Source organism: Streptomyces sp. NBC_00239 (assembly GCF_036194065.1).
Taxonomy (GTDB): domain Bacteria; phylum Actinomycetota; class Actinomycetes; order Streptomycetales; family Streptomycetaceae; genus Streptomyces.
In genome coordinates this window covers 7,495,053-7,722,391 of sequence record NZ_CP108095.1, presented here as the reverse complement: position 1 = coordinate 7,722,391, position 227,339 = coordinate 7,495,053, and the positions used below count along the sequence as shown (strand labels likewise).

The 227,339-nt window shown below is 73.0% G+C and carries 202 protein-coding genes, 3 rRNA genes and 2 pseudogenes (2 of these 207 cut by a window edge); 101 read left to right on the top strand and 106 right to left on the bottom strand.

What is annotated here, in order from left to right; translation table 11 throughout:
- Nucleotides 1-113, bottom strand: partial view of an FAD-dependent oxidoreductase gene (locus OG764_RS34210; protein ID WP_328972214.1) — the 5' portion only. 1,093 nt of this gene lie to the left of the window's left edge; 113 of the gene's 1,206 nt are visible here — the first part of the coding sequence; its start codon is at nt 111-113; its stop codon lies beyond the left edge, outside the window.
- Between the two features lie 75 nt (nt 114-188).
- Between OG764_RS34210 and cutA the strand changes: the two genes are divergently transcribed.
- Complete coding sequence (gene cutA / locus OG764_RS34205) at nt 189-380, top strand: divalent cation tolerance protein CutA (RefSeq protein ID WP_328972213.1); 192 nt, start codon at nt 189-191, stop codon at nt 378-380.
- Here the strand turns inward: cutA and OG764_RS34200 are convergent.
- From OG764_RS34200 to OG764_RS34190, 3 genes are all read right to left on the bottom strand, one after another.
- A complete protein-coding gene (locus tag OG764_RS34200; RefSeq protein WP_328972212.1) occupies nt 352-1,455 on the bottom strand; it encodes a right-handed parallel beta-helix repeat-containing protein in 1,104 nt (367 codons plus the stop codon). The genes cutA and OG764_RS34200 overlap by 29 nt on opposite strands.
- A 171-nt stretch (nt 1,456-1,626) precedes the next feature.
- Complete coding sequence (locus OG764_RS34195) at nt 1,627-2,658, bottom strand: sulfotransferase family protein (protein ID WP_328972211.1); 1,032 nt, start codon at nt 2,656-2,658, stop codon at nt 1,627-1,629.
- Between the two features lie 152 nt (nt 2,659-2,810).
- Nucleotides 2,811-3,599, bottom strand: a complete 789-nt coding sequence (locus OG764_RS34190; RefSeq protein ID WP_328972210.1) for an MBL fold metallo-hydrolase — start codon at nt 3,597-3,599, stop codon at nt 2,811-2,813.
- A gap of 85 nt (nt 3,600-3,684) precedes the next feature.
- Here OG764_RS34190 and OG764_RS34185 point away from each other — a divergent pair, with 85 nt between their 5' ends.
- Together OG764_RS34185 and OG764_RS34180 are read left to right on the top strand one after the other, a co-directional pair.
- A complete protein-coding gene (locus OG764_RS34185; protein WP_328972209.1) occupies nt 3,685-4,329 on the top strand; it encodes a CGNR zinc finger domain-containing protein in 645 nt (214 codons plus the stop codon).
- A 260-nt stretch (nt 4,330-4,589) separates the two neighbouring features.
- Entirely contained in the window at nt 4,590-5,816 is a 1,227-nt protein-coding gene (locus OG764_RS34180) for a cytochrome P450 (protein ID WP_328972208.1), read from the top strand.
- Between the two features lie 105 nt (nt 5,817-5,921).
- Here the strand turns inward: OG764_RS34180 and OG764_RS34175 are convergent, their stop codons facing one another.
- Nucleotides 5,922-7,007: a helix-turn-helix domain-containing protein gene (locus OG764_RS34175; RefSeq protein ID WP_328972207.1), complete on the bottom strand. Its 1,086-nt coding sequence runs from the start codon at nt 7,005-7,007 to the stop codon at nt 5,922-5,924.
- Nucleotides 7,008-7,106: 99 nt separating this feature from the next.
- On the opposite strand from OG764_RS34175, the gene OG764_RS34170 reads away from it, so the two are divergent.
- Nucleotides 7,107-8,417 carry an MFS transporter gene (locus OG764_RS34170; RefSeq protein ID WP_328972206.1) on the top strand — a complete coding sequence of 437 codons (1,311 nt, stop codon included), beginning with the start codon at nt 7,107-7,109 and terminating at the stop codon, nt 8,415-8,417.
- Nucleotides 8,418-8,676: 259 nt separating this feature from the next.
- Here OG764_RS34170 and OG764_RS34165 read toward each other — a convergent pair whose 3' ends face one another.
- On the bottom strand, nt 8,677-9,843 hold the full coding sequence (locus tag OG764_RS34165; RefSeq protein ID WP_328972205.1) for an ABC transporter substrate-binding protein: 1,167 nt from the start codon (nt 9,841-9,843) through the stop codon (nt 8,677-8,679).
- 294 nt (nt 9,844-10,137) lie between these two features.
- Between OG764_RS34165 and OG764_RS34160 the strand changes: the two genes are divergently transcribed.
- On the top strand, nt 10,138-10,809 hold the full coding sequence (locus OG764_RS34160; protein WP_328972204.1) for a DUF4097 family beta strand repeat-containing protein: 672 nt from the start codon (nt 10,138-10,140) through the stop codon (nt 10,807-10,809).
- A 125-nt stretch (nt 10,810-10,934) separates the two neighbouring features.
- On the opposite strand, the gene OG764_RS34155 is transcribed toward OG764_RS34160, so the two are convergent.
- Together OG764_RS34155 and OG764_RS34150 are read right to left on the bottom strand one after the other, a co-directional pair.
- Nucleotides 10,935-12,734, bottom strand: a complete 1,800-nt coding sequence (locus tag OG764_RS34155) for an FG-GAP repeat domain-containing protein (protein ID WP_328972203.1) — start codon at nt 12,732-12,734, stop codon at nt 10,935-10,937.
- Nucleotides 12,735-12,882: 148 nt separating this feature from the next.
- Nucleotides 12,883-14,061, bottom strand: coding sequence for a UDP-N-acetylglucosamine--N-acetylmuramyl-(pentapeptide) pyrophosphoryl-undecaprenol N-acetylglucosamine transferase (locus OG764_RS34150; protein WP_328972202.1), 1,179 nt, complete (start codon nt 14,059-14,061; stop codon nt 12,883-12,885).
- 224 nt (nt 14,062-14,285) lie between these two features.
- On the opposite strand from OG764_RS34150, the gene OG764_RS34145 reads away from it, so the two are divergent.
- Nucleotides 14,286-15,113, top strand: coding sequence for an endonuclease/exonuclease/phosphatase family protein (locus OG764_RS34145; protein WP_328973265.1), 828 nt, complete (start codon nt 14,286-14,288; stop codon nt 15,111-15,113).
- 16 nt (nt 15,114-15,129) lie between these two features.
- Here the strand turns inward: OG764_RS34145 and OG764_RS34140 are convergent, their stop codons facing one another.
- Entirely contained in the window at nt 15,130-16,767 is a 1,638-nt protein-coding gene (locus tag OG764_RS34140; protein WP_443056264.1) for an AAA family ATPase, read from the bottom strand.
- A gap of 60 nt (nt 16,768-16,827) precedes the next feature.
- Entirely contained in the window at nt 16,828-18,291 is a 1,464-nt protein-coding gene (locus tag OG764_RS34135; protein WP_328972200.1) for a M1 family metallopeptidase, read from the bottom strand.
- A 323-nt stretch (nt 18,292-18,614) separates the two neighbouring features.
- Between OG764_RS34135 and OG764_RS34130 the strand changes: the two genes are divergently transcribed.
- From OG764_RS34130 to OG764_RS34105, 7 genes are all read left to right on the top strand, one after another.
- Entirely contained in the window at nt 18,615-19,022 is a 408-nt protein-coding gene (locus OG764_RS34130; protein WP_328972199.1) for a YciI family protein, read from the top strand.
- 67 nt (nt 19,023-19,089) lie between these two features.
- A complete protein-coding gene (locus tag OG764_RS34125) occupies nt 19,090-20,235 on the top strand; it encodes an RNA polymerase sigma factor (RefSeq protein WP_328972198.1) in 1,146 nt (381 codons plus the stop codon).
- Nucleotides 20,236-20,326: 91 nt separating this feature from the next.
- Nucleotides 20,327-20,974: a maltokinase N-terminal cap-like domain-containing protein gene (locus OG764_RS34120; RefSeq protein WP_328972197.1), complete on the top strand. Its 648-nt coding sequence runs from the start codon at nt 20,327-20,329 to the stop codon at nt 20,972-20,974.
- A 133-nt stretch (nt 20,975-21,107) separates the two neighbouring features.
- Nucleotides 21,108-21,239, top strand: a complete 132-nt coding sequence (locus tag OG764_RS41815; RefSeq protein ID WP_443056133.1) for a hypothetical protein — start codon at nt 21,108-21,110, stop codon at nt 21,237-21,239.
- Nucleotides 21,239-22,237: a cation diffusion facilitator family transporter gene (locus OG764_RS34115; RefSeq protein ID WP_443056132.1), complete on the top strand. Its 999-nt coding sequence runs from the start codon at nt 21,239-21,241 to the stop codon at nt 22,235-22,237. Before OG764_RS41815 ends, OG764_RS34115 begins: the two co-directional genes overlap by 1 nt.
- Before the next feature lie 103 nt (nt 22,238-22,340).
- Entirely contained in the window at nt 22,341-22,673 is a 333-nt protein-coding gene (locus OG764_RS34110; protein ID WP_328972195.1) for a hypothetical protein, read from the top strand.
- Nucleotides 22,674-23,035: 362 nt separating this feature from the next.
- Nucleotides 23,036-25,165, top strand: coding sequence for an ABC transporter ATP-binding protein (locus OG764_RS34105; RefSeq protein ID WP_328972194.1), 2,130 nt, complete (start codon nt 23,036-23,038; stop codon nt 25,163-25,165).
- 110 nt (nt 25,166-25,275) lie between these two features.
- Here OG764_RS34105 and OG764_RS34100 read toward each other — a convergent pair whose 3' ends face one another.
- Nucleotides 25,276-25,629 carry a hypothetical protein gene (locus OG764_RS34100; RefSeq protein ID WP_328972193.1) on the bottom strand — a complete coding sequence of 118 codons (354 nt, stop codon included), beginning with the start codon at nt 25,627-25,629 and terminating at the stop codon, nt 25,276-25,278.
- 120 nt (nt 25,630-25,749) lie between these two features.
- The gene (locus OG764_RS34095) at nt 25,750-26,286 is read right to left on the bottom strand and encodes a DUF1203 domain-containing protein (RefSeq protein ID WP_328972192.1); all 537 of its coding nucleotides are present in this window, start codon (nt 26,284-26,286) and stop codon (nt 25,750-25,752) included.
- Nucleotides 26,287-26,401: 115 nt separating this feature from the next.
- Here OG764_RS34095 and OG764_RS34090 point away from each other — a divergent pair, with 115 nt between their 5' ends.
- From OG764_RS34090 to OG764_RS34070, 5 genes are all read left to right on the top strand, one after another.
- Nucleotides 26,402-26,941 carry a GNAT family N-acetyltransferase gene (locus OG764_RS34090; protein WP_328972191.1) on the top strand — a complete coding sequence of 180 codons (540 nt, stop codon included), beginning with the start codon at nt 26,402-26,404 and terminating at the stop codon, nt 26,939-26,941.
- A gap of 179 nt (nt 26,942-27,120) precedes the next feature.
- Entirely contained in the window at nt 27,121-28,131 is a 1,011-nt protein-coding gene (locus OG764_RS34085) for a hypothetical protein (protein ID WP_328972190.1), read from the top strand.
- A gap of 210 nt (nt 28,132-28,341) precedes the next feature.
- On the top strand, nt 28,342-32,427 hold the full coding sequence (locus OG764_RS34080) for an nSTAND1 domain-containing NTPase (protein ID WP_328972189.1): 4,086 nt from the start codon (nt 28,342-28,344) through the stop codon (nt 32,425-32,427).
- Between the two features lie 492 nt (nt 32,428-32,919).
- The gene (locus OG764_RS34075) at nt 32,920-33,648 is read left to right on the top strand and encodes a C40 family peptidase (protein WP_328972188.1); all 729 of its coding nucleotides are present in this window, start codon (nt 32,920-32,922) and stop codon (nt 33,646-33,648) included.
- 64 nt (nt 33,649-33,712) lie between these two features.
- Nucleotides 33,713-34,093, top strand: coding sequence for a hypothetical protein (locus tag OG764_RS34070; RefSeq protein WP_328972187.1), 381 nt, complete (start codon nt 33,713-33,715; stop codon nt 34,091-34,093).
- Nucleotides 34,094-34,187: 94 nt separating this feature from the next.
- On the opposite strand, the gene rrf is transcribed toward OG764_RS34070, so the two are convergent.
- The 6 genes from rrf to OG764_RS34040 form a co-directional block, all read right to left on the bottom strand.
- A 5S ribosomal RNA gene (rrf, locus tag OG764_RS34065) occupies nt 34,188-34,304 on the bottom strand.
- A gap of 74 nt (nt 34,305-34,378) precedes the next feature.
- A 23S ribosomal RNA gene (locus tag OG764_RS34060) occupies nt 34,379-37,502 on the bottom strand.
- A gap of 286 nt (nt 37,503-37,788) precedes the next feature.
- A 16S ribosomal RNA gene (locus OG764_RS34055) occupies nt 37,789-39,312 on the bottom strand.
- The 16S, 23S and 5S rRNA genes sit together here, the layout of an rRNA operon.
- A 682-nt stretch (nt 39,313-39,994) precedes the next feature.
- On the bottom strand, nt 39,995-41,701 hold the full coding sequence (locus OG764_RS34050) for a serine/threonine-protein kinase (protein ID WP_328972186.1): 1,707 nt from the start codon (nt 41,699-41,701) through the stop codon (nt 39,995-39,997).
- Between the two features lie 99 nt (nt 41,702-41,800).
- On the bottom strand, nt 41,801-42,364 hold the full coding sequence (locus OG764_RS34045; RefSeq protein WP_328972185.1) for an HAAS signaling domain-containing protein: 564 nt from the start codon (nt 42,362-42,364) through the stop codon (nt 41,801-41,803).
- On the bottom strand, nt 42,361-42,732 hold the full coding sequence (locus OG764_RS34040; protein ID WP_328972184.1) for a PadR family transcriptional regulator: 372 nt from the start codon (nt 42,730-42,732) through the stop codon (nt 42,361-42,363). Before OG764_RS34040 ends, OG764_RS34045 begins: the two co-directional genes overlap by 4 nt.
- A gap of 154 nt (nt 42,733-42,886) precedes the next feature.
- On the opposite strand from OG764_RS34040, the gene OG764_RS34035 reads away from it, so the two are divergent.
- On the top strand, nt 42,887-43,957 hold the full coding sequence (locus tag OG764_RS34035) for an AI-2E family transporter (protein WP_328972183.1): 1,071 nt from the start codon (nt 42,887-42,889) through the stop codon (nt 43,955-43,957).
- Nucleotides 43,958-44,549: 592 nt separating this feature from the next.
- Here the strand turns inward: OG764_RS34035 and OG764_RS34030 are convergent.
- The 4 genes from OG764_RS34030 to OG764_RS34015 all read right to left on the bottom strand — a co-directional run bounded on the left by OG764_RS34030 (nt 44,550) and on the right by OG764_RS34015 (nt 48,435).
- Nucleotides 44,550-45,311: a DUF4232 domain-containing protein gene (locus tag OG764_RS34030; protein ID WP_328972182.1), complete on the bottom strand. Its 762-nt coding sequence runs from the start codon at nt 45,309-45,311 to the stop codon at nt 44,550-44,552.
- Nucleotides 45,312-45,780: 469 nt separating this feature from the next.
- Nucleotides 45,781-46,998: an MAB_1171c family putative transporter gene (locus tag OG764_RS34025; protein WP_328972181.1), complete on the bottom strand. Its 1,218-nt coding sequence runs from the start codon at nt 46,996-46,998 to the stop codon at nt 45,781-45,783.
- 7 nt (nt 46,999-47,005) lie between these two features.
- On the bottom strand, nt 47,006-47,521 hold the full coding sequence (locus OG764_RS34020) for a toxin-antitoxin system, toxin component (RefSeq protein ID WP_328972180.1): 516 nt from the start codon (nt 47,519-47,521) through the stop codon (nt 47,006-47,008).
- A 167-nt stretch (nt 47,522-47,688) separates the two neighbouring features.
- The gene (locus OG764_RS34015; protein ID WP_328972179.1) at nt 47,689-48,435 is read right to left on the bottom strand and encodes a hypothetical protein; all 747 of its coding nucleotides are present in this window, start codon (nt 48,433-48,435) and stop codon (nt 47,689-47,691) included.
- Nucleotides 48,436-48,691: 256 nt separating this feature from the next.
- Here OG764_RS34015 and OG764_RS34010 point away from each other — a divergent pair, with 256 nt between their 5' ends.
- Together OG764_RS34010 and OG764_RS34005 are read left to right on the top strand one after the other, a co-directional pair.
- Complete coding sequence (locus OG764_RS34010; RefSeq protein WP_328972178.1) at nt 48,692-49,534, top strand: dienelactone hydrolase family protein; 843 nt, start codon at nt 48,692-48,694, stop codon at nt 49,532-49,534.
- Nucleotides 49,535-50,129: 595 nt separating this feature from the next.
- Nucleotides 50,130-50,543, top strand: a complete 414-nt coding sequence (locus tag OG764_RS34005) for a hypothetical protein (RefSeq protein ID WP_328972177.1) — start codon at nt 50,130-50,132, stop codon at nt 50,541-50,543.
- 140 nt (nt 50,544-50,683) lie between these two features.
- On the opposite strand, the gene OG764_RS34000 is transcribed toward OG764_RS34005, so the two are convergent.
- The 3 genes from OG764_RS34000 to OG764_RS33990 form a co-directional block, all read right to left on the bottom strand.
- Nucleotides 50,684-51,679: a GDSL-type esterase/lipase family protein gene (locus OG764_RS34000; RefSeq protein WP_328972176.1), complete on the bottom strand. Its 996-nt coding sequence runs from the start codon at nt 51,677-51,679 to the stop codon at nt 50,684-50,686.
- A 298-nt stretch (nt 51,680-51,977) separates the two neighbouring features.
- Nucleotides 51,978-52,652 carry a flavodoxin family protein gene (locus tag OG764_RS33995; protein WP_443056263.1) on the bottom strand — a complete coding sequence of 225 codons (675 nt, stop codon included), beginning with the start codon at nt 52,650-52,652 and terminating at the stop codon, nt 51,978-51,980.
- Nucleotides 52,653-52,721: 69 nt separating this feature from the next.
- Nucleotides 52,722-53,384, bottom strand: coding sequence for an NADPH-dependent F420 reductase (locus OG764_RS33990; protein ID WP_328972174.1), 663 nt, complete (start codon nt 53,382-53,384; stop codon nt 52,722-52,724).
- Between the two features lie 195 nt (nt 53,385-53,579).
- On the opposite strand from OG764_RS33990, the gene OG764_RS33985 reads away from it, so the two are divergent.
- Nucleotides 53,580-53,960: an HGxxPAAW family protein gene (locus OG764_RS33985; RefSeq protein WP_328972173.1), complete on the top strand. Its 381-nt coding sequence runs from the start codon at nt 53,580-53,582 to the stop codon at nt 53,958-53,960.
- A 78-nt stretch (nt 53,961-54,038) separates the two neighbouring features.
- Here OG764_RS33985 and OG764_RS33980 read toward each other — a convergent pair whose 3' ends face one another.
- A complete protein-coding gene (locus tag OG764_RS33980; protein WP_328972172.1) occupies nt 54,039-54,632 on the bottom strand; it encodes an MBL fold metallo-hydrolase in 594 nt (197 codons plus the stop codon).
- A 91-nt stretch (nt 54,633-54,723) separates the two neighbouring features.
- Between OG764_RS33980 and OG764_RS33975 the strand changes: the two genes are divergently transcribed.
- Complete coding sequence (locus OG764_RS33975) at nt 54,724-55,683, top strand: GlxA family transcriptional regulator (RefSeq protein ID WP_328972171.1); 960 nt, start codon at nt 54,724-54,726, stop codon at nt 55,681-55,683.
- A gap of 3 nt (nt 55,684-55,686) precedes the next feature.
- Here the strand turns inward: OG764_RS33975 and OG764_RS33970 are convergent, their stop codons facing one another.
- Nucleotides 55,687-56,094, bottom strand: a complete 408-nt coding sequence (locus OG764_RS33970) for a VOC family protein (protein ID WP_328972170.1) — start codon at nt 56,092-56,094, stop codon at nt 55,687-55,689.
- A gap of 364 nt (nt 56,095-56,458) precedes the next feature.
- Between OG764_RS33970 and OG764_RS33965 the strand changes: the two genes are divergently transcribed.
- Nucleotides 56,459-58,078, top strand: coding sequence for an alpha/beta hydrolase (locus OG764_RS33965; RefSeq protein WP_328972169.1), 1,620 nt, complete (start codon nt 56,459-56,461; stop codon nt 58,076-58,078).
- A gap of 133 nt (nt 58,079-58,211) precedes the next feature.
- On the opposite strand, the gene OG764_RS33960 is transcribed toward OG764_RS33965, so the two are convergent.
- A complete protein-coding gene (locus OG764_RS33960) occupies nt 58,212-58,610 on the bottom strand; it encodes a DUF4440 domain-containing protein (RefSeq protein WP_328972168.1) in 399 nt (132 codons plus the stop codon).
- A gap of 187 nt (nt 58,611-58,797) precedes the next feature.
- On the opposite strand from OG764_RS33960, the gene OG764_RS33955 reads away from it, so the two are divergent.
- Nucleotides 58,798-60,927, top strand: a complete 2,130-nt coding sequence (locus OG764_RS33955) for an SGNH/GDSL hydrolase family protein (protein ID WP_328972167.1) — start codon at nt 58,798-58,800, stop codon at nt 60,925-60,927.
- A 173-nt stretch (nt 60,928-61,100) separates the two neighbouring features.
- Entirely contained in the window at nt 61,101-61,712 is a 612-nt protein-coding gene (locus OG764_RS33950; protein ID WP_328972166.1) for a hypothetical protein, read from the top strand.
- Nucleotides 61,713-61,891: 179 nt separating this feature from the next.
- On the opposite strand, the gene OG764_RS33945 is transcribed toward OG764_RS33950, so the two are convergent.
- Complete coding sequence (locus tag OG764_RS33945; protein ID WP_328972165.1) at nt 61,892-62,956, bottom strand: class I SAM-dependent methyltransferase; 1,065 nt, start codon at nt 62,954-62,956, stop codon at nt 61,892-61,894.
- Between the two features lie 79 nt (nt 62,957-63,035).
- On the opposite strand from OG764_RS33945, the gene OG764_RS33940 reads away from it, so the two are divergent.
- Nucleotides 63,036-63,623 carry a helix-turn-helix domain-containing protein gene (locus OG764_RS33940; RefSeq protein WP_328972164.1) on the top strand — a complete coding sequence of 196 codons (588 nt, stop codon included), beginning with the start codon at nt 63,036-63,038 and terminating at the stop codon, nt 63,621-63,623.
- 53 nt (nt 63,624-63,676) lie between these two features.
- Here OG764_RS33940 and OG764_RS33935 read toward each other — a convergent pair whose 3' ends face one another.
- The 7 genes from OG764_RS33935 to OG764_RS33905 form a co-directional block, all read right to left on the bottom strand.
- The gene (locus OG764_RS33935; RefSeq protein ID WP_328972163.1) at nt 63,677-64,435 is read right to left on the bottom strand and encodes an SOS response-associated peptidase; all 759 of its coding nucleotides are present in this window, start codon (nt 64,433-64,435) and stop codon (nt 63,677-63,679) included.
- 115 nt (nt 64,436-64,550) lie between these two features.
- Nucleotides 64,551-65,894 (bottom strand): phytase, encoded by a 1,344-nt coding sequence (locus OG764_RS33930; protein ID WP_328972162.1) that lies wholly within the window; start codon nt 65,892-65,894, stop codon nt 64,551-64,553.
- Nucleotides 65,895-66,015: 121 nt separating this feature from the next.
- On the bottom strand, nt 66,016-66,564 hold the full coding sequence (locus OG764_RS33925) for a carboxymuconolactone decarboxylase family protein (protein WP_328972161.1): 549 nt from the start codon (nt 66,562-66,564) through the stop codon (nt 66,016-66,018).
- 5 nt (nt 66,565-66,569) lie between these two features.
- The gene (locus tag OG764_RS33920) at nt 66,570-67,085 is read right to left on the bottom strand and encodes a DUF6187 family protein (RefSeq protein ID WP_328972160.1); all 516 of its coding nucleotides are present in this window, start codon (nt 67,083-67,085) and stop codon (nt 66,570-66,572) included.
- Nucleotides 67,078-68,421 (bottom strand): FAD/NAD(P)-binding protein, encoded by a 1,344-nt coding sequence (locus OG764_RS33915; protein ID WP_328972159.1) that lies wholly within the window; start codon nt 68,419-68,421, stop codon nt 67,078-67,080. Before OG764_RS33915 ends, OG764_RS33920 begins: the two co-directional genes overlap by 8 nt.
- The gene (locus OG764_RS33910) at nt 68,418-68,903 is read right to left on the bottom strand and encodes a DUF6423 family protein (protein ID WP_328972158.1); all 486 of its coding nucleotides are present in this window, start codon (nt 68,901-68,903) and stop codon (nt 68,418-68,420) included. The genes OG764_RS33915 and OG764_RS33910 overlap by 4 nt, the downstream gene beginning before the upstream one ends.
- 239 nt (nt 68,904-69,142) lie before the next feature.
- Nucleotides 69,143-70,213: a DUF6235 family protein gene (locus tag OG764_RS33905; RefSeq protein ID WP_328972157.1), complete on the bottom strand. Its 1,071-nt coding sequence runs from the start codon at nt 70,211-70,213 to the stop codon at nt 69,143-69,145.
- A 500-nt stretch (nt 70,214-70,713) separates the two neighbouring features.
- Between OG764_RS33905 and OG764_RS33900 the strand changes: the two genes are divergently transcribed.
- The 3 genes from OG764_RS33900 to OG764_RS33890 all read left to right on the top strand — a co-directional run bounded on the left by OG764_RS33900 (nt 70,714) and on the right by OG764_RS33890 (nt 72,544).
- A complete protein-coding gene (locus OG764_RS33900; protein WP_328972156.1) occupies nt 70,714-70,932 on the top strand; it encodes a hypothetical protein in 219 nt (72 codons plus the stop codon).
- 66 nt (nt 70,933-70,998) lie between these two features.
- Nucleotides 70,999-71,826: a class I SAM-dependent methyltransferase gene (locus OG764_RS33895; protein WP_328972155.1), complete on the top strand. Its 828-nt coding sequence runs from the start codon at nt 70,999-71,001 to the stop codon at nt 71,824-71,826.
- Between the two features lie 52 nt (nt 71,827-71,878).
- The gene (locus tag OG764_RS33890; protein WP_328972154.1) at nt 71,879-72,544 is read left to right on the top strand and encodes an MSMEG_1061 family FMN-dependent PPOX-type flavoprotein; all 666 of its coding nucleotides are present in this window, start codon (nt 71,879-71,881) and stop codon (nt 72,542-72,544) included.
- A gap of 114 nt (nt 72,545-72,658) precedes the next feature.
- On the opposite strand, the gene OG764_RS33885 is transcribed toward OG764_RS33890, so the two are convergent.
- From OG764_RS33885 to OG764_RS33870, 4 genes are all read right to left on the bottom strand, one after another.
- Nucleotides 72,659-74,308, bottom strand: coding sequence for a fibronectin type III domain-containing protein (locus OG764_RS33885; protein ID WP_328973264.1), 1,650 nt, complete (start codon nt 74,306-74,308; stop codon nt 72,659-72,661).
- Between the two features lie 407 nt (nt 74,309-74,715).
- The gene (locus OG764_RS33880) at nt 74,716-75,459 is read right to left on the bottom strand and encodes a hypothetical protein (RefSeq protein WP_328972153.1); all 744 of its coding nucleotides are present in this window, start codon (nt 75,457-75,459) and stop codon (nt 74,716-74,718) included.
- Nucleotides 75,460-75,478: 19 nt separating this feature from the next.
- A complete protein-coding gene (locus OG764_RS33875; RefSeq protein ID WP_328972152.1) occupies nt 75,479-76,360 on the bottom strand; it encodes a hypothetical protein in 882 nt (293 codons plus the stop codon).
- A 139-nt stretch (nt 76,361-76,499) separates the two neighbouring features.
- Nucleotides 76,500-77,237 carry an SAM-dependent methyltransferase gene (locus OG764_RS33870; RefSeq protein ID WP_328972151.1) on the bottom strand — a complete coding sequence of 246 codons (738 nt, stop codon included), beginning with the start codon at nt 77,235-77,237 and terminating at the stop codon, nt 76,500-76,502.
- Between the two features lie 239 nt (nt 77,238-77,476).
- Here OG764_RS33870 and OG764_RS33865 point away from each other — a divergent pair, with 239 nt between their 5' ends.
- Nucleotides 77,477-77,677 (top strand): hypothetical protein, encoded by a 201-nt coding sequence (locus OG764_RS33865; RefSeq protein WP_328972150.1) that lies wholly within the window; start codon nt 77,477-77,479, stop codon nt 77,675-77,677.
- Between the two features lie 136 nt (nt 77,678-77,813).
- Here OG764_RS33865 and OG764_RS33860 read toward each other — a convergent pair whose 3' ends face one another.
- Nucleotides 77,814-79,901, bottom strand: a complete 2,088-nt coding sequence (locus tag OG764_RS33860; RefSeq protein ID WP_328972149.1) for a GAF domain-containing sensor histidine kinase — start codon at nt 79,899-79,901, stop codon at nt 77,814-77,816.
- A 22-nt stretch (nt 79,902-79,923) separates the two neighbouring features.
- Between OG764_RS33860 and OG764_RS33855 the strand changes: the two genes are divergently transcribed.
- Both OG764_RS33855 and OG764_RS33850 read left to right on the top strand, forming a co-directional pair.
- Nucleotides 79,924-80,634 carry a response regulator transcription factor gene (locus tag OG764_RS33855; protein ID WP_328972148.1) on the top strand — a complete coding sequence of 237 codons (711 nt, stop codon included), beginning with the start codon at nt 79,924-79,926 and terminating at the stop codon, nt 80,632-80,634.
- Nucleotides 80,635-81,089: 455 nt separating this feature from the next.
- Entirely contained in the window at nt 81,090-81,899 is an 810-nt protein-coding gene (locus tag OG764_RS33850) for a DUF4389 domain-containing protein (RefSeq protein WP_328972147.1), read from the top strand.
- Between the two features lie 101 nt (nt 81,900-82,000).
- On the opposite strand, the gene OG764_RS33845 is transcribed toward OG764_RS33850, so the two are convergent.
- Nucleotides 82,001-82,429, bottom strand: coding sequence for a DoxX family protein (locus tag OG764_RS33845; RefSeq protein WP_328972146.1), 429 nt, complete (start codon nt 82,427-82,429; stop codon nt 82,001-82,003).
- Between the two features lie 118 nt (nt 82,430-82,547).
- On the opposite strand from OG764_RS33845, the gene OG764_RS33840 reads away from it, so the two are divergent.
- Nucleotides 82,548-83,102: a TetR/AcrR family transcriptional regulator gene (locus tag OG764_RS33840; RefSeq protein WP_328972145.1), complete on the top strand. Its 555-nt coding sequence runs from the start codon at nt 82,548-82,550 to the stop codon at nt 83,100-83,102.
- Between the two features lie 34 nt (nt 83,103-83,136).
- Here the strand turns inward: OG764_RS33840 and OG764_RS33835 are convergent, their stop codons facing one another.
- Together OG764_RS33835 and OG764_RS33830 are read right to left on the bottom strand one after the other, a co-directional pair.
- The gene (locus OG764_RS33835) at nt 83,137-84,519 is read right to left on the bottom strand and encodes a pyroglutamyl peptidase (protein ID WP_328972144.1); all 1,383 of its coding nucleotides are present in this window, start codon (nt 84,517-84,519) and stop codon (nt 83,137-83,139) included.
- Nucleotides 84,520-84,564: 45 nt separating this feature from the next.
- Entirely contained in the window at nt 84,565-86,514 is a 1,950-nt protein-coding gene (locus OG764_RS33830; protein WP_328972143.1) for an FAD-dependent monooxygenase, read from the bottom strand.
- 169 nt (nt 86,515-86,683) lie between these two features.
- Here OG764_RS33830 and OG764_RS33825 point away from each other — a divergent pair, with 169 nt between their 5' ends.
- A complete protein-coding gene (locus tag OG764_RS33825) occupies nt 86,684-87,523 on the top strand; it encodes an alpha/beta fold hydrolase (protein ID WP_328972142.1) in 840 nt (279 codons plus the stop codon).
- Between the two features lie 67 nt (nt 87,524-87,590).
- Here the strand turns inward: OG764_RS33825 and OG764_RS33820 are convergent, their stop codons facing one another.
- The gene (locus tag OG764_RS33820; RefSeq protein ID WP_328972141.1) at nt 87,591-87,803 is read right to left on the bottom strand and encodes a superinfection immunity protein; all 213 of its coding nucleotides are present in this window, start codon (nt 87,801-87,803) and stop codon (nt 87,591-87,593) included.
- Between the two features lie 163 nt (nt 87,804-87,966).
- Here OG764_RS33820 and OG764_RS33815 point away from each other — a divergent pair, with 163 nt between their 5' ends.
- The 7 genes from OG764_RS33815 (at nt 87,967) to OG764_RS33785 (ending at nt 93,309) form a co-directional block, all read left to right on the top strand.
- Entirely contained in the window at nt 87,967-88,959 is a 993-nt protein-coding gene (locus OG764_RS33815) for a DUF1996 domain-containing protein (protein WP_328972140.1), read from the top strand.
- A gap of 88 nt (nt 88,960-89,047) precedes the next feature.
- Nucleotides 89,048-89,623 carry a sigma-70 family RNA polymerase sigma factor gene (locus OG764_RS33810; RefSeq protein ID WP_328972139.1) on the top strand — a complete coding sequence of 192 codons (576 nt, stop codon included), beginning with the start codon at nt 89,048-89,050 and terminating at the stop codon, nt 89,621-89,623.
- Nucleotides 89,620-90,339 (top strand): anti-sigma factor family protein, encoded by a 720-nt coding sequence (locus tag OG764_RS33805; protein WP_328972138.1) that lies wholly within the window; start codon nt 89,620-89,622, stop codon nt 90,337-90,339. Before OG764_RS33810 ends, OG764_RS33805 begins: the two co-directional genes overlap by 4 nt.
- 196 nt (nt 90,340-90,535) lie before the next feature.
- Entirely contained in the window at nt 90,536-91,483 is a 948-nt protein-coding gene (locus OG764_RS33800; RefSeq protein WP_328972137.1) for an SCO0930 family lipoprotein, read from the top strand.
- A 187-nt stretch (nt 91,484-91,670) separates the two neighbouring features.
- Entirely contained in the window at nt 91,671-92,333 is a 663-nt protein-coding gene (locus OG764_RS33795) for an HAD family acid phosphatase (protein WP_328972136.1), read from the top strand.
- 190 nt (nt 92,334-92,523) lie between these two features.
- Nucleotides 92,524-92,670, top strand: coding sequence for a hypothetical protein (locus OG764_RS33790; protein ID WP_328972135.1), 147 nt, complete (start codon nt 92,524-92,526; stop codon nt 92,668-92,670).
- A 369-nt stretch (nt 92,671-93,039) separates the two neighbouring features.
- Nucleotides 93,040-93,309: a hypothetical protein gene (locus tag OG764_RS33785; protein ID WP_328972134.1), complete on the top strand. Its 270-nt coding sequence runs from the start codon at nt 93,040-93,042 to the stop codon at nt 93,307-93,309.
- Between the two features lie 141 nt (nt 93,310-93,450).
- On the opposite strand, the gene OG764_RS33780 is transcribed toward OG764_RS33785, so the two are convergent.
- Together OG764_RS33780 and OG764_RS33775 are read right to left on the bottom strand one after the other, a co-directional pair.
- Nucleotides 93,451-93,816: a hypothetical protein gene (locus tag OG764_RS33780; RefSeq protein ID WP_328972133.1), complete on the bottom strand. Its 366-nt coding sequence runs from the start codon at nt 93,814-93,816 to the stop codon at nt 93,451-93,453.
- A gap of 96 nt (nt 93,817-93,912) precedes the next feature.
- The gene (locus tag OG764_RS33775) at nt 93,913-94,230 is read right to left on the bottom strand and encodes a hypothetical protein (protein ID WP_328972132.1); all 318 of its coding nucleotides are present in this window, start codon (nt 94,228-94,230) and stop codon (nt 93,913-93,915) included.
- A gap of 131 nt (nt 94,231-94,361) precedes the next feature.
- Between OG764_RS33775 and OG764_RS33770 the strand changes: the two genes are divergently transcribed.
- The 3 genes from OG764_RS33770 to OG764_RS33760 are packed head-to-tail and all read left to right on the top strand — an operon-like array spanning nt 94,362 to nt 95,792.
- Complete coding sequence (locus OG764_RS33770) at nt 94,362-95,324, top strand: helix-turn-helix domain-containing protein (protein ID WP_328972131.1); 963 nt, start codon at nt 94,362-94,364, stop codon at nt 95,322-95,324.
- Nucleotides 95,321-95,533 (top strand): DUF397 domain-containing protein, encoded by a 213-nt coding sequence (locus OG764_RS33765; protein WP_328972130.1) that lies wholly within the window; start codon nt 95,321-95,323, stop codon nt 95,531-95,533. The genes OG764_RS33770 and OG764_RS33765 overlap by 4 nt, the downstream gene beginning before the upstream one ends.
- Nucleotides 95,534-95,582: 49 nt before the next feature.
- On the top strand, nt 95,583-95,792 hold the full coding sequence (locus OG764_RS33760; RefSeq protein WP_328972129.1) for a DUF397 domain-containing protein: 210 nt from the start codon (nt 95,583-95,585) through the stop codon (nt 95,790-95,792).
- A gap of 51 nt (nt 95,793-95,843) precedes the next feature.
- On the opposite strand, the gene OG764_RS33755 is transcribed toward OG764_RS33760, so the two are convergent.
- Entirely contained in the window at nt 95,844-97,712 is a 1,869-nt protein-coding gene (locus OG764_RS33755) for a glycoside hydrolase family 15 protein (protein ID WP_328972128.1), read from the bottom strand.
- Nucleotides 97,713-97,849: 137 nt separating this feature from the next.
- On the opposite strand from OG764_RS33755, the gene OG764_RS33750 reads away from it, so the two are divergent.
- Nucleotides 97,850-100,147 (top strand): MMPL family transporter, encoded by a 2,298-nt coding sequence (locus OG764_RS33750; RefSeq protein WP_328972127.1) that lies wholly within the window; start codon nt 97,850-97,852, stop codon nt 100,145-100,147.
- Nucleotides 100,148-100,176: 29 nt separating this feature from the next.
- On the opposite strand, the gene OG764_RS33745 is transcribed toward OG764_RS33750, so the two are convergent.
- Nucleotides 100,177-101,097 (bottom strand): hypothetical protein, encoded by a 921-nt coding sequence (locus OG764_RS33745; RefSeq protein WP_328972126.1) that lies wholly within the window; start codon nt 101,095-101,097, stop codon nt 100,177-100,179.
- A gap of 38 nt (nt 101,098-101,135) precedes the next feature.
- Nucleotides 101,136-101,504: a hypothetical protein gene (locus tag OG764_RS33740; RefSeq protein ID WP_328972125.1), complete on the bottom strand. Its 369-nt coding sequence runs from the start codon at nt 101,502-101,504 to the stop codon at nt 101,136-101,138.
- 94 nt (nt 101,505-101,598) lie between these two features.
- On the opposite strand from OG764_RS33740, the gene OG764_RS33735 reads away from it, so the two are divergent.
- Complete coding sequence (locus tag OG764_RS33735) at nt 101,599-106,500, top strand: CHAT domain-containing protein (protein ID WP_328972124.1); 4,902 nt, start codon at nt 101,599-101,601, stop codon at nt 106,498-106,500.
- A 49-nt stretch (nt 106,501-106,549) separates the two neighbouring features.
- On the opposite strand, the gene OG764_RS33730 is transcribed toward OG764_RS33735, so the two are convergent.
- Entirely contained in the window at nt 106,550-106,846 is a 297-nt protein-coding gene (locus tag OG764_RS33730; protein ID WP_328972123.1) for a DUF6225 family protein, read from the bottom strand.
- 176 nt (nt 106,847-107,022) lie between these two features.
- Here OG764_RS33730 and OG764_RS33725 point away from each other — a divergent pair, with 176 nt between their 5' ends.
- Nucleotides 107,023-108,297, top strand: coding sequence for a phage baseplate protein (locus OG764_RS33725; protein ID WP_328972122.1), 1,275 nt, complete (start codon nt 107,023-107,025; stop codon nt 108,295-108,297).
- Nucleotides 108,298-108,410: 113 nt separating this feature from the next.
- Nucleotides 108,411-108,863 (top strand): hypothetical protein, encoded by a 453-nt coding sequence (locus OG764_RS33720; RefSeq protein ID WP_328972121.1) that lies wholly within the window; start codon nt 108,411-108,413, stop codon nt 108,861-108,863.
- 64 nt (nt 108,864-108,927) lie between these two features.
- On the opposite strand, the gene OG764_RS33715 is transcribed toward OG764_RS33720, so the two are convergent.
- The 4 genes from OG764_RS33715 to OG764_RS33700 form a co-directional block, all read right to left on the bottom strand.
- Nucleotides 108,928-110,202 carry a tannase/feruloyl esterase family alpha/beta hydrolase gene (locus OG764_RS33715; RefSeq protein ID WP_328972120.1) on the bottom strand — a complete coding sequence of 425 codons (1,275 nt, stop codon included), beginning with the start codon at nt 110,200-110,202 and terminating at the stop codon, nt 108,928-108,930.
- A 482-nt stretch (nt 110,203-110,684) separates the two neighbouring features.
- A complete protein-coding gene (locus OG764_RS33710) occupies nt 110,685-112,241 on the bottom strand; it encodes a DHA2 family efflux MFS transporter permease subunit (RefSeq protein ID WP_328972119.1) in 1,557 nt (518 codons plus the stop codon).
- A gap of 113 nt (nt 112,242-112,354) precedes the next feature.
- Nucleotides 112,355-112,843, bottom strand: a complete 489-nt coding sequence (locus OG764_RS33705) for a MarR family winged helix-turn-helix transcriptional regulator (protein ID WP_443056262.1) — start codon at nt 112,841-112,843, stop codon at nt 112,355-112,357.
- Between the two features lie 425 nt (nt 112,844-113,268).
- On the bottom strand, nt 113,269-113,847 hold the full coding sequence (locus OG764_RS33700; protein ID WP_328972117.1) for a YdeI/OmpD-associated family protein: 579 nt from the start codon (nt 113,845-113,847) through the stop codon (nt 113,269-113,271).
- 258 nt (nt 113,848-114,105) lie between these two features.
- Between OG764_RS33700 and OG764_RS33695 the strand changes: the two genes are divergently transcribed.
- Complete coding sequence (locus tag OG764_RS33695; RefSeq protein ID WP_328972116.1) at nt 114,106-115,026, top strand: alpha/beta hydrolase; 921 nt, start codon at nt 114,106-114,108, stop codon at nt 115,024-115,026.
- A 146-nt stretch (nt 115,027-115,172) separates the two neighbouring features.
- On the opposite strand, the gene OG764_RS33690 is transcribed toward OG764_RS33695, so the two are convergent.
- On the bottom strand, nt 115,173-116,822 hold the full coding sequence (locus OG764_RS33690) for a carboxylesterase/lipase family protein (protein WP_328972115.1): 1,650 nt from the start codon (nt 116,820-116,822) through the stop codon (nt 115,173-115,175).
- Nucleotides 116,823-117,016: 194 nt separating this feature from the next.
- Between OG764_RS33690 and OG764_RS33685 the strand changes: the two genes are divergently transcribed.
- Entirely contained in the window at nt 117,017-117,850 is an 834-nt protein-coding gene (locus tag OG764_RS33685) for a S1 family peptidase (RefSeq protein WP_328972114.1), read from the top strand.
- 97 nt (nt 117,851-117,947) lie between these two features.
- Here the strand turns inward: OG764_RS33685 and yczE are convergent, their stop codons facing one another.
- Entirely contained in the window at nt 117,948-118,616 is a 669-nt protein-coding gene (gene yczE, locus OG764_RS33680; protein ID WP_328972113.1) for a membrane protein YczE, read from the bottom strand.
- A gap of 255 nt (nt 118,617-118,871) precedes the next feature.
- Here yczE and OG764_RS33675 point away from each other — a divergent pair, with 255 nt between their 5' ends.
- The 4 genes from OG764_RS33675 (at nt 118,872) to OG764_RS33660 (ending at nt 124,103) form a co-directional block, all read left to right on the top strand.
- A complete protein-coding gene (locus OG764_RS33675; RefSeq protein WP_328972112.1) occupies nt 118,872-120,302 on the top strand; it encodes an aminotransferase-like domain-containing protein in 1,431 nt (476 codons plus the stop codon).
- Between the two features lie 176 nt (nt 120,303-120,478).
- A complete protein-coding gene (locus OG764_RS33670; protein WP_328972111.1) occupies nt 120,479-121,546 on the top strand; it encodes a M4 family metallopeptidase in 1,068 nt (355 codons plus the stop codon).
- Nucleotides 121,547-121,843: 297 nt separating this feature from the next.
- Complete coding sequence (locus tag OG764_RS33665; RefSeq protein ID WP_328972110.1) at nt 121,844-122,794, top strand: nucleoside hydrolase; 951 nt, start codon at nt 121,844-121,846, stop codon at nt 122,792-122,794.
- Nucleotides 122,795-122,879: 85 nt separating this feature from the next.
- Complete coding sequence (locus OG764_RS33660; RefSeq protein ID WP_328972109.1) at nt 122,880-124,103, top strand: serine hydrolase domain-containing protein; 1,224 nt, start codon at nt 122,880-122,882, stop codon at nt 124,101-124,103.
- 69 nt (nt 124,104-124,172) lie between these two features.
- Here the strand turns inward: OG764_RS33660 and OG764_RS33655 are convergent, their stop codons facing one another.
- From OG764_RS33655 to OG764_RS33640, 4 genes are all read right to left on the bottom strand, one after another.
- Entirely contained in the window at nt 124,173-125,144 is a 972-nt protein-coding gene (locus tag OG764_RS33655) for an SDR family oxidoreductase (RefSeq protein ID WP_328972108.1), read from the bottom strand.
- Entirely contained in the window at nt 125,141-125,770 is a 630-nt protein-coding gene (locus tag OG764_RS33650; RefSeq protein WP_328972107.1) for a TetR/AcrR family transcriptional regulator, read from the bottom strand. The genes OG764_RS33655 and OG764_RS33650 overlap by 4 nt, the downstream gene beginning before the upstream one ends.
- A 170-nt stretch (nt 125,771-125,940) precedes the next feature.
- On the bottom strand, nt 125,941-126,411 hold the full coding sequence (gene cynS, locus OG764_RS33645) for a cyanase (protein ID WP_328972106.1): 471 nt from the start codon (nt 126,409-126,411) through the stop codon (nt 125,941-125,943).
- 59 nt (nt 126,412-126,470) lie between these two features.
- A complete protein-coding gene (locus OG764_RS33640) occupies nt 126,471-127,115 on the bottom strand; it encodes a carbonic anhydrase (RefSeq protein ID WP_328972105.1) in 645 nt (214 codons plus the stop codon).
- A 145-nt stretch (nt 127,116-127,260) separates the two neighbouring features.
- Here OG764_RS33640 and cynR point away from each other — a divergent pair, with 145 nt between their 5' ends.
- Nucleotides 127,261-128,343: a transcriptional regulator CynR gene (gene cynR / locus OG764_RS33635; RefSeq protein WP_328972104.1), complete on the top strand. Its 1,083-nt coding sequence runs from the start codon at nt 127,261-127,263 to the stop codon at nt 128,341-128,343.
- On the opposite strand, the gene OG764_RS33630 is transcribed toward cynR, so the two are convergent.
- The 4 genes from OG764_RS33630 to OG764_RS33615 form a co-directional block, all read right to left on the bottom strand.
- Complete coding sequence (locus tag OG764_RS33630; RefSeq protein ID WP_328972103.1) at nt 128,233-129,318, bottom strand: serine hydrolase domain-containing protein; 1,086 nt, start codon at nt 129,316-129,318, stop codon at nt 128,233-128,235. The genes cynR and OG764_RS33630 overlap by 111 nt on opposite strands.
- 189 nt (nt 129,319-129,507) lie before the next feature.
- A complete protein-coding gene (locus OG764_RS33625; RefSeq protein WP_328973263.1) occupies nt 129,508-130,233 on the bottom strand; it encodes a VOC family protein in 726 nt (241 codons plus the stop codon).
- Between the two features lie 184 nt (nt 130,234-130,417).
- Complete coding sequence (locus OG764_RS33620) at nt 130,418-130,606, bottom strand: DUF6381 family protein (RefSeq protein ID WP_328972102.1); 189 nt, start codon at nt 130,604-130,606, stop codon at nt 130,418-130,420.
- A gap of 77 nt (nt 130,607-130,683) precedes the next feature.
- Nucleotides 130,684-131,346 carry a TetR/AcrR family transcriptional regulator gene (locus OG764_RS33615; RefSeq protein ID WP_328972101.1) on the bottom strand — a complete coding sequence of 221 codons (663 nt, stop codon included), beginning with the start codon at nt 131,344-131,346 and terminating at the stop codon, nt 130,684-130,686.
- A gap of 101 nt (nt 131,347-131,447) precedes the next feature.
- Here OG764_RS33615 and OG764_RS33610 point away from each other — a divergent pair, with 101 nt between their 5' ends.
- Nucleotides 131,448-132,137: a DUF5701 family protein gene (locus OG764_RS33610; protein WP_443056129.1), complete on the top strand. Its 690-nt coding sequence runs from the start codon at nt 131,448-131,450 to the stop codon at nt 132,135-132,137.
- Between the two features lie 580 nt (nt 132,138-132,717).
- Here OG764_RS33610 and OG764_RS33605 read toward each other — a convergent pair.
- Entirely contained in the window at nt 132,718-132,987 is a 270-nt protein-coding gene (locus OG764_RS33605) for a hypothetical protein (RefSeq protein WP_328972100.1), read from the bottom strand.
- 51 nt (nt 132,988-133,038) lie between these two features.
- Nucleotides 133,039-136,953: a CHAT domain-containing protein gene (locus OG764_RS33600; RefSeq protein WP_328972099.1), complete on the bottom strand. Its 3,915-nt coding sequence runs from the start codon at nt 136,951-136,953 to the stop codon at nt 133,039-133,041.
- A 375-nt stretch (nt 136,954-137,328) separates the two neighbouring features.
- Here OG764_RS33600 and OG764_RS33595 point away from each other — a divergent pair, with 375 nt between their 5' ends.
- Complete coding sequence (locus OG764_RS33595; RefSeq protein WP_328972098.1) at nt 137,329-138,675, top strand: cytochrome P450 family protein; 1,347 nt, start codon at nt 137,329-137,331, stop codon at nt 138,673-138,675.
- 100 nt (nt 138,676-138,775) lie between these two features.
- Here the strand turns inward: OG764_RS33595 and OG764_RS33590 are convergent, their stop codons facing one another.
- Nucleotides 138,776-139,498, bottom strand: a complete 723-nt coding sequence (locus tag OG764_RS33590; protein ID WP_328972097.1) for an alpha/beta fold hydrolase — start codon at nt 139,496-139,498, stop codon at nt 138,776-138,778.
- A gap of 200 nt (nt 139,499-139,698) precedes the next feature.
- On the opposite strand from OG764_RS33590, the gene OG764_RS33585 reads away from it, so the two are divergent.
- The 3 genes from OG764_RS33585 (at nt 139,699) to OG764_RS33575 (ending at nt 142,084) form a co-directional block, all read left to right on the top strand.
- Nucleotides 139,699-140,931, top strand: a complete 1,233-nt coding sequence (locus tag OG764_RS33585; protein WP_328972096.1) for a low temperature requirement protein A — start codon at nt 139,699-139,701, stop codon at nt 140,929-140,931.
- A 136-nt stretch (nt 140,932-141,067) separates the two neighbouring features.
- The gene (locus tag OG764_RS33580) at nt 141,068-141,790 is read left to right on the top strand and encodes a hypothetical protein (protein WP_328973261.1); all 723 of its coding nucleotides are present in this window, start codon (nt 141,068-141,070) and stop codon (nt 141,788-141,790) included.
- Between the two features lie 147 nt (nt 141,791-141,937).
- Nucleotides 141,938-142,084 carry a hypothetical protein gene (locus tag OG764_RS33575; protein WP_328972095.1) on the top strand — a complete coding sequence of 49 codons (147 nt, stop codon included), beginning with the start codon at nt 141,938-141,940 and terminating at the stop codon, nt 142,082-142,084.
- A gap of 125 nt (nt 142,085-142,209) precedes the next feature.
- Here the strand turns inward: OG764_RS33575 and OG764_RS33570 are convergent, their stop codons facing one another.
- The gene (locus OG764_RS33570) at nt 142,210-144,561 is read right to left on the bottom strand and encodes a hypothetical protein (protein WP_328972094.1); all 2,352 of its coding nucleotides are present in this window, start codon (nt 144,559-144,561) and stop codon (nt 142,210-142,212) included.
- A 675-nt stretch (nt 144,562-145,236) separates the two neighbouring features.
- On the opposite strand from OG764_RS33570, the gene OG764_RS33565 reads away from it, so the two are divergent.
- A complete protein-coding gene (locus OG764_RS33565) occupies nt 145,237-145,653 on the top strand; it encodes a PPOX class F420-dependent oxidoreductase (protein ID WP_328972093.1) in 417 nt (138 codons plus the stop codon).
- Between the two features lie 32 nt (nt 145,654-145,685).
- Here the strand turns inward: OG764_RS33565 and OG764_RS33560 are convergent.
- A pseudogene (locus OG764_RS33560) lies at nt 145,686-145,853 on the bottom strand (IS5/IS1182 family transposase); the annotation flags it as partial.
- A gap of 27 nt (nt 145,854-145,880) precedes the next feature.
- Nucleotides 145,881-147,491 carry a beta-N-acetylhexosaminidase gene (locus OG764_RS33555; protein WP_328972092.1) on the bottom strand — a complete coding sequence of 537 codons (1,611 nt, stop codon included), beginning with the start codon at nt 147,489-147,491 and terminating at the stop codon, nt 145,881-145,883.
- A gap of 220 nt (nt 147,492-147,711) precedes the next feature.
- Between OG764_RS33555 and OG764_RS33550 the strand changes: the two genes are divergently transcribed.
- Together OG764_RS33550 and OG764_RS33545 are read left to right on the top strand one after the other, a co-directional pair.
- Nucleotides 147,712-149,127, top strand: coding sequence for an acyltransferase family protein (locus OG764_RS33550; RefSeq protein WP_328972091.1), 1,416 nt, complete (start codon nt 147,712-147,714; stop codon nt 149,125-149,127).
- Between the two features lie 139 nt (nt 149,128-149,266).
- Nucleotides 149,267-150,511: a serine hydrolase domain-containing protein gene (locus OG764_RS33545; RefSeq protein WP_328972090.1), complete on the top strand. Its 1,245-nt coding sequence runs from the start codon at nt 149,267-149,269 to the stop codon at nt 150,509-150,511.
- A 53-nt stretch (nt 150,512-150,564) separates the two neighbouring features.
- Here the strand turns inward: OG764_RS33545 and OG764_RS33540 are convergent, their stop codons facing one another.
- Nucleotides 150,565-151,464: a LysR family transcriptional regulator ArgP gene (locus OG764_RS33540; protein ID WP_328972089.1), complete on the bottom strand. Its 900-nt coding sequence runs from the start codon at nt 151,462-151,464 to the stop codon at nt 150,565-150,567.
- A 69-nt stretch (nt 151,465-151,533) separates the two neighbouring features.
- Here OG764_RS33540 and OG764_RS33535 point away from each other — a divergent pair, with 69 nt between their 5' ends.
- The 3 genes from OG764_RS33535 (at nt 151,534) to OG764_RS33525 (ending at nt 155,069) form a co-directional block, all read left to right on the top strand.
- Complete coding sequence (locus OG764_RS33535) at nt 151,534-152,157, top strand: LysE/ArgO family amino acid transporter (RefSeq protein ID WP_328972088.1); 624 nt, start codon at nt 151,534-151,536, stop codon at nt 152,155-152,157.
- A gap of 340 nt (nt 152,158-152,497) precedes the next feature.
- The gene (locus tag OG764_RS33530) at nt 152,498-154,513 is read left to right on the top strand and encodes a DUF1906 domain-containing protein (RefSeq protein ID WP_328972087.1); all 2,016 of its coding nucleotides are present in this window, start codon (nt 152,498-152,500) and stop codon (nt 154,511-154,513) included.
- Between the two features lie 169 nt (nt 154,514-154,682).
- Nucleotides 154,683-155,069 (top strand): hypothetical protein, encoded by a 387-nt coding sequence (locus tag OG764_RS33525; protein ID WP_328972086.1) that lies wholly within the window; start codon nt 154,683-154,685, stop codon nt 155,067-155,069.
- Between the two features lie 72 nt (nt 155,070-155,141).
- On the opposite strand, the gene OG764_RS33520 is transcribed toward OG764_RS33525, so the two are convergent.
- Complete coding sequence (locus OG764_RS33520) at nt 155,142-155,507, bottom strand: cupin domain-containing protein (RefSeq protein ID WP_328972085.1); 366 nt, start codon at nt 155,505-155,507, stop codon at nt 155,142-155,144.
- A gap of 190 nt (nt 155,508-155,697) precedes the next feature.
- Between OG764_RS33520 and OG764_RS33515 the strand changes: the two genes are divergently transcribed.
- Nucleotides 155,698-157,374, top strand: a complete 1,677-nt coding sequence (locus OG764_RS33515; protein WP_328972084.1) for a hypothetical protein — start codon at nt 155,698-155,700, stop codon at nt 157,372-157,374.
- A gap of 142 nt (nt 157,375-157,516) precedes the next feature.
- Nucleotides 157,517-158,488, top strand: coding sequence for an endo alpha-1,4 polygalactosaminidase (locus OG764_RS33510; RefSeq protein ID WP_328972083.1), 972 nt, complete (start codon nt 157,517-157,519; stop codon nt 158,486-158,488).
- Nucleotides 158,489-158,519: 31 nt separating this feature from the next.
- Here OG764_RS33510 and OG764_RS33505 read toward each other — a convergent pair whose 3' ends face one another.
- Nucleotides 158,520-159,248 carry a response regulator transcription factor gene (locus tag OG764_RS33505; RefSeq protein ID WP_328973260.1) on the bottom strand — a complete coding sequence of 243 codons (729 nt, stop codon included), beginning with the start codon at nt 159,246-159,248 and terminating at the stop codon, nt 158,520-158,522.
- A 161-nt stretch (nt 159,249-159,409) separates the two neighbouring features.
- Entirely contained in the window at nt 159,410-160,588 is a 1,179-nt protein-coding gene (locus OG764_RS33500) for a sensor histidine kinase (protein ID WP_328972082.1), read from the bottom strand.
- A 297-nt stretch (nt 160,589-160,885) separates the two neighbouring features.
- On the opposite strand from OG764_RS33500, the gene OG764_RS33495 reads away from it, so the two are divergent.
- Nucleotides 160,886-163,165, top strand: a complete 2,280-nt coding sequence (locus OG764_RS33495; RefSeq protein WP_328972081.1) for an MMPL family transporter — start codon at nt 160,886-160,888, stop codon at nt 163,163-163,165.
- Between the two features lie 139 nt (nt 163,166-163,304).
- Here OG764_RS33495 and OG764_RS33490 read toward each other — a convergent pair whose 3' ends face one another.
- Nucleotides 163,305-164,348 (bottom strand): aldo/keto reductase, encoded by a 1,044-nt coding sequence (locus tag OG764_RS33490; RefSeq protein WP_328972080.1) that lies wholly within the window; start codon nt 164,346-164,348, stop codon nt 163,305-163,307.
- A gap of 289 nt (nt 164,349-164,637) precedes the next feature.
- Here OG764_RS33490 and OG764_RS33485 point away from each other — a divergent pair, with 289 nt between their 5' ends.
- Nucleotides 164,638-165,189, top strand: a complete 552-nt coding sequence (locus tag OG764_RS33485) for a TetR/AcrR family transcriptional regulator (RefSeq protein WP_328973259.1) — start codon at nt 164,638-164,640, stop codon at nt 165,187-165,189.
- A 145-nt stretch (nt 165,190-165,334) separates the two neighbouring features.
- Entirely contained in the window at nt 165,335-165,547 is a 213-nt protein-coding gene (locus OG764_RS33480; RefSeq protein WP_328972079.1) for a hypothetical protein, read from the top strand.
- 359 nt (nt 165,548-165,906) lie between these two features.
- Here the strand turns inward: OG764_RS33480 and OG764_RS33475 are convergent, their stop codons facing one another.
- Complete coding sequence (locus OG764_RS33475; RefSeq protein ID WP_328972078.1) at nt 165,907-166,317, bottom strand: cupin domain-containing protein; 411 nt, start codon at nt 166,315-166,317, stop codon at nt 165,907-165,909.
- Nucleotides 166,318-166,369: 52 nt separating this feature from the next.
- Between OG764_RS33475 and OG764_RS33470 the strand changes: the two genes are divergently transcribed.
- Nucleotides 166,370-167,356 (top strand): GlxA family transcriptional regulator, encoded by a 987-nt coding sequence (locus tag OG764_RS33470; RefSeq protein WP_328972077.1) that lies wholly within the window; start codon nt 166,370-166,372, stop codon nt 167,354-167,356.
- A gap of 45 nt (nt 167,357-167,401) precedes the next feature.
- On the opposite strand, the gene OG764_RS33465 is transcribed toward OG764_RS33470, so the two are convergent.
- Together OG764_RS33465 and OG764_RS33460 are read right to left on the bottom strand one after the other, a co-directional pair.
- The gene (locus OG764_RS33465) at nt 167,402-168,097 is read right to left on the bottom strand and encodes an isochorismatase family protein (RefSeq protein ID WP_443056261.1); all 696 of its coding nucleotides are present in this window, start codon (nt 168,095-168,097) and stop codon (nt 167,402-167,404) included.
- A 143-nt stretch (nt 168,098-168,240) separates the two neighbouring features.
- On the bottom strand, nt 168,241-169,224 hold the full coding sequence (locus tag OG764_RS33460) for a GlxA family transcriptional regulator (protein WP_328972075.1): 984 nt from the start codon (nt 169,222-169,224) through the stop codon (nt 168,241-168,243).
- 165 nt (nt 169,225-169,389) lie between these two features.
- On the opposite strand from OG764_RS33460, the gene OG764_RS33455 reads away from it, so the two are divergent.
- A complete protein-coding gene (locus tag OG764_RS33455) occupies nt 169,390-170,310 on the top strand; it encodes an ABC transporter substrate-binding protein (RefSeq protein WP_328972074.1) in 921 nt (306 codons plus the stop codon).
- Nucleotides 170,311-170,525: 215 nt separating this feature from the next.
- Here OG764_RS33455 and OG764_RS33450 read toward each other — a convergent pair whose 3' ends face one another.
- Nucleotides 170,526-171,479 carry an MASE1 domain-containing protein gene (locus OG764_RS33450; protein ID WP_328972073.1) on the bottom strand — a complete coding sequence of 318 codons (954 nt, stop codon included), beginning with the start codon at nt 171,477-171,479 and terminating at the stop codon, nt 170,526-170,528.
- A 45-nt stretch (nt 171,480-171,524) separates the two neighbouring features.
- Entirely contained in the window at nt 171,525-172,355 is an 831-nt protein-coding gene (locus OG764_RS33445; protein WP_328972072.1) for a PP2C family protein-serine/threonine phosphatase, read from the bottom strand.
- Nucleotides 172,356-172,912: 557 nt separating this feature from the next.
- Here OG764_RS33445 and OG764_RS33440 point away from each other — a divergent pair.
- The gene (locus tag OG764_RS33440) at nt 172,913-173,800 is read left to right on the top strand and encodes a TIGR03619 family F420-dependent LLM class oxidoreductase (RefSeq protein WP_328972071.1); all 888 of its coding nucleotides are present in this window, start codon (nt 172,913-172,915) and stop codon (nt 173,798-173,800) included.
- Nucleotides 173,801-173,840: 40 nt separating this feature from the next.
- Here the strand turns inward: OG764_RS33440 and OG764_RS33435 are convergent, their stop codons facing one another.
- Together OG764_RS33435 and OG764_RS33430 are read right to left on the bottom strand one after the other, a co-directional pair.
- Complete coding sequence (locus OG764_RS33435) at nt 173,841-174,233, bottom strand: VOC family protein (protein WP_328972070.1); 393 nt, start codon at nt 174,231-174,233, stop codon at nt 173,841-173,843.
- Nucleotides 174,234-174,438: 205 nt separating this feature from the next.
- On the bottom strand, nt 174,439-175,839 hold the full coding sequence (locus tag OG764_RS33430; protein WP_328972069.1) for an NADP-dependent succinic semialdehyde dehydrogenase: 1,401 nt from the start codon (nt 175,837-175,839) through the stop codon (nt 174,439-174,441).
- A gap of 208 nt (nt 175,840-176,047) precedes the next feature.
- On the opposite strand from OG764_RS33430, the gene OG764_RS33425 reads away from it, so the two are divergent.
- Together OG764_RS33425 and OG764_RS33420 are read left to right on the top strand one after the other, a co-directional pair.
- Nucleotides 176,048-177,019: an SMP-30/gluconolactonase/LRE family protein gene (locus tag OG764_RS33425; RefSeq protein WP_328972068.1), complete on the top strand. Its 972-nt coding sequence runs from the start codon at nt 176,048-176,050 to the stop codon at nt 177,017-177,019.
- A gap of 202 nt (nt 177,020-177,221) precedes the next feature.
- Complete coding sequence (locus OG764_RS33420; protein WP_328972067.1) at nt 177,222-177,437, top strand: hypothetical protein; 216 nt, start codon at nt 177,222-177,224, stop codon at nt 177,435-177,437.
- On the opposite strand, the gene OG764_RS33415 is transcribed toward OG764_RS33420, so the two are convergent.
- Nucleotides 177,425-178,471 carry a PHP domain-containing protein gene (locus OG764_RS33415; protein WP_328972066.1) on the bottom strand — a complete coding sequence of 349 codons (1,047 nt, stop codon included), beginning with the start codon at nt 178,469-178,471 and terminating at the stop codon, nt 177,425-177,427. The two genes, OG764_RS33420 and OG764_RS33415, sit on opposite strands and share 13 nt — an antisense overlap.
- Nucleotides 178,472-178,639: 168 nt before the next feature.
- Nucleotides 178,640-178,849, bottom strand: coding sequence for a hypothetical protein (locus tag OG764_RS33410; protein WP_328972065.1), 210 nt, complete (start codon nt 178,847-178,849; stop codon nt 178,640-178,642).
- Nucleotides 178,850-179,013: 164 nt separating this feature from the next.
- Between OG764_RS33410 and OG764_RS33405 the strand changes: the two genes are divergently transcribed.
- From OG764_RS33405 to OG764_RS33395, 3 genes are read left to right on the top strand one after another with little or no spacing between them, the layout of a single operon-like run.
- A complete protein-coding gene (locus OG764_RS33405; RefSeq protein WP_328972064.1) occupies nt 179,014-180,135 on the top strand; it encodes a DUF5937 family protein in 1,122 nt (373 codons plus the stop codon).
- Nucleotides 180,136-180,194: 59 nt separating this feature from the next.
- The gene (locus tag OG764_RS33400; protein WP_328972063.1) at nt 180,195-181,469 is read left to right on the top strand and encodes a VWA domain-containing protein; all 1,275 of its coding nucleotides are present in this window, start codon (nt 180,195-180,197) and stop codon (nt 181,467-181,469) included.
- Nucleotides 181,469-182,254, top strand: a complete 786-nt coding sequence (locus OG764_RS33395; RefSeq protein ID WP_328972062.1) for a hypothetical protein — start codon at nt 181,469-181,471, stop codon at nt 182,252-182,254. The genes OG764_RS33400 and OG764_RS33395 overlap by 1 nt, the downstream gene beginning before the upstream one ends.
- 155 nt (nt 182,255-182,409) lie before the next feature.
- Here the strand turns inward: OG764_RS33395 and OG764_RS33390 are convergent, their stop codons facing one another.
- Together OG764_RS33390 and OG764_RS33385 are read right to left on the bottom strand one after the other, a co-directional pair.
- On the bottom strand, nt 182,410-183,159 hold the full coding sequence (locus OG764_RS33390) for an NPP1 family protein (RefSeq protein WP_443056260.1): 750 nt from the start codon (nt 183,157-183,159) through the stop codon (nt 182,410-182,412).
- 228 nt (nt 183,160-183,387) lie between these two features.
- Nucleotides 183,388-184,263 (bottom strand): SDR family NAD(P)-dependent oxidoreductase, encoded by an 876-nt coding sequence (locus OG764_RS33385; RefSeq protein WP_328972060.1) that lies wholly within the window; start codon nt 184,261-184,263, stop codon nt 183,388-183,390.
- A 160-nt stretch (nt 184,264-184,423) separates the two neighbouring features.
- Here OG764_RS33385 and OG764_RS33380 point away from each other — a divergent pair, with 160 nt between their 5' ends.
- The 4 genes from OG764_RS33380 (at nt 184,424) to OG764_RS33365 (ending at nt 187,302) form a co-directional block, all read left to right on the top strand.
- A complete protein-coding gene (locus OG764_RS33380; protein WP_328972059.1) occupies nt 184,424-184,900 on the top strand; it encodes a MarR family winged helix-turn-helix transcriptional regulator in 477 nt (158 codons plus the stop codon).
- Between the two features lie 84 nt (nt 184,901-184,984).
- On the top strand, nt 184,985-185,473 hold the full coding sequence (locus OG764_RS33375) for a hypothetical protein (RefSeq protein ID WP_328972058.1): 489 nt from the start codon (nt 184,985-184,987) through the stop codon (nt 185,471-185,473).
- A 96-nt stretch (nt 185,474-185,569) separates the two neighbouring features.
- Nucleotides 185,570-186,124: a hypothetical protein gene (locus OG764_RS33370; protein ID WP_328972057.1), complete on the top strand. Its 555-nt coding sequence runs from the start codon at nt 185,570-185,572 to the stop codon at nt 186,122-186,124.
- Entirely contained in the window at nt 186,121-187,302 is a 1,182-nt protein-coding gene (locus OG764_RS33365) for an MAB_1171c family putative transporter (RefSeq protein WP_328972056.1), read from the top strand. Before OG764_RS33370 ends, OG764_RS33365 begins: the two co-directional genes overlap by 4 nt.
- Before the next feature lie 90 nt (nt 187,303-187,392).
- Here OG764_RS33365 and OG764_RS33360 read toward each other — a convergent pair whose 3' ends face one another.
- Nucleotides 187,393-189,453 (bottom strand): S1 family peptidase, encoded by a 2,061-nt coding sequence (locus OG764_RS33360; protein WP_328972055.1) that lies wholly within the window; start codon nt 189,451-189,453, stop codon nt 187,393-187,395.
- Between the two features lie 551 nt (nt 189,454-190,004).
- On the opposite strand from OG764_RS33360, the gene OG764_RS33355 reads away from it, so the two are divergent.
- Nucleotides 190,005-194,033, top strand: coding sequence for a polymorphic toxin-type HINT domain-containing protein (locus tag OG764_RS33355; protein ID WP_328972054.1), 4,029 nt, complete (start codon nt 190,005-190,007; stop codon nt 194,031-194,033).
- A 206-nt stretch (nt 194,034-194,239) separates the two neighbouring features.
- Complete coding sequence (locus OG764_RS33350; protein ID WP_328972053.1) at nt 194,240-194,599, top strand: hypothetical protein; 360 nt, start codon at nt 194,240-194,242, stop codon at nt 194,597-194,599.
- 116 nt (nt 194,600-194,715) lie between these two features.
- On the opposite strand, the gene OG764_RS33345 is transcribed toward OG764_RS33350, so the two are convergent.
- Both OG764_RS33345 and OG764_RS33340 read right to left on the bottom strand, forming a co-directional pair.
- Nucleotides 194,716-195,318, bottom strand: coding sequence for a hypothetical protein (locus OG764_RS33345; protein ID WP_328972052.1), 603 nt, complete (start codon nt 195,316-195,318; stop codon nt 194,716-194,718).
- 2 nt (nt 195,319-195,320) lie between these two features.
- A complete protein-coding gene (locus tag OG764_RS33340; RefSeq protein ID WP_328972051.1) occupies nt 195,321-195,863 on the bottom strand; it encodes a hypothetical protein in 543 nt (180 codons plus the stop codon).
- Nucleotides 195,864-196,010: 147 nt separating this feature from the next.
- Between OG764_RS33340 and OG764_RS33335 the strand changes: the two genes are divergently transcribed.
- Genes OG764_RS33335 through OG764_RS33325 form a run of 3 tightly spaced genes read left to right on the top strand, consistent with a single transcriptional unit; the run spans nt 196,011 to nt 197,610 of the window.
- Nucleotides 196,011-196,838, top strand: a complete 828-nt coding sequence (locus tag OG764_RS33335) for a ribonuclease BN (RefSeq protein WP_328972050.1) — start codon at nt 196,011-196,013, stop codon at nt 196,836-196,838.
- A 28-nt stretch (nt 196,839-196,866) separates the two neighbouring features.
- The gene (locus tag OG764_RS33330) at nt 196,867-197,100 is read left to right on the top strand and encodes a DUF6479 family protein (protein WP_328972049.1); all 234 of its coding nucleotides are present in this window, start codon (nt 196,867-196,869) and stop codon (nt 197,098-197,100) included.
- 21 nt (nt 197,101-197,121) lie between these two features.
- Nucleotides 197,122-197,610 (top strand): flavin reductase family protein, encoded by a 489-nt coding sequence (locus OG764_RS33325; RefSeq protein ID WP_328972048.1) that lies wholly within the window; start codon nt 197,122-197,124, stop codon nt 197,608-197,610.
- A 92-nt stretch (nt 197,611-197,702) separates the two neighbouring features.
- Here OG764_RS33325 and OG764_RS33320 read toward each other — a convergent pair whose 3' ends face one another.
- Nucleotides 197,703-199,838: a hypothetical protein gene (locus OG764_RS33320; protein WP_328972047.1), complete on the bottom strand. Its 2,136-nt coding sequence runs from the start codon at nt 199,836-199,838 to the stop codon at nt 197,703-197,705.
- A gap of 229 nt (nt 199,839-200,067) precedes the next feature.
- Between OG764_RS33320 and OG764_RS33315 the strand changes: the two genes are divergently transcribed.
- Nucleotides 200,068-200,958 (top strand): AraC family transcriptional regulator, encoded by an 891-nt coding sequence (locus tag OG764_RS33315; protein WP_328972046.1) that lies wholly within the window; start codon nt 200,068-200,070, stop codon nt 200,956-200,958.
- A 119-nt stretch (nt 200,959-201,077) separates the two neighbouring features.
- Nucleotides 201,078-202,526: a hypothetical protein gene (locus OG764_RS33310; protein WP_328972045.1), complete on the top strand. Its 1,449-nt coding sequence runs from the start codon at nt 201,078-201,080 to the stop codon at nt 202,524-202,526.
- On the opposite strand, the gene OG764_RS33305 is transcribed toward OG764_RS33310, so the two are convergent.
- The 6 genes from OG764_RS33305 to OG764_RS33280 form a co-directional block, all read right to left on the bottom strand.
- Nucleotides 202,523-204,730: a molybdopterin oxidoreductase family protein gene (locus OG764_RS33305; protein WP_328972044.1), complete on the bottom strand. Its 2,208-nt coding sequence runs from the start codon at nt 204,728-204,730 to the stop codon at nt 202,523-202,525. The genes OG764_RS33310 and OG764_RS33305 overlap by 4 nt on opposite strands.
- 293 nt (nt 204,731-205,023) lie before the next feature.
- Entirely contained in the window at nt 205,024-206,130 is a 1,107-nt protein-coding gene (locus OG764_RS33300) for an NAD-dependent epimerase/dehydratase family protein (RefSeq protein ID WP_328972043.1), read from the bottom strand.
- A 205-nt stretch (nt 206,131-206,335) separates the two neighbouring features.
- Nucleotides 206,336-207,007 (bottom strand): HAD family hydrolase, encoded by a 672-nt coding sequence (locus OG764_RS33295; RefSeq protein WP_328972042.1) that lies wholly within the window; start codon nt 207,005-207,007, stop codon nt 206,336-206,338.
- Between the two features lie 154 nt (nt 207,008-207,161).
- The gene (locus tag OG764_RS33290; RefSeq protein WP_328972041.1) at nt 207,162-208,202 is read right to left on the bottom strand and encodes an iron-containing redox enzyme family protein; all 1,041 of its coding nucleotides are present in this window, start codon (nt 208,200-208,202) and stop codon (nt 207,162-207,164) included.
- On the bottom strand, nt 208,202-208,417 hold the full coding sequence (locus tag OG764_RS33285) for a CDGSH iron-sulfur domain-containing protein (protein ID WP_443056259.1): 216 nt from the start codon (nt 208,415-208,417) through the stop codon (nt 208,202-208,204). The genes OG764_RS33290 and OG764_RS33285 overlap by 1 nt, the downstream gene beginning before the upstream one ends.
- A gap of 25 nt (nt 208,418-208,442) precedes the next feature.
- Nucleotides 208,443-209,129 carry a HemK2/MTQ2 family protein methyltransferase gene (locus tag OG764_RS33280; protein WP_328972039.1) on the bottom strand — a complete coding sequence of 229 codons (687 nt, stop codon included), beginning with the start codon at nt 209,127-209,129 and terminating at the stop codon, nt 208,443-208,445.
- Between the two features lie 267 nt (nt 209,130-209,396).
- On the opposite strand from OG764_RS33280, the gene OG764_RS33275 reads away from it, so the two are divergent.
- Entirely contained in the window at nt 209,397-211,004 is a 1,608-nt protein-coding gene (locus OG764_RS33275; protein WP_328972038.1) for an FAD-dependent oxidoreductase, read from the top strand.
- A 186-nt stretch (nt 211,005-211,190) separates the two neighbouring features.
- Here OG764_RS33275 and OG764_RS33270 read toward each other — a convergent pair whose 3' ends face one another.
- The 3 genes and pseudogenes from OG764_RS33270 to OG764_RS33260 form a co-directional block, all read right to left on the bottom strand.
- The gene (locus OG764_RS33270; RefSeq protein WP_328973258.1) at nt 211,191-211,454 is read right to left on the bottom strand and encodes a DUF5133 domain-containing protein; all 264 of its coding nucleotides are present in this window, start codon (nt 211,452-211,454) and stop codon (nt 211,191-211,193) included.
- 208 nt (nt 211,455-211,662) lie between these two features.
- Nucleotides 211,663-211,977, bottom strand: a complete 315-nt coding sequence (locus OG764_RS33265) for a hypothetical protein (protein WP_328973257.1) — start codon at nt 211,975-211,977, stop codon at nt 211,663-211,665.
- A gap of 33 nt (nt 211,978-212,010) precedes the next feature.
- Nucleotides 212,011-212,226, bottom strand: a pseudogene (locus OG764_RS33260) (DUF3618 domain-containing protein); the annotation flags it as partial.
- 187 nt (nt 212,227-212,413) lie between these two features.
- Here OG764_RS33260 and OG764_RS33255 point away from each other — a divergent pair.
- Both OG764_RS33255 and OG764_RS33250 read left to right on the top strand, forming a co-directional pair.
- On the top strand, nt 212,414-212,575 hold the full coding sequence (locus OG764_RS33255; RefSeq protein WP_037789996.1) for a hypothetical protein: 162 nt from the start codon (nt 212,414-212,416) through the stop codon (nt 212,573-212,575).
- Nucleotides 212,576-212,939: 364 nt separating this feature from the next.
- Nucleotides 212,940-213,308: a PRC-barrel domain-containing protein gene (locus OG764_RS33250; RefSeq protein ID WP_328972037.1), complete on the top strand. Its 369-nt coding sequence runs from the start codon at nt 212,940-212,942 to the stop codon at nt 213,306-213,308.
- Between the two features lie 82 nt (nt 213,309-213,390).
- Here OG764_RS33250 and OG764_RS33245 read toward each other — a convergent pair whose 3' ends face one another.
- The 3 genes from OG764_RS33245 to OG764_RS33235 form a co-directional block, all read right to left on the bottom strand.
- Complete coding sequence (locus tag OG764_RS33245; RefSeq protein WP_328972036.1) at nt 213,391-213,720, bottom strand: STAS domain-containing protein; 330 nt, start codon at nt 213,718-213,720, stop codon at nt 213,391-213,393.
- An 86-nt stretch (nt 213,721-213,806) separates the two neighbouring features.
- Nucleotides 213,807-216,266, bottom strand: a complete 2,460-nt coding sequence (locus OG764_RS33240; RefSeq protein WP_443056124.1) for a SpoIIE family protein phosphatase — start codon at nt 216,264-216,266, stop codon at nt 213,807-213,809.
- Nucleotides 216,263-220,567, bottom strand: a complete 4,305-nt coding sequence (locus tag OG764_RS33235; RefSeq protein WP_328972035.1) for a hybrid sensor histidine kinase/response regulator — start codon at nt 220,565-220,567, stop codon at nt 216,263-216,265. Before OG764_RS33235 ends, OG764_RS33240 begins: the two co-directional genes overlap by 4 nt.
- A 210-nt stretch (nt 220,568-220,777) precedes the next feature.
- Between OG764_RS33235 and OG764_RS33230 the strand changes: the two genes are divergently transcribed.
- From OG764_RS33230 to OG764_RS33200, 7 genes are all read left to right on the top strand, one after another.
- The gene (locus OG764_RS33230; RefSeq protein ID WP_328972034.1) at nt 220,778-221,221 is read left to right on the top strand and encodes an ATP-binding protein; all 444 of its coding nucleotides are present in this window, start codon (nt 220,778-220,780) and stop codon (nt 221,219-221,221) included.
- Nucleotides 221,222-221,284: 63 nt separating this feature from the next.
- On the top strand, nt 221,285-222,199 hold the full coding sequence (locus OG764_RS33225) for a SigB/SigF/SigG family RNA polymerase sigma factor (protein WP_443056123.1): 915 nt from the start codon (nt 221,285-221,287) through the stop codon (nt 222,197-222,199).
- Between the two features lie 83 nt (nt 222,200-222,282).
- Nucleotides 222,283-222,597 (top strand): STAS domain-containing protein, encoded by a 315-nt coding sequence (locus tag OG764_RS33220; RefSeq protein WP_328972033.1) that lies wholly within the window; start codon nt 222,283-222,285, stop codon nt 222,595-222,597.
- The gene (locus OG764_RS33215) at nt 222,594-223,550 is read left to right on the top strand and encodes a sensor histidine kinase (protein WP_328972032.1); all 957 of its coding nucleotides are present in this window, start codon (nt 222,594-222,596) and stop codon (nt 223,548-223,550) included. The genes OG764_RS33220 and OG764_RS33215 overlap by 4 nt, the downstream gene beginning before the upstream one ends.
- A gap of 155 nt (nt 223,551-223,705) precedes the next feature.
- Nucleotides 223,706-224,179 carry an ATP-binding protein gene (locus tag OG764_RS33210; protein ID WP_328972031.1) on the top strand — a complete coding sequence of 158 codons (474 nt, stop codon included), beginning with the start codon at nt 223,706-223,708 and terminating at the stop codon, nt 224,177-224,179.
- Between the two features lie 109 nt (nt 224,180-224,288).
- Entirely contained in the window at nt 224,289-224,471 is a 183-nt protein-coding gene (locus OG764_RS33205) for a hypothetical protein (protein WP_328972030.1), read from the top strand.
- Between the two features lie 76 nt (nt 224,472-224,547).
- Nucleotides 224,548-225,198: a restriction endonuclease gene (locus OG764_RS33200; protein WP_443056121.1), complete on the top strand. Its 651-nt coding sequence runs from the start codon at nt 224,548-224,550 to the stop codon at nt 225,196-225,198.
- A 20-nt stretch (nt 225,199-225,218) separates the two neighbouring features.
- Here OG764_RS33200 and OG764_RS33195 read toward each other — a convergent pair whose 3' ends face one another.
- The 3 genes from OG764_RS33195 to OG764_RS33185 form a co-directional block, all read right to left on the bottom strand.
- Nucleotides 225,219-225,356: a hypothetical protein gene (locus tag OG764_RS33195; RefSeq protein ID WP_328972028.1), complete on the bottom strand. Its 138-nt coding sequence runs from the start codon at nt 225,354-225,356 to the stop codon at nt 225,219-225,221.
- Nucleotides 225,357-225,873: 517 nt separating this feature from the next.
- Nucleotides 225,874-226,851 (bottom strand): AraC family transcriptional regulator, encoded by a 978-nt coding sequence (locus OG764_RS33190; RefSeq protein WP_328972027.1) that lies wholly within the window; start codon nt 226,849-226,851, stop codon nt 225,874-225,876.
- Between the two features lie 198 nt (nt 226,852-227,049).
- A protein-coding gene (locus OG764_RS33185) for a helix-turn-helix domain-containing protein (protein ID WP_328972026.1) crosses the window boundary here: on the bottom strand, nt 227,050-227,339 show its final stretch. It continues 850 nt past the right edge of the window; the window shows 290 of its 1,140 coding nt (coding positions 851-1,140); its start codon lies off the right edge, out of view; the stop codon is at nt 227,050-227,052.

Sequence of the window (227,339 nt, the reverse complement as noted above, 5' to 3'; positions counted from 1 at the left end):
GGTTCGGGAGCCCGTTCGCACACGGTGACGCGCCAGCCGCGCCGGTCCAGTGCGACGGCGGCCGTCAGCCCGCCGATCCCTGCTCCCACCACGACCGCATGCCGCTTCGCCACGGAACACCCCTCCACCCGACTCGGGGTCCCGGTTAGGCCCCAGGACCGCCACTCTACATCTGTAGAGTCACGGTCATGCCTGAGACCGAGATCGTGACCGCGAACCATCCCTACGACCTCCCGCAGTGGATCACCGTGCCGGTCACGGGCGGCTCCCCCGCTTACCCGGCCTGGGCGGCGGAGGAGTCCAGACCCCGCCGACGGGAGACGCCGTCGGCTCCGGGGAACCGTAGTTCCGCTACGGCTTGGACGTCACCGTGGCGGTGAAGCCGCAGCACTCGAACTTCTGGATCGCCGCGCCCGAGGTCTTCCCGATCCTCACGCGGTTCAGCCGCGCCGTGGTGTTCACCGCCGAGGCGACGACCGCGACCCCGCCCGTACCGCCCCGGATCGTGTCCTTGGTGGCGGTGAAAGAGCCGTCTTGGAGCGCCATCCCGAAGTACGTGTTGTCGACGAGGTGGTTGTGGCTGATCTCGGCCGTGTCGAACGCGTAGATGCCCAGCTGGTTGCCGGTGAGGCGGTTCTTGGTGATGACCGTCCCCGTGCCGCCCGCCAGGATGCCGGCGTGCTGGAACTCGTTGAAGAAGTCGGGCCCGCATTCCGGATCGGGCTCGCGGCACGCGTTGTCGCTGACGACGTTCTGTTCGATCCTGCCGATCGCGCCGACGAACTCGATCCCGTCGGTCGACAGCCTCTTCTGCCCCGTCACGACGTTGCGCACCAGCGTGGCGCGGGACCCCTCGTTGAGCACGACGATGCCCGAGCCCTGATAGTCGGTGATGCGGGAGTCGCGGATGTTCGCCGAGCCGGTGCCGACTGGCAGGTCACCGATGAGGACCGAGCTGGCGCTGCGGAAGCACGGGGCCATGGGTGTGTCCTGGATGTGCGTCACCCGCGCGTGGCTCAGGTCCAGGTGTGCGCCGCCCAGGACCCGGATGCCCGCGCCGAGCGCGCCCTCGTCACACGTGCCGGAACCCGGCCCGCTCACCGCGAGCCGGGACATGTGCACGGAGGCCGCGTTGTCGAGGGTGACGAGCGAGTTGCGACCGTCCGAGCCCGTCACGAGCTGTTCGGGGGCGCGGATCGTGGTCTTCTGGGCCCCCGCACCCGTGAGCGTGAGGTTCTTGCCGATCACGACCTGCTCGCGGTAGACGCCGGGTCGTACGGCGATGTGGTCCCCGGGGCGCGCGGCGTCGACCGCGGACTGAATGGTCGGGTAGGCCGCCGTCGGAACGACCAGGTCGCGCGGCTTCGTCACGGCGGACGCCGGCGCGAGAGCGCCGACCGCGACGAGCGGTACGACCGCCCCGAACAGCAAACCCACAATGCGTGCAGACCGCATGATGCTCCTTCAAGCGAGCGGACGGGCAGGCGGATCCGGCCGGGACGGGCGCACGACCGCGTCGGTTCGATTCCGCTCGCGCGGGCCCGGCAGACCCGCCGCCCATCATGGGCAGCGCCGCGACGACACGGCCCCGCACACCACCGGGAGGGGCTCATTGCAGTAACGGACTCACCGCAACGGCCCACCCAGGGCCCTCGTGCCGGGGGCGCAGCGTTCGGCGAGTTCGGTGCGGGCGGTGGCCGGGAGGCGCTGGGCGGCTCCCCGGCGGCCGGCGTCGAGGAAGGCGCGGCCGGCGTCGAGCCAGCGCGGGAGGGGTTCGACGCCGGCGAACTCGGCGAGGCGGGCGAGTTCCGTTTCCGGATCGTCGAGGAGGTCTTCGTAGGACAGGGTGGCGCGGCGGGAGCCGGGCACCCGTTCCAGGTGGGTGACGGCCTCGATGACCAGGTGCGACCACAGTTCGCCGAACCTGCCGACGGGCATCGCGCGGTCGCGTACGAGGGCGGGGTCGAAGCGTTCGCCGAGCAGGGGGCTCAGGTCGGGCGGCAGCGTTCGGACGTGTGCGGGGGTGAGGTCCGCGGGCCGGGCCACGCCGGTGCGCTCGAGGATCTCCCGGAGCAGCACGATGGTCCGGTAGCCGGGGTGGCGGCTCATGGACAGGGCGCAGTCGGGTCCGTTCCTGAACAGGTGGACGAACCGGGCCTCGGGGAAAGCGGCGTGCAGGCGTGGTACCCACTCGCCGGAGTACCCCGAGCGTTCGATGACGGCGGTGCGGCCGAACCGCTCGCACAGCGTCCCGAACAGGGCCCGGTAGTGGTCGGCCGCCGGCCGCACGGGCCGGTCCGCGATCTGCGGGGCGAGCGCGTCGAGCAGGGCGTCCGGATCGTCGCTGAGGTGGGGCAGGACCATCAGGAGCAGCGCGGGAATGCCGGTGGTTCCGGTCGCGCACCTGCCCGGCCGGCGGGTGTAGAGGAACTCCGGAAGCGGCAGGCCGCTGCGGATCATGGTTTCGAAGACGGGGTTCGGGTCGGCCAGCAGTCGCCAGAACTCCGCACCGGAGAGGACCCCGTCGGGCAGGCCGCCCGGACCGACCGAGGCGAGCAGCTCGTTGAGGCTCAGTACGTCGGGGTGCATGTTCACGATCCGGGACAGCGCGGTCGAACCACTGCGCCCCGTACCGACGATGAAAGTCAGACTTCGCACGGTCCCTCCAAGCGCCTGTACGGCGATGCGGGTGGGTGACCGGAGGGGGTCCGCAGCAGCCTCCCACGAACGGGGGGCGCACCGAAGCCGTTCCGCCGCCCCTGGTGCGGTGCGGTGCGTTCGGTCTTCGGTGCGCCCGGCCGCTCGGTCGGTCAGTGGCGGTCGCCGAGGTCCAGCCGGTCCAGGAGGCCGGCGTCGGTGAAGGCGGCGACCAGCGCGTCGCGGCCCTCGGTGAAGTGCGCCCAGCTGTCGTAGTGGACGGGAACCACCCGGCGGGCGCCGAGGATCCTGGCGGCGTCGGCGGCCTGCGCGCTGTCGAGGACGATCACGGCGTTGTCGAAGAGATCGGGGAAGCGCGGGGCGCCCGCGAAGAGGAAGGCGGTGTCCACCGGGCCGAACCGCTCGGCGATCTCCTCGACCAGGCCCAGCGAGGCGTTGTCGCCGCTGACGTAGACCGTGGGCAGGTCCTGCCCGGTGAGGACGAAGCCGACGACCTGTCCGGTGAACGGTTCGACCTCCTCGCGGGCGCCGGGCCCGTGGAGGGCGGGCACGCCCGTGACGGTGAGGGTGCCGCCGCCGGGGCGGTCCAGGTCTATGGACTCCCAGTCGGCCAGCCCCTTGGCTCCCGCGCCCAGGCGCTGTCCGCCTCCGGGCGTGGTCAGGGTCAGGGGAACGTCGGCGAGCAGCGCCCGGCCGGATTCGTCGAGGTTGTCGGGGTGTTCGTCGTGGGAGAGCAGGACGACGTCGATGCGGCCGAGGTCGGCCGGTTCGGCGGAGGCGGGCGCCGTCTTGGTCAGCACGGCGCCCGGCACCTGGTAGTCGCGGGGCGCGTCGAAGGTGGGGTCGGTGAGGAAGCGCAGACCGCCGTACTCGAAGAGGGCGGTCGGGCCGCCGAATACGCGGACGGGGATCTGCTGAGCGGGCGCGCTGGTGTCAGTCATCAGAACCTCACGGATGGCAGGTGGTTTATCCGTGATGATCATAGCCGGATACTCATGGATAAACGCAAGCCGTACCATGAGAACCATGAGCGCGACCCACACCGCCGACCCCGTCGAGCCCGCCGGATCCGTGGCACCCGTCGAAACCGCCGAGTCCCTGCCGCCGCCCGCGCCGGGCGCGGAGGACCACCTCGCCCTCGACTTCGTCAACAGCGCCCTCGTACTGCCCGGACGGCACTCCGTCGACCTCCTCGACACCCCCGGGCGCACGAACCGGTGGCTCACCGCGCACGGCCTCGCACCGGCCGACGCCGGAGTGCAGGAGGTGTGCGCGGCGCGGCTGCGCACGCTGCGCGAACACGTCAGAGCGCTGTTCGACGCCCACGTCCGCGGCACGCCCGCCCCGCCCGTGGCGCTGTCCGCCGTCAACGACGCGCTGACCGGCGCCCCCGCGGCCGCCCTGCTGTACTGGAACGAGGAGAGGGGGCCCTACCGCGCGGCGCTGTGCCCCACCGACGAGATCCTCGCCCGCGCACTGGCGACCCTCGCGGCCAACGCGGCGGACCTCCTCACCGGTCCCGACGCCGACCGCCTCACCAGCTGCGGTTCCACCCCCTGCACCCGCTACCTGCTGCGCCACGGTCGCCGCCACTGGTGCTCCACCCGCTGCGGCGACCGGGCCCGCGCCGCCCGCGCCTACGCCCGCCGCACCCAGTCGAACGCCGGCTGAACCGCGTCGGGGGATGCGGCCTTCCCGGTACGGCGGTGGCCGGGCATGATGGCCGACGCCGGAGTTCCCCCGGGATCACGGGGGTTTCCCCGGGCTCAACGGCGTCGTCCGGGCTCCGCGGAGTCGTCCGGTCTCGGCGAAGTCCGCCCGGGCCGCCGACCCGAGTTCACCCTCGCTCGACGAAGTCCCCGCGAATCCGGCCGAGTTCACCCGAGCGGGGCCGTCCGGTCCCCGCCACCGACCCCGACGCGGAGGTCCGTGTGCCGTCGCACGAGCAGGCCAGGCGTGACGAGCTGTACCTCGACCCGTACCCGCTGTACGCCCGCGCCCGCCGGGCCGGGGGGCTGACGTACGTACCCGAATGCGATGCGTGGCTGGTGGCCCGCGACCGGGACGTACGGGAAGTGCTGTTGCGCCCCGAGGACTTCTCCTCCGCCAACGCCCTGACGCCGGACGTCGTGCCCGCGCCGGCCGCGCTCGCCGTGCTCGCGAAGGGGTTCGGGCCCTGCCCGACCGTGGTGACCTCGGACGGCGCGGAGCACGCCCGGCACCGGGCCGTACTGAACCGCGCGCTGTCCGCGCGGCGCGTGGCGGCCCTGGTCCCGTACGCCCGGCAGTGCGCGCGGGAGTTGGCCGACGGGATCGCGGCGGACGGCGCCGCCGAGTTGATGGGCGCCTACGCCCGCCGGCTGCCCGGCCTCGTCATCGGCCGGCTGATCGGCCTGGACCCCGCGGACGTGCCCGCCGCGGTCCACGGCGGGTACCGGGCCGAGGAGTTGCTGTTCCGGCCCCTGCCGCCGCAGGAACAGGTGGCCGCAGCCTCGGACGTCGTCGCCCTCCAGCACCTGCTGGACCGGTACGTCCGCGACCGCCGGGCCTCGCCCCGCGACGACCTGTGCTCCACCATGGTGGCGGCCCTCGCACCCGGCGACTGCGAGCTGACGCTCGCCCAGCGGCAGGAACTCGTGGCGAGCCTGCAGAACCTGCTCATCGCCGGATTCCTGACCACCGCCGCGCTCATCGGCAGCACCCTGCTGCACCTGCTGCGCGACGACCGGGCCCCGTGGGAGAGGCTCTGCGCCGATCCGGCGCTGATACCCGCCGCGGTGGAGGAGGCCGCGCGTTACGACACGGCCGTACAGGCCTTCCGCCGGATCACCACCCGGCCGCTGACACTGGCCGGCACGGCCCTGCCGGCCGGGGCCGCCCTCCTGGTCGCCTTCGGATCGGCCAACCGGGACGCCGACCGGTACGAGCACGCCGACCGGTTCGACATCGACCGCCCGCTGGACCGCCGCCACCTCGCCTTCGGCCAGGGGCCGCACGGCTGCCCGGGCTCGCAGCTGGCCCGGCAGCAACTGCGGCTCACACTGGACCTGTTCACCCACCGGCTGCCCGACCTGCGCCTCGCCCCGGACGACACCGCCGCGGCCATGCGCCCCACCCTGATCCACCGCTCGCCGCACACGCTGCACGTCACCTGCTGAGCGTCACCTGCTGCACGATGGCGCCCGGTTCCCTACTCCGTGTCCGCGTTCCGGGTTGCGCGTGCCGGGCAGACGTACCGGGCAGACGTACCGGGCCGCGACCGCTCAGCGCAGTACGGCCGCCAGCAGGTCGGTGCCGAGCCCCGCCAGGTCGGGCAGGTTGAGGGTGTAACGGACGTACCGGCCGCGGCGCCGGGCCGTGAGCAGGCCCGCGCGGCGCAGGACGGCGAGGTGGCGGGAGACTTCCGGGGGCGAGAGTTCCCAGGCGTGGGCCAGTTCACGGGTCGTGTGCGGGCCCCGGGCCAGGGTGCGCAGCAGCCGCAGCCGTACCGGATGCGCCAGTGCCTCCAGCCGGAGGGTGACCGTCTCCAGCGGTACCGGCTCCGCCGGACCCGGCTCGGCCACCGGGTACTGCACCACCGGCTGCCACCCCCGCGCGTGGACCGCCGCCAGGTGGGGGCGGCCGAAGACGCTGGGGATGAAGGTGACCGCGGCGCCGCGGGCGGTGGTCGCCTTGTCCAACAGCTTGTCGAGGACGATCCAGTCGCCGTCGGGCGCCAGGGTGACCGCGCCGGAGACCGACGCGAGTGCGGCCTCGATCCCCTCGTGCTTCAGCAGGTCGTTCTTGAGCCGCAGGTCGGTGGCGAGCTCCACGGCCACGCCCGCCCAGGCGGCGTCGAAGAAGGCCTCCGCGCACTGTTCGAGGGTGTGGCGCACCCGCGCCCGCACCGCGGCCGGATCCGCGAGCAGCCGTTCCGCGAAGACCTCCTGCAACGGCCCGCGGGCCTGCGCCAGGTCCAGGGCCCGCTCGCGCGCGGTCGCGGCGGTGAGCGGCGACGACGCGCCGAAGGAGACCCGGCTGCTGCCGCACGTGGTGACGAGCGCCGCGGTGACGTACGTGTCGTCGTCGAGCCGGTCCACGTCGTCCAGCTCCTCGGCGAGGGTCGGCCGGGGCCGGGCGGGGATCAGGAAGTCGGCCTGGGAGGAACGCCAGAGGAACTCCGCCTCCCGCAACCGCTCGGCCAGTTCCGGCCGCAGCCCGGCCCGGACGTCCGCGGCCCAGCCGGCGTGCCGCGGATGATGTCCCGGCTCGGCCAGCACGTGGAGCATCGCCGTCAGTTCGGCCAGCGGAGAGGCGGCGAAGCGCAGTCGCTCGGACGGCGGGCCACTGATGTCGATCTTCAACGTCACCCTTCATCATCACCCACCGCACGGCGGACGGCGTCGCCGGTTGACGGACACCGTCAACCGGCGCACCCCGCCCGGCGGCCGCACCGCACCGTTGCCGCCATGGCCCTCACCACCGAGCTCCCGCCCGGCGCCCGCGTCGGCGTCCACGCCCGCTTCCGCGCCCGCGCCTCGGCACTCGTCCGCGCCTCCGGAGGCCCGCGCTACGCCGTCGCCCTGACCGTGGACGCGCTCGGCACCGGCCTGCTGCGGCCCTTCCTGCTGCTGTACGGGGTGGCGGTGCTGGCGCTGTCCGCGCCGGCCACGGGCGTGGCCATGACGGTCGGCGTGGTCGTGGGTCTGGTGTGCATGCCCGTGGTGGGCCGCTGGCTGGACCGGGGCGCCCGCAGCACGGTCGTGGCGGCGTCGATGCTGGTACGGGTGGTGGGCGTGGCACTGCTGCTGGCCACCCCGGCGGGGCACGTCGGGCTGTTCGCGGCGGCGGCGCTCTTCCTGGGCCTCGGCAACCAGGCCTGGCCGGCCGCCCACGCGGCGGTCGTGGCCACTGTCGCCCAGGGCCGGGAGCGGGACACCGCGCTCGCGGCGGGCCGCGCCCTGCGCAACGCCGGCCTGGGCGTGGGCGCGCTCGTCGCCACCGCGTGCCTGGCGGGCGGCACCACCGCGTTGCAGGCACTGGCGGCCGTCACCGGGCTCGCGTACCTCACCGCGGCGGCGCTGGCCTGGTCGGTCCGCCTGCACGCGCATCCGGCCGCGGGCCCGGCCGGGAACGGAGACGCAGCCGGGGGCGGAGGCTCGCCGGGGGCCGACACGCCCGTGCCCCGGATGCGCGCGCTGCTGGCCGCCAACGTGGTCTACGTCTTCTGCCTCAACGTCCCCGAGATCGCGCTCCCCCTGGTCCTGGTGACGCAGCTGCACGCGTCCCCGGTCTGGTCGGCGGCCGTCTTCGTGGCCAACACGGTCCTGGTGGTCACCCTTCAGGTGCCCGTCACCCTCCTGTTGTCCCGCTTCCGGCGGCGGACCGTACTGGCCGCCGCCGGCGTGGTGCTCGCCGCGTCCTACACGGGCTTCCTCGCGGCCACTTCGCTCGGGCACGGCTGGGGCGCACCGGCCGTCGCCGCGGTGTCCGTGGTCTGCACCCTCGGCGAGATCGTCTACGCCGGCACCGCCACCGCTCTCGTGACCGCCCTCGCCCCCGCCCGCGTCCTGGGCCGCACCCTCGCCCGCTTCGAACTCTCCACGGGCTTCGGCCTCGCCGTCTCCCCCGCGGTCATCACGGCTCTCGCACCCCACGGCCCGGCCGCCCTGTGGGGCAGCCTCGCGGCCGCGACGCTCGCCTCCGCCGGCGCCGTTGCCACCGAGAAGGATCACGGCGCCGACCCCGGCGGTGCCGACCGGCCGGCGCGCCGTATGTGAGGCTCCGCGCCGAAGGTGAGCCGCCGCGCGCCGACGGCACGACGCCGACCGCCCGTGGCAGCGCGGAGCCGCCCCGACGCCTGACGTCGGGGCGGCCGCACCGTGCGTGACGTCAACAGGCGTCGATCTTGTGAGGGTGTTCCGGGAGCCGCCGCGGTCCTCGGAGTACACACCGGACGTGGTGTGGCGGAGCTCGCCGCCATTGCCGTACATCCGGGCTCCGGTGCCGGACGACCGGTTGCCGGACCTGCGGGCTCGCTCAGCCGGCGTGGCGGACCCGGAAGCGGCCGGGTACCGCCGGGTCCCGGTCGGCGACTTGGACCGGCGCCCACGCCCACTGCCACACGCTGATGCCCGGTGTACGGGTGAACGCGATCTGCCCGCGGGTGCCTTCGACCGCGACACGCGGCCAGGACTCGGCGATGCGCGCCCGGTCCGCGCCGTGCGAACGCAGCAGCCCGGCGAGGACGGCGACCGTGTCGTACCCCTCGAAGGCGACGAACGAGGGCGCTTCTGCCAGCCGCTCGCACAGGGCCGCCCGGACGCGCGCGCCCAGGGGACCGAGGCGCTCGGGCAGGTAGCGCAGGAACGGGATCCCGCGGCCGTCGGCGCCCAGCAGGGCCTCCCATTCGGCGAACTCCGGCTGCCCGGCCGGAGCACCGATCAGGACCTCGGCGAGCCGCTCGTCGCGGCGCACCGCCCGGACGACCGGCACCGCCGGGTCCGGGTGACCGACCAGGAGGAGCAGGGCCGTCGCGCGCCGGGCGGCGAGTTCGTCGCACAGGGCCGTGGGGGCGAGCGCGCTCGCGTCGAGTTCGATGACGGTGCCGCCGTGCGGCGTGAGGCGGTCCCGCAGGATGCGGGTCCCCGAGGCCCAGTAGGCGCTCGGCTGCGCCGCCACGGCGATGCGCCGGTGGCCGGCGGCGAGGAGGAAGTCCGCGTAGATCCGCCAGCCGTGGGACTGCGCCGGGGCGAGGCGCGCGACCCGTCCGGTCGGCGTCTCGGTGAGCCCGTCGAGTACCGCCGACGAGCAGAGGAACGGCAGGCCGAGGGCGTCGGCCCGGGCGGCAGCGGCGCGGGCGACGACGCTGTGGTACTCCCCCGCCACGGCGGCCACGCCCAGGCGGGCCAGTTCGTCGACGGCCGCCGCGGCCCGCTGCGGATCGGCCGCGGTGTCCCGGACCACCAGTTCGAGCGGTCGACCGAGGATCCCGCCGGCGTCATTGACTTCGCGGACGGCCAGTTCGAGTCCGGCGAGGAGGTGCCGGCCGGCTTCGGCCCAGCCGGGTCGGGTCAGCGGGGCGAGAGCGCCGATCCGGAGGGTCGAGCCGGCGCGTGACCCGGCGGGTGTTCCTTCGCGCGATCCGTCGAACGATGCGGCGGTTCGCTCCGCACCGCCCGGCGACGGCGGCGTGTTCGTGCTCATGCGTGGACGTCTCCCCGGGGCGATGCGACTGCCGGCCATTGCAACCACCGCCCTCGCCCCAGGCAACCGATTATTCGCCCTCGAAGCGTTCGCATCCAATTGATTGCAACGATAGAGATCGACCGTGTTGCATTAGACGCGAGACCATTGCAACGATTTCTCCTGCCTGACCTGCGATATCAGCAATTCGACGCAACGAGCATGTTGCCTGATCTTTGAATGCAACGTAGCGTTTCCATCATCAGAAACCGGGCGGGCCGGCAGTGGCCGCGAACACCGAAGAAGGAGAGCACCATGTACAAGTTCGAGACCTCCGCACCCGTCTCCGCCGTCCTCGACATCCCCGCCGGACGGATCCGGTTCGTCGCCGCCGACCGGGACACCACCACCGTCGAGGTCCTGCCCGCGAACGCCTCGAAGAGCCGCGACGCGCAGGCCGCCGAGCAGATCACGGTCGCGTACGCCGACGGCGTCCTGCGGATCGGGGCCGCACCGGCGAAGAACCGGATCCTCGGCGACTGCGGATCCGTCGAGGTGACCGTCCGGCTGCCCGCCGGCTCCGGCGTCGAGGCGAAGACCGCCAGCGGCGAGTTCCGGGGCGTCGGACGCCTCGGCGACGTCGTCTTCGAGGGCGCGCAGGCCCAGGTCCACCTCGACGAGACGGCCGGCGCCCGCCTCTCCGTCCAGGCCGGCGGCATCGCGGTCGGCCGCGTGGACGGCGCCGCGGAGATCAGCGTCCAGCAGGGCGACATCACCATCGCCGAAGCCGTGCGCGGCACGGTCACCCTGCACACCGAGTCCGGCGCGATCTCGATCGGCGCCGCCCGCGGAGCCTCCGCCACCCTCTACGCGAGCACCTCCTACGGCCGCATCCAGAACGCGCTGAACAACACCGACGGCACCGCCGCCGACCTGAACATCCGCGCGACAACCTCGTACGGCGACATCACCGCCCGCAGCATCTAGTGCTGTGGGGGTGTCCGGTGCTGCGACCGGCGGGACCCCGGGTCCCCCCGGAGTCCCAGCGGTACGTTCCGACGCAGCCCGGCGGGCACGCGGCGCGCTGGGCCTCCCCGTACGCGGCGGCGCTCCTAGAAGAAGGGGCTGTACACGTTCATGTACGTGCTGGAGATCTTCGTACGGGCGGCGAAGGTGGCCGTGCCGCTGCGGCCCGTGGAGCTGTAGCGCCACATGTCGCCCGCGGAGTCCCTGGCGACGAGGTCGCTCTTGCCGTCCCCGTCGAGGTCGCCCGGTGCGACCACCAGGTTGTATCCGCTCCAGTTGTCACGGAGTTCGGCGACCTTGACCGGGCGCTCGAACGGGCGCGCGGCGGTCCCGGTGCCCTTGTAGAGGAAGAGCCCGTTGGTGCCGAGGGCCAGCAGGTCGGCCCGGCCGTCACCGCTGTAGTCACCGGCGCCGAAGAGGTTGCCGCGGAACGGGCTCCAGCCCGCGCCGACCTTGATGCGGGCGCCGAGCCGAGTCTGGTAGGCCCCGTCGCCGGGGTGCAGCCACAGGATCCCGTCCTCGCCCATGCCCAGCAGGTCGCCCTTGCCGTCCCCGGTCAGGTCGCCGGGGCCGACCGTGGTGCCGTATGTCCAGCTCGTGCTGGCGACCCGGCCGGCGATGCTGAGCTTGCTCCCGTACTGGGTGAGGAAGCTGGCGTGATTGCGGTTGTGCAGCGCGGTGGCGTAGGAGAAGCGGCCGCCGGCGGCGGGCTTGGTGCCCGGATCCCACGCGATCTCGAAGGGCTCGGCGTACTTCCCGTTCGCGGTGTTCTCGAACTTCCACCAGCTCTGGTCCGCCGACTTGATGCCGATGCTCTGGCTCTTGCCGTAGACCTGGGTGGTGCCCGCCCCGATGAGGAAGCAGGTGCCGTCCCACCCGTTGCCGCCCCGCCGGGGCGCCCCGAACTTGCCGCCGCCCGTGGCGGAGTACGTGTACACGTAGCCGTCCCGCTTGCGCGCGTACAGGTCCGCCCGCCCGTCGCCGTTCTGGTCGTCGGCGGCGATGATCTGGTTGTACGCGTTCCAGCCCGTGCCGATCTTCACGCGGGCGCGCAGCGGCGCGGTCGCGGATCCCGACCCCTTGTAGAACCACAGCGTGCCGTCCAGCGAACGGGCCAGGACGTCTCCGGTGCCGTCGCCGTCGACGTCGTTGGCGCCGATGACCTGGTCGTAGATGCCCCAGCCGTTGCCGACCTTGACGCGCGGGCTGAACGGGTCCGGCTTCAGCCGGCCGGTGCCCTTGTAGAGGTAGAGGTCCCCGGACGGCGTGCGGGCCAGCACGTCGGGCTTGCCGTCGCGGGTCACGTCGCCGGGCGCGATGATCCGGTTGTAGACCTGCCAGCCGCGCCCCACCCAGTACGGGGTCGTCGTACGGTCCGGGATCGCCGAGGAGAGGGAGAGCCGGCCGTCGGCCGACAGGGTGAGCAGCTCCGGATAGAGTTCCGCGCCCAGGTTGCCCACGGGGATGAAGTCGACGAACTGTTCGTTCGGATCAGTGGACTTGACGAGGAACGGCTTGGGCTCGGAGCCGGTCCTGGTGGGCCAGGCGTAGGTCGAGCCGTCGTTCTCCTGCGATATGAGGTCGCTGACGCCGTCGAGGTCGATGTCGTGCAGCGGCTTGGCCCTGGCAGCGGCCCGGACCCCGCCGGCCGCGGCCGGCCCGAAGGCGTCCTCCGCGAGGGTGCCCGCCGGTCGGTTCCGCTGCGCCCGTGCCCGGTTCGGCGCCTGCGTCTGATTCTGATCCTGCGTCGCGCTCGGACCGGCCGGAGGCCCGGCCGTCCCGCCGCCGGCGGCCGCGCTGGGCCCCGCTAACAGCAGCCCGGCGCAGAGCGCGAGGGCCGTACCGGTCGCGACCCGGCCCGAACCCATGAGACGTGTAGAGAACAAGATCTCCCCCTGCGAGAGTCTCGCGGGGGCGTGCCCGATCGATCCACCACCCCCGCCCGTGCCCCGCACCCTACCCCCGCCCCACCCGCCGAAGGCCCCGGGCGGCCGCCGTACCTCCGGGGCGGCCGCGCGGGGAGGGGGCGGCCGGTCAGCCGTTGGCCGCCGCCGCGGCGAGGAGGACGTCCACCAGACGGTCCGCGGCGTCCGGCCGCCCGTACGCACGGGCCTGCTGGGCCATGGCCGCCCGGCGCGTGGGGTCGGTGAGGAGCGGGCCCACCGCTTCCTGCAGGGTCTGCACCGTGACCTCGCCCAGGAGCGCGACGGCCGCGCCCGCGTCGGCCAGGTGCCGGGCGTTGTGGGCCTGCTCGTTGCCCGCCGACGTGGCGAGCGGCACGAACACGGCCGGCTTGCCCAGCGCCGTCAGCTCCGCCAGCGTTCCGGCCCCGCTGCGGGACACCACGACGTCGGCCAGCGCGAGTACGTCCGGCAGCTCGGGCCCGACGAACCCCGTCAGGTGGTACCGCCCGGCCAGGACCGGGTGGAGGCTCGCGGCGGCGCCCCGGAGTTCGTCGACGTTCGCCGGACCGCACTGGTGGATGACGTTCGCGTGGCTCAGCAGCCACGGGAGCGCGTCGCGGACGACGCCGTTGATCTGCTGGGCGCCCTGGGCGCCGCCGGTGACGTACACCGTCGGCAGCCGCCGGTCGAACCCGTGCAGCGCCAGCGCCTGGACGGCCTTGTCGGGGTGGCCGGTCAGCACCTCGGGCCGTACCGGGTTGCCCGTGACGACCGCCCGCCCCCGCACGTCGGCGGGGAGCAGCGGCAGCGAGGACTCCGAGGACACCGCGATGCGCGTGGCCGAACTCGCGAGCTTGCGGTTGGCCAGGCCCAGCCGGACCGTCTGCTCGTGCAGGACCAGCGGTCGCCGGCACATCCGCGCGGCCAGCCCCGCCGGGACGGCCACGTACCCGCCCGTCGCGAGGACGACGTCCGGCCGGAACTCGGACACGATCGACCGGGCCTGCGCCACGCCGAGCGGCACCTTGGCCATGTCCTTCATGTTCGCGGCGGACAGCATCTTGAGCGGGTTCGACGACCGGCGGATCTTGCCCGTGGCCACCGTCTTGAACGCGATCCCCTCCGCCGGGGCGACGCGCGCCTCAAGGCCGTCCGCGGTACCGATCCACAGCACGTCCAGCGTGCTGCCCGCGGCCGCGAGGCGTCCCTGCAGGGCACGGATCGCCGTCAGTGCCGGATACGTATGACCGCCGGTCCCTCCGCCTGTCACGAGCAGCCGGAAGGAACGCGGGAGCGAGGAGGTGTTCACCCTGGTCACCCTACTGTTCGAAAACGCGCGAGCACGACCGGGCGGGCACGGGCGGGCGCCACCGGGCGAGCACGGCGAGCACGGCCTGCGCCCCTCGGACCCCCGTGGACCGGGCCGTCGGCACACCGCGTGCGTCGCCGCGGACTCCGTCCCCTAACCTCGGGAACGGAGACGTCGGATGCGGTGGCTGTCCACGGTGAGGAGCGAGGGTGTTCGGCAAGGGCATGCGCCTGTTCGCGGGCGCCGTGATCGTGGCCGGGGCCGGCATGGTGCTCGTCGGCCCCAGTGCGCCGGGTGACGCCCGCGTCGCCAGGTCGCTGCCCGACAAGGACGTCAGGAACGTCGTGCCGAACCGGGTCATGACGTGGAACATCTGCAACCCGTGCTCGGCGAGCAACATCGACCGGGCCGCGGAGATCGCCGCCCGCGCGCCCCAGGTCATCGGCATGCAGGAAGCGTGCGTGCGGGACGTCGAGATGATCCGGGACCACCTGGAGAACACGTACGGGCTGGTGTACCACGTCGAGTACGGGTCGGTTCTCGGCAATTGGAGCCGCTGCGGGGGCCTGCCGTGGAGCGCGGGGGCCTTCGGCCAGGCGCTGCTCTCGGCGGCGCCGATGGCAGACCTCGTCACCGTGGAATACCCCCACGGCGGATCCGAGGACCGCGGGTACATGGCGGTGACCACCACGGTGGGCGGCCGGCCGGTCCGGGTCTTCAACACGCACCTTGCCCAACGGCGTCAGGAGGCGGTCCGTGCGGAGCAGACCGCCGTACTCGCCGCGGACGTCGCCCGGCACGACCGCGCGATCGTGCTCGGCGACTTCAACGCCGTGCCGGGCGCCTCCGAACTCGCCGGGATGTGGGCACTGGCCGCGGACACGGACCCCCGCTGCCGTCCCTCGTCCGCCGGCGACTGCGAGCCGACCACCGACTGGCAGCTCAAGTTCGACTACGTCTTCCTGCGGGGCATCGCCCCGCTCGGGCACCGCGTGGGTCCCAGCCCGTACTCGGACCACCACCTGCTCGACACCGACCTGAACGTGACGTGACCGGGCGCACGTGTGGTCAGGCGGTCGGCGGAAGGCCCCCCTTGAGTTCCTGGTACGCGTCCATGACGTCGCCCGCAAGGAGCGTGGTCACCTCCTCCAGCGAGGGGGTCCCGGAGCTGCCGTGCAGGTCGTGTACGCGCAGGTCCCGCACGGCGGCGGCCTTGCGGGCGAGTTCCCGGGCGAACCGGCCGTTGCCGAGCTGGTTGATCAGCCCGTCGGCGACCACGACTTCACAGCATGCCCGCAGGGCGACCTCGCCGTCCTCGGTGAGCGCATCGCCCTGACTCCCGAGGAACGACTCCACGATGGTCACGAGCTCGTCGGCCGAGTACGCCGGGAAGACCACCTGGGTGGAGAAGCGGGAGGCCAGCCCGGGGTTGGCGGACAGCAGCCGGTCCATCTCGTCCGGGTACCCGGCGAGCACGATCACCAGCCGGTGCCGGTCGTCCTCGGCACGCTTGAGCAACACCTGAACGGCCTCCGTGCCGAAGGCGTCGCCGCCCGAGTACCCCGAGTTGACCAGCGCGTAGGCCTCGTCGATGAAGAGGACACCGTCCACGGCCGAGTCGATGACGCCGGTGGTCTTCAGGGCCGTCGACCCGAGGTGCTGTCCCACGAGGTCGACCCGCGAGGCCTCGACGAGATGGCCGCGCTCCAGCAGGCCGAGCCCCGCGAAGACCTTGCCGACGATTCTCGCCACGCTCGTCTTGCCCGTGCCGGGCGGCCCCGCGAACACCAGGTGCTCCGGTTCCGGTGGCGCGCCGACGCCTTGGTCGCGGCGGATCGCGGCCATCCTCAGCCGCGCGCACAACTCGCGCACCTGCCGCTTCACCGGCTCCAGCCCCACCATCGCGTCGAGTTCGGCCATGGCCTCGTCGAGCATCGCCGTACGTTGTTCGGCGCTGGGCGCCGATCCGCTCTCCCGGGCCGGCGAGCCCGCCCGGTCACCTCCGGTCCCCGGGGTACGGAACGGCGCCGAGCCGGTGATCGACTCCACGTACACCCCGCCGGACACCGGACCGGCGGCGGACCCTCCCTCGATGCGACCGCGCAGGTCGGCGACTTCGCGAAGGAACTCCATCTGCGTGCCGAGCGCCTGCGGCAGTGGGTCGAGCACCCTGAGCGCCTGGCGGAGGAAACCCTGCTCCACCAGGCCGAAGGCGACGTAGAGCTGCGACTGGTCTCGCAGCAGGGGGTCGCGAATCGGCTCGGCGATGGCCGCGAGGCGGGCCCAGTCCCGCGTCAGGTGGGCGTACCGCGCACACAGGAACCGCGTTTCGTCGCAGTCGAGCACGGCCGAGGACAGCCGCTGCCGCGCCAGGTCCCACCAGCCTTCGTCCAGCTGTTTCGCCACGACGGCGAGCCAGAGGTCGCGGGGCCCGTCCAGGCGGGAGGTCACGTACCGGCTGATCGCGAACCGTGAGGCCAGCGGCTTCCCGAGTTTCCAGCGGAGAGCGCCGAAAGAGTGCGCGTGCCGGTCCATCGCCTCCAGCGCCTCGTCCCGCCGCACCCCCGAGGCGTGGAGCCCGAGCCAGGCGTCGGCCGCCTCAGGGTTGTGCGAGACGGCCACGCCGAACATCTCGGCTGCCACGGCCGTGTTCCCACGGTTCAGCTGCGAAACCCCTTCGAGCCACGCCTGCCTGCACTTCCACAACGCCCCCCAGGACGGTTGCGACACCGCGTTCCCCCTCGCCTGCCCGCGTCCCCCCGGCCGTCATGAAGTCTTTTCCGTGCGGATGCGGTGTTCACGCCAGAACGACGTGAGGTCGGTGGGTGTCGCCGCCTGGGCCGCCCGCTGGAAGGCGGTGGTGGTGGAGACCCCGTACCAGTGGTCGCGCGCGTAGCGCTTCAGCATGGCTGCCATCGCCGGGGCGCCCAACACCTTCTCCAGGTCGTGCAGCGCGCACCCGCCGTTGAAGTAGACGAAGCGGTGCCAGCCCCGGCCGTAGGCGGCCCAGTAGCCCATCGGGTTGGTGACCGCCTGGGTGTCGTCCTCCCAGCTGACGATGTCCGCGCAATAGGCGCCGTCGTCGCCGTTGAGCAGGTCGGCGGAGTAGGTGGCGAACGCCTCGTCCAGCCACGGCGACGCGTATTCGTCGTTGCCGACGATCCCGTACCACCACTGGTGGGCCAGCTCGTGGGCCGTACCGCTGCCGGTCTCGTCCGCCCACACCAGGACCAGGCCCGGGTACTCCATGCTGCCGATGGGCGCGAACCGGTCGCTGATGACCGCGTCGACCTCGCCGTAGGGGTAGCGGCCGAAGCGCTTGCCGAGGCCGTCGATGGCGCGGACCGCCTCGGCGCGGGAAGCCGCCACCCAGGCGTCGGGGGTGCCGGCCGTCCAGTAGGAACGCACCGTGACGCCGCCCGGCGAGGTCGCCACACCGCTGCGGAACGGGCCCGCCGCCCACGCGAAGTCCCGCACCCGGCGGGCCACGCTGGTGGTGACGGTATGCCCGGGGGCGCCCGGCCGGGTGGTCGTGACCCCGGTCGCGGGGACCTTCAGCGCGGCCGGGTGGTCGAGGGTGACCCGGAAGTCGGAGGCCAGCGTGTAGTAGCTCTCGCCGCTGTCGACGTGGGGGTCCAGGTGCCAGCCGCGGCCGTCCCGTACGGCGAGCACCGGCAGGGCGTTGCCGAGGTAGCGGTGGGCGCCGTCGCGGCCGAAGCGGTGCATCCGGTCGGGGACGGTGATCGAGACGTCGAAGCCGACCGTGGCCCGGCCGCCGGGCGGCAGCGGCGCGGGCAGCGCGATGCGCACCGCGGTACAGCCGACCGACAGCGCGCCCCGGGTACCGCCGGTGACGCGGCCGATCCGGACCGGGGAGGGCGCCTGCGCCGTACCGCAGCCGTCGGTGCCGTTGCCCCACAGCCGGACGTAGACCTCGCGCAGCGGCGTGGCGGACCGGTTGCCGAACGTGACCGTCTCGCGGCCGGTCCAACGGGTGCCGGTGTCGTCCGCGCGCAGGGCGACGCGGTACGCCGGCGCGGAGGGGGCCGCGCCGACAGCCGTGCCCGCAGCCGTGCCCTCGGCCGTGCCTGCGGGAGCGCGCCCGGCGGGGCCCTCGGCCACACGCTCGGTGCCGCTCCCGGCGTCCGCGGAGGCCGGGGCGCCGAGCCCGGCCACCCCCATCAGCGCCGCGAGCGCCATCGCCGCGATCGAATGCCCGGTCCGCCTCATGGTCCGCCCCCGCGGTCGTGGTGATGGAATTGCGCGCCGCCGACGCTACGGGAACCCGCGCACCCTTGCCCAGAACTTCACGCGACTCCAATGCACTCTGCACGTACGGGACTTGGGACACGGCGCGAAACGGCGCACCGCCGCGGGACCCGGTGATCGGCGGCCGGGACCTCGTGATCGGCCGGGCCCGCGCCCACCCCTCGCGGGCGCTCATCGAAAAAACCGAAAAAAACTTCTCCGACCGTGTCGAGAACGCGTGCCCGGCTCCGTCCCAGCCGTGAACGAGACCACACTGGGTCTCACTCGTACCGAGGAGAAGCACCATGGCGAAGTACCTGCTGCTCAAGCACTACCGCGGCGCCCCGGCTGCGGTGAACGACGTCCCGATGGACCAGTGGACTCCGGAGGAGGTCTCGGCCCACATCCGGTACATGAACGATTTCGCGGCCCGCCTCGAGAAGACCGGCGAGTTCGTCGACGGTCAGGCACTCGCCCCGGAGGGGACGTTCGTCCGGTACGACGGCGAGGGCCGCCCGCCGGTCACCGACGGGCCGTTCGCCGAGACCAAGGACCTCATCGCCGGCTGGATGGTGATCGACGTCGACGGTTACGAGCGCGCCGTCGAGCTGGCCGGGGAGCTGTCGGCCGCGCCCGGCGCCGGCGGGAAGCCGATCCACGAGTGGCTCGAGCTGCGCCCGTTCCTGGCCGCGCCGCCCACCATCACGGAATGACCTCCCACGTGACCTCCCACGTGACCTCCCACGTGATCTCCCCCGTGACCTCCGACGGGCCGACCCGGTGAACGAAGCACTGCTCCGGAGCCTCACGCCGGCCGTTCTCGGGATCCTCGTCCGCCGCGGAGCCGACTTCGCGGCGGCCGAGGACGCCGTGCAGGACGCACTGGTCGAGGCGGTCCGCACGTGGCCGGCCGACCCGCCCCGTGACCCCAAGGGCTGGCTGGTCACCGTGGCATGGCGCCGGTTCCTCGACGCGGCCCGGGCGGACGGTGCCCGCCGCCGACGCGAAGACCTCGTCGACGAGGAGCCGGCGCCCGGCCCCGCGCCCGCCGTGGACGACACGCTCCAGCTGTACTTCCTGTGCGCCCACCCGTCGCTGACCCCGTCGTCCGCGGTCGCGCTCACGTTGCGCGCCGTCGGCGGGCTGACCACCCGCCAGATCGCCCAGGCGTACCTCGTACCCGAGGCGACCATGGCGCAGCGGATCAGCCGGGCCAAACGCACCGTCTCCGGCGTACCTTTCGACCGGCCCGGCGACGTCGCGACCGTGCTGCGCGTCCTCTACCTGGTCTTCAACGAGGGCTACTCCGGAGACGTGGACCTCGCCGCGGAGGCCATCCGGCTGACCCGGCAGCTCGCCGCCGCGATCGACCACCCCGAGGTGTCGGGTCTGCTCGCCCTGATGCTGCTGCACCACGCCCGGCGCGCCGCCAGGACCGCGCCCGACGGCAGCCTGGTGCCGCTCGCCGAGCAGGACCGCGGCCACTGGGACACCGCGGCCATCGCCGAAGGCGTGCAGATCCTCCAGGCGGCACTGGCCCGCGACCGGCTGGGCGAGTTCCAGGCCCAGGCCGCCGTTGCGGCCCTCCACGCCGACGCGCCCAGCGCCGAGGAGACCGACTGGGTGCAGATCGTCGAGTGGTACGACGAACTCGCGCGCCTGACCGACAGCCCGGTCGTCCGGCTCAACCGCGCGGTGGCCGTCGGCGAGGCCGACGGCCCGCGCGCCGGCCTGGCGGCACTCGCCGCCCTGGACGCCTCACTGCCCCGCCACACCGCGGTGGCGGCCTACCTCCACGAGCGCGACGGCGACCTGACGACGGCGGCGCGGCTCTACGCCGAGGCCGCCCGAAAGGCACCCAACCTCGCCGAACGAGACCACCTGACACGCCAGGCCGCCCGCCTCAACACCCGCCGGAACCGTTGACGGGCCGACAGAAACCGCCCGCGCCGCTTCCTATAGGTTCGAGATCACATCCCGTGAAGCACGGGCCCGGACCTACGCGTGAGGAGCTCGCATGGCCGTCATCCACCGCACCACCATGAAGCCCACCAAGGGGGAACTGCTCAACCACTGGCTGCCGAAGCAGAGTTGGTACGAGGGTGACGCGGGCGGTCCGGAACCGGAACTGGTCAACGTCGGCGGGTTCCGCCTCGACGATCCGCAGGGCGAGGTCGGCATCGAGGTCATGGTCGTGGTGGACGCCGGCGCGCCGGATCCGGTGGCGTACCTGGTGCCGATGGGCTACCGCGGCGCAGCCCTGGAGGACGTCCCGGCCGAGGCGTTGATCGGCACGTCCGAGCACGGTGTGCTCGGCACCCGGTGGATCTACGACGGCGCCCACGACCCGGTGGTGACGGCGCAGTTGCGCGCGCTCCTGCGCGGCGAGGCCGTGGCGCAGCACCCTAACGCGAGCGACACCCCCGACCCGACCGTGACCGTCCACGGCAGCGACCCCGACGACGCCGGCCACGGCGGCCACGGGGGACGCGGGGGACACGGGCACGACGAGCCCGATGGGCGGGACAGGGACGAGGTTCGGATCCACCGGGTCCTGCGGCCGTCGGAGGCACCGCAGGGTTCGTCCGTACACCTGGTCGCCGGCTGGACCTGGCCGGACGGAACGTCCGCACGGGCCGTGTTCGCGACCCTCGCGCCCCGGTAGGAGCCAGCACCCGACCGGTCGCACCTGCGAGTGCATCGCACCTGGTCACGGGCGGTATGACGGTGATAGCCGCAATCGGATCCGCCTGCCATGGTGAGCCCCATGGCAGGCAACCACACCCACCCGCACGGCCATGACCACCCCGACCCCCGCCATCCCGACCACGGTCGCGATCACGGGCACCGACACGCCCGCGCCCACACTCACGCTCACGCTCACGACGACAGCCGGTGGCAGCGGCTACGCCACCGGCTCGCACACCTGATGACCCCGCACAGCCACGAAGCCATGGACAAGGTGGACACGGCGGCGAAGGCCTCGCGCGAGGGCATGCGCACCGTCTGGCTCTCCCTCGCCGTGCTGGGCGCCACCACCGCGGTCCAGGCGGTGATCGTCGCCCTGTCCGGGTCGGTGGCGCTGCTGGGCGACACGATCCACAACGCCGCCGACGCGCTGACCGCGGTGCCCCTCGGGGTCGCCTTCGTCCTCGGCCGCCGGGCGGCCAACCGCCGCTACACCTACGGCTACGGCCGCGCCGAGGACCTGGCCGGCATCGCCATCGTCCTGACCATCGCCGCGTCCTCCGCGCTGGCCGCGTACGAGGCCGTCGCCCGGCTGCTCCACCCCCGCGACGTCAGCCACCTGTGGGCCGTCGCCTTCGCCGCCGTGGTCGGCTTCGCCGGCAACGAATGGGTCGCCCGCTACCGCATCCGCACCGGCCGCCGCATCGGCTCGGCCGCCCTCGTCGCCGACGGCCTGCACGCCCGCACCGACGGCTTCACCTCGCTGGCCGTGCTCCTGGGCGCAGCCGGTACGGCGCTCGGCTGGCGGGCGGCCGACCCGGTCGTCGGCCTGCTGATCACCGCCGCCATCCTGATGGTCCTGCGCGACGCCGCCCGCGAGGTCTTCCGACGGCTGATGGACTCCGTCGACCCCGGGCTGGTCGACACCGCCGAGCAGGCCCTCCTCGACGTCGAAGGGGTCCGCGGGGTCGGGCAGGTACGCATGCGCTGGATCGGCCACGCCCTGCGCGCCGAAGCCGACATCGTCGTCGATCCCCACCTGACCGTCGTCCGGGCCCACGCCCTGGCCGTCGCGGCCGAACACGCCCTCATCCACGCCCTGCCCCGCCTGACCGCCGCCACCGTGCACACCGACCACCCGCCCGCCGACGGCGACCCGCACGCCGGCCTCGCCCACCACGCACCGGAGCCCGCACCGGAGCCCACCAGACCGCTCGCGGACCGCGCCTCCCACCCCTAGGGGGCGGCCCGGTTCGCCAGAGCAGGGCCTTCGGCTCGGCACCGCACTTTCTCGGACATGGCTCGATTGGACCAGTTAATTCGAACAGTCGTACGATACGAAGATGCAGTACGACTTCCCTCCCCGCCTACGCGCCCTCCAGCTCCAGCTCAACCGCGTCCGCTCCCGGTACCTCGCGCTGTGCGCGGAGCTGCCGTGGTCGGCCGAGCCCGTAGCCGGCTGGAAGGCCGACGAGTACCGCTACAGCCACCGCGGCGACGTCCCCGACTCCCCCGGCTACACCCCCGAACAGGCCGAGGCCCTGGCTCACCTCTACCGGCGGCTCCTGCGCCTGTCCCGCCTCGTCCTGACCGACCCCTACTGGCAGACCCTCGAAGGCGAGCAGCTCGTCGACGCCCGCATGGCCCTCAAGCGGGTCGAGGACTGCGGCACGTAATTCCGGAGGCAGGAGCGGGGCCAGAGGCAATACCCCGCAGGGGTGACCCGCCCCTGTTCGAGGGAGTTTCAACGCGACGTCCCCCGAACCGGCAAGTCCACCGGCGCACCCAGGAACATCCGTTCGCACATTGCTTCCCGGATGACCGTGACGACCCCCGCGGCGGCGCCGTTCTTAGAGCACCTGTACCAGACATGCGCCCATCCGGAGGATGCCGTGGATGCCTTGTCCGCTCGCCGAGCCGCCCCTTCCCCATTCGAACACCACCGCCCCGCCGGCCGTCCTCGGCCGCGGGCCGGGCGCCGAGTTGACGCTCCGGTCGGCGGCCGACGCGCCGCACGGCCGGGGACGGGGCGGCGGGCATGAGCGAGAAGGCGGGCCCCGGCCCCGGTACCGCGGGGGTGTCGGAGTCGGAGCGGCTCCTGTTCGGCGGCGAGCTCGCGTACGACATCGGGTGGGAGCGGCACGAGGGCGCCTGGTTGAAGCTGGGTCTGTGGGCGATGGCGCGGGGCCTGCCCCGGCTGGCCGGCACGGGAGTCCGCCTCGCGCACCTCGCGGACGCCCGGGCGCTGCGGGTGGTGCTGGGTGCCGAGCTCGGCCGCGGGATCGCCCAGGCCGTCGGGCTGGTCGCGGTCAACAGCGTGCTCGGGCACCTCCTCACCGAAGGCGCCACCAACGACCGGCTCGCGCGGGCGGTGCCCGCGCTCGTCGTGGTGGCGGTGACGGCGCTGCTGGGATCACTGCTGCGGTCCGCGTCCACGGCGGCGACCGGCACGCTGGAGCCGAAGGTGCAGCGGGTCGCGACCGAGCGCTACCTGGGCCTGGTACACCGGGTCGAGCTCGCCGCGGTCGAGGACGACGAGTTCCACCGGCTGCTGGACGCCGCCCGCTACGGCGCCGATTCCGCCCGCCGCATGATCCGCTACTGCACCAACACCCTGAACTCCGCCATCTCGTTGATCGCCGCCGCCGGCGTACTCACCGTCCTGCACCCCGTGTTGCTGCCGCTGCTGGTCCTGATGACCCTGCCGAGCGCGTGGAGCTCGCTGACCATCTCCAAGCAGCGTTACCTGTCCTTCCACACCTTCGTCCAGCACGCCCGCGCCGGGCACCTGCTGGGGCAGATGCTCACCCAGCAGGAGGCCGCGGCCGAGGTCCGCGTCCACGACGTCGGCCCGTTCCTCCTGGGGCACTTCCGGAACATGGCCGAGACCAGCGAACGCGAGCAGACCCGGCTGGCGCAGCGGGCCGCGCGGGTCGGGCTGATCGCGGACGCGGCCGGCGGACTCGCCACCCTGCTCACGTACGGCGCGCTCGGGCTGCTGCTGTGGGGCGGCGCCATGGAACTCGCGGTCGCGGGCACCGCCGTACTGGCGATCCGCACGGGCGGCGGCAGCCTGGACTCCCTGGTCCTCCAGGTGACCGACATGCACCAGGAGTCACTGTTCGTCGCCGACTACGAACGGCTGTGCCGGGAGGCCGAGGCCCGCGCCATCCCGGCGGGCGGGGAACCGCTGCCCGAACGGTTGCGGGAGGTCCGCTTCGAGAAGGTCACCTTCACCTACCCCGGGAGCAGCGGCGAACGGCCGGAACCGACCCTGCGGGAGGTCAGCCTCTCCTTCCCGATGGGGAAGATCATCGCACTGGTGGGCGAGAACGGCTCGGGAAAGTCCACCCTGGTCAAGCTCCTGGCCGGGCTCTACCTGCCGGACGGCGACGGGGGCGAGGGCGGCACCGGGGGCGGCGCGGGCGAGGGCGGCCGGATCGAGGGCGGCGGCGGGACGATCTGGTGGGACGACGTGGACGCCCGCGCGGCCGACCGCAGCCAGGTGTTCGCGCGGGTCGCGCTGATGTCGCAGAACTTCTTCCACTGGCCGTTCACGTTCCGCGTCAACGTCGGCATCGGCCGGCCCGTCCGGCCGATCGACGACCGGGCGGTGGAGGAGGCTTCCGCCTACTCCGGAGCCGACGAGGTCCTGGCCGGCCTGCCGCGCGGGCTGGGGACCCTGCTGGCGCGCGGCTACCGGGGCGGGCACCAGATCTCGGGCGGCCAGTGGCAGCGCGTGGGCATCGCGCGGGCGAAGTACCGGCGGGCCGAGATCCTGATCGTGGACGAGCCGACGAGCGCGCTGGACGCGGTCGCGGAGCAGCGCGTCTTCGACCAGATCCGGGCCCTGGCTGCGGACACCGGCCAGACGATCGTGCTCATCACCCACCGCCTGCACTCCGTACGCCACGCCGACCTGATCCACGTACTCAAGGACGGCCGGGTCGCGGAGTCGGGGACGTTCGAGGAGCTGATGGACGAGCGGACGGGCACCGGCGAGTTCCGCGACGCCTACCTCGTCCAGGCAGCCGCCTTCGCAGCCACGGTCCCGCCCCAGGCAGCCGGCACCCACGACGACCTGCCCGCGCGCGGATCGTCCCGCTCAGGCCCGACGTACCCGACGTGCCCGACGTGCACGACGTCCGCGTCGACCGAGGAGCCGTGACGAACCGTCCCCGGCCGGCCAACGCGACCGCTACGTCGCGGTCGCCCCCGGCCGCACCCGCCGCCGGCCCGTGCCGCCCCGCGCCCCTACCGCCGTCGGGGGGCGCGGGCTCAGGCCTCCGCGGCCGCCGTGGCCGGAGCCTCCTCCAGTTCCCAGGCGTGCCGCTTGAACTCCCGTACGAAGTCCGGGTGGTCCTCCCACTGCCGGGCGATGCCGCGCAGCACGTCCCAGTTGTGCTCCAGGGCTTGGTCGATGACGCGCCGCATCGCCGCATCGGCCTCCGCCCGGCGCTCGACGATGCCCTTGACCGCCGACGCGCCCAGCACCGTGTTCCGCAGGGACCGCAGCGCTCGGGACTTGTCGTCCATGCCCCAGCCGTGGTCGCTCCCCGACTCCGGGTCGAACAACGGCGTCAGCCGTGCCTCGATGAACGCGGTGATCCGCTCGAAGTGCCGTACGTCCATCGTGGCTTCCTCTCCCGTCCGGCCTCGACTCCGGCCGGACACCTCACATATGACTCATAGCCGTGTGGGAACGACTCTAGTCACCCCGGTCCGCTCGCCGTCCCGCACCCCCTGGACCGGCTACGGGCGCCTGACCTCGAACTGGAAGCAGCCGTACTCCAGGGCCCGTACGTGCACGAGTGCCACGTCCGGCTCGGCGAACGCCTCCCCGAAGACCTTCGTGAAACCCGCCTCGGCGTCGTCCGGGACCTCGAAGAACCGACCCCCGACGATGTGCCCGTCGGCGTTGTAGCGCCGGACGGTGCGCAGCGCCCCCGGTCGCGCCAACGGATGGCCCCCGTCTCCCCGCGGCCCTCCGCACTCGTCGGCGTGGATGAACACCGGGCCCGCCTCGTCGTAGGCCCCGGGCTCGGCCCCGGCCTCCGCCGCCCAGCGGCGCAGCGGCGCGTAGGAGACGAGAGCGATCCGCTCCCCGGGCTCGATGTCCCGCAGGCAACACCGCAGCAGGCTGCCCACACACGCGAGGGACCCGTCGGCCGCGGGGGCTTCGCCGTCCTCGCGCGCGGTGCACGGCCGCATCGGCCGCCCGCTGTCGTCGGTCTCCCGGAGGGCCCGGAGCGTGGCGGAAGGGATCGGAAGAGGTGTGTAGGTGGTCATGGGACCAGTGTCGGCGGCGGCCCCACGCCCTGGCTGGCGGAATTCCGACGCGGAGTTCGACGGGCTCGAAAAGTGGATTGCGGGCACCGGCGGCGCGTGGGTAGCGTCGCCGCCCGTGACCCCGACGCTGCGCACCGAACGGCTGCTCCTCGACCCGTACGTCCCCGAGGACGAAGACGCCTTCGTCTCCCTGTTCCAGGACACCAGGGTGTCGCGGTGGATGGGTGAGGGGCCCGCCACCGAAGCGGACGACCGGGCCCTGTTCGGCAGGATCTTCACCAACGTCTACGCCCAGGACCTGTTCGCCGTATGGGCCGTTCGCCGCGACGGGCTCCTGATCGGCCACGCCGAGATCAAGTGGACCGACACTGTCGGGGGCCACGAGCTCATCTACGCCCTGGCCCCGACGGCGTGGGGCTCCGGCCTCGGCACGGAGCTGGCCGAGGCGATCGTCGCGTTCGGCTTCGGCACCCTGGAACTCCCCACGGTCCACGCCACGGTGGCCGCGGAGAACAAGGCCTCCCTGGCCCTCCTGCACCGCATCGGCTTCACCCACGTGCGGGACATCGAGGAAGCAGACGGCACCACCACCGGCGTCCTGTCCCGCCACCGCGACCGGCCGCCGACGGCGCAGCCGCCGAAGTCGTACGAGTAGCCCCGGCAGCCGGGGCGCCGGGCCCCGCTCCGCGCCACGCCACGCCGGACGACCCGTTTGCCTGCCCCGAATGGCGTATGACGCTGTGTCGATGCCTAATGACAGGGCGTGCACCTCCTAGGTGCACAGCGACCGACGCACGCATGAGTAGACCCGTGCGTCGGCGAACGGAGCTTTCGATGAACCAATCCATCCCCTCCGCGGCCACGTCGGCAGACGGTCGCGAGCAACCCGAGGCCCACCCCGTCACGACGCCGCAGCCGACTCACCCGGCGGACGCGGCGAGCACGGTGAACGCGGACCCGCTGCGCACCCTGGTGGACACGGTGGCGACCTGCCGCCCGCTCGACCAGGTCACCGAACTCGTCTCCCTGCTCAAGCAGGGCGGCCGGCACCCCGACCTGGTCCGTGACGCGCTGTGCACGGCCGCCGTCGCCCGCCCGGTGCACGAAGTGGGCCGACTGATCGACCAGCTGTGCCAGTCCCCGCAGGAGAAGACCGAGGCCGAGATCACGCTGCGCGCGGCCGCGTCCGAGCGGCCCATCGAGGACGTCGCGACCCTGGTGGGCATCCTCGCGACCACCCCGCCCGAAGGACCGACGCCGTCGGGCGCCCCGCCCCTGGAGCCCGCCGACCAGGGCCTGCCGGGCCCGGCGGCCCGCCGCGGCGCACCCGCCGGAGCACCGCCCCCTGACGACCCGTACGACGAGCTCGACCCGTCCACCGGCTACGGCCTCGTGGACCGCTCCGGGCCGCCGCGCACGCCCGACGTCCGGCCCCGGCCGACGACGGCGCCCCTGCGCCGGACGCTGCGTTGGCCCGTGGGACTCGCGCTGCTGATCGTCGCCGCGCTGTACGGACCCGCGGACCCGGCGGCCCTGCTGTCCGGCACTGCGGGCCAGGCGGCTCCGGCCGTCGCCGCCGTCCTCTGCCTGAGCAGCGGCGTGGCAGTGGCCGTCCGGAACACGCCGGCCGCGTGGTGGGCCGCCGCCCTGTCGGCCGTGTCGGTGGTCGGCCTCGCCCTGGTGGGTCAGGTCGCCGGCTTCGACCCGCTCGCCCACGCGCTCGGCGCGGCGGTGCCCTGGGCGAACGCCGTCGCGATGCTGTGCGCCGCGGTCGCCGTCGCCCTCGCCGTGGTCGTCCTGCGACCGCCGGTACGGGAACGCGCGAGCTCCGACCAGGCCTGCTGACCTGAGCCGAGCCGACTGAACGTGCCGCCCCCGCGGCCGTCCGCCCCGCGCGGCGCGGCCCCGGGGGCGGCGCCGTCACGAGGTGGCGCCGTCAGCCCGGAACCGCCCCGCCACCCTCCCCGGCCGTGAATCAGCCGAACGAGTCGCCGTCCGTGCAGCGACGGGCCCGCCCTCGCTAGCGTGAGCAACCGCATCTGCGCGGAGGCACGTATGGACGGGACAGCCGACCGGTCACCGGACGAGACCCACAGGCCCCACACGCCCCAGGAATCTCAGGGACCCCACCACGCTCACCCACCTCGGCAAGCGGGCCGGGCCGCGGACTTCGGGCCCGCACTGCGCCGACTGAGAACCGAGCGCGGCCTGTCCCTGTCCGCCCTCGCGCGCCTCGTCCACTACAGCAAGGGCTACCTCAGCAAGATCGAGAACGGCGCCAAACCACCGACCGCCGACCTGGCCCGCTCCTGCGACGCCGCACTCCGGGCCGCGGGCGCCCTCGCCGGCCTGGTACCCGAAGTGCCGCACCCCAGGCCGCCGGAACCCGCGCGCGACTGCCCGTACCGGGGCCTCGCCCCGTTCGGCACCGAGGACGCCGACTGGTACTTCGGACGCGAACGCGCCGCCGCCGCGCTGATGGCCCGCCTCTCCGAACGCGCCGGCACCGGCCCCCTCGCAGTGGTCGCTCCCTCCGGCGCCGGCAAGTCGTCGCTGCTCCGGGCGGGTTTGGCCCCCGCCCTGGCACGCGTCGATCCAGGACCCCTGGGACCACCGGCGCCACGGAAGTCACACAAGCCACAGAAGCCACATGAACAGCAGGAGCAGCAGGAGCAGGAGCAGGAGCAGGAGCAGCAAACCCCACCGGGTCCGCCCCACCCACACGATCACCGGACCCGCCGACACGTCCTGATCTGCACCCCGACGGCCGACCCGCTCGCCGAACTCCTCGCCACGCTGGCCGAGGCGGTGGACCCCGACACGCTCCCGACCGCCGCCGAACTCGCCCGCCACCCCGCCCTCCTGGCACCCGCCCTGCGGGCCGCCACCACCCCGGGCCCCACCCGACTCGTCCTCGTCGTCGACCAGTTCGAGGAGATCTTCACCCTGTGCCGGGACGAAGCGGAGCGCCGCGCTTGCCTCGCCGCCCTGGCCGCCCTCGCCCGCGGCGGCGCGAACGCGGCAGCGCTCGTGGTCCTGGGCCTGCGGGCGGACTTCAGCGGCCGCTGCCTCGCCTACCCCGAACTGGCCGAGGTGTTCACGCACGGCCTCTTCGTGCTCTCCCCCATGGCCCCGGACGAATTGCGCGCGGCCGTCACCCGTCCGGCGGAACGCGCCGGGCTCGTCCTCGAACCGGGCCTGGTCGAGGTCCTCCTGCGCGACGCCGGCGCCGGGGACGGCGACCCGCCGGGCGCGGCCTGGGCGTTGCCCCTCCTGTCGCACGCGCTCCTCGTCACCTGGGGCGCACGGACGGGCCGTACGCTCACGGTCGCCGGTTACGAGGCGACCGGCGGGCTGCGCGGCGCTGTCGCCCGTACCGCGGAGGAGGTGTTCTCCGCGCTCGACGGCGACGGCCAGGAGGCCGCCCGCCGCGTACTCCTCCAGCTGGTGCACGTCGGCGACGGCGTCGCGGCCACCCGCCGCCGCACCGCACCGGACCGGCTCACGGAGGGCGTACGGGATCCCCGGGCGGCTTCGGCCGCGCTCGACTCCCTCGTACGGGCGAGGCTGGTGACGGCCGGCGAGTCCGCCGTGCAGATCAGCCACGAGGCCCTCCTCCAGGTCTGGCCGCGGCTGCGGGACTGGATCCACGCCGACCGCGCGGGCTTGCTGCTGCACCAGCAGCTCGCCGACGCCGCGGCCGCCTGGATCCGCGAGGGCCGGGACCCGGAGCTCCTGTACCGGGGCAACCGCCTCGCCGCCGCGGACGAGTGGGCGGAGCAGCGGGACGGCCGCGACCCTCCGGGGCCGGCGGAGTCGGAGTTCCTCACGGCCAGCCGGGCGGAGGAGGCCCGGCGACGGCAGCGCACGCTCCGGCAGGCGAGGACCCACCGGAGGCTGCTGGCCACGCTCGCGGCCCTGTTGGTCCTGGCCGTCGGCGCGGGCGCGCTGGCCTTCCACCAGCGGTCGCGGGCAGTGGCGGAGCGGCGCGTGGCGCAGTCGCAGGCGATGGCCGTCCGGTCCGGGGCGATGGCCGCCGGCAGGCCGGAGGCATCCATGCTGCTCGCGGCCCAGGCGTTCCGAACCGCTCCGACCACCGAGGCCCGAGGCGCGCTCCTCAGCACCCAGTCCCAGGCCTTCGCCGGCCGGCTGACCGGGCACACCGGCCCCGTGAACGGCGTGTCCTTCGCCCCGGACGGCCGCCTCCTGGCCACGGCCAGCACCGACGGAACCGTACGCCTGTGGGACGTGGGCCGGACGGGCAAGGCAGGCGCCGGACACCGCTCGGTGGTGGCCGTGCTCACCGGCCACGGCGGGCCGGTGCTGGGCGTGGCGTTCGGCGCGGACGGCAAACTGCTGGCATCGGCGAGCTCCGACGGCACCGTACGGCTGTGGCGCCTGCCCGAACGCCAGCCCGCGGGCGTCCTCTACGGCCACAGCGGCGGCGTCCGCTCGGTGGCCTTCTCCCCCGACGGCCGGAGCATCGTGACCGGCGGCATCGACGGGACGGTACGCCTGTGGGACGTTCGCTCCCGGCACTTGTCCGCGACCTTGCGCGCCCACGGGGACACCGTTCACGCCGTCGCGTTCTCCCCCGACGGCCGTACGGTCGTCTCGGGCTCCGCGGACCGCACCGTCCGGCTGTGGGAGCCGGCCGACCCGCACGACACGGCGGAGGACGCCGGCGCGGCAGCGGCGGAACGGCCGGGCGGGTACCGCGTGACGGTCCTCGACGGCCACACCGACGTGGTCCTGGGCGTGGCCTTCGCCCCGGACGGCCGCGGAGTCGCCTCCGGCAGCGCGGACCGGACCGTACGCATCTGGAGCACCGCGGGAATCCGTGCGGCCCCCCGAACGACGAGCACGGGCGGCGCCGGCCGGCCGACGCGGACGGCGGCGGCGGTGCTGCGCGGCCACAGCGACGACGTCAACGCCGTCGCTTACACCCGTGACGGCACGGGCGTCGTCAGCGGCAGCGGCGACGGCACGGCGAAGGTGTGGGACGCGGCGACCCGCCGTGTCACCCAGACGTACGGCGGACACACCGACTACGTGTTGGCCGTGGCGGTCGGGCCGGGGAACGTCCTGGCCACCGGCAGCTTCGACCGGTCCGCCGTGGTGTGGGACCCGGAACGAAACGCGCTGATCGCCCGCCCGTTCGCCGAACTCTGGCAGTCGGCGTTCGCACCCGACGGCAGGCTCCTCGCCTCCGCCGGCGCCGACGGCACGGTACGGCTGTGGCGCCCGGGGCGACGGGGACCGGCCGTGAAGCTCGCCGGCCACCACGGCACGGTGTTCACGGTGGCCTTCGCCCCGGACGGCCGGACGCTCGCGTCGGCGGGCGCGGACCGCACGGTCAGGCTGTGGGACACCGCCCGGCGGACCCTCCTGGCCACGCTCACCGGCCATGGCGGCGCGGTCTTCGCCGTGGCCTTCTCCCCCGACGGACGCACCCTCGCATCGGCGAGCGCGGACCGTACGGTGAAGCTGTGGGACACCGCCGGCCACCGGCAGCTCTCCACCCTCAGCGGACACCAGGACTTCGTCAACACGGTGGCGTTCAGCCCGGACGGCCGGCTGCTGGCCTCCGGCAGCGACGACCTGACCGTCCGCCTGTGGGACCTCTCCACCCGCTCGGAGCACGAGGTCCTGCGCGGCCACTCCGGCGCGGTACGCAGCCTGGCCTTCAGCCCCCACACCGGCCCTGACGGCGGCGAGGGGGACGATGCGGGCCTGCTCCTGGCGACCAGCGGCAACGACGGCACGGTACGCGTCTGGCACCCGGGAACGGGACGACCCCCGGACGTCCTGGCCGGGCATGTCGGCGCGGTCCGCGCGGTGGCGTTCGGCCCGGACGGGCGGAGCCTGGCTTCCGGCGGCGTCGACGGCACCGTCCGGCTCTGGGACCCCGACCGATTGCGCTTGACCGCCCGGCTGACCGGGCACGACGGCGCCGTGTGGGGCGTGGTGTTCGACCCGTCGGACGGCCGCCCGGCCAGCAGCGGGACCGACGGGACCGTACGCCTGTGGTCCCTCGCCCCGGCCGACCGCATCGACGAGGTCTGCGCCCTGATCGGCACGACGGGTCTCGCACGCCGGCGGACCCTGCTGCCCGAGCTCGCGCACGGGCACCACTGCTGACGCCCTCTTCCTTCACGCCCGCAAGGGGTGGCGGCACCCGGTGACGGGGCTTCACCTCCCTTGCGGGCTCGGCGCGTCCGGGAAACCTCGGGGTTTCCCCCGGGTTTCCCGTTTCCTGCCGTGGTGGGCGACGCGTGGCTCCTCGACAGGGGACGTCGTCACGCCGCAAGGTCGAAGAGCCGGCCGCTCAGCCGGTGGAACCGCACCACGGATGCGAAAGCGAAGAGCGCACCGCGGTTCCGATCTCGATACAGACCGACGGGGAAGCGGGGCACGGGGATGCACGGAGTGTCGGGGAGGCCGCTGCGAGCGGACCGGGCGGGGAGCCCGGGGGCGACGGCCACGAAAGGGGCGCGGCTTACGGCAGCGGCGAGGCGGTGGGGGCGCGCGACCGCCGCGGCGGGGGCCGCGGTCCTGGTCCTGGGCGGAGCGACCCTCACCGCGACGGCCGCCGAGCCGGCGGCATCCCGGTCCGCCGCCCCGAGCTGCGGCGTGCTCGCACCCGGCGCGTCCGCCACGGCGGAAAGCGCCGTACGGGCCGCCTGCGAGCAGGTCGGGGTCTGGTACACGTGGGGCGGCGGCCACGGCCCGCAGCCCGGGCCGACGTACGGTCAGGTCGACCCGAGCGACCCGGCCAGCGAGCACGACCCCGAACGGCTCGGCTTCGACTGCTCGGGGCTTGTCCGGTACGCGTACAGCCGTGCCGTCGGACGCGACCTGCTGCCCGGCAACTCCTCCCACCAGTTCAACACGCCGCACGCGGCGGCCCGATTCAGCGCCTCCCAGGGCACGGCTCCCCTGCTGCCGGGCGATCTGCTGGCCTGGGGTTCGGGCGGCTCCATCCACCACATCGCCGTCTACCTCGGCGCGGGCAAGATGGTGGAGGCCCGGCAGTCCGGCACCCGCATCATGGTGAGCGACGTCCGCCTGGGAGGCGACTACGCCGGCGCGGTCCGCGTCGACGCGCCCGCCCAGGGCACCCACCGCACCTGGGGCACGGACGTCTGGACGCACACGGAGCCGTCCACCGGGAGCGCCCGGGTGCACAAGTTCGCCGGCCCCACCACGGTGCGCATCCAGTGCCAGAAGCACGCCGAGACGGTGACGGCCGAGGGCTACACCAACGACGCCTGGTCCTACCTCCCCGAGTACGGCGCGTGGCTCACCAACATCTACATCCAGGGCCCGGCCTGGCTCGACGGCGTCCCGACCTGCCCCTGACCCGGCCGACCCCTCACAGACCACAGGTCACCAACCACCGATCACAGTTCAATCAGGAGGAACCATGTCCATGCTCCGGAAGACCGCTCTCGGCCTCGCCGCCGCTCTGACCGCCGGTCTGGCGATCGCCTCGGGACCGGCCGCCGCGGTACCGGTCGCCGGCAAGGCCCCCGCGGCCGAATGCGGGGTCCGCTCCGACGGCAGGCTCTGGTGCGGCAACCGCGCCGGCGCCAAGGGCTACGAGCACCGCTCCTACGGCTCCGCGGTGCGGGGTCCGCTGAACACGAGCTTCAGCTGGTTCCAGTGCTGGGGCCGCGGCGACAACCACCCGGGCGGCAACAACGTCTGGTACTGGACTCAGCTGGACAACGGCCAGTGGGGCAACGTGCCGGCGGTGGACGTCCACACGTCGGTCGACCCCGCCCCGGGCCTGCGGCAGTGCTGACCCACCCCACCGGCCCGAATAACTGGCCCGAATAACTGGCCGTAAACGCAGAAAAGCCCCGCACCATAAGGTGCGGGGCTTTCCCACAATGATTGTTCGGCGGCGTCCTACTCTCCCACAGGGTCCCCCCTGCAGTACCATCGGCGCTGAAAGGCTTAGCTTCCGGGTTCGGAATGTAACCGGGCGTTTCCCTAACGCTATGACCACCGAAACACTATGAAGTTGACCAACCGGACATGGACACGGTTCGTTACTTCAGAACTAACACAGTGGACGCGAGCAACTGAGGACAAGCCCTCGGCCTATTAGTACCAGTCAGCTCCACCCGTTACCGGGCTTCCACATCTGGCCTATCAACCCAGTCGTCTACTGGGAGCCTTACCCTCTCAAGGAGGTGGGAATACTCATCTTGAAGCAGGCTTCCCGCTTAGATGCTTTCAGCGGTTATCCCTCCCGAACGTAGCCAACCAGCCATGCCCTTGGCAGGACAACTGGCACACCAGAGGTTCGTCCGTCCCGGTCCTCTCGTACTAGGGACAGCCCTTCTCAATATTCCTACGCGCGCAGCGGATAGGGACCGAACTGTCTCACGACGTTCTAAACCCAGCTCGCGTACCGCTTTAATGGGCGAACAGCCCAACCCTTGGGACCGACTCCAGCCCCAGGATGCGACGAGCCGACATCGAGGTGCCAAACCATCCCGTCGATATGGACTCTTGGGGAAGATCAGCCTGTTATCCCCGGGGTACCTTTTATCCGTTGAGCGACGGCGCTTCCACAAGCCACCGCCGGATCACTAGTCCCGACTTTCGTCCCTGCTCGACCCGTCGGTCTCACAGTCAAGCTCCCTTGTGCACTTACACTCAACACCTGATTGCCAACCAGGCTGAGGGAACCTTTGGGCGCCTCCGTTACTCTTTGGGAGGCAACCGCCCCAGTTAAACTACCCATCAGACACTGTCCCTGATCCGGATCACGGACCGAGGTTAGACATCCAGCACGACCAGAGTGGTATTTCAACGGCGACTCCACAACCACTGGCGTGGCTGCTTCAAAGTCTCCCACCTATCCTACACAAGCCGAACCGAACACCAATATCAAACTGTAGTAAAGGTCCCGGGGTCTTTCCGTCCTGCTGCGCGAAACGAGCATCTTTACTCGTAGTGCAATTTCACCGGGCCTATGGTTGAGACAGTCGAGAAGTCGTTACGCCATTCGTGCAGGTCGGAACTTACCCGACAAGGAATTTCGCTACCTTAGGATGGTTATAGTTACCACCGCCGTTTACTGGCGCTTAAGTTCTCAGCTTCGCAACCCCGAAAGGTCACTAACCGGTCCCCTTAACGTTCCAGCACCGGGCAGGCGTCAGTCCGTATACATCGCCTTACGGCTTCGCACGGACCTGTGTTTTTAGTAAACAGTCGCTTCTCGCTGGTCTCTGCGGCCACCCCCAGCTCAGAGTGCAAGACTCATCACCGGTGATGGCCCCCCTTCTCCCGAAGTTACGGGGGCATTTTGCCGAGTTCCTTAACCATAGTTCACCCGAACGCCTCGGTATTCTCTACCTGACCACCTGAGTCGGTTTAGGGTACGGGCCGCCATGAAACTCGCTAGAGGCTTTTCTCGACAGCATAGGATCATCCACTTCACCACAATCGGCTCGGCATCAGGTCTCAGCCTTAATGAGGGACGGATTTGCCTACCCCTCGGCCTACACCCTTACCCCGGGACAACCACCGCCCGGGCTGGACTACCTTCCTGCGTCACCCCATCGCTTACCTACTACAAGTCTGGTTCGTCGGCTCCACCACTTTCCTTTCCCCGAAGGGTCCGGAACGGCTTCACGGACTTAGCATCGCCTGATTCGATATTGGGCGTTTCAAAGCGGGTACCGGAATATCAACCGGTTGTCCATCGACTACGCCTGTCGGCCTCGCCTTAGGTCCCGACTTACCCTGGGCAGATCAGCTTGACCCAGGAACCCTTAGTCAATCGGCGCACACGTTTCTCACGTGTGTATCGCTACTCATGCCTGCATTCTCACTCGTGAACCGTCCACAACTAGCTTCCGCTGCTGCTTCACCCGGCACACGACGCTCCCCTACCCATCACAGTCCCCGTTGGGGGTATGTACTGCAATGACACGACTTCGGCGGTACGCTTGAGCCCCGCTACATTGTCGGCGCGGAATCACTTGACCAGTGAGCTATTACGCACTCTTTCAAGGGTGGCTGCTTCTAAGCCAACCTCCTGGTTGTCTCTGCGACTCCACATCCTTTCCCACTTAGCGTACGCTTAGGGGCCTTAGTCGATGCTCTGGGCTGTTTCCCTCTCGACCATGGAGCTTATCCCCCACAGTCTCACTGCCGTGCTCTCACTTACCGGCATTCGGAGTTTGGCTAAGGTCAGTAACCCGGTAGGGCCCATCGCCTATCCAGTGCTCTACCTCCGGCAAGAAACACACGACGCTGCACCTAAATGCATTTCGGGGAGAACCAGCTATCACGGAGTTTGATTGGCCTTTCACCCCTAACCACAGGTCATCCCCCAGGTTTTCAACCCTGGTGGGTTCGGTCCTCCACGAAGTCTTACCTCCGCTTCAACCTGCCCATGGCTAGATCACTCCGCTTCGGGTCTAGAGCGTGCAACTCAATCGCCCTATTCGGACTCGCTTTCGCTACGGCTTCCCCACACGGGTTAACCTCGCTACACACCGCTAACTCGCAGGCTCATTCTTCAAAAGGCACGCAGTCACGACGCATTGAGTAAACTCAATGCGCGACGCTCCCACGGCTTGTAGGCACACGGTTTCAGGTACTATTTCACTCCGCTCCCGCGGTACTTTTCACCATTCCCTCACGGTACTATCCGCTATCGGTCACCAGGGAATATTTAGGCTTAGCGGGTGGTCCCGCCAGATTCACACGGGATTTCTCGGGCCCCGTGCTACTTGGGAGATTCTTAAGCAAGCCGCTGATGTTTCGTCTACGGGGGTCTTACCCTCTACGCCGGACCTTTCGCATGTCCTTCGACTACATCAACGGTTTCTGACTCGCCGACCGGCCGGCAGACCGATCAAAAGAATTCCCACAACCCCGCATGCGCAACCCCTGCCGGGTATCACACGCATACGGTTTGGCCTCATCCGGTTTCGCTCGCCACTACTCCCGGAATCACGGTTGTTTTCTCTTCCTGAGGGTACTGAGATGTTTCACTTCCCCTCGTTCCCTCCACACTGCCTATGTGTTCAGCAGTGGGTGACAGCCCATGACGACTGCCGGGTTTCCCCATTCGGACACCCCCGGATCAAAGCTCAGTTGGCAGCTCCCCGGGGCCTATCGCGGCCTCTCACGTCCTTCATCGGTTCCTGGTGCCAAGGCATCCACCGTGCGCCCTTAAAAACTTGGCCACAGATGCTCGCGTCCACTGTGTAGTTCTCAAGCAACGACCAGCCACCCATCACCCCACCAGACAAGCTAGTGAGTTCACTGGGGCCGGCATCGCGAAGGTTCGACCAATCGGCCGTACCCTCAGATACCCAACAACGTGCCAAGCACAGTCACTTCATCGAACCCGATTTCCACGCCGAAGCAGTACTCACGGTTTCTCAGACTCTGACTGTGCCAACTAATCAACGTTCCACCCATGAGCAACCGTGCGATTCATTCGATCGCAGTCGGCTATATGCTCCTTAGAAAGGAGGTGATCCAGCCGCACCTTCCGGTACGGCTACCTTGTTACGACTTCGTCCCAATCGCCAGTCCCACCTTCGACAGCTCCCTCCACAAGGGTTGGGCCACCGGCTTCGGGTGTTACCGACTTTCGTGACGTGACGGGCGGTGTGTACAAGGCCCGGGAACGTATTCACCGCAGCAATGCTGATCTGCGATTACTAGCGACTCCGACTTCATGGGGTCGAGTTGCAGACCCCAATCCGAACTGAGACCGGCTTTTTGAGATTCGCTCCACCTCACGGTATCGCAGCTCATTGTACCGGCCATTGTAGCACGTGTGCAGCCCAAGACATAAGGGGCATGATGACTTGACGTCGTCCCCACCTTCCTCCGAGTTGACCCCGGCGGTCTCCTGTGAGTCCCCATCACCCCGAAGGGCATGCTGGCAACACAGGACAAGGGTTGCGCTCGTTGCGGGACTTAACCCAACATCTCACGACACGAGCTGACGACAGCCATGCACCACCTGTATACCGACCACAAGGGGGGCACTATCTCTAATGCTTTCCGGTATATGTCAAGCCTTGGTAAGGTTCTTCGCGTTGCGTCGAATTAAGCCACATGCTCCGCCGCTTGTGCGGGCCCCCGTCAATTCCTTTGAGTTTTAGCCTTGCGGCCGTACTCCCCAGGCGGGGAACTTAATGCGTTAGCTGCGGCACCGACGACGTGGAATGTCGCCAACACCTAGTTCCCAACGTTTACGGCGTGGACTACCAGGGTATCTAATCCTGTTCGCTCCCCACGCTTTCGCTCCTCAGCGTCAGTAATGGCCCAGAGATCCGCCTTCGCCACCGGTGTTCCTCCTGATATCTGCGCATTTCACCGCTACACCAGGAATTCCGATCTCCCCTACCACACTCTAGCCTGCCCGTATCGAATGCAGACCCGGGGTTAAGCCCCGGGCTTTCACATCCGACGCGACAAGCCGCCTACGAGCTCTTTACGCCCAATAATTCCGGACAACGCTTGCGCCCTACGTATTACCGCGGCTGCTGGCACGTAGTTAGCCGGCGCTTCTTCTGCAGGTACCGTCACTTTCGCTTCTTCCCTGCTGAAAGAGGTTTACAACCCGAAGGCCGTCATCCCTCACGCGGCGTCGCTGCATCAGGCTTTCGCCCATTGTGCAATATTCCCCACTGCTGCCTCCCGTAGGAGTCTGGGCCGTGTCTCAGTCCCAGTGTGGCCGGTCGCCCTCTCAGGCCGGCTACCCGTCGTCGCCTTGGTAGGCCATTACCCCACCAACAAGCTGATAGGCCGCGGGCTCATCCTTCACCGCCGGAGCTTTTAACCCCCGCCCATGCAGGCAGGAGTGTTATCCGGTATTAGACCCCGTTTCCAGGGCTTGTCCCAGAGTGAAGGGCAGATTGCCCACGTGTTACTCACCCGTTCGCCACTAATCCACCCCGAAGGGCTTCATCGTTCGACTTGCATGTGTTAAGCACGCCGCCAGCGTTCGTCCTGAGCCAGGATCAAACTCTCCGTGAATGTTTACCCGTCTGCGCTTAATTAAAAGCTGCGGGTGCACACCACGCAAGAGCGGGACGATCACGCCGGAATAAGGCAGATCGTCCACAGCGTCCTCGCTGTAGTGTTGCCTGCCAGATCCGAAGACCTGCCAGGACTTTTTCAAAGGAACCTCAACTCACCGAAGTGAGTCGGGGTATCAACTTCTGGCGTTGATTTTTGGCACGCTGTTGAGTTCTCAAGGTGCGGACGCTTCCTTTGTACTGACCCTCTCGGGCTTTCCTCCGGGCGCTTCCTTCGTTCTTGCGTTTCCGACTCTATCAGACTCTTTCGGGCCCGACTTCCTCGGCGCTTTCCAGGTTCTTCGCTTTCGCGTTTTCCCTTTCCGGCGGTTCCAACCTTACCAGACTCTTTTCCATGTCGTTTCCGACTTGGAATTCGAATTCCGGTGGCCGTTGGGGGCCTTTGCCTTTCGGCGTGTTCACTACGCTATCCGATTTCCCGTGGCGCTCACAATTGAGGCTCCGGGCCGGATTCGGGCATGCCGAATACGCACCCGCCAGGGTGAGTCGTAGGTAGTGGGTTGGCCGCATCCGGGTCTGCGAGTACAGGTTCCGGATTCTGCGGCTCGGAGAACATTACGCTTCCGAGGGGTGCGAGTCAACCTGTGAGGCCGTGGGCGGCGTGGGTGCGGCAGCCGGGGTCAGCGGTTGCGGGTCAGGGCGGGCGGGGTGCCTGCCGACTGCGCTCCTTCCACTTCCAGCGTCAGCCTGTCGGTGTCCGCCATGGTGACCACGTAGATGTTGCCCTGCGGGCAGACGACGGACGCCGCGTCCCGGTCGGTGGGGTGGGCGGTGGCGGCGGCGAAGACGGCCCTGTTGCCTTGGACCTGCCTCAGTTCCAGGGCCTCGGTGCACCCGAGGTTGCGCCCGGTGGAGACCTCCTCCAGGTTGCTGACCTGGCGGCCCACGAGGTCGCCGACCTTCCCGCCGTAGAAGGTGACCGTCACCGCGAAGTCTTTCGTCCGGGCCTGCGTGATGCCGTCCGCGTCCGGCGTTCCCGGGCCGAGGCCGGACCAGTTTCCCGACCAGGAGGCGGCCAGCGCCTGCGCGGGCGGTGCCGAGCTGCGGGAGGAGGCGGGAGGGGGCGTCGTACTGCCGCCGGCGCCGTCGCTGCCGTCACCGTCGCCGCCCGGCCACCGGACCGCGAGGGTGACGGCCACCGCGAGGGCGGCCGCTCCGACCACCGCCGCGGCGATCACCACGGGCCGACGGAAGGCGGGACCGCCAGGGGGCCCGGCCGGTGCGGGAGCCGAGCCCTGTGTATCGGGTGTGGGGGTGGTCGGAGGAAACACGGAGGCGCCTGGAAGTGGAATCGGCGGAGAGGCCGGCGGCACCGTTCCCGACGGGGGTACGGCGCCGGGTGTGGGGGCGGGCTGGGGCCAGGACCCGTCGGTCGGGGGCGGGCCGAATCCCGCGACGGGGTCGGCGGGCCGGGGAGGGGGCGGGGCGGTGATGAGGAGGGTTTTGAGTTCATCCTCGCGGCGGCGGGTGTCCTCCAGCAGGTCCGCGGGTGCCAGCGCCGCCCAGTCCGCTTCGGCGGCGCCGAGTTGCGAGCGGACCTCGTCGGCGGTCGGCCGCCGGTCCGGCTCCTTGGCCAGGCATTCCTTCAGGAGGGGTACGAGTGCGGTCGGCACCCCGTCGAGCACCGGTTCGTCGTGGACGACGCGGTAGAGGAGGGCCGGGAGGCTCAGCTCCTCCGCGTGGGCGAGGAAGGGGCTGCGGCCGGTCGCGGCGTGGACGACGACCGCGGCGAGGGAGAACACGTCCGCCGCGGCTCCGGCCACCGCCCCCGTCGCCTGCTCCGGGGCGAGATAGCCGGGCGTGCCGATCACCGTGCCCGTACGGGTGCGTCGCGGGTCGCGGACAGCGCGGGCGATTCCGAAGTCGATCAGGAAGGGGCGTTCCGGTCCGAGGAGGACGTTGGCCGGTTTGATGTCGCGATGGACGACTCCGGCCGTACCGACGGCGACGAGTGCGGCCGACAGTTCGCGGGCCAGGCAGCGCACGGCGGGTTCCGGGAGCGGGCCGTGGCGGCGTACCCAGTCGGCGAGTGACGGGGCGGGGACGTACTCCGTCGCCAGCCACTGAGGTGTCGCGTCGGGGGGACTGAAGTCCACGACGGACACCGTCCACGGTGAGCGGACGCGGTCGCTGGTGCGTATTTCCTGGGCGAACCGTTCGGCGAAACCGGGCTCCAGGCTCAGGTCGCGGTGCACGGTCTTCAGTGCCAGTGCACGGCCCGAGGCCGTCCGCGCCAGGAACACCTCCCCCATGCCTCCCTCGCCGAGCCGTGCCAGTAGGCGATAGCCCCCGATGTCCGAAGGGTCGCCGAGCCGCAGAGAATCCACCAACTCCCCCTGTCCTGAAGGATGTCGCTTCGCCGAAGCGTCACCCTATGGGACGGCCGGTGGCGGCCGGCCGTCGGGAGGTGTGGTCGGCGGGTGCGGTCAGCCGCGCGTCGCGCGCCAGAGCGACAGGGTGCCGGCCAGGGGAAGGCCGAGGCACAGGGCCACCGCGACGAGCAGTTCGGCGGGGCTGACGCCGGAGGAGGCCAGGAGGAGTCCGGCGAGGCCGACCAGGACCGGTCCGGTGACGGAGGCCGCCGCGGCGACGGCCTTCTGCCGGGACGTCCACAGCGGGGATTTCGCCAGCAGGACCAGGCCCGCGATCAGTGCCACGGCCCCGACGAACGGGTTGGCCAGGCACAGCAGGCCGCCCACGGCGAGGAGGGCGAGGGTGAGGCGGGTCCGGCCGCGGCGCTCGGCCGGCGCGGCGGACTGCCGGCCGTCGGGCTCTTCGGCGAGGGCCGAGGCGGCCAGGGTGCGGGGCTCGCCGAGGCGCTCCAGTACGTCACGGATCCGGGCGTCGCCGTCGCCGGCGCCGAGGCTGACGGTGATGTGCTCGCGCAGGTCGGCGATGAGCTCGGCCCGGCGCTCCGGAGGCAGGGCGGCGCTCTCGCGCTCGACGGCGGTGAGGTAGGTGTGGACGAGCGGATGGTCGGTGGCGTTCACGAGGACTCCCCCTGGGTGTCGTGGAGAAAGTGGTCGACGGCGTCGCGGAAAAGCGGCCAGGCGCGGGTGAACTCGGCCAGGGCGGCCCGGCCGGTGTCGGTGAGCGTGTAGTAGCGGCGCGGCGGCCCGCTGGGGGACTCGCGCAGGTGCGTCTCGACGAGCTCTTCCCGGCGGAGCCGGGACAGCAGGGGGTAGATCGTGCCCTGGCTGGTGGTCATGACGCTGACCACGGAGAGCTCTTCGAGGATTTCCACGCCGTACCTGGGCCCGTTCCTGAGCAGGGCAAGGACGCAGTACTCCAGAACGCCCTTGCGGACCTGACTGGGTACCCTGCCCTCCCCTTCGTTCATTGCGTTACCAGGAACCATGTAATGCAAGATAGCGACCGAGATCGCGATGCACAAGCGGGGGCCGGGGCGGCGCGCGGAACCCGCGGGGCATTCGCCCGTCCGGCCTCCTGGTCCGGGCGAACCTGCGGACCGGCACGTGGCGGGCCCGCCCCGCGGTGGTACGTGGTTCGGCATGCAGCCCCATGTGTCCCCGTTCCTGCGCACGGCCGCGGCGTACGCCTGGCGCCTGTTGGTCGTCGGCGCCGGCGTGTACGCCGTGTTCGCCGTGCTGGGCCGGTTCCACGAGATCGGGGTGGCCCTCTTCCTGGGGCTGGTCATCACCGCGCTGCTCCGGCCGGTCGCCGATGTCGCGGCCCGCGGGCTGCCGCGGGGGCTCTCCGTCGCCGTCACGCTGATCGGCGGGATCGCGCTGGTGCTGGGCGGGCTGGCGCTGGTAGGGGAAGCGGTGGCGGGTGAGAGCACGACGCTCACGCGGGAGTTCCGGGAGGGCCTCGGCCATATCGAGGAGTGGCTGGAGAAGCCGCCGTTCCGGCTGAATCCGGAGGCGCTGTCGGACGTGCAGTCCCGGATCGGACAGTTCCTGTCCAGCCATCGCTCGACGCTGCTCAGTGAGGCGATCAGCGGCGCCGGGCGGCTCGTCCACGTGCTGACGGTCGTCGCGCTCGCGCTGTTCACCTCGGTGTTCTTCGTGCACTCGGGCGACCGGCAGTGGGCCTGGTTCTGCGCGCAGCTGCCCGAGCCGGTACGCGGCCGGTGGGACGTGGCGGGGCGGGCGGCCTGGCGTACGTTCACCGGCTACACGCACGGGATCGTGCTCGTCGCGGCGACCAACGCGGTCCTGGTCGGGGTGGCGCTCTACCTGTTGGGCGTGCCGCTGGCCGTGCCGCTGGCGCTGCTGGAGTTCTTCGCCGCGTTCATCCCGCTGATCGGCTCGCCGGTCGCGCTGGCGGTGGCTGCGGTGGTCGCGCTGGCTGCCGAGGGGCCGCTGACGGCGGCCATCGTGGTCGCGCTGATCGTGGTCATCGGGCAGATCGAGGGCCATCTGCTGCATCCGCTCGTGATGAGCTGGGCGGTACGGCTGCATCCGCTGGTGGTCGCGGTCTCGGTCATCGCGGGGGCGACGGCGGCGGGCGTGGTGGGGGCGGTGGTCGCCGTGCCGTTGGTTTCGGTGGTGTGGTCCGTCCATACGGCGTTGCGGGAGGCGCGGCGGGTGCGGGTGGTGGAGGGGGCGGGTCCCGCCTGAGGCGGGCCGGCCACAGCCTCGCCCGCGCCCTGGCGGCGGGTCTCGCCTGAGGCGGGCCGACCGCGGCCTCGCCCGTGCCCTGGCGGGCGACCCCGCCTCGCCAATGCCCTGGCGTGCGACCCCCGCCTTGCCGACGCCCTGGCGTGCGGCCCCCGCGCTTGCAGGTGCCTTGGGCGCAACTCCCGGGGCCTCGCCGGTGCCCTGGGGCAACCTCCATCTTGCCGATGCGCTCAGGCGCAACTCCCAGCCTCGCCGGCGTTTGAGGCGCGGGGTTTGGGGCGGAGCCCCAAGACAACCCGGCTGACGCCGGGCACCGGGCTCCGCCCGGACCCGCTCCTCAAACGCCGGAGAGGCTGAAGCGTGCGCGGGGTTAACCCGGGCCCTGCCCGGACCCGCTCCTCAAACGCCGGAGGGGCTGAGGGTGCGCGGGGTTGCCGGGCTCCGCCCGGACCCGCTCCTCAAACGCCGGAGAGGCTGAAGGGTGCGCGGGGTTAACCCGGGCCCTGCCCGGACCCGCTCCCCAAGCGCCGGAGAGGCTGAAGGTGCGCGGGGTTACCGGGGCTCTGCCCGGACCCGCTCCTCAAACGGCGGGTTAGGTGGGTTTGGTGGCGGAGAAGGGGGTGACGGTGACTTTGTTGTCGCATTCGGCGAAGACTCCGTCGTCCATCGGGATCTGGTGAGCGCCGGCGCCCGGGACGCCCAGGACGATCGTCGGGAAGGTGACCGGCGTGGAACCGGACACGCAGTAGCCGTCCGCCTCGCCCTGCACGTTGACGAACGTGAGCTTGGTCCACGCCTTGGCACCCGGTGCCAGCGGTACGGAGGACACGGTTCCGCTATTGGTGGTGGCGAGCGGGGTGTTGTGGTCGGGCGAGCCGTTGCCGGCGCCCGCGACGGTCGGGAAGCCGCGGAGCGTGCACAGGTGGGACGAGGTGTTGGTGACCGAGACGATGGCGGCCCCCGTTCCGGTGCCGGGCGGGCGGACGTCCGCCTGGTGGCCGTCCGAGACCTTGACGTCTTCGATCGTGCAGGGCTTCTTGGCGCCGGGTGGACCGGGTTCGGTGGAGGGGCCGCCCGACTTGCCGGGGTCGCCCGTACCGCCGGTGGATCCCGCCGTGGAGCCCTCACCGGATCCCGCACTGGATCCCGCACTGGATCCCCCGGTCGAGCCGCCGGTCGAGCCGCCGGTGGCCGAACCGCCGCCGGTGGCGCCCGCCGGTGCCGAGGCGGTCGGCGGGTTGGACGGGGCGGCCGCGCCTTCGTCGCCGGTCGGCGTACAGCCCGTCATCAAGGCGACGGCCGCGGCCGCCACCATCGCCGCCGCGGTACGGCGCGCACCGTGTGGATGCTGCATCGGACTCTCCCCGAGGTTCACGACCGGCCCTGCGCCGGCACTCGCGTCGGTAGACACAGTGTCCCGATCGGGCCGGTTCCCCGGTGCGGCGCCTGTTGCGCACTCGTGACGGGCCCGTCGCGATCCGGTCGAGCGGCGGCCGGTTCACCCGCTCGTACGCGGCGCCAGGACGTCGGCCGCGCGGCCCCGGTTCGCCTCCGCACCCGTTCTCGCAGGCGGGCGGGCCACACTGATTCCCCCGGTGGGTTCCTCGCGAGCGGGGAGCCGAGGAGGCTGCGCCCCGGCCGCCGCGGGCCCCAGTGCGGAAGGCCGGGTGGATCAACCATGATTGACCTACGGTCATCTGTAGTTGATTTCCGCTGGTGAGGCGGCTACCTTCACTGGAGACCAGGGGTTGCCGACCTGGTCGACGCCGGGTGGGGGTGCAGCACAGGGGAGTGCACCCCCAACCGGGCATGCGAACTTCCCGTCAGGCGTCGGCTTCGGCCCGGTGGCGGACAGCCGGTTCGGGGATGTGCCGCAGGGTACGGGAGATCCGTTCGACGAGGTCGCGGTGGACGGACTCGGCTTCGCGGAGAGCGAGGGCCGCGCGGGAGCTCGTACCGGCTTCGGACTTCTCGCCGCGCACCCGGGCGGCCGCGGCGGCCCGGAGCATGGTGGCGAAACCCGCGGCCGCGGCCGCCGCTTCGTCCGCCCCGCCCCCCTCGGCCTGCCGGGATGCGTCCGCGCGCACGTCGTCGTCAAAGTAGGGGCGCAACCGGAGCATGCAGTCCTGGATGCTCGTCACCCGGTGCACCAACCGTTGCTCGGGGCCCGCGTACCAGGGCAGTTCGAGGAACACCGGCTGATCCGCGGCGGGGCCGTGGTGTTCGACGACCTGCCGCAGCGGGGCGAGTGCCCGGTAGGTCCGCCACGGGCGCAGGACGCGGCCGATCAGGCGCGGTCCGAACACCGGGACCAGGAATCCCGCCGCCGCCACCAGCGCGGCGAGGGAGACGAACGGCGCCACGCCCTCGTTGAGCAGCTCCGAATGGGTGAGTACACCGGTGAGTTTGACGACGCCGAAGAGGAGGCTCATGCCGAACCCGACGACGAGGATCACCAGTCCCGCGCGCAGGCACGCGACCTCGGTGGAGGCCGTGTCCTTCCGGGCCTCCTGAGCGATGTCGAGGGCCCATTTCCAGGAGAAGACCGTGGTGGCGCAGGCCGCCACGATGTGCGCGAGGAGGTAGAGGACGATCATCTCGCGGATGTACGGGGTGGTGGAGTAGTACGTGTCGAAGTCGCGCAGCCGTTCGTCGGGCGCCTCGCCCAGCACGAAGCAGCCGATGATGGCCACGACGACGAGGCCGTACGCGAGCATCCAGCGGCGGACCCGGCGGCGGCTGCCCTCCTGGTGGCGCGAGTCCGCCCGCCAGTTCTCCATCATCACCAGGGCGCTGCAGGAGTACACGCACAGGATCGAATAGACCAGCGGGGCGGAGAAGTTGCTCACTCCGGTCAGGCGGTTGACCACGGTGATGGTGGGCGGCGCGGAGAAGGTCAGCCCGGCACACGCCATCAGCAGCAGGGCGTTGACGGTGCGCACCATGGGGACCCGCCAGCCCCTCAGCAGCGCGGGCAGCTTCACGACGAGTGCGACGGCGAGCGCGGACGCGGGTATGTAGTAGTTGACGCCTTGGTCCATGATCGAGTCAGCCTTCCAGCGATGCCCAGATGCGGCCCGCCACGCCGTCGGCAGCGATGCCGCTGGGGCTGCCTTCGAAGTACGGACGGAACTTGGCGGCGAGGAGCCGGCCGAACTGCTCGGCCCGCCGCTCCTCTTCCGCGCCGGCGTCCGTGCGGGCCGCCATGCTGGCCACCGCCTGGCTGAGGTTCCACCGTTCGCCGAGCATGCGCGCCGCGGCCTGGACGCCCGCGCCGCTGCCGTGGTGGCCGCAGCTGCCTTCCTTCCGGTGCCACAGTTCGTGGCCGAGGATCACGATCTGGTGGAGCGGCGAGGTGTTCGCCTCGACCGCGACCACGTCGAAGTCCCCCATGTTGATCCACAGTCCGCTGACCGTGTCCGGCGGGAACTCCTCCAGCATGAGGCGCACTTCGCGCCCGCTGCTCTCGGTCAGATACGCGCACAGCGCTCTGAACAGGGCGACGGGCTCATCGGGTATGGACGGACCAAGCCCCTTGAACAACTCGTCGCGGTGTTTTCTCATCTCGCGGGAAATCCCCACCGTGCCCCACTCGTCTTCCTCACCCGGGCACACCGGTCCCCCGGACGCGCCACGCTATGTAACTGGTCACCGCAGCTCCCCCGAACTACGGGTCCGTCCGGTCGTTCCACCGGTCTGTCGGACGCTCCCCCGGTCACCCGGGCGTCGCGCTACCCCCGGTTCCGGTCCCGCTCGCGCTCCTCACGGGCCCGCCGGGCGACGGACTCGATGAGGGCGATGAGGGGCTGCGCCGTGTCGTCGGGCACGTCCGCGAGGGCGCGCGCCGCGTAGTCGACGACGCCGAGGTCCGATGTGAGGCGGGCGCCGCGCTGCTGGTGGTCCCGCAGCCGCTGGAGGTCCTGGTCCTGGCTGGCGACGATACGTTCCAGCAGGTCTTTGCGGATGCCCTGGAGGACACGTTCCAGGGCCTCGGCGGGCGGGGCGACGAGGAATTCGATGCCCTCGCCGAAGAATCCCGCGATCCCGGCCGCGTGGTCCAGGTTCGGGGCCTTGCCCGTCTTGATCATCTTGTCGAGCCACTGGGCGCTGGTGCCGCCCCCGGCCGCGATCTCCGCCAGGGAGTAGGCCCGGCGCTGGCCGTCGGCCATCGCCTTGAGCCGGGTCTTGCGCAGGAAGAGGATGCGGTTGACGACCTGGCGGTGCCGCGTCTCCACGGGGTCCGGCCGGCCGGTGTCGTCGGCGTGGGCCGCCGGGCCGGCGGGGTCGCCGGCAGCGGCCGGTACGGCTTCGCCCCGGAGCAGGGCCTCCACGTCGGCTGCCGGCAGGCCCGAGGCGAACGACAGGCCGCCTTCGCCCTCGACGCGCAGCAGGTCGTCGAGCGCGACCCCGGCCCGCTCGGCGAGCTCGGCGATGCTCCGGGCGGTCGCGACCGGGTCCGGGGCGGACTTCTCACTCACACGCACTCCGGTGGACTCTCGGCTTCCAGGAAAGATCGTAAGGGCCCGACAGTAGCCACCTCTCGCGGGTGGAGGCAACAATCGAAGCTGATACGCCGTCAACCACGGCTGAGGCGCGGCGCGGCGCGGTGGTCCCCTTTCTCGGGAGCTGCCCGTCGAAGGGCGGGGGCGGGGCGGAGGCCGCGCCGGGGGCCGTGGGGGCGGCGCGCGTAGGCTCGTCCGCCGTACGGTCCCTCCTTCCGAGAAGAGTCGACTGATGCCGGACAAGGATCTGACGGACTACGAGCAGTGCGCGTTCTCGCACGACGGCACCACGCACCGGGTGTTGCGCAAGGGGACCGGACCGGCCGTGATCGTGATGGCGGAGATTCCGGGCATCACGCCGAAGGTGCTGGAATTCGCCGACCGGGTGGCGGCGCTCGGCTGCACCGCCGTACTGCCGGTGCTGTTCGGCACGCCGGGCCGTGATCCCCACCCCGATGCGCGCGGGCGGCTCGCGACCGGGCTGTACGGGGCGTCGACCGCGCTGAAGGTGTGCGTGAGCAGGGAGTTCACCGTGCTGGCCACGGGGAAGAGCTCGCCGGTGGTGCGGTGGCTGCGCGCGCTCGCCGCGTACGAGCACGAGCGGTGCGGCGGGCCGGGCGTGGGAGCCGTGGGCATGTGCCTGACCGGCGGTTTCGCGCTGGCGATGGCGACGGACGAACGTCTCCTCGCCCCGGTCCTGTCCCAGCCGTCGCTGCCGTTGGCCGTGACGGGGAGCCGCGCGCGGACCATCGACATCAGCCCGGAGGACCTGGCCGTCGTCCGCGGTCGTTGCGAGCGCGAGGGGCTGAAGGTCATGGGGCTGCGGTTCCGGGGTGACCGGCTGGTGCCCGGCGGCCGGTTCGAGCACCTGCGGCGCGAACTGGGTGACGGGTTCGTGGCGGTCGAGCTCGACGACGACACCGCCAACCCCGATGCCGTCCTCTCGCCGCACTCCGTGCTGACCGAGCACCTCGTCGACGAGCCGGGCGAGCCCACGCGCGCGGCGCTGGACCAGGTCCTCGAACTCTTCCGGTCGCGCCTGCTGGCCGATGAGCCGGTGATGTCCGCCGAGTGAGCCGCCCGACGGTGGCGGGACCGGGTCTCACGGTGGGCGGGGCGGCGGTGGAGGGTGCCGCTCATGAGGCCCGGCGGCGGGTACGGGGCACTCGGACGGCTCCGCGAGCACCCGCTCGCGCCGTTCCGGGCTCGGAGCGACGGTGCAGGAGTCGCATGCGGTCGCGGGGCAGCGGGTGCGGGCTGCGGCCCGATGCGGGAAGCTGGCGGTGGGCTGCGGTGTCGGTTCCGACGTCGGCGCGGTGTGGTGCGGGCGTCGGTATCGGCCGCGGTGGGACGTCAAGGCAAGGAGGGGCGTCGTGCGTGGACCGGGAGCCGGTGGGCCGGCCGGCGGTGGCCGGATCGGGAACCGTCGCGTAGAGAGCCGCCGGGCAGAGAGCCGCCAGGCAGGGAGCGGCCGGTCTGGGAGTGGCCGGGCAGGGAGCGGCCGGTCCTGGGGCGGCGGCCGGGCCGGGAGTGGGCGGACGTACAGCAGCGGGCTCGGGAGCGGCCGCATCTGGATGCGGGGCGCCGCTCTGGTGTGTCTGGCCGGGGCGCTAGCCGCTGGTGTTCCGGCTTCGACGGCAGCGGGGCGGACGGCGGCGCCGGCAGCGATCGTGGCGGGCGCCGGGACCGTGGGCGCGCCCCGGCCCGCCGTCGTGCCGGTGACCGTGGTCGTCGACTGCTCCGGGGAGGCGCGGGTGCGTCCCGCCGACTACCTGCTGGCCTGCGGCGACGGCAACAACCGGCTCGTCGGGCTCCGCTGGGACACCTGGGGAGCGGTGACGGCGACGGCCACCGGTACGGACATGGTCAACGACTGCGTTCCGTACTGCGCGGCCGGTCGTTTCCGCGGCTACCCGGTGAACGTCACCCTCAGCGGCCCCGAACCGTGGCCGGGACACCCGGGCACGAGCCGCTTCACGACCGTGCGCCTGGTCTTCCCCGGCCCGGCGCCGTCACCACTCCCCCACGACGTCACCTACCGCATCGTCTGGGCCGACGGCCGCCCCGCCCCCACGGCCTCCTGACCTCGCGCGTACGACTACGGCTACGGCCCGCCCCCGCCCGGCGGCTGCTCGGGCGGTTCCTGCCCCGGCGGAAGGGGAGGCGCGGGAGGTTCGGCGGGGGCCGCTGCGGGGGCCGGGCGGGCCGCGCTTCTTCGGGTGGGTCAGGGGGAGGTGGTGAGGTGGCGGTAGAGGGCTTGGTGGCCTTCGGGGGTGGGGTGGATGCCGTCGACGAGGAGGTCGGGGCGGTCGCGGAGGGGTTCCCACAGGTCGAGGAAGTCGACGTGGTGGGCGGTGCACCAGGTGCGCAGGGACTCGCGCAGGGCCGACGCGCGGGCGCGGGTGAAGCGGAGGCCTTCGTAGGAGGCGGTGCGGGATTCGTCGAGCCAGGCCGGTCCTGCGATGACCAGGCGCGCCCGGTGGGCCAGGGCCGTGGCGGCGAGGGAGTCCAAGTCGGCCGTGAGGCGGGCGAGTCCGTCGGCGTCCGGTAGGGGTGTCTGCGCGGCTGCCGGCAGGGCGGAGTCGTTGATGCCGGCGGCGACGAGGAGGGTGTCGGGCAGGCGGGGTGCGAGGAGCGCCGGGGTCTGCGCGCTGACGTCGGTGAGGGTGCTGCCGGGGACGGCGAGGTTGAAGACCCGGTGGCCGGTCTCGTTCGCGGCGATGTGGGAGGCGGCCAGGCGGGCCGCCCAGCCGCCCTGCGGGTCGCAGCGGCCGTAGGCGATGCTGTCGCCCACGATCACGATGCGCGCCGCCGCGCGGAGCGGGTTCGCGTCCAGGTAGGCCCAGGCGGGCTCACCGGAGGACAGGCACACCCGGCGGCGGATGTAGTCGTCCACCTCGTAGGCGTCGGCGGCCGCGAGTTCGTCGTCGGTGAGGTGCAGGACCGCGCCGGGGACCTCGGAGCCGAGCGCGCACTCCAGCGTCAGGTGTACGTCGAGGCCGCTGGCGGCGATGACGGCCGGGTCGGTGATCGGCAGCGGCCTGGTCGCGTACCCGGACAGCGCGGCGCCGGACGTGGGCACGGACCGGCCGAAGAGCGTCTTCTGGACTCGTTCGTCCATCAGCGTGCCGAAGGAGAACAGGGAGTGGGGACGGGGCTCGGTCACGTGGACGCCGGGGCCTTTCTCGAAGGAAACGATCAGGACGATCAAAACGATCAAGAAGACCCTAAGGGTCGGGTCCTGGCCGGGGACAGGGCGGGTTCGCACGGACCGCCCACCGCCCACCGTCCCTCGCGACACCGCCCACCGCCCACCGCCCACCGCGCTCCGGTCGCGCGGGCGTGGGTGTGGGCGCCGGCGTGGGTGTGGGCGGGCCGCCCGGGCCGGACCGGCTCCGTACACGGGTGTGGCGGGCGCCGGATGCGGGGCCGTGACCGTCCCGGGCCCCGTTCGGGGCGGTCACGGCCCGCGCTCGCCGACGCCCGCGCTCGCCGGTACGCCGCTCGCCGCTGCCGGCTCAGGCGGCCGACGGGCTCCCGGCGGCTTCCTCGTGCGGGAACAGGGCGAGCGGGGCGTCCTGTTGGAAGAACGTCTTGGCGCGGACCATGGCCCGCTCGTCGTCGCGGACCTGGCCCGGGCGGGAGCCGTTGCCGAGGAGCACTCCGCCGAACCTCATCCGCAGGTAGGCGGCCGTGTTGTTGAGGGTGGCGGCCAGTCCGTCGGCCACGACCTCCTCGTGGTCGGCCATCGCCGTCACGCCCCACAGGGTGCCGCCAGCCATCCGCCGCTTGAAGTCCAGGCCGGGCACTGCCAGCCAGCCCGACCAGTAGTCGAGGTAGCGCTTGGTCTGCGCGGACATCGTGTACCAGTACAGGGGCGAGGCGAGGACGATGTCGGTGGCCTCCATGGTGGCCTGCCGCAGCACTTCCTCGTGTTCCGAGAGCGCCCACCCGTCGCTCTCGTGCCGCCCGTCCTGGAAGTCGGGCAGCGCCAGCCCGTTCAGGTCCACCCACCGCTGCGGCACCCCGGCGGGCAGCTGTTCGGCGGCGGCCCGCGCGAGGATCTGCGTATTGCCGTCCACCCGGGCGCTGCCGAGCACGAAGAGGAAGGAACGGCCTTCGTAGGCCTCCGCGTCCGTCTCCGTACCCGCGACCGGGTCCGTACCGGTGCCCGTCGCTATGTCCGCGCCCATGTCACTGTCACTGTCGATTTCAATGGCCATGCCCGCTGCAACCTCCCTTCCTCCGGCAGAAATTCCTCATCAGCCCTGGAAGTCGGGCGTGCGGGCCGGGGAAGCCTGGGCGAGGGCGTCGGTGACTTCCTCGGCACCGGCGCGCAGGCCGTACACGGGGGTTGCGGGCTGCTGGCGCCAGGACTCGTCGAGGCCACCCGCGTCGACCGTGTCGAAGCCCAGCTCGTCGATGAGCGCCCGTACGACCCGCTTCGCGGCCTCGTCGTCGCCGGCGACCGGCAGGGCCAGGCGGTCGGGGCTGCCGGCCGGCCGCGGCCGGTCCAGGATGTCCTGGGCGTAGGTGCCGTTGAATGCCTTGATCACCGGGTGGCCCAGGTGCCGTTCGGTCCAGCGGCTTTCCGTGAGCCCGCCGTCTTCGATGTCCGCGATCCGGCCGTCGCGCTGCCGCGGGTAGTAGTTGCAGGTGTCGATGACGGCGAAGCCCTCCGCCGCGCCGTCGAACAGTCCGCCGGGCAGGTCGGGGACCGCCTTGAGGGGCACGGTGACGACGACGACCGAGGCGCCGCGCGCGGCCTCCGCGGCGGTGACGGCGGTGGCCCCGGTCTCCGCGACGAGCGCGTCCAGGGTCTGGGGGCCACGGGAGTTGGCGACCGACACGTCGTGCCCCAGCGCCGTGAGGCGGCGGGTCAGATTGCCGCCGATCGCACCCGCGCCGATGATTCCGATCTTCATGACGACCTCTCACATCTCTTACGGGCCAGGCGGGTCAGCACCCGCCGACCGGTTCCGATCATGTGGCGGTCATGGACAACCGGCGGCCGTCTCGCCCTATTCCTCGTCAACCAGCCGCCATGTGCGGGGTATTGCCCCGCGGGCAAGGGATTCCCTAGCATCTGCCTGCCCCTTCTCCTGGACGGGAGTGCCCGCATGAGCGCCCACGGCAATGTCGACCTCGGCCACACGGTGGCCGGATGGACCGGAACCGCACTCGGTACCCTCGCCGCGGCGATCGCGGGGGTCTCCCTCTGCTTCGCCTGGACCGCGGGGCTGTGGATCGGCGGGGCGCTGGCGCTCCTCGCCCTCCTGGCGACGTGGGGCCTGCACCTGGCGGGCTGGGGCAAGCCGGGCGGACCCCGCGCGTCCTCGGACTGGCCGTGGCGGGTCAAGGACTCGGGTGCGGGCGCCGGACACCCGCAGTGCATCGGCTGCCGGACCGCCGGACGGTCCGCAGGGGCCGCCGCCGTGGCCCTCGAACCCGCCGGGCGGCCGGACGACGACGGGGTGCGCGCGGTCGGCACCGGCTCCTGACCCTGACCGGTTCACCGCTCGCGGCTCCCGACCCCTGACTTCCGGCTTGCGGCTTCCGGCTCCCCGGCTCCCCGGCTTTTACAGCGGGGCGGTGTCGTCGGCCTTGAACGGGCCGCCGTGGCCGGGCACGATCAGGTCCGCCGCGGCCAGCACCCGCAGCCGGGAGGCCCTCAGGACGTCGTGGTCCGGAGCCACCGGGTCGTGCACCGGGCCGTTGGGGCGCCACCACAGGTCGCCGACGAACGCCACCACGCCCTCGGCGGTGCCCGCCAGCAGCGTGATGTCCTCCGGGCTGTGCCCCGCGGTGCGGATCAGGCGCAGGGACGGGCCGAGTTCGTAGCCTTCCGCGTCGCGGTCCGTCCACTGGTCGCGCTCGTAGATCGCCTTGTGGTCGTGGACCCGGGCCTCGCCGAACAGGCCGACGTTCATGGTGTTGTCCGGGTGGTGGTGGCTGAGCACCACATCGGTGATGTCGTCGGGGCCGAGGCCCAGTTCGGCGAGCGGGCCCAGGATCCGGTCGCGGCTCGCCACCATGCCGGGGTCGACGATCACGTGCCGGTCGCCGTCAGTGACGTACGAGACGGTGGCCGCGACTCCCGGGCCGGTGGAGAGGGTGTAGCCGGTGGTGAGGATCGTGTACGCGGCGCTGCGGCCGGTCGGTGCGTCTGTCATGACTCGAATCCTGCCGGTCGGGCACCGCGGCGACGAGTGGCCCTTCTGCCACTGATCGCAGGAAACGTGCCACGCGTGCCACACTCGGCCGATGTCGTCTTTCGTGACCATCGCCGCCTACGCCCCGCACGGCGTCGGCATGCTCGCCGTGGGCCTGGCCGCCGAGGTGTTCGCCGCGCGCGCCGGGCTGCCCCGCTTCGACTTCGCGCTGTGCACCGACCGGCCGGGGCAGGTGCGGACCGACGTCGGGGTGCCCGTCGCGGTCGAGCACGGGCTCGACCGGCTGGCCGACGCCGATCTCGTACTCGCCCTGCCCTGGGCGGACTTCCGAACCCCGCCGGCCCCGGCCGTACTGGAGGCGCTGTCGGCCGCGCACGCGCGCGGCGCCCTGGTCTCGGCGCACTGCGTGGGGGCGTTCGCGCTCGCCGCCGCGGGGCTGCTCGACGGCCGACGGGCCACCACCCACTGGCGGTTCGCGGATCTGCTGGCCGATCGGCACCCGGGCGTCGCCGTCGAGTCCGGCGCGCTGTACGTCGACGAGGGGCAGATCGTCACCGGCGCGGGCGCCGCCGCGGGCTTCGACCTCTGCCTACACCTGCTGCGCCGGGAGTACGGAGCGGCGACGGCCAACGCCATCGCCCGGGACCTGGTGCTGCCGTCGCACCGGGACGGCGGGCAGGCCCAGTACCTGGCCGCTCCGGTACCCGAGGACTGCCGGGACGAGCGGCTCGCCGAGGTGCTGGCCTGGGCCCGCGAGAACCTCCACGAGCCTTTGCCCGTCGACGAGTTGGCCCGGCGGGCCCTGATGAGCAGGCGGTCCTTCGCCCGCCGCTTCACCGCCGCGACGGGCACCACTCCGCACGCCTGGCTGCGGGGCCTGCGACTGAGCCGCGCCGAGGAACTCCTGGAGACGACGGACCTGCCCGTGGAGGAGATCGCCCGCCGGGTCGGCTACGGCAGTGCGGCGGTCCTGCGCGAACAGTTCGTACGCCGCAGGGGCGTGCCGCCCCGCTCGTACCGCCGCGCCTTCACCCGGACCCCGCAGCCGTGAGCGTCACCAGGGCAGGTTCAGCTGCCAGGAGACTCCGAAGCGGTCGTTCACCCAGCCGAACTTGGTGCTGAAGCCGTACGAGCCCAGCTGCATCAGCTCGGCGCCGCCTTCGGCGAGGGCCGCGTACAGGCGGTCGAGTTCGGGTTCGGTGTCGCACTGCACGAACAGCGAGACCGCCGGGGTGAAGCCGAAGTCGTGGTGGACGGGGCTGTCGGAGCACATGAACTGCTGCCCGGCGAGGGAGAACGTGGCGTGTACGACCGTGCCCTCCTTCCCCGGTCCTTCGGCGCCGTAGCGGCTGATGTCCAGGACCTCGGCGTCGGGGAACAGCGAACGGTAGAAGGTCATCGCCTCCTCCGCCCGGCCCTCGAACATCAGGAACGTGTTGATCTTCTGCGGTGCGTGGGCCATCCCGGTCAGCCGGTGGCGAGCGGGACGACTGCGGAGGGGGAACCGGTTCGCTGCACCGGATACCGCCTTTCGTGATCGGTTCGACGGACTGCGCCGACGAGCCCACCACGACCGGCGTCCCGTGCCGCCGCGCCGTGCCCCGCATGAGGCCGGACGGCGCAGCACGGCCACACCCGCGAGGCCGGTGCGGTGGGGCCGTTCGGGGGTCGGGGCGCGACGGTGGCGTGGCGTTGCCGGCGCCGTCCGGTGTGTGACGGTGGGTCCGCTTTGGCCCCCGGCGGGGCTGTTGGTGGGGTTGTCCCCACCTGGGGTCGGGGGGACAGCAGTCGTGAATGCGGGTCGCGGCGCCCCTAGCGTCAGAGGCATGACATACGGACTCGACAGCCCGAAGAAGCCCCCGACCGCCTTCACGCCGGCCCTGCGCCGCGCGTCCGCGGTGGGACTCGTCCTCGCCGCCTGCCTCACGGCCTCCCCCGCGCTCGCCACGGCCGCCGCCCCGCCCTCCCACGGAAGCGCGTCGGCCGGCCAGTCTCCCGGAGCCGGGCTGGGGCGCTACTACGGGCAGCACCTGGACTGGGGCAGCTGCGCCACCGGCCCCGACGACGCCACGGGCCGCGACCTCGACAAGGCCGGCGTGACGTGCACGAACGTGACCGTGCCGCTCGACTACGCCGATCCCCGCGGCCGCACCATCACCGTGGCCGTGTCCAGGCTGGAGGCCACCGACACCCGCCATCGCATCGGGTCCCTCCTCCTCAACAACGGCGGCCCCGGCGGCACCGCGTTCGAGTCCCCGCCGGAGGCGTTCAAGGCGATGAAGGAGGTCGGCCCGCGCTACGACGTCATCGGCTTCGATCCGCGTTTCGTCGGCCGCAGCACCCCTCTCGACTGCGGCTGGTCCGTGGGCAGTTCGTGGTTCTCGGCGGGTACGGGCCGGGCCGGCTTCGACCGCCAGGTGGCGTTACAGAAGGACCTGGCCGCCAAGTGCCGGGCCGCCGGCGCCTCCGTGCTCCCCCATATCAGCACCCGCAACACGGCCCGCGACATGGACGTCATCCGCGGCGCGCTCGGCGAGCGGAAGATCTCCTACCTCGGCTACTCGTACGGCACTTACCTCGGCACGGTCTACACGCAGATGTTCCCCGGCCGTTACGACCGCATGGTCCTCGACGGCGCCATCGCCCCCGACGACTACCGCGCCCGGCTCCTGAAGGGCTCCGAACCCGAGAACGAACGAGCCCTCTCCGACTGGGCCGCCTGGGCCGCGACCCGCCACGACACCTACCGGCTCGGCCGCACCCGCGCCGAAGTCCTCGCCACCGTCGACCGCGTCATCACCGCGTCCGCGCGCAAGCCCCTCACCGTCGGCACCGGCTCCGAGACGTTCCGGCTCGACGACACCCAGGTGCCGTTCCTGCTCTTCATGGGCGTCGCGGACGACACCGACACGGCGCGGGCGCTGCTGGGCGAGCAGGTGTCCGTACTCGCGAAGGCCGCGGCGGGCCAACCGTCTCGGCTGTCACCCGAGTTCGCCGCGATGCTGCGCTTCGCGCTGCGCGGTGAGACCCCGAGCGGCGCGCAGGCCGCGATCATCTGCGGGGACGTGGCCGCCCCGCGCGATCCCGAGCTCTACTGGCGGGACATCCAGCGCAACAGGGCCGCGCACCCGGTGTTCGGCCCGCTGGCCGACAACATCGGTCCGTGCGCGTTCTGGGACCGGCCGCGCGAGGAACCCACCCGTATAGACCGCGACGCGCGGGTGCTGATCGTGGCCGCCACCGGCGACCCGCGCACCACGTACAAGAGCAGCGGCAGGCTGCACGACCAGCTGCCCGGCTCCCGGCTGGTCACGCTCGAGGGCGCCAACCGGCACGCGGTCTACGGCCTTTACGACAACGCGTGCGTGGACGCCGAGGTCAACACCTACCTGGCCACCGGCGAACTCCCCGCCCGGGACCGGACCTGCGTGAAGCCGGCCGGCTGACCGGATCGCCGGGCGTGACCTCCGCACCGGCATCGCCTCCGGCTCCGGCACCGGCTCCGGCTCCGGCTCCGGCTCCGGGCACGCGTCGGTCTTCACGACGGGTCACGTGGTTTCCGTTTGGGTGGCCGGGCGGTCAGGGGTGGTCGTACCAGGAGAACGCGGCGATGCGCCAGCCCTCCGGGGTGCGGACGAACTGGATGGTCTTGGTGCCGTCGCCCTCGAAGGGCTTGCCGTCCAGGATGCCCGTCTTGCTGTACTCGCCGAAGCGGGAGGCGATGTCACCGACGATCTCGGTGTGTTCGGAGGTCTCCCACTCGGCGAACTCGGTCAGCCGGCCGTCGGTCAGCATCCGCTCGCGCGGCTCGATGAACTCCTCCACACCGTAAGCCGTGAAATCGGGCCCGGTCTTGACGATCACACCGCCCACCAGCATCAGCCGGCGGAGCCGGGCCAGGTCGGCGGTCTTGCCGTCGCGGTTGTCGAACGCACCGAAGAACTCGGCGGTCACCGCATCAATTTCGGACTTGGACATGGCGTGACGGTAACACCGCCAGGCGTGCACACGACATGCCTGCGGTGGCAGGCCGCGCACCGGCGAATCGGAGAAAACGCCGCCGCCGGGGCGTGGCCCGCCGATAGCATTCGGCCACCGCCCGCCCGTGCGCCCGATCCGGCCGCCGGGCCGGAACGGGTGGTCTCGGGGCAGGGGGCTGATGCTCATGCGTGCCAGGCGCTGGCTGGTGACGGCGGTCACCGCGATGTCGTTGTCCGCCGGGCTGAACGGGCCCGCCACACCGGCGGAGCAGCCCGGTCCGTGGCAGCGGACGACACCCGGGGTGAGCGGGGGGCCACTGGAGACCGATCTCCAGTCCGGTGTCTCCGTCCAGGGCTGCGACGGAAGCGCCTCGGCGGCCCCGGCGGTACGGCGCTTCAGCTCCGCGGGCGCGACGCTGCCGGGCGCACCGACGGGCGCCATGGCCGGGTGCCTGCGCACGGTCACGGGCAGCGGGCTGACGGTCGGTATCCGGCCACGCCCGCGCCCCGGCAACCAGGACCCGTCCACGGTGGTCGCGTACCGCGGCGCCGCCCTCCAGTGGTCCCGGACCATCACTTCCACCTGCGGCAGCGCGCCGCTGTCGGTCGGCCGGCTGGTCACCGGCGCGGACGGCAACGTCTACGGCGCCGCCACCGGGCACACCTCCTGCGGCGCCCAGGCGGCCGTGTTCGGGCTGTCGGCCGCCACCGGAGCGCTCCTCTTCCTCAACCGGGCCGCGGACTCCGGCGAGCTCGTCGGCGCCCACCGGCGCGGCCTGGTGGTCCTCAACCGGAACGGCGACGGCGTCCGCTTCCTGGACTACGGGGGCCGCGAGTACGGGCGGGTCCGCGTCACCTCTGCGGCGTCCGAGATGCCGCAGAGGCTGGCCGTCAACCCGGACGGCTACGTCTTCGCGTACGTCACCGACCGGAACGGGACCGGCTCCCGGCCTGACTGCGCCACCCACTACACCGCGAACCGGGTCGAGGTCTTCGGCGTCAACGGGCGTACGGGCCGCCACGTCCTGCCGTACTGCACGACGCTCGGGATCAACGCCTGGTCCGCGGCGGGCTGGGGCGCCCCGGCGCTGCTGAGCAGCCACCGCACGGACGTCCCGAACACGGACCGGCTGCTCGCCTTCGACACCAAGGCGAAGCAGTTGTTCTCGCGGGCCCTGCCCGCGCGCGTCACCGGCGCGGACGGCGACGTGCGCGCCTACGCGCCGGTCGCCGTGCACGCGGACAGCCGGGGCCGGGTGCTGTTGGTCCGCAACGTGAGTTACGGCGGCTTCTCGTCGACCAGCCTCCAGGTGGACGCGTACAGCCACACCTCCGGCGCGCCGCTCGACTCCTTCGACACCTCGTCGTTCGACGGCGGACGCAACGGGCACACGCAGGTGTACGGGTTCGCCGAGGGAAGGCTGTACTTCCAGCAGTCCGTGTGCGCCGACGCGGACTGCTCGGCGTGGACGCCGACGCTGTTCTCGCTGCCGCGCGGCGGACTCGGCATGGACGAGCCGCGCGCGACCCTGCTCAAGTCCGCGAAGGCGCTGCCCGCGCCGGTGCGCACGGTCGCGCTGGGCGACTCGTACTCCTCCGGGGAGGGAAATCCTCCGTTCGACTCCGCGTCCGGTGACTGCCACCGCGGGGCGCAGGCGTGGCCGCGGCTGCTCGCGGCCGACGACCCGGGCGTGCAACTGGTGGCGCACGTCGCCTGCTCGGGGGCGAAGGCGTCGGCCTTCACCCAGCCGTACCACGGTGAACCGGCCCAGGTGACCGGCCGGTTGAAGGCCGTCAAGCCGGCGCCCGGACTGGTCACCCTGACCATCGGCGGCAACGACGTGGGGTTCTCCGGCATCCTGCGGCGCTGCTTCCTCGTCGACTGCATCCAGGACCGCTCCCTCTCCCACGCCAACAGCTACGTGACCTCGACCCTGCCCGGCCTGCTGCGCAGCTCGTACGGGCTGGTGCGCTCGACCGTGCCGCGTACGTCCCGGGTGCTGGTCGTCGGCTACCCCAGGCTGTTCCCGCTACGGCAGTCGGACACGACGCGCTGCCTCTGGCTGTCGTCCGGGGAGCGCGCCGGGCTGAACAGCCTCGCGACCCGCCTGGACCAGGCGATCGCGACCGCCGCCCGTGAGGCGAAGGTGTCGTACGTGTCGGTGCGCGAGGTGCTCACCGGGCACGAACTGTGCACCGCTCAGCCCTGGGTGTACGACGTGGGCCTGCACGGGGGTGCCAACCGCGGCCACCCGCTGCCGGCCGGCCAGCGGGCCATCGAGGCGGCGGTCCGCCGGGCGGTCGCGGCGGGGTGAGCGCGGGCGCCGGCTGCCGGCCGGCCACCGGCCTGCTGCCCGCCGACTGCCGGCCGCCGGCCGGCCACAGGCTGAGCGCGGGCCGACGGCGAGCGCTGAGTAGCAGCGCCGGGTACGAACTGAGTACCGGTGCGGATGGTCCGCCGCTCCCCCGCCGTGGCAGAGTCGCCCGCATGTTGATCTCGACGTGTGCACGACACCGGCGCGCGGCCGCGGCGGTCCTGCTGCTGGGCGCGGCCCTGTCCCTGACCGGGTGCGGCACGCACCGGGCCGCGGACGCGCGGGCGGAGGCGGCGCCCGGCACGCCCCGGGGCTCCGCGAGCGCCTCTGCCGCGCCGGGGGCGTCCCCGTACGTGGAGCCGGGGGCCGGCGACGGCGCCCCGCACTACCGGGAGAACAACGCCTACCGCCGCTCCGGCGAGATGGCGCCGGCCGACGAGGAGGAGGCGCGCAGGCAGGCCGACCGCATCGAGCCCGTGCTCAAGCGGCTCTGGGGAGAGAAGAAGTGGGACCCCGCGAGCGTGCGCGCGGCGGTGCTCGCGCTCGGGTACGAGGAGCGCCGGGTCACTCCGAAGGGCGAGCTGCTCGGCGGCACGCTCGACGTGCGGGCGATGGACCTGCGCTGGGAGACCGACCACTACGTGACGCCCGAGGGTGCCCAGATCGGCCTCTACGTCGGTGACAGCGCCTGCGTCACGGCGTTCGTCCAGAAGACCAACTACGAGGTGAAGACCAACGGCCCGTTCCCGGAGACCGGCTGCCTGGAGCCTCCGTACGGCCACTGACGGCGCACGGCGAAGGCCCCGGGACGGAGGGGGTCCGTCCCGGGGCCGGTGTCGCGCACGCCGCGGGGACGCGGAATGAGTGCATCGAATGCGACACCTGAAAGAACGATTCGGCAGGGCTGGGGTCACGCTGCGGACCGACATTCGCGGCGGCGCCGCGCCGCCGCCCCGCCCGCCGCTCAGCCGTCGGCGGGGTTCCTGCCGGTGTAGACCGTGGTGGCGGCGAGGAGGAAGGCGTCGGGGCGGCGGAGGATGCCGTCCGGCGCCTCGGGGTCGACGAGCACGTCCAGGGTCTTCAGGTCCTCCTCGTCGAGGGCGCCGCCCATCCCCTCGCGCAGCCGGGTCAGGTGGGCGTGCAGGAAGCCGCGGGCCTGATCGTCCAGGGGCGCGGGCAGGTCGAGGAGGAAGGTGAAGCTGCCGGCGTCCGCGAGACCGGCACGGCCCAGCATCGCGGGCCAGTCCTCGACCACGGCGGTGCTGCCCGGCAGCTCGGCCCGCATGGTCTCGAACCACTCCTCCTGCAGGGCGTCGAGGCGGGCCTGGAGGCCCGGGCGGCCGATGCCGATGTCACGCGGGAGGAAGCGCATGGGCAGGGTGCCCTCCGCCACCGCGAGGATCCCGCCGGGCCTCAGCACGGCCGCCAGCGCGTCGAGCGCCTGCTGCTGGTCGCCGAGGTGGTGCACGGCCTTGCTGCTCCAGACCAGGTCCGCCGTGCCGATGCCGCTCCCGCCGTCCGCGTCCGCGCCGGCACCGGCACCGGTGAAGCCTTCGGGCAGTTCCGCGTGGCGGACCGCGACCCTGTCCCGGAGACCGAGCCGCTCGGCTCGGGCCAGGGCGTGGTCCAGCAGCCCGCGGGCGCCGTCCACGGCGACCGTCTCGGCGTGCTCGAAGGTTTCGGCGAACACGCAGGTCATCACGCCCGGGCCGCTGCCGACGTCGAGGACGCGGCGCACCCGGTGGCCGGGGCCGAGCAGTTCCTTGAGGCGGTCCGCGGTCCGGCGCAGGACCGGGAGCTGGACCTCGCCGTTGCTCTCCAGGTGGGTGGCCATGACCTCCCAGTCGATGTCGGTGTGGTGGCCGTGGCCCGCCCCGTGGTCCTGGCCGTGGCCGTGGCCCGCCCCGTGGTCCTGGCCGTGGCCGTGGCCCGGCCCGTGGCTCTCGTGGTCGCCGTGACCCTGCCGGTCGCCGACCCGGTGACCGTGGTCGTCGACGGGTGCCTGTCCGGAATCGCCGTGTGCGCTCATGCCGGGAAGCGTGCACCTGGCGGGAGCGGGGCGGCAATTCTTGTTGCCGTTTCCGGGACGGCGGAGGTGCAATGGCCGCATGGACGAACCAGCGCCTCCCTACCGGGCGGTCCTCGACGAGGTCGGCCCCCGGCTCAAGCGGCTGCGCACCCAGCGCAACCTCACGCTCGCCGCGCTCGCCGAGACGACCGGCATTTCCAAGAGCACGCTGTCCCGGCTGGAGTCCGGACAGCGCCGCCCCAGCCTGGAGCTGCTGCTTCCGCTCGCCGCCGCGTACCGCGTGCCGCTGGACGACCTCGTGGGCGCGCCCGAGGTCGGGGATCCCCGGGTCAGGCTGACCCCGCGCACGCTCCCCGACGGCGGCACGGTCGTACCGCTTTCCCGGGGCCCGGGCCCGTTGCAGGCGTACAAGATGGTGATCACGGACCGGGGCCCCGTACCGGACCTGCGCACGCACGAGGGCTACGAGTGGCTGTACGTGCTGGGCGGCCGGCTGCGGCTCGTCCTCGGCGACCGCGATCTGGTCCTCGGGGCGGGCGAGGCGGCCGAGTTCGACACGCGGCTGCCGCACTGGTTCAGCAGCGCGGACGGGCGGCCGGTCGAGGTCCTCAGCCTCTTCGGCAGGCAGGGCGAGCGCATGCACGTCCGCGCCAAGCCCCGCACCTGAGGAGCCGCGCGCCGGGGCGGCCACCTACGCCCCGGCGGGGCCGGGCCGCGTCCTCAGAACGCGTCGGGGGGCGCCGGCACCGGGCCGGCGGGGGCGTCGAGGAGGTGCGGGCCGTTGTTGCGGACGCTGTTGACGGCGGTGGTCACCGCCCGGACCTGCAGGTCGCCGTTGGCGGGGGTGTGGAGCAGGGCCCGCAGCGCGTGGGTGTCCTGGTGGCCCGGGTCGAGCCAGGCCTCGTAGTCGGCGGCCTCGAGGGCGAGCGGCATCCGGGGGTGGATCCGGCCCGCGTGGTCGGTGGCCTCGGTGGTGATGATGGTGGCCGTGGTCAGCCAGGCGGCGGGGTCGTCCTCGTCGGGCACGGACGGGTCGCGCCAGAACTCGTACAGGCCGGCCATCGCCATCACCGCGCCGTCCTCGGGCCGGATGAAGTACGGCTGCTTGTACGCCTTCGCACCGGCGGTGGCGGGGACGGGCTGCCATTCGTAGAAGCCGTCGGCGGGGAGCAGGCACCGCCGCTTGGCGAAGGCCCGCCGGTACGCAGGCTTCTCGTGGACCGTCTCGACCCGCGCGTTGATCATCCGGGAGCCGACCGCCGGGTCCTTCGCCCAGGACGGTACGAGGCCCCACCGGACGGCCCGCAGGCTGCGCTCGATGGCGCCGGTGTCCCGGTCGGGGCGTTCCATGACCGCCCACACGGGGTCGGTGGGGGCAACGTTCCAGCTCGCGGCGAGGGTCTCCCGCCCGTCCCAGCTCGCTTCGAACCGGCCGGCGAGGTCGGCGGGGGCACGGCTGGACGCATATCGACCACACATGCCGTCCACCCTGCCACTTCCGCCCCCGCCGTACACGGGGCACCGCGGGAAAACCCGGTCGGACGGCGGCCGCCGCGCCGCTCCCCGTCAGCGGGCGGCGGCGCGGCGCCCGGGATCAGTCGTCGAGGGTGTCGAGCACGGCACCCAGGTCCACGAACTTGAAGCCGGTGGCGGTGCGGGGGCCGTCCTCGGGGGCGTCGTGGCCGTCCTGGACGACGAGGAGGCCGCGCGGGTAGTCGGGACCGAGCGGCCGGGCGAGGGCGGCGGCGCCGTCGCACTCCTCGGATCCGTCGAGGTCGTCGGAGCGGGCGGCGATGCGCAGCCCGCCCTCGTACCCGAGCCGGCCGTTGCGGCCGCGGTCGTAGAGGGCGAACGTGTCGTCGCCCTGGCTGGAGGCCATCAGGTAGCCCTCGCCGTCCCGGCCGCCGATGACGGTGAGGCCCTCGACGTCGGCGGTCAGGTGGCGGCCGCCGTAGCCGGGGTCGGCGCCGGGCGTGCACTCCTCGGTCTCCTCGTCGTACCGGGCCGGTACGCCGTACTCGCGGACCCGGTCCACGAGGACGGGCCGCGAGGTGAGGTCGGCGCGGACGCTCCAGATGCCGACGTCCTCCTGGCCCGCGTAAAGGGTGCCGGTGGCGGGGTCGACGACCATGCCCTCGACCTGGGGGCGCTCGTCCGGTTCGCCGCAGGGCGTCCAGGAGGTGCCGTCGGGCAGCCGGAAGGAGGACGGGAGGTCCAGGCTGCGGACGGTGCGGTAGGTCACCGTGCCGCCGGGGGCGGCGGTGAGTTCGAGGAGCGCGACGGTCGTCTCGTGGCGGCGGCTGACCAGGGCGTACGTGCGGCCGGTGGCGCGGTCGGTCCAGGTGGCGAGGCCGTAGGCGGTGCGCTGGTCGTTGATCTCGTCCTGCGTGGTGGAGAAGACGGGGGGCGCGGTGGGCGCGGTGACGTCCTTGAGGGGGCCGCCGGGGCGGCCCGGGTCGATGCGGTAGACGCGGAGCCGGTCGTTGCCGCGGTCGGTGGTGACGGCGAGGTCGGCGCGGGCGCCGCCGGAGAGCCGCATCCGGTGGACCAGGTCGACGTTGTTGAAGCGGCCGGGGGCGTCGGCGGCGGTCGGGCCGGCGGGCGCGGTCAGGGCCTGGACCTGGCGGGCCTTCAGGTCGTAGACGCGCAGGCCGCCTTCCTTGGCGGTGGCGATGACGAGGCTGCGGGCCGGGTCGGCGTCGTTGCGCCAGATCGCCGGGTCGTCGGCGTTGGCGTTGCCGCCTTCCTCGTCGTCGAACAGCGTGGCCGTCTCTGCGGTGGCGGTGACGGACGGGAGCTCCGCTGCGGTGGCGGACGGCGGTCCGGCGGCGGGGCGGGCCTGCGCACCGGCGGGTACGGATGCGGTAAGGCCGGCGAGGACGGCGAGGGCCGCGGCGAGCGCGAGGGCGGTGGGCCGGGCGGGACGGTGAGGGGTCACGGAAGAAGACTCCAACTGTCAGGCACGCGTCAGTGGTGTGCGGGTGAAGACTGGACGCGTCGCGTGACGTACCGGGCCACGGCAGGAGTCCGGCAGGGGTGCCGGTGGTGAACTCCGGCGGTCAGGAACCGGTGTTGGCGGTGGTGAGGGCCGTGTAGCCGTGCCGGTGGAGGCGGTCCGCGGCGGACGGGGCGTAGGCGGGATCGCCGGCGATGCCGAGCCCTTCGACCATCCGGTTCATGAAGTTGAACAGGGCGCCGACCAGGACGGCGTCGTGGAGCGCGCGGTCGTCCCAGCCCGCGGCGCGGACGGCCTCGGCGTCCTGCGGGGTGAGGCGCGACGGGGTGCGGGTGAGGATCTCCAGGTAGCGCAGCACCGGCTTCAGCCGGGGGTCGACGGGCGCGGCGTCGAGGTCGGCGAGGGCTGCGGCGAGCAGGCCTTCGGGTACGCCGAAGGCCTCCGCGGTGGCAGTGTGGATGCCGTGGCAGTAGCCGCAGTCGTTGAGCCCGGAGACGTAGGCGGCCATGAGTTCCCGCTCGGCGACGGTGAACGGGGAGGGTTTGCGCAGGAGTTCCTCGTGGAGTTCGAGGAGCGGGCGCGCGGTGTCGGGGTAGGCGGTGAAGACGTGGAGCAGAGTGGCCTCGGGGGGCTGCGCGTTCAGGTACGACACCGGGCTCAGCTCCCCGTCGGTGCGGCGGCCGGGCGCTGGGCGCAGCGGTCGATCTCGTCGTGGCGGAGCCAGCAGGCGGCGAGGTGGGCGGTGGTGGCGGGGCCCGGCTCGCCGAGGTCGCAGTAGGCGAGGGTGGTGAGGGCCTGGTCCCAGGCCCGGCGCAGGGAGGCGGGGGCCGGCGGGTGCGGGCCCGCGAGGGCGAGTGCGGTGCGGGCGGCGCGCCAGCGGCGGGCGCCGGCCTCGACGAGGGTGTCGAAGCCGAGGGCGGCGGTGACGCCGTGGCGGACCCGGTCGACGGCGAGGGCGACCTGGGCGGGGTCGTCGGCGAGGGTGGCCATGCCGAGTCCGGCGAGGAGGCGTTCGGCGTCCAGGCCCATGAGCATGACGCCGGTCTCGGTGAGTGCGGGCTCGTCGACGGGGGTCAGGGCGAACCGCGGGTCGTAGGCGTCGAGTTCGGGCTCGGGGCCCGTGTCGGGGCCGTGACCGGCGGAGTGGTCGGTGGGGTGGTTGCGGTCAGACACCGGCGTTCACCCGGTCCTCGGTGCGGCGGCGCGGGCCGGAGGCCGCTTCCAGGTGGGCGGCGACGGCGGTGGCCACCCGGGCGGTCGCCACCCGGTGGCCGTCGATGTTGCGGGCGGCGGGGCCGAGCACCATGCCGGCGGCCGCGCCGACGGCGAACACGCGGGGGGCGTTGCGGTAGGAGAGGGTCCGCTCGTCCAGGTCGGGCCAGCCGTCGCGGTCGGCGGTGACTCCCGCGGGCAGCAGTGCGTCGCCGTTGGAGACGGTGGTGCCCAGCGCCAGGACGACGTGGTCGCCGATGACCTGTGCGCCGTCCGCGAGCCGGACGGCGGTGCGGCCGGCGCGCTCGGGCGTCACGGCGGTCACCTCGTGGCCGCGGTGGACGGTGAGCCGGCCGTCGGCTTCGGCGCGTTCCAGCAGGGGCCTGAACTCGAACATGACGGAGGCCCGGCGGTGTCCGCGCATCAGGGCCGTGCGGTCGTCCCAGCTGGTGCCGTCGAAGCGGGCCCGGCCCTCGGCGCGGAAGAACGACGCGTTGACGTCGGCGCACTGGTAGCGCTCCTCGGGGGCGCGCAGGATCCAGTGCACGTCCTTGCCGTCGTGCAGCGCGTTGGCGATGAGGTGGGCGGCGCTGAGTCCGGCGCCGACGACGACCAGCCGCCGGGCTTCGCCGGGCACGGGCTCGTCCCAGTAGCTGACGCCGCGCGGGGTGGTGTCGCCGTCCCACCAGTGGGCGGGCGCGGTACGGCGCTCCTCGCCGAGGCACAGGACGGTGTACGCGGCTTTGACGGCGAAGCCGTCGCCGCGGAGGGTGACGCCGTCGTCGGTGGGCCGGACCTCGCGGACGGTGGCCCGCCAGGTCTTCTCGTCCACGTGGTGCAGGCCGGCGACGTGCTTGCAGTAGGCCTCGAAGACGTCGACGGGCACGACGGAGCGGTGCCCGGACTGGGCCATCCGGATTTCGCGGCGCTCGACCGGGGTGAGGTACGACCAGTGGAGGCGGGCGTAGTCGAGCAGTTCGCAGTCGCGGTAGCCCTCGACACCGGGGTGGTGTTCGTAGGGCGAGCGCAGGACGCGCTGTCCGAGGACGTCGACGCGGTCGAAGAAGCGGCCGCAGGGCCGGCCGCCGCGGTCGAGGATCACCACGTCGTGGACGCCGAGGTGCCAGAGCGCGGAGGCGACGGCGAGTCCGGCCGGTCCGGCCCCGACGACGGCCACGTCCGCGGTGGCGGGCAGCGGGGCGGTGTCCGGGCTCCGGGTCCCGGCGGCGGGGGCGGGCGGCCACTCCCGGCCCCGGGGCGAGTCCAGCAGGTGGGGCTGGGGAACGAAGGTGATCACCCGATGACCGTCACCGGGACGATGACCTCGATGACCGGGCGCTGCGGGATGCCCTCGGCGATCATCTGGTCGAGGGTCTTGGCCGCGACCTCCGGGCTGTCGGTGGCGATCGGGCTGTACCGGGAGTACGCGTAGGTGGGCTTGCGGCCGGTGGTCTCCAGCGAATACATCTTCACCACGGCTTCACCCGGGCGCACTTCACCGCCGTAGAAGGTCAGTCGACGCTGGTCGGGCGTGATGAAGGACTTGGAGAACTGGCGGGACATCACGAGGGTGTCGGCGTCGTTGACGAAGACGGAGTCCTCGTCGGTGGCCGCCTGCATGGCGACCCAGGTGCGGTCCGTCAGGTTGGTCTCGGACTTGATGACCTGCCAGCGGCCGGGCTCGGGGAGGTTGACGCAGACGGAGACGTCGTGGTCGACGGTGTCGATGGCTCCTGAAATCATCAGGACGTGGCGGCGTATGTCAGCGACGCCGGCCATTTGAATGTCGCGGGCCCGGACCCGCGAGGAAACATCTATTCCGGACACTTCCAGTGGCGGCATTGGATCTCCCCGAATTCCTGACAGCGCAAGCCCAGGTGTCGCAAGTGCCACCGACATTTCCACAGGCCCCGCACCCTGTCAAGCACACTTGTGCGGCTCAACCACGTCCGTGCGGGCCGGTGTTGGGGAGGCCACACCGGCCCGCTCGACCGACCATTTCAAGCCGAGGTGTCATTTCAGGCCGCCCGGCCGGTTCCCCTGTCGATTCCGGGCACCTCGTCGATCGAGCCGACCTGTGCGATCTCGAAGGTGTCGAGGTCGCGAAAACGGATCTTGAGCACGAGACTCTCCTTTACCAGGACAAAGAAGTCGAGCGGCCGGGCGGCGTCCCCGTAGGTCTCGTACGACCGGAACACCGTGCGGTCGGCGATGGCGAAGAGGGCCTTGTGCACGGCGTTCTTCTCGATCTGTCCGGCCGTGTCGGCCCACTCCTCCAGCCTCTCCCAGCCCGCGTGCAGCCGGAGCGGCCCGCGGCCCGCCCGGTCGGCCCGCCCGGACCGGCCGCCGTGGCGCGCCTGCTGGACCCGGCCGCCGTCACGGCTGGCGTCACGGTCGCCGTGGCGTTCGCGGCCGGCGTCGAGGGGCCGTCCGAGCAGCGCGCAGGCGGTCCGCAGCTTGGCCCAGACCGCGGGTGTCGGGCGCTGCCGCAGGACGGCGCGCAGGACGCCTTCCGCGGTCCAGCCGTCGCCGGCGCGGAGATAGCCGACCGCCTGCTCGTACAGGAAGTCGGTCTCCTCGCCGCTGAGCCGGTCGGACGAGGCCGCCAGCCGCTCGATGCGGCGCTCGCGGGCGCTCAGGGCCGCGGACACCAGACCGGACGGACCGGACAGGTCGGCCGGACCGGACGCCGGGACGGACGGGTCGGCCGGGCAGTTGATCGTGACCGCGCCGTCGGACAGTTCGGCGAGCGTCGCGAAGAACAGCCTGCTGCCGTCGTCGAGGAGGTCGGCGTCGATGATGTCGACCCGGCAGGGGCCGATCTGGTCCAGCCACGCCCGCCCGACCTCGTACAGGCTGCGCAGCACCCGTTCCCCGTGCGGCAGCCGGCTCAGATCCCGGCCGGGGACCGGGCCGGCGCGGCTGCCCGCTTCCTCGCGCGTGGCGCACGCGGGGTCGTCGGGAGCGACCAGCCGCAGCCCGACGCGCGCGTCCCGGGGCCATACGGCCGTGACGCCCGTGTTGATCAGTGCCCGCACCGGCGCGAAGCCGACCACCCCGTGCTCGGCCCGCACAGCGAATTTACGCATCCCTACCCCAAGAAAGCATCGGCCGGTCGCGACCGGACGGCGGCAGCAATATCCGCCACCGCGCGGAAATGACCCGGCGAGTGGTTGTCAGATGGAAATCGATCACGGCCGTGGACGTCTCTTTCCGACGGCCCGCGCAACGTTGGACATTCACGTCTCGCACCGGAAAGGAATTCCGTTCGCTCGCTTCCGGCACTTAGCAAAGTAGCTACGTCACCAGGGGGCGACATCTTCCATATTGCTCTCGTACCTGGGACGTTCCGGGAATCCGCACCACCTCACCAAGTCCGCTCTTGCCAAAACACCAGCTGAGGTGCGTGGGGCCGGTCAGGTGTTCCCTCGGACGATCGGGAGGGGCGGTCGCCGCTGTTCAAGTGGACGTTCAACCTGCGGTTTCGCCCCGGGGGCGGCACGGCCGGACCGGCCGCGGCTCGGCAACGATGCGGTATCGCTTCAGTGCGCGTCCGGCGCCGGCGAGGCACCTATTCGTTGTCCAGGACATGGATGCGCACTGGACCGACTTCGCCCGCGCGCCGCTCGACGGCGCACTGTGGGACGAGGCCATGAATCACCCCGAGGACTGCCCGCGCTGCCGGCCGGTCGAAGAACGGCCGTCCTGCCGTGACTTCGTCCTCGTCGACGGCCGCGGCCGAATGGCCGCCGTCGCGTTCTCCGCCGGTACGGTGCTCGCCGCCGGGGCCGCCACCCTCATGCGCTGAGTCCGCGACACGCCCGGCAATGCGCGGGCCCGGGCGCGCCGGGTCCGGCCGTCCGATAGTGGGACGGTGAGCAACGGGTCGGACGGGCAGAGCCCACAGCGGAGCCCGGAACAGGGCGCGCGGCCGGAAAGTGCCGGCGACGGCGAGGCCATCACCTGGGCCGGGCAGGCCGGGGCGCAGGCGTTCGCGGCGGTGGAGGCGGCCACGGACTGGCTGCTGGGCTATCCGTTCGTCTTCCGGGCCGTGGCCGGCCTCATCGGCGGCAGCCGGGTGCTCGTGGACTACGGCTGCGGTCCGGGGCGGGTCGCCGACCGGGCCGCCCGCACGCTCGGCGTGCGGGTGCTGGGCGTGGACACCTCCCCGGAGATGCTGGCGCTGGCCCGCGGTGCGGGGACGGCGGTCGCGGAGTACCACCTCGTCGAGGACGGCCGGGCGGCCGACCTGGCGGACGGGTGCGCGGACGCGGTGATGTGCAACCACGTGCTGGCCTCGCTGCCGGACGAGGAGACGGTGCTCGCGGTGTTCTCGGAGATCCACCGGCTGCTGCGGCCCGGCGCGCCGCTCGTGCTGCTGACGACCGACCCCGCGTGCGCGGGCCGGGAGTACGCCTCGCTGCGGGTGGGCGTGGCGGGGGCCGCGTACCGGCCCGGTGAGGAGATGCCGCTGTGGCTGCGCCGTACCGACGGGACCTGGCAGCAGGTGCGCAACCACGCCTGGCCGGTGGACGTGCTGCCCGGGCTGCTGGAGCGGGCGGGGTTCCGGAACGTGGTCCAGGAGCGGCCGACGGTGGACGAGGCGGCGGCGATCGCCGAGCCGTCCCTGGTGGCCGGGTCCGCGTGGGCCGCCGAGCGCTCCCGGCCGCCGCTGGTGGTCACCACCGCGCTGGCGGTGTGAACAGCGGATTCTCCGTCGTCACAAGATCGGCCGTCGGATAGGTTTCCGGTACGTGACCACCAAGCAGCGGCCGGCCGGCCGCATATTCGACGCCCTGAAGTCCGCCGCCGTCCGGGACGCGGCGCAGCTCCGCGAGGTCTACGAGCAGCCCGGCGAGATGGCCCGGCTGAAATCCGTGGACCGGATCCACGAGCCCGCCCGCGCGTTCATCGCGCGCTCCTCGCTCGTGTTCATCGCCAGCGCGGACGCCGACGGCCACTGTGACGTGACGCCGCGCGGCGGTCCGGCCGGGTTCGTGGCGGTGCTGGACGAGTTCACGCTCGCCGTGCCCGACGCCACCGGCAACAAGCGGCTCGACACCGCGCACAACATCGTGGAGACGGGGCGGGCCGGGATGATCTTCCTGGTCCCCGGCCGTGCGACGACGCTGCGGGTGAACGGCCGGGCGTGCGTCTCCACCGATCCGCTGCTGCTGGAGCAGCTGACGGCGGTCGGCAAGCCGCCGTGCAGCGCCATCGTGGTGGAGGTCGAGGAGGCGTACCAGCACTGCCCGAAGGCGTTCCTGCGCGGCAACGCGTGGCAGCCCGAGCGGTGGGTCGGCGACGAGGAGCTGCCGAGCTCCGCGGAGATCACGCTGTCGCACCTGGGGTTGCCCGGGCTGACGCTGGAGCAGATCCGCGAGAGCGAGCGGGAGTCGCTCCTGCACCGCTACGAGTGAGGGGTGCGGCGCGGGTGGCGGCGGGGCCGGGGAGCCGGTCCCGCGGCCGGCCGGACGAGGCGTGCGGGAGCGCGCGTGCCGACGTGGGGCGGTACGCGTGCTCCCGCGGGCGGGTCAGCCGGTGAAGCCGGCGGTGAGGCGGGTGAACTGCCAGTCGCTCTGCGCGATGCCCGAGCAGGTCTCCTGGAGGCCGCCGCCGGGGCAGCCGCGGTCGCGGTTGACGGACCAGAAGGCGAGCCGGGCGATGTGGTGGGAGTTGGCCCAGTCGCGGATGTCGGTCCAGTTCTGGACGGTGGTGGTCTCCTGCGTGTCGCTGATGCCGTTCATGCCGGAGATGCCGATGTGGGCGTAGGCGGTGGCGTCGTCCCATCCGAAGGTGGACTTGAGCTTGGCCTTGAGGCCCTCGGTCGCGCTGACCGTGGCGGCGTACATGTCGGTCGAGGCGTTGCCGAAGTCGAACGGCATGATGGTGAAGACGTCGATGCCGGCGTTCTGCGCCTTGGCCTGCTCGATCAGGCGGTTGCCCCAGCTGGTCGGGCCGGTGGTGGCGGTGCCGAAGGTCAGGATGGTCTTCAGGCCCGGGTTGTTCTGCTTGACGATCTTGAGGGCGCCCAGGATGCGGTCCTGGACCGTGGCGTTCTCGAATTCGTCGGTGTTCTCGATGTCGACGTCTATCGCCTTGAGGCCGTAGGCGTCGATGACCTTCTGGTAGGCGCCGGCGAGCGCCTCGGCCGAGGAGCAGTTGGGGCCGAGCTTGTTGCCCTGCCAGCCGCCGATGGAGGGCACGATGTCGCCGCCGGCGGCGCGGATGGCGCTGATGGTGCTCTGGTCGATGCCGCCGGTGAGGGGGCGCTGGCCGTCCCAGGCCGGGTTGCAGCCGCCGGAGGACAGGATGAAGGCCATCGTGAACCACTTGACGCCGGTCGCGTTCATCACGGTGGTCGCGCTCGGCGGGTTGCCCCAGCCGAGGTAGAGGTAGGGCGCGGCCTGCTTGAAGCCGGTGGGTGTGGGGCCGCCGGGGTCGGTGGTGACGGAGACGCTGTTGGAGGCGGGCGAGGTGTTCCCGGCCGCGTCGCGGGCGCGCACGGTGAAGCTGTAGGCGGTGCTCGCGCTCAGCCCGGTCACGGTCGCGGAGTTGGTGGTGGGCGTGGCGACCTTGGTGGCGCCCTGGTAGACGTCGTAGCCGGTGACGCCGACGTTGTCGGTGGCGGCGCTCCAGGTCAGGGAGACGCTGGAGGAGGTCTTCCCGGTGCTCGTGAGGGCGCCCGGGGTGGTGGGCGCCTGGGTGTCGGCGCTGCCGCCGGGGCCGTCGAGGCTGATGTCGTCGGCGTGGTAAGTGCCTTGTCCGTACCAGCCGTTGACGTACACCTCGGCGCTGGTCTGGGAAGCGCCGGTGGTGAAGGAGACGGTGAGCTTGGAGTAGGCGCCGGCGGAGCTGGTCCAGGTGGAGGCGCCGCCGGTGACGCCCAGGTACACGTAGTTGCCGCGGACCCAACCGGTCAGCGAGTAGGTGGTGTTGGGCTGGACGGCGACGCTCTGGGTGCACTTGGCGTGGTCGGACGCGGTGGCCGCGCCGGCGAGCGCCTTCGTACCGCCGTGTACGGGCGAGCCGACGACGGATCCCAGTCCACCGCTACAGGTCCAGCCGGAGAGGGAGCCGGTCTCGAAGCCGCCGTTGGCGAGCAGGTCGGCGCCGTACGCCGAACCGGGGGCGGTGAGTACGGCTGCCGCGCCGAGCACGGCCGCGCCGAGGCCGGAGGCCAGGCGGAGCCGGGCGCCGGCGCGGGAAGGGGCACCGCCGCGGGTGCTGGTACGGGTTCGGGCACGGGTGCGCAAGGGAGTACCTCCGGGAGTGGGGGGCGCGGCGCTGGACGGTGGGGTGCCGGCGGCCGGCGTGCCGCAGGCGGGTGCTTCGCCGCTGTTCCGGACCTGGATGTGCCGTGGCGGGTGGGGTGGGTGGGCCGGGACGGCGTTGCGGTGAGTGCCGCGTGGCCGGGAATCTATTGCTCCGAATCGGCCCCGTCAACAGGTCTGGACCAATTCGACGACAATCGGAAGGTTTCTTAACTCTCCCGTTGACAGCGGGGTTTGGGATTCGGGAGGCTGTCGCGTGCGCCGAGCGGGCTTCAGGCATGGCGCCCACCGAACCGCGCCCCGGACGGACTGCCCGGTCAGGCGCTCACGCGGTCCACGGCGGGCAGGAACTGGTCGTAGAAGCTCACCTTGAGCGCGAGGGCCTGCTCCTCCAACTCCTTGAAACGGTCGGCCGATTCCTCGCCGGCCATGAGTTCGGCGACCCGCGTGGCCAGCCGGTCGGAGTGGGTGCCGGACAGCAGGGACACCGTCGCGAGGGAGTGGGTCTTGGCGTCGTGGACGTAGTGCGGGTGGTAGAAGCGCGAGCTGTTGCGGCCGTCGCGCACCAGGAGCGGCTCCATCCGCGGCCACAGCCGTCCGTACTCGACGGAGACCAGCACCTCGCCCCAGAACCGCAGGAGGGTCAGCAGCCGCAGGTCGGAGTCGTGGTGGCCGCCCGCGTCGGCGATCAGCCCGAGGGTGTCACCGATGGCCCGCCGGGTGGCGGCCGTCGGCCGCGAGGCCGCCATGGTCTCGCGGGAGATGCCGAGGAGCCGCATGTCGTGGATCATGTCCTCGCGGTGCGAGGGCGTGTGCCCCAGGCCGTCCGGGTATTCCTCGCGCAGGATGACCCGGGCGATCCGCAGCCCCTCCTCGTCGCCCAGCAGGTCGATCGCCAGGTCGTACGACGGGGTGAACGCCAGTGACACGAAACGGCGTTGGAGCAGCAGCTCGACGAAATCGGCTTCCGGCAGCTGCCCGATGTGCGCCAGGACCGGGTGCTGCTCGAACCGCTCGATCAGGCGGTCCTCGAACTCGTCCACACCTTGCATGACGTGCATGGTCGTACCTTTCCACGGATCACGGGGTGATGCTTCGGAGCGAAGCGCGCCAGTCGCGGAGGTCCACTTCCCTGCCGATGCTCCACAACGTGCTCAGCTCCCGCTGGACCTCCTGCCCCATCACGGTATCGCCACCGTCGATCTCGATCTGGGTGGAATCGATGGCGAGTTGGCCGTGCAGGAACGAACTCACCAGGATGTGCTCGTCGGCCTTGTACACGGCGATGGACGGCAGCGAGTTGTACACCCGCACCTGGAGCAGCGCCCGGTCCTCCGCCGGCCTGCCGCCCGCCCGGTCCAGCTCGGCGAGGCCCGCCAGGCAGCCTTCCACGCTCGCCCGTACGTCGGCCGCGAGCGCGGGGTCCCGTACGGTGCGCAGCGCCTCGTCGCGCAGGCCCGCCACCGGTGACGAGGGGTGCAGCAGCAGGACCCGGACCGGGACCCGCCGGTCGACGATCGCCTTCTCCAACGCCCGTTTGATGTGGGGGAGGTTGGGGATCCACGTCTGCAGGATCACCACCTCCTGCCGGGCGTTCTCCACGTAGCGGATGAACTCCTCTTCGGGAAACCGGCCGTGGACGCCGATCACGCCGGCGTAGCGCTCCTGCCGGAGCCGCTGCGCCACCGCGTCGATGTCCAGCTTGGACAGCTGCGCCTGCATGTTGGCGTCCAGGACGGCGAGCCGGTCGTCGACGTCGTCGAGCTTGCGCAGCCGGTCGATCTCCATGAGGAGGAACACGGTGACCGTGCTGAGGATGAGCAGGGTGACCTTCGGGAGCGCGCCGCCGGGCGCCAGCACGTCGAGCCAGCCGAACAGGTCGGCGAGCAGCACCAGCACGCCCGACGCGGCCATCACGGCCAGCGCGATGCGTTCCGCCCGGTAGCGAAAGTCCCCGTCCATCGCCCGCTCCGCCCCTTCGGCCCCCGCCGTCGGCGACGACCGTACACCTCGCCCTCACGGGGACGGAGGCGTTCGGAGCAAGAACACGGGTGAAGCGGATCACCGCGGGCCACGGTGATCCGCTTGGCGCGCGGACGGGTCAGCCGCGGGTGCTGCGCAGGACGAGGCTGACGAAGCCCCAGCTGTCGCGGTAGGTCCCCAGCCATTCGGTGCGGCGGGCGGCCGCGGTGGCGAGGGCCTCGGCACTGTCCGGGTGGTCGGGGTGGTCGAGCGCCCACGACGCGAGCGAGCCCCAGAGGGACCACTCGTAGTCGTCGAGCTCCTGGCGGCTGCTGACGTGGCCGTGGACGGGGATCCAGCCGTCGGCGGCCACCAGGTCCAGGGTGCCGGCCAGATCGGCGAACTCGCCGAGCATGTCGACCGCGTCCGGGGTCGGTTCGCTCTGCCAGAAGCCGTCGCCGACCAGGACGCGACCGCCGGGTGCCAGGTACTCGCGGGCGGCGGCGAGGGTGGGCAGCAGCCCGCCGAAGGCGTGCGTGGACCCGACGCAGAGCACCAGGTCGAAGCCGTGCGGGGCGGAGAACTCGGCGGCCGGCGTGTGGTGGAGTTCGAGCCGGTCGCCGACTCCGCGGGCATCCGCCTCCGCCCGGGCCTGCGCCAGCGAGTCCTTCGATATGTCGACACCCTCGGCACGCACCTCGGGGTGGGCGGCCAGGGCGCGCAGCAGCCACTCGCCGGTGCCGCAGCCCAGGTCCAGGACGCGTGCGCCGCCGCGCGCGACGCCGTGGCCGAGGAGGGTGCGTACGGAGTCGTCGTCGAGCGGGGACTTGATCGGGTGGGCGGTGTGGGCGATGCCGGAGATCTGTTCCTGATTCACCCGGGCAGTCTGACACCGAAGATGATCTTGCCGCACCCCGTTTTCGCCCCGCGCGGGGCCCGCTGCGGGGCTCGTGCGGGGTGTGCCCGGGCCGGGACGGGCGCGAATGGGTCAGGTGCCTCATGCGTTCGGGACGGGTGAGGGACCACTGTGGTCGAGGCCGTGCGCAACGCGCCGCGCGGCAGGAAACCGGTGGTGTCCACGAAGCCGGTGGTGTCCACGACGAGGGAGAACCGGACATGAGGAACAAGGTCATCGCATCGCTGTCGGTGTGCGCGGTGCTCGCGGCGGTAGTGCTCGCCAAGTCCCGGCCGGACGGCAAGCCGGTCCCGCGGGGACTGCGGGGCGGCACCCGGCGGGGGCCGGGGGCGACCCGCGAGTGCATCCCGTGCACGCGGATCCGGGAGTTCTTCACCGGACTCGTGACGCGGGCCCGCTGACCGGCGGGCCGCGGGCCCGGACCGTACGCGTCCGTGATCGGGCCGGGCCGGCAACCCGCCGGCTCACCGCCCCGTCCGCCCATCCACGAATCGATGAATCGACCGCCGCCACCCCACCGGGGCGGCGGCGGTCCCGTCATGGGGCGCCGTCCACCGTCTCGGGCACGGGGGGCCGTGGCAGGACGGCGCGGACCCGGGTGCCGCGCGGCAGCCGGGACACCGTGCAGCGGCCGCCGATCTCAGCGGCCCGGTCGGCCATCGACTGCAGGCCCACGCCCCGGTGCACCGGGCCCTCGGGGAGCCCGGTCCCGTCGTCGGACACCGAGAGCACGAGCGTGGCGTCGTCGACGCGGACCCGGATCTCGGCGCGCGCCGCCCCGGCGTGCCGCTGCACGTTGTTGAGGGCCTCGGCCGCGATCCGGTACGCGGCGACCTCCACGGCCGCCGGCAGGGGCGGCAGGGGGGAGGGCTGGAGTTCGGCGGTGACCGCCAGGCGGGTCCCGTCGAAGGCGCAGGCGAGCTGGCGCAGCGCGCCTCCGAGTCCGAGTTCGCCCAGCGGCGCGGGCCCGAGGCGGTCGGTGATCCGGCGCACCTCCTTGATCGCCATGCCCAGGTCGCCGCCGACGGCCGTCAGGGCGTCGCGCACCGGCTCGTCCGGGGGCAGCCGGGTCGCGGCGTTCTCGACGCGCAGCCGCAGGCCGGCGAGGGCCGGACCGAGTCCGTCGTGGATGTCCCGGCGCAGGCCGCGGCGTTCCTCCTCGCGGGCGGTGACGATCTGCTCCCTGCTGGTGCGCAGGTCCTCCTGGAGGCGCAGCGAGGCGACGGCGGGGGCGGCCTGGTCGGCGAGCGAGGACAGGATGCCGGTGTCGCGGGCGTCGAAGGCCGTCTCGCCCTCCCGCGGGCTCACCTCCAGGTGGCCGATGACGGCGCCCTGGTGCAGCAGGTCGAAGCGCCGCTGGTGGTCGCCCTCGCGGCCGGCCAGCGCCAGCACCCGCGGTCCCGCCCGGGTGTGGACGGCCAGCGCGGCGCTGGGCAGCCGCAGCATTTCGACGACGGTGCGGCACAGGGTGGCCGGGACGTCCTGCGGGCTGACCTCGCGGCTGATGCGCTGGGCGAGGGTGCGCAGCACGTGGTACGGGTGGGCGCGGTCGCCGTAGTAGACGCGGTCTACGAGGGCCACCGCCCAGGCGGAGGTGCGGCGCAGTCCGGCGCCCATCAGGAACGCGAGCGCCGCGAGCACGTCGTCGGAGTGGGCGGGGGCCGGGCCGGCGGCGAGGGCCGCGGCGCTCGCCACGTACACGAAGGTGAGGACGGTGGTCACGACCAGGCCGGCCAGGATCCGCTGCGCGGAGCGGCTGATGCGCCAGGCGCCGGTGCGCACGACCACGTAGCCGACGGAGACCCACCACAGGGCGGAGGCGCCGAGGAAGAAGGAGAAGGCCGGCCAGAAGTGGTCGGCCTCGAAGTAGTACGAGATCACCTGCGCGGCGGCCCACAGCAGGTACGTCGACATCAGGAGGAGGATCGGACGCCGGTGGCGGGGGCGGCTGCGGTGGACCTGCCACAGCATCACGGCGATGCCGACGCCCAGCAGGAGGAAGTGGCTGGCCTCCTGGACGGCCCCCAGCCGGTCGTCGAGCGCGGTGGCCGTCTCGCCCCACCAGCCGTCGGCCAACGGGTTGGGGGCGCCGTACTGACGGTCGGCGCCCGCGAAGGCGAAGACCATCGGCGCGCACCACAGGGCCACGCCCGCGAGGTAGAGCCACCACCAGCGGCCGGGCAGCCTGCCGTACGGGACCCACAGCGGCAGCGAGTACCAGAGGGTGACCTTGACCAGGGTGGCCAGCGCGTCGAAGACGATCACCGCGGTGCGCACGTGCGGGCCGGCGTCCTCGAACCAGAGGGGGGCCGACGCGACGGCCGGCAGGATCGCCGACGCGGCGTAGACCAGCAGCATCGTTCCGGCCGGGCGGGTGGGCCGGTGGGCGTGGATGAGTACGCCGGCGGCCGCGGCGGGCAGGCCGTAGACCAGTACGACGAGGTCCCGGGCGCCGGCGGCGGCGCCCGGCGAGCCGCGGTTGGCGACCAGGTACAGGATCCACAGGCCGCTGAGGACGAGCAGGACGGCGGCGCACAGGGCCGCGGCGGCCAGCCGGCCCTCGCCTTGCGCCGTGAGGGTCAGCCGCCGGGCCCGGGGCCGCGTGACGTTACCGAGAGTGGTCATTTCTCCCCTTATAGTGACAATCATGGCGGAAGTGAGCGCGACTGAGGTCGAGGCGGACCCGGTGACGGTCCTGCTGGTCGACGACCACCCGATGTTCCTGGAGGGGCTGCGGGGGACGCTGCTTCCACAGGAGGGCTTCCACGTGGTGGGCGAGGCCTCCACGGCGGAGGAGGCGGCCGCGCTCAGCGCGGGCACCCGGCCGCAGGTGGTGGTGCTGGACCTGGGCTTGCCCGACGCGTCGGGCATCGAACTCACCAGGCGCCTGCTGAGCGACCGGCCGGACGCCCGGGTGCTGGTGCTGAGCATGTCGGACGACGACGACAACGTCCTCGCGGCCATGCGCGCCGGGGCGGGCGGCTACCTCGTCAAGGGCGCCGACCGTGCGGAGATCCTCGCGGCGGTACGGACGGTCGCGGCGGGCGGGGCGGTCTTCGGCCCGCGGGTGGCCGCCCGGCTTCAGTCGTTCTTCGACTCGCTCGCGGCCGCGCCGGGGCGCCAGGCGTTCCCCGATCTGACGCCGCGCGAGCTGGAGATCCTCGACCTGCTGGCACGCGGCCTGGAGTACCGCCAGATCGCGCGGCGGCTGACCATCTCGGACAAGACGGTCCGCAACCACGTCACGAACATCTTCACCAAGCTCCAGGTCAACGACCGGGCGCAGGCGATCGTCCGCGCGCGGAACGCGGGTCTGGGGACGGACGGCGCCGCGACGGGGGCGTCGGGCGAGGGCTGAGGCCGAGCGGGGACGGCCGGGCCGGGGACCACCGGGCCGGGGAGGGCCTCGCTGCGGGGGCGGGCGGCGGCGCGGGGGCGTTTCGGTGCGCACGGGACCTCCTCGTCGCGGGGACGGGCGATGGACGAGCTGATCCGGCCAGTGTCGGGGGCCCGGCGCACCGGGCACATGAGGCACCCGACCCGTTCGGCACCCACGAACGCCCACGCGCACCAGCGGCCCGGCCGGGGCACGGCCACCGCGCGCCGCCCCGCGTCCGCCCGACCCGCGCCCGCCCGACCCATGTCCGCCCGACGCACGTCCGACCGACCGCGCGTACCCCGACCGCGCGCCTGGAGTCGTAGCGCGGGCCGGACAGCCGCAAGATGGGTTGAACCGCCACAAAACGGCAGAGCATCGATCGATCGGCACATCGATACGTCCGCATTTCGGCACTCTCTGATCGGAGCGCGCGCATGGCGACAGGATGGGACTCCCGTCCCGTGACGGACCCGGCGGGCGCCGAGTGGCTCCCGGCGCTCGACATCCCCGCGCCCGGGCGGCAGCGCCGGTGGACCGTACTGCTGCGCTGGCTGCTCCTGCTGCCGCAGTACATCGTGCTTTTCGTGCTGACCATCGCGGCGTTCTTCACCACGGTCGTCGGCTGGTTCGCGGCGCTGTTCCTGGGGCGGCTGCCGGCCGCGATCCACGACTTCCTCGCGTCGTTCCTCGCGTACCAGACGCGGGTGACGGCGAGTTCGCTGCTGCTGGTGGACCGCTACCCGCCGTTCTCCTTCGACGCGCCCGACCACCCGGTGCAGATCGAGGTGCGCGCCACGTCGCTGAACCGGCTCGCGGTGCTCTTCCGGCTGATCCTGATGATCCCGGCGGCCGTGATCGTGAACCTGCTCCAGGCCGGCTGGATGGCCCTCGCCTGGATCTTCTGGCTGATCACCCTCGTCCTCGGGCGCATGCCGGAGCCGCTGTTCGCGGCGACCGCGGCGGTGGCGCGGTACCGGATGCGGCTGAACGCGTACGTGATGATGCTGACGGCCGCCTACCCCAAGGCGCTGTTCGGCGACGAGCCGCTGCCGGCCGCCGCCGGGCCGGCCCCTTCGGCCACCCGGCCGCTGCTGCTCGACACGGCGTCCAAGGTCCTGGTCGTGGTCTTCCTCGTGCTAGGCCTCGCCGCGCACGTCCTGTCCCCCATCACGACCACCGACGGCGACGGCTCGGACGGCACCGACGACATCGGAATCTCCCGGCCCCGGCCCGCCACCCCCTGACGTCCGGCACGACTTTCGTCACCGGCCCCGCCGGGGCACGGAGCCGCGCCCGGACACACCGCAGTGCCCGGACACACCGCAGCGCCCGGGCGGGGCCGCGCTCAGGCGAGGGTGAGGGCCGCGGCGGTGATGAAGACCACCTGCAGGGCGGTTCGGGGTACGAGGCGGGTGGCGCCGGGGAGGTCGCGGCGCGCGGCCGAGACGTTCGCCGGGAACATCGCGAGCATCAGGAGGATGAATCCGGCCGCCGCCCAGGCCGCGGTGGCCGGGACCAGGATGAGTGCCGCGCCGGCGAATTCGAGCAGGCCCGTCACCGTGACGAGCAGCTCGCGCCGGGGCAGGGCGGGCGGGACCATGGCGACGAGCGTGGCGCGCAGCTTCGGGAAGAAGTGCGCGAAGCCGGTGAGCAGGAACATCGCCGCCAGTCCGACGCGCAGCGCCGGGTGCCAGCCGTCGAGCGCCTCGACCCCGGCCAGTCCGGCCAGGCGGGCGCCGAGGAATCCGACGACGAGAGCGATCAGGGGTTCCATCGGTACCTCCGGCGTGCGGTGTCCGGGCTAGGGGGTGTCTGGTGGCCCGCAGGGAATCTTGTCACCGTCAAGTTAAGGTCGCGCCTTCATCTTGTCAATGACAAGTTACGATGACGGCATGACCGACCGCCCCTATCACCACGGCAACCTCAAGAGCGCCCTGCTCGACGCCGCCGTCGACGCGATCGAGCAGAGCGGCCCGGCCGCGCTGAGCCTGCGCGACCTGGCACGGCGCGCCGGCGTCTCGCACGCGGCCCCCGCCCACCACTTCGGCGACAAGGCCGGCCTCCTGACGGAACTGGCCGCCCAGGGCTACGACCTGCTGGCCGACGCGGTGCGGGCGGCCGGGCCGGACCTGGTGGAGGCGGGCGTCGCGTACGTCCGTTTCGCCGTCGACCACCGGGCGCACTTCGAGGTGATGTTCCAGCCGGGGCTGCACCGCCCCGACGACCCGGAGCTGCTGGCCGCGAGCCGCCGCGCGGACCGGGCGCTGACCGAGGCGCTCACCGCGTCCGTGCCCGCGCGCGCGGCGGAGCCCGAGGCCCGGCTGGCGGCCTGGTCGATCGTGCACGGCTTCGCCGCCCTGTGGATCAGCGGCGCGCTGCCGCGCCAGGCCGGCGAGGACCCGTCGGCCACCGCACGCACCGTGGTCAGGAACCTCTTCAACGCCTGAGTCCGGCGGTGGCCGCGGGAGGGGCGGCGCGCGGTCAGCGCAGGGCGGAGGCGGCGGAGGGCTTGACGCCCTTGGCCGTGGCCGCCTCGGGCACGGCACCCGTGGCCGTGCCGGCCGCCGCGGCCCGTTCGAGGACGGCGCGGATCTCGTCCGCGATGGCCGTCTCGTTGCGCTCGAAGTCGGGGCCGGTCAGCTGCTGCGGGTCGGCCGGCAGCCCGGTGAGGACCGGGGTGTGGAGGTGTCCGCCGGGAAGCGCCGGGGCGAGTTCGAGGCGCAGCCGGTTGGAGCGGTACGCCACCTCGTTCGACAGGTATCCGCCTCCGCCGCCCGCGACGGCCCGGGAGCCGGGGGTGGGCCCGTCCTCGCGGTCCACGGGTTCGCTGCCGCCCGCGGGGATCTCGGTCACGGCGGCGTTGAGGAGTACGGGGTAGGGGCTCTGCACGGCCGCGGTGATCGCGTCGGCGGGCAGCGTCGTACGGATGAACTCGGCCCCGGGACCCATGCCGGGGGCCGTGACCGGCCGCTCGTACGTGCCTCCCGACAGAGTGCCGGTGTTGTCGGGGTAGGGGTCGGCCGAACGCGAACGGCCCGCCCATTCCTCCAGGGTGAAGATGCCGGGGTAGCCCTGGCTGACGGTGGTGACGAGGTCGGCGGCGCGCGGGCCGGCGGTCATGCGCGGCGCGAAGGCCCGCTCGACGATCCCCCGGTCGAAGTCGGCGTAGCGCACCGGCAGCAGCACGGCCCTGATCTCGGCGCGGGTTCCGTCGGCGAGGGTCACCCGGCGGCCGTTGAGGCGCAGGGCGGCGGAGCCGGACGGGTTGGCGCGGCGGATCTCGGCGTCGAGGCCGAACGGGTCGAAGCCGCTGATGAACACCCGGCGGACGCCCGGCGATCCGGTGAAGCCGTTGTCGGCGAGGCCCCGGGAGGCGTCCTCGAAGCGGACCCGCAGTGCGGCCCGGTCCACGGTGAACCCGGGTTCCCAGCGGGCGAGTTGGACGGTCATCGCCAGCCGGACCCAGTAGAGCGGCCGGTCGTCGCCGGGCGCGAGGGTGCCGGCCGTCCGGCGGCCCTGGGCCCGGTGCACGGCGGACCACCACAGCGCCTCGCCCCAGGCGTCGACGAGGTCCGCCGCCTCGCCGGCGGTGCGCGCGGTGCACAGGGCGGCGGGGAAGCGCCGGACGAAGTCGCCCAGGCCCGAGCGTTCGGTGAGGGCCGTGGTGCGGGGGTCCGCCAGGCGCGCCTGCTCGGCGTCGAGCGGGGCGGTGGCCGTGGTGCGGCAGGCCGGGTCCGTGGTGGCGGCGAGGGCGGGGGTTCCGGCGGCGGGCCCGGGAAGCGCGTGCGCGGGGGCGTTCGCGGTGAGGGGGAGGACGGAAGCAAGAAGAGCGGCGGCGGGCGCCATGAACCGTAAGAACGTCATGAGATGTGACATTACACAGCAAGGACCGCGCGCGGCACCGAGTCCTCACATCCGCAGAACACCCGAGAGATGGGCGGCCAGTTCACGGGCCGAAGACGGGCCGAGGCGGGCGCCGAGGTAGCCGTCCGGTCGCACCACGAACACGGTCGGGCCGTCCGTCCCGTAGGCCCGCGCGAACTCGCCCCGGCCGTCGCGGTACACGGGCAGCGGCGACCACGCGGCAGGCGGCTCGCCCGCGGTCGACGCCGCGCCCGGGGTCGGCGCGTTGCCCGAGGTCGACACCTTGCCCGAGGTCGACACCTTGCCCGAGGTCGACCCCGCGGCCGCCACGACGAAGGCCTCCACCCGGCTGCCCCGGATCAACTCCAGCGCCATCAGGGTGAGTTCGTCAACCGGCTCGCCCGGGGCCGCGCCTTCCGGTCCGTCCCGGTACAGCAGCAGGACGTGCCCGGTGCGGTCCCGCAGCAGGTCGTACAGTCGCAGCGGGTAAGCGGCGACGGCATCGGTGAGGCCGCCGCAGTCGGGGGCCCGGTCGCCCGGCCGCGGGCCGGCGGGGCCGCGCCCGGCCGCCCTCCCGAGACCGTCGGCCGACCCCGCCTCCTGCGGCCGCGGTTCCGCCGCCCCCGCCTCGCCCGCCCCCGACGCCGGCCCGTCCACGATCGGGCTGCCGCGGTAGCCGACGAGGAGTTGGGCCTCGCGCAGCAGCAGGGTCCGCTTGTCCAGCGGGTCCGCGTCCATGCCGTCGACCGCGTGCCGCACCGTCCGGCCGACGACCTCTTCGCCGACCGGCAGGCGTTCGGCGCCGTAGCTCGGCAGCAGCTGCGGATGGGCCGCGCCCTCGACCGCGAGGGCGAGCTTCCAGGCCAGGTTGTAGGCGTCCTGGATGCCGGTGTTCATGCCCTGCGCGCCCGTCGGCGGATGGATGTGCGCGGCATCCCCGGCGACGAAGACCCGCCCGTCGCCGTACCGGTTCACCAGCCGGTGGCTGATCCGGAACACCGAGGACCAGCGCATGGCGGACGCGGTGACGGGTTGCGGGGCGAGCCGGTCCAGGACCGCCTGGATGTCGGCGAGCGCCGGCTCCGGCCCGCCCCCCAGCCCGTGGGCGACACCGTCCCCGGCCCCGCCCGGACCCGTGCCTCCGCCCGGACCCGCGACCCCGCCGGCATCCGCGACCCCGCCCCGACGGGCGGCGGCCCCGCCCGGCCCCGCCTCCCCCTTCCCCGCCTCCCCCTTCCCCGCCTCCCCCTTCCCCGCCTCCCCCTTCCCCGCCGCCGACAGCCCGGGCGGTACCAGCATCGACATGCGGTACCGGCCTCGGCCCGGCAGCGGGATGCACACCAGCAGGTCGTCGACCGCTCCGTCGGCGCCGTGGTGCGTGGCCCGCACCCCGTATCCGTACGGCAGGTCCCAGCCCACCTCCACGTCGGCGAGCATGTACTCCTCCGGGAACGCGCCGCCCTCGAAGCTGAGCCCGAGTCCCTTGCGGACCGCGCTGTGCGCGCCGTCGCAGCCCACCAGGTAGCGGGTGCGGACCTCTTCCTCCGCGCCGGAAGCCGTGACCAGCCGGCCGGTCACTCCGTCGGCGTCCTGCGCGAACGACACGAGTGCGGTGCCGCGTTCGATGCGGGTGCCGTAGCGGGCGAGGTGCTCTTCGAGGATCCGCTCGGTCTCGTACTGCGGGAGCGCGGCGAAGCCGTACGGCACCTCGGGCGGCAGGACGAGGTCGATGCGGGGCTGCTCCACGCCGTTGACGTACGACAGCTGGCCGCGCATCGGGACGGCCGCGTCGAGTGCGGCCCGCACCAGGCCCATCCGGTCCCATATCTCCAGCGTGCGCGGCTGGATGCCGACGGCCTTGGCGTACGGCAGCCTGGCCGGGAGGCGGTCCACGAGGCGGCAGGCGACACCGCGGCGCCGCAGCTCCACCGCCGCGGTCAGGCCGACCGGGCCGGCGCCCACGACGAGTACGTCCGTTGCGTCGCTGTGCGTCACTGCCGTCTCCCGGGTGTGGACCCCCGAACGAGCCGAACCTCCCCCATCGTCGCCCGTGCGGGGCGTCCCGGCCACCGCGCGCGGCGGGCGCGGCCGACCCGCTGATCAGCCGGGCGGCCGGACGGTAATCCGTTTGCCCGGCACGGCCGGCTCCGGCAAGGTCGCGCCCATGACTGTCTTCACTTCGTACGACGGGACCAAGCTTGGCTACAGCGTGTTCGGAGACGGCTCTCCGGTGATCTGCCTGCCCGGCGGGCCCATGCAGGACTCCCGGTACCTCGGACAGCTCGGGGGGCTGACCGCGCACCGGCAGTTGATCATGCTGGATCCCCGGGGTACCGGACGCTCGGAGGTGCCCGCGGACACCGCCTCGTACCGCTGCGACCGGCTCGTGGACGACGTGGAGGCGCTGCGGACGCATCTCGGTCTCGACCGGATCGACGTGCTGGCGCACTCCGCGGGCACCAACCTGGCGGTGCTGTACGCGGCCCGCCATCCGGAGCGCGTCGGCCGGCTCGCGCTGATCACGCCGAGCGCGGCGGCCGCGGGCATCGCGGTCACCGGCGAGGGCCGGCAGGCGACGGCGCGGCTGCGGCGGGACGAGCCGTGGTTCCCGGCGGCGTACGCGGCGCTGGAGGAGCTCGTGGCCGGGCGGGGCGGCGCGGACAGTGCGGCGGCGATCGCGCCGTTCTTCCACGGCCGGTGGGACGAGGCGGCGCAGCGGTTCCAGGCTGCCAACGACGAGCGGCGCAACAACGAGGCCGCGGCCGCCTGCGGCGCCGAGGGTGCCTACGACCCGGCCGCCACGCGTGCGGCGCTCGGACGTTTCGCGTCGCCGGTACTGGTGGTGGGTGGGGAGTTCGACGTGAATTCGCCGCCGTCCTCGACGGCCGAGTTCGCCGGGCTGTTCCCGCACGCCGAGCACGTCGTGCTGCAAGGCGCCGGGCACTTCCCGTGGCGGGACGACGCGGAGGGGTTCGTGGCGGCCACCGCGGCGTTCCTGGCCTGAGCCGCCCGGCCGGGGCCGTCCGGCCGGGGCCCCGTCCGGGCGGTCGCGCTCTCCCCGCGGCCGGGGCTCACGCCGTGGCGGTCCTGGGGTGCCGGCGTGCCAGGACCAGTGCCACGATCCACCCGATGAACGAGGCGCCGAAGACCAGGTTGATGAAGAGGACCCACCAGCGGTAGGGCGTCTGCCGGTTGAAGGCGATCAGCGTCGGCAGCAGGAAGAGCAGGACGCCGAGCACCCAGACCACCGCTGTGATGACGCCGGCCAAGAGCGTTCCCAGCATGAAGTCCCCCGTTGTGATGATCCGAATGGCGGCCAGCATAGCCGCCGCCGGTGGGGCGCCCGGACGCGCGGGTTCCGGCGGCGCGACGCCGGAACCCGCGCGCACGACCGGGATGTGAGAAGCGCGGTTGACTCGCGCCCGGACGGCGGGACACCGTACGGGCATGGCCCGACGTGACCGGGGGCGCACCCCGCTGCTGCTCTTCCTCGTGTGCGCGGCGCTCGGCGGTCTCCTGGCATCCGCCCTGCTCGGAGCCGCCCGTTCGGCAACGCCGGATCCGGCGGACGCCGCCGCCGGGGAGCTCGTCGACGTCCGGAGCCTGCCGGACGAGCCGCCCGGGCCGGACCGTACCGGACCGGACGCCTCCACCGGGACCGTCGACCTCGACTGCGGCCGCAACGAGGAAGGCCACTACAACCAGGACAACCTCGTCGTCTCCCCCGGCCTGCGGCACGGCGCCCACCACACGCACGCGTACGTCGGGAACCTGTCCACGGACGCCGGCTCGACGGACGCGAGCCTGGCCGCCGCGGACACCACCTGCGTCGGCGGCGACCGCTCGACCTACTACTGGCCGGTCCTGCGCCGCCCCGACCGGCCCGCCCGCGCGGCCTTCGAGCGGGCCGCCGGACACGGCAACTCCGGGGAGGTCCTGCGGCCGGCCGCCGTCTCGCTCCGCTTCGACGGCAACCCGGTCGGCAAGGTCGTCGCGATGCCCCGGTTCCTGCGGGCCATGACGGGCAACGCGGTCGCCCACACCCAGGGCGACGACACGGATGTTCGGGCCCGCTGGGGCTGCGCGGGCTTCCCCGGCCGGGCGACGACCGGCTATCCGCGCTGCCCGGCGGGCGACCGGCTCACCCGCACCCTCGTCTTCCCCAGCTGTTGGAACGGGCTGGACACGCAGAGCCCCGGGCACCGCGCGCACCTGTCGTTCCCCGACGCGGCCGGCGTCTGCCCGGGCGGCTTCTTCGCCGTGCCCCGGCTGACGCTGCGCCTCGCGTACGACGTACCGTACGGGGCGCCGGTCGCGCTGGACTCGTTCCCGGAGCAGCGGCACAGCCCGCGCACCGACCACGCCATGTTCGTCAACGTGATGACGGACGGGCAGATGGCGCGCGTCGTGGACTGCCTCAATCGCGGACGTGCCTGCTGATCTTCGGAACCGCTCGCCGATCCGTTGAACCGGCCGGCCGCGGCGCTCGTGTGGGACACGGAGCCAATCAACGGACGGAGAGGGCGAGATGGCAGGACTGTGGTCCCGCGCCCGGCGGAACACGGGCGACGAGGTACTGATCAGGTCCCTGTACGAGGAACACGGCCATGCGCTGCTGGCCTACGCGACCAAGCTGACCGGGGACCGGGCCGCCGCGGAGGACGTCGTACAGGAAACCCTGATCCGGGCCTGGAAGCACCCGGAGGTGATGGTCAACGGGAAGGGTTCGGTGCGCGGCTGGCTGCTGACGGTGACCCGCAACATCGTCACCGACCGGTACCGGGCGAAGGCCGCGCGGCCCGCGGAGGTCGCCGGATCCCCGTCGTCGCCGCCCACCGAACCCGACCACGCGGACGGCGTCGTGGACAGCATGGCCGTGCTGGGCGCGCTCGACCGGCTGTCGCCGGACCACCGGGACGTGCTGGTGCAGCTCTACTTCCACCAGCGCAGCGTCGCCGAGGCGGCCGACGCCCTCGGCGTCCCGGCGGGGACGGTCAAGTCCCGCTCCCATTACGCCCTCAAGGCATTGCGCGAGGCGTTCACGAACGACGACGGCCCCGGTACGGGAAACAGGCCCGCCGGACTCCAGGAGGTGGCGGCATGACCCGGCAGCAGCACGAAGACGAACTCCTCGGCCCGTACGTCCTCGGCGTACTCGACGAACCCGACATCCGGCGGCTGGAACAGCACCTCGCGGACTGCGACCGGTGCGGCCGGGAACTGGCGGAGCTGCGGGAGATGGAGGCGGCGCTCGGGGAGGTCCCGGAGGAGGCGTTCCTGGAGGGCCCGCCGCCGGGCGGCGACCTGCTGCTCCAGCGCACGCTGCGGCAGGCCCGCGCCGAACGCGAGGCCGGTCGGCGGCGGTCATGGGCGGTCGCCGGACTGGCTGCGGCCGCGTCGCTGGCGGCGGTGTTCTGGCTGGGCACCCAGGCGGGCGGCGGTACCACGACGGTGGCGGTCCGGCCGCCGGCGCCGACGGTCACCGCGCCCGCCCCGACTCCCCCGCCGGGCACGAGGGTGGCGTCGGCGACGGACCGGGGCAGCGGGGTGCGGATGACGGTCCGCGTGACGCCCGCCGCCCGGTGGGTACGGGTGCACGCCGCGGTCACCGGAGTGCCGGCCGGCGAGCGGTGCCGGCTGGTGGTCGTGTCGCGGGACGGTACGCGCACCACGGCCGGCGGCTGGGTGGTCGGCGGCGCCGCGCACGGCGAGGGCAAGGGGGCGTCCCTGGACGGCTCCGCCGCGGTCGCGCCGGACGACGTCAAGGAGGTCGTCGTCGAGAACGAGTCCGGCCGCACCTTCGTGTCGGTGCCGGTCTGAGCCGCTCCCGGGGCGGTTGCGGGGCGGTCGGTGGCGGTCGGTGGCAGTTCGATTCGCCCTGAACCGCCCCGAACCGGCCGCCCCGGTGGTCCGCGGAAAAAAGTTTCGCGATCCGTTGAACTCCCTCCCGGGGGGCGCCGTGTCTCCAGTGTCAGACAGACAGAGCACGACGAACCGCAGGATTACGGGAGTTGACATGACGAACTGGCGCAAGATCTCTGTTGCCGGCGCAACCGCCGCCCTCGTGCTGGGTGCTGCCGCGTGCGGTACGCAGGAGAGCGGGAGCGCGAAGACCGCCGCCGGAGCGCAGGCCCCCGCCGCGGCCCAGAAGGACGCGGGCGACGGCTACGGATCGGGTGACGGCTACGGATCGGACTCCGGCTCCGGTTCCGGGGACGCGGCCGCCGCCGCGAAGGGCGGGCCGGTGGCCGTCCGCCAGGACGCGAAGCTGGGCGCCGTGGTGAACGACTCCGCCGGTTTCACCCTCTACCGCTTCGACAAGGACACGGCGTCCCCGTCCACGTCGGCGTGCGCGGGCGACTGCGCGAAGGCCTGGCCGCCGGTTCCGGCGGGCGCCGGGGCAGGAACCGGCATCGACGCCGCCCGGCTCGGTTCGCTGAAGCGGGCCGACGGCACGGAGCAGCTGACGGTCGCGGGCTGGCCGGTGTACCGCTTCGCGAAGGACACCGCGCCGGGCCAGACCAATGGCCAGGGCGTGGGCGGGACCTGGTTCGCCGTCACACCGGAGGGCAAGAAGGCCGGACAGGCGGCCGCCGAGCCTGCCGAGCAGCTGCCCGCGCTGTCGGTGGTGCGCGACGACAAGCTCGGCGAGATCGTCCGCGACGCCAAGGGCCGCACGCTGTACCGGTTCACGAAGGACACCGCGTGGCCGATGAAGTCGAACTGCACGGGCGCCTGCCTGGACACGTGGAAGCCCGCCAAGATGGTCGACGTGCGGAACGTCGAGGGCATCGACCCGAAGAAGGTCATTCCGTTCAAGCGCCCCGACGGCACGGTCCAGGTGACGATCGACTGCTGGCCGCTGTACTGGTTCACCGGTGACAAGACGCCCGGCGACACCAGCGGTCAGGGCGTCGGCGGCACGTGGTTCGCGGTCACGGCCCAGGGCAAGCTCGCGAAGTAGGCGGCGCACCGCATCCCCTCGGGGCGGGCCTGCGGGCCCGCCCGGCGGGGACGGCCGGCGCGGCGGCGACGAGCGTTTACCCGGTGGCCGGAAAAAGTTTACTACCGACCAGTAGACATGGCATGCGATCTGGCCAATTCTGAGCGCGTACATGCCAAACACTCCCCGTCGCGAGGAGCGCCCCCACATGCGCAGCAGCACCCGTCTCCGCACCCTCGGCACCGCCACCGGCACGGCCGCGGCCGCCGCCGTCCTGATGCTGGCCCCCGCGGCCCCCGCCCAGGCCGCCCCCGCACTCGCCCCGGCCGCCGTCACCGCCTCGGCGCCCGGCGGCAACGCCGCCCTCCTCGGCATCGACTACGCCGCCTGGAAGCGCGACGTCGCCCAGGTGATGGCCCCGGCCCTGCCGTACGTCCAGCAGCGGATCGCGCAGGCGCCCGCCGGCGAGAAGCAGGCGATCGTCCTCGACATCGACAACTCCTCGCTGGAGACCGACTTCCACTGGTTCTGGACGTCCCCGACGCCGGCGATCTCCGAGGTCCGCGACCTCACCCGGTACGCCAACCAGCACGGCGTGGCCATCTTCTTCGTGACCGCCCGGCCGGGGATCATCTACTCCCTCACCGAGCGCAACCTCAAGTCCGTCGGCTACCCGGTGTCCGGGCTGTACGTACGCAACCTGCCCGACCTGTTCACCGAGGTCAGCACGTACAAGACGGCCAAGCGCGCCGAGATCGAGGCCGCCGGCTACAAGATCATCGCCAATATCGGCAACAACGACACCGACCTGGTCGGCGGGCACGCCGAGCGCACCTTCAAGCTCCCGGACTACGACGGCAAGCTGTCCTGACCGGGCACCCGGACCGGACACCTCGGGGCAAAAGCGGGTGGTTCTCCCCATGCGGCCGAGCAGCCCGGACCGGCATGGTGGATCGCAGAGCCGTTCCGGCGGCGCAGGGCGTGCGGCCGGCGAGTGAGCATCCGAGGTGAGAACAGTGGCAAGTCCGACTCCGGCCCAGTTCAGGGCCAGCCATGGAGACATGGGTCGCTGGCAGTCCGTCGACTTCGAGGTGTACGAGCACCTCCTCGAGAAGCAGCAGGCCACCGGGCCGAAGGGCGGCCCGCCGGCCGCCGTCCGGGCCGGGGAGCGGCGCGGAGACCGCGCCGACGGGACGGACGGAACGTGAGGACCGCAGCCCGCCTGCCGTGACGTGACACGGCAGGCGGGCCGGTCTGTGTGCGGACCCGGGGGTACGGGCGGGGTGCGGGTACGGGCGGGGCCGCGGGGTGGAGCGCGGGCGGGGAAAGGGGCGGGGCGACGGCGTCGAGGGCTTGCTTCTTACGGGCCCCCGGCGCCGAGCCGTGTCGGCGGACGGCCGCGGTGGGCTCGCCCGGTGGGGCGTGCGCTTCGCCCGGTCGGCCCAACAGCGGGCCGGGAATCCGGCCGGGGCCGGGTTGGGCCGGCCGCCCCATGTGCCCGGGACACGGGAGTTCCTACGTTTGTGGTCACGAGCCCCGCACCGGGGCCCGGTCCACAGGAAGACGAGGAACACCTCATGCGTGCACTCATCACCCGAATCGTTCCGGTTGCCACTCTGGTCACCGCCGGCCTGCTGATCGCCGTTCCGGCCGGCGCCGCGTCCGCGGCTCCGCAGCAGAGCACCTCCGCCGTCTCGGCGGAGCAGCTGGCGCCCACCGGCAAGCACGGACCGTACCCCAGCAAGCAGTCCTGCCAGAGCGCCGGCAAGAAGGGGCAGTCCCAGGGGCACTGGCACCACTACTCCTGCAAGCAGGAGAACCACAAGTGGTACCTGTACACGTCCTGACCTCCTGACCGCAGCGGTCGTCCGCCCCGCTCCGTAGTGGCCCTCCACCCCACCGCGTAGCGGCCGGACACCCCTCGGCGGCCGTGTGCCCGAACCATCGCCGGGCCCGGGAGTCCAACTCCCGGGCCCGGCTGCACGCCGTCACCCTGCGGGCCGCGACGCCGCTACGGCTTCCTCGGCCGAGTCCCTCGCGCGGAGCGCCCACGTGTGCTCTCCGGCGTGGCCGCGGAAACCGCTGCACACGTCTTCGCCCTCCCAGACCGAACAGTCTTCGAGCGCCAGAAGGGCCGTCGGTCGCACACCGTCGCGCCACGATGTCCACAGGCCTGCCTCACGGTGCTCAAGCCACCTCACCAGGCCGAAGTGATGTCCGCCGTGCCCCTCGACGAGGGGGCACTCCGGCCACCGCTCGATCTCCTCCAGGAGGCCCTGCATCTCGCCCGGCGGATCCAGCGCCTGGAGCGCCAGCGCGCCAACGTCGGTGCGGGCGGCGCATTCGTACCGCATGTCAGCTCCTTGCCGTGACGGAGGGGAGCGGGCAGAGCCGCACGTAGCCGACCTCAAGGCGCGCGCGGCCCTGCCGCCCCCCGGGCACGCCGATGATCAGTCGACGGCCGGTCTGGTGGGGTCGTACGGACGTACGTCGGCGAACACGAGGGAGATGTAGGCCGCTATCCCGGCCGCGTGCTCGGGCCAGCGGCCTTCGTCGCCGTCGAAGTCCTGACGGTGCCCGGAAGCACAGCAGTTGTGCAGCTCGATTCCCGCCTGGAGCGCCTTGTCCCAGTCGAATTCCGGGGACTGACGGTCCGAAAGCCGCTCCCAGTCACGCTTCAGCACGCAACAGACGTCACAGGCCGGTATCTGCGGACGGGCGTTGAGGGCTGCCGTCGCGTCCGCCCGGCCGTGCACTTCATTCGACATGGATCACCCCTGTCTGCAACGGCGCGGTTACGCGCCGTGCTCGTAAACTCAGCCTGGCAGTGCGGGATATGGTTTGCAACCTGCCGGGCGGAGTTTTGAAAACTTGCATATTTCTCCTGCCTGGTAGCGGCATGTGGCACGATGCGTCGACGGGCAGTCACATACCGTCAAGCGGAGAGGGGGAGGCAATGGCACCTTCCGTTCGTCAGCGTCGTCTCGGTGCAGAGTTGCGTCGGCTACGGGAGGCCAAGGGCCTGACGCAGGATGAGGCTGCGGAATTGCTGTCAGCAGAGCTGGACCGACAGCATCCGGAACGGAGGGCGGCTGGTGGGTACTCCGGGCACGGATGGGACGGGTCGAGGCTGTCCCGCGTAGAGCGGGCACAACTCAAGATCAAGCCGGACGCTGTCGGGACCCTTATCGACGTCTATGGCGTCGGCGACTCAGAGCGCCGGGACGTCTTCGTGGCCCTTGCCAGAGACGGTGCACGCCGCGGTTGGTGGCAGACGTACCAAGACATCATCTCGCCGGCCTACGCGGAGCTGATCAGCCTGGAGGCTGACGCAGAGAGTCTGCGCTCCTATCAGACTCTCCTCATCCCCGGGCTGCTGCAGACAGCCACCTACGCCCGGGCAGTGGTGTCGGGCATCAATCCGACGTCCACCGCCGAAGAGGTTGACGCCCTCGTCCAGGTTCGGATTGCCCGTCAGTCGGTGCTCACTCGCCCAAAGCCTCTGAAGCTGTGGGCGATCATCCACGAGACCGCACTACGCGCCAAGGTTGACCCCCGCGTCATGCGGGTGCAGCTTCAGCATTTGCTGGATCAGGCAGAGACGCCCCACGTCTCGATACAGATCATCCCGATCGCCGAGTCTCCACACCCGGGCCTGTCAGGGCCGTTCACCGTACTCGGATTCCCGGAGAGCGCGGACCTGGACGTAGTCCTCGTCGAACACCTGGCGAGCGCGCTGTACGTTGAGAGTGCCGCAGACGTGTCGGTGTACGGCGCGGCCTTTGAGCACTTGAGGGCCGCGGCTCTGCCACTGGACAAGTCTGCCGACCTCATCGCAGACATCATGGAGACACTCAAATGAGCAAGATCTCGAACGCTGCCGCATCCGGTCTCGCGTGGACGAAGAGCAGCTACAGCGGCGCTACCAACGACTGCGTCGAGGTGGCGGCCGGCCAGATCCCCGGCGCGGTCCCGGTGCGCGACTCGAAGGCCCCGACGGGACCGGCGCTGGTTTTGAGTGAGCCCGAGTGGGGCATCTTCCTCGACGCCGTCAAGGGCGGCCAGCTCTAAGCCTCAGCAATTCCGGGCGCCCGCTTCCGTGATCTCTGAAGGAACTCAGATGAAGATTTCCAACGCGGACCGAGCCGGGCTCACCTGGGGCAAAAGCAGCTACAGCGACGGTGGCAACAACTGCGTCGAGGTGGCTGCCGGCCAGCTGTTCGGCGTGACGCCCGTCCGCGACTCGAAGGTTCCCACCGGACCTGCCGTTTCCTTCACCGACGCCTCGTGGGGCGTGTTCGTTGACGCCCTCAAGGGTGGCCGGTTCTAAGCCCCCAGCCAGGGCAGGGCGCCCGCTTCCGTGATCGGGAGGCGGGCGCTTTCATGTGCTGTGCTCCGGGTAGCCCGGACCAGTGCGCGCGTGGTGGTGGAAGGCGTCGAGTGCCTCGTCCAGCGTGGTGGCGGCCATGATCAGGGAGAGGTGGGTGAACGCCTGCGGGAAGTTGCCGAGTTGTTCGCCGCTGGGGCCGATCTCCTCGGCGAACAGGCCGACGTGGTTGGCGTAGGTGAGCATCTTCTCGAAGGAGAAACGGGCCTGGCGCACGCGGCCGGCCCGGGCCAGCGCGTCCACGTGCAGGAAGGTGCACAGGCTGAAGGTGCCCTCCGCGCCGCGCAGCCCGTCCGGCGAGGCCTTCGGGTCGTAGCGGAACACCAGGCTGTCCTCGACGAGGTCGCGGTCGATGGCGTCGAGGGTGCTCAGCCAGGCGGGGTCGGTGGGGTTGAGGAGCCCCACCCGCGGGATCAGCAGCAGCGAGGCGTCGAGCACGTCGCTGCCGTAGTGCTGGACGAGCGCGCCGCGCCGCTCGCTCCAGCCGCGCCGCATGACCTGCTCGAAGATCGCGTCACGGGCTTCGAGCCAGGTCTCGCGGGCGGCCGGGCGCCCGAACTCCGCGGCCAACCGCAGCCCGCGGTCGAACGCCACCCACGACATCACCCGGCTGAAGGTGAATTCCTGCGGGCCGCCCCGGGTCTCCCAGATGCCCGCGTCGCGGTTGTCCCACGACTGCGCGAGCCAGTCCAGCATCGAGGCGATCGCCTGCCAGCCGCGGTAGGTGGGCTGGGTGTCCTGGCCCTGCCCCTGGGCGAGGGCGTACAGCGCCTCGCCGTAGATGTCGAGCTGGACCTGGTCCACCGCCGCGTTCCCGACCCGTACGGGATACGAGCCCCGGTAGCCCTCGAAGTGCTCCAGGACCTCCTCCGGCAGCCACGGGTCGCCGTCGACCCGGTACATGATCTGGAGGGGCTGGGTGCCGCCGGCGGGGCCGGAAGCCCGCTCGGTGACGCGGTCGGTGAGCCAGCTGGTGAAGGCGGAGGCCTCGGCCACGAACCCGAGGTCCAGCAGGGCCCGTACGGACAGCGAGCCGTCGCGGATCCAGGTGTAGCGGTAGTCCCAGTTGCGTTCGCCGCCGGGCAGTTCGGGCAGTCCGAGGGTGGCGGCGGCGATCGGCGCGCCGGAAGGCAGGTACGTCAGCAGCTTCAGGGTGATGGCGGAGCGGTGCACCATGTCGGGCCAGCGGCCGCGGTAGCGGGTGGTGCCCATCCAGTCCTGCCAGAAGTTGACGGTGGCCCACAGGTCGCGCTCGACGCCCCCGGCGTCGGGCAGCGGCGGGGCCGGTTCGTCGGGTCCGGCCACCGTGAACGAGGCACCGGCCCGCTCGCCCCGGGTGAGGGTGACCGCGCCCTGGACGTCGGCCTCGCCCTCCCGCTCCAGCGGGATGTTCGACTGGAGGAAGCCGGAGATGCCGGATGCCCGGAACTCGGCGGTCCGCCCGTCGATCCGGAGCGTGTGCCGGGACCGTCCGAAGTCGAAGCGCGGCCGGCAGTCGAGGGTGAAGCGGACCGTGCCGCGGGTACAGCGCACCACCCGCATGATCGTGTGCCGGTCGGTGGGCCGTCCGATGCGGTCGGGCGGCATCCAGTCCATCAGCTCGCCCACCCCGTCGGGGGACATGAACCGGGTCACCAGCACGGCGGTGTCCGGATAGTAGAGCTGTTTGACGGTGACGTCGTCACCGGCCATGGACAGCCGGAAGAAGCCGCCCCGGTCGTGGTCGAGCAGGCCCGAGAAGATACCGGGAGAGTCGAAGCGCGGCGCGGCGAACCAGTCGACCACGCCCTCGTCCGAGACCAGAGCCGCCGTCTGCAGGTCACCGACGAGGCCGTGATCGGCGATGAGCGGGTAGCGCTCCATGGATCCACTATCCGGCAGGCCCCGCCACCCGGCGATCCGGCAGCCGCCGTACCGGCCCGAGGTGCCGCCCGGGCCGCGACGGCATTCAATGGGTGACGGGGACGCACAGGGGGGTAAACCCGGGAGACGACCACCCCATGGACACTGCGAGGCTGGGCAAGGCAACGGCGCCCGCGGCGGGCAGAGGCTCGCTCTACCGGCTCGGGCACTGGTGCGCCAGGCACTTCGTCGTCGTCATCGCGCTGTGGCTGGCGGCCCTGGTCGGGCTGCAGATCGCCAACCGCGCGGTGGGCGGCGAGTACTCGGACGACTTCGCCCTCCCCGGCGTGCAGTCGCAGGAGGGCCTGGACGTCCTGAAGGCACACGATCCGGCCGCCGGCGGCTACGGCACCCAGATCGTCCTCAACAACCCCTCGGCGCCGCTGACTCAGGACGCCGCCGCGGTCTCCGCCGCGGTGGCCTCCCTGCAGAAGCTGCCCGACGTGCTCAGCGCGCAGGACCCGCTGCCGCCGACCGGCACCGCCCCCACCCCGCCGCCGCCCGGCACCCCGAACACCGGCCCGCTGTCCACCGACGGCAAGACCGCCTACATCACCGTCCGGTTCTCGGTACCGCCCAGCACCCTCGGCGACGACTACCTGCCGGGTGTCGACGCGGCCGTCCAGCCGCTGCGGGACGCCGGCATCGACGTCGAGTACGGCGGCCCGCTCGGCGAACTGGCCAGGCCCGAGGCCGACGACCGGACCAGCGAGGCCATCGGTTTCGCGGTGGCGATCCTGGTGCTCCTGATCGGCTTCGGCAGCATCATCGCCGCCGTCCTGCCGCTGGTCACCGCCCTGATCGGGGCGATCTGCGGGCTGGCCCTGCTGGGTCTGCTGGCCTCCGCGTTCACCTTCGCCACGGTCTCCCCGACCCTCGCCACGATGATCGGCCTCGGTGTCGGCATCGACTACGCGCTGTTCCTGATCACCCGGCACCGGCAGAACCTCATGGACGGCCACGATCCGGCCGAGGCCGCCGCGCTGGCCACCACCACCAGCGGCCGCGCCGTCCTCGTGTCCGGCTGCACCGTCATCATCGCGCTGTCCGGCCTGTGGGTGTCCGGGGTCAGCTTCATCGGGAAACTGGGCCTCGCGGCCGCGATCACCGTGGTCACGGCCGTCCTCGCGGCCCTCACCCTGGTGCCCGCCATGCTGGGCCTGGTCGGCAGCCGCATCGACCGGTACACCGTACGCAAACCGGTCGCGGAAACGGACGCCGAGCCCGGCGCGCAGGCCCACGGCACCTGGCACCGCTACGCCCAGCGGGTCGAGAAGCGCCCGTGGTGGTTCCTGGTCGGCGGCGTCGTCACCCTGGTGATCCTGGCGTTGCCGGTGTTCTTCATCCAGCTCGGCCACATCGGCGACGGCGCCGACCCCAAGTCCTTCACGGACCGGCGGGCCTACGACCTGATCTCGACGGCGTTCGGACCGGGCGCCAACGGACCGCTGACCCTGGTCGTCGACCAGAGCGCGGTGCCCGCCGCCGACCGGGCGGCCCTCGCCACCCAGCTCCAGAAGGCGCTGGCGAACGTGCCGGACGCCGCGTCCATCACCCCGCTGCGCACCACCCCGGACGGCGACGTCCTGCTCGGGACCGCGTACTCGGTGGCCTCCCCGCAGGACGAGCGGACCACGCAGCTCACCGACCGCCTCGTGGACGACGTACTCCCGCAGGCGGTGGCCGGGACCCAGGCCGAGACCTACGTGACGGGCACCACCGCCGCGCAGGTCGACTTCCTGGACATCGTCTCCAGCCGGCTGCCGCTGATCATCGCGGTGGTCGTGGCGCTGGCGTTCCTCGTCATCCTGGTGGTGTTCCGCGGCCTGCTGGTGGCGGTGAAGGCGGCCCTGCTGAACGTGCTGTCGATCGCCGCCTCGTACGGCGTGGTCGTCGCCGTCTTCCAGTGGGGCTGGGGCGGACCCGCGCTCGGCGTCTCCGGCAAGGTCCCCATCGAGAGCTACGTCCCGATGATGATGTTCGCGATCGTCTTCGGGCTGAGCATGGACTACGAGATCTTCCTGCTGTCGCGGGTCCACGAGGCGTGGCTGCGCACCGGCGACGCGCAGGCCAGCGTGGCGCACGCACTGGAGATCACCGCCCGCGTCATCACGTGCGCGGCCCTCATCATGGTGAGCGTGTTCGCCGCGTTCATCGTCAGCGACAACATCGTGGTCAAGATGCTGGGGCTGGGACTGGCCGCCAGCGTGCTCATCGACGCCACGGTGGTACGGCTGCTGCTGGTGCCGGCGGTGATGACCCTGCTCGGCAAGTCGGCCTGGTGGACGCCGCGTTGGCTGGACAGGATACTGCCCCACCTCGACACGGAGGGCGAAGGCGTACTGGCCGAGGAACGCGCCCGGACGGCGCGGCCCGGCGGCCCCCCGACCGCCTGAGCCCGGACCGGTGAGATCCCGGGCGCCGGTCAGGCGTGCTTGCGCAGGTGGGCGGTGACCTGAGCGCCGGTCTCCGGGGAGAGCGGCCCCTCGGGTACGTCGAAGCCGAGCTCCCGCGCCAGGGTCGCGGCCCTCAAGTCGAAGGCGGCTTCGGTGAGATGGGCCAGGGTGTCCACGGCGGTCCGGGTCCGGCGCCGGCCGCGCGCGAAGAAGCCCGCCCCGAGCAGCAGGAACGGCCAGCACCACAGGGCGGGCAGTGCGCACAGCACGCCCCACCCGGCCAGGGTGACGGCCGCGTCGAGTTCGGTGCGGGCCGCGCGGACCGTGTTCTGTTCGGGTTCCTCCAGGATCAGCCACAGCCGCGGCCACGCGAACCCGATGTCGAGCCGGTACCAGGCCCAGATCCGGGCGTCGACGGCGGCCAGCCGGTCACCCGCCCAGGTGGGGTGGGCCGGCGGGCCCAGCGCGATGGCGTTGCGCCCGGCCGCGAGCGCGTCGATCCGGGCGCGGGCCGCGGCCGTCGGACGGCCGCTGCCCGCCGCCGCCCCGGCCTCCGCCTCGGCCCGCGCCTCACGGTAGCGGGTGTCGGCCGCCTCCCAGCGGGCGGCGCGGTCGGCGGTGCGCCGGGCCGCGGGCCGCCGCAGCACGGACGGCCAGGGCTCGAACCACAGCCCGGCCAGCACCCCGGCAGCGCCCCGGGCCGCCAGTCCGGCGGCGGCCGACAGGACGGGCAGCGCCGCGACCAGCAGCAGCCACGGGGAGGTGCGACGGCCGTTGACGGGCCCGTCCGCATCCAGCAGGGCGGTCAGCCGGCCCAGGCCCGACCAGGGCGCGTGCCCCAGCTGCCAGGCCGCCAGGCAGCCGGCGACGAACAGCATCCCCGGGAGGAGCATGCCGGACACCCAGCGCTCCATCGAGCGCCGGCCCACTTCTGCCAGCATCGTGTTCATCGTGCGCCCCTCCCCTCCCCCGGTTCCGGTCGATCCGGTCAGCGGAACCGCAGGGCCCGGCCGTGCAGCGAGCAGACCGGCAGGTCCTCGCCCGGCGCCGGCTGCTCGGCTCGGCGGCAGCTGCCGGCCGGGCAGCGGTAGCGGCCGAGTGCCACGTGCCCGGCGCGGTCGCCGCCCGGCAGCGCGACGAGGCCGGGCTGCTCCCCGGCCGCCGGCACGGCGCGGGCCGTCCAGGACTCCAGCAGGCGCAGCAACCCGAGGGCGCGCAGCCGGTCGTCGACCGGCTCACCGCGGCGGGCCGCCGCCAGGGCCTCTTCCAGGTCGTTTCCGTCGCCGGTCTCCTCGGCGACCGCGCGGAGCCTGGGCAGTTCCCGGCACAGCGCGCTCAGCAGTTCGGCACTGTCCACAATCCGACTCCTTCACACCGGAATTGATGGATCATCATGCCATGTGAGCGGTCGGGGGCGGACGGGCGGGACCGGCAGGAGAGGCGAGGCGGGGATGCAGGACGGGGACGGCAGCGGCTGGGAGGCGGACCGACTGTTCGCACGCCTCGAGGAGCGCCTCGAGGCCTTCTGGGAGAAGGGGAACCGGGACGCGGTGATGGCACCGGAGGCCGTGTCGGAGGCCGACGCGCTGCGCGTGCTCGTCCTGCGGTCCCCGACGCCGCCGGAAGGCTGGGACGCGTGGGACGGAGGGGAACGGCCGCAGTTCCCGGACTGGTGGGAGCGCCTCCAAGCACGCGACGGGCCCGACACCGGGACGTACATCGTGGATCTGGCCGCCGTGCACGTGGTCGCCGCCCTGCACTTCACCCGCTGCCTGGTCCTGGGCCCCGAGACCCCGGCCGCACAGCAGGACCTCAAGATGACGATGGGGCTGTTCGCCCTGGTCAAGCAGTTCGCGCCGGAGCAGGTGCCCGAACAGATCCGGGAGACCGTGGCCGGGATCGACCTGCCGGCCGCGCACGCCGTGGCCGCCCTGGTCGCCACCGGACTGGAACTGACCGCGCGCTGGCAGGCCGACGGCGACGGGGACGCCCTGGAGGACGCGATCCGGCTGTGGACCCGGGTCCTGAGCGTGCTCCCGGAGGGCCATCCCTCGGGCCCGATGATGCTGTCGAACCTCGGCTACGCGCTGCGCTCCCGCCATCTCCTGGCCGGCGCGGACGCCGATCTGGAGGACGCCGCCGAGATCGGCCGACTGGCCGTGGGGACGGCCGCCGACGACGATCCGGAGCGGTCGATGTACCTGGCCAACCTGGCCGGCACGCTCGGCGCCCTCTTCGGCCTGCGCAGGGCGCGGGCCGACCTCGACGACGCCGTCTCCGCCGGCCTGGAAGCCGTACGGGTGGCGCCGGAGCCCCGGGCGCTGTACCACGCCAACACCGGTGTGGCCCTGCTGCTCCGGTACGAGCAGGATGCCGCCCGCGGGGATCTGGACGACGGGGTCGAGGCACTGCGGCTCGCCGTCTCGCTGGCGGCGCCGGACGATCCGCAGCGGGCCATCTACCTGTCACAGCTGGGGCTGGCCCTCGACCAGCGGTTCGCGCTGCTCGGCGATCCGGCGGACCTCGACGCCGCCGTGGAGGCGGCGACGCAGGCCGTGGCGGTCTCCGTGCCCGGGCACCCGGCCCGCCGCGGCTACCAGTCCACCCTCGGCAACGTGCTCCGCACGCGGGCCGGCCGGTCCGGGTCGGCGGCCGACCATGCGGACGCGGTGGCGGCCGCCCGCAAGGCCCTGGCGGCCGCCGGCCCGCATCCGCTCCGGAGGGCCGTCCTCCTCGCGGGCCTGGGCAAGGCCCTGCGGAACAGGTTCCGGCGCCTGGGCGACCCCGCCGACATCGAGGAGGCCGTGGAGCTGCTCCGGCAGTCCGTACGGGAGAGCGCCGGCAGCAGCAACCTGAGCGCCACGTCCGCGTACGACCTCGGCCACGTGCTGCTGACCCGCTTCCGGCACACCGCCGACACCGCCGACGCGCAAGCCGCCGTCGATGCGGCCCGGCTGAGCCTTCGTCACACGGCGGCCGACGCCACCGACCGCGGGATCCCGCTCTCGCTGCTCGGCGAGGCACTGGACGCCCGGGCGCAGCGGACGGGCTCGGCGGACGACAACGAGGAGGCCGTCGCGGCCCTCCGGGAAGCCCGCACCCTCCTGGCCCGCCACCACCCGGCTGCCCTCACCGCGTGCCTGTCGGAGCTGGGGACGGCGCTCTCCCACCGGTTCGGCCGGACCGGCGCGCTGTCCGATCTCGACGCGGCGGTGGATGCGTGGATGGAGGGCATCCGGCTGGCGCCGCGGGCGGAGGACCGGGCCGTCGACGAGTCGCACATCGGCGGCACGCTGATGATCAGGTTTTCCCGTACGCACGATCCGGAAGATCTCGCGGAGGCGCTGGACTGGCACCGGCGCGCGGTCCGGTCGCTGCGCGGCGACGGCGACCCCCACGCCGGCCAGGTGCTGTTCAACCTGGGCCGGGCCCTCCAGGCCGCCTACCAGGAGTCCGGTGACCTGGCGCTGCTGGACGAGGCCCTCCAGCGGATGGAAGCGGGCCTGGAGGCGGGGCGTACGGGCGGCGTCGGGGACGCGCTGGAGCTGTCCAACCTGGGGGCGCTGCTCCGCATCCGTGCGGAACGGCTCGGATCGGCGGGCGACCTGGACCGCGCGGTCGACCTGAGCCGGAACGCGGTCGCCGCGCTGCCCGCCGACCACCCGGAACGGACCGTCTACCTGACCAATCTGAGCACCACTCTCCTGTCCCGCTACCTCCGCACGGGGAGCCGGCCCGACCTCGACGACGCGGTGCACGCGGCCCGGCGGGCGGTGGCCGAGGCCTCCCCCGCCGAACCCGGCATGCTCGTCGTCGCGCTGGCCAACCTGAGCGCGGCCATGCGCCGGCGCCACGAGTGGTCAGGGGCACTCGCCGACCTGGACGAGGCGGTGGAGACGAGCCGCGCCGCGGTCCGGCAGTTGCCCGCCGGGCATGCGGACACCTCTCTCCACCAGACCAATCTGTGCATGGCCCTCATCGACCGGTACCGGCGATCGGGCGGGTCCGACTACCTCGACGAGGCCATCGAGGCCGCCCGCACGGCCGTCGGGGGCGTCTCCCCGGAGCACCCGTTCCGCCCCTCCCATCTGTCGAACCTGGCCCTGGCCCTGCTCCACCGGTACCGGAGCACCCGGCAGCCGGCCGACTGCGACGAGGCGGTCGCGCTCCTGCGGGAGGCCGTGCGCCTCCTCCCGCACGACCACCCGGTGCGGGCCTTCGCGCTGGCCAACCTCTCCCGGGCGCTCTTCGACCGGTTCTACGGCGTCCAGGATCCCGAGGCGACCGGTGCGGCCGGTGCGGGAGCGGCGGGCGGCGACGGGGGCGGGCGGTTCTTCCGCCGCCGTGCGCGGCGGGAGCCGTCCGCCGACATCGAAGAGGCCGTCGAGACGGCCCGGGAGGCGCTGCGGTACACGCCCGACGGCGATCTGCAGTACGCGGCGCACGCGGCGCACCTCGCCTCCATGCTCCTCATGCGCTTCTCGCAGACCGTCAAGAGGTCGAACCTCAAAGAGGCGTTCGGCCTGTACCGCCGTGCCGCGGGCACCGCGACCGCGCCGGCCCAGGTGCGGTTCCGGGCCGCGCGGGCCTGGGCGACCGCCGCCGGGGCGGTCGGGGACTGGGCCGAGGCACTGGACGCCTGGCGGTCCGCCATCGCCGAGCTGCCGCTGCTGGCCTGGCACGGACTGGACCGGGCGGACCGGCTCGACGCGCTCGGCCGTACCGCGGGCGTGGCCGGTGACGCCGCGGCCGTGGCGCTCAACGCGGGCCGCCCCGAGGAGGCGCTCCAACTGCTGGAGCAGAGCCGCGGGGTGCTGCTGGCGCAGGCGCTGGAGGTCCGGGACGACATGGCGGAGCTGCGCGAGCGGGCGCCCCTGCTCGCCGACCGGATCCGGGAGGTGCGGGTCCTGCTGGACACCGGCGGCGAGCAGACGGCCGGCGTCGGCGTCCCCGTCGACACCGGCGGCGGCTTCGAGGCGGGCGGCGGTGGCGGCTTCGGGGCCGGTGGCGGGGCCGGTGCGCCGGGGCCCGCGTACCGCCCCGCCGACGCCGTACAGGAGCAGCGGGCCGCTGCCGAGCGGCGCCGGGAGCTGGCCCGTGAGATGGACGATCTGGTGGCCCGGGCCCGGGAGTTGCCCGGGCTTCAGGACTTCCTTCGGCTGCCCTCCGTGGCCCGGCTGCGGGAGGCCGCCGCACGCGGCCCGGTGGTGGTCGTCAACACCAGCGAGCTCCGGTGTGACGCGCTCGTCGTGACCCGCCGAGGCCTGCGCACCGTACCGCTGCCGGACCTGCGGCTGGAGGGGGACGGGGGGCTGGAGAAGCGGGCCGGGGCGCTGCTCGACGCGCTGGCCGTGGTCGGCCGGTCCCCGGCGGACGCGTGGCGGGCCCATCGGATCCTGGTCCGTACGCTCGGCTGGCTGTGGGACGCGGTGGCCGCCCCGGTGCTCGCCGTGCTCGATCCGGCGGACGGCGTCCCGGTCGCGGCGGGCGGGCCGTCCCGGCTGTGGTGGTGCCCCACCGGCCTGCTGTCCCTGCTGCCGCTGCACGCGGCCGGGCACTACGGGGCGGGGGCAGCGGACCCGGACGGCCCGCCGAAGGCCCTGCCGGACCGGTACGCGTGCTCGTACACGACGACGCTGCGCGCCCTCGCCGTACAGACCGGGCCGGACGGCCCGGGCGGAGCGGATCCCGGGGCCGGGCGGCTGCTCGCCGTGGACGCGTCCGAGGCGCCGGGGCTGCCGGCGCTGCCGCACGCGCGGGCCGAGGCACGGCTGCTGACGGACCGGGTGGCGGGCACCACGCTGCTGGCCGGCGACCGCGCGTCGCGCCGGGCGCTGCTGGACGCGCTGCCGGCCCACGCGTTCCTGCACTTCGCGGGCCACGGGAGCCAGGACCCGGGCGATTCGGCGGGCGGCGCCCTGTACTGCCACGACCACGGGCGGGCCGGTCCGCTGACGGCCGCGGACATCGCGCGGCTGCGCCTGGACCGCGCGGAGCTGGCGTTCCTGTCGGCGTGCGAGACCGCACGGGGTGCGGCCGGTCTGCCCGACGAGGCGGTGCACCTGGCCGGGGCCCTGCAACTGGCCGGGTTCACGCACGTGGTGGCCGCCCAGTGGGCCGTCGACGACGCGAGCGCGCTGCGCGCGGTGGACCACTTCTACGCCGGGCTGGCGGCGCCCGGGGCGGCGGCTGCGGGCACACCGGGTACGGGCGCAGCCGGCCCGCGGGGCGGGTCGGTGGGCGGTCTCGACGCGGGCCGCGCCGCGACCGCCCTGCACGGCGCGGTGCAGCGGTTGCGGGAGCAGGACGACGACCCGCTGTGGTGGGCCGCCTACGTCCACACCGGGCCGTGACCGCGGGCCGGAGCCGACGGCGGGTCACGGCCGGGCGGGACGCCCGCGGTCAGTCCAGGTCGAGGTGGTAGACGCCGGCCGCGGCGTCGGCGAACAGGGTGAACTGGACCCGCGGGGCCGGTACTCCGCCGCCCCCGCCTCCTGCGTCGCCGTCACCGTCGTCGCCGTCGATGTCCACCTCCACCGGTTCGGCGTCCACGAGGACGTATTCCGCGTAGCCCTCGAAGTCGCCGGGGGTGTCGGAGACTCCGACGTGGAGCGGGGTGTCGTCGGGCAGCCCGGCGAGCACCTCGCGCAGCCTGCCGGCGGTCCATACCTGCGGTTCGTGTTCGAACGTGTCTGACATGCGCCGACAGTAAAGGCGGGAGAAGCGCCGCCGACCGCGCCGCGCCGAGTGACGGACGCGAGGATTCCGCCAACGGGGACACCCCCGCCGGGCCTCCTCGGCGGCTCTGGCAGAATAGCGCGCTCCGTTTCTTGGCATGTCAAGAAAAGCGACAAAGGCGACAAGGGGTCTCGGGGTTGAGCGTCACCATCGAAGGACAGATCGACATAGCCGGGCCGGTGGGCAAGCTGCTCCACCGCCGTCCGCTGAAGAACTCCACCGTGATGCAGTCGTTCGGCATCGACCCGGTGACCGGCGAGGTCTTCGTGGCGCAGGTCGTGCAGGGCGGCCTCACCCTCGCGGGCGAGTCCGGCCCGGTCAGCGGCACCGTCCGGGCGACCAACGGGGACCTGTGCGTGACCCGGCTCGACCAGGCGGGCACCGTCACGGGCTTCATGTACCTGCGCGGTTTCGGCCACGGCGTGTCGATGGCCGTCGAGAACCGGGCCGGGGCGTCGTACCTGTGGACGGAGACCGCCTCGCAGCCGAACAAGGACAACGACGGCTACGGCACGGCGATCACCCACTTCGCCTTCCGCACCGGCACCGTCCTGGACTACGGCTCGGCCCAGCACGCGGCGCCGTACACGCCCGTCACCGGCGCCACCAACGTCACCTGCACCATCGACCCGACCCTGAACAGGCTCGTCGTGCGCTTCTCCTCCGGCGGCATGAAGTACGAGTCGTACGACCTGGCCAAGGCCGCGGCGGGCGTGTGGGAGCCGCTCGCGCGCATCGCCCAGCCCAGCCCGAACGGCGTGTTCCAGGGGTACGCGTCCCTCGGCGGCGTCCTCTACATGCTGGCCGGCGAGGCCATCGCCGCGGACAATCCCGACAACCCGCCGCCGGGCAACACGTACCTGACGGCCGTGGAGTGGGCCACCGGCGCGGTGCTGGACCAGCAGCGGGTGACCGCGGCGCCCGGCCTGGAGTACCGCGAGCCCGAGGGCATGGCCGTGTCCGTGCGCGCCGGCGTCCCGCACCTGCACTTCGGCTTCGCCTGCGAGGACCCGGGCCCGCGCACCGCCACCATCCTGTCGCTGTCCGCGGCGCCCGAGATCGACGGCGTCAAGGTCCTCACCGACTGGCAGCCGATCGCGCTCGCCGCCGGCGTCACCGCCGACCAGAGCGCCCCGAAGGGCCGGCTGATCAGCATCGCCGGGACCACGACGCTCCAGCTCAGCGGCGGGGTCAAGGGCACCTTCGACTCAGACGCGGTGATCGGCACCCTGCCCGACGCGCTGACGCCGAGTCTGCCGGTCCGCGCGAACGTGCCGCGCAACAACAGCGCCGGCTACTGCGCGGCCCGTGTCGAGGCCGACACCAGCCGCGAGCTGCGGCTGTACGGCGGACGGTCCACGAACGCCATCACCTGGGCGCAGCTGGACAGTTTCAGCGCCGTCTGGCGCTGACACCCGCCCGGCCCGGACTCGCACCGCCCGGCGTCGCCTCGCCCGGCCCCGCATCGTCTTGGGCCTTCTCTTCCCCTTCCCTCCCTCCGGCTTCGTCAAGGAGACGTCCGAACATGTCGCACAACCGCCGCAGCATCCTCGGTGCCGCCCTCGCCCTGCCCGCAGCCCTGACCGTGGGCGCCGTGTCCGCCGCCACCCCGGCCGCCGCCGCGACCGGGGGCGTCGAGGCCGGCGACTGGGCCGACCTCGTCCTCGAACCCGGCATCACCGCCCAGGCCGGCGCCACCCCGCAGGTCCGCATCGTCACCATCGCCGGCACGGCGTTCCTCCAGGCACGGGGCGCGGTGACGTGCAGCCTGACCGCCGACCTCAAGATCGCCACGCTGCCGGCCGGCCTCAAGCCCGTCTCGGTGGTACGCGCCACCGCGCCGCGCAACAACAGCCAGGGCATCAACGCCTGCCGCTTCGAGGTCAACACCGCCGGCTCCCTGAGCATCTACGGCGCGAACACCGGCAACCCGATCACCTGGGTGCAGTTCGACTCGGTCCAGACGATCTGGCACTGACGCCCACCGGCCCGCCCCGGACCCGCGGACGGGTTCGGGGCGGGCCGGAGCGGTCCGCGCGCCGTCAGGAGGTGCGGCGGGTCCGGCGTTCGAGGTCGGCGAACGCCGCGACGAAGGAGCCGAGCATGGGCCGCAGGGTCTGCGGGGCGACCGGGACCAAGCCGTCGGTGTGGGTGCCGCCGGGGACGCGTACGTAGCGGTGCAGGCGGCCGCATCCGGCGTCGGTCACCATGCGGGCGTACACGTCGCCGAAGGCAGCCGGCGGGGTCAGGACGTCGAGGGTGCCCTGGATGCTGATGAGCGGGCGGCGGATCCGGCCGGTGAGCGCGATCCGTTCCACCGCCCGGTGCACGGCGCGGGGGCGGGCCGCGAAGTCGTAGTCGGTGTCGCAGCCGGCGCCGGTGCCCTCGGCGCAGAACGGGGTGCCCGCCTCGGCGGCGCCGTCGTAGCCGGGGTCGAGTTCCTCGCGGAGCACCCGTTGCAGGAAGTCCCACTGGTTCTTGTGGTGGTGGGCCCACAACGCCTCGGAGCCCGCGGGGTAGCCGGCCGCGAGCAGCTCGGCGCGGGCGCCCGGATCTCCGGCGGCGTGGCGCGGATATGCGCGCAGCGCGGGCGGCAGGCTGGTGAGGAGGCTGCCCTGGCGGGTGAAGGTCAGCGCGTTCCAGTCGATGCCGCCGGTGTAAAGGCCGGGGCGGTGCTCCAGCTGCCAGCGTACGAGGTACCCGCCGGCGGACAGGCCCGCGGCGTACGTGGTGCGCGGGGCGCGGCCGTAGTGGCTGACGGCGGCCCGCTTGGCGGCGATGGTGAGCTGGGTGAACCGGTGGTGCCATTCGGCGATCGCGTCGCCGGGCCGGTCGCCGTCGGTGTAGAGGCGGGGGCCGGTGTTGCCCTTGTCGGTGGCGGCGTACGCGTACCCCTTGGCGAGGACCTGGTCGCTGATGATCCGGTCGTTGGCGTACTGCTCGCGGACACCGGGCGGGCCGGCGACGACGAGGCCGCCGTTCCACCGCTCGGGCAGCCGGATGACGAACTGGCTGTCGTGGTGCCAGCCGTGGTTGGTGTTGGTGGTGGAGGTGTCGGGGAAGTAGCCGTCGACCTGCACGCCGGGAACGCCGGACGGCGTGACGGTGCCCGGGGCCTCCAGGCCCGCCCAGTCGGCGGGATCGGTGTGCCCGCCCGGCACGGTCCCGGTGGTCGTCAGGTCGGCCAGGCAGGCGGAGACGGCGTGTTCGGCGCCGGGGACGCGGACGTCGGTGCACTCCGGGCGGGCGGCGGCGCCCGCGGGGACGGCGAGGACGGTGGCGAGCAGGAGCGGTGCGATGGCGAGGTGGCGGAGCAAGACGCCCTCTTCTCGGTGGGTGGCGTGACACCTCGAAATCTAGGAACGGCGGGCGGTGAGGGGTAAGTGCTCTCCGGCCAGAGGTCGTCGGCCGGAGGGCACATGACCTTCGGCAGGCCGTTCCGCCCCGCCGGGTGGGGCGGGACGGGCCGGGCCGGGCCGTGTGGTCACGGGGGCGGAGGCGGATTCGGTGGCGCGGATCTTGCTGCGGATCGGGCTGCGGATCGGGGGCAGTGGCGGCGGGCGGGCCGGGGGCTCACACCAGGTGCGTGCGGCGGCGCAGGACCACGGCCGTCAGGACGACGAGGGCGAGCGCGAGCACCAGGTAGACGGTGGTGTCGATCAGCTGGAAGGTCCAGAAGTCGGGGCCGGGTAGACCTCACGCGAACGGCCGTGCGGGCCGCCGACCTGGGAAAGGTCGACGGCCCGCACGGCCGGGCGGTCTGCCCGAGAGGCTGCTGGGCCTTCGGGCCGCCGGTCCGTCAGATGTGTACGGGGACGGGCGGGGTGGCGGCGGAAGAGGTCGCGGGGGTGGTGGGGCCGGCAGAGGCGGGCGGGATGGAAGGGGTGGAAGTGGCGGAAGACTCAGCCGGGGCGGACGGCTCGGCGTGGACGGAAGGGGTGCCGCCTCGCAGGGCCAGGACCGTGACGATCAGCGCGGCGACGAGGAGGCCGGTGCCGGTGCCGAAGGCCAGGCGGAAACCGGCGGTGAGGGCGACGGACTGCTCCGAGCCCGCGGCCAGGAGGGTTTCGGTGCGAGAGCCGGCGAGCATGGTGAGGACCGCGACGCCGAGGGCGGCGCCGACCTGCTGGGTGGTGTTGAACAGGCCGGACGCCAGGCCGGCGTCGTCGGGGCGGGCCCCGGACATTCCGAGCGAAGTGAGCGCGGTGATGGCCAGGCCGAAGCCTCCGGCGGAGATCATGGTGGGCAACAGGTCCACGGCGTAGTGCGCGCCGCCCGCCGGCAGCCGGGTGAGCAGGCCGAGGCCGACGGTGAGGAAGGCCAGTCCGGCGATCAGTACGGCGCGCTCGCCGAAGCGGGCCATGCCCCGGGCGGAGACGAACAGCGAGACGGCCCCGATGGTCAGCGCCGCGGGCAGCATCGCCAGGCCGGTACGGGCGGCGCTGTAGTGCAGGACGTTCTGCATGTACAGCGCGATGAGCACCTGGAAGCCGAACAGGGCGGCGAGCAGCAGCATTTGGACGAGGTTGGCGGCGGACACGGTGCGCGAGGCGAACATCCGCAGCGGCAGCAGGGGCTTGGCGGTACGGGCCTGACGGAGGACGAAGCCGGCGAGGAGGGCGACCGAGAGCGCGCCGTAGCCGACGGTGTACGGCGAGGCCCAGCCGTGCGGTCCGGCTTCGATGATGGTGTAGACGCCGATCATCAGACCGGCGGTGACCAGCAGCGCGCCGAGCGCGTCGGCTCCGGCGGCGAGTCCGAGCCCCCGGTCGGCGGGCAGCAGCCGCACTCCGGCGGCGAGGGCCGCCACCCCGATCGGCAGGTTGACGAAGAAGATCCAGTGCCAGCTCAGCCCTTGCGTGAGCACCCCGCCCAGGGCCTGCCCCAGGGAGGCGCCGGCGGCGCCGACGAACCCGAACGCACCGAAGGCCTTGGCCCGTTCGGCAGGTTCCGGAAAGAGGGTCACGATCATCCCGAGGCCGACGGCGGAGGCCATCGCCCCACCGACGCCCTGGAGGAAACGGGCCGCGAGGAGCATCGGCGCGTCGGCGGCCAGGCCGCACAGCACCGAGGCGGCGGTGAAGACGGCGAGCCCCGCGAGGAACATCCGCTTGCGGCCGATCAGGTCGCCGAGCCGTCCCGCCAGCAGGAGCAGCCCGCCGAACGCGATCACGTAGGCATTGACGACCCAGGTGAGCCCGGCGGAGGAGAGGCCCAGGTCGCGCTGGATGGGCGGGAGGGCCACCGTGACGATCGACCCGTCCAGGATGACCATCAGCATCCCGGCACAGATGACGGCCAGGGCCCACCAGCGCGAACGGGGGTTGTGGGGCGCAGAACGGTACGTATCGGACATTGCAAGTCTCTCCTGGGACCGGGGGCGCGGTGCGACAAGAGAGACTCTAGCGGATAGTTTTGTAGTAGACGGTTTTCTTCAGGAGTAATTATGTGGACCGCCCGCCTCCGCTGTTACACGCGGGGGCGGCGGGGGCGGCGCACCGGCTTGTCGCCTGCGGCGGCTTCCGGGACGGGCGCGTGTTCGAGCCGGGTCAGCGCGTCGATGAACACCTGACGCTCCCCCGCGGACATCCCGTCCAGCGCCTCCGCGTGCACGCGGTCGACGATCTCCACGCCCTTGCGGACCATTTCGGCGCCCGCGGGGGTGACGACGATGATCCGGGCGCGGCGGTCCGTACGCGACGGATGGCGCTCGGCCAGCCCCTCCCGCTCCAGCTCATCGGTGGTCACCACCATGGTCGTCTTGTCGAGGCCGGCGATCTCGGCGAGCTGCGACTGGGTCCGCTCCGCCTCCATGGCATGCAGCAGCACACAGTGCGCACGCGGCGAACTCTCGATCTCCGCGAGGGCCACCGCCAGCCGGGTGTTCATCGCATGAGCGGCCTGGACCAGCAGCCCGGTGAGGTCCCGAACCGCTCGCTGCGGCATGGGCGCAGCCATTCCGGATGTCGTCATACCCCCAGACTACGTCAGCGACCGGATAGTCCCGATCCAAACGATTTGCCATCCGGCGGGCGGTGGGGGCGGGTCTACTCCAGCGCCTCCGGCGCTCGAGGCGAACCTTCAGCCCCGCCGGTGCTGGAGGCGAACCCTCAGCCACGCCGGCACTGGAGGCGAACCCTCAGCCTCGCCGGCACTGGAGGCGAACCCTCAGCCTCGCCGGCGTTTGAGGCGCGGGGTCTGGGGCGGAGCCCCAGAACTGCAACCCGGCTCCGCCGGGTCCCGGGCTCCGCCCGGACCCGCGCCTCAAACGCCGGCGAGGCTGGATGTTGCACCTCAGGGCACCGGCACAGCTGGTGCGTCACGGTCAGCCGGCCGGGCTGGACGTTGCACCTCAGGGCATCGACACAGCGGGCGCGTCACGGTCAGCCGGCCGGGCCGCCCGCGAGCAGCCCCCGCACGACCCGCTCCAACCGCCCCCGCCGCACCTCCGGCTTGACCGCCTGGAGCAACGGCAGCATCACCTGGTAGCGCCCGCTCCGGTCAAGCGCCTCGAAGGCCGCCGCCGCCTCCGGTCGCTCCCGCAGCGCCGCCGCCAGGTCCGCCGGCACCTCGGCCGTCTTCTGTGACGCGTACGCGGCGGCCCACCGGCCGTCCTCCTGCGCCTTGCGCACCTCCGCCAGCCCCGGCTCGCGCATCCGGCCGGCAGCCGTCAGTTCGGCGATTTTGTCGACATTGACCTGCGACCACAGGCTGCGCGGCCGACGCGGTACGTACTTCTGGAGGTAGTGCCGGTCGTCGAGGGACCGCCGCTGGCCCGAGATCCAGCCGTAGCACAGGCCGATGTCGACGAGTTCGCCGTCGGTGACGCTCGGGATGCCGGACTTCTTCTTCGCCACCTTGATCCACACCCCTTCCCCCCGCGCGTGGTGCTCCTCAAGCCAACCTTCGAACGCCGCGCCGTCCTCGAAGGCGACGATCTCCACTCCGTCCAGCTGCTCCATGCGCCTCAGGCTAACGTCCGCCACCGACACCGCCCCGACGCGCACGCACCGCGCCCGCCCACTGACCGGCCGGACGGAAATCCGGCCGGCCGACAGCCTTGTGGGGACTGCGAACGCCTCATACAGTCCCGACTTACACGTGTCACCGGGGAAGGTGCACGAGGAACACAGGAACAAGAGGAACAAGAGGAACAAGAGGAACAACAGGAACACTCGATGGGCCCCCCGAGCGGGCCCCGCCGCACGGAAGGACCCGCAATGACGCAATCCCCTCCGGCCGGGACGGACACCGGCTGGCCGCCCCCGGCGTACCGGGCCCCGGTGCCCCCCGTACCCACCGAGGACGGCGGGCGCCGCTACGAGGGCATCACCTACGCGACGACCCCGGGCTTCCGCCCCCGGCTGCTCGACGTCCACGTGCCCGCCGGCGAGGGGCCGTTCCCCGCCGTCGTCTGGATCCACGGCGGCGGCTGGCTGGACGGCGACCGGCGCTACCCGCCGCCGACCGTGCCCGAAGGCCTCCTGCACCGGAGCGTTCTGGCGGCCGGGCTCGCGCTGGTGGCGATCGACTACCGGCACAGCCTGGAGGCCCCGTTCCCGGCCCAGCTGCACGACGTGAAGGCCGCGATCCGCTACATCCGCGCCCACGCCGGCGCCCTCGGCGTCGACCCGGACCGGATCGCCGTCTGGGGCGAATCCGCGGGCGGTCACCTGGCGGCACTCGCGGGGCTCACCGGGGCGGAGTGGGACGGGTCCGAGGGGGTCGGCTCCGGGGACACCGGCGTCCGGGCCGTCGTGGACTGGTACGGGGTGTCGGACCTCGTCCCCCTGCTCTCGCACCCCCTGCCGCCGATGCCGCCCGGCTTCGACTTCCCCGACCCATACGAGGCGTTGCTCGGCGGTACCGAGGAGCAGCGGGTGGAGCGGGCGCGGGCCGCGAGCCCCGTCACGTACGCCGCGGGCGCGCAGCCGCCGCCCTTCCTGCTGATGCACGGCACCGAAGACGGCCTCGTCCCGTACAGCCAGAGCCAGACCCTCGCCGAAGCGCTCGCAGCAGCCGGCGGCACGGTAGTCCTCCGCCCCGTCGAGGGCGCCGACCACATCTTCCTCGGCTCCCCCGACATGGAACTGCTCATCGCCGAGAGCGTGACCTTCCTGGCCGACCGCCTGAAGCCCTGAGGAGCCGGGGGACGCGGGGATCCGAGCCCGGAGGTAAGGGGGGTACGGGGGACCCCGGAGGTGGGCGCAGCAGGGGGTGCGGGCCCATCGAGCCGGTCCGCAGCGGCCGGGCGGCGCCGCGCGCTTCCCCCTAGGGGTTACACGCGCTACCCGTTGGCGCGTTCTCGCTGCGCGTGCAGGCGGCGGGCCGGGCCGACGGGGTCGGGGGTGGTGGCCGTACGGGTGTCGAAGCGCATGGTGGTGCGCGCGGGCGTGTCGTAGCGCTGCCACAGCGGCAGGTCCGGGTGGTTGGGGTCGCCGGTGCGGACGAACGCGATCCAGGCCCGGTGCATCGCACGGGTCAGGCGGTCGCGGGCGGCCGGGTCGATCCCGGTGAGGAAGGGCACGTGCGCCCACCGGTCGAAGTTGTCGAAGACGAAGGGTAGTTCGAGGCAGTGCGCGGCCCCGAGCCGGCCGCCGAGCGCGGGGGTGCGGAGGCCGAACTCGTACGCCCACACCGGATGCCCGAGGGCGGCCCGCGCCTCGGCGAGCCCGTCGCCGGGGACCCGGAAGACCTCGTCGGTGATCAGGTCCATGACCACATCGGCGGGCCGGGCGCCGGGGCGGTGGCGTTCGTACACGGCGTACACGGCGGGGGCCGCCGCCGCGCCGAAGGTCTCCGCGATCCGGTCGGTGACCTGCTCGCGCGTCGCGTCGGCGTGCGCCTGGTCCAGCGCGAAGCGGAAGTTCGCCTCCTCGCGGGTCCAGCCGATCATGACGTCGACGTTGGCCGCGGCCTGGCCGTGCAGCAGCGCCTCGGCGGGGTGACGGGGGAGGGTCTCGGGGTCGAGCACCGGCAGGACCGGCATCGGCCAGTGGCCCCACCGCCCGGTCCGCTCGAACAGTCCGCCGAGCGCTTCGATCAGCAACTGCCAAGGCAGCGCGCGTAGTTCCTCGACGGTTTTGACGCCGGCGAGTTCGAGGTAGGTGTCGGTCCGCTCCCGGTAGGCCGCGGTGCCGGGCAGGTCCAGCCCGAGGGGAGGGCTCTGCAGGATCACCCGCTTCAGCAGCCCGCGGGCGTCGGGGTGGGCGGCGAGCGCGGCCGCCGAGAGGGCGCCACCGGAGTGCCCGGCGACGGTGACGGTGTCCGGATCCCCGCCGAAGTACGCGATGTTGTCGTGCACCCAGCGCAGGGCGGCGAGTTGGTCCCCGAGCCAGAAGTTGGCCTCCACGCCGTCCGCGCCATCCGCGCCGTCGGGACCGCTGGGACCGCTGGGACCGCTGGGACCGCCCGGCCCGTCGGAGCCGCCCGTAGCGCCAGAACCGCCAGACCCGCCAGAGCCCCCGGGGCCCACGTACAAGTAACCCAGCGGGCCCGTCCTGTAGTTGACGGTGACGACCACGACGCCACCGCTCCGGGCGAAGGCCTCGCCGGAGTAGTGGGGCAGGGAGCCGGACCCGGTCACGAAGCCACCGCCGTGGATCCACACGAGGACCGGGCGGCGGGCCGTATCGGCGGCCGGTGTCCAGATGTTGACGGTCAGGCAGTCGTCGTCGAACGGCGGTGCGCCGTGCCCGCCGAGCACGGCGTCGCCGCCCTCCACCCAGGGTTGGGGCGAGCTGGGGCCGTCCACCGTGGCGTCCCGGATGCCCGGCCAGCCGGCGTGCGGCCGGGTCGGCCGCCAGCGCAGGGGGCCGGTCGGCGGCACCGCGTACGGGACGCCCCGGAACACGGCGACACCGTTTTCGAGGCCGCCGCGCAGGCGCCCCGCCGGGAGTTCCACCACGAGCGGATCGCCGCCTCGGGAGTGAGCCATGGGACCGAACAGTAGCGACGCCGCCGCCGGCGGGCGCACACAGATCCGGCCAGCATGAACGCCCGGAACAGGCCCGCAGTGCTGCAATCGGCCAACGCGCCTTGCCCTCTTGCCAGTTGCCCCTCGGGTCCCAACAATGCACATGACAATCGGAGGATCTTCGGTTGTGTCGGCATTCAGAGGGGAACCCCCACATGAACAAGCCTCTCGCCAGCGCCCTCTTCTCCCTGCTCCTCGTCGGAGCGGCAGCGGGACCGGCCCTGGCATCAGCACCCCGCGACAGCGCGTCCGCGGTGGCGGTGACGTACGCGGGCACGGTCGCGCTCAGCAACTGTTCCGGCTCGGTCGTGCGCGCCCCCGGCTCCCAGCCGAGCGACCCCGCGCTCGTCCTGTCCAACGGCCACTGCCTGGAGACCGGCTTCCCCGCGGCCGGCGAGGTGATCAAGGACCAGGCTTCGAACCGCTCGTTCTCGCTCCTCAACGCGTCCGGCTCCAGGGTCGCGACCCTGCGCGCCAGCAAGATCTCGTACGCGACGATGACCGACACCGACGTCTCGATCTACCAGCTGACCAAGACGTACGCGCAGATCCAGAGCCAGTACGGCATCAGCGCGCTCACCCTGAACGACGCCCACCCCGTGCAGGGCACGGCCATCAAGGTCGTATCCGGCTACTGGAAGCGCACGTACAGCTGCAACATCGACGGGTTCGCCTACCGGCTGCTCGAAGGCGAGTGGACCTGGAAGGACTCGGTCCGCTACACCTCGTCCTGCAACACCATCGGAGGCACCTCCGGTTCGCCCGTCATCGACACGGCCACCGGCAAGGTCGTCGCCGTGAACAACACGGGCAACGAGGACGGCGGGCGCTGCACGGACAACAACCCGTGCGAGGTCGACCAGAACGGCGCCGTGACGGTCCGCCCGGGCATCAACTACGGGCAGGAGACCTACACGATCGTCCCCTGCATCGCCCCGGGCAACAAGATCGACCTCAACCGCCCCGGCTGCAACCTTCCCAAGCCGTAGCCGTAGCCGACCTGTAACCGTAGCCGTGGCCGTGGCGATCAGCGTCCGCGGTCGCGGTCGCGGCTCGGTTCGGTTCGGTTCGGTTCGGCGTCTGCGGTCAAGGTTTGCCGGGGCGCCGGGGCGCCGGGCCGCGGTAGGCGAACCACGGCAGGAAGTACTGCGTGACCGGTCCGACCGCGAGCGCGTACAGCACCGTGCCGGCTCCCACGCCGCCGCCGAGGAGCCAGCCCGCGGCGAGCACCGTCATCTCTATGAGGGTACGGACGGACCTCATCGAGCGCCCGGTGCTCGCCGCCGCCCCGGTCATCAGCCCGTCGCGCGGGCCGGGGCCGAAGCGCGCTCCGACGTAGACGGCGATGGACAGGCCGTTGAGGAGCACCCCGGCGACGAGCAGGGCGGTACGGGCTGCCGGGCCGAGGCCCTCGGGGATGAGGAGGAGCCCCAGATCGGCCGAGACCGCGAGGACGGCGATGTTGGCGAAGGTGCCGAACCGGGGCCGCTGCCGCAGCGGGATCCACAGGAGCAGCACGAGGACGCCGACGACCGCGCTGATCGTGCCGAAGCTCAACGGAACGTGGCGCGCGAGGCCTTCGTAGAGCACGCTCCACGGGTTCACCCCGAGGGATGCGCGGACCATGACCGAGAGGCTGAACCCGTACAGCCCGAGGCCGATGAACAGCTGGGGCAGCCGCCGCAGGGGCCGCTCCCGCAGCGGAAGCCACCCGAGATCGGGCACCGGCACCCGCGACCGCCGGGACGGGAGCACGGCCGGACTCTGCCCCGGGGCCGGTGTCAGGGTCGGGGTCGACGTCGGGGCCGGGCTTGGGGCCGGGCTTGGGGTCGGGTTCTGCCAGGGAGCCGAGGCCGGGACCGGAGCCGGAGCCGGGGTACGGGTCATCTGATACTCCAGAGGTAGGGGTGTGACGGTGATGGGCCGGCCCTTGCGGGACCCTGCGGCCCGGCTCGACGCTAGGGGGGCGGACCGCGCCGCGTCCTAGTCCACTTGCGGCAGACTGGACCGATGCGGATCTCCGAAGAGCACCTCGTCAGGGCGCTGGGTGACTGGCAGCGGCCCGGCGTGCCGCTCGTCGGGTCGCTGGACGGCGCCCTGCGGGAAGCGGTGCTGGACGGCCGGCTGCGGGTGGGCGGCGCGCTGCCCGCCGAGCGCCGGATCGCCGCCGGACTCGGCATCAGCCGGGGCACGGTGGTCGCGGCGCTGGCCCGGCTGCGGGACGCGGGCTGGGTGCACACCCGACACGGCAGCGCGAGCACCGTACGACTGCCGCCGCAGGAGGCCGAGCCGATCGCGCCGCTGTCGGCCAGCGGCCACGCCGGCTCCATCGACCTGCGCAAGGCCGTACCCGCGGCCCCGCGGGCCGGCTATCTCGACGCGGTGGCACGCGCGGTGGCACTGGCCGGTCCCGCGCTCGCGCAGGACGGCTACCCGGGCGCCGGCCTGCCGGACCTGCGGGCGGCCGTCGCCGACCGGTACACCCGGCAGGGCCTCGCCACCCGGCCCGAGCAGATCCTCGTCACCTCCGGCGCCCGGGCCGCACTCGCCCTGCTGGCGGCGCACCTGCGGCCCCGGGTCGCCGCCGTCGAGAACCCCACCTACCCTCGGGCCATCGCCGTGCTCCGCGAGGCCGGAGCCCGCCTGGCAGGGATCCGCGTCGAGACGGCCGGCTGGGACCCCGAGCAGCTGGTCGCCGCGTTCGCCGCGGCACGCGGTGGACTGGCCTACCTGGTGCCGGACTTCCAGAACCCGACGGGTGCGCTGATGGACGCCCGCACCCGGCAGGCCGTCGCCGTGGCCGCCGCCGAGCACCGTGTGACCGTAGTGGCGGACGAGACCATGCGCGACCTGCACCTGGCCCCCGAGCCCAGCTGGCCGCGGCGGATCCGGCGGGCCGTGCTGATCGGCTCGGCCGGCAAATCGGTCTGGGGCGGACTGCGGGTCGGATGGATCCGCAGTCCGGAGACGGCCCTGATCGACGCCCTCCGGCTGCACCCGCTGTACGAGCCGCTGTCCGCGCCGCCGCTGGAACAGCTCGTGGCCGTCGAACTCCTCGCGGACCTGGAGCCGCTCCTCCAGCGCCGGCGCACCGAACTACGCGTCCAGCGCGACCACTTGGCCGGCCTGCTGGCCGCAGCAAACGGACCTCGCGGCGCGCACGGACCTCGCGCGGGGAGCCGGGCCGCGGGGCCCGAAAGCGACGGGGGTCTCTGGCGGTTCACGGCGCCGGACGGCGGCCTCGTCCTGTGGCTGCGCCTGACCGGAACCCGCGCCGACGTCGCCGTCGCCCGGGCCCGCGCCGCCGGGATCGAGCTCGCGCCGGGCCCCCGCTACGCCGTCGACGGCACCCTCGCCCACTACCTCCGCGTCCCCTTCACCCCGCCCCCGGCCGCGCTCGACCGCATCGCCGCCACCCTCGCCACCGCCTGCCGCCCGTGAAACGGACACGCGGAGGCGCACGGAACGGCGGGCCCGGCACCGCATTCCGGTAGTACCGGACACCGGTGCCGCGTCACCGGATACAGGTCACTCCGAGGCCTGGTCAAAGGGGGTGGACGTGCGCGAGGATCGCGGCCGCATCACGCCATTCACCGCTCCTTACGAGAGGGACGTCTATGACTCGCCGCTCATCCCGCGGCCTGATCGCCTCGGCCACCGCCACCGTGGCGCTGCTCGCCCTGGCCGGTCCGGTGTCGGCCCTCCCCGCGGGTTCCGGCGCTCCGGCGGCCGGGGCCGCGGCCGGGCTCCCGCAGGCCCGCCTGTTCATGGTCAACCCCGTCCAGTCCACGGGTGACCAGAGCCTCGTCGACGGCAAGGACGCGGCCGGCGCCGTGCCGGCGTCCGCGTACGCCACGGCCGCGCTGCGCAACCTCGACGGCAGCGGCACGCTGTCGGGCCGGTGGGCGTACGTCCGCTCGGACACCGGCGCGTCCGCGAGGCTCGCGGACGTCGGCTCGTACGACCGGGCCGACGACCAGTTCGAGCAGGTCATGGCCTACTTCTGGGTCAACGAGTCGCAGGAGTACCTGCAGGGCCTCGGCTTCGGGACCGAGCTGCCGGGCGCCAACGACCGGCCGCAGCCCGTCCGGATCAACCAGTGGGGTTCCGACAACTCCTTCTTCACCGACAAGAAGCGCGAGATCCGCTTCGGCAAGGGCGGGGTGGACGACGCCGAGGACGCCGAGGTGATCGTCCACGAGTACGGGCACGCGGTGCACGACGCACAGGTCCCCGGCTTCGGCACATCGCCGGAGGCGGGTGCGATCGGCGAGGCGTTCGGCGACTACCTGGCCGTCGCGGTGGGCACCCACGCGGCCGCCTCGTACGGGTGGCCGGCCGCCGCGGACCCGGCCTGCGTAGCCGACTGGGACTCGGTGCCGTACAGCCCGGCGCCGCACTGCCTGCGCCGCATCGACGGGACCAAGGTGTACGCCGACCGCACCGGCGAGGTCCACGCGGACGGCGAGATCTGGTCCCGCGCCCTCTTCGACATCCGCGGAGCGCTGGGCGCCAGGACGGCCGACCGGATCATCGTCAACGCCCAGTTCGGCTTCCGCGCGGACACGAGCTTCCAGGACGCGGCCCTGACGACGGTGGAGACGGCCCGGCGGATGTACGGGGCGAGCGCGGCGGCCGCCGTCCGCGCGGCCTTCGCGGCCCGGCAGATACCGGGGCTCGGGTAACTCCTGCGCCGGTTACGGCCGTACGCCCGCGGCTCGTACGCCCGCACGCCCGCGGGCGGCCGGCGGGCGGCGGGCGTCACCGCGCCGAGCCGCACCTCGCGGCGGGGCGCACCTCGCGGCAGGCCGCGCCGTCGGCGCTGCCGTCGCGAGGTGCCGGTGTCGCCGCGACCGCGCGGAGTACGTCCGTACCGGCGGTGCCCCGATGCGGCCGCGGCGACTCGCCGGGGGCCCTCTGGATGGCCGAGCGCACGCCGGGGCAGACTGGCGGTCCGGTGTCCCCGCCGCGGAGGAGTGACCTTGCCCGTTCCGATCATCATCGACTGCGACCCGGGGCACGACGACGCCCTCGCCATCATGCTGGCGGCGGGCGACCCCGCCGTCGACCTGCTGGCCATCACCACCGTGGCGGGCAACCAGACGCTGGAGAAGACGACCCTCAACGCCCGCCGGGTGTGCACGGTCGCGGGGATCACCGATGTGCCGATCGCGGCCGGATGCGACCGCCCGCTGGTCCGACCGCTGGCGGTCGCGGACGACGTGCACGGTGAATCCGGCCTGGACGGGCCGCAGTTCCCCGAGCCCACCGTGCCGGTGTCGCCAGAGCACGCGGTCGACCTCATCCACCGGATCCTGGCCGAGCACCCCGAGCCGGTCACGCTCGTCCCCACCGCGCCGCTCACCAACATCGCCCTGCTGCTCACCCGTCACCCCGGTGACGCCGCACGGATCCGCGAGATCGTGCTGATGGGCGGCTCGACGGAGCGCGGGAACCGGACCCCGGCGGCCGAGTTCAACATCCACGCGGACCCGGAGGCGGCGGACATCGTCTTCCGCAGCGGTGTCCCGCTCACCATGTGCGGGCTGAACGTCACCCACCAGGCGCTCGCCACCCCGGAGGTGCTGGCCCGGTTCGAGGCGCTCGGCAGCGGCCTGGGGCAGGTCTGCGCCGAGCTGATGACGTACTTCGCGGGCACCTACCGCCGGCTGTGGGGTTTCGAGAACCCGCCCGTGCACGATCCGGTAGCGGTCGCCAGGGTCCTCGACCCGAAGATCGTGCGGTGTGTGGAGGCGAGTGTGGCGGTGGAACTCCGCGGCGAGTACACGCGCGGGGCGACCGTCGTGGACCTGCACGGCTATCTGGACCGTCCGGTGAACGCGCAGGTCGCGGTGGGCCTGGACCAGGAACTGTTCTGGTCGCGGGTGGTGGACGCGGTCGCGGCGCTCGGCGGCCGGGTGGCAGGCGGGTGAGCGTGCCGTCCCCCGGACGGGGTGTCGCACGGAGTGTTGCCGCTCGACGGCCGGCGTGACGTACGAATCACCCCATAGTGCCCGTATGACTCGCACCCGGACCGCACTCCTGTGCGCCGCCGCCCTGATCGCCACCACCCTCCAGACCACCGCGGGCGTCGCCACCGCGTCCGCCGGGGCCGCCCCGGGCACCGACGACGCGCACGCCCGGCACTGCGTCGCCTCCCCCCGACCCACCCGCGGCCAGGCCAAGAAGACGCTCGACATCGCCCGCAAGGCGCAGAAGGAGATGGACCTCAACGCGGTCCTGGTGCGGGTCGACCGCCACGGCCGGGAGGTCGTGACCGGGGCGCTCGGCGAGTCCATGACGGGCGTCCCGGCCACCGCGGACATGCACTTCCGGTCGGGTTCGGTGGGGATCGCCTACATGGGTCAGGTCCTGCTCCAGCTGGTCGACGAGGGCAAGGTCGGCCTCGACGACACGATCGACCGCTGGCTGCCCGACGTACCGCACAGCGACGAGATCACCCTGCGCATGCTGGGCTCCTCCACGTCCGGCCTGCACGACTACGTCACGGACCCGGACTTCCTGGAGATCCTCGCCGCGGAGCCGTTCAAGCAGTGGACGGCGCAGGAAGTCGTCGGGTTCTCCACCGCACACCCCCTCTGGTACGAGACGGGCACCAACTGGAGTTACTCGCACGCGAACTTCGTGCTCCTCGGCGCGGCCCTGGAGAAGATCACCGGGGTGCGTCTGGACAAGCTGCTCCAGCGCCGCGTCATGGGGCCGCTCGACCTCCGCAACACCCGGAACAGCTTCACGCCGGACATCCCCACGCCCGTCCTGCACGCCTTCACCAGCGACCGGGGCACGTACGAGGAGTCCACCTTCTGGAACCCGTCCTGGACCACCGCGCCGGGCGCGGTCCTCACCAGCCACATCTGCGACCTGGCCCGCTCTGCGGAGGCCATCGGCACGGGTGAGCTGCTTACGAAGCGCAGCTACAAGGTGATGCTCGACCCCGGCACCGTGGGCCTCGGCACGCCCGGGCCCGACTGCCCCGACACCGTGTGCCTGCCGCAGACGCCGGAAGCGCACTTCGGTCTGGGGGTCATCATCAAGAACGGCTGGATCCTGACGAACCCGTCGTTCTCCGGCTACGCGGCCCTGCAGGCCTACCACCCGGCCGAGGGCCTTTCCATCGCGGTCTCCACGACGCTCGGCCCGGACTCCCCCGACGGCAACACGGCGCAGACCATCGCCGAGCGCATCGCGGCGGCCCTGGCGCCCGACCACCCGTTGGCGTAGTCGCTCAGACGGGCGCGCGGCTCCTGCGGCGAAGCAGTGGGAGCCGGGCGCCCGTACGGCCCGAAGGGCTCACAGCGGGTCGCCGAGCGGCCCGTACTCCGCCTCCAGGCTGTCCGCCCAGTGCGCGGCGAAGTCCGGCTGCGTGCCGTCCGCATCGGTGAACCCGTACTCCTTGTACAGGTCCCATGTGGCCAGCGCGCGGCCGGACTTCGCCATGACGGCCGGGTCGGCGGCGAGCGCGGCGACGGCCCGGCCCAGGTACGCGGGCGTTTCGGAGTGGGCGAAGTGCGGGTCCTTCGCCGCGCCGTCCCGCCAGTTGGCCTCGGTGACGCCGAAGTGCTCCAACAGGGCCTCGGAGCGCAGGAAGCCGGGGGTGAGCGCCACGGCCGCGACGCCGTGCGGCTTCAACTCGGCGGCCTGTGCGACGGCGAGGCGGATCACGGACGACTTCGCAAGGTCGTAGAAGAACGAGCCCCGGTAGCGGGCCGTGTTGCCGTCGGTGACCTCCACGACCAGTCCGGACCGGCGCGCGACCAGGAGCGGCAGGACGAAGCGGCTGGTGATCACGTGCGTTTCCACGGCCTGCCGCAGCAGTCGCAGACCGGTGTCGAGGTCCTGCTCCCACAGCGGGTGGTCCCAGTCGGTCAACGGGTCACCGCCCCATACGGAGTTGACCAGTACGTCGAGCCGGCCGTCCTGCTCGGCGGCGATCCGGTCCGCGAGGGCCCGGACCTCGGCCGGGTTGCCGTGGTCGGTACGGACCGGGATCCCGAGGCCGCCCGCCGCGGTGACCTGCGCGGCGGTCTCCTCGATGGTTTCCGGTCGGTCCAGGTCGGAGCGCCCGGCGGCGCTGCTGCGGCCCGTGACGTAGACGGTCGCGCCGGCGGCGCCCAGTTCGACGGCGATGCCCCGCCCGCCGCCCCGGGTGCCGCCGGCGACCAGCGCCACCCGGCCGGCCAGCGGCCGTACGTCCGCATCCGCGGTGGTGTCCGGGTGCGGACCGGCGGGAGCGTGCGGGTCGCGGGGTGCGTGTGCGGTCATCGGCAGGTCCCCTCGTCGTGCGGGTGGCGGTGGTCCGGTGCGGGGGGGAGGTGCGGGGAGAGTACGCGCGACAGCTCGCGCCGGATGCGGTCGGCGAGTGTGCCCTGCCGGTCGAGGGCCCAGTTCAGGCCCGCGCCCGCGGTGGCCGCCTGGACGGACTCGGTGAGGGCGACGGGATCGGCGCCCGCGCGGAGCGCGCCCGTCGCGACCGCCTCCGCCAGGAGCGCCTCGATCGCCCGCCCCTGCGCGCGGTGCACGGTGAGGGCGTGCTCGCGCAGCTCCGGGTCGGCCAGGTCCGCACAGAGGAAGGCCAGATGGTTGGCGAAGTTCTCCGGCGTGGCCATCGGCGCGGCGGACCGCACCAGCAGGGCGTCGAGCGCGTCGAGTGGCGACGCGCCGCCTTCCCGCGCCCGCCCGGGCAGCCCGTCCGCCTCCCTGGCCGACTGCTCGGCGACCGCGAGCACCAGGCCCTTCTTGGACCCGAACCGCTGCACGAGCGTGCCCGGCACCAGCCCCACTTCGCGTGCCACCGCGGCCAGCGTCAGCCCGGTGGGCCCGACCCGGCCCATGACCTCGACGGCGGCCCGCAGGATCACCGCGTCCTCGACCCCTCGGGGACGTGCCACGACCGCTCCTCCACGCCTCGTCGAATTAATGAATGCCTGTTCATTCATTAAAGCATCCGGGCGGGAGCGCCGCCATCCGGGGCTCCGGCGGGGGCGGAACGGGCCGGGCGGGCCGAGGCTGGAGGGCGGTCGGGGGCGGGGGCGCGGTCGGGGGCGGGGTCGGGGTCGGGTCAGAACGGCTTGGTCGGCAGGTACTTGCCGTCCAGGGTGATGACCGCGCGCTCGCCGCCGTCGGGGTCGGCGACCTTCTTCACGTCGAGGCGGAAGTTGATGGCGCTGATGATGCCGTCGCCGAACTCCTCGTGCACCAGGGCCTTCAGTGTCGTGCCGTAGACCTGGAGCATCTCGTGGAAGCGGTAGATCGTCGGGTCGGTCGGGATGCCGCCCGGGATCGAACCGCGGGTCGGGATGGCCTGGAGCAGCAGCGCGGCGTCCTCGTCCAGCCCGAGGAGGGCGGTGACGGCCTGCGCGGCGTCGGCCGGCAGGGCGTGCTGGCCGAGCACGGCCGCGGTGACGTACGCGACCGAGAAGCCGGCGGCGTCGGCGATCTGCTGCCACGACAGGTCCTTGCGGGTCTTCGCCTCGACGGCGGCCGCGGCGAGCGTCTGGCGGGCGGTGGGGTCGAACTGGGCGTGCAGCATGAGGACTTCCTTCGTACGGAGAGGTGGAACGGGAAAGGGGAGGGAGGTGCGTCGGCGGGTCAGCCCACCAGGGCGGTGCCGCGGCCGCTGACGGGGTCGAGCCGTTCGACGGCGCCGGAACCGATGTCGTAGACCCAGCCGTGCAGGGCGACCGCGTCGGCGGCGACGGCGCGGGCGACCGAAGGGTGCGTGGCGAGGTTGACGAGCTGTGCGAGGACGTTCTGGCGGACCAGCGCGTCGACCCGGCCGGCACCGTGCGCCGGGTCGGTGCCGGAGCCTGTCCCGGCGCCTGCGCCCGCTCCGGCGGTGCGGGCTCGGGAGGCGTCGGCGTGCCGGAGCCAGTCGGCGACCGCGGGCGCGCCGCTCAGGTCGGTGCCCTCGGCGAGGGCGGTCATCGCTCCGCAGGCGGAGTGCCCGCAGACCACGATGTCGCGGACGCCCAGCACGGCGACGGCGTACTCGATGCTCGCCGCGATCCCGTCGGCGACGGGCGTGTAGGCCGGTACGAGGTTGCCCGCGGTGCGGATCACGAACAGCTCTCCGGGTTCGCTGTCGCAGATCAGCTCGGGCACGACGCGGGCGTCGGAGCATCCGATGAGCAGGGTCGTCGGCCGGTGGTGGCCGGCCAGGTGGGCGAAGAGTTCCGCCTTGGCGGGGAACACGTCCCGGGTGAACCGCCGGACGCCTTCGGCGAGGTTGTGCACGGTCACTCCCTTCGGAGAAGTGGGGATGTCGGCCGCTGTCGCCCCGAGGAGGGCTGCTGCCGAGATCCACCATGCACGACCTGCATCTATAGAGTCCAAGACGCAATATCCATGACTCTTATCGATGACATCTATAGTGGGTCCCGTGGCCCCGGAACTCCGACACCTGCGCTATCTCCTCGCCGTCGCCGAGCACGGCAGCTTCACCCGCGCCGCCGAAGCCCTGCGCATCTCCCAGCCCACGCTGTCGCAGCAGATCCGGCAGCTGGAGCGCGGCGTGGGGGTGCAGCTGCTGGACCGCACGGGCCGGGCCGTACGGGTCACCGACGCCGGTGAGGCGTACGTGCACTACGCCCGTCGGGCGCTGCGCGAACTGGCCGCCGCCGAGCGCGCGGTGGCCGATGTCCAGGACCTGTCGCGGGGCGTCCTGCGGCTGGCGGTGACACCGACGTTCACGGCGTACCTCGTCGGCCCGCTGGTCGCCGCCCTGCACCTCCGGCACCCCGGCATCGCCCTGGACGTCAGGGAGATGGCACAGGACCGCATCGAGTCGGGGCTGCTGGCCGACGACCTGGACCTCGGCATCGCCTTCGACGGCGCCCACCTGCCCGGAATCACCGCGACGGCGCTGTTCACGGAATCCCTCGGCCTCGTGACCGGCACCGGCACCGGCGCTGACACCGACACCCCCACCGGCACCCTCGGAGACGGCGAAGGGGGCGGCGCCGGAGGTGGCGGCGGGACCGGGATCGCTCCGGTACCGGTACCGGTCAGCACTCTGGCGGAGCGTCAGCTCGCCCTGCTGAGCGGCGATTTCGCGACGCGCGGGCACATCGACGCCTATTTCGCCCGGGAGGGCGTCAGTCCCCGGGTCGCGGTCGAGGCCAACTCGATCCAGGCGCTCACGGAGATCGTCCGGCGGACGCCACTGGCCACCGTGCTGCCCGATGCCGTCACCCACGACCACCCGGGGCTGCGGCCCGTACCGCTCGAACCGCCGCTTCCGCAAAGGACCGTGACCCTGCTGCGGCGCGAGAGCGCGTACCGGAGCGCCGCCTCCCGCGCCTTCACCCGTGTCGTCCGCGGGCTGGTCCGGGCCCGCGGCTATCCCCCGGCGTCAGACGCCCTTCAGGAGGCTGGTGCCGAGCCCGTCGACGTCGTGGTCGGTGTTGGAGAGGACGGCGACCGCGCGGCCGGTGCGCCGGTCCAGGCCGACGAAGGAGCGTGAGCCTCCGGCGGCGCCGTTGTGCCAGGTGAACTCGTGCCCGTCGCCGGCCGTCGTGAACCAGCCGAGCCCGACCCGGCCCGCCCCCGCCGCCTCGAACTCGGGCCGGGACGCGGCCGATCCGGGGGCGGTGCCCGCCGCCACGGCGCGCAGCAGCAGTGCGAGGTCGTGGGCAGTGGACCAGACGCCGACGCCGGCCGGCGCGTAGCCGGGCGCGAGCCAGGGCCGGACGGGCCGGCCGGCGCGGGTGTGCGGCCACGCCGGCCGCCGGGGCAGACCGCGCTCCTCGGCGCACGCCATGGTCCCGCTCATGCCCAGCGGGGTGAGGAGCCGCTCTTCCAGCAGGCCCCGGTAGCCGCCCGGGGTGCCCGTACGGGCGGCGAGTGCGTGGCCGAGGAGGGCCATGCCGAGGTTGGAGTAGCCGAACGTGCCGCGCTCCGCCGTGAGGGGGGTGGCCGTCGCGCGCCGCAGGAACTCCTCGGTCTCCATGCCCCGGTAGGGGTTGCCGCCGCGGCGGACGGTGCGGTTGGCCCACAGCGTCCGCAGCACGGAGCGCGGGTGGAGCCGCGGCAGTCCGGCGCGGTGGGAGGCGAGTTCGGCGAGGGTGACGCGGGCGGCCGCGCCGTCGGCGAAGGCATGGCCGGGCAGCAGCTCGGCCACCGGCTGGTCCAGGGCGACGGCGCCCTCCTCGGCGAGGACGGCGAGCAGCATGCCGGTGAGCGGCTTGGTGACGGAGCCGATCTCGAACGCGGTCTGCTCGGTGACCGGTTCGGGCTCTTCGCCCGGCGGCGCGTCGAAGCGGCGGGGGAAGCCGGCGGGGGCGGGGCTCAGCCCGGCGAAGCGTACGGAGTCCGAGCCCAGCAGGGCCACGGACAGGCTGTGGTGGTTGTCGGGGGCCTCCGCGGCCCGCTTGATCTCGTCGGCCAGGCCGGTGTCGCCGGTGATCCGGAACCGGGACCACGTCAAGTGCTCTCGCACGGACCGTGTCATGGGGTGATGCGTCCGTTCCATGGTGTTCTCGCGCGCGTGGCCTTCATCGCGCGCGTCGCGTTCAGCGCCTTCGGGTGGAGCGTCGCGCGCGCGTGCGGTGCGTACGTCCTGTCCGCTGCTCCGGGCGCCGGTAGGGCGCGCGCCGGCCCGCGGCGGCGTTGCGGACTGGTCCGTTGGCTACGCGGGGCAGACTACGGTGAACAACGCGCCGTCGGGGTCCTTGAGTTCCACCGACCGGCCGGCGGCCGTGGTCTGCACGGGCGAGGCGGCCCGGCCACCGAGCCGGGTCGCGGTCTCGATGGCCGCGTCCAGGTCCGGCACCTGGAAGTGGACGTGCCAGCGCGGCCGGACCTCGGGGTCGGGGGCTTCCTCGGGGACGCCGCCGCTGATCCGCGCGACGGTGTCAGCGCCGCGCCGCACCACGACGTGGTCCTGTTCGAAGGCGACGTCGCAGCAGCCCGGGCGCTCGCAGGCCCAGTCGAGGACCTCGCCGTAGAAGACGGCCGCGGCGAACGCGTCGCGGGTGCGCAGTTCGAGCCAGGCGGGGGCGGTGCCGCGGCCGACGCTCCAGTCGGGGATCACCTCGCCCTGCCAGAACCCGAAGACCGCTCCGTCCGGGTCCGCGGCCAGCGCGGCCCGTCCGGTGCCGAAGGACAGCGGACCGACGGCCATGGTGGCGCCGCGCTCCCGGATCCGGGCGGCGGTGCCGTCCGCGTCGTCGACGGCGAAGTACGGCGTCCAGGCGACGGGCACGCCCAGCCGGGCGGCGAGCGCGCCCATGCCGGCCACCGCGGCGCCGTCCCGGAAAGCGACGGAGAAGCCTTCGCCGAGGCGGGTGCGGCGGAAGACCCAGCCCAGCACGGCGCCGTAGAACTGCTGGGACTCGCCCAGGTCACGGGCCATCAGGCTGACCCAGCACGGCGCCCCGAACACCTCGTGGCTTGACGTCGACACAGCCCGACCTCCTTGCCGGCGCCCCGCGGAGGAGCGCGCCGGTCCGTACCGACGGCGGACGTCCGGGTACCGTGCCGCCCGGGTCCCGGCCCCGCCGTCGCGGTGGGCCGGCACCACGCCCCGGTCCGCTCGGTTACATCGGGCCCGGGTCCCGCTCGGTGAGCTTGCGCTCCTGTTCGCTCTGCCGGAGCAGCCGGTCGGCCTTGTCGCGCAGCCGGCGGCGCTCCTGCGGTTCGGCGGCGCGCTCGGCCGCATCCTTGAGTTCCTGGGCCTTGGCCCGCAGCTGTTCGGGCCGGCTGCCGGGTTCTCCGGTCCCCGCCATGGTCGCTCCTCGGTCCGCCGGGCGGTGCTGACGCTTACAGCCAACCACCATCACCGCGGGCGCGCACGCGGTGACGGTCACCCGCCGTGACCGGCTTGTTTGACGGCGTAGTCGGCGAGCGAGCCGGCCAGCAGGCCGAACACCCGGTGGGCCGATGCCGTGACGGCCTCCGCGATCCGGGTGTCGTCGTGGCCGGCGAGGGTCAGGTCGAGGATCTGCTGGAACAGCACCCGGTGGGCGGCGGCCAGCTGGGCGGCCACGGCCGCCGGAGTGATGTCGTCGGGGGCGGCGCCTGTTTCCGCGGCCAGCACCCGGGCGAGCGCGGCCTCCCTCAGATCGTGCAGATCGCGCAGGCGGGCCAACAGGGTGGGGCTGTCCGCGATCATGCGGGCGAACACCTCCCCGGAGAATCCGGCCACCGGGTCGCGGCGCTCCACCGCGCCGAGGAAGTCCCGGCGCAGTGCCGCGAGCGCCGACTGCCCCGGCGCCCGGCCGGCGACGGTGTCCGCGAGGCCCGCCACGAACTCCTCCTGCCGGTCGAAGGCCAGATCCTCCTTGCGGGCGAAGTAGTTGGTGACCGTCTTCTTCGCCACCCGGGCGGACGCGGCGATCTCGGCGATGGTCGTCGCCTCGAAGCCGTGCGCGATGAACAGCCTGGTCGCGTGGTCGGAGATGAGCTTCCTGGTCTCCTGCTTCTTGGACTCGCGCAGTCCCACCGGTCCGGCCGGCTCGATACCCATGGGCAAATCTTACACTCGACGTACTTTTACCCTTGACCTCCCAGCAGCCCCGACGTACATTTACGTTCATCGTAAGTTTTCCCGCTCCAGCAAAGGCACCGATGCCCACCTCCGCAACGCTCCGGGAAGCCACCGCCACCATGACCGGATCCGACACCTCCGCCGAGTTCGACCGCCAGGTCCAGACCCTCGTCGACCTGGGATACCCGGCCCTCGCCGGCCTGACGGAGGACGCCTTCCGCGACCTCTTCGGCCCGCTGCGCGCCCCCGTGACCGCCCGGGCGGCCGGCGTACGGCTGCCGCCCGCCGAAGGCCGGGCCCCCTTCCTCCTGGTGGTCACGCGGGCTCTGGTCCCCCTGGAGCAGTCGGTGCCGCTGACCACGCTCGCCGGGAAGAAGAGCCCCGGCGTGATCGAGCGCTTCTACGCACCCGGCGAGCTCGAACGCTTCGTGTCCCTACCGGAACTGGCGCTCCCCGACGGCGCGGTCTACGTCGTCTTCGACGTCGACCGCGGCGAGGAGTTCTGCGGCGCCGTTCCCTCCGACGCGCTGAGCACGGTCGCCGCGCGAGGCCGTACGCCGCTGACCATCGAGGAGGGCGTCGCCTTCGTGGCGCAGTACCCGCAGGCGCTGGCCAAGAACAAGTGCTTCTCGCTCGGCGGCAGCCGCCTCGGCGACCGGCGCGTGCCGGCCCTGTGGATCAGCAAGGGCGCCCCCAAGCTCGGGTGGTGCTGGGAAGGCAACCCGCACACGTGGCTCGGCCTCGCCTCGGCGGGCGGCCGCGCCGGCTGACCCGACACCGCCCGGCTCCGCCCAGCCGCGCCCCTACCCCCGCGCCGGCACCCAGCCTCGTGGGGGGTGGGGGGACCCCAGCCCCGCGCCGGCAACGTCCAGCCCCGTGGTGGCACCCCCAAGCCCCGTGCCGCCAACCTCCTTAGCCTCGCGGTGGCACCCCAAGCCCCGTGCCGCCAGCCTCGCCGGCGTTGGAGGCGCGGGTCCGGGCAGGGCCAACTCCAGCCTCGCCGGCGTTGGAGGCGCGGGTCCGGGCGGAGCCCGGTGCCCGGCGGAGCCGGGTTGTCCTTGGGGCTCCGCCCCAAACCCCGCGCCTCAAACGCCGGCGAGGCTGGATATTGCCCGCCCGCAGCACCGGCAAGGCCGGGGATTGTGCCCCAGGGCACTGGCGAGGCCCGGGGCTGCGCCCCAGGGCGTCGACACGGCCGGAGTTGCCCGCCAGGGCACCGGCAGGGCTGGAGGTTGCCCGCCAGGGCACCGGCAAGGCGGGGGGTTGCGCCCCAGGGCACCGGCAAGGCGGGGGGTTGCGCCCCAGGGCGTTGGCGAGGCCGGGGTGGGTGTCCCCGGGCCCGGCGGGCCGTCAGGGCGCGTCCCCCTGCCAGTCGAAGCGGCCCGGGTCGTGCGGGCGCGGCCCGTACACGGCCCGCCCACCCGGCCCGTACCGCCCGATCTCCGTCATCAGCAAGGCCCCCTCCGCACGCTCCCCGGCGCTCCAGCCGGTGACGTCCAACAGCAGCCCGTCCAGCGGGCCCCCGACCAGCTCGACGTAGGCACGCCCGGGGCGGGGGCCCGGATCGGGGTCGTCGTGGTCGGCGCCGTAGACACGGCCGCGCATGATCTGCTCGTCCATACCGCCACCATGCCAGCGCCCACTGACAACGGGCCCCGGGCCGGGCGGCCGTCAGGCGTCCGGGCCCTCCGTGATCCGCGCCAGCACGGCGCGGGCCCCCGCCACCGCCGCAACGGCCGCCGCCGGTCCGGCCGCCGCGCCGGACCGGCGGGTCCCGTCCAGGGCGAGGCGTACGGGATGCCCGGGCGGCAGCGCCAGCAGCGCGAGCCGCACCCCCTGCACGGCCCTGCGTACGTCCCTGGGCTCGCCCGGTCCGGCGGCCAGCGCCTCCAGCCGGGTCCGTACGAGCGCGAACTGCCCCTCGTCGAGGACCGCGCGTACGTCGTCCAGGTGGTCGCCGACCAGGCGCAGCAGCGGGTCCTCGGGGGCCCGGGCGGACTGCCCGGACGGGCCGGACCCGCCGGGTCGCGGCTGCCGGGCTGCGGCGGGGCCCGGGTTTCCCTGGTGGATGAAGGCCGCCCAGACCGGCAGCCGGTCGAGCCCCGGCCGGTCCATCTCGCGCTGCAACTCGGCGTCCAGCGTGCCGGGGTCGCGCCGGTCGGGGTCCAGCATCCACAGCTGCGCGGCGCGCAGGGCGTCCGCGGGGCTGCGCCCCTCGGCCACGAGGTGGTGGTGGAAGACGGACATCATCAGCGCGGACGCGCCGTCCTGAGTGGTCCAGCGCGAACCCACCACGTCCCGGGCGCCACCCGCGACGAAGGCCGTCGCCAGGGTGAGCGCCTCGTCGTGGTCACCGCGGCTGAGGTCCGTCTCGCATGCACTGAGCACCACCAACGGCCCGTCCCCGCCCGGCCGCCCGTCCCCGTCCGGTCGCCCGTATCCATCGGCATCGGGGGACCCGCTCCCGTCGCCAGGGGCGGGAACGGCGCCGCTCGCGCGGTCGAGGAGCCTCGAGACGGTCAGCATGCCCAGGTCGGGGCGCGCGCCGGGGCCGCCCTCCCCGGCGGGCAGGTCCTCCGCGCCGTCCGGGAAGGCCAGGTGGAGTGCGGATACCGTCGGACTGAGGCCCGCCGAGCCGTGGCAGGCGAGGTGCAGTACCGACACCGGCTGCGCGAGGACGCCCAGCAGTTCGTCGGGGGTGCCGGGTGCCTCCGGCGTGACGGACGGTTCGAAGTACTCGCCGAGCATCCGGGCCTGCGGGTAGAAGGCCGCGCCGAGTGCGGCGGTCTCCCGTTCCGCGTGGGTCAGGTCCACCCGCGGGTCCGCGAGCAGCACGGGCGCTCCGGTCGGCGGCCGGCGGTCGCGGACGGCGGCGCGGGCGAACTGTCCGCCGGAGGCGGCGTAACTGACGGCCACGAGCCGGCAGGCGTACTCCGCGGGCTCCGTGCCGGGCAGCCGGGCGGCGTGCCACGGCACCACCCCCAGGTTCCCGCACGGGACGAGGACCAGCCGCGGCACCCGCGACGCGGGCCGTACGTCCGGACGGGCGGCCGCTGCGTTCGGTGCGGCCAGCGCGTCCAGCACGGGTCCCATCGCCGCCGGGTACGCCCAGTCGCACAGACCCGACAGCGCCTGCTCCCAGGCGCGTTCCACGGCCGCCCCGTCCACCGGACCGGACTCTTCCGCGAGCGGTCCGCCTTCGGACAGCCCTTCGAGGTGACGGGAACGGGCCGCCGCGGCGGTCAGGTAGCGGACGAGCGGGCCGCTGCGGTCCTCGCACAGCAGCGGCAGCCCGACGGCGCGCGTACCGCCGTCCGGTCCGACCACGACGGCCACGCCGGGGTCGCTGCCCCGCCCCGACATCAGGTAGACGAGCGCGTCCGCGTCGCAGGCCTCGACCGCGGCGGACAGCTCCCGGACGCCGGGCACCTCACCGAGCGCCCACCCCCGGCCCTCGTCCCGGCCCTGGTCGGGGCCCTGGTCCCGCAGCATGCCCTGGTCCCGCCGCCTGCCCTGGTCCGGGTCCAGGTGCCGGTCGTGTCCCTGACTCCCGGCACCTCCCCCGCGCCGGTACCCCAGCGCCTCCAGGGCCTGGCGGCGCAGGGCGCTGGGCAGTTCGTCGGCGAAGGAGGACGCAGCGTCGGAGGCCGGGGCGGGGGCCGCGGCGGAGGCGACGGAGGCCGGGGCCGCGGGCCCGCCGCCGCTGCGCCGCAGCTGTTCGCGCCAGGCCGCGGCCAGGCCGGGATGCCCGGCCGCCTCCAGGAGTTCGGGCACGCCGGCCGAGACCGAGGCCGCCCGGAGCACCAGCGCGCGGCCCAGTTCCAGCGCGGTCACCGCCTCGTCGACCTGTCCGTGGGTGGCGGCCCACAGGGCGGCCTCGACGGCCCGACTGGCGCCGGAACGAGCCGCGAGCAGGCCCTGTTCCGCGCCGAGTTGCAGGACCACGTCCGCGGCGAGGGCGCGCAGCGACTCCAGGGCGGTCTCCGTCGCCGCCGCCATGTCCCGGATGCCGCGGGTGGCGTCCCAGCGGGTGCGGTGGTATCCGGAGAGGTCCCACAGCCCGCCGGCGGCGAGGGACTGGGCCCGGCCTTCGGCGAAGATCCGCCGGGCCCGGGTGCCCAGCTCGATGGCCTGGTCCAGGTCGAGCGGGTCCCGCGTCAGCAGGTGGCGGATGTGCAGGGCCTGCGCGGACCGGCACAGTTCGCCGGGCGCGGCGTCCGGCCCGGCCGTCGGCAGGTCCGCCATCGGGGCCGGGTCCCGGGTGAGCACGGCCCGGACCGTACGGGCCTGCTCCTCGCGGGCGCGCAGGGTGGCGCGCACCGGGGAGGGCGCGTGCTCGCCGGCCGCGACGACGAGGTCGACATGGCCGACGCCTCGGAGCATGGCTTCCCTGTCCTCGTGCAGGCGGCCGTCGTCGATGTGCCCGTCGGCCAGCGCCAGATGCACGAGGAAGTAGGGCGGATCGTGCGGCGTCAGCCCCTCCACCAGGCCCTCCAGCTCGGCGATGGCCCGGTGGGCGGCCTCCCGGTCGCCGTCCCGCTGCGCCTTGGAGAGGGCGTGTTTCAGGTCGAACACGCGCAGCGGCAGCCGAACGCTGTCGTTGCCCGCCGTCAACGTCTCCACGAGCGTACGGAAGGATTCCGGCAGGTCTCGGCGGGCGGTGTCGAGGTCGGCGAGATTGCCGTCGGTGCCCTCCCCGAGGTGCCGGAGGGCGTCCACCGTGTCCGCGACCCTGCCGGCCATCGGATGGTCCGGAGACATCTGGGCGTGCGCCTTGCGCAGCGCGACGCCGGCCGCACGCAGCTGGTCGGCGTCGTGCCGGGTCACGCCATCGGTCATCAGCATCAGCGCCGGCACGAGGCCCTGCATGGCCAAGGCGTCCGGGGACTGCACGTCCAGCGTGGGAGCCTGCCGTACGAATTCGGTGCGGGTGGCCTGCGGTACGTCCTGGAGCATGCCGACCATCTGCCGCAGCTGCGCCGCGAACGGGTGGCCTTCGGGGATCACGTCCAGCAGGCCGTCCGGCTCGCCGGTGGCGCGGAACGCGTCGATCCCCGCGATCACCCTGCGTATCTGCGCCCCCTCCGGCGAGCCGTCGGCCCGCGTGCTGGCGGCGAACTCCCGCATGGCCGCCTCGACGGCCTCGGCCGCGCCGGGTTCCACGCTCATCAGCGACGCGTCCGTGAAGCTCAGTTCGCCGCGCATCATGGCGCCGAGCTGCGGCAGCGGAAGCCAGCTGAGGAAGAGGGACGCCATTTCGATGTCCTCGGCCGGTATGTCGACACCCGGCTTCGGCGTGCGGCCCTCGCGCAGCAGTTGTTCGGCGCGCTGCCGGTCCTCCGGGCGGTTGCCGGCGGCGTAGCGCAGGACGAACAGCGCGCCCAGCCGGATCCCCACCGTGTTGCGCAGCGCCGGGTCGTGCTCCAGCAGGGCTTCCAGCCTGCCCAGTTCGTCAATGGCGTCGTCGTAGTCGGCGGCGTCCCGCAGGACCCGGCCCGTCTGCGGCAAAAGCTGTGCCGTCCGCCGGCTCGCGTCCTCGGCCCACGCGCGTAACCCCCGCAGCCCGCCGGTCTCCTCTTCGCCCACCGCTCTCCCCCTCAGCCGCCCGTACCGTGCCCGCGTCCCGTACGTACCGCTCCGCGCGGTGTCCCGCGCGGGCCCGCAGCCCATGGTGGGCCGCGGCGGGACCGCGCGCACCGTCGCGGCCCGGGGGCGACCGTACTTCGCCCCGGACTCGCCCGGAATCCCCCCGACGCTTCCCCCGTGGGGTGGCCGGTGGGGGGCGTGGCGGGCGGTACGGCGGGCCGGTGCTCGGGCGTGGGACTCAAACCGGCCATACCCGCCCACGCGCCGCAGCCCGCGCCTTCCGAACGGCCGGACGGCCTGCCACGATGCGTCACCGTCGGCCCGCTCACCGCGGGCCGGCGTCCCGGTGACCCCCACCACCGTCAAGGAGCACACATGATCCACGAGCAGCCGTTGGTCCTCGATCCGCACGGCGGCGACCGCGACGCGGAGCACGCCGAGTTGCGCCGGCGCGGCCCCCTCACCCGCGTCGACGTGCTCGGCGTGACCGCCTGGTCGGTCAGCGAACCCGCCCTGCTCAAGCGGCTCCTGACGGATCCCCGGCTGTCCAAGGACGCCCGCCGGCACTGGCCGCTCTTCCCCGACCGGATCGTGGGCACGTGGCCGCTGGCGCACTGGGTCGGGGTCTCCAACATGTTCACCGCCCACGGAGCCGACCACCGGCGGCTGCGGCGGCTGGTCGCGCCCGCCTTCTCCGTACGCCGCATCGAGGCGCTGGCGCCGCACATCGAGGCCATCACGGACGACCTCCTCTCCGACCTCGCCACCGCTGCCGCCGGAGCCGATACCGATACCGGTACCGGTGCGGAATCCCCACCCGGCACGGGAGCCGCAGCCGGCACGGGAGCCGCAGCCGGCTCGGGCCCCGGACGCGAACCGGTCGATCTGCGCGAGCTGTTCGCCTTCCCGCTGCCCATCCGGGTGATCAGCCTCCTGATGGGGCTGCCCGACCACCTCCGGGACGCGTTCCGCTCATCGGTCGACGGCGTCTTCGACACGACGCTCGACGCGGACCGCGCCGCCGCCAACATGCGCGACCTGTACGGGGTGCTCGGCAGCCTGATCGAGATCAAGCGGGCCGAGCCCGCGGACGACCTCACGTCGGCGCTCATCGCCACCCGGGACACCGAGGGCGACGGCGGCCGCCTGGCCGAGCAGGAACTCCTCGACACCCTGCTGCTCGTCGTCAGCGCCGGCTACGAGACCACCGTCAACCTGCTCGACCAGGCCGTCACCGCGCTTCTCGGCCATCCCGGTCAGCTCGGGCTGCTGCGCACCGGACGGGTTTCCTGGGACCAGGCTGTGGAAGAGGTCCTCCGCTTCCAGTCGCCCATCGCCCACGTCCCGCTGTACTACGCCGTCGAGGACATCCCGGCCGGCGAGGGCGGGGCTACGATCCGCGCCGGCGAGGCCGTCCTGCCGTCCTACGGGGCGGCGAGCCGCCACCCCGGCGTGCACGGCGACACCGCCGACGCCTTCGACATCACCCGCGACCACAAGGACCACCTCGCCTTCGGCCACGGCGCGCACTACTGCATCGGCGCGCCGCTGGCCCGGCTGGAAGCGGGCATCGCCCTCCCCCGGCTGTTCGCCCGCTTCCCCGAGCTCGCGCTCGCCACCCCCGCCCGCTCCCTGCCGCCCCTCCCGTCCCTCATCGCCAACGGCCACCAGCGGCTGCCGGTCCTGCTCCACGGCAGGCCCGGTCCGGCGACGACCGACTGACCACACCCGCCCGCCGGCCGGCGGACAGCCGGGCCAACGCCGCCGGCCCGCGACCGCCGGACCGAGGCCGGCGGCCGGACCGTCCGCCGCATGCCGTCCGCTACGCCCCGTCGGCCTGCTCCCGCGCCGCTTCCAGGAGCAGGCCGGCGAGGCCCTGAGGCGCGGAGAACATCGGCCAGTGGCCGGTGTCCAGGGTGGCGAGCCGCCAGTGCCCGCCCGCCACCAGCGCGGCCACGTCGTCGCCCGGCTTCTCGCCGTCCAGCGTGCACTTGATGTAGGTGGCGGGCAGTTCGGCGAGCGGCCGGGCCAGCACCGCCGGGTCGGTCAGCGTGGCGCCGGGATGCGGGGTCGAGCGGGCCGTGATCTCGGCTATGTGCCCGGCGCTCAGGCCCTGCCCCAGGCCCTCGTAGTCCGCTGCGGTCAGCGGCGGCCAGAAGCCGTCGTTCTCGGCGATCGCGCCCTCGACCATGGCCCGGCCGTCGGGCCAGCCCTCGACGAACGACTCGCCGTCGGTGGGGACGTTGGAGTCGACGAAGACCACGCGCGCCAGCCGGTCGCCGAGCCGTCCGGCGGCCTGGCCGACCGGTATGCCGGCGTAGCTGTGTCCGACGAGCACCACCTCGTGCAGGTCGTGGCGGGTCACCTCGTCCACGATGTCCTGTACGTGGGTCTCCAGCCGGACGGGCGCGCCGCCCTGCTTCTCCGCGAGGCCGGACAGGGTGAGCGGGTGGACTCCGTGGCCGGCCGCGCGGAGCGCCGGGACCACCTCGTCCCACGCCCACGATCCGAGCCACGCGCCTGGCACCAACACATAGTTCGTCATGCGGAAAACGTAGCGGAGGGGTCTGACAACGGCCCCCGAGCACCGTGCCGGCCCGCACGCGGAGCGGCACCCGGCCCACGCACGGCGCGCACTCTCGGCACGCCCCGGCCCGGTCGTCGGGAGCGTCTCAGCGCAGGCGGCGGGCGGTACCCCGTGGTGTCATACAGAGGACAGGCAGCGGTACGGACCCGGGCGGACCCATGGGCACTCCTCAGTCGGGCGCGGACGCGGGCGGGGGCGCGGACGCGGGCGGGGGCACGGCGGCGGGCGGGGGCGCCGGGACGGACGCCGGCACCGAAGCACGGCACGCCGGCTGGCTCGAACTCTTCTTCGACCTGGTGTTCGTCGCGCTCGCCGCCCAGCTCTCGCACGAGCTGCACGGCGATCCCGGCCTGCGCGACTTCGCCGTGTTCTTCGCGCTGTACTTCCCGCCGTGGTGGCTGTGGATCAACCTCACCGTGTCGGCGAACTACTTCGTCGACGACAGCCCCCGCCGCCGCCTCCTGATGCTGTCGGCCATGCTCTGCCTGGCGGTCATGGCCGCCTCCGTGCCCGGCGCGGACGACGACCGCGCCGCCGTCTACGCCCTCGGCTACGCGGGAACCCGCCTGGTGTTGCTCGGACTGTGGTGGCCGGCCACCCGGTTCCCGGGCGCGCGGCGCGTCCCGCGCTGGCGCCCGCTGGCCTACTGCCTGGCGTCCGGCCTGCTCTGGGCCGTCTCCGCCGCCGTGCCCTCGCCCTGGCGGTACGCCATGTGGGCCGTCCTGCTCCTCGCCGAGATGGTGCTGCTGCTCACCGCGCGCGGCAGCGGAGCGCCCGGCCGGCTGGACACCGGGCACCTGGTGGAGCGCGTCGGCCTGTTCGTCATCATCGTGCTCGGCGAGTCCGTGATCGCGCTCGTGACCTCCGCCGACCACGCGTGGACCCTGCGGGCCGGGGCCGTCGGCGTCCTGGGCTTCGTCCTGCTCGCCGCGCTGTGGTGGTCGTACTTCGACTTCGGTTCGACCTCGGCGGAGCTGATGTTCGGGGCCGCCGGGGACCGGGACGCGTACCTGCTCGCCCGTGACGTCGCCGGCTTCCTGCACTACTTCGTCACCGCGGCCGTGCTGTGCATGGCCGGCGGGCTGGCCACCGCCGTCGAGGAGGCCGGCCACGACCACCTGCCGCGCGGCGCCGTCTGGGCCCTCGCGGGCGGCCTCGCCCTCTACCACGCGGCGCACGCCTGCATCGCGCTGCGCTTCCGACGCCCGGTGCGCTCGGTCGCGGTGTGGGCGGTGCCCGGTATCGCCGTGCCACTCCTCGTCGTGTGGGGATCGGACCGTCTCGCGCCGTGGCTCGTCGTACTGCTCCTGGCCGCCGAGGCGATCGTGCACCTCCTCTACGCGCGCAAGGTCCTGCGGCGCCGCCTGGCCGCCGCCTCCGCCGCGCCCTGACCAGGACACAGGCAGGCAGACAGACGGGCAGTGGGCTCGCGCCGCCCGAGCCGCGGCCGAAACCCGCGGGCGAAACCCGCGCCGAAAAACCCACGGGCGAAGTGATCACGGTTCAGGGCAGACTGAGGGCGTGGACATGTATCGCCCGGTGGACCGCGAGCCCGCCCCCGACCGTTACGGACGCCTGCGCGTCGAGACCGCCGACCTCGAGCCGGCCCAGTGGCTCACCCGACGCAGCCCGGGGCACGGGGACTTCGGCACGGTGGCGGGCGTCTGCGCGCCCGGCTTCCCCGCGTACGCCCGCATCCTGCATCCCGCGCAGCTCGACGAACGGCCCGTTCGCTGGGCGGCCGTGGGCGCCGCGTACGGCCGCCCGGTCGAAGGGGCGACCCGCTGGCACGAGCTGATCGGCGCCGACCGGGACTACCACAACCTCGACGGGCTGGAACGGCCCGGCGTGTGGGACGAGCATCCCGCCGAGGGGCCGACCCCGCCGGACGTCGCCCTCGCGCTGATCCCCGTCCTGGCCCGCCACACGGGCACCGCCGACCGGTGCTGGTTCGGGCTGTGGCACGGCTACGGCCGCTGGGACTGGGACGCCGTACCGTGTTTCACCACGCCGGAACGGGAAGAGGTGCTGCTGTCCGGGCCCCTGGCCGACGCCGCCTCGCCCACCGCGCTCGACCCCTTCGCGGAACTCCCGGACCTGTGGTGGCCCGAGGACCGCGCCTGGTGCGTGGGCGGCGATGTCGACACGGTGAGCACGTACGTCGGCGGCTCCGAGGCCCTCATCGCCGACCTGCTCACGGCACCCGCCCTGGAGGCCCACCGGGTGTCGGCCGGCGACAGCCTCGACTGACCGGCCCTCGGCCCGTCGCGTCGGCCGGTACGGCGAAGCCGCTTGCCCGGGGGTCGCGGCGGCTGAGAACCTGCCCGGGTACGGCGGCGGTACGCGCCGCGCTGCAACGGGCCGGACGGCTCCGGCCCTTCACCTCAGGGGGATCCCATGAACACCGTTCGGCGCACGACAGCGGCCGCCCTGGCCGCGGCGGCCCTCGCGGCCGTCGTCCTCGGCGCGGCCGGCACCGCGCAGGCGGCGCAGGGCGAGAAGAAGGTCGAGGTCATCAAGGTGGTCGAGGACCCGCAGGGCTGACGCATCCGGCCTTGCCCGGCCCCGGCCGGGCCCCGTCGTGACGTCACGTCACGTGGAACCGCCCGGCGGCGCGGTCGGACCGCGCCGCCGGGCGGCGGCTGGTGCGGGGCCTGCGCCCCGGGGGGCTACCCCCGGACGGGTCCCGGGGCCGGAGCGGCGGGGTGCCCGGAGGCCGTCAGGTGCGCCGGGGCGGCCTGAACGGTCGCGGCAGGTACGACCGCCTGCTCGGGAGCGGCAGGAGCGACAGGGGTGGCGGGAGTCGCCGGAGCCGCGGCATGCGCCGGGGGCTGCGCCGGAGCAGCGGACATCGAGGCTGGGGGCACCGGTGCTGTGGGTGCCTGGGCTGTGGGTGCCTGGACGCTCATGGGCGGTTGGGCGTCCGCCGCGCGCAGCGGCGGGGTCGGCAGGGGGGCGCCGTCCCGGGCGAGCAGGGAGAGCAGGACCAGCGCGTCGGTCCAGCCCAGCGGGACGACAGCCGAGGGAAGGCCTTCGGCGGTGACCGTCTCCGGGAGTTCGCCCAGGTGGTTCCGGGTCGAGAGGACGTAGTCCAGGACGCGGGTCCCCTTGCCCCGCTCGCCGCTGTGCAGCCAGGCCAGCGCGAAGAAGGTCGTACTGGCCGTCCAGGCGGACTTGCCCCACGGGTGTTCGGGGTCGCTGCCGGGCAACAGGCCGCCGTTGGGCAGCAGCAGCGCGCGGTACGTGTCGTCGAGCGCCTCGGCGAGGTCCGGCGGCGCGGTGTTGAACGGCGGTGCCATGAACGCGGCGGCGCTGTCGCGGCCGTGCAGGCCGTCGGTGGTGCGCGGGTAGCCGATCGGCGCGAAGTGCTCGGCGATGCCCGCCGCCAGCTGCCGGGCCGCGTCGGCCCAGCGCGCGGCGTCCGCGTCCCGGCCCAGCACGGCGGCGAGGTCGGCGGCCGCGTTGAGCCCGGAGAGCAGCGGCGCCGCCGTGCCGATGGTGACGGTGGACGCCGACAGCTCCCAGTAGTCGGGGGACTCGGGCGGCAGTCCGCTCGCGTCGAGGGAGCCGGCCGCGTGGTCGGCGGCCTTCCCGATCATCGGGTAGAGGGTGGTCAGCCGGTCCCTGCGGGTGTCCGCGGGGGCGGCCTGGTACCACTGCCACGTGGCCCACGGCAGCCAGCCGTTCGCGTCGAGCTGCCACCGGCGGCCGTCGGGCGGCCCGGATCCGTCGAGTTTCGTACGGGCCTCCCAGGTGCCGTCGGGGCGCTGGGTCGCGGCGTTGTAGCGCAGGACGCGGTAGGCCTCCTCGTCGTGGCCGGTGTGCGCGAAGGCGACGGCGGCGAAGCTGGAGTCCCGCGGCCAGGAGTACTCCCAGGGCGGGGACCAGCCGGCGGCGAAGGAGCCGTTGGACTGGAGGAGCGCGCGCAGCGCCAGCAGGGCGCGTACGGCGGTCGCGCGGTCCGCGCCGCCGGGGATCGTGCCCGCGGCGAGCCAGGCCCGGGCGGCGTCTATCTGCTGCCAGGCGGCGGGGTCGCCCGCGGGCACCACCGTGGAGGCGGTGGCGCCGTCGGGCAGGTAGCGCCAGCGACCGGAAGGCAGTTGCAGCACGTTGCTGTTCTCGACGTAGCGGGCGCCGACCGCGAACTGCGGGAGGACGCCCTCGGTCGTGGCGCCGTTGCTGAGCACACCCGCCGTGCGGGCCTTGCGCGCGGCGGACGGAACGTAGCATTCCGTGGTTTCGCCGCAGCGGGCCGCGCCGACCGGGTTGATGTGGAAGGCGAGCCTCGACTCGGAGGCCTTCCAGCCGCCCCAGTACGCCTTGTCGTAGTTCCAGGCGGCCAGCGAGCCGGGATCCGCCGTGCGGGTGCCGTACCAGAGCACCCGTCCGCTGCCGGGGGTGGTGGCCTGCGCGTACAGGTAGTAGGTGGTGCCGGGGGCGATCGCGGCGTTCAGGGGGAGTTCGAGCCAGCCGGCGCCGGCGCCGCCGAGTTCCGTCAGGTCGGCGGTGGCGGTGGCGATCGCGGTGTCCGCGCGGGCCCGCCGGGAACGGACCTGCACGGTCACCGTGCCGGTGGCGGCCGTGCTGCTCAGGTACACGCCGACGCGGGAGATCCTCGGGTCGAGCGCCGTGAACTCCTGGGCCGCGGCGTTGTTCGCGGCGGTGATGTTGAAGAGGGCCGTCTCGTGGCGTGCCTGGCGGTCATACGCGACGCCGGCGGCGGCCCGGGCGGGGTCGTGCGCGGGCGCGGCGCCCGGGCGCTGCCCGTTCCCCTCCGGGTGGAGCCCGTGCCCTTGCGCGGGCGCGGCGCTCGGTTGGTGCCCGTGCCCTTGCGCGGACCCAGCGCCCGGGTGATGCCCGTGCCCGTGGGCGGGCGCGTGCGCGTGGGCCGTGCCGGGGTGCAGCCACAGGCCGCCTCCCAGCAGCGACGCCGCCAGCACGGCGGAGAGTGTCGCGTACGCCGCGTACGTGGCGGTGTGGAACGCGGGTACAGAGCGTGATGTCCCTGAATGTGGCCGCATGCCAGCACTATGCGCCGAGTGGCGGGGGGCGCGCGGCGGTCCGCTTCGCGCCGGGGGTGCCCGCCCCGCTCCCACACCGGGCCCCCGCCCTCGCTACCGGCCCCCACCCGTTGCGCCGAACGGGTCACCCACGCCCCGCTCCCGGGGGCGGGCGCCCCCCACCCCCGATCGCCGAGGGTAACGCCCACCCCGAACCCCCCGTGGGCCCCCACCGGCTCACCCCACGCCGCCCTAAGCCTCACCGTGCTGCGGCCCCTCCGGCTTCGCCGACGCGCTGGGGGCAACACCCAGCCTCGCCGGCGTTTGAGGAGCGGGTCCGGGCAGAGCCCGGCAAACCCCGCGCACCCTCCAGCCCCTCCGGCGCTCGAGGAGCGGGCCCGGGCAGAGCCCGCCAACCCCACGCACCCTCCAGCCCCTCCGGCGCTTGAGGAGCGGACCCGGGCAGAGCCCGGTACCCGGCGGAGCCGGGTTGTCTTCGGGCTCCGCCCCAAACCCCGCGCCTCAAACGCCGGCGAGGCTGGATGCTGTCGCACGCAGCGCCGACAAGAGCCGGGTGTTGCCGCACGCAGTGCCGACAAGCCCGGGAGTTGCGCCCTGCGCCCCACCCGGGCGATCCGGCACGGCGGGAATGTATTCCGGTGCGCCGCACCAGAGAGCCCGATTAGCCTGCCCGACATGCCCATTGAGATGAACGACACCGTACGCAGCCTGCTTGACGTACCGCACCCGGCCGTCTTGTCCACCCTCAACCCTGATGGCAGCCCGCAGAGTTCGGTGGTCTGGGTGAGCCGTGACGGCGGCGAGCTGCTGATCTCCACCGAACAGGGCCGGCGCAAGGAACGGAACATACTCCGCGACCCACGCGTCGGCCTGACCGTCTTCGACCTCGCCAACCCCTACCTGTACGTCGAGATCCGCGGCACGGCCACCGTTACCGAGGACGCCGACCGCGCGGTGGCCGTCCGCATCGCCGAGGAATACCTCGGCCCGGGCGGCGGCAAGGAGTACCTGGAGGCCCCGCCGGAAGAGGTTCGAGTGGTCGTCCGCATCACCCCGACCAAGATCCTCGGCAACGCCACCAAGACCGCCTAGATTCCGTCCGGCGAGTCATGGGCGGGGCCACCGACGGCCCGGGAGTTCTCGAGCCGGTTGATCGTGCGCTCGAGCTCGTTGCGGCGTTTGTGGATCTCGCTGTCGAAGCCGGTGGGCCGGCCGCCCTTGCTGCCGCGCCGTTTGCGGTCGGCCCGCTGGTCCTTCGGTCCGGGGACGGTGTGCTTGCCCGTTCGGACCCGGAACAGGGTCCCGCCGGCCGGGGGGGTTCAGGAGCCGGTGGGCCAGGGGATTTGGGGGGAGTGGTAGTAGGCGATGCCCAGGGCCTTCCAGCGGGGACCCTGGGAGGCCAGGCGGCGGTCGAAGGCCTGCACGTCATGCGTGCTCCACGGCGACCAGCCGAGTTCGGCGATGGCGGGCAGCCGGGGGAAGGCCATGTAGTCGAGGTGGGCGGACGTCACGAGCGTCTCGGACCACAGCGGGGCCTCGACCCCGGCGACGGCGGACTCGCCGACCCCGGTGAGCTGCCCGGCGGGGTTCCAGTCGTAGGCCTTGTTGACCTCGATGTAGCCGGCCCAGGACAGCCCCAGCGGAGTGTTCCGGTTGTACTTCATGTCGAGGTACGCGAGGTTCGCCGGCGACATGATGACCTTCGTGCCGCGGGCCGCGGCCGCCGCGAGGGCGGTGTGGGTCCGGGTCGTGCCCCAGTACTGGGCGACGGTCGACGGCAGCGGCGTCGCGTTCGCGATGTCGTGCCAGCCGACCACGGTCTTGCCGTACGCGGCGACGATCTTCTGGGCGCGGTCGATGAACGTCCGGTAGTCGGCCGCGGGCGTCGAGGCCGCCTCGTCGCCGCCGATGTGGATCCACGGGCCGGGCGTCAGCGCCGCCAGCTCGCCGATCACCTGGTCGATGAACGTGTACGTGACCTCCAGCGGCACGCACAGCGAGCTGAAGCCGACGTTCGTCCCCGTGTACAACGGCGGTGCGACGCCGTCGCAGTTGAGCTCCGCGTACGAGGAGAGGGCCGCGTTGGTGTGGCCCGGCATGTCGATCTCGGGGACGACGGTGATGTAGCGGGAGGCGGCGTACGCGACGATCGCCGAGTAGTCGGCCTGGGTGTAGTGGCCGCCGGGCCCGCCGCCGACCTGGGTGCTCCCGCCGTGCACGGCCAGGTTCGGCCGGCTCCTGATCGCGATGCGCCAGCCCTGGTCGTCGGACAGGTGCAGGTGCAGGGCGTTGACCTTGTACAGGGCGAGCTGGTCGATGTAGCGCTTGACCTGGGCGACGGTGAAGAAGTGCCGGGCCACGTCGAGCATCGCGCCGCGGTAGCCGAAGCGCGGCTTGTCGGTGACGGTGCCGCCGGGCACGCTCCACGGGCCGGGCTGGGCCGAGCGGCTCATCACCTTGGCGGGGAGCAGCTGGAGCAGGGTCTGGACGCCGTGGAAGAGGCCGGCGGGGTGGGTGGCGCGGATGACCACGCCGGTGGCGGTGGTGGTGAGCGTGTACCCCTCGGGGCCGACCGATGCGGGCGCGCCGGACAGGGCGAGCGCGATGCCGCCGGCGGTGGGCCCGCCGGTGGTCACGGGCAGGGGGTAGCCGGTGGAGGTGCGCAGGATCCCGGCGAGGTGGTCGGCGACCGGCCGGGCGCTCGCGCCGTCGGCGGTGATGCCGGCGCCGGAGGTGAGGGCGAAGGCGGGGCCGCTCGCCACGGCGCTCGCCGGGGCGGGCACGACCGTGTTGGGGAGGGCCCCGGAGACGGCGGGGCCGGGTCCGGCGGCCGAGGGTTCCGCCGGCGCGGGCCGCGCCTGCACGGCGCCGCCGGACAGCAGCAGCCCCAGCGCGGCCGTGGCACTGACCAGAGCGTGTCGAAGTCGCATGGTGCTCTTCCTCCTTGGCGCTGCGGTTTCCGTTCGGGAATGCGGGGATGCGGGGGTGCGAGGGCCCGGCGCGCGCGGTCGGCACGCGATCGGTGCGCGCGGTCAGTGTGCCGGTAGCGGCGTGCGCGCAACAGGGCGCGTTCGGCGGGCCGTCGTACTCAGGGCGGACTGAGTACGGACGCCCTGCCGGGCGCCGGGCCCGGGCGGCGAAGGTGGGGGCATGGGACACACCGCCTCCGAACTGGCCGCCGCGACACCGGACTCCCGCGACCGGTACGTCGATCTGCTGCGGATCGCCTCGCTGGGGACCGTCGTGCTCGGGCACTGGCTGATGGCTGCCGTGACGGACGACGGGATGGGGAACCTGCTGGCCGTCGTGCCCCGGTTGCAGGTCCTGACCTGGGTGCTCCAGGTGATGCCGGTGTTCTTCTTCGTCGGCGGCTTCTCGCACGCGCTCTCCTACCGTTCCCTCGCCCGCAGGCAGCCGGCCGCCGGCGCCGGCGCGCCGGACGAGGCCGCCTCCGCCGGGCTGTACCCCGCCTTCCTCCGGGCCCGGCTGCGGCGGCTGTTGCGGCCGACGCTGGTGTTCGTGCTGGTGTGGAGTGCGGCGGCGCTGGTCGTGCAGCTCGCGGGCGGCGGCGGGCAGGGCCTTGCGGCCGCCGCGCTGCGGCTGGTCACCCAGCCGCTGTGGTTCATAGGCATCTACCTCGCGATGGTGGCCTTCACCCCGCCCCTGCTGCGGCTCCACGACCGGTACGGCTGGGGCGTGTTCGCCGCGCTGGCGACGGCTGCCGCGCTGGTCGACGCGGCGCGGTTCGCCGCCGGCGTGCCCTACCTGGAGTTCCTCAACTTCGCCTTCGTGTGGCTGGCCGTGCACCAGCTGGGCTTCCTGCGTGCGGACGGCCGGATCCGCCGCCCCGCGCTCCTGGCCGGGGCCGGACTCGTCGCGGCCGTACTGCTCGTGCGGTTCGGGCCGTACCCGCTGTCGATGGTGGGCATGCCCGGCGAGAAGGTCTCCAACATGGCGCCGCCCACCCTGGCGCTGCTCGCCCACGGCCTGTGGCTGGTCGGGGCGGTCGAGCTGCTGCGCCGGCCCGCCGCCCGACTGTTGACCCGGCCCGCGGTGTGGCGTCCGGTCGTCGCCGCCAACGGGCTGGCCATGACCGCCTTCCTCTGGCACCTGACCGCGATGCTCGGCGTGTACGGGGCGCAGCTCGCGCTGGGCATCGCCCTGCCCGAGCCGGCCTCCGCCGCCTGGTGGGGCCAGGTCCCCGTACGGATCGTGGCCGCCGCCGCACTGACCGCCGTACTCGTCGCCCTGTTCCGGCGGTTCGAGGCTCCCGCGGGCCGGGCCCACCGGCCGGGCGGTCCCCTGCGGCCGGCCGCGACGGCGGTGTTGGCGTCCGGCTCGGGCGGGCTCGCCGCCGCCGGTGTCACCCTGTGCCTGCTCGGGGTCCTGGGCCTGTCCCTGACGGGGCTCGGCGGGCTGTTGGAAGGCCGTACGGCCACGCTGATCGCGTTCCCCGTGACCGCGCCGGCCGCGGTGGCGATGGTGCTGGCGGGGTGGGCGGCGGTCGAGCGCTCCGGCTCCCCCGGCCGGACGGCCCGGCGGGCTCGCGCGAACCGCCCTTCCTAGCCCGCGCGCCTACGAATACGCAGGTCAGAGCCCGGCGGCTGGTCGGCGCCGACCGGTTTCCGGTCGCAAGGGGTGGCGGCCGGGGCTACGTTGGTCGGGGGCGGCTGCGGTGCCGGGGGGTCTCGCGTAGGAGGCCTGGATGACGACACGATGGCGCGGTACGGCGGCCACGGCGCTGGCGATGGGACTGGTGCTGACACCCCTGAGCGCGTCGGCGGGGTACGCCTGGGACCGAGCGGCGCCGGCTTCGGCGGCCGTGGCGGCCCCCACCCCCACCCCGACCCCGGCGTCCGGCGATTTCCCGGTGCTCACGCCCGCGGTGGCCCAGCAGCTCGACGACGCCGTCCGCAAGGTGATGCGCCAGGCCTCGGTTCCCGGGGTGAGCGTGCACCTGTCGGCTCCCGGCAAGGGCACGTACGAGAAGTCCTTCGGCGTGGCCGACAAGCAGACCGGCCGGCCGATGACCCCCGACCTGTACGTGCGCATCGGCAGCGAGACCAAGACGTTCACCGTGACGGCCGTGCTGGAGCTGGTCGACGAGGGCAAGATCGGACTCGACGACCCCATCGGCAAGTACATCGACGGCGTCCCGAACGGCGACCGGATCACGTTGCGCGAACTGGCCGGGATGCGCAGCGGCCTCTTCAACTACTCCGCGGACCCCGGCTTCTACAAGGCGCTGACGACCGATCCCGACCGACCGTTCACGCCGCAGGAGTTGCTCGACTACAGCTTCAAACACCCGGTGCTGTTCGAGCCGGACGCCAAGTTCTACTACTGCAACACCAACCTGATCCTGCTCGGCCTGGTGGTCGAGAAGATCACGGGCGAGCCGCTGCACGAGTACATCGCACGCGAGGTCATCGAGCCCGCCGGGCTGCACCACACGGTCTTCCCTACCGACGCGGCCTTCCCGTCACCGCACGCCCAGGGCTACACGAACCAGACCGCGTCCGGAAAGGTCGAGGACGCCGCCGACTGGAACCCGTCCTGGGGTTGGGCGGCCGGAGCGATCATCTCCCGGCTCGACGACCTGAAGACGTGGGCGAAGGTGGTGGCCACCGGCACGCTGCTGACGCCGGCCACCCAGGCCCAGCGGCTGAAGGTCAAGGAGGCCCTGCCGGGCGCCGGTTACGGCCTGGGCATCTTCAACGTGCAGGGCTGGATCGGGCACAACGGCTCGCTTCCCGGCTACGAGACGCTGACCGTGTACCTGCCGGAGTCGCAGGCCACCATGGTGGTCGTGCTGAACACGGACATCCTCTACCAGGGCAGCATCGAGCCCAGCACGCTCTTCGGTCAGGCCATCACCGAGATCGTGACTCCGGAACACGTCTACAACCTGCCGAAGCCGGTGACCGGGACTCCCTCAGCCACCCCGTAGTCCTGCGGTACCCCGACTGCCTGGTCCTGCCGTAGCCCCGGCGCCCGCCGGGGCTACGGCGCGTGCAGCTCCTCGGCCGCCACCGCCGCGATCACCGCGGCGACCGTGGACAGGGCGGGCGAGTCGAGTTTCCACTGCTGCCAGTACAGCGGTACGTCCAGTGGCGGCGCGGAGTCCAGCCGGACGAGGGCGCCCGAGCGCAGCAGTGGCGCCGCCTGCGGTTCGGGTACCAGGCCCCAGCCCAGCCCGGCCGCCACCGCCTCGCAGAAGCCCTGCGAGGCGGGGATGTGGTGGCGGACCGGGCTCGCGCCGGAGCCCTCGCCGGTGAGGGTGCGCACGAAGGCGTCCTGGAGGTCGTCGCGGCGGTCGAAGACGATCACGGGGGCGGTGCGCAGGCGTGACGGGAGCGGCCCGGCCAGGTGGCGGGCGGCGAAGCCGGGGGCGGCGACGGGAAGGTAGCGGGCCAGGCCGAGGCGGCGCACGGTGCAGCCGGCGACCGGGTCGGGCGAGGAGGTGACGGCGGCCATCACCTGGCCCTCGCGCAGCAGCGCGGTGGTGTGCGACTCGTCCTCGCGGTGCAGTTCGAAGCAGATCGGCGGGTCCTGGGGCACCCGGCTCAGCGCGGGCAGGAACCAGGTGGCCAGCGAGTCGGCGTTGACGGCGATCGGCAGCCGGGCCGGGCCGTGCTCGTCGGCGAGGCCGAGGGCGGAGCGCGCGTCGCGTTCGAGCCGGGCCAGCTGGCGGGCGAAGCGCACCACGACCTCCCCGGATTCGGTGGGGCGGACGGGTTTGGTGCGCATGAGCAGGACGCGTCCGGTGCGCTGCTCCAGGGCCTTGACCCGCTGGCTGACGGCGGAGGGGGTCACGTGGAGCACGGCGGCGGCCGCGTCGAAGGTGCCTTCGTCGACCACGGCGAGCAGGGTGCGGACCTGGTCCAGGGGAAGCTCTTCCATCACGAGAGCTAAGGATACGTAAGAATCTTTAGCTGTACTGATGGCCGGGCGGTCCATACGGTCGTCGGTATGACTAGTGGCATCACCGCGGCGGCAATCGCCGGATTCGGCACCGGACTCTCCCTGATCGTCGCCATCGGCGCGCAGAACGCCTTCGTGCTGCGGCAGGGGGTGCGCCGGCACGCCGTTCTCGCGGTGGTCGCGATCTGCGCGGTCTCGGACGCGCTGCTGATCACGCTCGGGGTGGCGGGGGTGGGCGCCGCCGTCACCGCCTGGCCCGCGGCGCTGACCGTGGTCGGTCTGGCCGGCGGCGCGTTCCTGCTCACGTACGGGGTACTGGCCGCCCGCCGGGCGCTGCGGCCCGCCGCGGAGGGCGGGCTGACGGCGCAGGGCCCGGCGGCCGGGTCGGCCCGCGGCGCCGTGCTGACCTGCCTGGCGATGACCTGGCTCAATCCGCACGTCTATCTGGACACGGTGCTGCTGGTCGGCTCGCTCGCCTCCGACCGCGGCGATCAGCGGTGGGCCTTCGGGGTGGGCGCGGTGCTGGCCAGCCTGATCTGGTTCACCACGCTCGGGTACGGGGCCCGGCTGCTCAGCGGGCTGCTGTCCCGGCCGGCCGCGTGGCGGGTACTGGACGGCCTGGTCGCGGCGACGATGCTCACGATGGGCGGCCTGCTGGTGGCGGGGGCGTAGGCCGCCCGACGCGCACGAGGCCCTCGCACCCCCTCTCGGACTTCCCGCCCGACCGGCCCGCCCGCCCGACCGGCCCGCCCGCCCGACCGCCCGCCCGACCCGCCCGTCCGGCCCCGGCCACCCCTGACGGTCCATCACAATTGCTCCGCATGGGGTAAATGCCATATAAATCGCATCAGACATCGACCGCGACAACCGGAACATATGATCCCTTAATGCCATCGTCGCAAGGGCAAGAGCGGGCCGGCAGGCGGCCCGCCGCTGTGACGACGATGGGGGAACCATGCCGTTCCGCAGGAATTCCGCGAACTCCAGGAGCCGGTTGAGCAGAATCTCGGTCATGCTCGGAGCCGGAATGCTCGCCGTGCCGGCCTCGGTGGCGAGCGCCGACGAGACCCCGGCGGCCCAGGCCGTCCCGTACGGGGACGTACAGGTGACGGTGCCGCCGGACTGGCGCGTCGTCAGTTTCGAGGAGACACCGCACGCGTGTCTGCGGCTCGACAAACCCGCCCTCTACCTCGGCCATACCGGCGACCAGGCCGAGTGCACGGCCTCCGCCGTCGCGCGCGACCGGGGCGACACGCTGCACCTGGAGCCGGCCGACGGCGCGCCGGAGCGGGCGGACATCCCCACGGTGACCGTCCAGCCCGGGCAGCGGCTCCCGGACGGGCTGCCGGAGTCGCCCAGTGGGGAACTCCGGTTCGTTCTCGAACAGCAGGGTCTGGTCGCGACCGTCGGCTACGGCACCTCCCCCGACCGCGTCGTCGAGATCGTCCGCGGCGTGCTCGCGCAGGCCGAGGACGGCGCCGGCGAGTGGCGGACCAGACGCCCCACCCGGCCGCCCGCCAAGGAACCCGTCGTCCCGGGGGCGTTCAAGGGCCGGGCCTTCGACGCGTGCACCGCGCCCAGCCCCTCCCAGATGCGCGCCTGGCGGGCCTCCTCCCCGTACGCCGGGGTCGGCATCTACATCGGCGGCCCGGCGCGGGCCTGCGCGCAGAACGCGCTCACCCCGGGCTGGGTGAGCGACCAGGCCGCGGCCGGCTGGCACCTGATGCCCATCTGGGTCGGCCCGCAGCCGTGGACCGGCAACTCCAACTCGCTGTCCACATCGCTCTCCGGGGCCGCGACGCAGGGCCGCACCGCCGCCGAGGGCGCCGTCACCGCGGCCCGCGCCCTCGGTCTGGGCGAGGGCACGGTCCTCTACAACGACCTGGAGAACTACAGCGACCGCGCCCGCTGGGACAAGCCGGTGCTGTCCTACCTCGACGCGTGGACCCGCCGGGTGCAGGAGCACGGCTACCGCTCCGGCGTGTACGTGGCGAAGTCCTCGGGCGTACAGGCGCTGAGCGCGCAGTACACGAAGGGCGCGTACACGATGCCGGACGTGCTGTGGACGGCGAACTGGAACGGCTCCGCCGACGTCGGGGACTCCTCCATGGGCCTGCCCGCAGGGCGCGGCCAGTGGCCGGGGAGCCGCCGGGCGCACCAGTACAAGGGCAACGTCTCAGAGTCGTACGGCGGCGTGCGGATCTCCGTCGACCGCAACCAGCTCGACGTGGGCGATGCCGCCGACGCCCCGGACCCGGTCTTCTCCGTGAACACCACGAACATCATGGCCGCCGCCGACTTCACGGGCGACGGGCGCGCCGACATGGCCGCCGTGCACCGGGACGGCTCGCTGCACGCCTACCACGCGGACCAGAACGGCAAGCTGACCTACGGCGGCCGACTGTGGCCGGACCGCACCTGGGGAGCCGTCCGGCAGCTGGTGGGCGGCGACTTCACGGGCAGCGGCGCGGCGCAGCTGGCCGCCGTCTGGGGCGACGGCTCGCTGCACCGGTACGAGGCGGACGAGGACGGCACCCTGCGGCACGCGGGCCGGATGTGGCAGGACACCACCTGGCGGAGCGTCCGGAAGCTGTCCGTCTGGAAGGCCGCCGACGGCGGCCGGGACGGCCTGGTGGCCGTCTGGAACGACGGCAGCCTGCGCCGCTACCAGGCCCGGGCCGACGGCACCCTCGAAGCCGGTTCGGCCCGCATCTGGAAGGACAAGACCTGGCGGAGCGTCCGGCACCTCACCAGCGGCCGGTTCACGGAGTCCGGCGGCACCGACCTGGTCGCGGTGTGGGCGGACGGCTCCCTGCGGCGCTACCCCGGGGACGACGCGGGCACGGTCGGCGCCTCGCGGCCGATGTGGCGCGACCGGACCTGGGGCACGATGCGGGCGGTGGTCGCCGCGGACTTCACCGGTGGCGGCGACACCGACCTGATGGGCTACTGGAACAGCCGCCGGCTCCACCTGTACGCGGGCCCCGGTGACGGCACGCTCAAGCCGGGCGTGGCCGCCGCCCGCTGATCCCCCGCCGACCCACCCGCCGGCCCACCCTCCGACCCGAGCTGTCGGGCCCGGCACGCCGGGCCCGCAAACCATCACAGAACCCTGGAAAACAGACGAGATCTGCCAGAATCTGGGGGCACTGACCAGGATCCGGGCCCTCTTGTTCACCACTTCAGAAGGATCGCCGATGACCGCACCCACCTCCGGCACCCGGCGCCGCCGCCTGCGCGGCGCCGCCGCGGCCGTCCTGCTGCTCGCCCTCACCACCACCGCCTGCTCGGCCGGCCGGACGGCGGTGGGACCCGTCAGGTACGCGGGAGAAGTCGGCAAGCCGACCGCGCACGACGAGGAAGGCGGCGGCGTGCACCTGGCCATCCAGGTGTCCAGCCCGTCCGTGAGCGGCTGCCACCGCATGGGCAAGGCCGCGACCGTCGTGGAGAACCTGACGCTCATCGACATGCGCCTGTACGAACTGCCCGACTGCCGCGGCAAGTTCACCTACCTCGCGACCACGTTCAGCGACCGGCGCGCGCCCACGGCCAGGCCCTGGCGCAGCTACTCCTTCGTGCACTGACCGCAAGCCGGACCCACCGGACCCACCGGACCGGCCGGGGTCCGGTGGGTGGAGCGGCGGGTGGAGCGGCGGTCAGCCCGACTTGGCGTAGTCGCCGAAGCCGGTCCAGTCCACTGCCACGCAGGGCTCGTCGCCCACCACCCAGGCATCGTGGCCGGGCGACACCTGCATGAAGTCCCCCGGTCCGTAGTCGGCGGTCTCGCCGTCGTCCATGACGACGTGCATCGCGCCGCTCACCACGTAACCGGTGTGCGCCGACTGGCAGCTGTCCGTGCCCGCCAGCGGCTTGATGTGCTGCGACCAGCGCCAGCCCGGTTCGAACACGGCCCGGCCGACGGGCCCGCCGTCGGTGTTGAGCAGGTCCAAGCGGCCCTTGCCCTCGGCGAACGGCCGTGTCTCGTCCGCCGTGTCGAAGCTCCTGCGTACCAGTCCGGTCATGCCCGATCACCCTCGCCCCGCGGGAAAGCCGACCCCGAGTCCACGCCCCATTTTACGCGTCCGGGCGGCGCGGGGCAGCGCGGGCGGGCGCCCCTCGACCGGGGTCCGATCTGCTCTTCTCACTGCCTCAGCGTGGTGGTCACCCCTAGGCTTGTGCGTCATCGTCCTGACGACACGCAGAGAGCCGCCCGTGCCTGAACCGAGCAATCCTCTCGCCCACCGCACCACGCTGACCTTTCCTCAAGGGCAGGACATCCTGCGGCACGTACGCAGGATCACGGCAGTCTGGTTGAACCGGAAGTTCGGCCGCGAGGTGCCGATAGCCTCCGGATTCCACCACCTCGACGACATACGGGTGCTCGTCTCTCAGGTCGCCTACCGCGCGGACGGCGCGGAGACGGCCATGCGCCTGCAACTGCGCGAGGACAACCCGGAGGCGACCTGGCGGACCACCGTGACCGCCGTGGACCCGGGCGAGGGCGCCCCGGCCGCGGTGGCCGTGGCGCTGGAGTGCTTCGTCCATCCCGGCTACGCCCCGGATCCCGCACGGCCACGCCTGGTGGAGCAGCTGGTGCAGGCCCTGCCCTGCACCGACGGCGGCACCGCCCTGACCCTCGAACCCGTACGCATCACCGCCGGCGCGGTGCCGGCGCTCATCGACGTCCTGTGCGACCCGGACCGCCGGCTGCCCGCGGTCGTCGCCGCCCGCCCGTTACGGGAGGAACCGATCTGGACGGCCCGGATGGGCAAGGCGATGACGAAGTGCTCGGGCGCGGCTTCCCTCTATTTACTGGAGACGGTCGCGGCGATCGACGCCTTCCGCACCGCGGCCGAGCACCACCGGGTCGCCCCGGGTGCCGTACGGACCTTCCTGCCGGACGTGGATCCCGCGTGGGCGGCCGACGCTCCGCGGCACCGCTACTCGACGGTTGCCCGGCTGTCGGACCGGCACAGCACCGCATCCTGGGACACCATCGTCCGGGTCGTCCAGCAGATGTCCACGGAGGCCGCACTGCCCGAGGTGCTGCGGACGATCGGCTTTCCCGACGACGAGCAGCGGCGGCGCGAGGAGCGGCGGGCCGCCTTGCACACCGCGCACAGCGGCGAGGAGACCCGCACCCTGCGCGAGCAGGTCAAGGAGCTGACGGCGCTGCTGGAGGTGGCCGACGAGGAGATCGAACAGCACCGCAGCTCGGAGGAGTTCGCGCTGCGGACGAACGCCTCCCTGGAGAAGGCGCTGCGGGCCGGCCGGACCCAGTGGGACCACGACATGGAAGAGCACCTGCAGACGCTGGAGGAGGTCGAACGGGCCCGGGCCGAGACCGATGTGCTGCGCAGCCGGCTGGCCCGGGCGGGCCGGGTGGAGGAGACCGTGATCGTCGATCCGTTACCGGCGCGGCCGACGAGCTTCGAGGAACTGTGGGACCACCTGGGCGTGTTCGCGCACGTGGTCGTCACCGCCGGGCAGGCGCCGGCGCTCGCCCTCGACGAGACGGACCGCAGCCGCGTGTGGGCGGCGAAGGTCTGGCAGGCGCTGCGGGCCCTGGACCGGTACGGCCGGGACGCCCGCGACGGCTTCCACGGCGGGTTCTACGAGCACTGCCAGTCCGACCGGTCGCAGTGGCCCATCAAGAAGGTGGCGATGGCGGAGACGGAGGCGACGATGGCCAAGTACGGGGACGAGCGCATCCTGCCCGTCCCGGTCGCCTTCGCGGCCTGCGGGGTCGCCGAGATGCAGCCGCACCTGAAGATCGACAGCAAGGGCGAGTCGCCCCGCATCCACTTCCTCGACGACACGAAGGGCGTCACCGGCAAGGTGATCGTGGGGTACATCGGCAAACACCTGACGAACACCAAGACCAACTAGGGCGAAGCGTCGGGCCGTTGCCGGCGCCCCGTTTAGGATCTTGGCGGTCCCGGCACAACGGCCGGGGCCGCCGGTCCGGCCGCACCCGTCGTACGCGCCCCGGCCCGGCCGCACCGCACCACCGCGAACCGGGAGCACCCGCATGGCCCGTCAGGCCCGCCAGGTCCGTCAGGAACGACCCGCCGCGACACCCGGGGCCCGCCGGCCGATACCCGGGGCGGTCCGGTGGGGCATCGCCGGCGGCCTGCTCGCCGCCGTCCTGGGCGCGGGCCTGCCGGGCGCGGGGGCCCTCCTCCCGGCGGCCGCGGCCACGGAAACGGCCGTGGGAGCGGTCACGGAAGCGGGCACGGCAGCGGAGCCGGCTGCGGGGACGGTCTCCTCGGCAGCCGCCCGGCGGGTGACGCTGCCGCCGGGCAACGCCCCCTTCGACTATCAGATCGGCGGCGCCTACCGGCCCGCCCGGGACGTCGAGGTCCTCGCGCGCGACCGGTCGGACAAGCCCGCGGCGGGCCGCTACACCCTCTGCTACGTGAACGCCTTCCAGGCCCAGCCGGAGGAACTGTCCTGGTGGCAGGCCCGCCACCCGGACCTCCTCCTCAAGGACCGGCACGGCCGGCACATCGTGGACGGCGCCTGGAACGAGGTACTGCTGGACACGTCGTCCGCCGCCAAACGCACCAGGCTCGCGGCGATCGTCGGCAAGTGGATCGACGGCTGCGCCAAGAGCCGCTTCCAGGCGGTGGAGCCCGACAACCTCGACTCGTTCTCCCGGTCCAAGGGGTACGTGTCGCGCGCGGACAACACGGCTTTCGCCGCGCTCCTGGCGAAGCGGGCGCACGCCGCCGGGCTGGCCATCGGGCAGAAGAACACCACGACGATGCTGGCCGTCGGCAAGCGCGTCGGCTTCGACTTCGCGGTGGCCGAGGAGTGCGGCCGCTACGACGAGTGCGGTGCCTACCGGGCGGTGTACGGCGGCCGGGTGTTCGTCATCGAGTACCGGCACCAGGACTTCACCAAGGCCTGCCGGGCCTGGGGGCGCACGCTGTCGATCGTCGAACGCAACCGGGACGTCCGCACCCCGCGGGCGAGCGGCTACGTGCGCAAGGCCTGCTGAGCCGCCGGCGTCGCAGGCCTGCTCGGGGCGCTCATCCCCGGGCCGTCCCGCCGCCGGCCGGGCCCGCGAGTCCCGTCTCGTACGCGGCGATCACCGCCTGGACCCGGTCGCGGACGCCGAGCTTCCCGAACACGCTGGTGATGTGGTTCTTCACCGTCGACACGCTGATCGCCATCGCGTCCGCGATCTCCGCGTTGTCGAGGCCGGCGGCCATCAGGCGCCACACCTCCAGCTCGCGCGGCGTGAGCTCGCCCGCGGCGGCCGCGGCGGCGGCCTCGGGCGGCTCCGGCAGCCGGTGCGGGGCCCGTACGTACGTGGAGATCAGCCGGGTCAGCAGCCGCGGGGCGACCGCGGCCTCACCGGTGTGCACCACCCGGACCGCCGCGACGAGTTCTTCCGGGGAGATGTCCTTGGGCAGGAACCCGTAGGCCCCGGCGCGCAGCGCGGCCACCACGTACTCGTCCATGTCGAAGGTGCTGAGGGCCAGCACCCGGCAGTCGGGCAGTTCGTCCGCGAGCTGCCCGGTCGCCGCGACCCCGTCCAGCACCGGCATGCGGATGTCCATGATCACGACGTCGGGCCGCAGCCGGTGGGCGAGCGCCACGGCCTGCGCGCCGTCCGCCGCCTCCCCCACCACGTCGAAGTCCGGGTCAGGGGCCAGGATCAGCGCCAGGCCGCGCCGCACCAGCGGCTGGTCGTCCGCGATCAGCACCCTGATCGGCCGTCCGCCCACCGTGTCCCCCGCTGCTCCGCCCGCCATGTCCCGCACCGTTCCGCCCGCCGCTCCGCCCGCCATGTCCCGCACCGTTCCGTCCACCGTTCCGCCCGCCATGTCCCGCACCGTTCCGTCCACCGTTCCGCCCGCCATGTCCCGCACCGTTCCGCCCGCCGTTCCGCCCGCCGCCGCATCCGCCGTCCCGTTCATCGCAGGGCCCCCTCCTCGGCCGTGAGCGGGAGCCGGGCCGCCACCCGGAAGCCGCCGCCGTCCCCGGGGCCGGCCTCCAGCGTGCCGCCGTGCAGGACGACGCGTTCCCGCATCCCGATCAGGCCGTAGCCCGAACCGGAGCCGGAATACGGTCCGCCGCCGGGACCGTTGACCGAACCCGCCCCGTCGTCCGACACCTCCACCGCCACGTGCTCCGGCCCGTACGTCAGCCGTACCGACGCGCTGGCCCCGCCCGCGTGCTTGCGCGCGTTCGTCAGCGCCTCCTGCACGATCCGGAACACGGTCAGACCGAGGCTCGGCGGCAGCGGGCGCTCCTCGCCGCGCACGTCGAGCGCGGTCGGCAGGCCGGCCCTGCGGGACTCGTCGACGATCTCCGCCAGATCGCCGATGCCGGGCTGGGGCGCGGTCGGCGCCTCCTCCGCCTCGTCGCCGGCGCGGAGCACGTCCAGCAGCTGCCGCATCTCGCGCAGCGCCATCCTGCCGGATCCCTCCAGGGTCACCAGCGCCTCCCTGACCACCTCCTGGTCGCCGGAGAGGTTGGCGCGGGCGCCGCCCGCCATCAGCTGCATGGTGGTGATGTGGTGCGCGACGATGTCGTGCAACTCCCGTGCGATGCGGCGGCGCTCGGCGGCCACGGCGCGGTCGGCCTGCAGGCGCCGGTTGTTCTCGATGTCCCGGTGCCAGTGGTTCATGACCTTCGCCGCGGCGAACACGATCGCCCCCGTGGAGGCCATGGCCAGCACGTCGACCAGGCTCGGCCGGGGCCATGTCGACTGCCCTGCCAGCAGTGTCAGGACGGCCGCGGCGGACGCGGACGCCGCGACGGCCGAGGACCGCATCCGTACGACCGTGTAGAGCGCGACCACCACCGTCGCGTTGAAGCGCGGCGCCACCGGCATGCTCAGGTCCAGCAGCAGACCGCACAGCAGCACGGCCGTGAGCACCACGACCGGGGCCCGGCGCCGGGCCAGCAGCGGCAGCGCGGCCACCATCACCAGCACGCAGCCGGCCGCCGGTACGTATCCGAAGTCGCGGTGGCTGCTGAACGTGAAGCCGATCAGGTCCGCGGCCGCCGCGCCCACCGCGACCAGCGCGTCGTTGCGCGTCCACGGCGGTGCGTCACCGCCCGCCGCCCGCCCGCTGCCCTTCGCCATCGCGTTCTCCCCCCCAGGCCGCCCGTGCCGGCCGGCGCCGCTGTGCCACGGTCCACGCGCGGCGCACCAGTGCACCGGACGAATGTCGTCCGGTCATCCATTCTGACAGTCGTTCCGGCCGCGTTCCGGACCTACCGGGTGATCCCGGACCCAGGACCACGGTCCTGGTCGGCCGGCCGGCCCGGCCCCGGCTCCCACCCGGCATCTCGTCCGCTGCTCGGACGATCCGGGCCGCGGACGCTGATGAGCTGGACTCCGGCCGGGAAAACCCGGTGTCCCACGACCACGGAGTACGACGTGATCCGCGCCTTGACCGGGTTCTCGACCCGCAACCCATGGAAGGTGATCGCCGCATGGGCGGTGATCGGCATCTTCCTCTCGATCCTCGGCCAGGCCCTGGTCTACCGCGTCACCGAGACCCAGAGCGGCGGCTTCCTGCCCGCCACGTATGACTCGGCGGCGGCGCTGAAGATCTCCGAGGAGCGGTTCGGCGTGAAGCCCGACGCCAACGCGGTCACCGTGCTCGTCGCCCGCAAGGACGGCAAGCGGATGACCGCGGCCGACCACGACCGCGTCACCGCCGTCGCCGGAGCACTGGGCCGCCGGCCCGTCGAGATGCCGCCCGTGAAGGAGGGCGAACCCGACCTGTTCGCGCAGGACCACTCCCAGACCCCCAAGGTGAGCCCCGCACTGGTCGCTCCCGACCGCAGCTTCGAACTTCTCACCGTGCAGCTCACCGGCAATTCCACGGACCCGGGCCTGCACCGTCTCTTCCGCGCCCTCCGCGACCACGTCGAAGCCGAGTACGCCGAGTCGGGGATGCGGACCGGATTCACCGGCGGGCTGGCGGACCTCGTCGACACGACCGACGCCGAGGAGAGCACGCAGAAGATCGTCGGCGGTCTCATGGTCGGCCTGATCGTGTTGATCAACATCCTGGTGTTCCGCAGCGCACTGGCCGCGATCGTGCCGCTGCTGGCCGTCGTCATCATCGGCGGCGCGGCGTCCGGCACGGTGGTCGGCGGCGCGCTGCTCACCGGCATCAAGCTCGACACCTCGACTCCGAGCATGATCGGCGTCGTGCTGATCGGCATCGGGGTCGACTACTTCCTCTTCCTCCTCTTCCGCTTCCGCGAACAGTTGCGGGCCCGGCCCGATCTGCCCGTGCGCGCCGTGTCGGCGGACGTCAGCGCCCGGGTCGGCACCGCGATCACCTCGGCCGCGCTGACGATCGTGGCCGCCTTCGCGACCCTCGGCATCGCGACGTTCGGGCAGTTCCGGGTGCTCGGCCCCGCGATCGCCGTCTCCGTACTCGTGATGCTGTTCGCCAGCCTCACCCTGATGCCGGCGCTGCTGGCGGTCACCGGGCGCAAGATGTTCTGGCCGTCCCGCGCCCTCCGGCACGAGCCCCGCGCCGGCACCGCCGCGCGCCTCGGCGATCTGGTCGCCCGCCGCCCGGTCGCCCTCGTCCTCGCCTCGGTGGCCCTCCTCGGCGCGCTGGCCGCTGGACTGGTCGGCATCAAGATGGACTTCGGCCAGGCCGCCTCCACGCACAAGACCGAAGCGGTCGCCACCGCCGCCGAGATATCCCGCGCGCTGCCCGCCGGTGTGTCCGATCCGGCCAGCGTGTACGTCACCGCCGAGGACGGCAGTCCCCTCACGGTGGAGCGGGTCGCCGCGCTGCCCGAGGCGCTGGCCAGCGTCAAGGGCGTCGGGCAGGTGGGCAAGACCGTCCTCGCCCCCGACCGCTCCGCCGCCCGCATCGACCTCTACCTCACCGCCGGCTCCCAGACCCAGCAGGCCCGCGACCTCGTCTCGGGACCGGTCCGCGACACCGTGGCCGCCCGTACGCCCGCCGGTCTGGAAGCCCATGTCGGTGGCACGGCCGCGATCTTCGCGGACATCTCCACCGCCGTGGACCACGACCTGAAGATCGTCTTCCCGGTCGCCGCGGTGCTGATCTCCCTCATCCTGCTCGTCCTGCTGCGCAGCGTGCTCGCCCCGGCCATCCTCATGATCGCCGTCGGGCTGGGGTTCGCCGCCACCCTGGGCGCCTCCACCCTCTTCTTCCAGCACTTCCTCGACAAGCCGGGCGTCAACTTCGTCCTGCCGCTGGTGCTGTTCCTGTTCGTCGTCGCCCTGGGCACCGACTACAACATCCTGATCAGCGACCGGATCCGGGAGGAGATGGAACGACCCGGTCCGGCCCGGGCGGCGGTCGCCCGCGCCGTGCGCCACACCGCGCCCGCCATCGCGACGGCCGGCATCGTCCTCGCCGCGTCATTCGGCAGCCTGGCCGTGACCACGAACCCCTCCACCCAGCAGATCGGCTTCGCGACGGCGCTCGGCATCATGCTGTCCGCCTTCGTGCTGTCGATCGTGCTGGTCCCGGCACTCGCCGCGATCCTCGGCCGGGGCATCTGGTGGCCGGTGCGCCCCGGCCGCGGCCGGCGCCGCCACGACAGCGGGCAGCCGGCCCCGGAGCGGACCGCCGCCGCACGGCCGACCCTCGTACAGCCGGACGGACACCCGTACGGCGACCACCGCGCGGACGCCCACGACGCGTCGCGCCACTGAAGCGGGGGTGCCCCACAGCACCTCTGAGGCGGGAGCGCAGACACCCCACCCCTGACGCGCCACCGCCCGGTCCGGCCGCTCCCTCCCCCGGGGAGCGGCCGTTCGGCGTCAGGAGCGGGCGGCGATCACCGGTGGGCTGTCAGCGGGGGGCGATCATCGGGGGGTTGAGGCGGGCGAAGGCCTCCTGGCGCTCGTACGGGAAGTACGGGTAGGGGGCGGGCCGGTGGCTGGCCGCGTCCAGGCGGGACACCTGGTCGGGGGTCAGGTTCCAGCCCACGGCGCCGATGTTCTGGCGGAGCTGCTCCTCGTTGCGCGCGCCGATGATCACGGAGGCGACCGTGGGGCGCTGGAGCAGCCAGTTGAGCGCGATCTGGGGGACGGTCCGGCCGGTCTCCGCGGCGATCCCGTCGAGCGCGTCGACCACGTCGTAGAGCTGCTCGTCGTCGACCGGCGGTCCGTAGTCGGCGGTCGCGTGCAGGCGGCTGCCGGCGGGCAGCGGGCTGCCCCGGCGGATCCGGCCGGTCAGGCGGCCCCAGCCCAGCGGGCTCCAGACCAGGGCGCCGACGCCCTGGTCACGGGCGAGCGGCATCAGCTCCCACTCGTAGTCCCGTCCGACGAGGGAGTAGTAGACCTGGTGGGCGACGTAGCGCGGGTAACCGTGCCGGTCGGCGGCGGAGAGGGATTTCATCAGCTGCCAGCCGGCGAAGTTGGAGACGCCTACGTGGCGGACCTTGCCGGCGGCGACGAGCCGGTCGAGGGCGGCGAGCACCTCCTCGACGGGTGCGGCGGCGTCGAAGGCGTGCAGCTGGAAGAGGTCGATGTAGTCGGTGCCGAGCCGGCGCAGCGCGTCCTCGACGGCCTTGACCAGGCGGGGGCCGGACGTGCCCGCCTCGCCGGGCCCGTCGCCGAGCGGCAGGCCGGCCTTGGTGGAGAGCAGGATCCGGTCCCGCCGTCCCTTGACGGCCTCGCCGAGGACGGTCTCCGAGGCCCCTTCCGAGTAGACGTCCGCGGTGTCGAAGAGGGTGATGCCGGCGTCGACGGCGATGTCCACCAGGCGGCGCGCCTCGCGGGCATCGGTCGTCCCCCAGGCGCCGAAGAGCGGGCCGCTGCCGCCGAAGGTGCCGGCGCCGAAGCTGAGCGCCGGGACGGCGAGGTCGGACGTGCCGAGTTTCCTGTACTCCATGATGTGCCCCCAGACAGATCAAACGGTACTGCGATCCCGTTAAGATGACGCCACTGTAGCAACGGCGAGCGATTAATGGAACTGGGGTCCCGTTATGACGATGATGGGTGGCACGGACGACGCGTCGGCGGGCCCGGGGCCGGGGGCGGCGGCGGCTCCGTCGGCGGCGCAGGCCCGGGAGGCCCGGGACGCGGCGCAGGCTCCGGAAGCTCCGGAAGCCTCGGAGGGCAGCAACGGGCCGGGGGCCAGGCGGCCGGGCGGGCGGACGGCTCGGGTCCGTGCGGCCGTCCTGCGGACCGCCGGCGACCTGCTCACGGAGTCGGGGCTCGACGGGCTGGACCTCGCGGAGGTCGCCCGGCGTGCGGAGGTCGGCAAGACGACCGTCTACCGGCGCTGGGGCACTCCGGCCGGCCTGGTCGCCGACCTGCTGACGCAGATGGCCGAGGAGTCCCTTCCCCGCGCCGACACCGGCTCACTCGACGCGGACCTGCGGGCCAACGCGGACCTGGTGTGCCGCACGCTGGCCGACCCGCGCCAGGGCTCGCTCTTCAAGGCCGTGATCGCGGCCGCCGCCACCGACCCGCGGACCGCCGACGCCCTGCACGGCTTCTACCGGACGCGGGTCGAGGAGTGGGCGCCCTGCGTACGGGAAGCCGTCGCGCGCGGCGAGCTGCCCGAGGGCACCGACGCACAGGAGGTGATCCGCGCCGTCTCCGCCCCCCTCTACTACCGGCTGCTGACCACGGCCGCCCCCCTCGACGACGCCGCGGCCGCCCGCGCGGCGGCGGCGGCCGCGGCGGCCGCGCGGGCGGGCGCGTACATCGCCGCGGCGGGCTCCTGAGGCCAATGGGGGATGCTGTGGCGCGCCGGGCGTGCCTACTGCGGTGAAAAATCGTTTGGCCACACATGATCATCTGTGTGCGCACCAGAACCTCACCACAGGAAACGGACCCGTCGACGCGTTGCCCCGTCGGGGGGTGGCGGGCATGAAAGGACCTCAGCTGCTGTGCCAGGGGTGCTCGTGCCGCCTGTTCACCGTACGCACCAGCCATGACGCGGAGCCGGTCGGCGAGTGGGAGGTCGACCACGAGCACGCGGGGCGCTGCCCCCTGAACGCGCTCCTGCCGTTGACCGGGCGCGCGGTCCACATCGGCGACCTCGCCTACGCCGGTACCGTCCTCGGCGACAGCGGCGCCTGACGCGCGCGCCGGCCGTGTTGCCGCCGGCGGGGCCGGGGCCGCCGGCGTCAGCCCTCGCCGGCTGCCCGACAGACAACCTCCAGCCTCGCCGGCTGCCCGCGGGACAACCTCCAGCCTCGCCGGCGTTTGAGGCGCGGGTCCGGGCGGAGCCCGGTGCCCGGCGGAGCCGGGTTGCCTTGGGGCTCCGCCCCAAACCCCGCGCCTCAAACGCCGGCGAGGCTGGAAGTTGCGCCCCAGGGCACCGGCAAGGCTGGAAGTTGCGCCCCGGGCACCGGCGAGGCGGGGGGCGCCCCAAGGTGAATGGCCCGCTCAGGCCGCGCGGAGGGGCTGGATACGGCCCGCTCAGGCCGCGGTTCGCCTCAAGCGCCGGCGAGGCGAGGGGTGAGGGGGTGGCCCGTTGTGGCGTCGACGTGGGCGGGGACGGCGTCGTGGCGGTCGCCCACCGTCGGCGTTCCACCCGGCTCCACCATCAGGATCGCCGCGCCGGACGGAGCGTACGGCCGGTGCTCCGTGCCACGGGGGACGGTGAAGACGGCCCCCTTGGGGAGGACGACCGTACGCTCCCCCGCGGGTCCGCGCAGCGCGATGCGCAGTTCGCCGTCGAGCACGAGGAAGAACTCGTCGGTGTCGTCGTGGGCGTGCCAGACGTGCTCGCCCCGGACCTTGGCGATGCGGACGTCGTAGTCGTTGACCCGCGTGACGATACGGGGGCTCCACAGGACGTCGAAGGAGGCCAGGGCCTCGTCGAGGGCGATGGGTTCGTTGCTCATGACCTCATCCTTCGCCGTGGTGCGGGGCCGGCGTGAGTGCTATGAATCGCACATGTCGCAAGAATCCTCGCGTGCCGGCGGTACCGCCGATGCCGGACCGCACCGGGTCGTCGTCATCGTCGACGAGAACTCCAACCCGTTCGAACTCGGCTGCGCGACCGAGATCTTCGGCCTGCGCCGACCCGAGATCGGCCGCACCCTCTACGACTTCCGGCTGTGCTCGCCGGAGCCGCGCACCCTGATGCGGGACGGTTTCTTCACCCTCACCGGCGTCGCGGACCTGGCGGCGGCCGAGGCGGCGGACACGCTGATCGTCCCGAACCGGCCCGACACCGAAGTGCCGCGCCGCCCGGCCGTGCTCGACGCCGTCCGGCGGGCGCACGCGCGCGGTGCGCGGCTCCTCGGGTTCTGCAGCGGTGCCTTCACGTTGGCCGAGGCCGGGGTCCTCGACGGGCGCCGGGCCACCGCGCACTGGCAGTGGGCGGAGTCGTTCCGGACCCGGTTCCCCGCCGTCCGCCTCGAATCGGACGTGCTGTTCGTGGACGACGGCGACATCCTGACCGCCGCGGGGAGTGCGGCCGCGCTCGATCTCGGACTGCACGTGGTCCGCCGCGACTTCGGCGCGGAGGTCGCCAACGCGGTGAGCCGGCGGCTGGTCTTCGCGGCGCACCGGGACGGCGGACAGCGGCAGTTCGTGGAACGGCCGCTGCCGGACCTGCCGGACGAGTCCCTCGCACCGCTGCTGGCCTGGGTCCAGGAGCGGCTGGACGCGCCGCTGTCGGTGTCCGACCTCGCGGCGCGTGCGGCGGTCAGCCCGGCCACGCTGCACCGCCGCTTCCGGGCCCAGCTGGGCACCACGCCGCTGGCCTGGCTCACCGGCGAACGGGTCTCCCTGGCCTGCCGGTTGATCGAGCGCGGCGAGTCCCGCCTGGAGGTGGTCGCGCGCCGCAGCGGGCTCGGCACCACCGCCAACCTCCGTGCCCTGATGCGCCGCGAGACCGGCCTCAGCCCCCGGCAGTACCGAAGCCGGTTCGCGTGACGCCCTCCCGGACCGGGCAGGAGGCGGCGGTTCAGGAGACGGCGGTCAGGAGACGGCGCTGATGAGGTGTGCCGTGGTGGGGGCGATCAGGCCGAACAGGTCGCCGATGGTGGTGAGGGCCGCCGCCTGGAGCGCGGCCGCGGGGAGTACGGAACCGTCGGGCGCGGCCAGCGGGCGGGTGGCGGTGGCCTCGGCGACGACGGTGGGCCGGTAGCCCCGGAGGAAGGCGCCTTCGGCGGTGAACGTGACGCACATGTGGGTCATGAAGCCGGCGAGGACGAGTTCGCTGCCGGCCCCGAGAGCGCGCAGGGTCTTCTCCAGTCCGGTCTCGTGGAACGCGTTCGGGACCTGCTTGACGACGACGGGCTCCCCGTCGCGCGGCGCGACCTCGGGGCTGATGGAACCGATCTCGGCGCGAATGTCGTACGGGGTGCTCTCGCCGCCGTCGTTGACGACGTGGACCACCGGGGTGCCGGCGGCGCGGGCGGCGGCCAGCAGGCGGGCGCCGGCCGCGACGGCCTCCTCGGCGCCTTCGAGGGCCATGACGCCGGTGCGGTAGGTGTTCTGGAAGTCGATCATGATGAGGGTGGCGTCGGCGAGCCGGGGCAGCCGGTCGTCGAAACCGGACACGTCACGCAGGGTCGGGGACGCCGCGGCGGTCGTGGCCGTGGGAGCGGTCGGGGCCGTGGGAGCGGTCGGGGCCGTCGCGGCGGTCGGAGCAGTGGCGGAAGCGGTCATCAGAGTGTCCTTTTCGAAGAGATGACGGGATGGCGGAATGGCGGGGTGACGGAATGGCGGGGTGACGGGATGACGGGACGAGGGCACGGCGAAGCCGCGCCGGGGCGCTCGGGCGCCCGGTGCTCGTCGGAAGGGCCGGCCGGGAGTCAGCCGGTGGTGCGGAAGCGACGGCGGTAGGCCGCCGGGGAGGTGCCGATCTGCTTGCGCAGCGCCCGGTGCAGGGTTTCGACGGAGCCGAACCCGCACGCGGCCGCGACCCCGTCGAGGGGTTGGTCGGTGCCCTCCAGGAGACGCCGGGCCGCCTCCACCCGGACCGCCTCCACGTACGAGGCGGGGCTGGTGCCGGTCTCCTGGCGGAACACCCGGGCGAAGTGACGTTCGCTCAGGTGCATCCGTACCGCCAGGGCCGCCGCGGACAGGTCGCCGTCAAGGTGTTCGGCGATGAACATCCGCAGGTCGTCGATGTCCCTGCGGGAGGCCGGGGGCCGGCTCAGCGGGACCGAGAACTGGCTCTGCCCGCCCTGGCGCTTGAGGTACATCACCAGCTGCCGGGCGACCGCGAGAGCGACCTCCTCGCCCAGGTCCTCGGCCACCAGCGCCAGCGCGAGATCCATGCAGGCGCTGATCCCGGCCCCGGTCCAGACGTTCCCGGAGCGCAGGAAGATCGGGTCCGGGTCCACCGTCACCTCGGGGTGGTCGGCCGCCAGCTGCGCGGCGGTCGACCAGTGCGTGGTCGCCGTCCTCCCGTCGAGCAGCCCGGCGGCGGCCAGCAGGTGCGCGCCCACGCACACCGACGCCACCCGGCGGGCCTCGGGCGCGATCGCCCGCACCCAGTCCACGACCTCCCGGTCGATCCGGGCCACCGGACCGCCGGGTCCCGGGTCGACGGCGCCGGGCACGAGCAGCGTGTCCAGTACTCCACCGACCTCGGCGAAGGACAGGTCGGCGATCAGCCGCACCCCCGCCGAGGTGGTGACCGGCCCGCGGGCCGGTCCCGCCAGCTGCACCTCGTAGCCCGCGCGGCCGGCGGTCTCGCGGTTGGCCAGCGCGAACACCTCGGCGGGGCCGGTGACATCGAGGAGGTCGACATCGGCGAAGACCGCGATGACGACACGGCGGGGAGCAGGCATGCGTCCATGGTCATCCGCGCCGCCGATGACCGCAATGACGGCTTTCTGTCAGATCCGGCCACGGGCGGGCGCTCTTGCGCCGCCCGTGGCCGGGTTTCAAGGTGGGGGCAGGAATCCGGACAGGGTCCGGGCAGGGGTGCGGCCGGGGCGAGGGGGCGGGTCTTCGTGGCGTTCGACGGAGCAGCATGGCGGTTCACCGACGACAGGGGCGTGACGGCGGCAGCGGGCAGCCGTCCGTTGCGTATCGCGGCGTACGTACGGGCCGGGGCCGCGCTGTGGGATCTGGGGGTACGGCCGGTCGCGGTCTACGGGTCGGGGCACGACGGGGCGGAGCTGGACCCGGCCAAGGCGGGCGGTCTCGCCGCCGTCCCCGTCCGCTACGCGGGGGCGGGCGACGTCCTCGACGAGGCCGCCCTGCGGGACGCCCGGCCGGATCTGGTCGTGGACGTCACGTACGACGGCGAGCGGCCGTACGCGCTCCCGGAGGCCGTCGCGGGGCGGCTGGGGGTGCCGCTGGTGGCTCTGGCGGTGGACGGCGCTCAGCCGCTCGGTTCGGTCCTCGCGCGGTTCGCGGAGCTGGCCGGTTCGCTCGGCGCGCAGGTGCCCGTACCGGGCGCGGATCTCGCGACCGCCGAGTCGGCGGTGCGGGCGGCGGCCGGGACGGGCCCCGGACGGCTGCGGGTGCTGGCGCTGTCCGCGGCCGGTCCGGACACGGTGCACCTGGCGCGTCCGGGCACCTGGCCCGACCTGCACCGGCTGGCGCGGCTCGGGGTGGACCTGATCGAGCCGCCGGCGGGCGGCGGCGTCAACTGGCTGACGGCCGACGCGGAGCGGGCCGCCTCACTGGGGGCGGACCTCGTGCTGGCCGACTGTCGGGGCAGCGCCGTCCAGCCGCACGATCTGGCGCGGGTGTCGGCCTGGCGCACGCTCACGGACCGCGCGGCCGTCGAGCCGTGGAACCCCGAGATCCCGTGCAGCGAGGCGGCGTGCACGGCCTTCTTCGGCCGGGTCGCCGAGGCCCTGGAACTCCTCGGCTCCAAGCGGCCCGCCCCCGGGAGCACCGAGCCCGCGGATCCCCCGGAGTGACCCGTACGTCGGATTGACCGGCCGTACGGGTTGTAGGCGTGCTGCGGGTCGTACGGGTGCTACGGGTCGCACGCGAGGGTCGGGCCGTACGGGTTGTACGGCTCGCACGCAAGGGTCGGCCCGTACGGGTTGTACGGGTTGTACGGGTCGTACGGGTCGGCCCGACCGGCCCGTACGGTCGTCCCCGTACGACCGGCGGCGGCCCGTACGCCCGGTCAGTCCGGGGAGCGGCCTCGGGGCAGGCGGGCGACGAGTTCGGCCAGCTCCTCGCAGGCCCGTTCGATCTTCCGGCGGACGTTGTTCTGCTCGGTGACCAGGGCTGACAGCAGCAGCGCGGTCAGCGCGGCGGAGCCGTTGAGCGCCTGGAGGTTGACCATCACTTCGGCGAGCGTGTGGCGGGCGAACGGGCCGGCGTGGTCGATGGCCGCCGAGATCGACAGCACGGACACGATCAGTACGCACGGCGCGGCGCCCGCGAGCTGGAAGCGCACGGCGGCCCAGATCAGCAGCGGGAAGACCAGGAAGAGCACGGACAGCGGGCTGCGGGTGGCGAGCAGCGTGACCAGGACGACGCTGGCCACGAGTGCGGCCGCCTCCACCGCCCGGTAGGGGTCGCGGACCGGACCGATCCTGCGCAGGACGAGCAGCAGGGGCGTGCCGACCAGGACTCCCATCGCGTCGCCGGCCCACCAGGCCCACCACACCGGCCAGCTCCGGGCGGCGGGCAGGTTGTCGGTGAGGACGAGCACCCAGGTGCCGACGGTCGCGCTGACCAGCATCGGCAGCAGGCCGCCCAGGAAGACAAGCGCCAGTCCGTCCCGCAGCCGGTCCAGTTCGTTGCGGAAACCCGCCCGGCGCAGCAGCGCGTACGCGGCGATCGGCGCGAGGGTGTTGCCCGCGACGATGGCGAAGTCGACGGCTTCGAACGCGCTGAGCGTGTGGATGACGAAGCCCGCGCCCAGTGCGATCCCCGGCCAGATCCGCAGCCCCAGCGTGAGCAGCGCGGCGAGCGCGATCCCGGTGGGCAGCCACAGCGGGGTGACGGCGGCGCCCGCGACCTCGACCCGTTGGAGCAGGCCCAGGAGCCCGGTCGCACCGTAGGCGAACGCGACGGCGAGGATCCACAGCAGGGATGTGGCGGGGCCTCGCCATCGCTCGGTGCGCACCACCGTATGAGACACCGGCGGCGGCCGCGGATCCCGGCGTGACACGCGCTACGGCGCGGGCGCCGCCGCGTCGTGGCGCAGGACGAGGACCGCGGCGTCGTCCGCGTGGCCGGTGGCGTCGGCGACCTTCATCACCTCGGCGGCCAGCTCCTCGGGCTCGGCGCCGGCGCCCTCGCGGACCACGCGGGCCACCTGGGCCAGCCCCACCTCTATCGGGAACGCGGGCCCCTCGACCACGCCGTCCGTGAGGAGGACCCAGGCGCCCGCCTCGCGGAGGGTGCGGCGGGTCACCGGGTAGCCGCCGCCGGGCAGCATGCCGAGGGGGAGCCCGCCGTCGTCCTCCACGATGCCGTACCGGCCGTCGACGGTCGCCCAGACGGCGGGCACGTGGCCGGCGCGGGCGCTTTCGAGCTCCCAGGTCTCCGGGTCGAAACGGAGGAAGGTGCAGGTCGCGAAGAGGTTCCAGTCGATGGACAGGAGGAGGTCGTTGGCCCGGCTGAGGACCTCTCCCGGGTCGTCCGCGGCCGCGGCCACCGCCCGCAGCCCGATCCGGATCTGCCCCATGAAGGCCGCGGCCTCGACGTCGTGGCCCTGGACGTCGCCGATGGAGAAACCGAGCGCGCCCTCGGGCAGCAGGAAGCCGTCGAACCAGTCGCCGCCGATGTCGAGGCCCTCCCGGGCCGGCATGTAGCGGGCGGCGGTGCGCAGGCCCGGTACCTCGGGCAGGGTGGCCGGCAGCATCTCGCGCTGGAGCGCCTCGGCCAGCTCCACGCGCGCCCGCTGGAGTTCCGCGCCCTCCCGTGCCTGGGCGGTGAGCCGGCCGAGCGTGGCCAGCAGGTCGTCGGCGCTCGCCGAGCGCGGGGGACGACGCGAGGTCATGAGCCGCTCCGATGTGCGTCCGGCTCCCCCGCCGTCCCCATGGTATTTCCGTCCGCCGGCCACCGCCCTGCGGCGCCGCCCGGGCACGCGCCCGATCACCCTGCGTTACCGCCGCGCCACGGCTGCAACGCCCCGCGCCGCGACCTCCAACGCCGCCGGCGCCGAGGCACAACGCCCTGCCGGGCAGCCCCCAGCCTCGCCGGTCCCCCGATGGCAACCGCGTGCCTCGCCGACGCCCTGGGGCACAACATCCAGCCTCGCTCGTGCCCTGGGGCACAACCCCCAGCCTCGCTCGTGCCCTGGGGCACAACATCCAGCCTCGCCGGCGTTTGAGGCGCGGGGTTTGGGGCGGAGCCCCAAGACAACCCGGCTGGCGCCGGGCACCGGGCTCCGCCCGGACCCGCGCCTCAAACGCCGGCGAGGCTGACTTTGCCCCTCGGGCAGCCGGGGAGGCTGGAGGTTGCTGCCAACGATGAAAGGCGCTCCCGCCGGGCGGATGGGCGGCGCGCCGTTGGAGACCTGGTGGGGAAGGGGGGTGGGCGTCGCAGACTGGGGGGATGGACATAGGTATAGCGCTGCCGCAGTACGGAACTCACGCCCGCCCGGAGCGGATCGCCGCGTTCGCGCGCGAAGCGGAAGAGGCCGGCTTCGACTCCCTCTGGGCCGGGGACCGTTCCCTGACGCCGGTCGCCCCCAGCGACATCTATCCCGGGTACACCGCCGAGAACCCGTACCCGCCGGAGTACCGCACCTTCCTCGACCCGCTCACGGTCCTGACGGTCGCCGCCGGCGCGACCCGCCGGGTGCGGCTGGGCACGAGCACCCTCAACGCCCCCTGGTATCCGCCCCTGTTGCTCGCCCGTACGCTCACCTCCCTCGACCAGGTCAGCGGTGGCCGGCTCGTCGCGGGGCTCGGGATCGGGTGGCTGCGGGACGAATACACCGCGGTGAACGCCGACTTCGGCCGCCGCGGGGCGCTGCTGGAGGAGATCCTCGACATCCTGCACGGCTTCTGGACCGACGAGGTGTTCGGCCACGAGGGCCCGCAGTGGACGATCCCGCGGTCGTACGTCGGCCTGCGCCCGGTCCGCCCGTCCGGGCCGCCGGTGCTGCTGGGTGGTTTCAGCCCGGCGGCGATGGCCCGGATCGGGCGGCGCGCGGACGGCTGGGCCGGTGTGGTGATGCCGCCGGAGGCGCAGGCGGGGCTGTGGGACATCGCGCGCCGGGCCGCCGACGGGGCCGGGCGCGACCCGGGCCTGCTGCGCCGCGACATCCGCCACAACCCGCGGCCCGGCGCGTCGGCCGACGACATCGCGGCGGTGCTGGCCGGGGTCCGGGAGAGCGGGGCGGAGTGCTGCTTCGTCGACTTCCAGCAGTGCGTGGGCGAACCCGACGAGGCGCTGGCCCTGGGGATGAAGGTGCTGGAGCGGGTGCAGGCGGGCTGACCCTGCCCCCCGCCCGCACCCGCCCCGCCCGCCCCGCCGGTTACGCGGAGCCGCTGCCGTACGGCCGGGTGAATATCTCCAGGATGTGGCCGTCGGGGTCCCGGAAGTAGACCCCGCGGCCGCCGTCGTTGTGGTTGATCTCGCCCGGCCGGGTCCCGTACGGATCGGCCCAGATGGGCAGGCCGGCCGCCTGGATGCGGCCGAAGATCTCGTCGAAGTCCGCCTCGCTGACGAGGAAGGCGTAGTGCTGGACGGTGATCTGCGCGCCGTCGGGCGCGTTGGCGTAGTCGAGGGTGGCACCGTTGGCGAGGGTCAGCGGGACGAAGGGCCCGAATTCCGGGCTGGGTTCGATCCCGAGGAGTCTGCCGACGAACTCCGCGGAGCGGTGCTTGTCGCGGGCGGACACGATGGTGTGGTTCAGCTCGACGGCCACGCCGGTCACCTCTTCCTGCTCTTCCTGGCTGTTCCCAGTCGGTGGTCCTGCCCTGTGATCCTCCCTCCGCCGTGCGGGTGTTCCGGCATGCTGTGCCCCGTATCAGGCCGGATTCGGTCGGGACGCGACCGAAAGCGGCTGTCACGGCTTGGGTCCATTGGTCCGATGCCCCGTCGGGCCGTCGAGCCGCTGACGCGTCGGGCCGTCAGGACGGGTCGGCGGCGTGCCACACCGTCGTGATGTTGCAGAACTCGCGGATGCCGTGCCCCGACAGCTCCCGGCCGTAGCCCGAGCGCTTCACTCCGCCGAACGGGAACGCGGGGTGCGAGGCGGTCATGCCGTTGAAGAAGACCCCGCCCGCCTGGAGGTCGCGGACGCACCGGGCGATGTCCTGCTCGTCGCGCGTCCAGACGTTGGAACTCAGCCCGAACGGCGTGTGGTTGGCGCGTTCGACGGCTTCGTCGAGACTGCCGACCCGGTACAGCGAGGCGACCGGTCCGAAGGTCTCCTCCAGGTCGATCCGCATGGCGGGGGTGATGCCCGCGAGCACGGTGGGCTCGTAGAACCAGCCCTGCTCCAGACCCGGCGGCCGCCGGCCCCCGCACAGCACGTCGGCGCCGTGCCGTACGGCGTCGTCGACCAGGTCCGCCACGTCGGTCCGGCCCTGTTCGGTGGCGAGCGGTCCCACGTCGGTGCCGTCCGCCATCGGGTCGCCGACCGTGAGCGCCGCCATCGCGGCCGTGAACAGCTCGGCGAACTCGTCGTACACGTCGGTGTGCACGATGAAGCGCTTGGCGGCGATGCAGGACTGCCCGTTGTTCTGCACGCGAGCCGTGACGGCGGTCTTCGCGGCGCGGGCGACATCGGCCGAGGGCAGCACGAGGAAGGGGTCGCTGCCGCCCAGTTCCAGCACGGTCTTCTTGACCTCGTCGCCCGCCACGGACGCGACCGCGCGGCCCGCGGGCTCGCTGCCGGTCAGGGTCGCCGCCGCCACCCTGGGGTCGCGCAGCACCCCCTCGACGGCGCCGGAGCCGATGAGCAGCGTCTGGAAGCAGCCGCGCGGGAAGCCGGCCCGGTGGAAGAGGTCACCGAGGTAGAGGGCCGTCTGGGGGACGTTCGAGGCGTGCTTGAGGAGGCCCGTGTTGCCCGCCATGAGGGCCGGCGCGGCGAAGCGCACGACCTGCCAGAGGGGGAAGTTCCACGGCATCACGGCGAGGACCACGCCGAGCGGCCGGTAGTACGTCCGCACCGACGCGGCACCCGAGTCGGCCGCGTCGGCGTCGGACGGGCGCTCCTCGGCGAGCAGGGACTCGGCGTGCGCGGCGTACCAGCGCATCGCCTTCACGCACTTCGCCGCCTCCGCGCGGGCCGCCGCCAGCGGCTTGCCCATCTCGGTGGTCATGGTGCGGGCGATGTCCTCCGTCTCGTCCTCCAGGAGGTCGGCGGCCCGCTCCAGGAGCCGGGCCCGCTCGGCGAAGCCGGTGGTGCGGTACGTCCCGAAGGCCGTGTGGGCCTCGGCGAGGCACTGCTCGATGCCGGCGGGGCCCAGCTCGTCGAAGGTGCGCAGTGTCTCGCCGGTCGTCGGGTTCACCGTCGCGATGGCCATGGACGCCTCCTGCTCGGGGTCGGTCGCATCGACCCTCGCCCGGGGAGCGCGGCGGCGCAACGCGACCGCGCATCCGGAGGCACCTCAGCCAGTTATCGGCGGAATGTCTGGTTCTCCGCGGAATGCAAGTGTCCGCCACCGTCGTGTGCTGAAGTGTCCCCGTCATGCGCACGGTCCCTGATCCACCGTCGGAAGGACATCCCCTCCCGTGGCACTTCCCCTGTCCCGCCGCCGCTTCCTCGGTGCCGCCGCGGCCGTCGGCGCCGGCACGCTCCTCGGCCCGCTGGGCACGCTCACCGGCACGGCGCACGCCGCCGGCGCCCGGCCCACCGAGATCGCCACCCCGCCCGGCTTCCAGCCCGAAGGGATAGCCATCGGCCGCGACGGCCTCGCGTACACCGGCTCGATCATCGACGGGTCTATCTACTGCTTCGACCCGGCCACCGGCCGCGGAGAGGTGATCACCCGGGGCACCGGGCCGATCTCGGTGGGCCTGAAGACCGACCCGTACGGCCGGCTGCTGGTCGCCGGCGGCGGCAGCGGCCAGCTCCGCGTGGTCGACCCCCGGACCGGCCGGGTGCTCGCCACCCACCAGGCGGTGACCGGCACGGCCTTCGTCAACGACGTGGTGGTCGGCTGCGGCGCCGCCTGGTTCACCGACTCCTTCAACGACGTCCTCTACCGGCTGTCCCTGCGGCACGGCCGCGAGGCGCAGTCCGCCGAGGTCACCGCCCTGCCCCTGTCGGGCGCGTGGGCGCCCACCCCGCCGGGCGGCGAGTTCTGGGGGGCGAACGGGATCGCGCGGACGCCGGACGGCCGCGCCCTGCTGGTCGTGTCCGACCATGCGGAGGCGCTGTTCAGGGTGGACCCGCGCACCGGCGCGGCCACCCGTACCGTGCTGGACGGCGGAGCGGTCGGGTTCGGTGACGGCTTGGTCGTGCACGGCCGCACCCTGTACGTCGTGCGCAACTGGAAGTACGTCGTCGAGGTGTTCCGGATCAGCCCGGACGGCAGCCGGGCGGAATTCGTCCGGCAGATCGCCGACACCCGCTTCGACGAGCCCACCACGGCGGCCGTCCACGGCGGACGGCTCTACGTGGTGAACGCCCGCTTCGACGCCGACTGGAGCGACCCGAAGACCTCGTCCACGGTGGTGAGCGTCCCGCTCCGGACGGCGTAACACCGAAGTCCTACGGGCAGCGCGGTCCGGCGCCTCGCCACCGGACCGCGCTGCCGTACGGTCAGGGCCGCGCTGCCGTACGGTCAGGGCCGCGCTGCCGTACGGTCAGGGCCGCGCTGCCTACGGTCAGGACCGTACCGCCGTACCTTCCGGACCCGTTTCGGTTAGAATCGCGGTCCGCTGTGACTTGGGGGAGCACATCATGGTCGAAGTCGGGATCCTTCTCGCCCTCATGGGCACTGCCGCCGTGTGGATGGCGGTGACCCTGCTGAGGCGCCGCCGGAGCCGGCCCGACGGCGTGGACGGCCACCTGATCGAGCAGGAGCACACCATGCGGGCCGCCCGCTCCCGCGCCGAGTACTCCTCGCTCGCCGTCCACAACACCCCGCTCAACGGCGGGAACAGCTACCGCCCCTGATCGGGGCCCGCGCCCGCGGCCGTGCGGTGCGTCCAGGCGAGCAGCCGGTCCGCGGGCCAGGTGTTGACGACACGGTCTGCCGTGACCCCGCACTCCTCGGCCCGGGCGCAGCCATTGATCTGCCAGGCCAGCTGGCCCGGCGCGTGGGCGTCGGTGTCGATCGCGAAGAGCACGCCCGCGGCCACCGCCTCGCGCAACAGGCGGCGGGGCGGGTCAAGGCGCTCCGGACGGCTGTTGATCTCCACGGCGGTGCCGGACTCGGCGCACGCTTCGAAGACCTCCGCGGCGTCGAATTCCGACTCCGGGCGGGTCTTGCCGGTGACCAGGCGGCCGGTGCAGTGGCCCAGGACGTCGGCGTGCGGATCGCGCACGGCGGCGACCATCCGCCGGGTCATCGCCCGCCGCTCCATCCGCAGTTTGGAGTGCACGGACACCACGACCACGTCGAGGCGCTCCAGCAGTGCCGGGTCCTGGTCCAGCGAGCCGTCGTCCAGGATGTCGCACTCGATGCCGGTCAGCAGCCGGAACGGCGCCCACTGCGTGTTGAGTTCGGCGACCACGTCCAGTTGCTCGCGCAGCCGCTCGGGCGACAGGCCGCGGGCGACGGTGAGCCTCGGCGAGTGGTCCGTCAGCGCGGCCCACTCGTGGCCCAGTCCGGCCGCCGCCCGCCCCATGTCCTCGATGGTGGCGCCGCCGTCGGACCACTCGGAGTGCAGGTGGCAGTCGCCCCGCAGGGCCGCCCGCAGTGCCGCGCCCAGCGCGCCGGCTTCCAGCGGGACGTCGGCCTCCTCCTCAAGCTTCTGGAGGTAGTCGGGGATCTGCCCGTCCAGCGCCTGCGCGATCACGCCCGCGGTCTTCGGCCCGATGCCGCGGACCGACTCCAGCGTCCCGTCCGCGGCCCTCCGGGCCGGTTCGCCCGGCGGCATCGCGGCGACCTGTTCGGCGGCCGCGCGGAAGGCCCGTACCCGGTACGTGGGGGCCTGGGCGCGTTCCAGGAGGAACGCGATCCGGCTGAGCGCTGCGACCGGGTCCATGGCTCCAGCATGGCCCGCGGCCCCGCTCCCCGCACCCGAGGCCGCCACGGGTCCCGGGCCCTGTCGTCACAGTGGAGCCGATCAGGCGTCCGGCGCACCCGAGGCCGGAAGGTGCCGGGCTTCGCGGGCCGGTCTCCTTTGACGACAGGGCCTGGCGCCGCGGCCGGCCTACGCGCCGGGCGGCGGCAGGATGCGGCGGACAGCGGTGCGCCACGGGTGGCGGGCGGCGGGGCGGCCGTCGAGGACGGCCAGGAACCTGCCGTAGGTGCGGACCGCCCGCAGCACGGCGACGTCGTCGCGGCCGGGTGGCGGGGGCATCGGCTGCTGGTGCTGCGAGGCCCGGTACGTGTCGATGAGGTACTGCTCGATCGCGCTCATGCATCCACTGTGGACCCGGTCCGCGGGCGTCGCGCGACGATTGACGCCGAGCGTCAATCGTCCAGGTCAGGGGCGTGCGGACGGGGCTCGGGAGGCCGGGCGGGCGGCGCGCGGACCACGGCCCCGGGCGACCCGGCCGGCCGGCTGTCGTGGAGGATGGCGGCATGAGCGTGACCATCGACATCGCCGGGCTGCCGCACGAGCGGATCACCTTCGCCCCCTCCCCGCTCGCCGAGCTGTGCATGGCCCTGCACGCGCTGTCGCAGCCCTCGCACCACCCCGGTCTGGCCTCCTGGACGGCCGCGACGTCCGCCGCCCTCGATCCGTGTCTGGCGGACCGGCTGCTGGAGGCCGACTTCATGTGGAGCGGCACGTTCTCGGACGTCTTCATGGCGTTCGCCGGGGTGCCCGGCGGGAGCGGCGTACCCGGCGCGACCCTCGCCGAGGAGCTCGACGTACTGGACCGGATGGACGACGAGCGCTTCGCCGCTTCCGCCCTGGACCACTGCCGGCTGGGTTTCTACGACGAGGGCTCCCCGTCGCCGCTGGTGGACGCGGGGGCCCGGGCCCTCGCGCTGGAGACGGCCGCCGCCCGCGGGCCGCGCCAACTCGCCTTCGCCACCCGGCTCCTCGAGGAACCGGCCGCCGTACGGCGCTGGCTGCGCCGGCTGGCCGAGGACTGCGACGAGGCGTTCTTCGCCGAGACCTGGCGGCGGGTCGAGCCGCAGCAGACCGCCGACGCCCGCCACAAGACGCAACTGCTGCGCCACAAGGGGCTTCCCGCGACCCTCAAGGAGGTGTCGGCGGCGCTCGGCGTGGACGAGGCCCAGACGGTGATCGCCGTCGACAAGATGGTCAGCGGGTCGGCCACGGCCACCGATCCGGCCGTCGGCACCGGACTGGTCTTCGTACCCACCCACTTCGGCTGGCCGCACCTGCTGGTGCTGCACGCGCCCGGCTGGCGGCCGGTGGTGCACTACCCGCTCTCCTCCCCCGAACTCGCCCGCGAGCCCGGCTCGGTGGAACTGTTGCAGCGCCGGATGGAGGCGCTCGCCCACCCGATGCGCATGCAGCTGTGCCGGTCGCTCGCCCGCTCCGCGTTCACGACGACCGAGCTGGCCTCCGTGTACGGGATCACCGCGCCGGAGGTGTCCCGGCACCTGACGGTGCTGCGCAAGGCGGGCCTGCTGAGCACCCGGCGCCAGGGGCGGTACGTACACCACCGGTTGGACCTGACCCGGGTGGCGCGCATCGGGTCCGATTTCATCGAGGGCATCCTGCGCTGACCGCCCGGCGGTGGTCCCGGCGTTTTGGATTGGCGGACGATCGTCAATACGATCCGGCGATGATCACAAGAAAATGGGTGGCGGCCGGGGCGTGCGGCCTGCTCGCCGCTTTGACCGTCGGGCTGTTCCCGGCCCAGGCCTCCGCCGGGGAGCCCGTGGCCAAGGAACCCCCGAAGGTCGAGCTGGTGCTGGACGTCAGCGGCTCGATGCGCGCGACCGACATCGACGGCAAGTCCCGGATGTCGGCGGCGAAGCAGGCGTTCAACGAGGTGCTCGACGCCGTACCGGAGGAGGTCCGGCTCGGCATCCGGACCCTCGGCGCCGACTACCCCGGCAACGACCGCAAGCGCGGCTGCAAGGACACCCGGCAGCTCTACCCCGTCGGGCCGCTCGACCGGCTGGAGGCGAAGACCGCCGTCGCGACCCTCGCCCCCACCGGCTGGACGCCCATCGGGCCGGCCCTGCTGGGCGCCGCCGAGGACCTCAAGGGCGGTGACGCCACCCGCCGGATCGTGCTCATCACGGACGGCGAGGACACCTGCGCCCCGCTCGACCCGTGCGAAGTGGCCCGCGACATCGCGGCGCAGGGCATCCACCTGGTCATCGACACGCTGGGTCTGGTCCCCGACGCCAAGACCCGCGACCAGTTGATCTGCATCGCCGAGGCCACCGGCGGCACCTACAGCTCCGTCCGGCACACCGACGAGCTGTCCGGAAGGGTGCGCCAGTTGGTGGACCGCGCGGCCACGCCGGTGGTCACGCCGGTGGACACCAAGGGCGCCGCGGAGTGCCGGGAGGCACCCAAGCTCGGGGCCGGCCTGTACAGCGACCGGGAGACGTTCGGCGAGCACCGCTGGTACCGGGTCGACGTCAAGCCCGGCCAGGAACTGCGCGCTTCGGTCAGCATCGGCGCGGACCGCGCCGTCCACAACGACTACGGCGTACTGCTGCGCGCGACGACGCTGAGCGGGCGGGAGATCGTACGCGGCTCCGAGGCGGGCTTCGGACGCACCGACCTGATCTCGTCCGGGCTGCGCTACCCGAAGGCCGAACTCGACGACGCCGAAGGGGATGCCGAGACGGCGCCGGAGACGGTCTGCCTCCAGGTCGCCAACTCCTTCTCCGCGCCCGCGTCGGTCAAGACCACCCCCGGCATGCCGGTGGAGCTGACCATCGACGTGGTGGAAGGCCCGGACGGGGCGTCCGACGTGGCCTCCTTCGGCCTGGGCCGCGGCTGGTGGCTGCTCGGCCTCCTGGTCCTGACCGGCCTGGTGGCCGGCCTGCTCTGGGGCTGGATCTCCCGCTGGCGTATCTCGGTCTGGAGGACCAACTGATGCGTACCGTACGCACGCTGACCACCGCCCTGCTGGCCGGCGCGGGCCTGCTCGGGCTCGCGGGCGCCGCGGCGGCCGCGTCCCCGACGCCGAGCCAGAGCGCCGACGGACCCACCGAGGCGGGCACGTCCTTCCGTACGGCCGCCCGGGTCGCGGTGGGCCAGGAGGCCACCGCGGAGGCGTCCACCGGCGACTACCTCTACTGGGCGGTGCCCCTGGACACCGGGCAGCGGGCCACCGTCCGGGCGACGGTCACGCTGCCGCCCGCGGCCTCCCGGCACCGCGCCTCGACCTGGCAGGTCGACGTGTACGACGGGCTGCGCCGCCGCCAGGCGTGCACCTACGGCACCCAGACCGCCTCCGCGGCCGCGGACGCCGCCTCGGTCACCCTGTCCTGCACGCTGCGCGCGGTCCGGGCCGGGGCCGAGGCCTGGTCGAACGACCCGCTGCCGGGCACGTACTACATCCGCCTGACGGTCGTCGACCTCGCCCAGGAGGACCTCGGACAGCCGGTGCGGGCGCAGGTGCGCACCGACGTGTCGGAGCACGGCGGCGCCTACGCGGTGGACGGCGCGCTCGGGGCTCCGCTCGTCCCGGGCGCCACCACCGCGCAGGCGGGCGGCGGTTCGGCGGCGCTGGAGCCGGACGGCGGCTGGTCAGGCGGACGGTGGTCGGACCGCTGGCTCTGGACCGCGGCGGGCGGGGTGCTCGGCGCACTGGCGGGCATCGGGGGCTACTGCCTCACGCGCGGCACGGGCCGCCCGGCGCGCCCCACGGGCGTCTGACGGGGCGGCCGGAACGCGGTTGCGCCCCGGCGCTCCCCCACCGACCCGATGGCCGGCACCCCCTGGTGCCGGCCATCGGCGTTCCGGAGCTTCCGGAGGTTTGCCGGGCGTCTGCCGGCGGTTCGCCCGAGGTCTTCCGGAGGCCTTGCGGGGTGTTACAGGTACGGGTCGAAGGGGATGCCCGCCGGCTTGGCCTCCGCGAGGTGGGAGGCGAACGCGCCGTCCTTCAGGCCGAAGTGGGCGCTGCCGAAGTCGGCCTGGCTGAGCTTGTCCCGCAGGCCCGCGGGGTAGCCCGACCATCCGACGAGGGTGGGGAACTGCCAGGTGTGGCGGTGGTTCTCCGCCGGCTCGTCGTTGCTGTTCGCCGCGCGGAAGCAGTGCGTGCTCGCACCGTCCTTGTGGTAGACGACCTTGGCGTGGGTGCCGTCCCAGCGGATCCGGTCGCGCGTGTGGATGTTGAAGTCGCCGTGCGCGGAGGTCGCCACGTACTTGGCCTCGTTGTTCTGGATCCACACGACCACGTGTTCCCAGTCGTGGCGGTGGCCGCCCAGCGATATCCCGGCGAGGGCCTGGTCCTTCTCGAAGTACAGCCCGTAGATCACGGCGCACCAGCCGTTGTTGCACTTGGCGCGGGAGTAGCTGTTGGTGTTGTCGAGGTCGGAGGCGTCCCGGCAGTTGCCGTTGAGGGCGCCGGTGGGCTTGAGGCCGCCGTTCAGCTCGCCGCCCGGGCCGATGGCGGGTACCGGGTAGCAGCCGTCGGTGTCGTAGTCGAAGGCCGGCTGGAAGGTCAGCTCGATGGCCTCGGCCTGGCCGGGCAGGGCGGGCGGCGGCGCAGCGAAGGCCGTCTGGGACACGCCGAGCACCACCGCGAGGGTGGTGGCGACGACGACGGCCGATCTCCGGATGTGACGGTTCGTCCGCAAAGGGGGCTCCCGGGCGGTCGGTTCGAGGGGTGGCGGGCGAATCGCGACCGCTGAAGACCGACGCGCCCGGAGCATCATTCGCGAACCGGCGCGGCACGGCAAGGGGTCCGGACGCGCTCTTCCTCACGGCGAGCGCGCCGAACAGCCCCTGGTGGAACGGGAGTCGAACGGGGACCGGCCGGCAGTCGACCGGCACGGGTCCCGGCGGGGTCAGGCCACCCAGGCGCCGGTCATGCCGAGCACCGCCGAGCCGTCCTGGTCGGCGAGCTTGGTCCCGGTGAACCCGCGGGCCCAGTCCGAGGTCTGGAGGCGGAACGCGGGGCGGTCGGCGGTCAGCGCCTCCATGACGGCCTCGGCCGCGCCGGCCGGGGTCTGGGCGCCGTTGAGGAACTGGCCGACGGTGCGGTCGAGGTAGTTGCGCAGCGCATCCGCGTACGGGCCGGCCCCGGCTATCCGGCCTTCGATGTCGAGCCCGATGTTGTTGACGAACTCCGTGGCGACGGCGCCCGGTTCGATGACGGACACGCTCACGCCGACGGCGCCCGCGACGGGGGCCAGGCTCTCCATGTAGCCCTCGACGGCGAACTTCGCGGCGCAGTAGGCCTCGTTGAAGGGCTGGCCGATGACACCGCCGACGCTGGTGACGGTGATCAGGCGGCCGCCGGTGGCGCGCAGGTGCGGGAGCGCGGCCTTGGAGACGTTGAGGACGCCGAAGAAGTTGACCTCCATGACCTCGCGGACGTCGGCGACGGTTTCGAGTTCGAGGGTGCCGACGTGCCCGGCGCCGGCGTTGTTCACGACGGCGTCCAGTCGGCCGTAGTCGGCGATGACGCCGGCCACGGCGGCGGCGACGGAGCTCTCGTCGACGACGTCGAGCTGCCGGAGGTCGAGCTCGACGCCCGCCTCTGCGGCGGCCTTGCGCAGGGCGTCTGCCCGGCCGGTGTCACGCAGGGTGGCGACCGTGCGCCAGCCGGCCCGGGCCGCGGCGATGGCGGCCGCCAGGCCGATGCCGGAGGAGGTGCCGGTGATCAGGACGGTACGGGTGGTGGAGTCGGAGGTGGCGGGGGTGCCGGACAGGACGGACATGGCGGGCGCCTTTCAGGGGGCTGTTCGCAGAGCCGTTCACGGAACCGCTCGCGGATCTGTGAACGGGCTGCTCACGGGGCTTTTCACGGAGCGTGATTTATGTGCGTGCACACACACTATAAATTTATGTGTGCGTGCACGCAACCCCTAGACTGGCGCCATGCCGAAGAAGCTCACCGAATCCGAGATGCCGGCGGCCGACCACGCCTTCTACGGGCTGGTCTGGGCCGGCACCGTGCTCACCGACCGGGTCGACAGGGCACTGGTGAAGGCCCACGACCTTCCCGTCTCCTGGTTCGAGGTCATGCTGTGGCTGGCATCCAGCCCCGAGCCGGTGCCCGCTTCCGTACTCGGCAACAGCACCCTGCTCAGCCGCAGCCAGGTCTCCCGCGTCGTGGACGCCCTCCAGGCCCGCGGCCTGGTGGCCCGTACGCCCTCGGCCCGCGACGCCCGGTCGGTGGAGGTCGCCCTCACGGAGCAGGGGCGCACGGTCTTCGCCGAGGCGGACGCCACCCGGCGCGCGGCCCTCGCTCCGGTCTTCACCGACCTCCTCGACGAACGGGACCTGGAGGTCCTCGGCGCGGTGTGGCGCAAGCTCAAGGCCGCCAAGGGCGCCCTGGACGAAACGGGCGCGTAGGGCGCCGAAGGCGGACCGACCCGCCAGGTGCCCGGCCGCGGCCCGGCGGATAGAGTCGTGCCAACCGCACGAGGGGGAACAGGCATGATCCAAGAGGGTTCGGACCCGCCCGAGAGCAAGGCCGCGTCCGGCGAGGACGAGCCCTCCCCGGAGGCAGAACTGCTCGGCCGGCGGATCGAGTACCTCTTCACGTACGTGCAGCCGCTGGGCCGTCGCTTCACGCTCCAGGAAGTGGTCGACGGCATCAAGGAGGCCGCGGGCCCCAACGACGCGAAGCTGTCCGTCGGCCGGCTGTGGGCCCTGGCCAAGGGCAAAGCACCCAACCCGACGGTGGGAACGCTGCGCGTACTGGGCGACTTCTTCGGCGTCCCGCTCGCCTACTTCATCGACGACGAGGTCGAGGCCCGGGTGTCGGCACAGCTCGCGCTGATCGCCGCGATGCGCGCCAACGACGTGCGTTCGGTGGCGCTGCGGGCGGCCGCGGTGGCGACGATGTCCACGCAGGGCATCGAGGCGGTGCGCTCCGTCATCGAGCGGGCCCGGACCGCTTCTGCCCCGCCACCGACCGTCTGACCTGTGCCTTCCCTGTGTAAAGTCTGGCGCTGGAGATCGTGGGCGGCCGTGCGGGGCCCCGCGGTCGGATGACCGTCGAGAGGGAACTCGGGGCGCATGGACCGCCGTGACTGGCGTGGGCTGAGGACGCAGTACGAATCCCTGATCGGGCGTTTCACCCTCTCCCACCCCTTCGAGGTCGAAGAGCTCTGCTCGGCGATCGCCGCGGAGCGCGGCCGGCCGCTGCACCTGCTCCCGATGCCCGCCGCCATGCCCGCCGGCGCCGGAGTGTGCGGAATGTGGGTGTCGTTCGGCACCTCCGACCACGTCTACTACAACGTGGTGACGAGCCGTCCGCACCAGACGCACATCGTCCTGCACGAACTGGCGCACATCCTGCTCGACCACCGTGAACCCACCGCCCCCGAGCCGGAGATGCTCGCGCAGCTCTTCCCCGACCTGGACCCGGCCATGGCCGCCCGGCTGCTGGGACGCACCCGGACGAAGGCCACGACGCGGCAGGAGCAGGAGGCCGAGCTGCTCGCCTCCGTGATGTGGCAGCACTTCAACGTCGCGCCCGCCGCCGCGGCCTCGGCTCCCCCCGAAACGGCCGACACCCTGCACCGGGTGATCGGCGCCTTGTCCCGACGCACCACCCTGAGGCCCCGTTGAGGATTTTCGATCTCGTCGTCGTCCCACCCCTGTGGCTGTTCGTGTGCTGGAAGGCGCCGGGGCTGCGTTCGGCGCCGCGGCAGGACCGCCTCATGTGGCTGATGTGGGCGATCTGGGCCGTCGCGTTCACCATCGGCGTGCCCGCGGTCCGCCGGGTCGTCGACGCGGCCGTGGCGGTCCCGAGCTTCACGAACCTGCCGGTCCACATGCTGTCGCTGTGCGCGATGGGCGCGCTCTTCGAGTTCATCCGCGAGGCGACCGGGGCGCGGGGCCACCGGCTCTCCCGGCTGCGCTGGATCCTGCTGGGGCTGGCGGAGGCCGGGCTGATCGCCACCTTCGCCGCGAGCCCGCTCCCGGACGGGGAGACCGACTTGGTGACCGTGACCCGGTCACCGATGATCACCGCGTACTGGATGATCTTCCTCGGCTACATCCTGTACGGGGTGCTCAGCGCGATCCGCCTGTGCCGGCGGTACGGGCGGCACGCCGCGCCCGGCCCGACCCGGACCGCTATGCAACTGCTGGGACTGGCAAGCTCCTTCGGGCTGCTGTACGTCGTCCACCGGCTCGCCCACCTGGTGGCGGCGCTCGCGGGGCGGAGCCTGACCGGTGCACCCGGGGTGGTCGTCACCACGCAGGTCCTCCTCGCGTGCACCCTGCTGCTGCTCGTGGCCAGTGCGAGCTGGCCGTTCCTCGCGGGATGCGCGACGCGGGCCCGGCTGCGCAGGCAGGTGAAGGCCGTCCGTCCGCTGTGGCGGCTCCTCACGGAGTCGACGCCAGAGGTGGTCCTTCCGCTGCCCGCGGGCTTGCACAAGGACGTCGAGATGGTCCGCTACCGCTGTGTGATCGAGATCCGCGACAGCGCCCTCGCGCTGTCCGGCCATGTCTCGCAGGAGCACCTCGACGCCGTACGGTGCGCCCTCGCGGACTCGGGGCTCGGCGGTCTCGAACGGGACGCAACGGCCGAGGCGGCCGTCCTGCTGTACGCGGCGCGGGCCGAACGCGCCGGGGAGCGGCCCCGGTTCCCCGAACGGGCCATGGTGCGCGAAGGCGGCGACCTGGACACCGACGCCGAGTGGCTGCGGAAGGTCGCGGCAGCCGTCCGGTCGGCCGCGGCGGAGGCAGCCGTCGCCGTCCTGCGCGAGCGCGCGGACACCGTCGTCGTCGCGGCCGGATGACGACGGCGCCGGTCTCCGGGACCGAAGTCCTGGAGACCGGCGCCGTGTTCATGGTGCGTCGGGGTCAAGCCTTTGTGTTGCGGGTGTCGGTCAGCCGTTCCAGGTGCCGGTGATGGCGAGGGCACCGGGGGCGGCGGGCAGGCCCTGGAGCGTGACGTTGCCGGTGGTGGCCCAGGTGCCGTCGGCGTGCCGGACGGTGTGGAGGAGCTTGCCGTCGGCGGTGGTGACGGCCACCACGACCTCGCCCTCGACGTTGGCGGTGGCGACGGACTTGGCGGTCACCGTGCCGAGGATGCCCTTCAGCTCGGTCATTCGGGTCCAGATGCCGTTGAAGTTGCGTACGGCGTGGTACTGGCGGGTGCCGTTGTCGGTGGCGACGACCACGTGGGTGTCGTCCCCGGAGCCGACCGTGCTGATCGAGGTGATCGGGCCGGTCGGACCGGCGGCGCCGGCGACGTCGCCCCAGGCGAGCCAGTTGCCGTTGCCCTGGCGGATGGTGTGGTAGGCCTTGCCGCCGCTGACGGTGGTGACCTGCAGCTCGCCGCGGACGACGGCGGTGGCCGCGGCCGTCACGTTGGCGACCTTGCCGGACGTGATGTCCTTGAAGGGCGTCCAGTGGGTGGCGGTGCGGATGGTGTGGAACGCCTTGCCGTCGGCGACCGCGACGACGTGCAGGTCGTAGCCGATGTTCGAGGCGGTGACGCTGGTGAGGTTGCCGAGCGCGTTGGCCGCGCCGAAGACGTCACCGAAGCCGGCCCAGGTGCCGTCCTGCTTGCGGATGGTGTGGAAGAGACCGCCGGCGTTGGTGACGGCGAGGACGTGGCTGTCGCCGTTCATGCCGACGACCGCCGAGCTGCGGATGGCGCCGATGGTGCCGGCCTGGCCCGCGACCTGGACGTCGTTGAATCCGGTCCAGGAACCGTCGGCCAGGCGGATGCCCTGGTAGAGGCTGCTGCCCGACTGGATCAGGGCCTGGGTGCGCCAGCCCGGGGACAGGGCGCGGACGCGCTGGACCCAGTCGCGCTGGTCGTCGACGCGGGTGCTGTACGCGCCGGTGCGCAGCTCGGACGCGGAGGTTCCGAGGCAGCCGCCCTGCCAGGCGCGGCTGACCAGACCGACGAGCGCCCGCTTGCCGTTCACCGTGCGCAGCGTCGACGCGCCCGCGTCGCCCCGGCAGACGGTGGCGTCGGCGGGGGTCTTGGCGGCGAGGTCGAAGCCGGTGGCGGCGGTGGTGCCCACGCTGAAAGCGGCGCCGTGGCGGCCGACCGGGCCCCAGCCGGTCCGGGTGCGGCCGTACCCGACGACGTCGAGTTCCTCACCGGTGGTGGGGGCGGCCGAGGACACGTCGACGGGCGCGATGCCGGTGGCCGGGTTCGCGAGGCGGACCATGACCAGGTCGCGGTCCGGGTGCGGGACCAGTTCGGTGGCGTCGCTGGTGAAGCCGGTGCCCGACATCATCCAGGCCTTGCCGACCGAGACCTTGGTCTTGTCCTTCGGAACGCCGGCCGCGACGGTGTTGCTCTGGGCGGGGTCGTCGGCGAAGCAGCTCTTGGCGGTGATCACCCAGTACGGGTCCACGAGCGCGCCGGAGCAGGAGCGCTTGCCCTCGCCGATCTCCAGCTTCGCGTTGAACTTGAGGTCCGCGTCGTTGATGGGCTGGCCGGCCATGCGGGGACCGGAGGAGCCGGTGATCCGCATCTCCAGCAGGACGGCCTGCTTGGGGTCCGTGGCCGTGCCCTCGCCGATCGCCTTGACGGTGTCCTCGGGGACGTCCACGGTCTGCGTGGTGCTGTTGATCGAGATGGCTGCCCGGACGTCCCGGTCGAAGGTCTCGATGCGGTAGGCGCGCGGGATGTTGACGGCCAGGTAGCCGGTGTTGTCGGCCTTGAAGCAGATCGTGGAGTCGTTCGTCTTCAGGTTCCGCGCCCACACCATGATCTGGTACGGGCCGTCGCAGCTGGTGAACTCGATGCCGCCGTCACCCGCGATCAGGTCGGCGCCGGTGGCGCTCAGGATGCCGTCCCTGTTGGGGTAGGCCCCGTCCTCGAAGGCGAAGGGGGAGGCGGCGTTCACCGGCACTTCCTCGGCCGCCGACGCGGTCTGCGTCGGAACCCCCAGTACGACGGCGGTGGTTGCGGTGGCAGCAGCCAACCATCTACGAGTATGCAAGGCGATGACTTCACTTTCCTGAAACCAGTCTCGGCTACGTGTCCGTGCAGGCGAGAGGAACCCGGCGCTTCCGGGTGACGACAAGTTGCAGTCCGCTCCGTTGCGGACTGGCAGAAACCGGCCTGGGGAGCCGCGCCGCAGCATAGCCAGGATTTTCAGTGAAGTGAATCTCAAGCCGACTCAGGCCAATTGGAAGATTTAATTCCGCATGCTCGCGGTCCCGGGGCGGAGCCGAGGGCGACAACGCTCCGGCGGTGTGCGACCCTTGGGCCTCGCTCGGTGCTGCTGGTGCATCACCGGGCGCCGGGGAGCCGGAGTATCCGGATCCTTGCCTGCCGCCGCTCCGCTTGGGGAGCGTCATCGAGCGGCCCGCAGGCCTCCGTGGTGCCACGCACGGGCACCGACGTCACCTGTCAGCCGCCGCGCGCGGCTCCGGGCCGTCCGTGTGCCCGCGTGGCCCACGACGTTCACAGACTTGAGGGGAAGATTTCGTGCGCCACAAAACAGAGCGCCCGGCGAGGAGTTGGGGGAGGATGGCGTTGGCCGGCCCGAGCGTGCTCGGCCGCGGCCTGCTGCCCATCGCCCTGGTCGCCGGCCTCGTCTCCGCGGCCCCCGCCGCCGCCGAGGGCCCGGCCCTGCCGACCCTGACCGAGCGCGAGCAGGTCCTCCAGCACTGGAAGGCGGGCGGCGCGGCCGTCAAGTCCTCCGCCGGGGCCGCCTTGGCCGGCAGCGACGCGCAGGTCCGCGCGTACCTCGAGAGCGGCCAGAAGGTCGCCGAGGACCTCGACCTGCGCGAGGCCGCGCTCAAGCTCGTCACCGACGCGGGCCCCGGTCTGAGCGAGGCCGCGGCGAAGGCCCTGGCCGGCACGTCGCAGGACGTGGCCGCGTTCATGAAGGACGGCTGGAAGCAGCCGCTCGCCGACGACCAGCGCGTCCTGGCGACCCAGGCCATCGACGCCGGCGGCCCCGGCGTCCACGAGGCCGGCAACGTCGCGATGCGCGGCTCGATCGACGACATCCGGGCCTTCCTCCAGGAGGGCCAGTACAAGCAGCGCGACGACGACGCCCGCGTCCGCGTCACGCAGATCGAGTCCGCCGGCGGTCCCGCCACCAAGCGCGCCGCGGCCAACGCCCTGAAGTCCGGCATCGAGGAGGTGCGCGACTTCCTCACCTTCGGCCAGCACATCGCGCGCGCCCAGGACCAGGAACACGCGACGATCGCCGACCTGGCCAAGCAGACCGGGGACGCCGGCGCCGCGGCCGAGAAGGCCAAGCAGAGCGCCGTGGCGGAGGCCGAGAAGGCCAAGAACGCCGCTCACCTGGCCAAGCTGGAGACCGCGAAGGCCGCGCAGGAGACCGAACTCGCCAAGGGCGACGCCATCAAGGCCGCGGACGCCGCCCGGCGGGCCGCCGCGTCCGCCCGGCGCGCCGCCGCCGCGGCCCAGACGGCCATCGCCGCGGCCCGCGCCGCGAACGCCGCCGCCCAGGCCGCCGCGATCGCCGCCCACAACGCCTCCAACGCGGCCCTGTTCGCCTCCCGGGCCGCGACCGCGGCATGGGACGTGGCCGCGCACGGCAAGGCCAACGCGAAGGTCGCGAGGGACGCCGACGACGCCGCCGCGAAGGCGGAGCAGATCGCCGACCTCGCCGATGCGACGGCCAGGACCCTGGAGCAGGCCGACGAGGCCATGCTGGCCGCGAAGAAGGCCACCGAGGACATGTTCGCCAGCGCCGATCACGCGGTGGACTCCGGGGAGTGGGCCAAGGAGTCCGGCCTGAGCGACGAAGAGGCCCAGGCCGCCGCCGCGTCCGCCCGCCGTCACGCCGCGGAGGCCAAGCGTGCTTCCGCCGCCGCCCAGGGGCACGCCGCCGACGCGGTGCTCGCCGCCCGTCAGGCGCGCGACGCCGCCCGCTCCGCCGCCCGGCACGCCCGCAACGCGGCCGAGGCCGCCCGCCGGGCAGCCGAGCACGCCGGCGACGCCCAGGCCGCCGCCAACGCGGCCAAGGTCAACGCCGAGCAGGCCCTCGCCTCCGCCGACCTCGCCGCGGACCTGCTCAAGAAGGCCGAGTCCGTCCACGACGCGGCGCGCAAGACCGAGGCCGAGGAAGTCGCCGCGCGGACCATCTCCGCCGTCAACCAGGCCCGGGACGCGAAGGAGGCCGCCGGCCTCCTCAAGACCGAGGTGCTCCGGCTGGAGAAGGAGGCGGTCAAGCTCGACGCCGACTTCACCGCGCTCGCCCAGCAGGCCGCCCAGCCGGGCGCCGACGCGAAGCAGATCGCGGTGACCGGCCGCAAGATGGCCCTGACCGCCCTGCAGTCCCGTGGCTCGTGGGGCCTCACGGCGGCCGAGGCCGCTCTCACCGGCGACGACAGCATCGTCGTGGAGTACGCCCGGACCGGTTGGAAGAAGGCCCGGGAGCAGGACGAGCGCGAGGACGTCAACCGGCTCTCCCTGGAATCGCCCTACGAAGACGTCCGCGCCGCGGCGGCGACCGCCCTCAAGGGCACCGCCGGTCAGGTCCACGACTTCCTCACCCTCGGCCAGTACAAGGCCGCCGCCCCCGACCAGCGCATCGAGGTCACCCGCATCGGCGACGCGGCCGTCGGCGGGCCCGCCGACGGCGACGGCATCAGGGAAGCCGTCAAGGCGGCGCTCGCCGATCCCGACCCCCGGGCCCTCAGCGACTTCCTGACCACCAAGCAGCACCAGGCGCGCATCGAGGACTACCGCGTCGAGGCGACCCGCCTGTCCGACGGCGGCGGCCCCGAGGTGAAGGCGGCTGCCGAAGCCGCGCTGGCCAGCCCCGACACGCACCTGACGACCTTCATCGAGTCCGGCCAGTACCGCGCCAAGCGCCGGGACCAGCTGACCGCCACGCACGTGGCCGAAGTCAAGGCGGTCCTCGCCAAGTCCAGCGGCATCGTCGCGCAGGCCTACCAGGACGCCTACGAGGCCGCCGAGGCCGCGGCCGACGCCCAGGGCTACGCCGACCAGGCCGACGCCCACGCCCTGACCGCGGCCGGCTACGCCAACCAGGCCGCCGGGTACGCGGCCCAGGCCAGGCAGTCGGCCGACAACGCCGACAAATCCGCCAACGCGGCCGTCGCATCCGCCGCCACCGCACGCAAGGCCGAGAACGAGGCCGCCTACAGCGCGCGCAAGGCCGACGACTCCGCCGCATCCGCCCACGCGAGCTACATCGCCGCCATCGGATACGCGGAAAGCGCCTACAAGGCGGCCGAAGTCGCCAAGACCGCGGCTCTCGACGCCGGCATGAGCGCCGAAGCCGCCGTGGGCAAGTACCGCACCACCCTCGACCGCTACCGGGTCGACGAGTTCCTCCAGTCCGTCCAGGAAGCGCTCCGCTTCAGCGCGAACGACACCGTCGACGACCCGTTCGACCGCCTCCCCTCGTGGCTGAGGACCATCTACGCCATCCAGGGCATCCGGTCGGTCGAAGACATGTGGTTCTACATCGACTCCCGGCACGCCGCGATCGACGTCATCGGAACGATCCCCGGTTTCGAACTCGCGGACGGGGCCAACTGCGCCATGTACGCGCTCGAAGGAGCCATCGACCACTTCTGGGACACGGGCCGCGACGGGTTCTTCGAGGACGCCGCGCTCTCCTGCGCCTCGATGATCCCGTTCGCCGGCTGGGGCGCGACCCCGGCGAAGTGGGCGAAGTACGCGGACAAGTTCGGCCCCAAGGCCAAGGAAGCGTACGAAGAGCTCGGCAAGGTGTGGAAGAAGGTCGGCTGCAAGGTCGGCGGGAACAGCTTCCCGGCCGGCACGCGCGTGCTGATGGGTGACGGGTCGGCCAAGCCCATCGAGCAGGTCCGCGTCGGCGACATGGTCCACGCGGCCGACCCCGTCACCGACATCGCCGGACCGCACCGGGTCGACGCCACCATCTACACGCCGGACGACCGGGACTTCACCACCATCACCCTCGACGGCGCGGACGGCGGCGGCACCGTCACCGCCACCGGCAACCACCCCTTCTGGTCGGAGACGACCCGTACGTGGACCGATGCCGCCGCGCTCAAGGCCGGCGAGCAGCTCCGCATTTCGGATGACACCACGGCCCGCATCGCCGGAGTGCGCCACTGGAAGACCCTCCAGGGGGCCTACAACCTCACGGTCAATTCCCTCCACACGTACAATGTCCTGGCCGGATCCGTCCCGGTGCTGGTGCACAACGCCAGCAAGCCCCGCGACATGCCGAACTATGTCAAGAAGGCGGCCCGGGAGGTGTTGGCGGGCATCCGCCCCCAGCGCTTGAAGAAGGATGGCACCCTCGATTTCTACAACGGAAATGAGCTCAACGGGGACGCGAAGAAATTCTGGGGGACGACTTCCGAGGAAGACCGGAAGAAGCTTCCTCAGAGTGAGTGGGTGACCACGAGGATCTACGACGTCAGGCCAGGTGACGACGGGTACCGCCTCATCGTCCGCTCCAAGCCCGGCCAACCGGACAAGTGGGCGTGGGTCCCGCCTGACAAGTACGGACTCCACAACTACGGGAGCCTCCAGAAGTTCGAACCCGGATGCCTCTGAGAATCAAGGAACCCATGGACGCGCATGCCTTGTCGGCCGCCCTCGCATCCTCTGGCATTTCCCTCGTGGGAATCGAGGAAACGGTGAGGACCTGCCCTCCGGAAGTCGCCGGCCTGGCGACCTCGTGCGGGCCGGAGGACGGCCGGGTGGATGAAGTCGTCCACTACGACGGTCCCGCCCAGTTCCGGGAAGTCAACGATGCATGGATGCGCCTGGCAACGCGGTTCGGATTGTTCGGGAAGGACAGGGAATTCCTTCTCTGCGTGCGGGCCGACGACGCATCGGACTCGGTCTGGGCCCGGGTCCGGCTCGGCGATGACTGGAACATCGCCGGACGCGTCCCGAACGCCATCCGGGGTCCCTGGACCGGCGGGCTGCTCACCATGTCCCTGTCGGGCAGTGTCGTCATCCTCGGCACGACCTACGAGGAGTACATGTCGGTGCTGGCCCTGCCCGCCCCGCACCGGGCCCCGGTCGTCCGCCGGTACGCCCGGTACGTGATCGAGCAGGGCGACTTGTCCGAGCCGGAGCGCGAGAACCTCACGGCCTGGCTCGACCGGGACTGACGGCAGCGCTTCCCGCGCGGTCGCGAACTGAACAGCACCACGCGCGCATGCCCGCCGAAGACGTCTTCGGCGGGCATGCGCGCGTGCGCGGTGCGGGCGGCCTTACGGGGTTCGACCTACGTCCTGAGCAGCCGGTTGAAGAACGACCGGTAGTGCTGGAGGGCCAGCCGCAGGTCCTCGGTCGCCACCTGCTCGCCCCGGTCCCACTGGCCTTCCAGCCCCTGCTTGTGCTCGGAGAACGTGCCTGCCAGGGTCTGCATGACCTCGGCCACCAGCGTGTCCGCCGACCGGACCGCTTCCTGCGGGTCGTCGACGAACCGGCCCTGGATCTCGGTCCACGCCCTGCGGTACTCCTCCGCCTCGCGGGCGCCGAGAAGCGTCTCGTCCTCGTCCTCACCTGCGGGCGCCACGGCCGCCTGATCCGTCCCCGTGCGTTCGTACTCCGTGCCCTCGGTCCCCGTGCCCGCGTACTCCGTGCCCGCGGCCTGCGTGCCCTCGGTCTCCTCGTCCGCGTCGCGGGTCTCCGCGTCCCGTTCCGCACGGGTCCCGTCGTCCGGGCCGGCGGGCGCATCGGGACCGGAGGTCGCCTCACCCGGATAGGCCGGTGCCCGGCCCGATGACCCGGGTTCGTCCGCGGCACCCGAATGTGCGAGGTCCTCCGTCGTCAGACGGCCGTCGGGCCCGGTGGCCCGCGCCTCGTCGTCACCGTGGATCTGCATGGTCACCCGCTCCTCTCGTCGGTGAGGAGTTCCTCGAACAGGGCCCGGTAGTGAACCATCGCCCCGCGGAGCTCTTCCGTCGTCGCCTGCCCGTTTCCGCTGCGTTCCTTCACGTCGTGGGCCGCCCGGTAGTGCTGGAGCGTGCGCCCGTGCTCCACCGAGAGGTCACGCACCGCGCCGTCGTACTCCCCGGTGGGATATCCGCGCTCCTCCATCAACCGCGACACCAGCGAGTCGGCCTCGGACACAGAGTGTTCGGGCCGGTCCACGAACCGCTCCTGGACCCCGCTCCACTCCTCCGTGTACTGCCGTCGGCGCTCGGGCGGGAGTTCCCTGAGGTCTAGCTCGTCGTGGCGCTGCTCGCGGGCCCGCAGGTCGCGCTCGGCGGCCATCCTGCCGCCCTCTTCCTCGACCGCGCGCTCGTACTCCGGTCCGAACCGGTCGCGCAGGTGTCGTCGTCGCGCCAGCATGCCCAGCACCACGGTGAGCGCGATCACCACGATGACGGCAACGACGATGACGGCGATCAGCGTGCTCGTTGACATGTGCGGCCTCCGTCCTGGGGCCTCTGCGTACGTTTCGTGTGTCTTCAGGCGGCTGCCCACCCTGCCGTTCGTCAAACCGGGTGGGTTCGCGGCGGTGGATTCCCGGACCCGGGAGTCCTACGGTGGTGGGCAACAGCCGGAGAAGCCATGCGCGACACCCCGCTCCAACTCCTGCGGTCCCCCTTCCTGCGGCTACGCAGTGCGATCCGGCGTGCGCGGGCCGGAAGCCGGTGGGCGTCCGTGCGGGACCTGGAGCTGTGGCCGCGCTCCCTGGGGTTCGCCGCGCTCGGCTTCCTGACCCTCGTACCGCTGCTGATCGTCGTGTCCGCGGCGGACACCCGCAGCGGGCAGGGGTTCGCGCAGTGGCTGGGCGACGGGCTCGGCGTGTCGGCGGCCGCCCGGGCGGAGATCGCACAGCTCTTCGCCCTGCCCGGCCAGGCGTGGCGGACCACGACGGCCTTCGGTCTCGCCCTGCTCGCCGTCTTCGGGCTGTCCTTCGGCACCGTGGTGCAGAGCGGCTACGAGAAGGTCTGGGACCTGCCTCCGGCCCGGTGGTGGGCCCGATGGCGTCACGTGCTGTGGCTGGGCGTGCTGGTCGGTGCCCTCTACCTCTCGGCGATCACCCCGCCGTGGCGCGCGTCCCCGGCCCGCGGCTTCGTCACGTTGGTGATCGGAACCCTCTTCTTCTGGTGGTCCCAGCGGCTGCTGCTCGGCGGCCGGGTCTCCTGGAGCGCCCTCCTCCCGGGGGCGGTGGCCACCATGACCGGGCTGTTCGGGCTGCGGGTCTTCTCCCGGCTCGTCTTCTCGCCCCTGATCGCGTCCAATGCCGTCACCTACGGCCCGTTCGGAACCGTCCTCGTCGTCCAGACCTGGCTCGTCGCCGTCGGCGTCGTCGTGTTCGGGGGCGCGCTGGTGGGCCGGCTGCTCCACGACGCCCTGCGGCGCGGCCGGATCTTCCACCCCCCGGACCGGTGAGCGCTCCGATATCGGGTAGGCGCAGCACATGATCGCTTCAGAGAACCTCGCCATCACCGGTACCTCATCGCTGTTCCTGATCATCGTCGGCGTGCTCGTGGCCGCACTGCTGATCGGGTCGTTCTGGTACGGATCCCGACGCCTCGCGCGGCGCGCCGACCCCGGGGTGCGGCCTGCCGAACAGCCCCCTCGGGCCCGGGCCCGCGAGGAGTCCTGGCAGTCCCCCGAGGACGACCCCGACCGGCGGCGCCCCGGGTCGTGACCCGAGACGAGGAGCCTGATCATGGCTGACCTGGACGCGTTCACCGACGTGCTCGACTATCCGGTGTACGTCGTGACGGCGATGGCCGGGGGCGAGCGGGCGGGCTGCCTGGTGGGCTTCGCCTCCCAGTGCTCCATCGAGCCGCCGCGCTTCATGGTGTGGCTCTCCAAGGCCAACCGCACGTACCGCGTCGCCCTGCGCGCCTCTGACCTGGCCGTGCACGCGCTGCGGGCCGACCAGAAGCAGACGGCGGCCCTCTTCGGCAGCCGGACCGGCGACGACACCGACAAGTTCGCGGACATCGCCTGGCGGCCGCCGGTGCACGGGACCGCACCGGTCCTGGAGGACGCGTACGCGTGGTTCCTGGGCCGGATCGAAGCCCGCGTCGACGGCGGGGACCACGTCGGCTTCCTGCTCTCCCCCACCGACCAGAGCCCGCCGGGAGCCGCCGGGCCCGCTCTGCTCCTGTTCAGCCAGGTCCAGGACCTCTCGCCGGGCCACCCGGCCTGATCCGGCCTGATCGGCGATGCACCCGGCTTGAACCGGCCCGTGCCCCCGGGCCGCACGCGCCGGGGGCACACCGTCGTGTGGGCGGCCGGGACCTACCTCGCGGCGGCCGGCATGACGTGGCCGAGCAGGCCCTCCTTCACGTAAGGACCTTCGCAGCCGGGGTCGTTGGAGACGAAGTGGTCGAACGGTGAGGGGATGTGGCACCGGTGGAGGGGCACCGAGCCCGGTACCGCCCTGGTGTACACGTATCCGACCGCGCCGAGGGGCTGTTGGCCCTCGCACCCCGGGTCGGTGGTCAGCAGCGAGTGGTTCGCCACCTTGCACTCGTAGAGCCGGACCGTGCCGGGCGCGGGGTCCCGCAACACCTTCCAGACCCCCTCGTGGGTGAAACCGGCGGGCAGGGAACGCGAGGAGGCCAGGTGCCCGGCGTGCGGGCGGTAGCCGCGGACCAGCGGCGTGTACGGGGTGGTGTGGCCGTGGGCCCGCTCCCAGGTGCGCAGGTAGCCGTCGGCGCCCTGCATGAGCTCGTCCACCACGTCCTGGCCGCCGGTGACGCGGATGTCCTCGATCCAGTCGGGCAGGAGGCCGTAGTGGGTGCCGCCGCCGTCGGTGTTGACGTCCCACACGCGCGAGCCGGTGACCTGCCGGTCGAGGAGCGAGCCGCCGTCGGGGCTGCGGAAGGGGTAGCGGACGGGGTTTCCGGCCGCGGCCCGGGGGCCGGGGAGCCAGGCGAAGCCGTTCATGTCGGTGCCGATCCCGTACCCGGCGCCGTACTTGGCGCGCAGGGCGGCGTGCCTGCGCGCCTCGGCGGCGAACGCGGGGGCCTCGTACATGTGGCCGGTGATGAAGCCGCCCAGGCGGTAGACGCGTTCGGTCCAGTTGTCGTCCATCCAGCCGTGGGTGGACAGCACGCCGGAGTACCGCTCGGCTTCAAACACGCGCAGCGCCTGGCTGGCCGCCTTGACGCTCATGTGGTCGATCTCCAGCATCATGCTGCGCTTCATCATGCCGAGCACCGCGTACTCGCCCAGGGCGGTCAGGCCGCGGCGGTTGCACTGCGCCGCCTGCAAGGAGGCGTCGTACCGCGGCAGTTCGACGCCGTCCGGCAGCGCGCCCCGGATCCGGGCCACCGCCTCCGCCTCCGCCTCGTCTGACGCCTCTGACGCCGGCGCCGCGCCTGACGCTTCCACCGCCTCCGCCCCGCCCCCGGCCGGTCCGGCGGCGAGGCCGAAGCCGATCGGGTTGTCGTGCTCGGGGCCGGGGCACGGCTCCGTGCTCCAGAAGGTGCCCGTCGACAGGAACTGGCCGACGTTGATGGCCATGCCCTGGGTGCCGGAGTCGAAGCGGACGCCGCACAGGGCGTTGTCGAACTTGTGGCACAGGAACATGCTCCGTACGCCCAGCCGGTGCAGTTCGTCCAGGCCGCGGTCGATGTCGGCCATCGTGCAACGGGCGCCGTCGAGCACCTGCTTGCAGCCGAACGGTTCGGAGGTCTCCACCCCGAGGACGACGGCGAGCTTGCCCTCCTGGATCACCTTGCGCGCCTGGGCGGGTTCGGTGACGACCCGGAACCAGCCCTTGCCGGCGCCGCCGTACATGGCGTCGACGTAGTCCTGGAGTTCGTACGTCTTCTGGATCTGGAGCCGGATCGCGGTCATCTCGTCGCAGCCGCGGTCCTTGAAGAAGTACAGCGAGCAGATGACGCCGTTGGTGACCATGTCGTTCACCAGGATCCGCTGGCCGCCCCGCCAGGCCCGCTCCACCCAGGCGTAGTACGTCTGCTGGTGGGTGGCGGAGTCGTGGGCCGGCCAGTCGCGGAACGTCGGCCAGCCGGTCGGGTCGTGCCGGCCGTCACCGCCCTTGGTGATCATGTCGAAGAGGGCGAGGACACCGTTCGGGTAGTGCTCGGGGCAGTCCTTGAGTGCGTCTGCCGCACCTGCGGGCGAGAAGACCTTCCCGCAGACCAGCCGCCCCCCGAAGCCCTGGTCGGACATCAAGTGGACGTGCCCGTCGACGTATCCGCGGACGCGCCCTTGGGCATCGGTCCCGGTGAACGGCTCCCCGGTGACGTTGACCTGCGAGTCCGGCGCAGGACGCGCCGCGGGCTCCCACCACTGCGGTCCCGCCGACGCGCCGGCGGCCGCGGGGCCGAGCACCAGGGCGGCCATCGCGAGGACCAGGCCGATCAAGAGGTGCCGGCTTCGTCCCAAGGCTCTTCGTCGGTTCATCCCCATCCCTTTCACGAAGCGTTCACGGCGATTCGCAGAGCGTTCCCTCATGGGCGCCGGGCGTCGCACTGGGGCGTCCGAAGGCCGACCTTACGAGCGGCCCGCGACGCCGTCATTCACTCCGGCGGCCATTGCGTTGACTCTCCGGACCCGCCCCGGAGCGGGCCATCAACACCCGTCCGGCGGCGCGGTGTTGACGGCGCTGACGCGTCCGCATTGACTGGCCGCCGTGTCCACCATCGAGCCGCCCTCCGTGACCACGTGCCACGCCCTCGCCGTCCTGAACGCCACGGTGGAGGGCACCGACGGGCTCCTCGCGGGCGACCGCGTCCAGCCCTCCGGCCTGCACATCCTGGGCCACCTCGTCCTCACCTGCGCCAGCCTCGCGGACGCCGCGCGAGCCGCCGAGCGCTACCACCCGCTGATGAGCCGTACGGGCACGGTGAGCCTGGACCGCCGCACCGGCGTCAGCCGGATCTCCTACCGGCCGACCGTCGATCCGGCGGCGACCCACCCCCGGCAGGCGGAGGTGATCGTCAGCACCATGGTGCGGGCGGGCCGCTGGATCGCGGGGGACGAATGGGCGCCCCTGGCCGTGTCGTTCGCCCACTCCCGTGCGGGCTCGGCGGAACCGTACGCCCGCATCCTCGGCTGTCCCGTCACCTTCGACGCCCCGGAGAACGCGATCCTGGTCTCCAACGAGGACCTCGACAGGCGACGCGCCCTGTACGACCCGGAGCTGGGCGCCCTGCACCGGGCCTACGCCGACCGGCTCATGCACCGGCTGTCCGACACCGCGACCGTCGCCGAGCGGGTACGGCAGTGGCTGGAGCACACCGCGCTGGAGGAGGCGGGCGCCGAGGGCCCCGCCAGGGAACTCAACCTCAGCGTGCGCACCCTGCGCAGAGCGCTGCACGCCGAGGGCACGTCGTGGCGGGCACTCCTCGACACCGCCCGCCACAGCCGGGCGAGGCGACTGCTGGAGACCACGCCCCTGCCGCTGGACCGGATCGCCCCCCTCGTCGGCCTGAGCGGCGCGACGGCCCTGGTCCGCGCCTTCACCCGCTGGGAGGGCATGCCGCCGGGGGCGTACCGCACGATCTCCCGCGCAGGCCCATAGAAGGGTCAAATCGCCTTTGCAGGGACATGGATGGGATACCGGACAGCGATCTGGACGTTGCGCCGGGCGGCTTGGAATGATCTCGGAATTCCCCCTTCCGCCTGAGCAAAGGTCAGAGCATGACGCCGCCGTCCCCCCGTCCCTCCGTCCGGCACGCCGGCTGGGTCGCCGCCCTCGCCGCGGCCGTCCTGGCCCTGCCGGTACTCGCCGCTCCCGCACGGGCGGCGACCCCCGGCGACCCCGCCACCGCCTCCGCCTTCGACCTCAAGTCGGGCCCGGACCTGAGCGCCCAGGTCGCCGGCCTGAAGGCCGCGCTGCCCACGCAGGGCGTCCAGGAGCTGCTCGACCAGGGCAACCGGACGGCCAAGACCGGCGCCTCGTGCACCGCGGACCCGTTCGGTACCGGCGACAACGGGGCCGTGCTCCGCCCGGCGCGGAAGCTCTGCTGGGACGCGGGCGACGCCGACACCCAGGAATGGATACCCCAGGGGCTCACCGGTGTCTCGGACGCCCAGGCCGACGAGCTCTGGGGCACCCGCAAGCCCCTGGTCGCGGCCTGGTACGACAAGGCGAGCAGCGCGCTGTGCGCCACGGATCCCGACACCTGCCTCGACAAGGGCGTACGGCTGTCGTTCCTGGACCCCGAGACCGAGATGCCGGGCAACCCCGAAGGGCGCCGTTACCGGCACGTCCTGCTGGTCGAGCCGTACTACAACTCGTACGGCAACGCCTCGTACAAGGCGGTCGACATCCACGCCGGCGGCCTGGCCTGGTACAAGTACTACCTTTACGTCGCGGACACGATGAACGGCCTGCGGGTCTTCGACATGCGCTCGATCCTGGACCTCAACAAGGACCAGGACGCCTCGGTGGACGACACCACCCTCGACGGCCTGAAGAGCAACGTCCGGGACGCGACCAAGATCGGCCGGCAGAGCGGCGTCTACTACAGCCACACCTACCGGTACGTCATGCCCCAGGTCGCCTCGTACAAGTTCGTCGCCGCCCAGGGCAACTCCCCGACCGCGGTGACCTGCGTGGCCACCGGCGCGCCCAAGGCGTCCTACATCTCGGTCGACCGCAGCGACACCGCGGCCCCCGCACTGGTCATGGGCGAGTACTGCAACTCCGACGACGCCCACCTGGAGAAGGGCCGGGTCGGCGCCCTTCCCATCGACGACGCCACCGGGCTGCTCAAGGCCGTGAACGGTACGGTCCGCGCCACCGACGCGTACTACCTGCCGCGCGACCTCACCCAGGGCGCGGCGCGCTACAACGGCGTCTACTACTTCAACCGCAGCTGGGAGGAGAACAGCGGCAGCCTCCGGCGGGCCACCGTCACCGGCGGCCGCCTGGTGGACCAGGGGGCCAACATCACCAACGCCGTCGGCCCCGAGGACCTGTACCTCGAACACGGCCAGGGCGTCCAGGGCGGGGGCACCCAGTACCTCTGGTCCCTGACCGAGCACCGCATGGACACCACGAAGGCGGCCTGCACCGACGCCGGCTCCCCGTGCGGCCGGGTCGTCTACGCCCACCGCCTCGCCGACGTCCTGGCCCGCCCTTAGGCCGTGTCCCGCGGCGTCACCGGGCCGGCGGGAGGCGGCGGGCCGGGGCGGTGTTCGATCAGGCGCAGGCGCGCGGCGCCGGTCTTGAAGAGCGGCTGTTTGGAGGCCGGGTCCCAGTCGGTGGGCGTGAGTTCGTTGGCCGCCCGCCGGTGGCCGTCCGCGGTGCCGGTGTCCCAGTAGCCGTAGTGGAAGGGGAGGAACAGCACTCCTTCCCGGATGCCGGTGATGCGCGCGCGGGCCCGGACGGCGCCCCGCCGGGTGGAGACCTCGGCGAGGTCGCCCTCCCGGACACCGGCGGCGGAGGCGTCGGCCTCCGACACTTCGATCCACATGTCGGGGGCCGCCGCCTGCAGTTCGGGCACGCGCCCGGTACGGGTGCGGGTGTGGAAGTGGAAGAGGGTGCGGCCGGTGGTCAGCCACAGCGGGTAGTCGGCGTCGGGCTGTTCCGGCGGCGGGACGTACGGGGCGGTGCGCAGGACGGCCTTGCCGTCGGGGTTCAGCGCCCGGTACGCGGCCTCGTCCAGCGGGGTGCCGGTGAGCAGGTCGCGGCCGTAGCTCTCGCAGTCGGAGGGCCTGCTGCGGAAGTCGCCGCGGGTGTAGAGGCGTTCGGTGCCCCGGGGGTGTTCCACGGTGCACGGCCATTGGATCCCGCCGTGCTCGCGCAGGAGGGCGTAGGTCAGCCCGCTGTAGTCGCACGGACGTCCCCGGCTGCACTCCTTCCACGCTTCGAAGACCTCTTCGGGTTCGCGCCAGGGGACGAGTGGTCGGCCCGCGGTGTCGCGCAGGTCCATCCGGCGTGCGAAGTCCAGGAAGACGTCGAGGTCGGGCCGGGCCTCGCCGGGTGGGTCGACCGCTTTGAGGGAGAGGTGGACGGTGCGGTCGGCGTTGGTGAAGGTGCCGGTCTTCTCCCCCCAGCCGGCGGCGGGCAGGACGACGTCGGCGAGGGCGGTCGTCTCGGTGGGGAAGAGGTCCTGGACCACGAGGAAGAGCCGGTCCTGTCCGAGCACGGCGCGGATGCGTTCCAGTTCGGGCAGCGAGACGGCGGGGTTGGTGCCGGAGACCCACAGCATGCGCAGGGAGCCCTCTTCGGCGAGGCGGATCATCTCCATGAGGTGGGTGGGCGGGCCGTCGTGCGGGATGCGGTCGGGCGTGACGCGCCAGATCTTCGCGAGTTCCTCGATGTGACGGGCGTTGGCCCAGTTGCGGAAGCCCGGGAGGTCGCCGTCGGCCCCGCACTCGCGGGTGTTCTGCGCGGTGGGCTGTCCGTTCATCTGCAGGACGCCGCAGCCGGGCTTCCCGAGCATGCCGCGGATCAGGTGCAGGTTGTTGACCTGGACGGCGGCGGCGGTGGCCTGGTGGGACTGGTAGAAGCCCTGGAGGACCGTGGACAGCAGCCGGCCGGCCTGGCCCAGCAGCCGGGCCGCGGAACGGATCTGCTCGGCCGGTATCCCGGTGGCCTCGGCGGCGGCCTCGGCGGGGAACGCGGCGACCTGTCGTTCGAGCCGGTCGAAGCCGGTGACATGGGCCTCGATGTAGTCGGGGTCGGTCCAGCCCTGCGCGATCACCTCGTGCAGGAGGCCGTTCATCAGGGCGAGGTTGGTGCCCGGCCTGGGCTGGAGGTGGATCGTGGCGGCCTCGGACACCGGGCCCGGCCGCGGGTCCACGCACAGCAGGACGGGCGGGTCGGGCCCGGCGACGCGGTCCAGGACCCGGCTCCACAGCACGCCCTGGGTCTCCGCCATGTTGTGCCCGAAGAGGGCGATGGTGTCGGCGTGGTCGATGTCGCTGTACGAGCCGGGCTGGCCGTCGCAGCCGAAGGACTCCTTCAGGGCCTCGGCGGCCGTGGCCGTGCACAGCCGGGTGTTCCCGTCGAGGTGCTTGGTGCCCAGGCCGGCGCGGGCGATGAGCGCCAGGGCGTAGTACTCCTCCAGGAAGAGCTGGCCGCTGGTGTAGAAGCCGATCGAGGCGGGGCCGGGACCGTCGAGGAGCGCGCGGGCACGGTCGGTGATCCGTGCCATCGCGGTGTCCCAGCCCGCCTCCCGCAGGACGCCGTCCTCGCGGAGCAGCGGCCGGGTCAGGCGGTCCGGCGAGGCGATGGCCTGCCAGCCGTAGAGGTCCTTGACGTCGAGGCGGCCGCGGTTGACCCGGTCCTCGGCCACCCCGCGGACTCCGACGAGGCGCCCGTCCCGGACGGCCAGCTCCATCGCATCGCCGTTCGAGTGGAGGTTCGAGGCCGTGGGGAACCACTGGTCGACCTCCGCGGCGGCCAGCCCGCCGGCCAGGAACGAGTCGACCCGCTCCGGCCACTGCTCCCCCGCCCCGTACGGTGTACGTCTCCCCCAGGGCTCGGCGATCCGCCCCGGAGGGCGGGACGGCCGGCCGCGAGGATGCGTCCGACCAAGGGACCAAGTTCGATCACTGGAACGATCCGACATACCCGGCGCCTGCCCCGCCCGCGCCCGGCCACTCCCCGGGCGGCGGCCCTTCCGCTCCGCGGTCAGTGCGCCGACGGGCCGAGCGGCGCCGTCTGAAGGGCCGCTCCGCGCTTCCCGCGGCCGGTGGTGCCGCCCGCGGCGAGGGGTGCCGTGTCCATTCCCTCCGCTGCCCGCAGTCCGGACAGGAACTCCTCGAAGGCCGCCACGGACGTGCGACGGGCTTCCCACCCGAGTTCCTCCCGCGCCCGGGTGCAGTCCATCAGCGGCAGGCGCAGGACCGCGTCGAAGAGGTCGGGAGAGGCGGGCACGAGGCGCAGCCGCCACGCCGCGGCGAGGGCCGCGCGCAGAGGACCGGCGGGCATCGGCAGGCGCCGCGCGTCGAAGATCCCGGCCAGGACGGCGGCGTCCATCACCGGGTCGGCCGCCAGGTTGAAGGGGCCGCGCACCGGGCGGATGACGGCCGCCCGGTAGGCGGCTGCCGCGTCGTCGGTGTGCAGCGCCTGGAAGCGCAGTCCCGGCAGGTCGGGCACGGCGGGGACGAGCCCCGGCCGTACGAGGCGCCCGGGCAGCAGCCGTCCGGCGAAGATCCGGCGCTGCTCGGAGGCGGACTCCCGTTTGAAGAGGAAGGCGGGGCGCATCCGGACCACGCGGATGCCGGGGTGAACCTGTTCGTAGGCGTCGAGAACCCGTTCGAGATAGGCCTTCTCGCGGGTGTACGCGGCCTGCGGCCAACCGTGGGTCGGCCAGGACTCGTCGACCGTACGGTCCTTGGGGCCGGGCGAGTAGGCGCCGACCGAGGAGGCGTGGACGAGGGCGGGTACGCGTGCGGCTGCCACGGCGTCGAAGACGCGGATGCTGCCGAGGACGTTGGTGCGCCAGGTCTCGGCCGGACGGTGGGTGGGCTGGAACTTCCAGGCGAGGTGGACCACGGCATCCGCACCGGCGAAGAGCGGTACGAGGTCCGCGCCGCCCGGCTCTATGTCGACCGCCTGCCACTCGGTCTTCGGCGGCCGCCAGCCGGGCACCCGCCGGGCCAGGCCGACCACGGAGGCCACGGCCGGATCGTCGGCCAGGGCCTGCACCACACTGGTGCCGACGTTGCCGGTCGCGCCGACGACCACGACGCGTACGGCGCGGGGTGCCCGCTCGGTCGCTGGATGCCGTGTCATCTCGCGTCTCCTTTTCCCCTCAGTGCCGGTGCGGCTCCCCTCAGTGCCGGTGCGGCGGTGGCCGAGGTTGCTCCGGCCACATCTGGCGGATCCCCGCGATCGTGGCCTTCATGCACGGCGTCCCTGCGCCGGGCCGGGCCGGAGGGGGCGAAACCGCACGGAATCGAGGTCTCCGGGCTCGGGCGGCCGGGTTCACGCGGCCGGGTCAGCCGGCCGGGATCTCGGAGAACGGGCTGTCTCCCAGGCGGGCCAGAAGGTCTGCCGGATCCCGGTAGACGGCGGCGGCTCCCGCGTCCTCCAGGTCGCCGCGGGGAATGCCCCCGCACAGCAGGCCGACCCCGACCACGTCGGCCCGTACCGCGGCCTTCATGTCCCACACGGTGTCCCCGACGAACACGGCACGCTCGGGTGGCGCCTGGGCCATGCCGAGGGCGTGGTGCAGCGGGTCGGGAGCGGGCTTGCCCCGCTCGACGTCGTCGGACGTGGCGGTGTCGGTGATGGCGTCGTCGGCGTCGACGGCCCGGCGCAGCGCGTCCAGCTCCCTGTCCTGGGCGGACGTGACGAGCAGGACCTTCCACCCGGCCCGCGCCAGCGTACGCAGCAGGTCGGCGGCCGCGTCCAGGGCCGGGAGCCGGTCGAAGTAGGTCGCGTACAGGGTGTCGTGGGCGGCGCTCATCCGGTCGTCGCCGCCGCGGTCGCGGTCGTCTCCGAGGAGGTGGTCGAGGAGGTCTTCGCCCGGCAGGCCGACCGCCCGGTGGATGGCGTGCATGGGCACCGCGTGGCCGCCCTGGCGCAGCGCCTCCCACCAGGCGGTGACGTGGAGGTGATTGGTGTCGGTCAGGGTGCCGTCGACGTCGAAGAGAGCAGCGCGGTTCATGACGGTGACTTCCTCACGGGTTCCGGGACGCGGAAGCGGTGTGGCCTCGGGCCGGCGGCGCAGCGGCCCGCCACCTGCGCGGCGCCTGCCCGTCCCACCGCGTTTCAATCCCCGACCCGGTGGGCGGGGCGGGGCACGTGGCCGCGCCCCGGTCCTACGGCAGCGGTCTGCGCAAAGCACTGCTTCCCCGGCCCCACGCGCGGCGGATGTGGTCGGCGAGCCGGTCTTCCAGCAGAACCGTCGAGGCGCAGCCGAAGGCGATGTCGGCCTCCAGGGCGGGCTCCTCGGAGAGGAGTCCGCCGATGACCTCGTGGCGCACCACCTGTTCGTGGACCGCGTCGGCCTCCACGTGCTCGGCGTAGAAGTGCTCGGCGGCGCGTCCCGCCCCACAGCGTCGCATGGCGTTGGCCAGGCGCCTGGACCCGGGCGACGAGGTGACCTCGACGCATGCGAAGTGGCCGACGAGCGCGCCGCGCAGAGCGCGGTGGAGCCCGAGGAGGGACATCAGGTTCACGGTCGCGAGCAGGGGCGCGGGCGCGTGGTCCAGGTATCGGCCGTAAGAGGGGTCGAGGCCGAGGTCGGCCATGAGGTCGGCGAAGAGCTGCGCGTGGATCCGGTCGGCGCGGCCGGCGCCGAACTCGTCGTACTCGATGGCGACCATGGCGGCTTTGGCCCGTCCGGTGAGCCGCGGGATGACCCAGGCGTGCGGGTCGGCCTCCTTGAGGTGGTAGAGGGAGCGCAGGGCCGCGTACTCCCGCAACTGCCAGAGTTCCCCCTCCGTTTCGAGGTGGTGGCTCAGGCTGCCGGAGAGGTCGACGGGTTCGACGAGGAGCGGGGCGAAGGCGTCCTCGACCGTCCGCGGCGCATCGGACAGCTCTGTGCGCAGGGCGTCCAGGAAGCGGGCTTCCATCGCCTGGCGCAGCCGCAGCAGGTCCGGGTCCCACTCGCGCGCGTCGTCCACGTCGCCGAAACCGCGGTAGTGCAGCTCGTAGAGGAGGTAGAGGGCGAGCTGGAGGTCTTCACCCCATACGTCGGCCTCCAGCACGGCCCCGGGAGCGCACCGCGGCAGGCCGCCGGACCGCAAGGCGTCCGTCACGGCGCGGGACAACTCGCCCCGCCCCTCGGCCAGGTGGGGGCTCCGGCCTGCAACGGCGGTCGGTGCAACGGCGGCCGGGTCCGGGCTGGGAGGACGCATCACCGGTTCCTGTCTTCAGACGGCGGGGAGGTTCGAGCCCGGGGGCGGTGGCTGGTGTCGCACCAGGGGTACGTACGACTGCGACGGCAGGTACAGACGGCGACCACGAAGCGGTCGGAGCGGGCGATCGTCCCGTCGCCCAGGACGATTTCGACCGGGCCCTCGATGAGGACGGGCCCCTGCGGGTCCACGGACACCCGGCGGGCGGGCGTCACCCCGGATGCCGGGCACGGTGTGTCGTCAAAGGTTCTGGGCACGGATGACCACCAGCTCTTCCCACTCCTCGGCCTCGCTCACCAGGCCTTGCCGCTCCAGCCAGATCCGTCGCGAGCGCAGGACCGGGCCCCAGGGAACGGACGCCTTCGCTGTGACCTGCGCGGACAGCCCTTCCCCGGCCAGCCGGTCCACGGTCTCCTCGGTCCCGCACAGGCCGGAGTGCACCATCAGCAGAGCGCCGCCGGGACGCAGCAGAGCGGAAGCGGCTGCGCAGATCCGGTCGATCACCAGGCGTCCGTCCGGGCCGGCGTCCCAAGCGCGCTGCGGCCCCCGCGAGGGCGGTTTCACGCCCGGAGCGGGTACGTACGGCGGGTTCGCCACGATCAGGTCGAAGCGCCGGCCGACGGTACGGGCCCTGAAGTCGCCGTGCAGGACGCGCAGGGGAAGCCGGTGGAGCAGGGCGTTCACGCGCGCTGATGCGACGGCCGGCCAGGAGACGTCGACCGCCGTGACCGCGGCACCTCTGTGAGCGGCGTGCAGAGCCAGCGCGCCGGTCCCGGTGCCGATTTCCAGAACGCTGGTGCGGGGGCCCAGCTCCTCGCGGGCAAGCGCCTCGGCGAGCAGGTGGGTGTCCGCCTGCGGGCGGTAGACGGTCGGCAGGGCGACCAGGCCGCCGGGGAGAGTACCCAAGGTCAGGGCCGTACTGGACATCGCGCACCTCCGGGATCGCGGCGCCCGTACAGGCCGCTTCGTGGACGTCACACGGCGGCTGCCCCGAGTCGGCGACCTCATTCAGGATTCCGGCGATCTTCGGAGCATCGAACATGATCCGAGGGTCCGAGAGGGTCCGAGAGGGTCCGAGAGGGCCGAGATGGGAACGCTCGCTTCCGGCGATCCTCTGCGTGCCCGAATCGGCACAGCGGGTGACCGGAGGGAGCGGCAGCGCATCAGGTGGGGTCTCCTGGGCAGCCGCCGGATATGAACCGACTTTCGAACATCGACCGCTCCTACACCGGCCGCTCCTACTGGATGCGGACGGCCTCGTTGCCGTCCTTCGCCCCGCTCTCACGGGCCGCGGAGGCGGATGCGGCGGTGATCGGCGGCGGCATCGTCGGTCTCAGCACAGCGTGGGAACTGGCCCGTGCGGGCCTCCGGGTCATCGTGCTGGAAGCGGACCGGCTCGCGGGAGGCGTCACGGGCCATACGACGGGAAAGCTGACCGCCCTGCACACCGCCGTGTACGACACGCTCCGGTCCGAGCACGGAGAGGACGCCGCCCGCCGGTACGCGACGTCCCAGAGCGCCGCGCTGCGGCACGTCATCGAGGTGGTCGGGGAACTCGGCCTCGACTGCGAGGTGGAGAGGCGCCCGGCCCTCACCTACTGCCAGGAGCCCGAGGGCGTCGAGGCGTTGCGCGCGGAGGCCGAAGCTGCCCGCGCGGCCGGCCTCGACGCTTCGTTCGTCACCGAGACGGGCCTGCCCTTCCCCGTCGCCGGCGCCGTCAGGGTCGAGGACCAGGCTCAGTTCCACCCGCTCAAGTACCTGCGCGGTCTGGCCGACGACATCGTGGCGCTCGGCGGCCTCATCCACGAGGGCACGCGTGTGACCGAACTCGACGGCGGGGAGCCGTGTCGGCTCACCACCGACTCCGGGGTCACCGTCTCCGCCCGGCACGTCGTCGTGGCCACCCATCACCCCGTCTTCGACCGCTCCGTGCTCGCCACGCGGCTCACCCAGCACCGCGACCTGGTGATCGCGGGCTCCCTGCCCGCCCACCGGGACCCGGAGGGCATGTTCATCACCGAGGAGGGGGGCAAGCGATCCGTCCGCACGTCACCACTGGGAGACGGCAGTCGACTCCTGATCGTCACCGGTGAGGCGTTCACCCCCGGCGAGGGAGAGGACACCGAGGCGGGGTACGCCCGCCTCCAGGGCTGGACCGAGCAGCACTTTCCCGACGTCGCGATCACCCACCGGTGGGCGGCACAGGACAACAGCGCCACGGACACGCTGCCCCTGATCGGCGCAATGCCCGGCGGGGGCGGGAGCGTCTACGTCGCCGCCGGCTTCGCCGGCTGGGGCATGACGGGCGGGGTCCTGGCCGGGACGATCATCGCGTCCCTCGTCAAAGGCGGAGACGAGCCGTGGGGCGGTCTGTACAGCCCCGGCCGCTTCGGCTCCGCCCTCCGCTCCGCCCCGGCGCTCCTCAAGGCGCAATGGGACGTCGGGAAGCACTTCGTCAAGGACCGCCTGGACACCCTCGGCGACGGCACCGACGGCCCGGTCCGAAGCCTGCGACCGGGCGAGGGAACCGTGGTCCGGGTGGGCGGCAAACCGTGCGCCGTACACCGCGACGACCGGGGTGGGCTGCACGCCGTGTCCGCCGTCTGCACCCATCTCGGGTGCCTCGTCGCCTTCAACAACGCCGAGCGGACGTGGGAGTGCCCCTGTCACGGCTCCCGCTTCGCCATCGACGGCGAGATCCTCCAGGGACCGGCCCTCCACGCACTGGAACGGCAGGACCCCGAAGAGCTGTGGCCGGCTCCGGCGGGCGCTGAAGAGGACGGACCTGCCGGGACTGAATAGGGACGGACCTGCGGCCGGGGGCGCCGACCTCAGGCTCCATGATGGTGCTCCCGGTCACGATGGTGCTCCCGGCCAGGCGTCGGCTCAGGTGATCGCGCCGGCCACTGCCGTCTGAGCGGGCCGTCCACCCCGCCGGCCGGGCGGGCGGCGCCGTACCGGCCCGAGGGCCGGTACGGCGCGGACGGCCTATCCCGCCGTACCGCTCAAGGCCCGACCGTCCCGTGCCGCCGCCTCCGCGTCATCCGCCTCACCGAGCCATGCGGTACGCAGCCGGTCCCGCGCCGCGGCCAGCGCTGCGTCGATGTCATGCGTCCCGGTCGACACGCACAGCGTGTAGACCACGTCCTCCATCTGTTGCCGCACCGGTCCGTCGGGACCTGCGGCCCGCAGCTCCGACTCCCTCTCGTACTCCTCCACCAGACGCGCCAGCACCGCGGGGTGAGTCATCATCACGATCTCGCTCCTTCACACACGCCGGAGTCACAGGCGGCCTGCTGCCCCCGACGCGTCGCCTGCCCCGGCACGGGCGTCCCATGCACCGCAGGCGACGACGCCGGACCAATCCCCCGCCCCCGCACGGTGTGACCCCGCTCACCACATGGGGGTTACAGCGAAGACAGGGCGAGACCGGCGGGCTTGCAGGCGACCCTGGAGTCCCTCATCGGCGACGTCCGCGGCTGCGACGGACGAGCACGAACCCAATGATCACAGCGCCGGCGAGCAGGAGCGGAGTGCGGTTGCCGCGTGCGGCCGTGGCGGCCCGACCGGCGTTCTCCAGCAGCGGGTCGGGGGTCTTGTCCGCCGCGTACCGGCCGGCGCGGGTCGCGCCGTCCCACACCTGCGCGGCGGCCTGCGCGGTCTTGTCCAGGACCGGGTCCGGAGTCCTGTCCCGTACCAGCTGGGCGGCTCGTCCCGCCTTGTCGCGGATCTGGTCGGCGATCAGAGAGGCCTTCTCGGCTGTTTGTTGCTTCATCACGGCGATCTTCTCCTTGGTTTGGGCGTTGGCCTTGATGTCGGCCTTCGCGGCCAGAACCTCGACCGTCCGGCCGAGTTCGTCACGAGTACGTCCGACGTTCTCGCACAGCTCTGCGGGGCAGGCGTCTCGGAAGCGGGGTGCAGGCGGCGGATCGGGACCGGTCGCTCCTGGGCGGGCCGGTGCCGAAGTGCACTGCGAACCGCACTGCGAGCCGCCATAGCGGAGCCTCCTCGATGAAATGTGCATGCCGTCGTCAATGCGCGCTTACCCCGCCATCGCCTCAACACCCGCCCCACGGGCAGGAGCTCTGCTCGCGCGCCGTCAGAGAATGCAGGCAGGAACTCCTGCCCGGCCATCAGGACAAGAAACAAACAAGAATCGAATGCATGTCCTGGGTGCGGTCGGGCACACGGCGTTTCGGAGGTTGATAATCATGGTTCCCCTGCTTCTCGTTCTTCTGCTGGTCCTTCTCCTCTTCGGCGCGGGTTTCGCGGTGAAGATTCTTTGGTGGGTGGCCATCGCGGTCCTGATCCTGTGGCTGATCGGTTTCGTCGCACGACCCAAGGGCGGTAGCGGCCGCTGGTATCGCTGGTAGCCGTAAGGCGAAGCGCGGTTCCACCGCCTGGCGGTGGCCGGTCATCCCTTCCTGGGGCGACCGGCCACCGCCATTTCATCGTCGGCAGGCACTCGCGAACCCGGAACGGATAAAGGAACACATCGGGGGCATCCGGAGGACAGCCGGGACGGTCGCCGTGACGCAGCAGGGAACCTGCTCACCTCCAATGATCGACGGCCGCCCCGGTCCATGCGCCGATCCGGGTGCGTGAAGTCGTAAAGGCGGGGAAGGCGAAGTTCAGGCGGAACGCAGCAACCGCCGAACACGACGTACGGAACAGGGTGGATCGGTGGACAGTTCGTTCTTCCGCCGTCCCCCGTTGACCGGAGGAGTTGTTTTTCGCGTGACTGAGCATGTGTGGAGTTACCAGCCGACCTCGGGCCACCTGGCCGGTACCGATCTGACCGGTTACAAGGTCGAGGCGACCGACGGCAGCATCGGCAAGGTCGACAAGCACTCCGACGAGGTCGGTGACGCCTACCTGGTCGTCGACACCGGCGTATGGATCTTCGGCAAGGAGGTCCTGCTGCCTGCCGGCACCATCGTCAGGATCGACTCGGAAGAGCAGAAGGTGTTCGTCAACCGCACCAAGGAACAGATCAAGAACGCCCCCGAGTTCCACCGGGACAAGCACCTCGGCGACGCCGGGTACCGGGAGGAGCTGGGCACGTACTACGGCACCGGCGGCCCCTTCGGCGGCCGACCCGCCTGATCCCCTTCCCGCACGACGACGCCGGTCCCCACACCCTCCTGGGTGTGGGGACCGGCGTCGTCGTGGGGTCAACACCCTTCCCCTACAGGCTGCGCGCCGCCTCGACGCTGTCGGCGACCTGGAACAGGCCCCGCGCCTCCGTGAGGTCCAGGAGCCGACCCAGCTGAGGGGGAACCGGTCCCGCCAGCACGAGGCGGCCCGTGCGCAGCAGGAGCAGCATCTGGTTGAGCATGGAGGAGTCGGCGAAGCCGACCTGGCTGACGTCCAGGACGATCCTGCGTACCTCCGGGTCGGCGGCGGCCTGCTCGCTGGACTCCTTGAGCGGCTGCAGGGTGTCCTGGTCGAACTCCCCCACGCAGACGATGACGCGGATCCCGTCCTCTGCCGGCTGTACTCGTACCTGCTGGTCCACCTGTACTCCCTCACATCGTTTCAGCGCAGCCCGTCCCCAGCCCGCTGCCCGCCGCAACAACCGAAGGCTACGCGCCCCCGGGCCGGTCAGTGCACCCGGACACCGATCAGGCAGGTGTCGTCGTCGGTGTCGGAGGTGCTGTAGGTCAGCAGGTTGTCGAGGCGCTTCTCCAGGGAGTCCGCAGGGCGTGACGCCACGGTGAGCAGTTGTGCCAGGGAGTCGGTGACGGAGGCGTCCCGGCGTTCCACGAGGCCGTCGGTGTACATGAGCAGGATGTCCTCGCGTTCCAGTTGCACTTCTTCCTCCGTGTACGCGATGTCGGGCAGGGCTCCGAGGAGCGTGCCCGACGCGAGGGGGAAGGCCCGGGCCTCCGTCCCCCTGACCAGGACCGGGGGCAGATGGCCCGCGCGCGCCCAGCGCAGGGTCCGGGTCTCCGGGTCGTAGATCCCGCAGACGGCGGTGGCCGTCAAATGGCTGGTGAGGTGGTAGGTGACGGTGTTCAGCCAGGACAGCAGCTGCGCGGGGCCGGCGCCGGTGACTGCCAGGCCGCGCAGCGCGTTGCGCAGGACGACCATGCCGGTGGCCGCCTGGATGCCGTGGCCGGCCACGTCCCCGACGCTGATGAGGATCTTGTTGTCGGGCAGCACGACCGCGTCGTACCAGTCGCCGCCGACGAGGGATTCCGACTCCGCCGGCCGGTAGCGGACGGCGATGCGGATGCCCGGGACCTCCAGGGCGGCCGGGGCGGGCGGCATGATGGCCTGCTGGAGTTGCAGGGTGAGCCTGGTCCGGTCCGCGGATTCGGCCTCGCTGCTGGCGAGTTGGTCCCGGGTGGCCGCGAGGGCCACTTCCGTCCAGTGCTGCGCCGAGACGTCCTGGCAGGCGCCGCGTACGGAATACAGGCGTCCCTGCTCGTCCAGGACGGGTTCGGCAACGATCCGGATGTGGCGGGTGATGCCGTCGGGGCGGCGCAGCCGGAAGTCCACCGACGACTCGCGCAGCCTGTGCAGGAGTGTGCGCAGGAACCGGCCGATGGAGTTGACGTCGTGGGGGTGGGCGTGGTCGGCGAGCTCCGCCAGGGGTACGGGGGCGGCGGTCGTGGGCAGCCCGAACAGGCTGAACAGCTGGCCGTTCCAGGTGATGGCGCCGGTGCGGACGTTCTCCTCGAAACCGCCGACCCTGCCGAGGCGTTGCGCGTGCTGCAGGAGGCTGGCCAGCCGTGCGCTCTCGTCCTCGACCTTCCAGATGAGGAGGAGGGCGGCACCGTGCCGGCTGATGCTGACGTCGGCGACCGAGGTGAGGGGCACCTCGTCCACGAAGGCCGTGAGCGTCGTACGCGGCGCCCGGCAGGGTTCGCCGGTCGCGTAGACCCGCTCCAGCTTGGAGAAGAGGCCGTTGCCCTCCGCGGCGGCCGGATAGGCCTCGAGGAAGTGCGCGCCGGTCACGAGCGAGCGGGGCCGGCCGGCGGGGTCGACGAAGCGGTTGTTGGTGTGGTGGATTCGGAAGTCGGAGAGCCGGCCGGCGGGATCGAGCTGGGGTGTGAGGATGAGTACGGGGTCGTGGAGGTGGTCGGCGAGGTCGGTCAGTTCCGCGACGCCTGCCAGGTCCGCACCCGGCGTGGTGCGGGGCGCCTCGTCGGCGGACTGCTCCCCGAGGGTGTGGGCGCACAGTTCGGCCATGGCTTCCAGCTGCCGCACGATCTGCGGAGGCTGCGGAGGCAGTCGGTCCGGCCAGCCGACCTCGAGCACTCCGTGGATGCGGCCGCCGGTTCCGGCCGGGACCACGATCCGTCCGCCCTCGGGGTGCCGGCGCCGGCCGATGGTGGGGATCCCCGCGTCGGAGAGCGCGGCCACGACCGTGAGTTCCCGGCCGTGCAGGGCCAGCCGGGCGCAGGTGGCCACCTCCGGCGGGACGTAGCGCCAACGTCCGGCCTCCTCCTCCGTGAACCCCGCCTGGCCGACCAGGGTGAGCGAGGAGTCCGCGCCCACCAGCCAGATCGCGACGCCGCAGGCGCCCAGCGGTGCGAGCGCGTTCTCCAGCAGCGCGCTGGCCACGGCCTGGGAGTCGGTCGCCGCCAGCGCGCGGCTCTCGGCCGCTCGCAGCCGGACGGCGGGGGCGGGTCCGTCCGGGTCGGAGGGCTCTCCGGCGGCGGTTCTGAGGAACTGCTCCGCGATCTCGCTGACGTGGTCGCGCGCAGCCTGGTTGATGACGTCGACCGCCAGGGCCAGGACGGTGACGCCCGACTGCTCCGCCAGCTTGGTCAGCTGCCGGGAGGCCTCGGCGGGCCCGCACCCCAGCCGTCCCACGAAGATGCCCTTGGCCATCTCGATCAGCGCACGCCCGTCGGCGGCCCACTGGGCGTCCAGGGCTTCCTGGCGCAGCCGCTCCACGGTGGCGGCGAGCCGTCCCACGTCGTCCCCCTCCGCGGTGCCGGGCGCGCCCTGCTCCACCGTGCGACGGGCGGGCGGGACCCCCGGTCCGCCCGTGCCGGTGCGCGAGCGGACCCGCGGCCGGGGCGCTCCGGTCTCGTCGTGCGTGTCGCTCACCGGGATTGGGCGTCTTCCGTGCGGGCGGCTGCGGGACGGAGCCACTGGCGGATGCGGGCGATCAGGTCGTTCGCGTCGACGGGCTTGGTGACGTAGTCGCTCGATCCGGAGGCGATGCTCTTCTCGCGGTCGCCGGGCATGGCCTTGGCGGTGACCGAGATGATGGGCAGGTCGGCGTACTGGGGCATGCTTCTGATCTCCGCGGTTGCGGCATACCCGTCCATTTCGGGCATCATGACGTCCATCAGGATCAGGTCGATGCCCGGGGTGCTCGTCAGGGTGTCGATGCCCTTGCGGCCGTTCTCGGCGTGCAGGACCCGGATGCCGTGGAGTTCGAGGATGCCGCTGATCGCGTACAGGTTGCGCGGATCGTCGTCGACGACCAGGACGGACCTGTCCGCGAGGTCGGCGTCGATGTGGGCGTGTTCAGCCGGGGCGAGGTCGGCCTCCGGCCGTACGGGGGGCATGACGTCCCCGAGGCGGTCGACCGACAGGTGCAGGGTGATCCGTTCGCGGAGTTCGTCCAGACTGGAGAGCACTTCGAGGCGTCGGCCGGTGGCGTACCGGGCGATCTGGTCCTGCTGCTCTCCGGTCATGCGCCGGTTGTCGTGGGCGAGCACCGGCAGGGCGGCCAGGGCCGTGTCTCCCCCAAGGGCCTCGAGGAAGCTCAGGGCTTCTCCGTTGGAGCCCAGTTCGAGGACCACGCAGTGGAACGGCGCCTGCGCGAGGACGGCGGCCGCGTCCGCGGCGGTCACGGCGCCGACGACCTCGACCTGGTCGGACGGGCTCGCGGCCGAGCGTCCCGCGACCAGATCGGTGGCGGCGCTCTCGGCGACGAGGCTGAGGAGACCGTTGCTGCGCTCCTCGATCACCAGGAGCCGCCGGGGGTGGCGCTCCTGCGGAGCGTCGGCACTGCCGTCGCCCGGGCGGTCGCCGGAGTGGGCGGCTTCCTGCACGGCGGGGGCCTGCGCGTCCCGGTCGGCGGCATCGGCGCGCGAGACCGGCAGGTACAGCGTGAAGGTCGATCCTTCGCCGGGCGTGCTGGTGGCCGTGACCACGCCGCCCAGGAGCCGGGCGATCTCCCGCGTGATGGACAGGCCGAGGCCGGTTCCGCCGTACTTACGACTGGTGGTGCCGTCGGCCTGCTGGAACGCGGCGAAGATCACCTCCAGCTGTTCCTCGGCGATGCCGATGCCGGTGTCGACGACCTTGAAGGCGACCACCGAGCCGGCCCGCGTCAGCTCCGGGGGGAGCTCGGCGGCGCGCGCCGGTTCGATCCGCACCTGGACCCGGCCGCGTTCGGTGAACTTCACCGCGTTGGACAGCAGGTTGCGCAGGATCTGATGGAGCCGGGCGTCGTCGGTGAACAGGTCGACGGGCACCCCGGCCGAGGTCGTGATGTCGAACTCGAGGCCCTTCTGGGTCGTCAGGGGCCGGAAGGAGGCTTCCACGTAGTCCAGGAGCCGCTTGAGCGACACCCGCTCCAGGTTGACGTCCATCTTGCCCGCCTCGACCTTCGAGAGGTCGAGGATGTCGTTGATGAGCTGGAGGAGGTCGGAGCCGGCCGAGTGGATGATTCCCGCGTACTCGACCTGCTTGGGGGTGAGGTTGCGGGACGGGTTCTGGGCGAGCAACTGGGCAAGGATGAGGAGGCTGTTGAGCGGGGTACGCAGCTCGTGGCTCATGTTGGCCAGGAACTCCGACTTGTACTTCGAGGCGAGGGAGAGCTGTCGGGCCCGTTCCTCGAGCTCCTGGCGGGCCTGCTCGATCTCCAGGTTCTTCGTCTCGATGTCGCGGTTCTGCGTGGCGAGGAGGGCGGCCTTCTCCTCCAGTTCGGCATTGGACCGCTGGAGTTCGTCCTGCTGGACCTGCAACTGCTCGGAGCGGGCCTGGAGTTCACCGGTGAGCCGCTGTGATTCGCCGAGGAGTTCGTCCGTACGGGCGTTGGCGACGATGGTGCTGACGTTGACGCCGACCGTCTCCATCAGGCGCCCGAGGAAGTCGCGGTGGACGGGGGTGAAGGGGTTGAAGGAGGCGAGTTCGATGACCCCGAGGACCTGGTCCTCGACCAGGATGGGCAGCACGATGAGGTTGGCCGGAGCGGCGCCGCCCAGGCCGGAGGAGATGAGGTAGCCGGACGGCACGTTGTCGGTGGTGAGGATGCGGCGGCTGCGGGCCGCCTGCCCCACCAGGGTCTCGCCCTCGCGTACGCGCAGGGCGGCGGTGGGGCTTTCGGCGGGCCGCCCGAACGATCCGATCAGCGTAAGCCAGGTCGTGCCGTCGGTCTCCTCGGCGAGGTAGAAGGCTCCGTAGCCCGCATCGACCAGGGGGGTCAGTTCGTCCATGACGCGTTCCGCGACGGCGGCGAGGTCGCGGTGGCCCTGCATGAGGGCGGAGATCCGGGCAAGGTTGGACTTGAGCCAGTCCTGTTCCTGGTTGGCCCGTGTCGTCTCGCGCAGCGAGCCGACCATGGAGTTGATGTTGTCCTTGAGTTCGGCGACCTCGCCGGAGGCGTCCACGGTGATCGACCGCGTGAGGTCGCCCTCGGCGACCGCGCTGGCGACCTCGGCGATGGCACGCACCTGGCGCGTCAGGTTGCCGGCGAGCTCGTTGACGTTCTCCGTCAGGCGCTTCCAGGTGCCGGAGACGCCCTCCACCTCTGCCTGGCCGCCGAGCCGGCCCTCACTGCCCACCTCGCGCGCCACCCGGGTCACCTCGGCGGCGAAGGAGGACAGCTGGTCGACCATCGTGTTGATGGTCGTCTTGAGTTCGAGGATCTCGCCGCGGGCGTCGACGTCGATCTTCTTGGAGAGGTCGCCGTTGGCGACCGCCGTGGTGACCAGGGCGATGTTGCGGACCTGTCCGGTCAGGTTGTTCGCCATGGAGTTGACGTTCTCGGTCAGGTCCTTCCAGGTGCCGGCGACATGGGGCACCCTGGCCTGGCCGCCGAGCCGGCCTTCGGTGCCGACCTCGCGGGCCACGCGGGTCACCTCGTCCGCGAACGCGGACAGGGTGTCCACCATCGCGTTGATGCCCCCCGCCAGCGCCGCGACCTCGCCCTTCGCCTCCACGGTGATCTTCTGCGAGAGGTCTCCGCGGGCCACGGCGGTCGCCACCTGGGCGATGGAGCGCACCTGGCCGGTCAGGTTCGAGGCCATCACGTTGACGTTGTCCGTCAGGTCCTTCCAGGTGCCCGACACGCCCCGGACGGTGGCCTGGCCTCCCAGGTTGCCCTCGGTGCCCACGTCCCGGGCCACGCGAGTGACTTCGTCGGCGAACGCGGACAGCTGGTCGACCATCGTGTTGATGGTCTCCTTCAGCTCCAGGATCTCGCCCCGGGCATCGACCCGGATCTTCTGCGAGAGGTCGCCCTGCGCCACCGCGGTGGTGACCTCGGCGATGGAACGGACCTGGGCGGTGAGGTTGTCGGCCATGAAGTTCACCGAGTCGGTCAGGTCGCGCCAGGTTCCGGACACCCCCTTCACGTCCGCCTGCCCGCCGAGCCGGCCGTCGGTACCGACCTCGCGGGCCACGCGCGTGACCTCGTCGGCGAACGCGGACAGCTGGTCGACCATCGTGTTGATGGTCTCCTTCAGCTCCAGGATCTCGCCCCGGGCATCGACCCGGATCTTCTGCGAGAGGTCCCCCCGCGCCACCGCGGTGGCGACCTCGGCGATGGAACGGACCTGAGCCGTGAGGTTGCCGGCCATGGAGTTCACCGAGTCGGTCAGGTCGCGCCAGGTTCCGGACACCCCCTTCACGTCCGCCTGCCCGCCGAGCCGGCCGTCGGTGCCCACCTCGCGGGCCATGCGCGTGACCTCGTCGGCGAACGCGGACAGCTGGTCGACCATCGTGTTGATGGTGTTCTTCAGCTCCAGGATCTCGCCCCGGGCGTCGACGGCGATCTTCTGCGACAGGTCGCCCTTGGCGACGGCCGTCGTCACCTGGGCGATGTTGCGGACCTGGTCGGTGAGGTTGCCGGCCATGGCGTTCACGGAGTCCGTCAGGTCCGCCCAGGTTCCGGCGACCCCCGGGACCACGGCCTGACCGCCCAGGGCGCCCTCGGTGCCCACCTCGCGGGCGACGCGGGTCACCTCCGAGGTGAACAGGGAGAGCTGATCGACCATCCCGTTGAAGACGGTGGCGATCTCCCCCAGCAGCCCGTCGGCCTCGTCCGGCAGACGGGTGCCGAAGTCACCGTCCCGTACGGCCGTCAGCCCGGCCAGGAGCCGACGGAGCTCAGGCTCCCCCACCGCCCCCGGATTGTTCGTACTCGCCGCTGCAACCGCCGGCTTGACCATCCCTGCCCCATCTCCCTGTGACCAGGCCGTGCCCGAGGCCTCGAACGTCCCCCGACAGGCTAATCCCCCGGCGGCCGCCTTCGCCCCCGAGACCGTCCACGGCCCGAACCGGCCTTCCCGCCCCTTGCTCGGGAAAACCGCGGCTGTCGGCACGGCTTCGGGGTAGACGCGGGGGTGACGCACGGTACAACGGCAGAGACGGGGTGAGGAATGTCGGTCAAGGCGGTGGGCTGGGCACGTTCGTTTCCGATTGCGGAGGGCGTGCGCGCAGCGAGGCAGTGGACTGCGGGGCATCTGGCGTCGCTCCCGTGGAACCGTTCGGCGCCGGACACCGTGGACTCCGTGCTGCTCTGCGTCTCCGAACTCGTCACCAACGCGCACCGGCACGCGCTCGGCACCGCCCATCTGGTGCTGACGTGGGACGGCCGCTGCCTCCACGTGAGCGTCGCCGATGCCGATCCGCACCTGCCCGGCCCGCGCCCGTGCAACGCCGACGCGAACGCCACGTCCGGGCGCGGACTGGGGATCGTCGACGCCCTGGCCGATTCGCTCGACGTCCACGCCTGCCACGGGGGCAAGGCGATCACCGCGTGCTTCCGGCCGGCCGGCGGGGCGGACCCGCACGGGGAGGACGGGCTGAACTCAAGTGCGTAGAACCGCGAAGCCGGGGCATAAGGGCCCGGACAGCCGTCAGTCAACTGGGAGGGAGCGGCCGCCATGTCTCGCTCGGCCACTGTTGAAGGCCCCGTTCAGGGAACGGACGCACACGTCACGGGCACCCCGGGAGCGCCGCCGCAGGATCTGGAACCGCTGCGGGTGGAGGTTCCCCGTGAGATGGCGCCCGCCGACGCACGCGAACTGTCGCGGCTCTTCTTCCGGAGGCTGCGGAGCCTGGAGGAGGGGACGCGCGAGTACCAATACGCGCGCAACACCTTGATCGAGATGAACCTCTCGCTGGTGCAGTTCGCCGCGCGCCGGTTCCGCTCCCGCGCACCGGGCGGCAGTCTCGACATGGACGACATCATCCAGGTGGGGACGATCGGCCTCATCAAGGCCATCGACCGCTACGACCTCGAGCGCGAGGTCGAGTTCTCCACCCTCGCCCTCCCTTACATCACGGGGGAGATCAAGCGCTACTTCCGCGACACCACCTGGGCGGTCCACGTCCCCCGCCGCCTGCAGGAACTGCGTACGGAGCTGGCGAAGGCCCAGGAGGCCCTGACCGACGTCCTGGGGCGGGCGCCGACGGTCAAGGAGGTCGCGGAGCACCTGGAACTGTCCGAGGATGAGGTCATCGACGGTCTGGTGGCTGCGAACGGCTACACGAGCGGCTCCCTCGACACCTCCGGTGCGGACGGCGACACGGAGTCCACGACGAGCCGGACGCCCCGGCCGCTCGCGGAGCGCGTCGGCGACGTCGATCCCGCGATCGAGCTCTTCGAGGACTTCCGCACGCTCGCTCCGCTGCTGGAGCAACTGACCGAGCGTGACCGGCGCATCCTGCAGATGCGCTTCGGCGAGGAGAAGACCCAGGCGGAGATCGGCGCCGAGCTGGGCATCTCCCAGATGCAGGTCTCCCGCCTCCTGTCGCGGATCCTGGCCCGGCTGCGCACCGGCATGCTCGCGGTGTAGGCGCCGGCCGTGACGTCCCCGCCGGGGAGGTTGCGGGTTCGGCCGTACAGTGTGTGGGGACAGGAACGGGAAGGAGAACGGACATGACGACGACGCTGACCGCCCTGCCGTTGCCGGACCGGCCCGGTGCGCGCCTGAGCGGAAGCGGAGACCTCGACACCCGGCAGGCCCTGACCGCCGCCCTCTGCGCCGTGACCGCGGCCCCCGGCCCCGTCGTCCATCTCGATCTCTCCGCCGTGGTCTTCCTGGACACGGCTGCCGTCGCCGCCCTGGTCCAGGCGTCGGTCACCCTGAACCGGCAGGGGCGTCGCCTGCTGCTCCACGACCCGCCGTACTCGCTGCGCAAGGTAGCGGAGATGTTCCCGGACGAATGCGCCGCGCTGGAGGTCGCAGCATGATCACTGTTCCTGCGACCACCGGGCCCGGGGCCTTCGTTCACCCCGCCCTCTTCTACGCGGGCACCGCCGAGTACGTGACCGGCGTGGGCGGTTTCGTACGTGCCGCCCTGTCGGCCGGCGAGCCCGTCCTCGTCGCGGTGCCCGGCCCGCATCTGGACGCGCTGCGCGAGAGCCTCGGCACGAGCAGGTCAGAGGTCGTCTGGACGGACATGACGGAGCTGGGTCGCAATCCCGGCCGGATCCTGGCCGCCCTGCAGGACTTCGCCGACCGGCACGACGGCCGGGCCGCCCGGATCGTCGGCGAGCCGATCTGGCCCGGCCGCTCCCCCGCCGAGGTACTGGAGGCCACCCGCCACGAGGCCCTCATCAACACGGCCTTCGCCGGCCGGGCGGCCACGATCCTGTGCCCGTACGACGTACAGGGGCTGGAGTCCGCGGTGGTGGCCGACGCCCGGCGCACGCACCCGACGCTCATCGAGAGCGGCCGGGACCTGCCGAGCGCGGAGTACACCGATGCCTCGGCGGTCTCCGCGGACTGCGATCGCCCCCTGCCCGAACCCGACGGTGAGGTGCTCCGGCTCGAGTACTCCCACGGGGAGCTGGCCGATGTGCGTGCGCAGGCCGAGAGTTGGGCACGCGGGACGGCCCTGACCGCGGCGCGGCGCGGCGACCTCGTCCTGGCCGTCAGCGAAGCTGCTGCCAACTCCCTGGCGCACGGGGGCGGGAAGGGCACCCTGCGCCTGTGGACGACCGCCGGCCCCGGGTCGGACGTCGTCGCGGAGATCCACGACGGTGGCCGCCTCGCCGATCCGCTGGCCGGGCGCCGGCGCCCTTCCCTGGCCTCGGCCCGGGGCGGCCGCGGCCTGTGGATGATCCACCAGCTCTGCGACCTGGTCGAGATCCGCGCCACGGCCAGCGGCTTCACGCTGCGGCTTCACGTGGCAACCGCCTGAGAGGGAGGGTCCCCTACACTGTCACGACCATGCTCGGGCTCCCCGGATCGCCGACGGGCGTACGGGCCGGCCGGGAACACCGCCGGCGGCCATGCGGGGGCCGGGGACCGGGTACCGGGAGAAGAGACCAGGGCGAACACGGGGGTGGGACCGCAGTGGAGACCAAGGAACCGGAGGCGGGCGATCCAGTGAGTGCCGGCCCTCCCGCCGCGGGGCAGCGCCGTCGGCTCGCCCTGACGGGCGTCCGCGGCCCCGTGGCCAAGGGCCGCGACTTCACGCGCCACGCCCTCCAGGACTGGGGGTGGGACGGGACCGAGACCTCCGAGGACGCCCTGCTCGTGGTGTCCGAACTCCTGACCAACGCGTCCCTGCACGGGGGCGGCTGCGACCAACTCGTCCTCACTGCCGACGAGTCGGCCCTGCGCATCGAGGTGTGCGACGGCACGACGACGCTTCCCGCCCGCCACCCGGCCCCGCAGCGCGGCATCCCGGGCGGCCGCGGGCTGTCCATAGTGGAGCGGCTGTCCGATCGCTGGGGCGCCCAGGCGCACGGAACCGGGAAGGCCGTGTGGGCCGAGATAGAAGCCTCGCGGCTGGTGTCCGGCAAGGCCGGGGAGCTGGGGCTCTGACGGCTTCTGCTCGTCGCCACCCGCGGCGCGGCGAATCGGACCGGAGCGGCGGCTCATGATCCGGCCCTTACGGGGAACACGGCCGTCACCGACCGAAAGGGGCATGGACATGCTCGGCATCACCGCCGCAGTGCTGTTCTTCATCGCGTTCCTGATCAACGCCGCTCACATCACCACCGACGACGTGCTGAGTTCGACCAACTTCATGCTGATCGGCCTCGCCGCGCTCGCGCTGCACGTCGCCGGCATCGGCAACGGGTGGGCGGCCCGCGGGCGGGGCCGCAGGCGCTGACCGCATGGAGCCGAGGGAAAGCAAAAGAGGAGTCCGGCCCCACGGCGCACCGCTCGGGCGCGACGTGGTGCTCGCCGTGGGACTCGCCGGGACCGCCGTGGGCGGGACGGCCGTCTTCATCAAGGCCACCGCGGCTGCCGGGACCGGGATACCGGTCCTGCCCGTGGTCGCGGCGGTGCTGCTGCTGCTGGGCGTGGCGTTCGCCGGGTGGAGCGTGTCGCCCGTCCGGCGGCGCACGCATCCCGAGCCGGGCGCACGGCCCGCGACGGACCTGCCGGACGTGGGCGCCGCGGCGCTGGACCACGCCGCGGTCGATGCCGACGGCTTCGAGCACACCATCGCCGCACTCTGCGCACGGGACGGCTGCACCCCGGTGGAAGTGGTGGGAGGCGCGGGCGACCTGGGCGCCGATGTGATCGCCACGACCCCGGACGGGCTGCGCGTCGTAGTGCAGTGCAAGCACTACGCCGAGGACAACCGGGTCGGCTCGCAGGACGTGCAGCGCTTCGGCGGAACGTGCTTCGCCGTCCACGACGCCGATGTGGCCATCGTCGTGACCACCAGTTCCTTCACCGCGCCGGCTCTCGAGTACGCAGCCGCGTGCGGCATCGTCTGCGTGGACGCCGAGGCCCTGGCGGCCTGGACCCGGCCGGGCGCACGGCCGCCCTGGGAATCGCCCGCCGCCCGCTCCGACGGTTCCACCGCCGTTGTCCGGGCCCGCCGTTGAGCGGACCGGGGTACAGCCGGTCAGGCGCCTTCGCCGAGGACGGTGCGGATCAGTGCCCGCCGGCCGTCGGAGAGGTACGGGTCTTGGACGTCGAGCACGTCGTCGTCAAGGGTGATCCGGTAGTGGTAGCCGTCGGCCACAGGGGCGACGGCGCGCACGGCGCCTGCCCCGCATGTCCGGTCTCACACGGGCGCCGCGGACGGCTGCTTCGTTTTCCGGCGGGTGTGCGCGGATCCCTTCGCGCAGCGGCTTTCGCCCCGGGCTCGGGCAGGCTGAAGTGGGCACATGTCACCTCCGCAGGCCGAACCGATCACCGAACCCTCCGAGGAAGGGGGCGACGACGACTGTGCGCGGGTCCGGCGCGTCCTGTCCCGGGCAGGGTTCGACACGTCGCCGCGGGAGGGGGACGGACTCCGCGTGTTTCCGGTCCCCGAGGGGGTCATGGTGGGCTGGGTCGCCCGTGAGGTGCTGCGGCCGACCGTCCAGGTCCACGGACACGAGAAGGACCTGTCGCGGTTCACGTCTCTGGCGGGCCTGCACAAGGCGCTCCAGACGGCCCTCGCCGTGATCCTGCGCGAAGCGGGCTTCGATGTGGCCAACCGCGACGAGCACCTCCTCGTTCTCCGGCGCGGCACGAGACCGGCGGACGGAGGGGACGAGCCCGACGCCGACTCCTCAGCTCCCGGCGAGCGTGCGCCGGGGAACCGTCCCGTAGGCCTTTCGGTAGGCGGCGGAGAAGCGCCCCTGGTGGTGAAAGCCCCAGCGGTTCGCGATGTCCGTGACGGTGTCCCGCGCGGGATCCGCCGCGACCAGGTCGGCATGGGCCAAGGCCAGGCGCACGCGGCGCAGGTAGGCCGTCGGTGTGGTGCCGAGGTGGCTCCGGAACGCGTACTGGAGGGCCCGGGGGGTGACACCGGCGGCAGCGGCCATGTCGGCCAGGCCGATTTCGGCGGCCGGTTGCGACTCGATGAAGGCGACGGCCCGGCGGAGGGTCTCCGGCGTCGCGTCGCGGGTGTCCGCGAGCAAGGGATCGGGGTGGGCATCGGTGGGGAACGCGGCCAGCAGGGTTGCGGCGAGCATCCTGGCGGCGGCGTCGACCACGAGCGGTGCGCTGCCCGCCGGCAGGGCCAGGACGCTCTCCTCGACGTAGGCGACGGTCCTCTTCCACTGGTCGGCCATGGCCTTGGAGACGGGAGTGAAGCGGCTGAAGCGCAGCGGGCGGGCGGTCTGCCCGAACGAGCGGCCCGCGAGTTCCTCCACGAGCGCGATCGGTACCGTCACGGCACGCAGCTCGGCCGAGTACACCCGGCCCGCGTAGGGGAGGTGGGGCTGTGAGATCGCGAGGACGTCGCCCGGCCCGGCTTCGGTGACGTCGTCCGCGCACTCCCGGGCCATGCGGCCGCGGACCACGTGCGTGACCGCCACGGCCCCGAGGGGATCGGTGGCGTAGGCGTACTCCGTGGGCAGCGAGAGCGTGCTGAGCGACACCGGACCGGCGTTGGTGCGGGTGTAGCGGAAGGACCTGCGGGGGGCGGGCGTCTTCATGCGCAGGCGCGTCCCGTAGGCCGCCTTCAACCAGTCGCGTGCGACGTCCACTTCGTTGGTCCGGAAGCTGTGCCCGCCCGACGAGCCGGCGTGCGGCTGCTGATGCATGGCGATGGGCCTCCTCTTCCGCGTCGGGGCGCGGCACGGAAAAGCAGCGCGGCCCCCAAGGGTACGTCGGCAAACGGAGGCGGAGGGCGCCGTTCGAGGCGTACGAGGGGGCGGCCACCGCAGCGGCGACGACGCGGGTGTCGATCCTTTCTGTTCCTCCCGGTACAGCCAGCCCCTTTCCCGTGGTCGAGGTACGCGTCAGCTGGCCCGAAGGCCGACCGCCATCGTCAGCTCGAGGACCCGGTGTGGCGATGCGAGATCCGGAAACAGCTCCCGCAGCTGCGACATCCGGTACCGGACGGTCTGGGGATGGACGAACAACGCCGCCGCCACCTCGTCCCGCCTGCCGTGGTGAAGCAGCCACGCCCTCAACGTCTCCTCCAGCCGCCGTGCGGTCGCGACAGGCAAGGTCCGCAACGGTGCGAGGGCTCGGGCCCGCAGGTCTGCGAACGCGTCCACGTCGGCGCTCAGCACCAGCTCGGGCAGGT

Bases quoted from the DNA above. Each gene is read 5' to 3' on its own strand.
- OG764_RS34020 (WP_328972180.1), bottom strand. From the start codon at position 47,521: ATGAGAAAACACCGCGACGAGTTGTTCAAGGGGCTTGGTCCGTCCATA.
- OG764_RS34115 (WP_443056132.1), top strand. From the start codon at position 21,239: ATGACCCCGCACAGCCACGAAGCCATGGACAAGGTGGACACGGCGGCG.
- OG764_RS33815 (WP_328972140.1), top strand. From the start codon at position 87,967: ATGGCCCGACGTGACCGGGGGCGCACCCCGCTGCTGCTCTTCCTCGTG.
- OG764_RS33745 (WP_328972126.1), bottom strand. From the start codon at position 101,097: ATGAACACGATGCTGGCAGAAGTGGGCCGGCGCTCGATGGAGCGCTGG.
- OG764_RS33950 (WP_328972166.1), top strand. From the start codon at position 61,101: ATGTTGATCTCGACGTGTGCACGACACCGGCGCGCGGCCGCGGCGGTC.
- OG764_RS33475 (WP_328972078.1), bottom strand. From the start codon at position 166,317: ATGAGCAACGAACCCATCGCCCTCGACGAGGCCCTGGCCTCCTTCGAC.
- OG764_RS33750 (WP_328972127.1), top strand. From the start codon at position 97,850: ATGGACACTGCGAGGCTGGGCAAGGCAACGGCGCCCGCGGCGGGCAGA.
- OG764_RS33270 (WP_328973258.1), bottom strand. From the start codon at position 211,454: ATGATGACTCACCCCGCGGTGCTGGCGCGTCTGGTGGAGGAGTACGAG.
- OG764_RS33500 (WP_328972082.1), bottom strand. From the start codon at position 160,588: ATGGCGAAGGGCAGCGGGCGGGCGGCGGGCGGTGACGCACCGCCGTGG.
- OG764_RS33695 (WP_328972116.1), top strand. From the start codon at position 114,106: ATGACGCAATCCCCTCCGGCCGGGACGGACACCGGCTGGCCGCCCCCG.
- OG764_RS33445 (WP_328972072.1), bottom strand. From the start codon at position 172,355: ATGACCTCGCGTCGTCCCCCGCGCTCGGCGAGCGCCGACGACCTGCTG.
- OG764_RS33690 (WP_328972115.1), bottom strand. From the start codon at position 116,822: ATGGCTCACTCCCGAGGCGGCGATCCGCTCGTGGTGGAACTCCCGGCG.
- OG764_RS34170 (WP_328972206.1), top strand. From the start codon at position 7,107: ATGGCCCTCACCACCGAGCTCCCGCCCGGCGCCCGCGTCGGCGTCCAC.
- OG764_RS34070 (WP_328972187.1), top strand. From the start codon at position 33,713: ATGTCCATGCTCCGGAAGACCGCTCTCGGCCTCGCCGCCGCTCTGACC.
- OG764_RS34035 (WP_328972183.1), top strand. From the start codon at position 42,887: ATGCAGCCCCATGTGTCCCCGTTCCTGCGCACGGCCGCGGCGTACGCC.
- OG764_RS34105 (WP_328972194.1), top strand. From the start codon at position 23,036: ATGAGCGAGAAGGCGGGCCCCGGCCCCGGTACCGCGGGGGTGTCGGAG.
- OG764_RS33190 (WP_328972027.1), bottom strand. From the start codon at position 226,851: ATGCATCAGCAGCCGCACGCCGGCTCGTCGGGCGGGCACAGCTTCCGG.
- OG764_RS33335 (WP_328972050.1), top strand. From the start codon at position 196,011: ATGCGCGACACCCCGCTCCAACTCCTGCGGTCCCCCTTCCTGCGGCTA.
- OG764_RS33850 (WP_328972147.1), top strand. From the start codon at position 81,090: ATGGCGACAGGATGGGACTCCCGTCCCGTGACGGACCCGGCGGGCGCC.
- OG764_RS33610 (WP_443056129.1), top strand. From the start codon at position 131,448: ATGCCCACCTCCGCAACGCTCCGGGAAGCCACCGCCACCATGACCGGA.
- OG764_RS33685 (WP_328972114.1), top strand. From the start codon at position 117,017: ATGAACAAGCCTCTCGCCAGCGCCCTCTTCTCCCTGCTCCTCGTCGGA.
- OG764_RS33215 (WP_328972032.1), top strand. From the start codon at position 222,594: ATGATCACTGTTCCTGCGACCACCGGGCCCGGGGCCTTCGTTCACCCC.
- OG764_RS33300 (WP_328972043.1), bottom strand. From the start codon at position 206,130: ATGACACGGCATCCAGCGACCGAGCGGGCACCCCGCGCCGTACGCGTC.
- OG764_RS33545 (WP_328972090.1), top strand. From the start codon at position 149,267: ATGACGACACGATGGCGCGGTACGGCGGCCACGGCGCTGGCGATGGGA.
- OG764_RS33840 (WP_328972145.1), top strand. From the start codon at position 82,548: ATGACCGACCGCCCCTATCACCACGGCAACCTCAAGAGCGCCCTGCTC.
- OG764_RS34130 (WP_328972199.1), top strand. From the start codon at position 18,615: ATGGCGAAGTACCTGCTGCTCAAGCACTACCGCGGCGCCCCGGCTGCG.
- OG764_RS33785 (WP_328972134.1), top strand. From the start codon at position 93,040: ATGCGTGCACTCATCACCCGAATCGTTCCGGTTGCCACTCTGGTCACC.
- OG764_RS33775 (WP_328972132.1), bottom strand. From the start codon at position 94,230: ATGTCGAATGAAGTGCACGGCCGGGCGGACGCGACGGCAGCCCTCAAC.
- OG764_RS33385 (WP_328972060.1), bottom strand. From the start codon at position 184,263: ATGTCCGTCCTGTCCGGCACCCCCGCCACCTCCGACTCCACCACCCGT.
- OG764_RS34100 (WP_328972193.1), bottom strand. From the start codon at position 25,629: ATGGACGTACGGCACTTCGAGCGGATCACCGCGTTCATCGAGGCACGG.
- OG764_RS34085 (WP_328972190.1), top strand. From the start codon at position 27,121: ATGAACCAATCCATCCCCTCCGCGGCCACGTCGGCAGACGGTCGCGAG.
- OG764_RS33265 (WP_328973257.1), bottom strand. From the start codon at position 211,977: ATGAAGCAACAAACAGCCGAGAAGGCCTCTCTGATCGCCGACCAGATC.
- OG764_RS33655 (WP_328972108.1), bottom strand. From the start codon at position 125,144: ATGACCGCACACGCACCCCGCGACCCGCACGCTCCCGCCGGTCCGCAC.
- cutA (WP_328972213.1), top strand. From the start codon at position 189: ATGCCTGAGACCGAGATCGTGACCGCGAACCATCCCTACGACCTCCCG.
- OG764_RS33575 (WP_328972095.1), top strand. From the start codon at position 141,938: ATGAACACCGTTCGGCGCACGACAGCGGCCGCCCTGGCCGCGGCGGCC.
- OG764_RS33960 (WP_328972168.1), bottom strand. From the start codon at position 58,610: ATGTCCAAGTCCGAAATTGATGCGGTGACCGCCGAGTTCTTCGGTGCG.
- OG764_RS33460 (WP_328972075.1), bottom strand. From the start codon at position 169,224: ATGCCTGCTCCCCGCCGTGTCGTCATCGCGGTCTTCGCCGATGTCGAC.
- OG764_RS34110 (WP_328972195.1), top strand. From the start codon at position 22,341: ATGCAGTACGACTTCCCTCCCCGCCTACGCGCCCTCCAGCTCCAGCTC.
- OG764_RS33255 (WP_037789996.1), top strand. From the start codon at position 212,414: ATGGTTCCCCTGCTTCTCGTTCTTCTGCTGGTCCTTCTCCTCTTCGGC.
- OG764_RS33565 (WP_328972093.1), top strand. From the start codon at position 145,237: ATGCCCATTGAGATGAACGACACCGTACGCAGCCTGCTTGACGTACCG.
- OG764_RS33305 (WP_328972044.1), bottom strand. From the start codon at position 204,730: ATGGAGCTGGCCGTCCGGGACGGGCGCCTCGTCGGAGTCCGCGGGGTG.
- OG764_RS33765 (WP_328972130.1), top strand. From the start codon at position 95,321: ATGAGCAAGATCTCGAACGCTGCCGCATCCGGTCTCGCGTGGACGAAG.
- OG764_RS33995 (WP_443056263.1), bottom strand. From the start codon at position 52,652: ATGGGCGCGGACATAGCGACGGGCACCGGTACGGACCCGGTCGCGGGT.
- OG764_RS33825 (WP_328972142.1), top strand. From the start codon at position 86,684: ATGACTGTCTTCACTTCGTACGACGGGACCAAGCTTGGCTACAGCGTG.
- OG764_RS33225 (WP_443056123.1), top strand. From the start codon at position 221,285: ATGTCTCGCTCGGCCACTGTTGAAGGCCCCGTTCAGGGAACGGACGCA.
- OG764_RS34185 (WP_328972209.1), top strand. From the start codon at position 3,685: ATGAGCGCGACCCACACCGCCGACCCCGTCGAGCCCGCCGGATCCGTG.
- OG764_RS33675 (WP_328972112.1), top strand. From the start codon at position 118,872: ATGCGGATCTCCGAAGAGCACCTCGTCAGGGCGCTGGGTGACTGGCAG.
- OG764_RS33355 (WP_328972054.1), top strand. From the start codon at position 190,005: ATGGCGTTGGCCGGCCCGAGCGTGCTCGGCCGCGGCCTGCTGCCCATC.
- OG764_RS33860 (WP_328972149.1), bottom strand. From the start codon at position 79,901: ATGACCACTCTCGGTAACGTCACGCGGCCCCGGGCCCGGCGGCTGACC.
- OG764_RS33620 (WP_328972102.1), bottom strand. From the start codon at position 130,606: ATGGCGGGGACCGGAGAACCCGGCAGCCGGCCCGAACAGCTGCGGGCC.
- OG764_RS33280 (WP_328972039.1), bottom strand. From the start codon at position 209,129: ATGTCCAGTACGGCCCTGACCTTGGGTACTCTCCCCGGCGGCCTGGTC.
- OG764_RS33625 (WP_328973263.1), bottom strand. From the start codon at position 130,233: ATGGCCCGTGACCTGGGCGAGTCCCAGCAGTTCTACGGCGCCGTGCTG.
- OG764_RS33670 (WP_328972111.1), top strand. From the start codon at position 120,479: ATGACTCGCCGCTCATCCCGCGGCCTGATCGCCTCGGCCACCGCCACC.
- OG764_RS33805 (WP_328972138.1), top strand. From the start codon at position 89,620: ATGACCCGGCAGCAGCACGAAGACGAACTCCTCGGCCCGTACGTCCTC.
- OG764_RS33295 (WP_328972042.1), bottom strand. From the start codon at position 207,007: ATGAACCGCGCTGCTCTCTTCGACGTCGACGGCACCCTGACCGACACC.
- OG764_RS33320 (WP_328972047.1), bottom strand. From the start codon at position 199,838: ATGAACCGACGAAGAGCCTTGGGACGAAGCCGGCACCTCTTGATCGGC.
- OG764_RS33865 (WP_328972150.1), top strand. From the start codon at position 77,477: ATGAGGAACAAGGTCATCGCATCGCTGTCGGTGTGCGCGGTGCTCGCG.
- OG764_RS33505 (WP_328973260.1), bottom strand. From the start codon at position 159,248: ATGGCGGGCGGAGCAGCGGGGGACACGGTGGGCGGACGGCCGATCAGG.
- OG764_RS33615 (WP_328972101.1), bottom strand. From the start codon at position 131,346: ATGGGTATCGAGCCGGCCGGACCGGTGGGACTGCGCGAGTCCAAGAAG.
- OG764_RS34190 (WP_328972210.1), bottom strand. From the start codon at position 3,599: ATGACTGACACCAGCGCGCCCGCTCAGCAGATCCCCGTCCGCGTATTC.
- OG764_RS33290 (WP_328972041.1), bottom strand. From the start codon at position 208,202: ATGCGTCCTCCCAGCCCGGACCCGGCCGCCGTTGCACCGACCGCCGTT.
- OG764_RS33845 (WP_328972146.1), bottom strand. From the start codon at position 82,429: ATGGAACCCCTGATCGCTCTCGTCGTCGGATTCCTCGGCGCCCGCCTG.
- OG764_RS33345 (WP_328972052.1), bottom strand. From the start codon at position 195,318: ATGCAGATCCACGGTGACGACGAGGCGCGGGCCACCGGGCCCGACGGC.
- OG764_RS33605 (WP_328972100.1), bottom strand. From the start codon at position 132,987: ATGGACGAGCAGATCATGCGCGGCCGTGTCTACGGCGCCGACCACGAC.
- OG764_RS34145 (WP_328973265.1), top strand. From the start codon at position 14,286: ATGCGCCTGTTCGCGGGCGCCGTGATCGTGGCCGGGGCCGGCATGGTG.
- OG764_RS33330 (WP_328972049.1), top strand. From the start codon at position 196,867: ATGATCGCTTCAGAGAACCTCGCCATCACCGGTACCTCATCGCTGTTC.
- OG764_RS34160 (WP_328972204.1), top strand. From the start codon at position 10,138: ATGTACAAGTTCGAGACCTCCGCACCCGTCTCCGCCGTCCTCGACATC.
- OG764_RS34135 (WP_328972200.1), bottom strand. From the start codon at position 18,291: ATGAGGCGGACCGGGCATTCGATCGCGGCGATGGCGCTCGCGGCGCTG.
- OG764_RS33555 (WP_328972092.1), bottom strand. From the start codon at position 147,491: ATGCGACTTCGACACGCTCTGGTCAGTGCCACGGCCGCGCTGGGGCTG.
- OG764_RS33760 (WP_328972129.1), top strand. From the start codon at position 95,583: ATGAAGATTTCCAACGCGGACCGAGCCGGGCTCACCTGGGGCAAAAGC.
- OG764_RS33510 (WP_328972083.1), top strand. From the start codon at position 157,517: ATGGCCCGTCAGGCCCGCCAGGTCCGTCAGGAACGACCCGCCGCGACA.
- OG764_RS33660 (WP_328972109.1), top strand. From the start codon at position 122,880: ATGACTCGCACCCGGACCGCACTCCTGTGCGCCGCCGCCCTGATCGCC.
- OG764_RS33405 (WP_328972064.1), top strand. From the start codon at position 179,014: ATGAGCGTGACCATCGACATCGCCGGGCTGCCGCACGAGCGGATCACC.
- OG764_RS33910 (WP_328972158.1), bottom strand. From the start codon at position 68,903: ATGGCCGGCGTCGCTGACATACGCCGCCACGTCCTGATGATTTCAGGA.
- OG764_RS41815 (WP_443056133.1), top strand. From the start codon at position 21,108: ATGACCACCCCGACCCCCGCCATCCCGACCACGGTCGCGATCACGGGC.
- OG764_RS33595 (WP_328972098.1), top strand. From the start codon at position 137,329: ATGATCCACGAGCAGCCGTTGGTCCTCGATCCGCACGGCGGCGACCGC.
- OG764_RS33520 (WP_328972085.1), bottom strand. From the start codon at position 155,507: ATGACCGGACTGGTACGCAGGAGCTTCGACACGGCGGACGAGACACGG.
- OG764_RS33820 (WP_328972141.1), bottom strand. From the start codon at position 87,803: ATGCTGGGAACGCTCTTGGCCGGCGTCATCACAGCGGTGGTCTGGGTG.
- OG764_RS33780 (WP_328972133.1), bottom strand. From the start codon at position 93,816: ATGCGGTACGAATGCGCCGCCCGCACCGACGTTGGCGCGCTGGCGCTC.
- OG764_RS33490 (WP_328972080.1), bottom strand. From the start codon at position 164,348: ATGGAGTACAGGAAACTCGGCACGTCCGACCTCGCCGTCCCGGCGCTC.
- OG764_RS34165 (WP_328972205.1), bottom strand. From the start codon at position 9,843: ATGAGCACGAACACGCCGCCGTCGCCGGGCGGTGCGGAGCGAACCGCC.
- OG764_RS33905 (WP_328972157.1), bottom strand. From the start codon at position 70,213: ATGCGTAAATTCGCTGTGCGGGCCGAGCACGGGGTGGTCGGCTTCGCG.
- OG764_RS33835 (WP_328972144.1), bottom strand. From the start codon at position 84,519: ATGACGTTCTTACGGTTCATGGCGCCCGCCGCCGCTCTTCTTGCTTCC.
- OG764_RS33720 (WP_328972121.1), top strand. From the start codon at position 108,411: ATGTCGCACAACCGCCGCAGCATCCTCGGTGCCGCCCTCGCCCTGCCC.
- OG764_RS33935 (WP_328972163.1), bottom strand. From the start codon at position 64,435: ATGTGTGGTCGATATGCGTCCAGCCGTGCCCCCGCCGACCTCGCCGGC.
- OG764_RS33945 (WP_328972165.1), bottom strand. From the start codon at position 62,956: ATGAGCGCACACGGCGATTCCGGACAGGCACCCGTCGACGACCACGGT.
- OG764_RS33230 (WP_328972034.1), top strand. From the start codon at position 220,778: ATGTCGGTCAAGGCGGTGGGCTGGGCACGTTCGTTTCCGATTGCGGAG.
- OG764_RS33990 (WP_328972174.1), bottom strand. From the start codon at position 53,384: ATGAAGATCGGAATCATCGGCGCGGGTGCGATCGGCGGCAATCTGACC.
- OG764_RS33350 (WP_328972053.1), top strand. From the start codon at position 194,240: ATGCGCCTGGCAACGCGGTTCGGATTGTTCGGGAAGGACAGGGAATTC.
- OG764_RS33375 (WP_328972058.1), top strand. From the start codon at position 184,985: ATGATCCAAGAGGGTTCGGACCCGCCCGAGAGCAAGGCCGCGTCCGGC.
- OG764_RS33800 (WP_328972137.1), top strand. From the start codon at position 90,536: ATGACGAACTGGCGCAAGATCTCTGTTGCCGGCGCAACCGCCGCCCTC.
- OG764_RS34200 (WP_328972212.1), bottom strand. From the start codon at position 1,455: ATGCGGTCTGCACGCATTGTGGGTTTGCTGTTCGGGGCGGTCGTACCG.
- OG764_RS33410 (WP_328972065.1), bottom strand. From the start codon at position 178,849: ATGAGCGCGATCGAGCAGTACCTCATCGACACGTACCGGGCCTCGCAG.
- OG764_RS33570 (WP_328972094.1), bottom strand. From the start codon at position 144,561: ATGCGGCCACATTCAGGGACATCACGCTCTGTACCCGCGTTCCACACC.
- OG764_RS33965 (WP_328972169.1), top strand. From the start codon at position 56,459: ATGACATACGGACTCGACAGCCCGAAGAAGCCCCCGACCGCCTTCACG.
- OG764_RS33980 (WP_328972172.1), bottom strand. From the start codon at position 54,632: ATGACAGACGCACCGACCGGCCGCAGCGCCGCGTACACGATCCTCACC.
- OG764_RS33530 (WP_328972087.1), top strand. From the start codon at position 152,498: ATGCTCGGAGCCGGAATGCTCGCCGTGCCGGCCTCGGTGGCGAGCGCC.
- OG764_RS34080 (WP_328972189.1), top strand. From the start codon at position 28,342: ATGGACGGGACAGCCGACCGGTCACCGGACGAGACCCACAGGCCCCAC.
- OG764_RS33525 (WP_328972086.1), top strand. From the start codon at position 154,683: ATGACCGCACCCACCTCCGGCACCCGGCGCCGCCGCCTGCGCGGCGCC.
- OG764_RS33810 (WP_328972139.1), top strand. From the start codon at position 89,048: ATGGCAGGACTGTGGTCCCGCGCCCGGCGGAACACGGGCGACGAGGTA.
- OG764_RS33855 (WP_328972148.1), top strand. From the start codon at position 79,924: ATGGCGGAAGTGAGCGCGACTGAGGTCGAGGCGGACCCGGTGACGGTC.
- OG764_RS34095 (WP_328972192.1), bottom strand. From the start codon at position 26,286: ATGACCACCTACACACCTCTTCCGATCCCTTCCGCCACGCTCCGGGCC.
- OG764_RS33705 (WP_443056262.1), bottom strand. From the start codon at position 112,843: ATGGCTGCGCCCATGCCGCAGCGAGCGGTTCGGGACCTCACCGGGCTG.
- OG764_RS34120 (WP_328972197.1), top strand. From the start codon at position 20,327: ATGGCCGTCATCCACCGCACCACCATGAAGCCCACCAAGGGGGAACTG.
- OG764_RS33430 (WP_328972069.1), bottom strand. From the start codon at position 175,839: ATGGCCATCGCGACGGTGAACCCGACGACCGGCGAGACACTGCGCACC.
- OG764_RS33985 (WP_328972173.1), top strand. From the start codon at position 53,580: ATGAGCGCCCACGGCAATGTCGACCTCGGCCACACGGTGGCCGGATGG.
- OG764_RS33700 (WP_328972117.1), bottom strand. From the start codon at position 113,847: ATGGAGCAGCTGGACGGAGTGGAGATCGTCGCCTTCGAGGACGGCGCG.
- OG764_RS33400 (WP_328972063.1), top strand. From the start codon at position 180,195: ATGATCACAAGAAAATGGGTGGCGGCCGGGGCGTGCGGCCTGCTCGCC.
- OG764_RS33790 (WP_328972135.1), top strand. From the start codon at position 92,524: ATGGGTCGCTGGCAGTCCGTCGACTTCGAGGTGTACGAGCACCTCCTC.
- OG764_RS33735 (WP_328972124.1), top strand. From the start codon at position 101,599: ATGCAGGACGGGGACGGCAGCGGCTGGGAGGCGGACCGACTGTTCGCA.
- OG764_RS33975 (WP_328972171.1), top strand. From the start codon at position 54,724: ATGTCGTCTTTCGTGACCATCGCCGCCTACGCCCCGCACGGCGTCGGC.
- OG764_RS33420 (WP_328972067.1), top strand. From the start codon at position 177,222: ATGGTCGAAGTCGGGATCCTTCTCGCCCTCATGGGCACTGCCGCCGTG.
- OG764_RS33540 (WP_328972089.1), bottom strand. From the start codon at position 151,464: ATGGAAGAGCTTCCCCTGGACCAGGTCCGCACCCTGCTCGCCGTGGTC.
- OG764_RS33875 (WP_328972152.1), bottom strand. From the start codon at position 76,360: ATGGACGGGGACTTTCGCTACCGGGCGGAACGCATCGCGCTGGCCGTG.
- OG764_RS33710 (WP_328972119.1), bottom strand. From the start codon at position 112,241: ATGTCCGATACGTACCGTTCTGCGCCCCACAACCCCCGTTCGCGCTGG.
- OG764_RS33940 (WP_328972164.1), top strand. From the start codon at position 63,036: ATGGACGAACCAGCGCCTCCCTACCGGGCGGTCCTCGACGAGGTCGGC.
- OG764_RS33770 (WP_328972131.1), top strand. From the start codon at position 94,362: ATGTGGCACGATGCGTCGACGGGCAGTCACATACCGTCAAGCGGAGAG.
- OG764_RS34030 (WP_328972182.1), bottom strand. From the start codon at position 45,311: ATGCAGCATCCACACGGTGCGCGCCGTACCGCGGCGGCGATGGTGGCG.
- OG764_RS33585 (WP_328972096.1), top strand. From the start codon at position 139,699: ATGGGCACTCCTCAGTCGGGCGCGGACGCGGGCGGGGGCGCGGACGCG.
- OG764_RS33205 (WP_328972030.1), top strand. From the start codon at position 224,289: ATGCTCGGCATCACCGCCGCAGTGCTGTTCTTCATCGCGTTCCTGATC.
- OG764_RS33275 (WP_328972038.1), top strand. From the start codon at position 209,397: ATGAACCGACTTTCGAACATCGACCGCTCCTACACCGGCCGCTCCTAC.
- OG764_RS33480 (WP_328972079.1), top strand. From the start codon at position 165,335: ATGAAAGGACCTCAGCTGCTGTGCCAGGGGTGCTCGTGCCGCCTGTTC.
- OG764_RS33795 (WP_328972136.1), top strand. From the start codon at position 91,671: ATGCGCAGCAGCACCCGTCTCCGCACCCTCGGCACCGCCACCGGCACG.
- OG764_RS33310 (WP_328972045.1), top strand. From the start codon at position 201,078: ATGACGCCGCCGTCCCCCCGTCCCTCCGTCCGGCACGCCGGCTGGGTC.
- cynS (WP_328972106.1), bottom strand. From the start codon at position 126,411: ATGCTGCACGCCCAGTTCGACCCCACCGCCCGCCAGACGCTCGCCGCG.
- OG764_RS34025 (WP_328972181.1), bottom strand. From the start codon at position 46,998: ATGGACCAAGGCGTCAACTACTACATACCCGCGTCCGCGCTCGCCGTC.
- OG764_RS33955 (WP_328972167.1), top strand. From the start codon at position 58,798: ATGCGTGCCAGGCGCTGGCTGGTGACGGCGGTCACCGCGATGTCGTTG.
- OG764_RS33340 (WP_328972051.1), bottom strand. From the start codon at position 195,863: ATGTCAACGAGCACGCTGATCGCCGTCATCGTCGTTGCCGTCATCGTG.
- OG764_RS33370 (WP_328972057.1), top strand. From the start codon at position 185,570: ATGGACCGCCGTGACTGGCGTGGGCTGAGGACGCAGTACGAATCCCTG.
- OG764_RS33395 (WP_328972062.1), top strand. From the start codon at position 181,469: ATGCGTACCGTACGCACGCTGACCACCGCCCTGCTGGCCGGCGCGGGC.
- OG764_RS33415 (WP_328972066.1), bottom strand. From the start codon at position 178,471: ATGGACCCGGTCGCAGCGCTCAGCCGGATCGCGTTCCTCCTGGAACGC.
- OG764_RS33900 (WP_328972156.1), top strand. From the start codon at position 70,714: ATGGATGCGCACTGGACCGACTTCGCCCGCGCGCCGCTCGACGGCGCA.
- OG764_RS33235 (WP_328972035.1), bottom strand. From the start codon at position 220,567: ATGGTCAAGCCGGCGGTTGCAGCGGCGAGTACGAACAATCCGGGGGCG.
- OG764_RS33470 (WP_328972077.1), top strand. From the start codon at position 166,370: ATGTCGCAAGAATCCTCGCGTGCCGGCGGTACCGCCGATGCCGGACCG.
- OG764_RS33580 (WP_328973261.1), top strand. From the start codon at position 141,068: ATGTATCGCCCGGTGGACCGCGAGCCCGCCCCCGACCGTTACGGACGC.
- OG764_RS33550 (WP_328972091.1), top strand. From the start codon at position 147,712: ATGGGACACACCGCCTCCGAACTGGCCGCCGCGACACCGGACTCCCGC.
- OG764_RS33220 (WP_328972033.1), top strand. From the start codon at position 222,283: ATGACGACGACGCTGACCGCCCTGCCGTTGCCGGACCGGCCCGGTGCG.
- OG764_RS33880 (WP_328972153.1), bottom strand. From the start codon at position 75,459: ATGCACGTCATGCAAGGTGTGGACGAGTTCGAGGACCGCCTGATCGAG.
- OG764_RS33380 (WP_328972059.1), top strand. From the start codon at position 184,424: ATGCCGAAGAAGCTCACCGAATCCGAGATGCCGGCGGCCGACCACGCC.
- OG764_RS34040 (WP_328972184.1), bottom strand. From the start codon at position 42,732: ATGGTTCCTGGTAACGCAATGAACGAAGGGGAGGGCAGGGTACCCAGT.
- OG764_RS33535 (WP_328972088.1), top strand. From the start codon at position 151,534: ATGACTAGTGGCATCACCGCGGCGGCAATCGCCGGATTCGGCACCGGA.
- OG764_RS33325 (WP_328972048.1), top strand. From the start codon at position 197,122: ATGGCTGACCTGGACGCGTTCACCGACGTGCTCGACTATCCGGTGTAC.
- OG764_RS33755 (WP_328972128.1), bottom strand. From the start codon at position 97,712: ATGGAGCGCTACCCGCTCATCGCCGATCACGGCCTCGTCGGTGACCTG.
- OG764_RS33730 (WP_328972123.1), bottom strand. From the start codon at position 106,846: ATGTCAGACACGTTCGAACACGAACCGCAGGTATGGACCGCCGGCAGG.
- OG764_RS33970 (WP_328972170.1), bottom strand. From the start codon at position 56,094: ATGGCCCACGCACCGCAGAAGATCAACACGTTCCTGATGTTCGAGGGC.
- OG764_RS33440 (WP_328972071.1), top strand. From the start codon at position 172,913: ATGGACATAGGTATAGCGCTGCCGCAGTACGGAACTCACGCCCGCCCG.
- OG764_RS34010 (WP_328972178.1), top strand. From the start codon at position 48,692: ATGCCGGACAAGGATCTGACGGACTACGAGCAGTGCGCGTTCTCGCAC.
- OG764_RS33590 (WP_328972097.1), bottom strand. From the start codon at position 139,498: ATGACGAACTATGTGTTGGTGCCAGGCGCGTGGCTCGGATCGTGGGCG.